Genomic DNA, 230,686 nt, shown 5'->3' on the forward strand with positions numbered 1-230,686 from the left:
TTTGTTCTTATTTATTTCATTTTGCCGCTAACTCGCTGTGAACTTGGCGGATTCTTTTTGTGAAACAGGATCCCGGGGGGCTCCGGGGGACAAAAAAGGCTGGTTATATCAGGATCTGCAGCGGATACGCAGTGGAAAGGCCGGATTGCCTATGGGCTAGACTTACGCCGCAGCAGCGCAAAACCGGGGAATGCAGTGGAAAGGTCGCAGCAAGGCCAGCTATACGCAAAAAAACAGTGAAGGGATAAAAGTGCATGGGCAGCAGAAACCGGGGATCAGGGAAGCAAGGAACCGCGACAGTCACTGCCAGAGGGGGCTGAAGGGTATTTTCAAACGGGCGCTCCTCGGGATCTGCTCACCCCTTCTTCGCCCTTCCTTCGGCCTCCACCTATCGTTTACCTATCCTTTCCCTATCCATTCCCTATTGTTTGGATAGGTGAACGATAGGTAACGGATAGAGAATATATAGAGAATTTCCGAACAAAGGGCGAGGCGTGGACGAACGAGACCCGAAACGCAACCGAAAAAGGCCAAGTACGCGCGGATCGACCGCAGGGAAACAGCTCCTGAGCACAAACTCACGGCGCAAAGGCCGGAGATGGGCCGCAAGTGTGGATACCCTGGACCACAGAATGGATAGAAACGGATGTCTCAAGGGAAAAGGGATCCGCAGTGCTCACTTCCATATGGAACCCCTGCCATTTTAAGCCAGAGGGAATAACTCAGTGGGTGCCGCCCCCCTCTTCCCTTCCTCTTAAACCGGTCTTGCCTCCGATCAAAACCCAACTATGGGACTAGCGTGGTCATATATCATATCCAGCAGTTCTCACCCTCCCGACTCTAGTGGCAACACAAGAGATAAACCTCGGGACTGTGACCTACCTCCGTCGGGACAGCTTTGCTATCTGTCCGTAGTGTCTCCATGTTGAGTCCGTGCTGAGTCCGAGTCTAACACGCTAGAACAGCGGTAGCAATCCGGTCAAACCCTACCAGCATCTGCACTCACACTCGTTTAAAGCCCGATTCGGTCCCGAACAGCTCCCGAATCACAGCTAAAAAAAAACCAAAATAGGCCAAACACTCGGACTCACTGACTGGAAACGCAGTTTTTTGAAGTAAAAGCATTCAAAAAACTGCATTTGTTAAACATAAAAATACGATAAACCAGACTATATTATTGTTACAACACAAACCCTTGATAATTATCAAAAACAAGTGGTTTGTCTTTTTTTTTATGTAGATTTATCTTCTTATAACAATCTCCAAAGTGATGAGCAGAACTACCCTGAAAGATATAGCCTTAGAACTCAATATTTCTGTTTCGACAGTTTCCAAAGCACTATCAGACAGCTACGAAATCAGTGAAGCAACTAAAAAAACGGTTCAGGAGTACGCTAAAAAGCACAATTTCCACCCCAATAAGTTGGCACGAAGTTTAAAAATCGGGAAATCAAATACCATTGGAGTCATTGTTTCCAATATCAGTAATACATTCGTATCTCAGATTCTCGATGGAATTCAGATCGCTTCCCAGCAAACCATCTACGATGTTATCTTTATGCAAAGTAGAGAGGATGAACGTGTAGAAAAGAATTGTATAGATGTTTTAAGAATGCGAGGCATAGATGGGCTAATGATAGCCCCTGTATCTTCTGGGTCAAATATTGAGGAGCTTAAAGACCTCATTAAAGCTAAAATACCTGTTGTTATCTTTGACCGCATCAATCACAAATTAGACACATTCAAAGTCGGAGTCAATAATTTTCAAGGAGCATACAATGCAACCCAACACCTTATTCAACAAGGAAAACGGAATATATTACATATCACAGGAAAAAACCTAGGGGTTGCCGAAGAACGTTTAAGTGGTTTTAAAGCAGCTCTCTCTGATGCAGCCATACCTTTTAATGAAAAGCATTACATCGAATGTAGCTTTAACAGCACAATTGATTTAGACAAGAGTATAAGAGAAATTATAATCAAAGAGTATATTGACCATAAAAATATCGATGCAATTTTCGGTGCAACGGATGTCATCACGACAAGAACATTAGGCATTTTAGCAGAACTTAGGATTGAAGTTCCGACGGAGGTTGCCGTCATTGGATTTTCCAATACACAAATTGCAGCTTCATTAAACCCTGCACTGTCAACTGTCGTACAACCTGCAACTGAAATCGGTGAAATAGCAACAAAAAAACTGATTGATACCATCAATCAGACAAGACCGATTCACGAATTTGAAACCATAGAACTTCCGACACAACTTGTCGTAAGAAAATCTTCGTTATAACCCCTTGCCTTTTACATCGAGAGAAAATAACAAAAAAACAGTCGGAGATAATAGCTTAAGCTATTATCTCCGACTGTTTTTTTATACTATAACCTTGTCATCAGCGAAAGTAATCAGTATGATTATTATCGTAGACTACTCACCAGCAATTCCATATTCCAGTCCCCGCAATTCAGCTAAACCTCTTAATCGGCCAATAGCAGAATAACCAGGGTTTGTCACCTTGTTAAGATCGTCCAGCATCTGATGTCCGTGATCAGGTCTAAAAGGAATAGCAGTAGATCGCAACTGGTTTTCGGTAACCAAAATTTGCATAATTTTATGCATATTCACATCCCCATCCAAATGGTCTGCTTCATAGAAACTACCAATAGTATCTTTCTTGACATTACGCAAATGGACAAAGTTTACCCGCGCCTTTACCTGCTCTAATATTGCTGGCAAATCATTGGTCTGGCTAGCTCCTAAAGAACCTGTACAAAAACAGATACCATTGAATTGTTGCGGAACTTCACGCAAGATATAGCCAAGATCTTCACCATTGCTAGCAATACGTGGCAAACCCAAAATCGGATATGGTGGATCATCAGGATGGATCGTCATACAGATACCGTTTGCTTCACATACCGCAGCAATTCCGTTTAGAAAGTAGACCAGATTTCTACGCAAGCCATCCCTTCCAATATGTTTATAGGTATCAATACTGGCTTTTAATGCATCCAATTCCACATTTTTTTCTCCCGGAATCCCCATCAGAACAACATTGGCCAAGCTATCTTTTTGTTGCTCGGAGATTTCCCCGAAGCGCGCTGTTGCTCTTTTGACAATATTTTCTGAATAGTCCTTTTCAGCATCAGCTCGTTTTAAAATAAAGATATCAAAAAGCGCAAGGTCAATCCAGTCAAAATAAAGGGCCTTTGAGCCATCTGCCATCACCAGATCCAATTGCGTTCTGGTCCAATCCAGCACAGGCATAAAATTGTAACAGACTGTTTTAATACCGCATTCCGCAAGATTAGCTAATGTCTGGTTATACTTGGCGATATATTCATCAACTCGAGGTCCTTTTGTTTTAATTTCTTCATGAACCGTTACACTCTCTACCACTGACCAAACCAAACCCGCATCTTCAATAATACGTTTTCGTTCCTGAATATCGGCAAGAGGCCAAACCTCACCATGAGGAATATGATGCAGCGCTGTAACGATACCCGTCGCGCCTGCCTGTTTAACATCCTGCAAGGATACTGGATCGTTGGGACCATACCAACGCCATGTTTGTTCTAATTTATTCATCTCAAAATTTCGTTAAACACCACACCATGCATTAAAACCACCATCTACAAAGACTGTCTCACCAGTTACAAAAGCCGAGGCATCGCTCAATAGATAAATTAAAGTTCCTTTCAATTCCCGTGGATCTCCCAATCGGTTATAAGGTGTTCCGCTAAGTATCCGCTTGGTACGTTCGCTATAACTACCATCTGGATTTATCAATAGATTTTTGTTTTGTTTGGTCAGGAAGACACCTGGAGCAATTGCATTGACGCGAACTTGATCACCATAACGCTGTGCAAGTTCCGTTGCCATCCATTTTGTATAACCATCAATACCGTGTTTGGCAACTGTATATCCCAATACCCGTGTGAAAGGTCTGCTTGCTGTCAAGGAGGAGATATTTACGATGGCTCCTTTTCCGCTTTCTGCAATTACGCGACCAATAATATGTGTTGGGATAATGGTTCCATAGAGGTTTAGTTCGATCGCTTTAATCGTATCTTGAATGTTACTAGCAAATAGATCTTGGTCAGCTCCTATTGTCGCGCCCGGAATATTTCCGCCAACAGCATTCACAAGAGCGTCTATTCGCCCCCATTTATCAAGAATTTCATCCTTTGCTCTACTGACATCCTGTTCGTCCATGATATCAACCTCTACAAATATGGCCTCCCCTCCGAGAGATTCAACTTGCTGTACACGTTCCTTTCCGATCTGCTCGTTACGCCCAAGAATAGCAACTTTTGCCTCTGCCTCAGCCAACGCTTCCACAAATGCCTCACCAAGAATCCCCGTACCACCTGTGATCACGACAACCTTATCTTTTAATGAAAATGGATTATTACTCATGTATTTCTATTTCAAATTGGTATTTATCCCCAATTTTATTGATAATAACCTTAATTACAAAAAAAAGTAATTAATTTAATTACGATAACGTTTTAGTTATTTCAATTTATTTTTCCACTTCTTCCGTTGTTTCATCATCAAACAGAATTCTTACTGAGGGGGTATAGGTATCATCATGCTGCCCTGACTTATTCGCCCAAAAGAAAGCACATAAAAACACCAACGCTAATAAGACACTACAACCGATCAGAATATACATGATTTCCATAACAACTATAGTTTATGACGTTTTGCATACCATCTTGTCATTAAGCTGGTAAATGAGATAATTGTAACTGTACTTATCGGCATCAAGATTGCCGCAAACAAGGGCGACATAATTCCCTGAATAGCAAAACTTAACCCGATTATATTATAGAGCAATGATATCCCAAAGCTCATATGGATTACCTTTACAGCATCTTTGCTGAAAGCAAATAAATCCGATAATTTTGAAAATGATTCGCCGTCTAAAATAGCATCACATCCAGGTGAAAAGTTATTGATATCATCACTGACAGCAATCCCTAAATCTGCTTTACGCAATGCTCCGGCATCATTCAATCCATCCCCGATCATACAGACATGTTTTCCTTCTTGTTGAAATTGCTGAATGCGCCCCAATTTTTCCATTGGTGATTGGTTAAACATCAAGCATGCTTCCGAAGGAAAAATCAATTTTAACGCATCCAGGCGTCGGTCATTATCTCCCGATATCAGATGCAGGTCGTAATGAGGTCTGAAATCTTCGATCAATGCCGACAGACCAGCTCTCCATGCCTGTTCCATGGTGAAATATCCTTTCAGCTCATCACCGATACGTATGAATACGACAGATCCGTCAGTCTTGATATTTCCTATGTTCAAAAAATTAGCGCTACCAATTCTGACGACTAGGCCTTCAATTACTGCCTCCATCCCCTTTCCCGGAAACTCTTTAAAATTTCGTACTGGGATATCTGAGCACACATCCAGCCATTTCACAATCTCTCGGCTCAATGGATGGCTAGAATTTCGACATACCGCATTGACCAATTTTCTTTCATTTGTGCTAAGTGTTCCCTCAAAATAAATTGAGGTTGCTTTAGGCGACGAAATAGTCCCGGTTTTATCGAAAACGAGTGTATCTATTGTTGCCATCTGTTCGATTGCCGCTGTATTTTTGACATAGAATTTGTTTCTATCGAAAATACTTAATGCCGCAGACAGGGTAAATGGAGAGCTCAACGCCAATGCACAAGGACATGCGATAATCAGCACTGCCGTAAAAGCTCCCCAGGCCCTATTGGCGCTACCGTCCACAGCCCAATACAGCGCTGCAAAAAAAGCGATCGCCAATAAAACAACAGTAAAATATTTACTTATAAAGTTCACAAAAGTCTGAAAGTGCTTATCGTAATCTTTATAGTTTTCATTATTCCATAATTTGGTCAGATACGACTGTGAAATCGGCTTTATGACTTCCAATTCGATTGCCTCACCAGTCTGACGCCCCCCAGCGTAAATAATTTCCCCTAAGGTTCTACTCACAGGGCTCGATTCTCCGGTCACAAAACTAAAGTCAATCGCTGCGTCACCTTTTAATAATATGGCATCCGCCGGGATAATCTCATTGTTACGAACAAGGATACGGTCACCGATATGAACATCGGCCAATTGCACAGGTTTGTCCCCTTCTTCAGTAAGTACAGTTACCGCAACGGGAAAATAGCTCCGGTAATCCCTTTCAAAAGAAATATGGTAATAGGTCCGCTGTTGCACCCATTTTCCGATCAGAATAAAGAAGACCAAACTACATAAGGTATCTGTAAAACCAGCTCCAGTCTGCGTTATTACTTCGAAGGCCGAACGTAAAAACAGAACCAAAATACCCAAGGCCAAAGGGACGTCCAGATTCAACCTTTTTTGTTTCAAACTGAAATAAGCGGACTTAAAGTAGTCTGAAGCACAATACAACAAAACTGGCAATCCAAAAGCTAAATTGATATAACCGAAAAAACTTGCATACTCCTTTTCAAATGCTCCCATACCAAAGTAGTCCGGAAAACTAAATAACATCGAATTTCCGAAACAGAATCCAGCTACTGCAATCTTGGCAACCAAGGGATTCAGGTTATTCTTATTCCCCTCTTTAACAACATCCTGCAGCGTAATTTTGGGATCGTAACCGATATTAGCTAATAGATATACTAAATCTTTGAGCGGAAGTAAAGTGTGATTAAAAGTAATGCTTGCTTGTTTTTTCATAAAGTCCACACGGGACTGTAGCACATTTGGATTTAGCCTATAGAGATTTTCTAACAGCCAAATACATGAGCTACAATGGATAGCAGGAATATAAAAGGTAATGATAGTTATCTTATCATCCTTAAAATCGACTAATTTAGCCGCAATCTGTGGCTCATCTAAATACGAAAAATCTGCTTGTTTTTCTTTATTGGATTTCCCAGGATACTGATTATAACGGTAGTATTGTTGCATCCCCCCATTGTGCAAAACCTGATAGACCGTTTGGCATCCAAGGCAGCAAAAATCATGATCATCGAGATGGTAACCTGTTTCATCGATTTTGTCTCCACAGTGGTAGCATTTCTCGATTTGTTGTACTTTTTCCTTTGTTACCGCCATATCCCAATTAAATTGCTTCACTAAATAACTGCATTTTTGTACGCAGCTTCAAAAAACGTTGATCAAAGGCCATACAGATATTCCGTAGAAATGAACGTCCGATCGCAGTGCACCGAATCAGATCTCCTTCTATACTGACTAAGCCATCCTGGACTAATGTTGACAATTCTTCTTTGATCTGAGCAGTTAAATCCGATGTGGGATCCAATTGTACTTTACCTTTACACATCATATCAAGGATATAACGTCTTATGACCAGATCCTCTGCATTAAGTATATGTCCTTTCACGACAGGCAATACACCTGATGCGATCAGCTTGTGATATTCTTCAACTGTTTTTACATTTTGTGCAAAACCACCCCAAGCATCGCTGATTGAGGACACACCAATCCCAATTAATAAGGGGTTAAACCGATCCGCATACCCCATAAAATTTCGGTGCAAGCGTTCCTCTTGGAAGGCCAAATAAAGTTCATCCTCTTTTTTTGCAAAATGGTCCATCCCGATATCCGCGTAGCCTTGTGCCAGGATCAGCTTTTTTCCAAGATTGTAAAGTGCTAGTTTGGCAGTACCCTTTGGCAGATCCGCCTCCGTATAATGCCGCTGCCCGGGTTTCAACCAGGGCACATGGGCATAGCTATAAAAAGATATCCGATCTGGCTTGAGCAGCATGGATTTTTCAATGGTATCCTGTACAGATGCTTGGGTCTGCTTCGGCAATCCGTAGATTAAATCAAAATTAATAGATTCAAAACCGATCTCTCTGGCATTCAGCATCACCGCTTCCACTTCTTCAAAGGTCTGCTGTCTATTGATCATAAACTGCACCAAAGGATCAAAATCCTGTATCCCTAAGCTGAGACGACGGAAGCCTAGGTCGAAAAGAATCTGTAAGTGTTCGGTTGTGGTATTAGCAGGGTGCGCTTCAAATGAAAAAGAGCGATCTGCTGTAACATCGACATGTTCAAGGATCCCCTCTATCAACAATTTCAGGTTCTCGGGTTGAAAAAATGTCGGTGTACCGCCACCCAAATGTATTTCTGACACGAGCGGCCTCTCACCTTTGAAAACAGCCAGATACATCTCCCACTCCTTTAGAAGAGCAGCAATGTAAGGCAGTTCAACCTGATGATTTTTTGTGATACGCGTATTACAGCCACAGTAGGTGCATAGGCTTTCGCAAAATGGAAGATGTATATACAGACTTAATCCCCTATCCTTTGACTGTTTGAAAGTACGGTATACCTGATCCATCCAAGCATCAATAGAAAATGTTTTCTCATCCCAAAATGGGACAGTTGGATAACTGGTGTACCGTGGTGCTGCAATATTATATTTCTGCACCAGCTCCGCCATAGTCCTGTCTTGTGTACTCATTGAAAATTATTTTTTGCACAGTCATTTAAACAACAACATGCTTTACCAACACATTTTTCCATCCCCCAGAGATTGAGATTCCGAACAGTCTGTTCTGCCAGTCCTTTTGGGCTTTGATCCTCAAAAGGTGCATTCGCAATCTGAATACTTAAAGCGCCTGCCTTCACCAAATCGATATGGGATGTTTCTTTACTCCTAGTCATGATCTTATTGATCCCTAATTCCTTCAAATTAAGTAGCATTTTATCATCCAAAATATCTCCTCCTGAGATGACAATCGCATCCTTTCCGCGCGCATAATTTTGAGTTTCGGCATTTAATCCGTTTGAAATCAAGGTGAGATCATGCTGTTTTGCATTAGCTAATGCCCAAAACTCCTTTTCAAATGACCTCACATTATATACAACTACTTTCATTTTGAATTCTACAATCAACCACGTATAAGTTTATCCTAAAAACAAAATTAGCTCATAGCTCAGCCCAAAAACATGATACAAGACCATGCCTGATAATGATATATATCACAATTACACAAAAAGGGTGTATCCGAAGAATTCAGACACACCCTTTTTTGTATTGATATTTATAAACCGTAAGCCCCAAAGCTCACGCAATATTTACTTGTTACTGTTTTACATCCCTCAAGTTTTTGATAGAATTGATGAAAATCTTTCCTTTTTCCTTCGAGATCAGTTTTTCCTCCTTAAAATCAGAAAGCATACGTGAAACAGTTTCATTTGCCGTACCGGCTATCGAAGCAATTCCATCTCTGGTGATATCAATTGTACAGGCATTGACCTCATTGATATTAATTCCACTTTTTTCGGCTACACTGATCAGCGCATTGGCCACACGTTTACGGACAGAATGATAGGCAAAACCCAACAGTTGTTCTTCTTTTTCACGAAGGTCAACAGAAAGCAATTTGATAAACTTACTTGCTATAGCTGGCTTTTTCCACAAAAGTTCCAAAAAGGCGTCTTTCGGGATTAAAATAACCTCGCTCGGTTCAACAGCCTCTGCATAATCTTCATAGTTCTCATTCAACAACACCGAAGCGTAACCAAAATAATTTCCTTCGATATAAATTCCGGTTGACAACTCGCGTCCATCTTTGTATGATTTAAAGCTTCGGATCTGCCCCGATTTGACATAATAGACATAAGTAGGTGAATCGTCTTTCTCAAAGATTGACTGTTTCTTCTTTAGCGTTTTCACCCGCGAGTTGGCGAGCAATTCCTGTAGCAATAAAACCTGCTCCTCTTCACTCAGATTTAGATCAGCGTCTTCGGGCGTATCAGCGGATAACTGCTCGTGCTTTTTTAAACGAACCTCAATCGCATTCATCAGTTCCACGTCGTCAAAAGGTTTGGTCAGGTAATCATCAGCCCCCATCTCCATTGCCTTGCGCATATCTGCACGTTCGGCTTTGGCCGTCAGAAAAATAAAAGGAATTTTTGCAGTGCTTTCTATTTTGCTCAACATAAATAGTACACCATAACCATCCAATTCAGGCATCATGATATCACAGAGAATCAAATCAGGAATATGCCGGGTTGCCAAATCAACTCCTATCCGACCATTCTCCGCTGTAATAACATCATACCGTCCTGTCAACTCCAAAATCTCTGTTGTCCCCTCTCTAATGTCAATATTATCCTCAATAATTAGAATTGTCTTTTTATTTTTCATCTTATTTATCCTTCAATGGCTGATGAGAGCTCGCCTGTTTATCTTCAATGGGTCCTCTAATGCCTTGCATTTATTTCATAAGTTCATTAGCACAGATTTTCTCCACTGCTAAGGTTAAGCTTACGCCTATTCAAAACTAACTTTAAATGATGTTCCTTTGTGTACCTCCGATACAAACTCCATTTTACCCTGCATAAGTTCAATATATCTTTTCACGATATTCAACCCTAATCCCGTACCCGGAATATTCCCCGTGTTATGCGCTCTAAAAAAAGGTTCAAACAAATGCACCTGATCTTCTTCGGGAATACCGATACCGTTATCTTTGACCGAAATCGAACAGCCATCGTCATCAATACAGGTTGTAAATTCAATTAATGTATCTTCGCCCGAGTATTTGATTGCATTGGAGATCAAATTCACCAAAGCATTTTTCAATAGATTCTGGTCCAAAGAAAAATGTCCGATCTCGCCCGTATGTTGATACACAATATGCTGATTTTTCTTACAGATCAATTGCATTTCCTCCGTAATCTCCTCAGCCAGTTCCACCAAATTAATGTACTGCTTGTTCATGACTACAATACCCGCCTCCAATTTTTCCAATGAGAGAAAATCGTTCAAAATACTGGTCAGGAGCTGCACCGCACCTTTGATCTTGTTGGTGTGTTTAATGATACTCGCCTTATCATCGGGGCGATCCGCATATTTTTCGATCAACGAAGCCGACAATTGAACGGAACTTAAAGGTGTGCGAAACTCATGTGAAGCCATGGAAACAAAACGCGATTTAAGCTGGTTAAGTTCAATTTCTTTCTCCAAAGATTTAGAGACCTCGGCCTTTGCTTTTTCCAGCTCCGAAACCATCGATATTAGATCACGGGTTCGCTCACTGACTTTATGCTCCAATTCGGCTGCATGCTGTTTTAGCATGTCCTCAGCAGCCTTCTCGCGTGAAAGATCATGGATAAATCCCGTGAAAATATTTTTATCCTTAAGCCAGACTTCACTGACCGCAAGCCGGAATGGAAATGTTTTTCCATTCTTCTTTAATCCCATCACCTCCCGACCGATTCCAATAATTTTCTTATGGCCAGTCGTTTGATAATTATGGATATAATTATCATGATTACCCCGATCAGGTTCAGGCATTAACATTGAAACATTATGTCCTATAACTTCTTCGGCATTATAACCGAACAATTCTAAGGCAGCAGGGTTAATGCTTTCCACATTCCCCCTGTTGTCAATGGTGATAATACCATCAATTGCATGGTCTATTATAGCCGCCAGAAGCCTTCCGCCTTCCATGATCATCGTTATTTCACCAATTTTTTGTATTTAATACGATGTGGAGTCACATCCCCCAAACGTTTCTTGCGGTTCTCCTCATACTCAGTATAGTTACCTTCAAAGAAGTACACTTGAGAATCACCTTCAAAAGCAAGAATATGTGTACAGATACGGTCCAAGAACCATCTATCGTGGGAGATCACCACAGCACAACCACCGAAATTCTCCAAACCTTCCTCTAACGCGCGCAATGTATTAACGTCAATATCATTGGTCGGCTCATCGAGTAAAAGCACATTTGAGCCTTCTTTCAATGTGATCGCCAAATGGACACGATTACGTTCTCCACCAGAAAGCACGCCAACTTTCTTTTGTTGATCAGCACCATTAAAGTTGAATTTGGATACGTATGCCCTGGAATTTACCGAGCGATTGCCTAAGATCATATTATCATTACCACCAGTGATATTTTCCCAAACAGATTTTTCAGGATCCAGATCATGGTGCATCTGATCGACATAACCCAATTTGACCGTCTCGCCTACTTTGAACGACCCCGTATCTGGTGTCTCCTGACCTGTGATCAAGCGGAATAAAGTTGTTTTACCTGCACCATTTGGCCCGATAATACCAACGATACCGGCCGGGGGCAACATGAAACTTAAATTTTCAAATAAGATACGGTCACCATAAGCCTTGGAAATATCTGTTGCTTCAATAACAGAGTTACCCAAGCGTGGTCCTGGAGGAATAAACAACTCTAATTTTTCTTCGCGTTCTTTGGTTTCCTCAGAAGCTAATTTTTCATAGTTATGAAGACGAGCTTTAGATTTGGCATGACGGGCTTTTGGAGCCATACGTACCCATTCCAACTCACGCTCCAAAGTTTTCTGACGTTTGGTTTCTTGCTTTTCTTCTTGTGCCAGACGTTTAGCTTTTTGATCTAACCACGAAGAATAGTTCCCTTTCCAAGGAATTCCCTCACCACGATCCAGTTCTAAGATCCATCCTGCGACGTTATCCAAGAAGTAACGGTCGTGGGTTACGGCAATGACAGTTCCTTTATACTGTTTCAAGTGTTGTTCTAACCAGTCAATAGACTCTGCATCCAAGTGGTTGGTCGGCTCATCAAGCAATAATACATCTGGTTCTTGTAATAATAAGCGACATAATGCTACACGTCTGCGCTCACCACCTGACAAATTGGCAATTTTGGCATCAGGTTCTGGACAACGTAATGCATCCATTGCTCTATCCAATTTGGAATCGATTTCCCAAGCATTTGTTGCGTCAATTTTATCTTGTAATTCACCTTGTCTTGCCAACAATTTATCCATTTCATCTGGATTTTCGTAGACCTCAGGCAAACCAAATTTTTCATTGATTTCTTCGTATTCTTTTAAGGTTGCCGTAATTTCGGCAACACCTTCCTGCACAATTTCAAGTACGGTCTTTTCGAGATCCAATTGGGGCTCCTGTGCCAAATATCCCACAGAGTAACCTGGAGAAAACACGACTTCACCCTGATACGATTTGTCCAAACCCGCAATAATTTTCAATAATGAAGATTTTCCGGATCCGTTCAAACCGATCACACCGATCTTGGCACCATAGAAAAAAGATAAATAGATATTTTTTAGAACTTGTTTTTGAGGCGGATAGATTTTGTTGACTCCCGCCATCGAAAAAATAATCTTCTCGTCTGACATAAAATTTAAAAAAATTGGAAAACTCTTGTTATATTAACATACAAATGTAATCTTTTATACTGACATTTTGGACGTATAATGGTCATGGCTTAATTGTTGATGACATTATTTAAAATAATTTTAAGGTTTGAAATGTAGAATTTACTACATTTATATATCCTTAATATAAAACAGAAAGGTATTCAATGGAAGCAAAATTTTCACCGCGCGTAAAGGATGTTATATCGTACAGTAGAGAGGAAGCTTTGAGATTGCGTCACGATTATATAGGCACAGAGCATTTGTTGCTCGGCCTGATTCGTGAGGGCGATGGAATGGCGATCAAAATCCTTAAAAACATAGGCATTGACACAACTGCCCTACGTCAATCTGTGGAGGACGCAGTGAAGGGGGCATCTGTATCACGTGCACCTATTGGCAACATGCCGTTAACTAAACAAGCTGAAAAAGTGCTGAAAATAACTTATTTGGAAGCGAAAATTTTCAAGTCAGATATTATTGGCACCGAGCACCTATTATTGGCTATCTTGCGGGATGAAGATAATATCGCTTCGCAGATTTTACAGCAATATAATGTGACTTATGACATCTTCAAATCTGAAGTTGAGCAAAATAGAACCACCATTAAGGATGAAGCTCCAGGCTCTCCTACCGGTGACGATGACTTTGCTGAGGATGATCAATATATCCAACCTAAAAAGGTTTCGGATATTAAATCCAAAACACCTGTATTGGACAACTTTGGTCGAGATCTGACCAAAGCTGCTGAAGAAGGTAGATTGGATCCTATTGTAGGTCGTGAAAAAGAAATCGAACGTGTATCACAGATCTTATCACGTCGTAAAAAGAATAATCCGTTATTGATCGGTGAACCTGGAGTAGGTAAATCGGCTATAGCAGAAGGATTGGCGTTACGCATCGTGCAACGTAAAGTATCACGTGTATTGTTCAACAAGCGTGTGGTTACTTTAGATCTTGCCTCTCTTGTTGCCGGCACGAAATATCGGGGTCAATTTGAAGAGCGCATGAAAGCGGTCATGAATGAACTGGAAAAATCACCGGATGTGATTTTGTTTATTGACGAAATCCATACCATTGTTGGTGCTGGTGGTGCTTCGGGCTCTTTGGACGCTTCTAATATGTTTAAACCAGCCTTGGCAAGAGGAGAAATACAATGTATCGGTGCGACTACACTGGACGAATACCGTCAATATATTGAGAAAGATGGTGCTTTAGACCGTCGTTTCCAACGTGTGACTATCGAGCCGGCTACACATGATGAAACTGTAGAGATCTTGAATCGTATCAAAGAGAAATATGAGGATCACCACAATGTGACTTATACGCCAGACGCGATTGAAGCCTGTGTGTCATTGACAACACGTTATATTACGGATCGTTTCCTACCAGATAAAGCGATTGACGCATTGGACGAAGCAGGTTCACGTGTACACTTGAACAATATCCATGTACCACAATCCATTATTGATATCGAGAATAAAATCGAGGAAGTCAAATTGGAGAAAAACAAGGTTGTTCGTAGTCAAAAATACGAAGAAGCTGCTAAACTACGGGATACAGAGAAAAAGCTTATCGACGAGTTGGAGAAAGAGAAGATTGCGTGGGAAGAAGAAACCAAATCTAAGCGATACACTGTTTCCGAAGAAAATGTAGCGGAAGTTGTGGCGATGATGACTGGTATCCCAGTGCAACGTGTCAGCCAATCCGACAGCCAAAAACTGTTGAATATGGGTGAACTCATGAAAGGAAGAATCATTGGTCAGGACGATGCCGTCGGTAAATTGGTTAAAGCCATCCAACGGACACGTGCCGGACTGAAAGATCCTAAGAAACCAATTGGTTCCTTTATATTCCTAGGCCCTACTGGTGTCGGTAAAACAGAATTAGCGAAAGAGTTAGCTCGATTTATGTTTGATACTGAAGACGCATTGATCCAAATTGACATGAGTGAGTACATGGAGAAATTTGCCGTGTCACGTTTGGTCGGAGCGCCTCCGGGATATGTAGGTTATGAAGAAGGTGGACAGTTAACAGAAAAAGTACGCCGTAAACCTTATGCAGTGGTGCTTTTGGATGAGATTGAGAAAGCTCACCCTGATGTATTCAACTTGTTACTGCAAGTATTGGATGAAGGTCAGCTGACCGATAGTTTGGGCCGTAAGGTAGACTTCCGTAACACAATTATCATCATGACCTCCAACATTGGAGCACGTCAGTTGAAAGAATTTGGTCAAGGTGTAGGTTTCACTACAGCAGCAAAATCACAACAAACAGATGCACACTCCCGTGGAGTAATTGAAACTGCATTAAAAAGAGCTTTTGCTCCAGAGTTTCTGAACCGTATTGACGATGTTATCGTTTTCAATTCATTGACAAAAGAAAATATCTTCAAAATCATTGATATCGAATTGAAATCATTGTTTAAACGAATTGCAGATTTAGGTTATATCATTAATCTGACGGAAGAGGCAAAAGATTTCATTGCTGATAAAGGCTATGACAGTAATTTTGGTGCACGTCCATTAAAACGGGCAATTCAAAAATATCTGGAAGATCCAATTGCAGAAGAAATCCTCAAGGGAAATGTGCAAACAGGTTCAGTTTTAACTGTCAGCATCAATCCGGAAACCAAAGATATTGAGGTCTCTAGCTCAGATCCGAAGTCTTCAAAAGATACAGCTGAGAAATAATCGCTTGCTGTACTCGAAATAATTTCAAGAAAATGCACCATTGTGGTGCATTTTTTGTTATAAAAAAGGTTGACGTTAAACTTTCGCACTATTTTATCGTCCTATAATAAAAAATGTCACAAATAACACAAACGATATGAAAAGACTTTTATTCGCAGCTTTAATTGGAACCGCAGCCTTGGTTTCATTCTCTTCTTGTACAAAGGAGTATATTACACAAGAGGCTATTAATCCTGGCAGGTCATTTATTTATACGGTTAAACCCAATGAATGGTCATCCGATAATAATAAAAGGATAATACATAAGATAAACCTACCGGAACTTACTAAATATTATATTGATCAAGGAAATGTTTCTGTTCATATGAGCTTAAATAAAGAAGCTTCATACAAAATATTACCGGCTTCGTTTGCATTCAATGATGGCAGAGAAACCAATCCCGTCAGCTTCCATATTGACTATAAAGTCGGAGAAGTTTCAATAATAGGAGAAGATCCTACTAATGAATTTACAATTAATCCGCCTACTCAAGACATAATTGTAAAAATTATCATATCAGAAACTGATTTCGTAGAGTAAATAAAAATAAAACCTCAGAATAAATATTCTGAGGTTTTATTTTTTTTGCCCTTCTCTAGTACGGCAGGCCATCCAACCCAATTACTCCCCTTTCAACAACAACTCAGCATGCTCTACCGCAGCATCTGTCGGGTTTGTTCCACTCAGCATCTGTGCGATCTCTTTTACCCTTCCGGATTGATCCAAACGAACGATATTTGATATGGTACGATTGGTGTTATCTTCTTTGTATACTTTAAAGTGCGCTGCCCCTTTTGAAGCAATTTGTGGCAAATGCGAGATGGCAATCACCTGCATATTTTCGGCTAGATTTTCCATGACCTCACCCACACGTAATGCAACCTCACCCGAAATTCCAGTATCGATCTCATCAAAAACAATCGTTGGTAAAGCCGAAGTTTTAGCAACCAGCGACTTTATCGCCAGCATCACACGAGAAAGTTCTCCCCCTGAAGCTACACGATGGATAGATTGCAATGCCTGCCCCTTATTGGCCGAAAATAGAAACTGAATGGTATCTATTCCAGATTCACGCATCTCGCCTTCTTTTAATGGCTCTAATACAATCTGAAGCATCGCATTTGACATACCGACATTCGACAGGGTATTTTGCACGTCCTTGGCAATCCTATCCAGCACTAATTTGCGCGCTTCCGATAGTTCCTTCGCATTCCGCAATGCAATCGCTAACTTCTGCACAACCTCAGCTTCCAGTCGCTCCAATTGTTCATCGGAGGAATTGATAGCGATTAGCTTTGTCTCCAGATCATCTCTAAGCTGAATGAGTTCCTCAACAGAATCAACATGATGCTTTTTCTGTAATGAATAAAGTAAGCTCAATCGTTCATTAATCTCCAATAAAGTTCCTTCATCCAATTGTGTATCTTCTTCAAGTGAGGCCAACTCGGCAGCCACATCTTTCAGCTCAATCAAGGTACTTTTCAACCGCACAGAGAGATCAGACGCTTCGGGCAAAAAAGAAGATATACCCTCAACTTGTGTCATTGTATCTTTCAATTGCGTCAATATTGCCGTATCTTCGTTTTCCAACAAATGCGAAGCAGCATTTAGGGCCCGTTTGATATCCTCTGCATTTTCCAATTGACGCTGCTGCTGTTCGAGTGTCCCCTGTTCATCAGCAATCAGTTTCGCTCCATCCAGCTCATCAAACTGAAATTGAAAATAATCCAATTCTATCGCTGCCTTCTTTACCGTCTCTTTCAGTTCCTCCAATTCCCGCTTTGCCTTTTTATAGGCAGCATAGCTTTCTTTGTAGTTCTGTTTCAATACAAATGAACCAGCAACACTATCAACAACCAGAAATTGAAATTCCTCCGTATTGACCTGCAAAGTCGCGTGCTGCGAATGTACATCGATCAATTGCTCGCCCAATTGCTTTAGTATCGCCAATGTAACTGGCGAATCATTGACAAAAGCACGGGATTTACCATCTGGCGTTATTTCCCTTCTGATAATCGTATGATCCGCATAATCTAAATCATTCTGCTCAAAGAAGTTATTTAATTGATAAGCTCCAATGTTAAACTCTCCTTCGATCACGCATTTTTTTGATGGATCAAAAAAATGTTTTCCCTCTGCTCTGTTACCCAAAATCAGGGAAAGTGCTCCCATAATAATGGATTTACCCGCTCCAGTCTCCCCAGTAATCATATTCAAGCCACTATCAAATTGGATTTCCAATACATTGATCAGGGCATAATTCTTAATATGTAAGGTATCTAGCATATTCTTGAAGGTCTATTTTACAGTTGAGAGGAAAACCGTTCCTCATCCGGATTAATCGTATCTTTTATGATCCTTTCTTTAGTAGGTAATTTACCTAAAACTCAGCCGATTTCAATGCATTTTGTTTCAAAAAAATATTGCACCGGTTTCGAACACTGTCTTCTTGAATTTTATTTAACGGCACTAAATACTAAAAATAATATCAAAATTCCAAATAAAAACTAAATATTATAGTTAAAAACACCTTTTTCATAAACGATTTATAGTGCTTTCATTTGTAAATGTCACTTCAAATCCATCATATTGATCGTACCAGGATGAACCAACCACAGCGAATTACCCCGCAGATTCCCTGCGGATAAACACGATCTTTTGACAATAAAATGTTTGCCAGTGACAAAATAATGTCCTCCGATTATTATGTGAGCATGAATAAATCACTATTTTTACGGCATGCAAGATTACAGTGCAACCCTCAAAAAATACATGCCCGAAGAAGCAGCTCCTATTATATCCAATTGGATAAATCACACCGCATGCTTATTTAAAATTTCCCGGTCCAGAAGCACCAAACTGGGGGATTATCGTGCTCCGTTTAAGGGTAGTCCACATCGTATCTCGGTCAATCATGACCTGAATCCTTATTCCTTTCTGATCACGACCATACACGAATTTGCACATCTTCAGACCTGGAATAAGCATCAACACCGCGTAAAACCACATGGGACTGAATGGAAGAAACACTTTAAGGAGTTGATGGATCCTTTTTTAAAACTCAGTATCTTCCCAACCGATGTCAATAATGCGATACACAGTTATATGGAAAATCCAGCGGCATCGAGCTGTACCGATCTTCATCTCTTTCGGACATTGAAGGCCTATGACAAGGCCAAAAGCAATGCACTCACAGTAGAAGCATTAGAAGATGGACATTTTTTTAAATTAAAGAACGGAAGGTCTTTTCAGCGAATTGAGAAAATACGAAAACGCTATAAATGTATGGAGTTAACCAGCAAACGCATGTACCTTTTCAACCCAATTGCAGAGGTATTTCTGCTAGAACAATGATTTTTAACAAATACATTCATTATATTTTTATCTTTGCTAACTTAGGAAACAATTAAAGAGAGCTTTTATGTTACACTTACACTCGACAATAGCAATTGTCTTATTGCTAGCCCTGGTGATATCTATTGTGATCACCTTAATGAACTATTTAGGCAACAAACCTTACAACCGTAAAATTGCCTTATTAGGTTTTATCGTATCGCATATCCAATTATTAGTGGGATTGATCTTATACTTTTATTTGAAGTATCCATCGATGATCTCTGGCGCCGTGATGAAAGATCCAACATTGCGTTTAAAAATCATTGAGCACCCTTTAACGATGATCATTGCCATTGTATTGATTACCATCGGTTACTCAAAAGCTAAAAAGATGGAAAACTCGAGAAAAGCAAATCAAACTGTTGTGATTTTTTACATCATCGGTTTAATTTTAATGCTAGCTCGTATTCCATGGGGTACCTGGTCATTATTTGCATAGTCTATACAGCATTCATAGCGAAAAGGCATCAATTAAATAATTGATGCCCTTTTTTGGCCTATCAAATAAATAATTACCCCGCAATAGTTTACCCGCTTTCTCTTTGATGGCACTCTTTTCCATGCTGCCCTTTTCTGTTTGGGGTAAAATTTCACTTGTATGTGAACTTACTTTACTCTTATCAACTTCCTATTAAAACATCACATATAGGCACAAAAAAGCCCCAGTAAAAACTGAGGCTTTCCAATATCATTAAATGACTTTTAATTAGTCACGATTTTTTCCAAATCCCAAAATCCCGAAAACAGTTTTAAATGCAATAAGCGTACCTATGATCAATGAGATATTTGCTATCGCAGAGAACAAAAATGTTTGTTGTCCCATTGCAGTACATACATCCGGTACAAAACGGATAAATGTGCCTATTAAACCTAAAGCGATAGCTACTACCAATGTTTTGTAGTAATGAGTTTGATTCGCATTATTATCAGTTGTCTTTGGAGCTCTTGGTTGTACAGTTTCTGCCATTTCTATTTCGATTTTATTCGATACAAATGTACAAAATATTCTATGTTTGAAAAATAAAATTGAAAAAACCAGCAAGGATCTAAATCATACAGGAAAAACACAGAAAATGCTGTCAAAATTTTCAATCAATATTCAGCCTAAAATCTAGCAAAGCGGCATATTTTTCGCAGTTACTTCTTTTTTCTCGGGTTGCAAATAATAGTACTCATCGCTCTTAAAGATACGGAAGCACTAAAGGCAGTTGAAAATGCTATTAAATTGGACCCCAATGACAAAATAAATAAAAATATTGCATCCATTGTGCGGGATGTCATAGCAGGAAAACGTCAAAGGCCAACTTTTGAAGATGCAGTAAGGTAGAATAAAATCTCAGTGATCTACTCAACTCCACCTTTGCTTACATAACTATCCAGTTCTTTATTTAACTCGTCCAGCAACTGCTTTTCGGTAGGCAAATAAAGTTCGTATTGACTGGCAACGATCTGTTTTTGTTCTTCGGGAAGGGTAAATTTCACGACCGCATCATTTTTACTTGCGCAAAGTAAAATACCAATCGTGGGATGCTCATGTGGGAGCTTTTCAATACGATCGTAGTAATTGACATACATTTGCAATTGACCTATATCCTGATGCGTTAATTTATGTGTCTTGATTTCAATAATCACAAAGCTTTGCAATAGACGATTGTAAAAAACTAAATCAACAAAGAACTCATCGCCTTCAATATGTATACGTTTTTGGCGGGCAACAAAGGAAAAGCCATTCCCTAATTCCAGCAAAAACTCCTGCAGATGGGTGATAATAGCGCCTTCAAGGTCTTTTTCATAATACGCACTCTCTCGCTTTAAACCTAAAAACTCGAGTACCATTGGATCTTTGATGATCTCCTTCGCATCGGAAGGCATCTTTTCTCTTTTTGCAACAGCCAACACACTTTCTTTATCGTTACTAAGTAATAGGCGTTCATATAGACTGGTATTGATCTGCCGCTCAAGCTGTCGGACAGTCCAGTTATTCTTTATGGTTTCGGCGACATAAAATTCTCGCTGTTCCTCGCTATTAAGACTTAAAAGTAGCTTGTATTGACTCCAACTCAATTGTGTCCACAGTGTAGACACAATTGGAAAGGTGCGATAAAACTGGCGGTACCAATTCAACTGTCTAGCGGAAAAACCACTACCAAACTCAGGTTGCAGCTCCTCTGAAAGATATTTTATGATGTATTTCCCATAATCAGCCCTATCCTTACCTTGTTGCTCCTCTTCGAAAATACGTTTGCCGATATGCCAATACATCAATGTACGCTGATGATCTACCACACGAATAGCATCATCTCTAGATTTGGAAATAATCGCCTTTATGTCCGATATTAAAGTTTGATCTGATAACATAATTATTTATTTAATTGGTATTACTTCTGCAAGTGAATAGTACAAAGATAGCTAAACACAAATTAAAATACTAATTATTTTAGTAAAAATGCATTTTCAAATACTTTTTATTAAACCTCATAATCCGCCTTAAAAACCTATTAAACGACATCTAACAGACGCATAGCTCCCAGTTCTCCCTCCGCCAGACACATCAAATAAGTCAATCGTTTCCTTAGATAATCATACATGGAATAAATCTTCATTATTTTTAAAAAAAATTGACACTTTTTGATTGGATTATAAATATTAGCGTTTAAATCATAGCTTTAGTAAGACTTTTCTCAATTCTCAAATGACAGATCTTAGGTTAAAATATCCCATCGTTCTTATCCATGGTACAGCTGCCAGAGATAACAGTTTGTTTTGGGGAAGAATTCCAAAGGCTTTTAGAGACAACAACATTCTGTTTTATTACGGAAAAACAGATGGCTGGGCTAATGTTGCCAATAACGCACAGCTATTAAAAGCAAATCTGTTGAGGCTTGTAGAAACAACGGGGACTAAAAAATTTAACCTGATCGCCCATTCCAAGGGCGGAATAGACGCTAGGCACTTTATTTCAGCACTAGGTGGACATGAAATAGTCGCATCGCTAAGTACGCTATCAACACCACATTTGGGCACACCAATAGCAGACTATTTAATGGAAAAACATCTATCTGGAGGCTCCATTACAAAAAAACTTGTACAACGGATTTCATTCTTACTTGGTGGCCAATCGCCTAATCCGACGGAATTGATACGGAATCTAAGCATAAAAGAAATGCATGCTTTCAATCAGTCCAACCCCAATATGGAAAATGTATATTATCAGAGCTTTGCATCAACAATGAATACCGCTCAGGACGATTTGCTATATGCTCTAACCTTTAAATACCTAACACGGGTAGCTGGTGAGAATGACGGAATGATACCACTTCAAAATGCCGTTTGGGGTGATCGGTTTGAACACATACGTGCGCAAAAAGGTATTTCGCATGCTGCTATAACCGATATAATGCGTAGAAATATCGGAAATTTGCATATACCCCAATTTTATCTGGATATTGTTAGCGGATTAAAAGGATTGGGCTTATAGTCTGCTAGAACAATAGCCACTAACCTGTCCTACCAATATTTAAAGAAATAACTATAAATTTGTAAAAAAGCCATATTTAAAATTTAAATTAACAAAACGTATGAAAGTAAGTTATCTCGCACTGTTTCTGTTCTTAATCGCTCACAAAGTAATAGGCCAAACTAAGGTCGATAGTATTCCCTTTGTCGCCTACTGGCAGAATGGAGACTCTTATAATTTTAAGGTCACAAAATTAAAACAACAGTGGCAAGACGACAAACTTATAAAAAATGATTCTGCTACTTTTCAAGCAAACTTTACCGTTTTGGATTCCTCTGAAACTGGATATAGAATCAAATGGGCTTATGATATAGATTGGTCAAAATTTTCCTTTGCAGACAGTTCTACCTCAGAATTAATCAAAAATATAGCAAAAGATATGGTTATGGAAGCAACATATAAAACGGATGAAGTCGGTCAATATAGGGGTCTGGAGAACTTTGAAGAAATTAAAAACAAAATGCTAAACATATTTGATAAGATATCCGAGCATTTCGAGAAATCAGGCAAGATGCCCCCAGAACAATCAAAAAAAATGAATCAGGCCCTTCTAAAACTGTTCAGTTCAAAGGAATTGATCGAACAAATGGTTGCCGAAGATATCCTCCTATTTCATAGTCCATTCGGAATAATCTATCCAGTTCGCGATACATTGCTTTATACAGGAGAAATGCAAAATCCATTTGGCAATACCCCAATTCCTGCGCGTATATCAATGTTTACGGATGATCTGGATTTAGATAATAGTTTTTGCGTAATTTCCCAAATAACAACTATAAATCCAACAGATGCAAAAAAATATTTGCTGGCTTTACTACCTCAATTGGGCATCCCAGCAAATGAAATAAAAAAAATGGCCCAAACATCCACACTTGATATCTCTGATAAAAAACATTTTGAATACTGGTACAACCCTGGAGTTCCTTACTTTATCGAAGCCAGTAAACAAGCAATTCTACATTTAGGCGAAGAAAAGCTTAAACGTATTGATATCACGAGAATTCAGTACAATGATTGAAAAAGATTTTGCTAGATATTTATAACGGTATAAATACAAATACCGTTTTGGATAAAATAAAAATGTGATGCGGCAAAATTTATTTTTGTCCAAAAAAAAGTGTATCTTAATCATAAATCACAGCCACATGAAACGCTTATATATCCTATTTAGTTTTGCCCTGTTATTCTCTTCGATATTGACAGTAAAAGCTGCTATTTCTTCCGACAAAAATTATTCAAAGCAGTTGACTGATACGCTTTCTAATCATATCAGAGAGCAGATCATAAAATCCGTCATTTCGAATGGTTTAGATCTAAACGTCATCAAAAATGATTTAACGATTAGTGATAATAAAGGAATTCACACAACCGTATCAAAAGATATATTTGGAAATTTAGAAATTGGTGACAATAAAGGAAATCGCAAAACCGTATCAAAAGATATATTCGGAAATTTAGAAATAAGTGACAACAAAGGTAATCGTACAACGATATCAAAAGATATATTCGGAAATTTAGAAATAAGTGACAACAAAGGTAATCGCAAAACGGTGTCAAAAGATATTTTTGACAATTTAGAAATAAGTGACAATAAAGGTAATCGTACAACGGTATCAAAAGATATTTTTGACAATTTAGAAATAAGTGACAATAAAGGTAATCGTACAACGGTATCAAAAGATATTTTCGATAATTTAGAAATAAGTGACAACAAAGGTAATCGTACAACGGTATCAAAAGATATTTTCGATAATTTAGAAATAAGTGACAATAAAGGCAATCGTACAACGGTATCAAAAGATATTTTCGATAATTTAGAAATAAGTGACAACAAAGGTAATCGTACAACGGTATCAAAAGATATATTTGGAAACTATAACGCTAGCGACAATAAAGGAAATAGAGCCTCGATTGAAAAAGATATTTTTGGACAAATAATTATTGATGACCCAAAAGGAATCTTAAAAACGGTAAAAAGTCAACTGATTCAAGAATTAATGAAAAAATAAATGATGTTATTATCGGATTTACCAAAATATGGACAGAAATTTTCTGCAAAACCAATATAACAGTCAAATAAGAATTATCAGGAAAATCATTAAATCCTGGAATTTAATTCCTGGTGCACCATCGGATGAATTTGATCCATTAGCGCATAAATTATTAAAACACTTATCAGAGCGTGCCTATAGTACGAAAATCAGTGAGATTATCGCGAGCGATCTTGTTATAAGATATGGCTTTCTCAACCATGAAATAGATCCAGAATCATTTGCCAATGAAATCATGGATTGGTGGTATGATTAGATTATTCATTAATTGGATGAACTGGTATATTTGAACTTTAACTAGAATTTGATAGCATTTAACCACCTAATTTCTGACAATAGAAATAATATCCAGACTGGGAGATGAGAATTTTATTTATTTGGACATGTATGCTAGGGCTGTTCGCTTGTAATAGCCCTAAATCCCAATCTTACAAAATTCCTTTAGAAGAGATCGAAGGAATGTTTTCAAAAATGAAAGCAAATGGAGTATATACAGATACAATATTGCTTTGGGGGTATTTTTTCACCTCAGATAGAAAAGATCATTTCGATCAAATCGCCAAAGAACTTAAAAAACAGAATTTTGAATTTGTAGAAATTTTTCAGGCTGATGATAAAAGCTATTGGCTGCATCTGGAACGACAAGAGATCCACAATGCAAAAAGCTTATTCGAACTAGACAAAGAACTCTATAAAATAGCTGATAAATATAAAACCACTTATGACGGTTTCGATATCGGAAATATAAACAAAGGTCAACCAATACAACGGGATACCTACGTAGTACCCGAAGAATTTAAAACTATTGATAATTCAAAAGACGATCTTCCTTATTTGCTGGTTGGAAATACGGCTTTTGATAGATTTCCTCATAAGGCAGAATTTTGCAACTTTGTAAAAGTAACGACAGTTTTTGTAAGCAACGCGTCAAAGACAATGTTGCCAACGAATGAGGAACTTAATGAATTAGACCAATTTGAGCATACTATTGAAATGTACCTAAAAGAAAATAATATCAAATATTACTATGTTTTTCGAGATACACACAGTGGTATAAGGAATTTTTATATTGTAACAAACGACAAAATAGGTGCGACAAAAGTATTCAACAGCATAAAGGATTCAAAAAAAATAAGAGAATTTAACTATAAAATTTCAACGGACAAAAACTGGGACTTATATCATGATTTCAGAAAGAAAATCCAAGATGAATAAACGTCCTCAAACTACGAAAGTGACATCAGAAAGTCGCGACTTCTTCTAACAGAGGTTGCCAGTCAAAACCGAATGGCATAGCGATCAGCTTCCCGCCCGGTGTTAAAATATACTTGCTTGGATACCCCCTGACTTTAAAGTTTTTTTCCACCTGACCATCTGACATCAGCACCGGTATAATGTAATTGTTTTTAGCAAGAAAGTTTTTCACTTTGTCTGCAGCATCATTACATGCAATACTCATAAAACCAATTTTGTCCGACTTCAATTTATCAGTTTTCAAGTGCTCATAAAAACTATTGAGTTTAGGCATCTCTGCGACACAGGGGCCGCACCAAGTTCCCCAAAAGTCAACCAATGTCCATTTACCTTTCAGGTCAGCCTTTGCAATTTTACTGTTCTCCAGATTCCCCAAAGCAAAATCTGGTGCATCGGGTAATTGTGGAATGACCTTCTGAATGAAAAACTCACTGAATTTCTGTTCTGGATAATAATGCTGGTAAAAATCACGTAACCCCTTATAGCTTGTTCCCTGAACGGTCAAAAACTCATCGATATATTTCTGTAAAGCGACATCTTTCTTACCGCCCGCGGCCAATTCTGTAAGATAATCTTCCGAATAGCTTTTCTTAGATTTCAAAAATATAATATCGTAAGACGAGTTATACGCAGTCTCCGTCTGATTTTTTGGTGAGTACAGAGCCGCTTTCTCCAAATAGTTCAAGGCGTCTTCCTTATTGCTTTTGCTGGTCATTTGGTAGGCCAAATAGTTAGCTGTAGCAAGATGTGCACGGGTTATATTTCGATGCTCGGTCTTATCGGCATTATAAAGCACTGTTAATCTTGAAATAATATCCTTTAGCAATTGGTGGGTATAGTCCGGATCTACAGAAACCAAACGCTGATAGGCCAGTAGCGCATATCTCCCTACGTTTCCATTGATCCAATAAGCATCGTTAAGGTTCATTAACTCTTCAAGCAATTTTTTAGCTTGTGACAGATCATCTGCCTGTTGTATAATCCGTTGCCCCAAAATCATCGGATAGGTATATTGCTTCTCAATTTCGGAAAAATGATTTATTAATAAATCGGCTTGTTCATCAGAAGACAACACTCCTGTGGCAGCTGGACGCCCCAGCTGTTGATATAAAACATTCTGAATCCAATTATATCGTTTTTCGTTGTCTAATAGCGGTATTACGATTATAAATTTATCCCTTGAAATGGCTCCATTGTAGAGAAAGTTTGAAAGATGATGTGTACCCGAAAGCAAGTTGACCGGCACATCGTTCAAACTCAGATCATATAATTTATAGTTTTGAATCTGCTGAAGCAGATCTAACTTTTTCTTTACGAATGTCCTATTATTCGTAAAAATAGCCTCATTTTTAGTGATGTATTTCATGACCTTCACACTATCAATTGCTTCGTTTGTATAAAGTGCCTTACTAACAAAACTACCCGACAACAACATCTCCGCATAGGTTTGATCGTAAGTACTGGATACATTCGTATCCAACATCTGCATGATAGTGGTCGTGATAAATGAATGATTATCTTGGATATGCTCACTTCTTCGTGAAAACATGATAGGCTGAAGTGTTTTCTTATCAACGACAAGTTCTCCATCCGAAATACCTGATGTATCCCTAAAATCTAGGTACAAATTTTTCTTATCACTTCTAGTTAATTGATAACGTTCGCTTTTGACGAGTATAGGTTCGGATTGGAGTCTCTTTATCAGACCTTTGTCTAGATACTGGTAATTTAGTTTGCTACAAAGGAACCCTGCTCCTACCATAACATTATTCCTTACCATCTCTGTGATATCGTCTGATAACTGCCAGTCCCTGGCCTTTAACAGGATCTCTTTTCTAAGTGAAGAAGTATCAACAATGGTCTCTTGATGCTGAAAATTGAATCGAATAGGCTGTTGTAAGTTCATCAAAATATCAACCAGTATGCTGGAAGACAAAACATTTTGGTTACTGTCAGGATGAAAACTGGAAAAGAAAAATGGATTACGGGAATCCTTATATTCTACAGCTTTAATCGTTATTTCTGACGGAAAGTCTTTTTTTGAAGCGGATTTGTTAGCAGACAATGTAAAAAAGGTCGATTTGGACTGTATAAGCTTCCCTTCAGACATGGATTCCTCGGTTATCTTATAATTAACGTTCTGTTGGCCGAAACACACTGAATTCAGCAACAGAAATACGAATAATATTCTTCTCATCAAAAAAATAGTTTTACATGGTTATCTCTAAAATTAATAAAAATTCTATGTCGATACAAGATATGCTCCAATTAAAAAATATATAAAGCAAAAGACCATTCAACTATTCTTCAGCTCTTTGGGCGAATAGCCAAAATATTTGGTAAAAGCCGTTGTAAAATGCTGCGGATAGCTATACCGTAATAGCTCGGAAACCTCATTGACGCTGTATCCCCTCTCTTTTAGTAAAATGAAGGCTTTTTCCATTTGCAGTTTGCGCAGATATTGTGCTATCGAACAACCCTCATATTTTTGGAAACCTGCATTGAGCACTTTTATTGACACATTAAATAATTCTTCAATTTCTTTCAACCGAATATTTCCGATTTCTTGCTGCGCAATCCAATTTTTGACCTGTATGATCTTCTCATCATTTGAAAGGCTCGTAACTTTAGGCGCAACCAGTTGATACTCTTCCAGACAGGACAGTATTAATAATAATAACTCGTCAATCTTGATCCTATAAAAACTTGATTTTAAATCACTATGCAGATTGCAACTCAAAAGACTATACAACAACTGTTTAATATCCGCCCGGATTGGTAGGGATTCACGGAACAAGAGCGTGGGTTTATTGATTTTGAGCGAGTCAACGAATCCGGCATACCCCGGAAACTTCCGGTATACCTCTCGTTCAAACCAAGCCTTGTCAAACATGATATCGACACATTTACGGTTCTTTTTATAATGTAACTTGCCATTGACGCGAGGCAGATAAAACAGATTGAAACAATCCTCATGAATTTCAATTGTGGTATCTCCATCAGTATACTTTGAATATCCTTCCAATTCAAACTGTACTTTAAATACACCGTCTTCCAACAAGACAGGCACAGTAACAGGATGACCAACTTCAGCCGAAGAATTAATGATGATAAAGTCGTCATTAATAATAAAACGTTCCTGAATAGGAATATTATAAAAATTTACCTTGAAAAAGCATTCGCTAAAATCATTTTCCTGATACACCATTTTTTGCTTATTCCGCAAATACTTGAGATTATATCGTTCCTTTAGTGGTTTCATGTGCAATTTCTCTTAAGGTATCAAAATCGTAGGTTTTCAAATCCATATTTCGTAGAAAACTGTGTGAAATTAGGGATAATTTTGCCGTTGTTAATAATTAATCTAAATACAAATGAATAAGTCCTACTATATTATATTTCTATTTGTTGTCTTCGCACAGTTGTCCCATGCGCAATCCAGCAAGGTTCTCGTACGTATTCTCGACTTTTCGTATAACCCCGTCCCTACTGCTTCAGTAAAGGTAATGGAAAACAATCAAGAACTAGTAACAGACAAGAACGGTCGGGTGGAATTAGAATTTACAGAATTCAAACCTTACACTTTGTTGATTCGTTACAACAACGAGAGTTATGAAGAGAAGCTATCTTTCAATGGTTTAAAACAATATACTGTCTATATCGGAAATAAACATCACCTTTTGGATGAGATTACCGTAAGTGCTTCAATGAAATTTGCCGAAAAGCAAACCAACACAGTAGGTAAGGTCGAACAGGAAAACTTAGAAACCTCACAGACTTATAATATTATCCCTAGCGAATTGCTCAAGGAACGTTCAGTGACTGATATGAAAGGAGCGTTGCTAGCAGCACCTGGTATTGCCAATGTAACGAATGGCTTAGGTGCAGGCGGGTTCACCGTAATCGCGCGGATGCGTGGTTTTTCCACGGGGGCAGGCTCATTACGAAATGGCTATCGGACCAGTACGACGACAATGGCTGACCTCGCTAACATAGAAGCTATCGAGGTCATTAAAGGGCCTGCCGGCACATTATTTGGCAGCAGCACAGAAATCTCCTATGGCGGGATGATCAATTTAGTGACCAAGAAACCCAAACCATATAAATTTGGTGATGTAAGCTTGAGCTACGGTGCCTATGATCTAAGCCGATTGACCCTTGATTTCAACAGCCCCGTCAATGATAGTAAAACCGTTTTATTTCGTGTGAACGGCGCATTCCAACGCGGGAAGACCTTCCAGGATTTTGGGCTTGACAATACAACTTTCATTGCCCCTGCCCTCCGCTTTCTAGTCAACGATAGGTTGACCTTAAATATCGAAGCTGAATTGAGTCAGAACGAGCGTAACATGATTGCTGTTGGCTATCTCCCTAAAGGATTCAATAGCCTAAAGGATTTCAACTGGGATGTCAAGAAATCATTTTCTTCCAATGACCTGACCATGAAATCCAATGTACTGAATATGCTGGCCACTGCGGACTATAAAATGTCCGATCATTGGAATTCACAGACTGTTGTATCCAGTGCAAATACAACGAACAAATCCGATTATCTCTTTGTAGTTCCCTTGACACAAGATACCATTGGGCGAAGAATTATGCGTATCCCCAGCCATTTCGTCTCAACCAGTTTACAACAAAATTTTGTAGGTACTTACACCGGCGAAAATTGGAAAAATAAGATATTGATCGGTGTAGACTACAACAACGATAAATATCTAACGACACGTAAGATGCTGAATTTTTATGACAAGGTAGACCGCTTTGGAACCACACCTACAATTAATATGTCCAAGGTTGAGACAATGTTTGGTTCTGCGGCAGAAAGCGAAATCAACACAAAATTTCAGACTTATGGGGTATACCTCTCAAATGTCTTCAGCCTGAACAATCGTCTTCACCTGAATGCAGGACTACGTATGGACCGCTATAAAAATTTAGTATCTGATTTCGAAGAAACTTATTTCTCGCCAAAATTTGGTGCCGTTTATGAGGTTCTTTCGGATCAGCTTTCCCTATTTGGGAATTATACCAACGGTTTCAACAATGGCTATTTAATGATCGAGAGTGTGCAATTCAATGCTGCAACGATCAAACCACAGGAAGCCAATCAATATGAATTCGGTTTTAAATACGAACTCTTTAATAAAAAACTACATGGTAATGCCTCTTACTATAATATCGACGTTAAGAATGTACCTTTCTCTGTTGTAGCTGAAAATGGCAAAACATCGACCGTTCAGAATGGCAAACGACTAAGTCGCGGGTTCGAGTTTGACATTACGGCCAATCCATTTGCAGGCTTTCACCTCATTTTGGGATACGGCTATAACGACTCCAAATTTACCGAAGGTGATGAAAAGACCATAGGCAATAGACCTCAGGGCACCCCATTCAACGTAGGCAACTTCTGGACGAGCTATAGCATTCAATCCGGACATATGAAAGGATTTGGATTTGGGGTCGGCGGTAACTATTCCGATGGTTTTTATGGAGACGATTTCAATACCTTTAAAATGCCAGGCTACTTTTTGTTGGATGCAAATCTCTTTTACGAAAGGGATCAGTTCAGGATAAGCTTAAAAGGCAACAACCTAACAAATGTACATTATATGACCACCAATTTCTGGTTGTATGCGCAACCTACAAAAACCATATTGGGAACCGTATCTTATCGATTTTAAGTTTCTATGAACGCTTATAAGAAAAAAGAAAAGAAGAAAAGCACGTTATTACGCTTGGCCAATTGGTTACACCTCTGGCCAAGTGTGGTATCGGGCTTGATTGTGGTTTTTGTATGCCTCACGGGCACCATTATCGTATATTCGGACGAGATCATCGAAGCTTCTGCAGGATCAGCAAAGTATATCACACCAAACGCGGAAAAAAAGCTGACATTAGAACAACTGCTGGAGATACAGAAGAAAAAAATACCAGGGATCTTGCCATCCTATGTCCTTTATTACAATGCCCCCGACCGTAGTGTTATAATCAACGGTTTCGACCCCAAGAATATCCGGCTATCGATGATCTACATGAACCCATATACCGGTGAGATCCTGAAATACGACAAGACAATTCATTTTTTCTTTATTATGGCACATCTGCACGCCCATATGAAGTTAGGATCTATTGGGGGTTGGATTGTCATTTTATCGACCATTATTTTCGTCATTAGCACATTAACGGGGTTAATTCTTTGGTGGCCCAAACGTTGGACCAAAACCACCCGAAAAGCCAGCTTTACCGTACGATGGAAAGCCAAATTCAAGCGATTTAACTATGACATCCACAATGTTTTTGGTTTCTACTCCTTAATTTTATGTTTTATACTTGGGATGACCGGATTAATTATTTTCTTTCAACCCATGATGAACCTGACAATGAAATCTCTTGGAGCTACCGCTGTCGATTGGCATCGTGATCTCCCAAAAGCGGATAAGACCAAACATTTTATAGATGCTTTCCCGCTGATGGATCAACTATTTAAAGTACAACCACAGAAAAAAGTGATCAAATATTGGGTATATGATTACAAAAAATCAGGCGTATTTGCCTTCAATCTTGCAGATCGTGCTGGCTTGAAAAGCAACGAAAACAATTATACTTATTACTTTGACAAATATTCCGGATCCCCCTATCTTATAAAAAAAGAAGAGCATATACACAATAAGGTGGAGAATTGGGTATGGCAACTCCATATGGGGCAATGGTTTGGTCAGATTGGGAAGCTTTCTACCTTTATAGCCGGACTCATCAGTACAACGTTGCCCATCACTGGTTTCTTAATCTGGTGGGGCAAACGAAGAAAAAACAAAGCAAAAAATACAACGGGTAACTTTATCCGCTAATGAACATGCTCTTGACTCTGTTGAATAAATGCAATGTCTAGCTTATCGTAACGCCATCCCATATTGGGGCACTAACTCGTTCTTATTGCTCGATATCTATTCCTGAACATTAACCAATTTATTAGCATTCTACCCAAAAGGGTGGGAATTATCAAAAAATACGAGCTAAGCTCAGGTCAGTATTCTGAATATTTATCCTTTTACATATTCAAAGAACTACCCCCTAGCTTACAAAGTATTATATATCCACCATATTTTTTTCTAATGGCATATTTACCCTACAAAACAAGTAATTATCTAAAGTTGTTATATCAATTAGCGCTACCCCACAAGATAACTACGCAATAAGTCTGCGTACTCATTTATCCAAAGCCATTTTATTTTCGAAATAAAAAAAATAAAAATCTAATAATCAGCAAAATAAACATTAATCACACATTAACCTCTAATTGCGCACATATAACGCGTAGCTCAGCTTGCAATTTTGTAATGTCAGTTCAGAATAGTCTGGCACAAATGTTTAACGATAATGTAATGATTATGAAATTCAACTTCCTTAACACTAAAAAACAGCTGGTTACGAATCATGAAAAAGCAAAGGCTTACCTCATGACACCAGAACTGGAATTGTATACTACGGTAGTCACAACTGGATTGCATGATTCATTTTATGAAAGCGGCAACAGTAGATTAAATCGAATCAAGGAGTTGGTCATGACATGCGAATCGATATTTGTTGCCAAACTCGCCGTCTATGCACGTACAGTGATGAACTTAAGGTCCATCCCGATAGTACTAGCTGTCGAATTAGCGAAGAAAGCCTCTGGCGAGTCGATCGTTAGTAAAACAGTGAGCCGGGTAGTATTGCGTGCTGACGAGATAACTGAACTTCTGGCCTATTACCAGATTGCAAATAACAGAAATGGAGCGAAAAAGTTAAGTAGACTTTCCAAGCAAATCCAAAAAGGTCTTGTAGCCTCTTTTAACAGATTTGATGAATACCAGTTTGCAAAATATAACAGGGAAGCTGAAATTAAGTTAAAAGATGCGCTTTTTCTTGTACACCCTAGTCCTAAGAACGATCAACAGCAGGCTATTTTTAACCGAATCGCAGCGGATAATCTTTCGACCCCCTATACTTGGGAAACGGAACTTTCTAAATTGGGTCAGGAAAATTTTGATAACACCCTGGCCAGATCTGATGCTTTCGCCAGAAAATGGGAAGAGTTGATCGAAAGTAAAAAAATGGGGTATATGGCTTTGCTCAGAAATCTCCGTAATATACTGGAGGCTAACGCATCAGCACAACATGTGTTGATGGTCTGCAATTATCTATCGAATGAGCAAGCAGTACTCAACTCTAGGCAACTTCCGTTCAGATTTCTTTCAGCTTATAGAGAGTTGAAAGTGCTGAAATCGGGTTTAACGTCAACTGTATTGACTGCACTAGAAGATGCCACATTATGCAGTGCCAGAAATATAAAAGGCTTCGGTTTTGAGACTTCGGTTGTGATTTCCTGTGATGTTTCAGGATCTATGCAAAAGCCTATTTCGGCAAAAAGTACGGTTTTACTGTATGATGTGGGCCTAATGTTAGCGATGCTATTACAATCACAGTGTAAAGATGTAACAACAGGGATATTCGGCGATACATACAAGATAATCAATATGCCTAAACATCAGGTGCTGACGAATGTAATGGAGTATTACAAACGAGAAGGTGAAGTGGGTTATTCGACAAATGGATACCTGGTCGTGGACGATCTAATCCGTAGAAAAAAGATTGTGGATAAAGTAATGATATTTACTGACTGTCAATTATGGGATAGTAATCATAATGGCAATTCTTTAGAGAGGTCATGGAATAATTACAAAAGTTTAGCTCCAACGGCGAAACTCTACCTATTCGATTTGGCGGGATATGGAAAACAGCCCATAGATGTTAAACAAAATGATGTTTATCTGTTAGCAGGCTGGTCGGATAAAGTATTTGATATACTTTCTGGCATGGACAACGCCCTATCTGCAGTCAAACAGATCCATCAAGTGGAAATATAAGATCATCCTGCAGTAATTTGGCTGCGGGATTAATCAAAGGAATAAAATAAGCAAGTGTCGTAGAAAAGAGTTACTTCGCATTTGGGTTGCCCGTGTCACAGGTTCGAGTCCTGTCTCTATAGGTATATAGAGTAGCTCAGTTGGTAGAGCAGGAAAAACAGTCTCTTTTCGTTAGTTACCTTGCTTTATGATAAAATTGGATAAGTGCCGTAGAAAAGAGTTACTTCGGTCCAATGGCAGGTTCAAATCCTGCTTCCGATCAGTTCTAGATAGACGATATCGAAAACGTCGGAAAAAACTCTTTTCGTCAGTTGCCTTTCTGATTCTAAACAGAATGCCGTAAACGATAGTTACTTCGTCACCGTTAAGGGGAGGAATAATGAAGTTGTAAAATCAACAAGATTATCCGGTTCGAATCCGGCAATGACTAGCCCCCACTATTGTTGCTTTTTGCTTCTGTTTTTTAAACTAGAAATTTGTTAAGTACAATGTATTCTCTTACATTGTACTTTTTGATGGCAAGTCCTCCCAAAAGACTAGGATATATGAGATTCAATACAAATGAAGTTAACGGACAAAATAGATTTTATACCGCTGATTGAACTTCCTACCACAAAGGGAGCCCAAAACAATAGAGTACCTGAGGGAACTTCCTTTACGAATACGAAAGAATGGGATCTATATCAAGAAAATGAATTAAGGAAAAACTATATTGGTATCCCCCATCCAATCGCAATGGGAATTTATCAATATAGACTTTTTGACATTAAGATCGAGGATTTAAGAACAATAATCAAACTACATATTGGAGACATGCCCATAAAAGACTCTTGCTCACTATTTGGAGGGTATGCAATTTCCATTAATGGACAGATTGAATTGTATCCACAATGCTGTGGTCTAATGGAAGAAATCCAACAATGGAAAAAAATATTAAATGAAAATTTCGAAGATTTTTCGTTATTGGAGTGCCACCCTTCACCCCTAATCACCAAAAATCAAGAAAGGATTACCATTTTCTACGACGATAAAGACGAACCTTTCTTTCCATATTTTTCAAAAAATAAAATCGAACTTGATTATCAAACCACAAAAAATGCTTTCATCACCTTGCTAAGTCAACTGCATTCTTTCTCCGAAAAATTGGACAATCTAGCGGCAGAATTTAAGGTAGATAATATTGCTGACATCTTGATTTGGGGACAGAATGAAAAGGAGCAATCTCTCGAAGAAACTTAATATCAATAGACTAAAAGATAAGTTGGAGAATCCGAGCTTCACCGAAAGGGAAAAATTAGCCATAAGATTTGAGAACAAAAAAGGAAGTTTTCGATTAGAATCAGTCCTCGAATAATTTAAGATTTCCAAAAGAAGATTAAAATTCCTAAAATTGCATTCTCATTTTGACTGGACTTTCTTTAACACATCCAGTATGAACTTATCTCCATAGTAGATCTGGATATAAGGGAATCAGTCAGACCTGTTGTTACAGGTGAGTTAAAATTTAAAAGCATATAAATAAGATGAAAAAGGTTCTATTTTTTCTATTACTGATACCTTTCTGGGCAAGTGCTCAGGAGCAGAATATCCAAGACTTTGTAATAAAAGAGAATCTTTCGAAAAACGGAAAACTTGCGGTGGTCGCTTTGGATTCAATCGGTAATACCAATGAGACTATCAATGGAAACTACATGTTTACCATTAACGGATTCTCTCAGGCGCTCCAATTTCACGATGGTGTAGCTGTTCCAAATCAAAAAATCGAATCGTCTACCTTTGTATTTTTTAATCACAAAAACCAAGAGAAATCTAAAGGTCGCCTGTTTTACATCTATAAGACTGATAATGGGCTTTCTCCTTTTGCCATCAGTGGATTGATGTTTTTGATCATCCCTGCTATTGTATTAGGTATCGCCTACATGTTTAAAAAAGTAATCATGACAGCCATTGCACTGGCAATCGTTTTCTTTATATTCAATCACTCACAAGGATTAGATTTAAGCAAGATCTTTGAGTCAATCTTCTCCAGCCTAAAGAATCTCTTAGGCTAGGGCTAGCATTCAATATCAGTACGTCAAAGTCGTAATCTAGGTGAGTGAGCTTTTTATAAAAAAATAGTGTTCCCTAGAACGGCATACCTATCCCAAAATTGTACTGTATAAAATTATAACGGTCCGGTTTATGGGTCTGATAATATTGCTCCTTAAATTCTTTTGAATCGAAGAAATTCTTGATGACCCATTGATTGCTTCCTGAAAACTGAGGGTCTTTTACCTTTAATCCTGCATCCAGACGGATCACAAAGTAATCTGAATCAAAGCGTAGTCCAAAACCGGTACCAATGGCTACCTGTCCCAAAAACTTGTTGAATTTAAATTCGCCGCCAGGATTTAAATCGTCATCTTTTTTTAGCCGCCAGACATTCCCCATATCAACGAACGTTGCTCCGTTCATCTTGGCCCCCAAAAAATTATTTAAGATGCGAAATCTATACTCAGCATTAGCCTCCAATTTGATCTCTCCCAACTGATCTAAATTCCTTAGATTCAGACGAAGATCTTCGCTCAAATTTTGCCTATTGTATGCGCCAGGCCCTAGGGTTCGTGCTTGCCAAGCCCGTATACCATTCATCCCTCCACTATAAAAACTCTTTTCAAATATCAGTAACTTCGAATTGTTACCATACGGAATTGCGATCCCCGGATTAAAGCGAAAGACAAATTGTCTATTTCCGCCAAGGTTACGGTACAAACGATAATCAAATTCGGTTTTCGCATATTGCAAAAACGGTACACCAAAGATTTTTTTCTCACCATCGGCATTTGCCGGTAGTTTAGCAATACTACTGATCAGATCCAACACATTACCGCTGATATCTACTGTACCACGGAAATATTGAAAATCTTCCTTGCTCGTCAGCTTTTTTCCGTTCAGAATAAAGGTGTATTGCGTTCCCAATCCGAAATATTGACGGTCATTACTACGTACATACAATTGATACCCCTCCTGTTCGAGATTTTTTCGAAAATTTGAATCTAACCTCCCATCCCGATATTCCAATACTATCGGGGTAAAGCTATGATATTTGTTCTCTGTTTCATACCAGGAATAATTCAGCGAAGTAATAAAATAGCGGTTGGAATAAGTACGATCCTGATCAAACAACTGAAGAGTCATCGAATATGTTGTTTTTGGTAAACCAAATTTGCCACCTGGATTAATATGGAAAGGTACCATGAGTCGTGGAATTACTAAATTGACACCCGCCTGAAAATCATTATTGAATATCTTACTCGAAAGCCCCCCTGCCAAACGAGGATCAAATAGCACACCATACCGCAACTTCACCTCCAATTGCTCAGAACCACCAAAAATATTACGCTGTGAAAACGTATTTCCGATATTAAAACCGCTCATCCCCGAACTAAAAGTATACTCTCCTTCGATCTGGTTACCCATTCGTGGCCGCGGGACGAAATCATAATGAACATCGAGTTTATTGGAATCTTTTTTCACAAACTGCACTTTCACAGACCGAAAACCGTTCATCTCATAAAGCCGATCATAAGACTTATTTTCTTCAGCCAAGGAATAATAATTTCCCGATCGTAGGTACATATACCTTTCCAATGGTTTCCAGCGAAAGCTATTTGTTTCATCCACAAAAAGAAGTCGTTTGACAGAATCAGTTATACGGCGAGCTGGTTTCTTTGACATTGCCCCATAATTCCTAATAGTCATATATACACTATCAATTTGATACTTTTTATGTATAGTTGAATCACTGGGATTTTCTACATTTATTTTTAAATCGATCAAGTTTCCAGTCAATGTAGAGTCAATACCCACACGCATATATTGCCTCAAGTAGTCATAATACCCATTGTTACGCATAACAACATATAACTTTTCCCGTTCCTCCAGTAATTTGGCGGCATCATATTGTGTATTGGGCTTGACTTTAGTTTTTGGTAGGATATCCCGATCAAATAACCATTTGGCATCCCCATCTTCAAATTTCCGTTCTATGTTCCTAATTTGATATGCATTTCCTTCATCGACGTTAAAATTGATATGCGCTCTTTTTTTGTTAACTGTAATCTCGGGATTGACTTTGGCATTAAAATATCCCTTAGTAAACAAAAAACGTCTAATCTGATTAGCGGAAAGGTCAACCATTGCTGAGTCAAGCAAATGGGGTGGTTCGCCTACATTTCGAATTTTCTTGGTCTTATAGCGTCCTTTTGTAGTATTGAAGGTATTGTAAATAAATAGATTGACCCTCGAATTAGGTTTTATCTGATTGGATATATAGGTTTCGGAAGACTCTTTCAATGCTGGTGAAACACCGGAAATCTGTATTTTTGTAACCAGGGCTTGGTCGTCATCTATATATTTTGAAGATCGGCAAGATGCAAAAAATAGCGTCAAAAGCATTATACTTGCAAATCCGATAAAACGAGGGTACTTAATCATCAATAAAAATGTTGTCAAAAGCGCAAATCAGTCTAATAACGTCTCTACAAAACAAAAAGTATAGAAAACAACATGGTTTATTCATCGTTGAGGGCATAAAGTCCGTCAAGGAATTTATCTCATCGAGCTACCAGGTTGAGTCGATTTTCTATACAGACGACGCAAACACAAAAGTGGGTAAAATCTCGCATAATATAAAATCCCATGAACTGACGGAGGCTGAATTCCAAAAGATTAGTACCCTAAAATCTCCTCAGGGTGTTCTAGCCCTGGTGAAACTTCCGAAACAACAACAGGTCGAAGTAAGTGATCTAAGAAATTGCTACAATATCGTATTGGATGATGTACAAGATCCCGGTAATCTGGGAACCATCATTCGCACAGCGGAATGGTTTGGGATCAAACATATCATTTGCTCCATTGGCACAGTAGATGCTTATAATCCAAAAGTTGTGCAGGCGACTATGGGCTCATTGGCAAGAATACAGGTTCATTATATAGACTTGCATGAATTTATCTCTTCAACAGATCTACCGGTCTATGGCGCACTGCTCAATGGGCAATCCATTTACCAGACCGAATGGAGTACAGAAGGATTGATCGTCATGGGAAATGAAGGCAATGGTATAAGTGAAGAAATTATAACATTAATAGATCAAGCAGTGACCATACCCCGTATCGGCCAAGCGGAATCGCTGAATGTTGCCGTTGCAACAACAATATTTTGCAGCGAGATCGTCCGGCGGCAGCTGGTTTAGCGAATTTATTTCCAAAAACACCCTATAAACGTTGATGAAGTCCGATCCGATTTCCTTCAGAATCCTCTATTTCAGCGACTGCAAAACCTAAATCTTTGTGAAAGGTGGCAGGATATAATATCCTTGCGCCAGCTTTTTCTGCCCTTTTTAAGGTCTCTTCCAGATCTTCAGTATGCAAATAAAGCAGTACCCCCTGATGCGTAGGCTGATAGATTTCCCCTTTTGCCAACGCACCGGTAATCCCCGACAGCTTTTCCTCAAAAGGGAAGTAAGCCATCTGAATTCCATCAAATTCTTCCTGATCAAAGGTAAAGGCAAACAACTCACTGTAAAAATGAACTGCCCGCTCCATATTTAGTACAGGAATCTCAAAATAGACCCCTGGATTTCTTTTTTCTTTTAACATATGACCAATTGGAGGTTTCTTAATGTTCAGCCAATAAAAGAGTTTTCTATCGCTGGTGAAGATCAAATATACAAATTTGTGTCAAGTGGATTTCCGCATGATTATTTTTATGTTACCATTGAAAGGATTTTAAAATTTTGAACAAAAGAAAAAGTTTAATCGTTTCAAAAGCTGTACATTTGACCTACTCTTCAAAAAGTAAAGGTATCTTCCACGGTATCGCAGACTTGAAGAAATATTCATGCACGACAATTGTTTTAAAATGCCATCTGAACAGAAATCCATCTATACGCTTCAATTTATTTTACTCTGCCTGAGCTCACTCCTATTCTCCTCGAGTTTCAATATGATTATTCCAGAGCTCCCTAATTACCTGAGTAGTTTGGGTGGGGCCGAATACAAGGGGCTGATCATCGCATTATTTACATTGACTGCCGGAATTTCAAGACCATTCAGCGGTAAGCTGACCGATCGCTGGGGCCGTGTACCCGTCATGGCCATCGGATCCATCGTCTGTTTTATCTGTGGTTTTCTTTATCCGATCTTAACTTCCGTCGCAGGCTTTCTGTTTCTTCGGTTGATCCACGGTTTCTCGACCGGTTTTAAGCCTACATCCACCTCAGCTTATGTTGCGGATCTTGTCCCCCAAAAAAGATGGGGCGAAGCCTTGGGAATGCATGGGCTTGCATTCAGTGTCGGCACCGCAGTAGGCCCTGCAATAGGGAGCGCAATTTTTGACGCTTTTGGAATTAACATCATGTTTTACTCCTCTTCCTTCATGGCTTTATTATCAATCCTCATTGTCATCAATATGAAGGAAACCCTTGTCAAAAAGGAAAGATTCAACCTTTCCATGCTGAAAATAGACCGAAAGGATATCATTGAATGGCGTGCACTTCCGGCTGGAATAGTTACATTTCTATCCTATACGGCATACGGTGTAATCCTGACCCTTATACCAGACTGGAGTGAACACCTAGGACTTAAAAATAAGGGTCTTTTTTTCCTGGCATTTACAATCGCATCCGTCTTGATACGCTTTGTTTCGGGAAAGGTCTCCGATCGCTATGGAAGGCCAAAAGTTATTATCACAGGCATAGTGATTATTGCCATTGCTTTGGTGGTGATTGGTTTTGGGGATAGCTTTATCGGTATGATGATTGGAGCGAGCATCTATGGTATTGGCACCGGTATATTATCTCCCGCGGTTAACGCCTGGACTATTGACCTGAGTATCCCTGAACATCGCGGCAAGGCGGTCGCAACCATGTATATTTCACTCGAAGCGGGAATTGGTCTTGGGGCGCTCCTCGCTGGATTATATTATGCGGATGTTATTCTTCGCATTCCACAAATTATGTATGCAAATGCCGTCGTACTCGTGATCGCTTTACTCTATATGCTAAATTGGCAAAGAAAATCTTAGTTTTAGATATAAAAAAGATATGAGATTGATTTTTATAAATCGAGAAAATTTTGCAATGAGTAGCACAAATAAAAATCATCCGATCTATAGCTATTACAATTAGCAGACGATAGGATCGCTTGCATGACTATTTATAAACAGATAGCAAATGATAAATAATTATTTAAAGCTTCAATATAAATTGTTGACACGCCATTTTAAGGCGACTGGCCTTCCGATAATGGTTGCACCACTTTTGTTACTGGGAGCCTGTTATCTGGCCTATTACCTGCTGCTACAGTATCCTGTTTTTGGGAGCTATGCCCTACTGCTTAGCAACTTCCAATTACTCTTTCTCCTGACCGAAAAAAATAGGAACGATTTTCTGAAAAATACCTTTAGTAAAAAAGATTTTTACACGATCAGACTACTGGAAAATAACATCGTCATTTTGCCAACCCTTGCTATTTTTCTATTTCGAGGGCTATGGTTATATAGCCTCGCGCTCATTGCCTTAGCTGTTATATTTGCCTTTTTGGTCTTTAAAACTCTTGGCAAATCCCTCCCAACCCCATTCGCAAAGAAACCATTTGAATTTATTATCGGGTTCCGAAGGAGCTATCTGCTGATTCTCGTTTTGTATATGCTGGCGGCAATTGGTTTCTATGTAACCAACCCCAACCTCGTTCTATTTTGCGTAGTAGGTATAGCACTAACCTCTATGTTCTATTATCAGCTACCAGAACCCGTATTTTATCTTTGGAGCAGCCGAGAAACGCCGGCCAGATTTCTCCTGGGTAAATTTAGACGTGGAATACTGCAATGCCTTTTATTTGTTCTCCCGCTCATAGTGACATACGTTTTTATTTTTTCAGCAGAATGGTTTAATGCGTTAATTGTATTGGGTGGTATACTATTCCTACTCCCTTTTGCTATTACCTTAAAATATGTCGCTTATCCTAGAGAGATCAATTTTCCGGAGGGCTTTGCACTGGTATTATGTTTCAGCTTCTATCCACTGATATTGGCATTATTACCTTTCTATTACTTTAAAGCCCTCAAAAATCTAAAAAACTATTTATGATCGAGCTTATTCATATCAGTAAATCCTTTGGTCAGCATCAGGTCTTGCAAGAGGTCACCTTTACTTTTGAGGACGGAAAGGTCTACGGTATCGTAGGCGAAAACGGTGCTGGAAAAACAACCTTATTTCGTTGTATAGCAGGTTTAGAAACAGCTTCAGGGCAGATCAATGCGAACTTAGAACCACTTAAGAACCACCTAGGCTATCTAACATCAGATCCGTATTTCTTATCAAAACTGACGGGTGAAGAGTATATCTACCTCCTTACCGATGCCCGTGGGAAAAGCATTAAAAACCTCGATGAAAGAAATATCTTCGAGCTACCGTTGAAAGAGTATGCAAGTTCCTATTCTACAGGGATGAAAAAGAAACTGGCGCTGACAGCAACCCTGCTTCAGGACAACAGTTTCTACATTCTGGATGAACCTTTTAACGGGATAGATTTACAAAGCAGTATTATCCTAACCGAAATTATACTACGCCTAAAATCCATGAACAAAACCATCCTGATTTCATCGCATATATTTTCGACATTAAAGGATACCTGTGATGAGATCTTGGTCCTTGAAGAAGGCCGGATCAGCAAATCTGTCAAAAAAGAACAGTTTGGTGATTTTGAAGAAGAAATGAAGGAAAAAATATTAAAAAAAGATATCGATAAACTCTGGCTTTGAAGCCCTGTAAAACTCAAAAGAAATAAGATGGAAAAATACCTACCCACATTAGAAACCGAACGTCTAATCATCCGTCCGATAAGCATGGACGATAAGGACTTTTTTTTTGCTATGGATTCACAGCCTGAGGTACATACCTTTCTCAATAAAGAGCCTGTTCAATCCATCGAAGATATGGAAAAAGCGATCGCTCTCATTCTGCAACAATATGAAAAATATGGTATTGGCCGACTGGGAGTCGTTGAAAAATCAAGCAATCAATGGATCGGCTGGACAGGATTTAAATATATTGATGAATTGGAAAATGGACGTATCGGATTCCTGGACCTCGGCTATCGTTTCAGGATGGAATCCTGGGGCAAAGGATATGCTACTGAAGCGGCATTAGCCTGTATGCAGTATTATCGTGAGCATCTGACTCATTTCGAGCTCCATGCCATCACCCATACCGAAAACGAGGGATCAAGACATGTATTGGAAAAAGTGGGTTTTCAGGTCACCGAAGAGTTTCATTTCGACCGTTGGGATATCCGTTGTTTTTGGTATGATCTGGTCGAAGACGCTAAATCAAACTAATTATGTTAGCTTTAAAAACTAATTTTTTTAACTTTTCATAGTTTCACTGGGATAAAACAAAATGGTTTTGTATTTTTACACGTTCGAATAAAATAAAATTTTGAACATTTCTGTATTGTACAATTTAATCTATTGCTGAGTAAATGAGTGACGAAACAAACTTCCCAACGGAAGATAACCAAGAAGAATTAGGATCAGGAAAAACAGAGGGCGGAAGTCAGACAATACCTTTATCTGGACTGTACGAGAACTGGTTTTTGGATTATGCGTCCTATGTGATCTTGGATAGAGCTGTACCCCATATAAATGACGGCTTGAAACCCGTACAACGTCGTATTCTCCATTCCTTAAAGGAAATGGATGACGGACGATATAATAAGGCCGCCAACGTTATTGGTAACACCATGAAGTATCACCCACATGGAGATGCGTCCATTGGAGATGCCATGGTACAGTTGGGACAAAAAGATCTATTGATTGACTGTCAAGGTAACTGGGGGTTCCCCATTACTGGCGATTCGGCGGCGGCACCACGTTATATTGAGGGACGACTTTCTAAATTTGCAAATGAAGTTGTCTTCAATCCCGAAACGACGGAATGGCAACAGAGTTACGATGGACGTAATCGTGAGCCAGTCACTTTACCTGTTAAATTCCCTTTGCTTCTGGCGCAGGGAGCAGAAGGTATTGCTGTAGGTTTAGCGACCAAGATTATGCCGCACAACTTTATTGAACTCATTGATGGCTCAATTCAGGTACTGAACGGCGAACGCCCGAATATTCTTCCTGATTTTCCCACAGGTGGTATGGCCGATGTGTCTAACTACAACGAAGGTCAACGTGGCGGAAAGATCCGTGTGCGTGCTAAAATTGAGGAGCGGGATAAAAAGACTTTAGCGATCACCGAGATTCCTTTTGGTACCACCACTGGCGGGCTTATCGAAAGTGTTGTCACCGCAAATGAAAAAGGTAAAATCAAAATCAAGAAAATCGAAGATAACACGGCTGGAAATGTTGAAATCATCGTGCATTTAGCACCGGGAATATCTCCTGATGTTACGATCGATGCACTATACGCATTCACAGCTTGTGAGGTTTCTATCTCTCCAAACACCTGTGTCATCAAGGATGAGAAGCCTCATTTTATGAGTGTCAATGACATCTTGATTGAAAACACCAAAAACACAAAAAATCTATTGAAGCGTGAACTAGAGATCCGTTTAAATGATCTTCAGGAAAAAATCTTCTTCAATAGCTTATTAAAGATATTCATCCAAGAAGGGATGTACAAACATGCCGATTATGAAAATGCCGGTGACTTTGATACTGTCGTTCAGGTTTTAAATCGCTTGTTTGAGCCATTCTTTGAACAGTTTTATCGTGAAATTCTTCCTGAGGACTATAAGAAATTGATCGATAAACCAATGAGTAGCATTACACGTTTCGACGTAAAAAAATCAGACGAAACGATGAAGACGCTCGAAAATGAGATCAAAGAAGTTAAACGTCATTTGCGTCAGTTGACCGAATATGCCATTGCCTGGTATGAAAAATTGCGTGAAAAATACAGCAAAGATCGTGAGCGCAAAACAGAATTACGCATCTTTGATAAGGTTGAGGCAACGCAAGTTGCATTAGCCAATGCCAAACTATATGTCAATCGTGAAGAAGGTTTCATCGGTTCAGGAATGAAGAAAGATGAGTTCGTATGCGATTGCTCAGATATAGATGATATCATTGTTTTCCGCGAAGATGGCAAATATGTCGTCAGCAAGATTCAGGATAAAGTATTTGTTGGTAAAGGGATTATTCATGTGGCGGTCTTCAAAAAAGGTGACGAACGCACGATATACAACGTTATCTATAAAGAAGGCGAAACTGGTACAAGTTATATCAAACGTTTTTCTGTTGTTGGCGTTACCCGCGACAAGGAATACGACGTATCCAAAGGATCTAAAGGATCAAAAGTTTTGTATTTCACTGCTAATCCAAACGGCGAGGCAGAAGTTGTCAATATACAGCTCAAACCGCACACGAAATTACGCAAATTGAATTTCGACATGGATTTCGCTGAAATTGCCATTAAAGGTCGTGCATCCCAAGGAAATATTGTTTCCAAATACCCAGTCAAGAAAATCGCCTTCAAAAGCTCCGGTATTTCAACACTTGCCGGACGAAAAATTTGGTACGACACTATCATGAAACGCTTAAATGCAGATGAACGCGGCCAATATTTAGGCGAATTTGATGGTGATGATAAAATATTGGTTGTACTTTCTGATGGTAGCTACGAGTTATCGAACTTCGATCTTAGCAACCACTTTGATGAGAAAATGATCCGTATTGAGAAATTCTATCCTGAACATGTTTATACCGTAGTACATCAAGATGGTAAGAGCGGCACCTATTTCGTCAAACGTTTTAAATTTGATGACCAGCCTATTGGTAAACGCATTTCGTTTATCAATGAAGAACCTGGTTCAAAACTAGTTCTAATGAGCAATGCGGCTGAACCTACAGTCAAATTAGATATTCTAAAAGGTAAATCTCAAACGGAGGAAACGCTGGAACAACCATTGACTGAAATCATTGATGTCAAAGGCATAAAGGCGCAAGGTAATCGTCTTTCCTTCCATACCGTAAAATCTGTTGCCTTAATTACTGCAGATGAGGATCTCAGTGAGAAAGGAAAGAAAAAAACGGAGGCAGCTTCTATAGACGGAGAAACAAAATCCGAAGAGACAAAGGCGGAGGCTGCAACTACTGAAACTGCGACAGATGCATCCAATGATAAAAAAGAAGATGACATCAAATTAGAGATCACTAATCCTGACGACATCCAAATTGATGACAAAGGGCAAATGGAAATGTTTTAACAGCATTTTTCAATAAGTAATCCGCATAAAGGAAAGGCTCGAATATATATTCGAGCCTTTTTATATTGTTATTGATCACTGTTAGTTCTCAAAGGTAACCAAGGACTTGTTTCAATCCTCCTCCCCCTCTAATAAACAGCCCACTATCAATTCGCTATGCTTGACACAAAGCTCCTATATAAAGCTTTTAGGCTTTAAATTCCTTTAAGAACTTTTGAAGTTTCGGCGCAATGACCACCGAACAGAACGGGTTCTCAGGATGATCATTAAAATAATTATGATGATAATTTTCAGCAAGCCAAAATGTTGATGCCGGTTCAACCGCTGTTACAATTGGATCTTCATAGACATCCTCGTTTTCCAACTCATCAATAAAGTTTTTTGCTAAGATTTCCTGTTCTTCATTGTGATAAAAGACCACAGAACGATACTGCGTACCCACATCATTACCCTGGCGGTTCAATGTTGTCGGATTATGAGTCTTAAAGAAAATTTTCAACAGATCCTCATAATTGACCAACTCATCATCATACTCCAACTCCACCACTTCTACGTGATCGGTTGTACCTGTACAGACCTGTTCATAAGTAGGATGATCGATATGACCTCCCATATATCCAGGCAATACGGATGTCACTCCCTCGGTATTTTGGAAAATCACTTCCGTACACCAAAAACATCCACCTCCAAATGTTGCTTTCATATTTTTATTGTATTTAGTATTGAGTATTGAGACTTTGATTTTTAAGCCCTTGACATACTTGTTATCTCATTGTTCTCACGCTAACGTCGCTTATACAAAGATAATCAATAATAAATTTAATACTTCTATCTAAACCCGTATTCTAAAAGAGACTAAAGAATAATAAGGATTATGGAGCATAAGATCTGGATTAAAGAACAAAGATTAAGCTGAACATCAAATCCGGACGCTTGTTAAACCAGTCCCTGATCCTTTGTCTCAAATCTCACATCTAAAATCTAATATCTAGATACTAATATCTCTAGTTACTAATAATAATGTTTTCCTTTGATCAATAGATCTTGCTGTTTGCTGTCGCAAACAGCATAAGAGAATCCCTCCTGCAATGCATAAGCTCCATACTCCCCTTTTCTGTTAATCGCCAAAAATCCAACTTGTATTTCTTTGGCAATTGCGGGCTTTTTCTTCACAATACGCATTACCGCTTCCTTACAGGCATCTTCAGGTGAATATCCTTGGCGCATTAACTCAACCACCAAAAAACTACCAACATTTCGAATAACTTCTTCACCGACACCGGTCGAAGTAGCCCCTCCAACTTCATTATCCACATAGAGTCCAGCTCCGATAATCGGACTATCCCCTACCCGGCCATGCATCTTAAATGCCATTCCGCTGGTCGTACAGGCTCCGGAGATATTTCCGTTGGCATCCAAGGCTAACATACCTATAGTATCGTGATTGTATTGATTGCCTGGTAGGCGCTCCGCAGCAAAAGTTTTATTTTCAATATTAACAACAGGCTTGTATTTCTTCTCCTTTAACCACTCTTTCCACGCTTTCTCCCCTTCTGGCGTCAATAAATTCTCTTCTTGAAAACCATTTTCCAATGCAAATTGCAATGCCCCTTCACCAACAAGCATGACATGTGGTGTTTTCTCCATCACTAGACGGGCCACGGAGATCGGATGACCAATTTTTTCCATACCAGCCACTGCGCCACAATTACCATCAGCATCCATAATACAGGCATCTAGGGTCACATGTCCATCACGATCTGGATACCCCCCTTTACCTACAGTCATATTCTTCAAATCCGCTTCGGGTACACGTACACCCTGCTCGACAGCGTCAAGCGCTTTTCCACCTTTCGACAAGATCTCCCATGCTGCTTTATTTGCCGCTATCCCAAAATCCCATGTCGATATCACGATAGGATATTTCTTCACCTTGACACTAGATGCAATCGTCAACCCTTTTGTATCGAATGCACTCAAGGTACCTATAGCCGTAGCCGCCATAAAACCTTGCTTAATAAAATTACGTCTAGAACTCATATGTAAATTATTTATCTTTTAACCCCCTGTTTCATTTGAGTAGCCTCCTACCCTCCAAACATGGATATACTACTTTTTGATTCTCATGAGCATAATGCTCCATAACGATGATTCTAAGATGCTCCTACCTCCTATTGGATTATCGTAACAATTGCATGATAAAACCGCTCAATTACGCTTGCAATCCAACGAAATCGGGAACAAGAATATCTGCTTTTTTTAGCATGCCTATTGGCCCCAAAAAGGATCTCAATCGCTCCCTGACTTATCTTCAGAAGGAGAATCACCAAAAAAAGCTGATTTCGCTATCAATAAGCAATAATACAAAATGGTTTTAGCAAATAGACAAATTAATTAAAATTAGGCCTAAAGATTCGTTTTTTAGCAACACAATATTCCAATCACTTAAAAATCGACAATAAACATTGATTTATATTGTGAATTAATCCTATCTTTAGAAACAAACTAATCAGCATGAAAAACACACTAAAATTCGCCATTTTAGCATGTGCAAGTCTTATTGGCACAAGTCATGGCCATGCACAGCAGGTAGATTCCACAACATATTTCAAAGTCAAAGAATTGCAAGAAAACGTAAAACGTGAATTTGCACCAGATCGCAGAACGAAAATTGTGGCCATTCAGAAAGCGGATATTCCACAAAATCAATATATCCTCGAAACAACCGAAAAAGATGCGAAGTTCGTACTCGAACAAAAAGCGAAAGAAATATCCGCTAATATCCAAATCCAACTATTACCTGACGCGAGTGTCGAAGGTAAAACTAACGGCGTAATAAGACTGTCCGTTGCCAACATGCGTACCGATCCGAATAATGCCGCAGAATTGACAAGTCAGGTCTTACTGGGCACACAAGTAGATTTATTGCAGAAAAAAAGTGGTGAATACCGTGTACGGACACCCGACGGCTATATCGCATGGGTACCTAGCTCTTCAATAGCTGTAATGGATAAAACTGAAATTGACAGCTGGAGACAAGCGGACAAACTGATCTACACCAATGAATTTGGCAAATCCTATACCGAAGCCGATGAGAAGAGCCTACGGGTATCGGATTTAGTTTATGGCGACATCTTAAAATTAACAGGACAGAAAGGCAACTTTTATACGATTGCTTACCCCGATGGCCGAAAAGGATATATCAAGAAATCTGAAAGTCTAACCTTAAAAAACTGGTTGGATACGCGTACCCCTACGGCCGACAATATTATCGCAAGCGCAAAAACAATGTTGGGACTACCTTACTTATGGGGTGGAACATCCGTTAAAGGAGTCGATTGCAGTGGTTTTACCAAAACAAGTTTCTTTATGAATGGTTTTGTTATACCCAGAGATGCATCGCAACAGGTACTGGCCGGCGAGAAGATAGACATTCTAGACAATGAGGGTCATTTCGATGCGAGCAAAGCACTCAAAAACCTTAAACCTGCAGATTTACTTTTCTTTGCTGCTGGTAAAAACAGTAATCCCAACGCCCGGGTAACCCATGTAGCCCTTTATATTGGCAATGGTACTTTTATTCATGCTGCAGGATTAGTCCGTATAAACAGCATGCTAAAAGATTCGCCAGATTACGACGACTTCCAAACACGTACTGTGGTAGCAGCCCGCCGTTACCTTGGAGCCAAAGATAGCGCAATTCAAAAAATCGCTGAAAGCAATTATTACATCAACAAATAAATCAAGATGAGCAACCAATCTGAATGGATCAGCAAAGACTTTGGGGTTTTTAAATTACGGTTCCGTCCATATACGTTAACACTACGGCATGTTTTCACTGTTGCTTCCTACAGCCGAAGTACAACACCTGTGGTGTTGACCGAACTGGAGTACGATGGCATTGTAGGTTATGGTGAGGCCAGCATGCCACCATACCTTGGTGAATCGCAGGAAAGTGTTATGGCTTTTTTAAATCAAATTGATCTATCAGCATTCAACTCCCCTTTCCAAACCGAAGAGATCTTACACTATATAGATCAAGTAGCAACAAAAAATACTGCAGCAAAAGCAGCCATAGACATCGCATTGCACGATGTACTTGGTAAGATTATGGGCCAGCCGTTTTATAAAATCTGGGGATTAAACCCCGATCTTATTCCACCGACGTCCTACACTATCGGCATCGATACGGAGGATATGATCCGTAAAAAGGTCGCTGAAGCGGATCAATTTAAGATCCTAAAAGTAAAATTGGGTTTGGATACCGATAAGATGATCATTGACACCATTCGTCAGGTCACTGACCGTCCATTATGTGCAGATGTCAATCAAGGTTGGAAAACGCGGGAAGAAGCGCTGGAAATGGCTCATTGGCTAGCTGAGCGAAATGTATCTTTCCTTGAACAACCCATGCCCAAAGAACAGATTGATGATAATGCCTGGCTGACTGAACATAGTCCAATACCAACAATTGCGGATGAGGGCTGTCAACGTTTGGTTGATGTACCTGCCCTAAAAGGAGTTTATAGTGGTATCAACATCAAACTGATGAAATGCACAGGCATGCGTGAAGCCAAACGAATGGCCGAACTTGCACGTTCTCTCGAAATGAAAGTAATGATCGGTTGCATGACTGAAACCTCATGTGCCATCAGCGCCGCAGCGCAATTAGCACCATTGACCGACTGGGCAGATCTAGATGGGGCATTACTGATCGATAATGATATCTACGACGGAATGACAGTGATCAACGGAAACTGCATCTTGCCGGACCGTCCTGGAATTGGAATTTTAAGAAAATAACATTATATTCAATGCAATGTTTTTTGTCTTAAAGAAAAACATTGCATTGAATCGCTATCGGAGTTGTAACCAATAGCCAATTTTACCAAGATATTAACAAACTAAATTAATCAATTCACACTTTATGAAACAACATGTGCTCACAACGTTGTGTCTCATAGCCTGTAGTTCGATGCAGTCACTATACGCGCAACAGATTCAGATTGCTGGAAAAATCACCGACAGCAATGGAAATCCCATCAGTGGAGTTACCATAAATGTTAAAGGATCCAGCCAAGGAACATCCACCAACGAACAAGGCTTATTCACACTCAATGCAAATTCGAATACCACACTAATGCTATCTGCTGTTGGCTATAATGCGCAGGAGGTTCAGGTTAATGGCCGGAAAACGATCAGCATTACACTCGTCAGCAACGAACAAGCCTTAGATGAGGTTATCGTCATTGCCTATGGTACTGCAAAAAAAAGCACTTATACAGGCTCGGCTGCACAGGTAAAATCTGATGCAATAGATAAACAACCGGTCACATCTTTTGAAAAAGCATTAACTGGACGTGTCGCTGGTTTGCAACTATCAAATGGATCAGGTCAAGCGGGAGCTACCTCGGCCATACGTATCCGAGGAATTGGATCAATGAACGCGTCCAACGATCCGTTATATGTGATTGATGGCGTCCCAGTTATCTCCGGAAGTGTTGGGCAAATGGGCGATTACATCGTCAATACAAACAATGTAATGAGTACATTGAATCCAAGTGACATCGAATCAATCTCCGTACTGAAAGATGCTGCTGCATCCTCTTTGTATGGATCTCGGGCGGCTAATGGAGTAATCATCATTACAACAAAAAGGGGAAAAAATGGCGAGCCTAAGATCAACGTTAAATCCTCGATCGGCATAAGCCCATCCTGGGCCACAAAAAATAATGAAACTGCTTCTGTACAAGACCAGATCAATATGCTCTATAGCATCCTATATGATTCTCGGATAGCATCAGGCCAGACAGCAGAGCAAGCAAACAAGAATACACTCAACCGCCTGAATTCATTGGAATGGAATCCCAATTCTGCAAATTATGGCAAACCAAATCCTGCCTATGGATTTGGTATCCATGGTTACCAATTTAGTACCGATGGCACATCACAATGGGAGAACGTCCATATTTCGGGAAAAACTGACGGAATGGAAAACCGCGACGGAAAATACTACGATTGGAATAAAGCATTATTTAGAACAGGTATATTTAACACCAACGATATATCGGTCAGTGGAGCAACGGAGAAGACAAACTACTATGCATCGTTGAACTATACACAAGATAAAAGCAGGATTATTGAAAATAATTTTGACCGCATTAATGGACGGGTCAATTTAACACAGAAAATCGGAAAATACCTAGAATTTGGATCCAATATCAACTACGCAAAGAACAAATTAATTGGCATGAACGATACGCGAAATACAGGAACAAATTACCTGTATCAAACGCGCAATCTTTTATGGCAGATGTATTGGCCAACTGATTATAAAACAGGCAAAGAATACACTGCCCGCTATGGCAGTCTAGCTTATAACCCATTATACTACAACAAAGAATGGGAGAACTCATCAAAAACGAGCAAAATTTCCGCCATAGAATCGTTGACTTTAAAGCTCCTACCAGAGCTAACCCTGAAAACGATTTTCTCTTACGATAATACAGAGGTAAAAGACCATATTTACTACAGTGCCAAACATTATAATGGCATGGCAGACAATGGTCGTGTCACCGAAGTTTCTACATCCATCGAGAAATTAGTCTCCTCCACAACTGCCAATTATAACAAAAGCTTCGGTCTGCACAATTTGAGTTTATTGGCAGGTTTCGAGGCTGAAAAAAACACCACAGATTTTATTCGTGCCACAGGTAAAGATCTTCCCTCTTCATCTCTTCATACAGTCGCTACTGCTGGTATTTTGGATGCCTCCGCATATTCAGAAGGCTTCAACATGATGTCCATTTTATCCAGAGCTGAGTATAATTTTGATGAACGGTATTTTGCCTCAGCTTCCTTTAGAAGGGATGGTGCATCACGGTTAGGACCTGGTCCGCGATGGGGCAATTTTTGGTCGGTCGCAGCTTCATGGAATCTAGCAAAAGAATCTTTTATCAAGGACATTGAACAAATCAATAACCTGAGATTTAGAGGTTCTTACGGAACTAACGGAACTTTACCCACAAGTAACTATGCCTGGAGAAACTTGACCAGTTATTCCAATAAATATATGACACAACCTGGAGGCGGATTAAACAACCTGGGTAATCCGGACGTCGCCTGGGAATTAAATTACCAGACCAACATCGCTTTGGAATTCGGGTTATTTAACAACAAGCTCTTTGGTACACTCGAATATTTCAATAGGGATTCAAAAAGTCTGCTACAGGATGTTCCGATTTCTACAATCACGGGTTTTAAGTCTATACTGAGAAATGTGGGTGAGATGAACAACAAAGGCTTAGAAATTGAACTAGGGTCGGATATTGTTAAAAATGAAAACTGGAAATGGACTTTAAGTGCTAATGCGACTTTTATTTCATCGAAAGTGACAAAACTATACGGCGGACAAGATATTGTCTGGTTTGACCCTACCGGTGGAGATAATAGGGCAAGGTACGTATACCGTGAAGGTGAATCTGCGTTGTCTTTCTTTGGACTGGAATGGGCTGGCACGGACCAAACCAATGGAAAAAATGTATGGTATACCAATGATGGCACCACAGGTGAATTCATGTTTAATGGGAAAGCAGCAACTTATAATTATAAAAATGCGAAGCAGACAATTATTGGAAATGCCAATCCCAAATTATATGGTGGTATAAATTCGGATATTGACTATAAAAACTTTTCATTGGGATTGAACTTTGCTTACAAGATAGGCGGCAAACTATATGATGCTACATCAAAAGATGTCGCAGATGATGGGTATTATTGGGAACGGATCCATTCAGAATACTTTGTTGAAGACTCTTGGTCACCATCAAACACAGGGGGAACTTATCCCATGGTAACCGGTAGAGATCTAGAAGATGTCAACCAGATTAGCAGTAGACAATTATTTGACGCCTCCTATATCAGACTAAAAAATATCTCCCTAAGCTATAGATTACCAAATACATTATTGAGTAGAGCCGGAATTTCAAATGCTAGACTATATTTTAATGGCAGTAATTTGCTCACGCTTTCCAAGTACAAATACATGGATCCTGAAGTGAATCAATTTGGTACCCGCGGTTGGGAAACACCACTGGCAAAAACATACACTTTTGGTGTTGAATTTAGTTTTTAATGGACAAAAAACAGTAATATGAAAAAGCTTTTTATCGCCTCGTGCATATCTATATCTTTAGCAATTAGCTCCTGCAGTAATTTTCTGGATGTCACTCCTACAAACATGGGAGATTCCAATACATCTATACAAACTGCAGCCGATGCAAAAGTTATTATGAATGGACTAATGAGCAAAATGGCAAATGTTGATTATTATGGTAGAAATTTCCCACTTTATGCGGATGCAAAAGGTGGGGACTTTACCATCGCCTCGCAAGGACGAGGTTACGACTACTTATACGTATTTAATCATTCTGCATCATCAAATCCCTATGCTAACATTTGGATCCAAGGATTCCACTCACTGGTACAAATTAATAATCTCCTAGCAAGTATAGATAAACTGGTCAACGCCGTTTCAACGGAAGATTTTGCTTCCTATAAAGGACAAGCATTAACAGCTAGAGCATTAATTAATTTTGATCTAGTGAGATTATATGGCAAGCCATATAATATGGATAAGTCATCCTTGGGTATTCCCAATGTAACCAAAGTACTTGAATACAACGCACAGGAAAAACGCGTCTCTGTCGATGAAAATTATAAGCAGATTCTCCAAGATCTTAAAGATTCTGAAAGCTTATTATCTAAATCAAAAGCAAACGGATATATTAACTATTTTGCGAATAAAGCATTGCAAGCACGTGTCTATCTTTACATGAACGATTATGACAATGCGCTAAAAGCTGCTCAGGAGATAATCGACTCCAAAGTGTATACCTTGTACAGCAACGCTGACTGGGTAAAATCCTGGACTAGCATGTTTGGTACAGAATCAATTTTTGAACTTGGTGTCTATCCCAATGAAGCCGATGCGGGTGTAAATTCTCTTGGGGCAATGTTTCGTAGGAAAGGACATGGAAGTGCGGCTATTTTGGGAAATTTTATCGCCGCAGACCCATTCCTAACGAAACTTAAAACTGACGACACTGATGTGAGATGGGGAGTAATGGGATCTGATGAGGTTGGCAGCACACATCTGGGCGCTTTGTACAAGTATAGTGGAAGCACTACCCTTGCCGGAGACAAAAATTCACCAGCAAATAGTACTGCCGTAAATATCAAAGTCATTCGCCTTTCAGAAGTGTACCTCATCGCTGCTGAATCCGCTTTACTGAAACCATCTCCAGACAAAAACCTTGCAGCAACCTATTTGAATGCTATTCGTCAACGATCTCCAAAACTGGATGCCGCAACCTCCAATACAGTTACTTTGGATATGATAGCTGACGAAAGAAGCAAAGAGCTCTTAGGTGAAGGCCATCGATTCTTCGATATGATGCGCTGGAATAAGTCGATCACATTTGACGATGATCTTGGTAATATCAGCACAACCAATAGACCTAAGACAATAGACCGAACTTTTTTCAAAACGATTCTTCCAATTTCTTTAGATGAAATGAATGCGAATCCGGCTATCGCAAATCAACAAAACCCGAGTTACTAGTTGTATAGGCCATCTCTACAATGAAAAAGCACCCCGGCTCGGGGTGCTTTTTTTGATTGTAAATACGCTTTCGAATTACTGCCCTTTAAACGGATTTTGATCACTTTCTTTTAACTGTGTATTTCTTGTCATTTCTAACTGTGGAATCTGACAGATAAAGCGGTAATCATTAGAAGGTAATGTCCCGATTGGGTTTGAGCTCTTTGGATCATAACCATCCAGGTTGGTCATTCCCCAAGTATAATGTCCCTCCACATAAGTAGGAGTTTCCTGAATACGCGTCAAAGGTTTTTGTAAGCGAAGCAGGTCATATAAACCAGTCACACCTTCACAAAGTAATTCTTTGCGCCGTTCCACGTAAATTGCCTCTAAAAGAGGATTTCCCGTAGCTGCTTTAGTTAAATTTTTAACCCCCCTAGCTGTTTGTAAACGATTAAGGTAAGCAAGCCCCATTCCGTTATTTAAGTGGGCAGCTGCCTCTGCCATAATCAGTAGCATCTCGGAACCGCGCATCAGTGTAACCTCTGGTCGTGTGTTTCCTTGGACCGCACCATTGGCATCACCATAATGCTTATATTTATCGTATGCCCATTTGGTAGACCATTCTTTATTTGCATTTTTCGTACGCTTCCAGAATTGGTAACGATCTTCTGTCTTTTCAAACAATTTTTCGTACTGTCCATCTGCGAAGAAATCCAAGAAGGCATAAATCGGCCCATCTGTATACCCCTCACCATATTTTTCATCTTGGTTATACCAGAAATTAAACTGCGTACCGCCCCCTAAATTATTCGTTGTTGTAAACTTCATTGCCCAGACAACTTCCGGATAGGCATTGGTGATCGCATCATCAAAACCGCTACGGTACTGGTCACGTGTCATTAGTTGACTATATTTATTATAAACTGTTGAAGCTTCAGTCAAGGCGCCCTGCCAATTGTTCATCACAAGATAGACTCTCGCTAGTTGCCCAGAAACGATATCCTCATTAATCGTCCATTTATCCGGGCGGTCAAATCCTTTTAACAGTGCTTTCGCTTCGCCAAGATCAGCCAGGATTTGATCATAGACCTGTTGTACGGTAGCCCTAGGCAAGTTAAGATCTTCCTTCGGATCCAAACGTAATATCACGCCTTTCTTTTCTTTGGCGATCATATAGGTTTGTTGATAGTTCTGGATCAAATGAAAATAACAGATTCCCCGAATAGCTTTAGCTTGTCCTAAAATCTGATTCTTAATTGCTTCATCTCCCTGTGCTGCAGGCACAGCGTGGATAATTTTATTGGTCTGATTGATAATTTTATACATCATTGACCAAATTGCATCCGAAGTGCCTGTAGTCTGTGTCCTCCCTGGTTCATATTTATACGTATCAACCTGATTCCCCCCCATGTTGGTATGGCTGACAATATCTGCTCCACCTAGATCCACATACATTTGCAATCCCGGTAATCCCGCATAAACACGGTCTGCACCTTGATCATTAAAATATAGTTGTCGGTAAGCAGAAGTCAGCACCATTTGTAACTGCCCTGCACTGGATAAAGCCGTCCCCTCTTCGGTATCGACAGAGGTATTGGCATCCAAAAAGTCTTTACAGCTCCCCATGAACAGCAATGAAGATGCTAAAATTGTAAAGTTTATGGTCTTGAATATCTTTTTCATTAATATTTTTTTTATACTAGCAACCTTATCATCCTGCATAGACCTGTTTCACTTGATCTATACGTCAGTCAGATGGCCGGTTCCTATAATTTTCCTCGATTTAATTTATCCTTAGAATGTAACCTGCAAGCCACCAGTATAGATTCTCCTTGCTCCTTGCCGACCATTATCCGTATCCGCATTACCATTATAGTTATTACCCGACAAGCCGGTCTCTGGTTCGGTATACCGATTTTTGGCTGAACCAAAAGTCAATAAATTATCTGCTGACACGAAAAACCGGACATTGGATAATCCTATTCTTTGTAAGGTATTTTTCGGGATGGAATAACCCAGTGTGATATTCCGCAAACGCAGATAATCGTTGTCAAAAATATAAAAGTCAGAAGCCCTGCGTGTCGCAGCATAATTATCATCCGACCATTTTGGCAATAGGGCCTGGTCACCCGGTTTACGCCAACGATCCTGTACCAGATCCTGCGTCACCCCCACACCACCGCGGAGTGTACTACGTTCAGAATAGGAGTAATCATACATTTTCCCGCCAAGCGAATAATAGAACATAAAGGAGAAATCCAGTCCATGTAATTTAAAACTATTGGTCAATGAACCATATACTTTTGGCAATGCCGAACCGATCCACTGATAATCATCAGATGTGACCTCACCAACATAGTCTTCGGAAATTTTCCAGCCCCCTTTATCATCCTTCACCCAATATTGCATATTACCATTATCCGGGTTGACACCAGCGTTCTTCACCATATAGAAATCGTACAATGAATGTCCTTCTTCTAGACGATAACCGGCACCGCGATTATTAAACGTAAGAGCACCGCCTGGTAAATAAGTGATCTCATTTTTTAAGGTTGATAAATTGGCATCAACTTTCCAGCTAAAATTATCTTTTCTAAAAATATCAGCACCTAATGAGAATTCAAAACCACTATTTTTCAAATTTCCAAGATTTGAGTTTTGTCCAATCGCATTTCCCGCTTGTGCTGAAAGAGGGAACTCCCTGTAAAAAAGGAGATCGGAAGAATTTCTTGAATAATATTCTATTGTTCCATAAAAACGTTTTAAGAAAGCAAAATCTGCAGCAATATTAAACTGCTTATTTTTTTCCCATTGCAGATCAGGTGCGGCAACAGTATTAGGTTTTAATCCCGGTAGTCCATAGAGGTTATCAGCACTATAATATGCCTGATAGCCGTAAAGAATCTCATCGGTAGCCACTCCTTGTCCATTGCGTCGGATCAACCGGTCATTTCCGGTGGTACCGTAACTGCTTCGGAATGATAAATTATCCAACCAAGTCGCATCTTTTAAGAAGTTCTCTTTTGATATCTTCCAGGAAAGCCCACCGGACAGAAAATTACCCCAACGGTTGTCTGGGTGAAAACGTGACGATCCATCCCGACGGAAAGAGACCGAAGCAAAATACTTATCATTATAGTTGTAATCCACTTTAGCCAAATATGATAATAAGGCATAACGATCTTTATAAGACCCGACAGACCAATTGGTCGTTGTCGAAGCCAACTCATATTGACCTAATTGCATAATACCCTCACCATAACCATTATCCCCAACAGCATTTCTAGTATAGGATTCCTGACCAGCCAATGCTGACAAATGATGTGCTCCGAAATCCTGCTCCCAACTCAGGATATTATTGAAAGTGACAGCACGAGTTTCATCATTTCTACGCCCCGCATTTCCACCACTGGTCAATACACTCGTTCCGTAAGGCGCTTGTTGTCCAGGCCCATGCACAGCTGAACCATAGGTAAATTCTTTATAAATATTATTATCTATGCTAATGCTTGACTTAAAGTTTAAATTGTATGGCAATTTTATTCCAGCAAAGTAGCGTGCTGATATCATGTTGCGCTGGTTGTTGGTAAATCCTTCATCATTCGGATTATCCCAGTAGTCACCACCATTGTTCAACACATGGATACCAAAAAAATTATTTCCATAGGTACCATAATCAAACATACGACGTCCCGTCTTCTCGGAATACACCCAATCTGTATTGTCAGCATTACGTAGCCACGGCGACGTCAGGGTTGTACTAAAGTCTAGGGCTCTACTGGCTCCGGAGAGATTCTGTTTAGAAGAGGAGAACGACATATTTCCACCAAGCTGCAACCAATCGGTCACCTGTGATGTCACATTAGCCCTAAAGCCATAACGTTTAAAATACTGAGCCATTGCATAACCTTTGTCATCCAAATAATTCGAAGACAGGAAATAGTTAGTTTTTCCATCTCCAGCGGTACCGCTCACATCCAGATTATACTCTTGTCTTAATTTGCGTGAGAATACAGCACCATAATAGTCATAGTCCGACTCATTCCAGATCTTTTCCAATTTGGGGTTGATATACGCATTTCCATTTCCATCATGAAGTACATAATTTTCATTGATATCTTTAAATGGCGATACGTAAACACCGGCGCTGCTTTTTTTCAGTAGCTTACCCAGTACATTCTCAGATGCCCAATCTCCTGCTTCTTTCGAAGTTCTGTTATAACGGTAAAACTGGTCATTATACATCCCCTCCCAAGTGTTCAACAATTGTTCTTCCGGCGTAGCTTTGGTGGGATTGCCAACAGCATTATCTGAGGTGCCCCAGGTAGACTTAAAGTTCAGGGTAGGCTTAGCACTTTTACCTTTCTTTGTGGTGATCACAATAACACCATTGGCCGCTCTAGATCCATACAGCGAAGAAGCTGCCGCATCTTTCAGTACTGTAATAGATTCAATATCGGAAGGCGCTATCGAAGTCAGCTGCCCGTCATAAGGCATACCATCCACCACATACAATGGATTGGATGAACCGCTCATGGAACTGATCCCGCGAATCTGAATACGTGAATCACCACCCGGGTTACCTTCGTTGTTAGTTACATTGACCCCTGGGCTCATCCCTTGGAGAGTTTCAGCAAATCCCGAACCGCCTATTTTTTCCAGCTGTTCTTTTTTAACTACAGTCGCGGATCCTGTGAAAGTCGATTTTTTTGCCGTACCATAGGCTACAACCATCACTTCATCCAAATCGGTTGATGTGGCATCTAGAGAAATAGACAGGTTTGATTGGCCTTCATATTTCACTTCCCTAGATCCATAGCCTACGTAGGATACGACGATAATTGCTCCGGGATTCAGTTTACTTAATTTGAAACGCCCTTGCTGATCGGTATAGGTCGCTATCGCAGATCCTTTGACACTGACAGAAGCTCCTACAATGGGTCCGTTCTTATCACTGACTTGACCGGTAATCTCCTGTTGTGTGACTTTGTACTCAATTGTATTTGCAGTATTCGGCATAGCATGCACATCGAATGCAAATCCACTTGACGCTACTAAAGTCAATGCGAAAAATAATTTTGTTTTTTCTGACATAATTAGTGGGATGGTTTTAAGTTAGTCTCTCTTACTTAGTAGATTCTAGCGCCAAATATAAATTAATTAGAATTTAATGTAAAATTTTTGTTGTATTTTAATTAATTCCAAACAAGGCATAAAAAAGACGAAAAAACACAAGAAAGCCCATAGAATTATGGGCTAAATATTATTTCAAGCGATAAAACAGTATTATTTCACTACATTTTTTGATTTATTATCAATCGATTGCTTTAAATTGATCAGATAACCATTTATCAATGCATATTGTAACTCTTTTTCGGATCCAATGAAAAAATGGGCATCCCCACCTAGCCGAAGACAGCTGTCAGCTAGAAAATTAGCATCGCTCCGCACTTGGATAGGAAAAGAATGTAACCTAATTTGCGCTAAACTATCAGAAACCACAATTGTTCCATACCCTTGTTTCAATAGGCTTTCTACAAATGATGAGGTTAATTCTCCAAATAACAATAGCTGATCGCTATGTATTTTTGCCGGAATGAATTGAAGCCCTTCTACATCGATGTCAATATAACCATGAAAGTCCTGCAGATCACCTATATCTTCAATTACAGCTTCCACGTAGTAATCTCGTCCAACTGTCTTTTCATTTTGCCGAACCGCCACGTCTACCAACATTTTTTTTCCATTTTTTTCGATGGATAAATTCCGGATCACTAGATCATGTAATTTTTCATCATTCAATGGAATTTTGTGGTACGCAGCAATATCATGGTTCAGATAAGATTTCTTGGCAATTTCCTGAAAGGCATGCAATAATGCAATAAAATTATATTTTCGAACTTCCAGTTTCTCAGGATCGCCGACATAGGCTCCTGATTCAATTAGAATGGTACTTACACCCCATTTTTGAAAATTATCCCCGAAACCACGAGGGGTATGCTCGTCATCATATTTCGCGACAGCATTCGGGATAAATTCCTGTAATATCTTATTGATTCCCACAATTACCCGCATGGCATCTGCCCTAACCGTATTAACACTTCTGGCATAGTCATATGCCGGGGCCAGCAAGGAAATTGTTACTGGGGTGGCCGTACCTGGAATATTATAGTAATTATTCTGATTATGAAGATTAAAAGCAAAATCTGGCTTCAACAACATTGCTTGTTCTTTCAACAGAGCCCCTTCCACAGTAGCGACTGCACGTGCATCGCGGTTCATGTCCACATCCATTGCCGTTCTACGCTGGTAACGCTCCACGCCGTCAGGATTCAACATCGGAATAAAATATAAAGTCAGTTTCTCTGCTATTTCCTTTCGAAAGGTATCAAAGCCATCCACCTCCCCGTTAAAAAAATTAAACAGATCAAATAACGCCATTGTTGCCGTAGGCTCGTCGCCATGCATCTGTGACCACAACAGTACCTTTATCGGCCCCTGCCCATATTTCAATCTAAAAATTGAACGATCCTCCACTGACCGTCCGATCTCTTCAACAGTAAATTGCTTACTGACCTCTTTTCCTTGCAAAAGTGGCAAGATATCAGCATGCTTAAATCGTCTATGCTGCAAAGCCTTTTCTTCATATAAAGAAAAGGCTTTGATAAAATCTTCTTTCACTAAATTCATGTTAATCTTTTAAGGCTGCCTCAATTAAGGTAATCGTTCCTTGTGATGCATCCATTTTCACCTTTGCACCTACCGGAAGGATAAATTGCTCTGCAATATGCCCAATGACAGCTCCGCTATAAGCAGGCACATTTAAGGGTTTAATATAATCATTGAATAGCTGATCCAATGTCACAGAACCATAGCCTCCTGATGGTTTACAATTGGTACATTTCCCAAAAATAAAACCTTTGATCACTGCCAATATCCCTGCATTTTTCAACTGGCAAAACATCCGGTCGACGCGTTCCATATCTTCATCGACCTCCTCAATAAAAAGTATCTTATCTTTAAAGTCTGGTAAATAAGGGGTACCACATAAGCCCGTCAATACGGTCATATTCCCGCCCAGCAACACCCCATCAGTAACACCTGGGGAGATTGTAGCTATCCGGTCTTTCGTCTGTACAATATTATCCCCCTTCGATTTAGGATTTTCAAATACCGCAGGCTTATTCGCTACAAATTGTGCATTAAAGGCCTCGGCCAGCTTCTTTGTCCAAGTGCTTATACCAACCGCTCCATGGAAAGTAACAAGTCCAGTTTTCGCATACAAAGCCAAGATTAACGCAGTTATATCAGAATATCCCAACAAAATCTTAGGATTTTGAGCAATCATCTTATAATCAAGTCTGTCCAAAAGACGGGAAGTTCCCGAACCTCCCCTTATGCAGACTATTGCTTTGACAGCCTTATCAGCAAACATATCATGTATATCAGCAATACGTTCCTGATCTGTCCCCGCCAAATTACCGTAACGGCTACGGATATGTTTTCCCTCCTTCACTTTAAAACCCAATGTTTCAAAGATCTCGCGTGCGATAATGATCGATTCCTCATCGTCCAATACACCTGCTGGAGTTATCAACCCTATAGTATCCCCTGGGTATAGCTTCTTTGCCAGCAAAGTAGCCGCCCCTGCAAACTCCGCTGCGATTGCTGTAGCGCGCCCAGCTCCCAATACCGGAATGGCCAATGTGCCCAAAGCAATTGATTTAATAAAAACCCTTTTTTCCATATTATGACAACTTATCTGTTGAACAACAGACGCTCTCCAGCACCTTTCTCAATAATTTGCCCTTTAGAAAATGCGACTTTACCAGATACAATGGTATGTTCAATGGTTGAACTAAACGTGTGTCCTTCAAAAGGAGACCATCCGCATTTAGAAAGGATATTTTCTTTGGAAACTGTATATGGCTTATTCAGATCCACGAGTACAAGATCCGCCCAATAGCCTTCACGGATATAGCCGCGATCCTCAACCTGAAACAATGTAGCAGTATTATGCGCAGACTTTTGAACCAATTGTTCCAAGGTCATTTTACCAGCTTTGACCATATCCAATAATGCTTGTAAAGCATGTTGAACCAAGGGGCCACCGCTAGGAGCCGATGCATATGGCTGTGTTTTTTCCTCTATAGTATGTGGGGCATGATCTGTCGCTATCACATCAATATGTCCATCCAATACAGCTTTAAGAATATGGTCACGATCATTGACCGTCTTAACAGCAGGATTCCACTTGATAAAATTCCCCTTTGTTACGTAATCCTGATCAGAAAACCATAAATGATGAATACAAGCTTCAGCAGTGATTTTCTTATCCTTTAATGGGATATCATTCCGGAATAGTTCAATCTCTCTTGCTGTTGATATATGTAAAATATGTAATCTTGTATCATGCTTTTTGGCCAATTCCACAGCCTTGGATGAAGACAAATAACAAGCCTCAGCGGAGCGGATCAACGGATGCATTTCAATCTTCAATCCGTCTTCACCATATTGTTCCTTAAATATCGCCAGATTAGCCTTGATTGTTGCTTCGTCCTCACAGTGTGTAGCGATCAATGTAGGCGAATTAGCAAAGATGCCTTCCAAAGCTTTTTCATTATCCACCAACATATTCCCAGTGGATGACCCCATAAACACCTTTATACCGCAGACATCACGTGGATTAGTTTTCAATACCTCCTCCAAGTTATCGTTGGCCGCTCCCATAAAGAATGAGTAATTGGCTAATGCGTTCTTTCCGGCAATATCATATTTATCCTGGAGCAACTCCTGCGTCAGGGTATTGGGAACTGTATTTGGCATCTCCATAAAGGAGGTTGTCCCGCCTGCTACCGCAGCACGACTTTCATGCCATATATCCGCTTTATAGGTCAACCCCGGTTCTCTAAAATGAACCTGATCATCAATCAATCCCGGAAACAGATGTAGTCCCTCAGCATTGATTTCCTGATCCGCAGGATGATTTATCTCCTGAGCGATCATTTCGATTCGACCATTGCTGATATATATATCAGCAGTCTCAACTTTACCTTCGTTAACAAGTTGCGCAGATTTTATAAGAATAGATGACATGTTGATCTCTTTACTTTGGTATCTGTCAAAAGTAAAGATTTGTTACCGTGATATCAAGTTATCCGGTCAAAGAGTTTCCCAAATAAGAGAATAAAAAAGAGGCCTAAGCCTCTTCTATTATTCTTTATCAAATTTGTAACCTACTCCTTTTACGGTAGTGACGTAATCGTCGCCTATTTTTTCGCGGAGCTTTCGGATGTGTACATCGATTGTCCGATTGGTGACAACCACCGAGTCCTCCCAAATACTTTTTAAAATCTGCTCTCTTGTGAAAACTTTATTTGGTTTGGAAGCTAACAAGTAAAGCAATTCAAACTCTTTCTTGGCAAGCACAATCTTTTGCTCTCCTTTGTAAACTAAGAAAGAATCTCTATCAATAACCAGATCAGCTATCTCGATTTTATCCTGTGCGTTTGAATCAGACTCCTCCGAAGCATTTCTTCTTAAGATCGCATTAATACGACTCATCAGTGCTCGGGGCTTAATTGGCTTAGCGATATAGTCATCCGCTCCAACATGAAATCCGGCAATTTCTGAATATTCTTCGCTTCTGGCTGTCAAAAACACCATAAAGGTACTTTTGAATTCAGGCATAGCACGCATGATGCGACAAGCTTCAATACCGTCCATCCTAGGCATCATCACATCTAAGATGATCAGATCGGGGTTTACTTGCTTGGCAACTTGTATTGCCTCTTCCCCATTTTGCGCTGTAGAGACCTGATAACCTTCACGATTTAAGTTGAATGCAATTAAATCCAAGATATCTTTTTCGTCATCAACAATTAAAATCTTTTGTTTCGAAGAACTCATTTGTCTTATTTTTCTGCTAAAATATGAACAAAATGATAACAATCAGTTAATCTAATGTTACCAAATTATTAAGTAATATTTCAATTAACAATAACACATTGATTACTTAATTGTTTTCTTCAAAAAATCGGCTAGTTCCTCGCCACGCAGATTCTTTGCAATGATAATACCATTTGGATCGAGCATATAGGAAGTAGGCAATGCCTTGACACGGTAGTCTATGACTATCGGTGAACTCCAAGCCTTTAAATCAGATACATGTGTCCAAGCCAACTTGTCATCCGCAATAGCCCGCATCCATGAGCCAGGGTTATCGTCAAATGAAACAGAGAGGATATCAAAACCTTTGGTATGATAAGTATTATATAACTTGACAAGATTCGGATTTTCCTGACGACAAGGCATACACCAGGAAGCCCAAAAATCAACCAAAGTATATTTTCCTTTAAAACTAGACAACTTCACCTCTTTATTAGAAGGCGTAAATGACGTCAACTCCGGTGCAGGTTGACCAATAGCCATTTTCTTCAGCTTTTGGGTTTCCTCCTTAAATTGAGTCACATATCTATTTTCCGTGAATTCGTTTTTAATTCTATCTGCATAAGCAATAATTTCTGCCTCTGCTACTTCAGGATCCAAGGTTGAGATGGCATAAAATCCAGCCAGGTCATTATGTTTAGCGGAAAAATCGACAGCCTTGTTGGTATAGTCGCGAAGTTCATCCGCAAATTTGGCCTTATATTCTGCACGAAGTTTTTCTATTTCATCAGCAGTTGAATTTGCTGTTAATTTGGAAAAGACACCCTGTAAAGAATCTTGCACATAATCGCGATGATTTCGTTCCTTAGCAAATGGCTGGATCGCTTTCGACAATTCAGACCCTTCAACGAGATAATCATTAACATCCTTATGTAAATCTGCTTTAAATGAAATTGTCTCACCCGGAGAAGCAATTAGGTCATAGCGATTTTTACCGACACGTAGCGACAACAATCTCGATTGACTAGCTTGACGAACAAACTGAAATTTGTTATTATCACCAAAAAACATAGAATCCAGCTTGGTCTCTCCCTCATACAAGGAGACGACTTTTATATTACCAGGATTTTCTATATTTCCTTCGATGGTAAACTGCTCTTTATTCTGGCAACCAAACATTAATCCAACCACACCAACTACTAAAAAAATTGCCTTTTTCATTTGTATATCGTTTTGTGAGTGCCATAGGTTCATCTATAATATAAATGTCTTGCACTCGGTTTCCTTTTAAAGAAACTATCCTATTTATACCACCTGTGATTATTCATTCACAATTTGCCCTTCAGCGGAATTAGTGAACTCGTTACACTCGGTTTGACTAAATAGGATAGTTTCATGTAGTAGAATTTTAGAGGAGACATCCACTACGTTTGAAGTCTATTCAACAAGCATCCTAAGTCTCCGATCTAAATACTCAAATTTAACTTAAAAATTCCTTCGCCCGTTCAACAGCTGTTTTTAATCCCGCTGAGTTTTTACCTCCGGCTGTCGCAAAGAAAGGTTGCCCCCCTCCACCACCTTGGATATCTTTTGCCAATTCACGAACAATGTTACTAGCATTTAAACCTTTTTCTTTTGCTAAATCATCCGAAATTACGACTGTCAAACTTGGCTTTCCATCGAATTCCGCTCCAATAACCAAAAATAAATTATTGACAGCTCCCTTCAGCGCATAAGCTAGGGTTTTAACCGCTTCAGCATTCGGCAGATCCACCAACGTCGACAAGAAGTTGATATCGCCAACCTGTTCGATCTTAGCTTCCAGATCCGATTTCAATGCTAAAGATTTTTCTGTAATGCTTTTTTCAATTTCTTTTTTCAGCGCTCCATTTTCGTCAATGATCTTACCCAAAGCAGACACAAAGTCCTTCGGACTATTCATCAGTTCTTTTAGATGCTGTACCAATTCAAAATGTTCACGAATGACCGCCGCTGAGCGAGTTCCTGTAATCGCCTCAATACGACGCACCCCTGCCGCAACGGCTGACTCAGAGACAATCTTAAAGAATCCGATCTGCCCCGTCGCTTTCACATGTGTACCGCCACATAGCTCTTTTGAGAATTTATCTTCAAAAGTAATCACACGAACAAAATCACCATATTTCTCACCAAACAAAGCTGTCACACCTGAATCCAAAGCCTGCTGGTAAGGTACATTCCGTTCTTCTTTCAACGGGATATTCTCCCGAATTTTAGCATTCACGATATCCTCTACCTCTTTGATCTCATCCTCACTCATCTTTGCAAAATGAGAAATATCAAAACGTAAGATATCAGCATTGACCAATGAACCTTTTTGATTCACGTGCGTACCTAATACCTGTTTTAGTGCAGCATGCAATAAGTGGGTTGCAGAATGATTATTCTCCGTATCCAATCTTTTGGTGCTGTCAACCTCCGCGATAAAAGTCCCTTGCAGATCCAATGGCAACTTATTGGTAAAATGAACGAAAATTCCATTTTCCTTTTTTGTATCCGTAATGTAGATCTTTTCACCTGTTTCCTCTGAAATCAATTCACCAGAATCACCGACCTGGCCTCCACCTTCAGCATAAAACGGACTGACGGAAAGAACCAATTGGTACTGCTCTTTATTTTTTGCGACAACTTTACGGTATTTTACGATTTCTGTTTTTGCGGTCAAGGTGTCATAACCAACAAATTCAAACCCCTCATCCTCATTGACAAGAATCCAGTCACCGGTGTCAATTGCTGTTGCCGCACGGGAACGATCTTTTTGAACCTGAAGCGCCTGTTTAAAACCCTCCATATCAACAGATAATCCTTTCTCTCGTGCTAACAATTCTGTTAAATCTATTGGGAAGCCATATGTATCGTATAATTCAAACGCAAAATCACCATTAATAACGCTATGATCTTCCACATAATTCTCAAAACGCTGTACACCAGTGGACAAAGTTCTTAAAAACGATACTTCTTCCTCTAAAATTACTTTCTGAACAAAATCCTGTTGTTGGATCAATTCATCAAATACGCCACTGAATTGTGCCGCCAAAACTGGAACAAGCTCATGAATAAATGGCGTTTTGAACCCCAAAAATGTATAAGCATAACGTACCGCACGACGTAAAATACGGCGGATTACGTATCCAGCTTTGTTATTAGAGGGTAATTGTCCATCTGCTATCGCAAAACTTACCGCACGGATATGATCAGATACTACACGCATCGCTATATCAGTCTTCTCATCTAAACCATATTTTATACCAGACTTATCCGCAATAAAATCAATAGTCGGCGTAAAGACATCCGTATCATAATTTGAGGTTTTACCTTGGATACATCTGACAAGACGCTCAAAGCCCATACCTGTGTCCACATGTTTAGCTGGTAAAGATTGGAGTGACCCATCCTTCAAGCGATTGAATTGCATAAAGACCAAGTTCCATATTTCAATCACCTGTGGATGGTCTGCATTAACTAAGCTTTGTCCTGTGACCTCCGCACGTTCTTCCGCACTACGCATATCAAAATGGATTTCAGAACAAGGTCCACAAGGACCAGTCTCTCCCATTTCCCAGAAATTATCCTTTTTATTACCAAGCAAGATACGATCCTCAGCTATCCACTGTTTCCAGAAATCAAACGCTTCCATATCCCGGTCCAAACCTTCACTTGCGTCGCCCTCAAAAATAGTCACGTATAAACGATCCTTGTCAAGTTTATATACTTCGGTCAATAGCTCCCAAGCCCAAGCAATAGCTTCCTTCTTAAAGTAATCCCCAAAGCTCCAGTTTCCCAACATCTCAAATAAAGTGTGGTGGTAAGTATCAATACCGACTTCCTCTAAATCGTTATGCTTACCTGAAACACGCAGACAACGCTGTGTATCTGCAACACGTGGAAATTTAATCGGTGCTTCCCCCAAGAATAAATCCTTGAACTGGTTCATCCCTGCATTGGTAAACATCAATGTAGGATCATTTTTTACAACTACTGGTGCTGAAGGTACTATTTGATGCCCCTTGCTTTTAAAAAAGTCTAAAAAGGCTTGACGAATTTCTCTACTTGTCATTTAATTATCTAAAAATATGTGCAAACTTACTCAAAATTGGTCTGTTATGCAATGTAGAATACGAGATAATAACCATGACACAATGATTTTAATAATGCCCAGTTTTCATCGTCAACTGACTTTTCAAACAAAAAAATCAGGACATAAGATTCAGAAAGACAGGATTGTCCTATTTGCGGGATGACCGCAATCACAAATATGCATTAAATGCAACATTTTAAAAGCATTAAATGTTAGCCACCTTTGTGCTATCGGGATCAGATTTAATACGTTAAACAATAAAAACATTTTGACTGCTAGTCATTCACAATTGCGTTTGTTTTATTACATTTGATAGGGAAAGAGGGTTCTAAAAAATTGAGAAAGATAAATTTGATGGCTTCATCACAACTAAACAAACAAACCAGGTGAAACGAGCTCATTTATACCGATGAGAACAACACTTATAAATAATTTAAACAGATGAAAAAAAACATTCTACTACCGGTAGATTTTTCGGCTCATTCTAACAATGCGGTAAATTATGCTGTGGATCTAGCTATTCAAAAAGGCTACAGCATCCACCTTTATCACAATTATACCTCTGCTTCGGCTGTATTTGAGGAAGAAACTGATTCCATTGGAAAGCGAAGCCCCATATTTAAAGCTGATGTCCTTATTAAAAATCTTTCAGAGCAGATAAAATCGACACATGTCACTCTTGAAGTGACTACCCAATGCGAACGTGGCATGATCACAGAAACTCTCCCTGAAATGGCCACACCTGATCGTTTTGATTTTGTCATCATGGGCACAAAAGGTATTACCAATGATGATAGCCAACTTATTGGCAGCACAACTTACGTCATTAGCAAAAAAGCAAAAATACCTGTTTTGGCCATTCCAACAGAAGCATCGTTTGAGCAGGTTGACAAGGTTGGTTTATTGTCCAACTTCAAAGAAGAAGAAGTACAGACTGTCCAGGATTTCGTCAATATAATGGGTAAGGATTTTGAATTAAAACTGATGCATGTCCATTATGATCATTCTTCGGAAAACCGAATAGAAGATAAATTGGAGGTATGGAAATATAAAATCAAAAAATACATTGGTGTGACCAACATAGCCATCGAAGTTGACTCGATACAAGGCGACATTGAGGACCTGGACACTGTCCCCGAAGTGATCAATGAAATGATCCATACCGAAAAAATCAAGATATTACTCGTAACACGTTCAAGAAAATCCTTTTTTGAACGTACTTTCACCAGATCAGTGGCAAAAGCATTATTTAGCCACCCTTTAGTTCCCATATTTTTTACCAAAGCATAATAAGTATATCGCTATGTCTAGATTATTAATACCCGTAGATTTTTCCGAAAATGCGGAAGTTGCAGCAAACTATGCGGCTCAGATCGCTCAGGAAACACATGATGAAATTACACTCTTCCACTCCTTCACTTCACATATAAACAAATTCGCAAATGCGAAGCATTTAATAGACCCTACCGAAGAGGACGCCCGTGGTAAGATGGAGAAACTTGTCGCTGAACTTCTACAAAAATATCCTTCGATAAAAATTTCGACCTTATTTACGAATGGAATTTTAGCCGAATCACTGGAAAAACAGGAGATAAAAGAGAACTACCAGACGGTGATTATGGGTACAAAAGGAGTCACAGGACTTGAATCTGTACTGATTGGAAGCAATACTTATGACGTCATTAAAGAGTCAAAAATCCCTGTATTAGCGATCCCCAAAAATGCCGTAAAATTAAAAAAAGATAACATCGCGCTGCTGACAAATTTTAAACCTGGTGAGCTGGAAGTCCTCAAACAGGCAATCCCATTATATGGAAAAGATTTTCATTTACAACTCATCCATATCAACAAAAATGAACTAGAAATCAACATTTTAGGATCAAATCTTGAAAAGTGGATTGAACAGATTATAGCGGAGACTGGTATAGAAGACATCTCTTATATCGTTAAAGCACCAAGCTATTTTGCCGGCTCAAGGGAGAACATTGCAAATGGTATACATACGATTATTCGAGATGAAGATATTGATGTGATTTTGATTACAAAAAGTAGGAAAACTTTTTTTCAAAACATTTTTACTGAGAATATTGTTAAGCACATGGCTTTCGAAATTGAGGTGCCAAATTTTTTCGGTCGAGTAAGCTGACCAAATAATTTTTGGCAAATTTATTGCAAGAGTAGTCAATGAGTTAATTTAACAAGAATTTTATAGTAGAAAATTTTACAAAAACACATTATGAAAATTAGCCTTAAAAAATCAGGATTACTAGTAGCGGCAGGAATCATCTCAACCGCATCCTTTGCCCAAAGCGCAAAGCAGTCATCAATTGAAGGCACTACCCCATTTGGTCCGGCAACACAATACCGGACTTGGTCTATCGGTGTAGGCGCCGGTGTAACGAGCTTGCAAAACATTGCTAAATTCAATAATGGAGGTTATGACAAGTTGGACTGGAACTTAGGTTACAGTGCCTATATCAAAAAACAAATCTCCCCTTCATTCGGAATCAAGGCAACTTACTTTGGCGGAAAGACTTCAGGATATGAAGCCAGTGATAAACAAACAGGCTTCGAAACAAAAACACCTTGGTCAGTTGCTTTATCCGGTGAGTTTATTGCAGCCAATACCAACTGGCGGTTTTTTAATAGTTTCATTAAACCTTATGCATCAATTGGTGTCGGGGTAATGAATGCAGAGACAGCAGCAATTGCTGGCGGAAACAGAGGCGAATATGGTGATTCATATTCTAAGATCTACGTACCCGCAGACTTCGGTTTGAAATTTGCAGTTGCCAAAGGTATCAACTTCGAATTAGGTTACCAGTTGAACTGGGCAAATCAACGATTTGACAATAAAGTTGGACCAACTCAACAATATAAGAATGACTTATTCACCTATGCTCACGCAGGTCTAGAATTCGCTTTGGGTAGTGGTAGCAAACCAGCATTGAACAACTCAAATCCGGTAGCTACGCTTGTAAATGATTACACGGTAAAATATGATGATTTAAAAGCTCAAAATGATGCTCTTAATGCAAAAAATCAAGCTTTACAAGGTCAACTGGATGGAATTAACAATGACCTGAAAGATGATGATGGTGACGGTGTAGCAAACAAATACGACAAATGCCCAGGCACACCTTCTGGTGTACAAGTCGATGGATCAGGTTGTCCAATTGTTGTGAAAAACGAAACTAAAGTTGTAGAGAAAGTTGTGGTCACAGAAGCAGACAAAAAAGTTGTTGCTGATGCGATTAAAAACTTAGAGTTCGATCTAGGTAAAGCAACCATCCGCCCAACTTCATACGCAACATTAAACAAAGTTGCAGCATTGTTGATCGAGAAAAACTTTAGCTTGAAATTAGCTGGCCACACCGATAATACAGGTTCACGTGAATTGAATATGCGTCTATCCAAAGAACGTGCTGAGTCAGTAAAAGCTTACTTGGTATCTCAAGGTGCTAACGCTTCACGTATCGAAGCGACAGGATATGGTCCTGACCAACCAATTGCATCTAATAAGAATGCTGCTGGCCGTCAACAAAACCGTCGTGTAGAATTTACACTTTATTAATAGCTAATAAATTACACGTAATAAAATGGTATTTTTCAGTAAAATACCATTTTATTTACCCTTTTGTCATATTTAAACTACAAACCGATTAGGAATTTAATTTTTAACCTATTACTTTTGCCTCGGTTTATACAAACAAATTCTATGAAACTAAATTTACAATTAGCACTTGCTTTCGCAACTGCAGGCTTATTCGCCAATTCCGCTTTTGCTCAAACTGCAAAGGTAGCATCGATTGAAGGAACAACTCCTTTTGGTTCTGCTACACAATACAGAACATGGTCGATCGGTATCGGTGCAGGTGTAACAAACCAAACTAACATTGCTGGTTTCAACCGTGAAGGATACGATGATTTAGCATGGAACCTAGGTTATAGTGCTTACATCAAAAAGCAAATCTCTCCTTCATTTGGAATTAAGGCAACTTATTTCGGCGGTAAAACAGGTGGTGCTTTCAAGGATGGTTCACAATCATTCGAAGCAAAAACACCTTGGTCGGCGGCTTTATCTGGAGAATTCCTAGCAGCAAATACCAACTGGAGATTTTTCAATAGTTTCATCAAACCTTATGCATCAATCGGTGTGGGTGTCATGAACAGCAAAACAACCTTAACTACGGGCTCTACTTCAGTAGAAGCAGATGGTATCTCTAAAATCTATGTACCACTGGATATGGGTTTCAAATTTGCAGTTGCTAAGGGTATCAACTTTGAATTAGGTTACCAATTGAATTGGGTTAACCAAAACTTTGATGGTATCCAAGGAGGCCAATACAAGAATGACCTATTCACTTATATCCACGGTGGTCTAGAATTTGCGTTGGGAAGCGGTAGCAAACCAGCATTGAACAACTCAAATCCGGTAGCGACATTAGTCAATGACTATACATTAAAATACGATGATTTAAAAGCTCAAAATGATGCATTAAACGCTAAGAATCAAGCTTTACAAAGTCAATTGGATGGTTTGAACAGTGATTTAAAAGATGATGATGGTGATGGTGTGGCCAACAAATACGACAAATGTCCAGGTACTCCTTCTGGTGTACAGGTAGATGGATCAGGTTGTCCGATTCTTGTTAAAAACGAAACTAAAATTGTAGAAAAAGTTGTTGTTACGGAAGCAGACAAAAAAGTTGTTGCTGATGCGATCAAAAACCTAGAATTCGATTTGAGCAAAGCAACTATCCGTCCTACTTCTTATGCAACATTGAACAAAGTTGCGGAATTGTTGATCGAGAAAAACTTTAGCTTGAAATTAGCTGGCCACACAGATAATACAGGTTCACGTGAATTGAATATGCGTTTATCAAAAGAGCGTGCTGAGTCAGTAAAATCTTATTTAGTATCTCAAGGCGCTAATGCTTCTCGTATAGAAGCTACAGGTTACGGTCCTGACCAACCAATTGCATCTAATAAGAATGCTGCTGGTCGTCAACAAAACCGTCGTGTAGAGTTCACACTTTATTAATCGATAATATTCGATCTATACAAACCAAAAGGCATCACTTAAGAGTGATGCCTTTTTTCTTGTGGAATCAACAGGCTAAATTTGACATCTCTCTTGTGTTTAAAGTAAATAAACATTTGAACAACAAAAAGATAACACCAACAAAACTTACATTATTCGTATTTTTATTAAGCTAAGATCTTAAAAAATGCGTAAACCACAAATTCTTGTTTTAGCCCTTTTTTCGCTGATTTTTTCCGCCTGTGAAAAAGACCCGCCACTGAACGAACCGGGGTCAAATGAAGCGATCAATCAATGGACCTTGAAGCAGATGCAACAATATTATTATTGGAACAGTAAGTTGCCCAATCAAATTACACTCGATGACAAGCCGAATATCTTTTTCAAAAACCTATTGTATCGTGACGACCGTTATTCTACCATTCTACAAGCGCTCAACAGTGACACTTATGGCAACACGCTCTCGAATACCTTTGGGTTTGATATAGCTCAGCTTCAGCACAATGGTCAGACCATGCAACTGGTGACACAGGTAGTTCCCTATTCAGAAGCCGACTTAGCTGGCCTGCATAGAGGAGACACCATCCAGCAAATCAATGCGCAGCCCTTAGCTGCATACAATTTTGCTCCGGTATTGGAAGCGGCATTGAAATTACCTTCAATCCAATTGCAGTTACAGAATGGGAAGAAAATGAAGTTGCCCGCTTCCTACATATCCCAACCAGTAGTCTACACAGCTCAGATCTTTCATAAGCAAACAAAGGTAGGGTACCTATTTTTAAGCCAGTTTGATTTCAGCGGTGGTTATTCGGTATTGGAGGCCATCCAAAAACTCAAAGCTGGCCTAGTACAAGATTTGATTCTTGATCTTCGCTATAATACTGGAGGACAAGTAGCTTTTGCCTCTTTTTGCGCATTAACATTTGCTGATATTGCGCCGAATTATGTATTTGTCCAATTCAAGGGCAACAAAAAGTTGGGCAACAGCGAGGAGACCTTTCAATCTGCTTTAGCTCAGCAACCCGAAGGTTATAGCTTTCAAGCAGAAGAGCTCCTAAAGAGCGGACTGCAATTAAAGCGAATTTTTGTACTCACAGGCCCCAATACCGCATCCGCTTCGGAGATGTTGATCAACAGTTTAAAACCTTATATCGAGGTCATTCAGATTGGTACAAAAACTTTGGGCAAGGATATGGCTTCGACGACCCTTTCCTCACCATCACAGGTCAATGGCAATCAACGTGCTTGGTTGCTGATGCCGTTGGTATACAAGATTTATAATAAAGATGGATTAGGAGATTACAGCACTGGACTCATCCCGCATTACCATACAGATGAGTTTGCACAATTGCCCTTACTTCCTTTTGGCGATGAAAAAGACCCTTTACTACAACAAGTGTTTAACATCATACAGAACAAGACAACTCAATCGATCAACAAAAAGGCTAACACTAGTACAAAAACGTTAACTTCATCGTATTACGGAAGCAGCTATCGCGCTATACCTATGACATTTCCTCTATCCCCTCTCAACATTCACTAAAAACCAAATAAAAAGAATAACTAACGTGCACAGGAATTGATCGCAGAGACCCAAGAAGCAATAGCTGATTCAGTTCCATTTCTTTTTGATAACAGACGAATACGTTTAGATAATAAGCCCGAACGGACTTGCCGTTCTTTGAGCTCATAGTTTTTCACCACCGTACCTATCTCATCCAGTAGCTTTAAATAATGAAGGTATAAAGCTTTTAAATTCTCACCTTCAGCCTGTAGTTTTTTGATCAGCACCTCGTCATCCTCAGATGCCAACTTATACTGCATCTCGATCATCAGATGGAGTAAGCGCTGGTATTTGATTTCGTTTATGCCTTTCATAATTTAAATATTTTTAATTGCCAAATGCAACCTCTAGACCATTAAACTCCCAAAATGTTGGGATATTAGAAGCAGGGCTATTGGCTGTTCCCGAGTTATTGGTGGTAAATGAGGTTAAGACACCATAATTATGATAATCTACAGAATACCCATAATAAGCCTCCATACCATTGATCAAAAGTGGTTTGAAATCTTCTTTTAGGATTTGTGCCCTACCGTAAAAACCATAGTTGTAAAGAACATCTGCACTCGGCAGCGTTAGAGACTGATAATCTGCAGGTAAGGTCTTTCCAATATTTTTTAATGTATCTCCTTTCGCACTATAGACAATTCTTCTTCTTGAAGGTGGCCCTGATAACCTTTCTACAACATGGTAGAAAACCAAGTGGAATTTCTTTCCTCCCAATAGTGTGTTCAACTCATTATTTCCATTTACGATTCGAATTTTCACCTTCCCTTCGACCCGACTTTCTGCTTTCATCTTTATCAAACTTGGGGGAATATCATTTGTTAGCTTTACATATTGCAACGTATCTGTATTGTCTTTAATAATGATAGTTTCATTAAATATTATATTTCCAGCACTATCCAAGAGTGTAAATTTCTTTTCTCCAGAAATTATTTTTACTATTGAATTGTTATTAACAGACACTGCATGCTCATCGATCAACAATTTACCCTTGTCTGGCCCAATCAATAAATTAATATCTTTGATAAAGACATTAGTGAATTTTTGGAAAGTTTCGATATGTTCTCCTTTTTGACAAGAGAAAATAAAGAATGCCAGAAATAAAATAAAAGCTATTAATTGGCTTTTCATAGTATGATTTTAGTATAACAAAAAATATAATCCTGCCATGGAATATGGCAGGATCATAGAAGTTAGAAATAATGATTAATAAGTCTTTGGAGTAAATTTCGTCCAATTATCTGTCCACAAAGTTGTTGCAGCAGGATTAAAAGCACCCTTGTAATTTACACCAGCGGCAGGACTTGTTGAAGACGGCACTAAGTTCCATACATCAAAACTAGCTGCACCAGTTGTTGTGTAAAAAGGATTTATACCAGCACCTCCCAATAATAAATAGCTATTTGGTGTTGCACCAATATTAGTTGAATTTCCCGTACCTGGAGCAGTTCCACTAAAAGCTGCAGTATAAGCTTGAACCACATTGTTGCTAAATACTCCAGTAGCTCCATCTTGGAAAGCAGCACCTGTAGCATATCCAGCGATAATTGAATATTGGATATCTAATTCAGTATTTCTTCTCCAACGGTTACCAAATTTTAATTTAGTACCAGCTACCGAAGCATTATCAATACCTAAAAAAGTAAAGTTTTTCAATACTGGACGTGTTTTAGGTGTAGCTGACCAAGGTGAGGTTGCTTCGTTATCAGATTCTAAACCATTTGAATCTGAGCTACCGCTTGAAGTACTGTTGGTTGAATTGGGATCTTTTAAGGATAAAGCATATTGAATTGTTCCTGTATAACCATGGTCAAAATCAAAATCATCATCATCATTTGAAAGTGCCACTAAATTTTTTGCATTGACAGTGCCACCGAAAAATTCGAAAGCATCATCTTTACCCCAAGAAACTTGGATATTTTCCAATGTAGTACCTGAACCAACACCACCTAAAGTCAAACCGTTAATTTCATTGTCAGCAGTCAAGTTGTAACCTGCAAACTCAATACGTACATATTTCAACGAACCTGAATTGTCCGCAGGTACTGAACCACCATACGTAACATCAACGTTTACAGGTTGAGGAATGCCTTCAATTCTTTTGGTCGCAGGTTGGTTTGTCGTAGATGATCCCAACAAAACAACACCTCCGAAATCACCTGGATTACGTGATCCAGCTGCATTCGGCGAAGTAAATACAATAGGCGCTGTCGCCGTTCCATTAGCAATTAATTTTGCAGTCTTAGGGACAACCAATACACCTTTGATGTTTTGTGTAATACCAGTGATTTGATCTGGATATGCTTTAGTTACCCCAGAAGTAATAAAAGTACCTGGTTGGATGGTCAATGTTGCACCGGGTTTTACAAAAGCTACGCCATCGATTTTCCATACTTTATCCGAAGTAAGGGTTGTTGCAGTGATTACACCATTAGCATCAGTTGGAACTGTTGCTTGAGGTAAAGATGGTAATCCAGCTGTTGAACCATTTACCGGAGCCAAGTTGTCCTTGTTACAAGATGCCAATGCGATTGCGCATACACTTGCTAGCGTTAAGATTTTTTTCATTTTTTGTTAACTTTTACATAACTTAGCCATCACAAGATCACTTTTTAGACTATGCTTCTATAGCGGATAGCTATTCCTATAGTTGCATAGTTTTTCATTCCCCCATTATGATAAATTTTAATATCTTCCAGATTGTGCTAATGGACAAGTCTTGGAACGCTGCTTAATGTATTTATGGGTTAGAATGAACCTGCCTCGCGCAGTTAGTATTTTTTAAAAATTATAAGTCAATGAGAGATTAAACCTTCGCCCATCTCTTCTGCGATAGGTGATAATATCCCCCTCTCCTTTATTATATTTTATAGATTTACCTTTTTTCAATACATAAAATTTTGTATCATCTTGTTCATAATCTTGAATATTCATATAATACCGCGTCCATTCATCAAATAGGTTGGCCATATTGAATTTTACTTCCATCTTTCCCTTTAGAAAACGCGTATAAAGTTGTGCATCCAATTGTTTTGGGGCCAACTCATATTCGACATTGTTCATATTAACATTCGCTAAATTTGTGCGATACCCCCGATGATTATAGCTTGCCGTTACCCCGAAAAGCTCCCCCCAATATCCTACGCCTAAATTCACCAACCAGGGTGATTGCCCCATAAGTGGCCTATCTTGATTGGGGTAGCGTTGTTGAATACGCTCAGCAACCTGAGTTTCAGGGTTATTAATCCATTCCCAATGACTTAAGACATTAACCTTCGATTTGAGCAATGTTCCGTTGGCATATATAAATAGGTCTTTTAACCAGTCCTGATCCGATAGAAATGTCAAATTTTTCCTAATCTCCATTTCAAGGCCAAGATTTTTCGCATTTTCCATGTTGGCGAAAGTATACGTGTTCCCCCCGCTATGAACAAGTTCTATGGGTTTATCCAAGTATTTATAGTATCCTGTTATTGAAATTATTTCCCCCGGAGATGGATACCATTCAAATCGAAGATCTACATTATCGATCAAGGTGGATTTAACTTGCTCTCCATAAACGTAACCGTCTAACTCATAATCATACATGGCAAACATGCCCACTTCTCTAAAATCTGGCCTAACTACTGTCCTTGAATAACTACTTCGAATATTGAAATCGGATGTTACCTTATAGGTAGCATTAATAGAGGGCAAAAACCGCCAGTTATTTTCTTTTACACCAAAACGATGCCTTTGGACGTCATTGGGATCTGGCTCATCCTGATAAGTTCTCCTATATAATTCTTCCTGCTTAGAGTTTAAATTAAAATATTCTGCACGAACACCATATACCAAACGCAATTTATGCCATAGCATTTGATCTGCCATCAGATACACTGCTTGTGAAGACATTTTACCATCATAATATCGACCGCCCAATGCATCTGCGTAGTAATAGGCCTGCCCGTTTCCATTGCCAATATTATCAGCGCTGAATAACTGAGCATAAGGGATTTCTATCTCGGGAGGCAATTGATTCGTAGTACCCTCTGCCCATGCTCTCGTCCAAGGGACAAAATTAAATAAATCCAACGCTCTCTTCTTAGACCAGGCCTGATAGCCTAATTTCACCAACGTTGGAACAGCTGTATTTTCGTTGAATTTTCGCGAAAAAGCCGCGCTCCAATTATAATCTGTCTCATCGATATTTGTCCATCTTCGAGAGTCCCTGAAAATCCCCACCACAGATGAACTACGGTGAGTTAATAGCCCCGGGGTTTGAAAATAAGGAATATCATCTATCATAGTGGTTACCCTATAGGAAAGTTTTCGTTCATCCAAAATTTGCTGTTTGATTTTGTTAACAGTAATCATTCCTTCAGCTTTTATTGCCCACGGCAATTGATATTCTCCTACCAATTGGTGTTGCTGCAAAGACATTGCTTCAGGCAATTGATAAATCAGTTTGCTTACTTCAGGATTAGAATCACTATAAGGTTTTTGAATAGACTCATTATAAATATCACTGTACGTACGCGCATACATGTTCTTTAAGGAAACTTTAAAAACCTGTCCCTGCCAACCCATATTGGCCATTAATCCGCCACTGCTATTGAAGCGATAGGATGTTCCTGCTCCATTGTCACCGAGACCTATACTATCAATGTAATTATTGATACTTACCGAATTACGTACATTATTAAATGCAGTAATGTTTTGTTCGTTTCTAAAATTTGCGGATGCCACAAACCCTAATCGCTGTCCATTATTTAATTCGTAAACCCGTCCAAGCGAAAAACGCATATTCTGATTGGGGTATGCTTTATACTTATATTGTCGCAATGCATCATTATTAAAACGCTTGGACTGTGCGATAGCATCTAAATCGTTATATTTCACTGCATCGCCAAACTCCGTTGGATTTAAAGGGGTATTGTTCAATTCAGGATCAGTCAAAATATAGCCGGGAGGCGCATCCAATTGTATCGCCCGACTGTTCCACTGCCAAGTTTTTATTCCATCGGGCATTTTAGACGATTTGTCGAAAAAACCGAAATATTCACTCGTATGTCGCTCTCCCAGCCGATAAAAGTCTTTGCCAGTTGTACGGGAATTACCACCTATCCCATATTGTATTGTCGTAAAATTCTTCTCCGGAATATCCAATGTATTCACAGAAACCTGTCCACCCGAAAATTCAGCGGATACATCCGGTGTTGCCGTTTTATTGACCACCACTGAGCTCACCATCTCTGTCGGAATAATATCAAAGGAAAAATCACGTCTATTCTGCGAAGTACTCGGAATCACCACCCCATCCAGCATGGCCTGATTGTAGCGGTCGGACATCCCCCGTACAATGACGTTCCGGTTATTGACAGTCGTCAATCCGGTAACACGTTTTAAAACCTGCCCCATATCATTGTCTGGTGTGCGGGCGATCTGTTCGGCGGATATTCCATCCGTCACCGAAGCTGCATTTTTTTGTACCGCATACAATCCAGCTACGGAAGCTTTCTTAAACGATACGCTGACAACAGCCGTTTCCAGCGCATTTACCAGCGTCTTCATGGCAATATTTAATCCAGTCCTTTGTCCAGCCTGTATTTTGACCCCCTCAATACGTTGGGTCTGGTAAGAGAGATAACTGACTTCCAGTATGTAGGTTCCCGGTTCAGCATTCAAAAGATAGCTCCCATCGATACCGCTCTGTGTTGATTTATTGACACCGATCAGTTTGATACTGGCATTGGCCAAAGGCTGACCGCGATCATCAATAACTTTACCTGAGATACGCCCATCCTGCTGTACCGGCTTTTCGACCAATGTAATATAAACACCGTTGTCTTGAGCCATCAGGTCAGTCTCCCTGAGCAGATAACGCATGACATCCCGAACGCTGTTACTTTTAAAAATTTTGGCATTTACCTTTTTCTTTGCCAGATTATATTTCGCAGCATCGAAAGCGATATGTATATTTTGGGATTCCAAACGTTCGAAAGCCGCTGGAATATTGGATTCACTAAAAGAAACTGTAATCTTTTTATTGAGTAACTGGCCGTATGCGCCCGAAGCTAAAAGCATTTCGGCCGATACGATCGAAAGAAGTAAACCTACCAACGATGTCCTTATCATAAACTTAATACCGTTTTGCGTAACGTATTGCTTAAATTTCATAAATTTGTATACGTATATATAATATCTCTATAAGTTGTTGTATATGTTATTTATACCATCTCCAAATGGTGTATGATTCAGAGTTGACGATGGCCGTCGTCAGCTCTGTTTTTATCCCCAAACTAGTAAATATGCACTATCCTGCCCTCCTTCCTGGATTTATTGTGATGAATTGCTTTGATACTTTCGAGGGTTGCCGTCCAGGACAGCTGCTTTGATATCGGCATGCTATACCGTTGTTGAGCAATCCGCTGGTCGTCAGTTTTAATATCTACATCATAGATATTTTTAACCGCCAGTGCCAACTCTGCAAAACTGCTTTGCTTAAGGTAAACTCTTCCCTCAATCCAGCTATTACGTGTCGTTAGATCAAAAGTCTCCTGATTGCTATTGTGGTTATTTTTGGTATACCGAATCTGTTCCCCACGGGTCAGCACACCCAGTGGATTATTATTGGCGGTGACCTGCACTTTACCTGTAAATACAGACACCGATATATCATCCAATTCCGCATAGTTTTTCACGGTAAATGAGGTACCCAATACTCTTGTCTGTATTTGTTGGGCATTCACAATAAAAGCTTTCGTAGAATCTTTCTTGACCTCAAAAAATGCCTCTCCAGCCATAAGCTCGACAACCCGGTCCCGCCTATCGTAAGAGACGGTATCCAATTTAATTTTGGAATATGCGTTCATTACAACGGTTGATCCGTCGGCCAAAAGTACCCGTTTACGTTGCGAGGCCCCTGTTTCAAAAATCCGGTAACCCGGTTTTAAATTCGATTCTCTTCGGGAGAAATTCAGATCATGCTGTTTTTTCCAAAATAAAATACCAAAGCACAACAGCAGGCTTGCGGCAACTGCTCCGCTCCAATAGCTTATTTTCCGAACCGTTGATTTTTTAGGAGCAGTACTTCCGATCCGTTGCTCTATGCTATTCCACAACTGAACCTCATCTAGCTTCCCTGCAGGAAGTTCTTCCTGATCAAGTGTATCATACCAGCGATCAATCAGGGACTGCTCAGCCTTGTTGGCTTTGTTCTGCTGATATCTATAGATTAAGGATTCAAAAATTCTTCTTTTCACTTTTTTGCCTGCTGTTTATATACAAGTCTTCAAAAAAGCTGGAAAGTACTTCAATAAATAGTTAACGTTTTATAAAAGAATTGTTAAATTGATTTTTTAATGCTGCAATGACCACCAGACGGCTGCCATTTACCTGGAGAGCTCTTCCAGAACAAAAATAAGCAGGAGGGTAAAACTGCCATCTTGAACATTTTGATAGCCGATTATTGCTTTCTTCAGTCTTTTGGATGCTTCGGTAAGGTTATTTTTTACAGTTTGTTCAGAGAGTCCCATCCGCAGTGCTATCTCACGAATTGATAGATGCTCCCACTTCAACAAGAGTACCTGCCGCATATTATGCGGCATAATTTCTAATTCATCTTCCAGCATCTTTTCTAGCATGAGGTAAGTTTCAAGTTCTTCCGGATGATGCTGTACGTAATCGAAAATATGTTTACTCCAATGATCCAAGAGTTTATCCTTTGCCTTATTGGAATTGAAAAAATCTATAATTTTATATTTGAGCATTCCCTTGAGATAGGCAGGAAGATTCATTTGGATATCGATCGTATGACGTTTTTCCCAAAACTGAACAAACAGTTCCTGAAGAATATCTTCTACATCCTGCGAATCAAGAATACGCCGGGCGGCATGTTGATAAAGATCTTTCCAACAATACTGATATAACTCAGCATAAGCATTCGTATCATTCCGCTCTTTAATAGCCCTTAGCCATTGCTGATATATAATTGGTATCTGATCCATACTAATACCAAAAATAAGGTTGAGATATTAAGTTTTTATTAATAAATGAATAAAGAAAGTACAAAAAAGCAAAATAGTTTACAATCAAAATAATACTTTTCAGTCGGTCACTAGCTATATACCGCGAATAAATTTTTTATCCCCCTTAATTTGCAATCTTCAATCTCATTAAAAATCAATTATTTAAATTCTTTGATTATTCAAATATTATTTTTACCTTTGCAACGCCTTAGGCAATAGTGCCTATTGTATATAATATTTCATGAACCCATTTTTAGAACTGGGAATCCGTGAGGAAGTTGTTAATGCCATCTCAGAATTAGGTTTCGAAAAACCTTCTGAAATTCAGGAAAAAGCCATTCCTGTTTTATTGACTGGTAACGACGATTTTGTCGGATTAGCCCAAACTGGCACAGGAAAGACCGCGGCATTTGGTCTTCCATTATTAGAGCAATTAGACTTTTCTCAAAAACACCCACAGGCATTAATCCTTTGCCCTACTCGGGAATTATGTTTACAAATCTCAAAAGATTTAGAAAAATTTGCTAAATACGTTGACAACGTACATGTTGTTGCTGTATATGGAGGTGCAAATATCTCAGACCAGCTACGTCAAATTAGACGTGGAGTGCAAATTGTAGTTGCGACCCCAGGTCGTATGTTGGATATCATTGGCAGAAATGCAATTGATTTCTCAAATGTTAAATATGTTGTATTAGATGAAGCGGATGAGATGCTCAATATGGGCTTCAAAGAAGACATCAACAACATTTTGTCAGAAACTCCTGACGAGAAAAAAACTTGGTTATTTTCGGCGACAATGCCTTCTGAGGTACGTCGTATCGCAAAGAATTATATGACCGATCCTGTTGAGCTTACTGTAGGTACAAAAAACACCGGTAATGCCAACATCGAACACCACTATTATTTGATCAAAGCAAAAGATAAATATGCTGCGTTCAAACGTATTGTGGATTCAAACCCTGATATCTTTGGTATTGTATTTTGTCGTACAAAAATCGAAACACAGGATATCGCTGAAGCGTTGATCAAAGATGGTTACAATGCAGACTCGCTGCACGGTGACTTGTCTCAACAACAACGTGATAAAGTAATGAAACGTTACCGTGACCGTAGTTTACAATTATTGATCGCAACAGACGTAGCCGCTCGTGGTATTGATGTAAGTGATGTAACTCACGTTATCAACTTCTCTTTACCTGATGAAACAGAAAACTATACGCACCGTTCAGGTCGTACTGCCCGTGCAGGTAAAACTGGTATTTCTCTTTCTTTGGTAAACGTAAAAGAACTCAGCAAAATCCGTCATCTTGAAAAGATCATCGGTAAGCCTTTTGAGAAAAAACAAGTTCCTCAAGGTGCTGAAGTATGCGAAAAACAGTTGTTCTCAATCGTTAAAAAGATTGAAAACGTTGAAGTAAATGATGAGCAAATCAGTCCATTCTTGCCAGCAATTATGGAAAATCTGGAATCTCTTTCAAAAGAAGATATCATCAAAAGATTTGCATCCCTTGAATTCAACCGTTTCTTAGATTATTATAAAAACGCTCCAGATTTAAATATCGAAGCCCGTGAAGGTTCTCGTGAAGATCGTGGCGATAGACGTGATGGTCGTTCTCGTGAAGGTTCAAAAGGTTATACCCGTTTGTTCATGAACTTAGGTTCAGTAGATGAATTCTCTCGTGGAGACATGTTAGGCTTTATCTGTAACAACGCGAATATCTCCGGAAAATCTATCGGTAAAATTGACTTAAAAGGTGTGTTTACATTCTTTGAAGTACAAGATGCTGAAGTTGAGAAAGTATTCCAAGGATTCCAAGGTGTAGATTACAACGGTCGTCAAGTACGTATCGAAGTATCTGGTGAAGCTAGAAGCGAAGGCCGTGGTGGTGATCGTGGAAGAAGCCGTGGTGGTGATCGTGGCGGAAGACGCGAAGGCGGATACCGTGGTGGTGATCGCGGTGGAAGACGTGAAGGTGGATACGGAGGCGGTGACCGTGGCGGAAGACGTGAAGGCGGATTCAGCGGCGAAAAACGTGACCGTGGTAGTAGCAATGGCGGAGGTTTCCGTGATTTCTCAGGTAAACGTAAAGAATCTAAAAGCAAATACTAGATTTAGTATTTAGATAAGCGTATAAAGACTCTGATTTGGAAAGCCCCGGCTTTGCAGATCAGAGTCTTTTTCTTTTATAGTAGTTCATACATCCAAACCCCAAATACCCTCCACCTTATCGCTATCTTAATGTGCCTTATTCCATTGTTCACATGCCTTAATCTCCGCAAAAAAACGTAAATTAGCTTAATTACACGAACTGGATTTTCACAATGCCAACAGCAACAAGATTATTTGATTTAGCCTATTTGCAACAAGAAACTGCACCTGGCTTTCCTATGTTTTCCTACAAAGCCGGAGCGAATTGGGTAGCAGTAAGTAATACAGAATTTATTGAACGTGTCAATCAGGTATCCAAAGGTCTGATTGCGCTCGGTGTCCAAGTAGGTGAAAAAGTTGCTTTAATCAGTGAAAACCGCATCGAATGGAATATTCTTGATTTTGCAATCCAACAGATCGGTGCTGTCGTCGTCGCGATTTATCCAAATATCTCTGAATCAGATTACAGCTATATATTCAATCATGCTGAGATTAAAAACTGTATCGTAAGCTCAAAAAAGCTATATACGAAGATCACTTCGATCAGAGACTCATGTCCGCTCCTTGAACATATTTTTAGTTTAGACAAAGAAGAGGATATACCGCATTGGCAGAGTTTCGTTACTAATGGTACTTCCATCACTGATGAGCAGCTTGAGACACTTCGAAATGCCGTCGGTACCGAGAGCCTCGCTTCTATCATTTATACATCAGGTACAACCGGAAATCCGAAGGGAGTTATGCTGGCTCACCGCAATCTATTGGCCGATACCATGAGTAGTGAGTACTCCTTCCCTGTCGGACGCGGAGACCGAGCACTTTCCTTTCTGCCCGTTTGCCATGCCTACGAACGTGTCTTCCAATATGTCTATATGTATAAGGGCTTAACAATCTTCTTTGCCCAGTCGATGGATACCATTGGCGAAGATTTCAAATCAGTCCGACCACATATCTTTTCAGCTGTGCCCCGTGTACTTGAAAAAGTATATGAGAAAATTATTGCAACCGGTGAAAAGCTGACTGGATTCAAACGCAAGATATTCTTTTGGTCTCTTCGTGTTGTTGAGCAATACACATTAGAGAACCGCTCTTGGTGGTATGCTATCAAATTAAGTATCGCAAGAAAACTCGTCTTTTCAAAATGGCGGGAGGCCTTGGGTGGGGACATCAAAGGGGTTGCATCGGGCAGTGCTGCTTTACAAGAAAGATTAATCCGTTTGTATATGGCTGCCGGAATCCCTATTTATGAAGGTTACGGTCTAACCGAAGCAGGCCCCTGTATTGCTGTAAACTGCTTTAAAAGAGGGATGAAAATCGGTACAGTAGGTCTACCATTGATTAATATTGAAATCAAACTTGCCGAAGATGGGGAGATCCTCACCAAAGGCGAAAACAATATGCTTGGCTATTATAAAAATGAAGAAGCCACTGCTGAGGTACTCAAAGATGGCTGGCTATATACTGGAGATATCGGTCAATGGGTTGACGGCAAGTTTCTGAAAATAGTAGACCGCAAGAAAGAGATGTTCAAGACTTCTGGCGGCAAATATATTGTTCCCCAACAGCTTGAGTCCAAGATCGTAGAATCTTCCTTTATTGAACAGGTCATGGTGATCGGCGAATCGCGAAAATTTCCCGCAGCTTTAATTGTTCCAAACTATGTCAATCTTTTGGAATGGAGCAAGAACTCCGCTCTTTCATTGGCAACATTGTCAAAAATAGAATTCCTGAACCATCCTGAAGTTAAACAGCAGATTGAGTCCGAACTCAATCGCATCAATCAAAATTTTGGTAACTGGGAACAGATCAAGAAATTTGCAATTATTCCAAACGAAATGACAATAGAGACGGGTGAATTAACCCCCACCTTAAAGATGAAGCGAAAAATCATTCTTCAGAAGTACGAAAAAGAGGTTGAAGCGATTTACAATACTTAGTTAAATAAATAAACAAATCTATTTATCAGGGACAAACAATAAAGCATGTAAGATGTCGGGATCTGGATCAGACTTTCGTCTGCAGATTGAAATAAGGATCAGCAAGAGCGGTATAAAATTGAACCAAAACCCTTTTGCTTCAATATTAAAGTAAAAATCAATAAGATCGATATTCAAAAAAATAGCCTTTGTCAGAGACAAAGGCTATTTTATATAGCAGAATTTTGTTCTTACGACTTCTTAGGCAGACGTTGACGAATTGCCTCATAAATAACAACGGCAGCCGATACAGACACATTAAGAGAGCCTATTTCGCCATACATTGGTATCTTGGCAAGATTATCCGCGATACGGATTAAATCATTCGATACACCGACATCCTCAGCGCCCATGATGACACAGGTAGGTGCTGTATAATCCACGTCATAGATACTCGACGTTGTTTTTTCTGTACTCACAACCAATTGCACTCCTGAATCTATCAGAAATTTACCCACTTTTGAAAGACTATCATGGCGGCAGACCGGAATTTTATACAATGCTCCAGCGGATGTTTTAATTGCATCCGGATTTATTTCAGCAGATCCTTTTTTCGGCACAATGATCGCATGCACACCTGAGCATTCAGCCGTACGTGCAATAGCCCCCATATTACGAACATCAGTTACACCATCTAACATCAAAAGTAAAGGAGTTTCACCTTTCTCATAGATCTGAGGTAGGAGATCTTCAATATTTTGATAGGTAATTGGCGATATAACCGCAATTACTCCTTGATGATTTTTCCGTGTGATACGGTTCAGTTTTTCAATAGGCACTTGCTGGAAAGCAATATCATGTTCTTTCAACAAGGATTTCAGTTCCAGAATCAAGCTACCACTTAATCCGCGTTGCACAAATAACGATTCAATTTCTTTACCACTATCGATCGCTTCGATGACGGCACGGATACCGAATACCATCTGATTTACTTCACGTCTTTCGCCGTGATCGCGATCACGTCTCTGAAAATTTCCTTGCATCATAAAACTAAATATTACCTTCCAAATAGAAGAGATTGCAAAGGTACAAAAATTAACAGGAATTAGAATGGTCGATTTAGCTTAAACCTAAGTTAAACTCCTTACGCAAAGTATCTAAAAGCGGATTTTTGGTTACCATAGCCTGATACTTTTCCTGCGAAGTGTACGGTTTGCGGGAAACCGTGAATTCCATCATCACACCTTGTAGATCTAGCGCAAAATTTTGCAGTTTTACCCGAAGATAATTCAACACATCCACTTTCGCGCTTTGCAGTACATCCATCTGTACGCCATTTTCGACATCAATCTCGATCAACGTACCGTTCAAACGAGGTTGCGTAGTCGTCATCATCGTATACAGGTTGATTTTATTTTCAGTCTTCAACTGCTCAGCATAGGCATTCCAAATGGTTATGAATTGATTAAAGCTTACCTCACGTTGTTCGGTACCTCTTATTAATTCAGGCTCATCACCTTCTTTGGCAACCGAGTTGTTGTCATAAATGGTGTTCAAATCCGGTAATGATGGAATAATCGCTGAGGCAGTTGCCCCCCATCCTCCTTTTTTTACTTTTGGTGGTACATTTGAAACGACATCATTTTTTACCTCGGGTTTAACAGCCGAAGTCTGAGGATTGGAAACTGTTGTTTGTGGGTTGGATACAGGCGTGGGAGTTGATACAACGGGTGCTGGAGTCGCATTTTGCACTGGATTTCCAGAAGGTGCTGCCGCAGAAGGACTTTCCTTTGCCTGCGAGACTACAGACTCAGGGAGTTTTTTTTTTACTCCTTCAGCTGCTGAAGGAACCTGTATAGAACCGAGCTGACTTAACTTAATGGCACTTGCGATATGGCACATTTTCAACAAAGCAAGTTCTACCTGTAAGCGTTGGTTTTTACTTGTTTTGTAATTTATTTCACATTGGTTTGAGATATTCAATGCGGACAATAAAAATCCCGAAGAAGCTTTCTGCGCTTGCTGTAAGTATTTTTGACGTATGCTATCGCTAACTTCCAATAATTTTAATGTCGCCGGCTCTCTAGCCACCAACAGATTCCGAAAATGGGCTGATAAACCAGCAATGAAATGACTTCCATCGAAACCATGATTCAAAATCTCGTTAAATGTCAAGAGCGTTTGTGCAGCATCTTCAGCCAAGATCGAATCCGTTAGCTTAAAATAATAATCGTAATCCAGAATATTCAGGTTGTCAATAACAGCCTGATAGGTTACATTTTTATTCGAGAAACTGACAATTTGATCAAACATAGACAATGCATCACGAAGACCACCGTCTGCCTTTTGCGCAATGATATGTAAACCATCTTGGTCATAAGCGATCGCTTCACGATCAGCTATTCTCGCCAGATGGCCTGCCATATCCTCCACCTTTATACGGTTGAAATCAAAAATCTGACAACGTGAAAGAATCGTTGGCAAAATCTTATGTTTTTCGGTTGTTGCAAGGATAAAAATCGCATAAGAAGGTGGTTCTTCCAATGTCTTCAAGAATGCATTGAAAGCGGCCTGTGAGAGCATGTGCACCTCATCGATGATATAAATCTTATATTTTCCTGCCTGAGGTGGTATACGGACCTGATCAATGAGGTTACGGATATCATCTACCGAGTTGTTGGATGCGGCATCGAGTTCGTGAATGCTAAAAGAATTACCGTTTTGGAAGGATTTACAGCTATCACATTCGCCACAAGGCTCAGTTCCAGGTAAGATCCGTTCACAATTTATTGTTTTGGCCAAAATACGGGCGCAAGTAGTTTTACCAACACCACGTGGCCCACAGAATAGAAATGCCTGCGCCAACTGATTGTTGTGAATTGCATTCTTTAGGGTACCCGTAATGTGTTGCTGACCTACAACCGAATCAAAGGTAATCGGGCGGTATTTACGTGCAGAAACAATAAAATTATCCATTGCACGAAGATACGAATTTTAATATTATTTTTCTACGTAATAGCAATCGGGAGGAAAAGGATTTTAGTATTTCAATCAAGGGTGATATACTCTCACGCTGTGTTTGCTAAACCTTGCAGGCACACAAATCAATAAGTTCCAATGGCTTCCTTTAAATGTAAACTGATAACATGGCGGGCCCAGTAGTAATCTTAAAAAAATAACAAAGAACTTAGTCAACAAACAGCTTACAACCAATGTAACTCACCCTTTGTAATCCAAAAAACATTTTTCTCAAATCCTTTGAAAAGGCACTTATAATTATTAAATTTATATTACACTAATGTTATCAAATTGTTAAGGATTGAATATCAAAGGATGCCATATTGCCTTTTTGACCATTTTATATTGGTTTACATGCAGTCTACAAATTGCTAGGGCGCAGCATCATGATTTCGATTTTTACGATGGAAAAGTTTCAATTAATGTATCACCATCTTTCAATATTCCATTCAATGATAGTTTAACGGGAGCTCGCGTACAGGAGTTCTACCAAACTGCCGATCAGGCAGAATACCATGATCTGGTAAATAGTTTACTCGAATACAAAGATAAACAACACCTCAACGATTGGGTATATTATCAGCTTGTACGTCGCACAGCACAACAAATTGCACCAAAAGCTGACAACTATGCAAGATACACGCTATATAAATGGTTTCTGATGTGCAAATCTGGATATGATGCGCGTTTGGCAGTAGGAAATAATCAGATTGTCTTTTTTATTCAAAACAATGAGGATATTTCTGATATTCCTTTTTTTGAAGTTGATGGTAAAAAATATACCTGTTTAAATTTTCATGATTATGGAAAACTATTTCAACGAGCAGACACCTATATCCCTGTAAATATTAAAGTGCCGGAAGCAACCAACGATTTCAGCTATAAAATCACAAAGCTGCCGGATTTTGTACCTGCAAACTACGTTGAAAAACAAATTGCATTCAATTATGGTCATAAAGCCTATCATTTTAATGTTAAATTGAACAATGATATCAGTGATCTTTTTAAAAACTATCCTGGAGTTGATTTCGAGACCTACTTCAATATTCCATTGAGTAAGGAAACCTATCAATCATTGGTTCCTGCTCTGAAAGAAAATCTAAAAGGGAAGAAAGAAAAAGAAGGCGTAGATTATTTAATGCGGTTTACACGCTATGCCTTTTTATATGAAAATGATGAAGAGAATTTTGGGACAGAAAAACGACTATCCCCAGAACAGACATTATTAAATAAATACAGCGACTGTGATGATCGTGCAGCACTATTCTTTTACTTGGTCAAAGAGATTTATAATCTCCCAATGATCACACTCTTGTACCCCACACATATCACCATGGCCGTTCAATTCGAACAGCCCATTGGTGACGCTATTTTATATAATGGAAAATATTATTCAGTATGTGAGCCTACTCCGCAAGCGCAAAGTTTGGCTATAGGTCAATTATCTGATGAACTTAAAAAACAATCTTACCAGATTGTGTACCATTATGAACCGAGGTAAAATATTTTGCGTGTATCTTAAACTACATCTCATAGTAATATTTTCGCCACCTTCATTATTTCCCATTCTGACCTAAGTCGAACTAAAAATGATTTTTGACGTAACTTGGAAAGTTAAATGTTATAAAGGATCCTTATTTCGTTTACTATAATTCAAGGTCAGAAATCCCCTTGTTCCATTATTACCCGCACATACTCCAAGGTCACCAACTTCTACTCGGTATGCTATCTCTCCCGAACAAAGTATAACCTATACAATCAGTAATGCCTGAACTAGTATTAATTTAAAATTAACACATCCTTAATACTTATCATATATTTCAACAAATAAAATATATTAAATTTATTAAACATATCATTATCATTTATTAAACTATTTTAAAATGAACACAAAAAGCCTATCAATTTTATTAATTACGTTTTTTTTCACCGTCTTCTACGGATGTAAGAAATCCCTTATCGAAAATCCTATGCCTGAGCTTAAAATTTCCAAAACCAAAGCTGCTGTTCCTTCATACGTTTTTGACTATGAAACTGCAGATTATATGCCTACTCCTCCCGGAAGGGATCGAATCCTCGTTCCTTGGGCTTCAGGTAGCAACCGGCTTTTCGATGATGATATTGCACTTGATTTCAAAAAAAGTGATGGTTGGAATTTAGTTTATAATACATTCAGTCCAACGGAATCTGTCTCTCCTCTTTTTTTCGCTCTTTACAACAAATATCGAGGTCTTTTGCGTTTTTATATTTATTTACCCCCAGGTAATCCAACCCCCTCAACATATCTTAGCGATGGATTAGAAGTTGCTGGGTCATTTAATTCATCTTTAATGAATTTCAGTAAGGATATTTGTAATATTGACAGTATCGTGAAGTCTATGACAAGAGTTCAAAATTATCGCTTACAATCTACAGGGGCATGGTATGCTTGCCAGTACGAGGTTGCATATGATCCATTGATAAATACTGCTAATTATGGGAATGCCCATTTTAAATGGAACATTTGGTCAACCAATATTTCAAATGTAGTTCTGAATGGTGAATCTAATGGTACATTGACAGGCACGATTGGAACCGAAAGTCCAGGAGGTTTTAATTTGGGTAATTTGCTTGGACAAGCTGTTCAGGGAGTAGCATATGCTACCGGTTTTAAAGCAATAAGTTTATTAAAAATTGGAACCCCAGGAATAAAGGAGTCAATGGAAAGTGGTGCTAAGAGTGGTCTCTCCGGAGCAGTTAAAGGATTTTTGAGCGCAATTCTTGGAGGAACACCATCCAGTCCACAAATGGTTAACTTAACATTGAAAACAAATATCAATCTCACAGGATCTTTATCGAATGTTTCTGGAATTGCAAGTCCAACCTTAATTATTCCGGGAAGTAAAATTGATAATTCGGCTTATGGTATTGCACCAGCGTTTAATGAAAAGCTCGGAGTATTTAATTTAAGAACTAAGCCAGAGATTATTGTAGAAGACTATTTTCAATTTACTTTTTCAGAATCTCAATTTATGTCTAATACCACTTTTAGAAATTTTGAAAATTATATGTGGTTAAAGCCCTATCTTGATTCCGATGAAAGCTATCTCGAAAATCCAGCCCGATTTGGCATGGGAGGCACCGCAAAGGTTGTCAATTCTTTTATGTTATTACACCCAGATGATTTATTTCAATTTAACTCTGATTTAGTCAATCAAGGAACAAAATTTAAAGTATTAAGATATGACATAATGATCCCTTATGAAGACACTGCTCCTTATAAATTGGCGCCAGAGCAACCCACTATTACAGAGCCAATATTAGATTTAAGAATGGTCTACTCTAATCCACCAGCTACTGAAAGTCAAGATTATAAAGGTCTTGAAAAAATAGGAAATCAAAAATATATAGTATTTGGTCAATTTCATCCCAATATGTTTCCTTCCGTCATAAGTTATATAAAACTTTATCCAGGGAAATATGTAAATAACATTCGCCGAAAGGAAGTTTTCATGAGATATACAGTCTTGGTTACCCCCCCAAATGGCGGAAAACCCGTAACTATTGTTAAGTCCTTTAAGGTCAATGTCAAAAGACGATTGCTCCCCGGCTTAGAAATAGGAGACTATACTCCAGACATACGATAAACTGTTCTTGGGTGATTCCTAATAAGATTAAGAATCACCCATTTCTTAATTTATACAAAATTCTGTTCTTTCTATAAAATCTTCTCTTTTATATAATTACCACGATATCATTTTTACAGCTGACCTCCTCCTAATTTCAGAAAAAAGAGCACCATTTATATTTCTATTATGCATGTTGGTTAAAACATAACAATCGAACTCACTATGAAAGCACTGTGAGTTCGATTGTTATGATGGAAATAACTTAAATTTTGCATCTTCATCATTCGATATTGGGACAAAAAAAAGCTATCCTAGACATGCTCCAAGAGTGGAGTGGACATTATTAAATAAATATAGCGACTGCGATGATCGTGCAGCACTATTTTTTTCACTTGATCAAAGGGATTTATAATCTCCCAATGATTACTCTTCTGTATCCCACACATCGCCATGCCCATTTAATTCGAACAGCCAATTGGAGACGCAATTTTATATAATGGAAAATACTATTCAGTATGTGATGCTACTCCGCAAGCGCAAAGTTTGGCCTATAGGTCAATTATCTGATGAACTTAAAAAACAATCTTACCAGATTGTTTACCATTATGAACCGAGGTAAAATACTGTTCCGAAAGCTACAAACAGTTTAATTTGTAGCGAAAACCAACTTTACACTAAGCTGTTCTATTTTTATTTAAAACTACTAAGCGCTCTAAATCATTAAAGTTTGTCAATAAAGTCCAATAAATCTGCATATTTACCATCAGTACGATGTGCGGCAATGGTTACTGTATTTTCTCTACCATCGAGCTTTATTTTAATTACATAGTCCGTTCCGTCCGCACAGCGCGCGCATTCCTCAATTTTAACATCCATTAATTTATAGGTATCAATATAGCTGGACAACCGTTTGAATGTGGCATCACTTGTTTTATAGGCTTTATCTTTTTTAGTCTCTGGTAAACTGCCTTTAGGATATTTAATTTCTGTTTTATTTTGATCGATGCTAATGTTCATCTCATCCCCCCAACCAGAAACCGCTTTAATTTCTATTTGGAGTCCAGAGATTTCAGGTTCGGAATCAATTTTATTATCAGATTTCTTGCACCCTAAAAACAATAAGATACTTAACACAAATAAATAGATCGTTTTTTTCATAATTTAGAGTTTATGTTATTTGACTATATAACGAAATATTCGAGTAAAATGCGACAAAAAAATCCTGCTGATGGCAGGATTTTTTTCTATTTTATTAAACTATACTTATTTTAATATTTATTGTTTTTAGGATCCCAACTAGCCCATCCTTTTGTCCAGTCTGTTGTACCCATTGCGCCAATAAAAGTTTCTTTGGTTAAGCTAGCCAAATCTCCTTCATATTTAGCTTTACCCAATGCTGGTGAATCAGCTTTCAATAAAAGATTTGGAGCAGAAATACTTGTACTAGTAAATCCGGCGCCATCAACAGAAGTTGTAGCAAAATCACCAAATCCGTTCAAATAGCCTGTCAAATCAGCCACAGATGCAAAAGATGTAACATCTTTCAATCCATAATTGGCAGTATTACCAAATACCATGTTATTTGAAAGAATAGAGCGACCAGCTTTTAATTCTGCTGCAGGGAAATCGGAATTAAATTCTACTGCATTTCCTTTTGCACCAACAATAATTGAATTTGCTAACACCATACGACTATTCAAACCAAAATGGATGCCCGCACCATGTTGAGCTGCTGATTCCTTACCTGGACCAATGAACGTAAAGTTTGATAAAATCGGTCTAGTATATTGATTATTCAATACATTTCCTTTATTTTCCAACTCTATTCCACGAGAAGTTCCCGCTGCATCAGCAATATTCGGATCCTTGATTGATATTCCGTACTGAATTTTACCATTATAACCTTGATCAAAATCGAAATCATCATCAACACCTCTGTAAGCAATCAGATGAGTAGCGTTTACTGAACCGCCAAAAAACTCGAAAGAATCGTCTCCTCCATAGGATACCTGAATATGATTTATTTTTGTACCAGATCCTACTGCACAAAGCGTTAAACCGTTAATTTCTTTATCTTTCTCAATTGCAATTCCAGCAAATTCGATACGGGCATAAGTTAATTCACCAGAATTATCATCTAAAACTGGAGTTGTTCCGCCACCATAATTAGCAACTGTCGCACCTAAAGCACCACCTTCATATTGTGCAGTACCGCTGGCTGTATTTACAATAGATTTACCACAAATAATAACACCAGACCAATCACCGGTATTTCTATTTCCGTCAGTCTGATCTGAAGTAAATACAATCGGTTTTTCTGCAGTACCGTTTGCTTTTAATTTACCACCACGTTCAACTATCAATGCTGCTCTTGATGACTTCTCTCCTTTTATAATTGTTCCGGCAGGGATTTCCAAAGTTGCCCCATCCATAACTTGGACATACCCACTCAAAAGATAAGTTTTGTTTGCGCTTAAGACTTTATTTGAAGTAATTTGGCCCTTTATAACTTCAACTTCCTTATTTCCTGGCTCTGGGGTTACTGGGTTAGGATTATCAGATTTACTACAGCTTACAATGCTCATTGATGTCGCTACTAGAGCTAAAGCAAACCATTTTGAACTCTTATTTAATTTCATAATCTAATTTTTTTTAAAGGTACAGATCGAATGTAACCTTAATGTTAACTAATACTTATTTAATCTTTAAAACTTATAACCAAAAGATAGAGAGATATTTCTACCATACTTTATTGAATTGATCAATTGATCTCCATTAACATTGTATTTACCGTTTTTGTCTACATCTTGGTAAAAGATAGACTTTGAATCCAAGATATTGCCCAAATTAAGTTTCAGCTCCGCTTTGTTAGCAATTAATTTTTTAGATAATTGAAAATCCAGTAAGCTTCTAGGTGCCTCATAAATCGTATGATACTCATCAATAAAGGCCGAATTTACATAATTACCAAAACCAACAATATCTATACGTCTTCCTATTCTATTAAAGTAAATACTTGATTCCCAACCATTAGCACCACTATACTGCATACCCAAATTAACTAGGTAAGGAGATTGTCCGTAAAGTGGTCGTTTATTTTCCAACAGAGGTTGGGAGCCTTTGAAATCCACTTCGGACTTAATGACTGAAGCATTTGCACTGAACACCAATTTTTTCAAAAATTCAGAATCATCATTAAAAATTGATAAGTCATGACGAATTTCAACTTCTGCTCCGGCAATGTAGGCTTTAGGAGCATTAATAAATGACATAGATTTACTCACCGCCGTAGATCCTGATAGGAAGTTTGATTCTATTGGATTTTTCAAGTCTTTATAAAACGCCGAAACAGATATCAATTTTCCTAGACTTGGATAGAATTCATAGCGAACATCGATATTCGAAATTTTGCTTCTTTTCAGATTAGGATTACCAATTTTCATATTATTGGTAATAAAATCATAGAAACTAAAAGCTGCTAACTCTCTAAATTGGGCTCTCGCTACAGTATTAGAATAACTGAACCTTAAATTAGTTTTTGGAGTCAATTCATATGTTAGATTCAAGGATGGTAAGAAATCTGTATAATTGTTATTTACATTATTATTTACGTCAGAAGAAGTTGATCCAGTATTTAATTTTTCAATATAATTCTCAACCCTTACCCCAACAGTCGCCTTTAATTTCTCTGCAACATTTCCAGATATCATAATATATCCAGCATTCAAATCTCCCGTACCCTCATAACTATTTGTTGCATTAGTAATATCATCTAAATACAATTTATTTGCAGCAATATTATTATAATCAAAAAGCTGTTCTTGAGGTAACTCGAGTAAAGCCTTATTCTCATTAAAATCTGATGTACGATTCACATAACCTAATACTCTTGCATCTACATTACGCTTTTTATACTGCTTTAGGGCTCCAATCTTTAGCGATTGCTCCAAATTGAATAATTTTAAGCCATATGACCAGTTCAAGCCTGCACTGTAAATATTTTCCTTCAGATTACTGTAAAATTTACCAGCTTGTTCTGGTGATGCTGAGCCATTAGGAATAGCTGCTTGATATGGAACACTAGGATCTGTCTCGTCTACAGATTTATTATAACTCAAACGTCTTAAATCAGGTTCATTATCCCAAATCCCACTGTAAGATAAATTCCAGGTTAATTTGGATTGTTTGTTTCCGTCTAACAAATATTCTCCATCTATGACAGAATTTAGCATTCTCTTTTCAAATACCTCCATCAAAGTAGTTCTACGCAAACTTTCGTTAACAAGTTCGCCTTCTCGAAGAATAAGGTTTTGTTCTAAACTTTGATTGAAAATATTTTTTAAAGATATTTTAAAATTATCTTTTATATATGATAGGTTAGCAAGAGCGCCTACTGAAGAATTAAAGCGGTAATATTTATCATTGTATTTGAAGTAATAATTGTTGTAGCCTAGATCAGTACCATTAAAATCATTTCGAACCTCATTGGAAATATTTTCTGAATTTCGATAAGTTAATGAAGTAATTAATCCTAATTTCCCATCATTATTCAACATGAATGAATTTCCATAAATAAACTGAAGATTTTGATAAGGTAAAGATTTACCTAGATTCTCATATCCCCATGTATTTTTGAAGCCTTTTGTGTAATCGGCCTTCTCACTGGCGGGCAAATTGGTATACAATTCCCTGCTTTTTGGAAAGTTTGAAGGTAAATTATTATCTGGGTTTTTAAAACCAAAATAATTACCTACTGTCCGTTTGCTACCATAAAAATCCTTAAACGTTGTTTGTGTGTTTCCTCCTAAGCCAACACTGATTTCAATTGTCTTTTTATCTGGAAAATCTTTGGTTTTAATATTAGCGGCCCCACCTGTAAGATCACCTGGTAAGTCTGGTGTAGCAGTCTTACTAATAACAATATTGTCTATCAAAGATGAAGGAATAATATCAAAAGAAAATGCTTTGCGATCAGGCTCTGTACTAGGCAGTGGACTATTATTTAGCAATGCTGAATTATAACGATCACTTAGCCCGCGGATAATAATAAATTTATTATCCTGAACACTTGCACCACTAACACGCTTTAATACTTCACCCGTATTTTTATCTGGTGTTTTCTTAATTACTTCAGCTGAAATACCATCTGAAATTGAAATACTATTCTTCTGTTGTGCATACAATGCACCTATTGATTCTTTTTTAAATGTACCTGTAATCACTACCTGATCCAATACTTTTCCCTCGGAATTGTCAAGAACCACATCTAAATTCGTTACATCCTTATCTTTAATCTCTACATCGGTGATTTGCTTTGTTGCAAAACCCAAATAGCTAAATTCCAATGTGTACTTTCCTGCTGGTACTGCAGGAATATTATAATTACCTGTTACATCCGAACTTCCTACACGTGCTGTGCCAAGAACCTTTACCGTCACCCCCGCGATGGTCTCTCCTGTTTTGACATTTGTAACTTTACCTGCAACCTTCCCACTCCCTTGTGCATAAACTGTTGTTGACGCAGCTACGACGAACGTAATGGCAGCAGCGATTCTTTTAAGTTGTAATTGTGGTTCCAATTTATTTTGTTTTTTGTTTCTGCAAAGCTATTGGCAGAATATTATATTAACATTAACAACGAATTACCATTACGTAAACCACTTGTTAATTTAATGTTACCCTGGAAATTATAACTTAAAATTTTAGATAAAATCCCCCCTGAAGTAGTATTTGAGTGATTATTCCATTATTTCGATGAGATGATATTAATGAAGTGTAATAAAATTATTAAGTCGAAAAGTTATTAACATATAAAGTTCAGTTTTAGGTTTTAGTACATTTACTTAAACATATCATTGTAATTCGATAAGAATAGATGTTCGTTCATATTATTGTTTAGAAGCAAGAATGATCTTATTATTGCAATAATATTGCATATGCAAAGCAATTTCTCTAAGTTTGAATATATTTTCAATTTTTGAGCATATGAGCAATCCGATCGTATCTACTGAGCAGCTAACATTCCGATATACCAATGCAAAAAGCATCGAATTTCCTGACATCCATATCGAGAAAGGACAACATACACTACTACTAGGAGATTCAGGTACAGGTAAAACAACCTTACTGAATATGTTAGGTGGCTTATCCCGACCTGATACCGGTCATGTTAAAATTAATGGTCAGGATCTTTCGCTATTATCAAATAGCAAACTAGATAAGTTCAGATCGCAATATATTGGGTTTATCTTCCAAGAAGCTCACCTTCTCAAAAATTTAACTCTGCTAGAAAACATCAAATTGGCACAGTCGCTGGCTGGTAAAAAAGTCGATGTAGATGAGATTCATCAGGTATTGAAACAATTGCAGTTGGACCACAAAACCGCGGCCTATCCAAATGAACTGAGCCGTGGTCAATTACAACGTGCCGCGATTGCACGTAGTGTCATTAATAAACCGGCCCTACTCATTGCGGATGAACCCACAGCAGCTTTAGATGATAATAATACAAATCGTGTACTAGAACTTCTTTTGGGCATTGTAGATACCGCTGGCTCAACGTTGTTGATCACAACACACGATAAACGGATCAAGGATCAGTTTTCAAAAATGTATCTCTTAAAATAATTGCTTACAGCCCATATCTCTCACCCTTTTTTATTCAACATTTGCTATGAACACGATACAGTTGGTTTGGAAAAATTTAAGTAGACAGTTTGGTTCTGTCTTTTTGAGTATCTTACTGACAGCTTTTGGAATCTCCATACTGGCAGTGCTCTCCATCACAGGTGAAACATTTGAAAAGCAACTCGACAACAACAGTAAGAACATTGACCTTGTCATCGGAGCCAAAGGTAGTCCACTTCAATTGATCTTATCCAGCGTATATCATATCGACAATCCAACAGGAAATATCCCCTTAGATGAACTCGAACCATTACGCCAGAATCCTCTTGTCCAATTGGCGGTTCCGCTATCCCTGGGCGATAATTTTAAAGGACACCGTATTGTGGGGACAGATTCTTCCTTTCTGACTATTTACGATACTAAAATAAACGAAGGGCGCATTTGGCAAAAAAACTTTGAAGTTGTTATTGGTGAGCAGGTCGCAAAAAAACACCACTTTAAACTAGGCGACCAAATCAACAGCTCACATGGACTGAGTAAAGATGGTCATAGCCATGACGAACACCCTTTTACGATCGTCGGTATTCTAAAGCAAAATAACAACGTAACGGACAACCTCATATTGACCAACCTTGAGAGCGTTTGGGATGTGCATGGTATTGCACATGCACACAACGACCAGGAAACTCCGGCACAGAAAGAACAACGTGAACGCGAAGAAGATAGGCAAGAGACTGTCAAAGCACACCAACATCACCACGGCGAAGACCTCCCGGAAAATTCTTCAGTTCAGACGACAACCGAAGAAAAAAAGCATCACGATCACGCAGATCACGACCATGATCATGAAGAGGAAGGTGTATTTGTCAAATCTATTGGAGCCGATATGGTTAAACAAAACGGACTGGAAATAACGGCTATCTTAGTAAAATATCAGTCACCTGCCGCTATTGGTATACTGCCCAAAATGATCGATCAACAAACAGATATGCAGGCCGCTTCTCCAGCAATGGAAAGTACACGTCTGTTTTCACTCCTAGGTGTAGGAATAGACTCATTAGCCATCCTTGCCTATGTCATTATGTTCATTGCGGGGCTGAGCGTGTTTATCAATCTCTATAATGCACTGAAACAACGTAAATATGATCTTGCTATTATGCGTACACTCGGTGCCTCTAAGGGCAAATTATTCAACATTGTCCTGCTCGAGGGTTTGACCATAACAATTGTCGGTGGACTGATAGGTTTGCTATTGGCACATTTGGCATTATATTATATCAGCAACCAAACAAGCCAGAGTGCAGATTTTATCGAAGCTTTTAAGTTACATCCAAAAGAATTGGTATTTTTGTTAGTAGCTTGTCTCATTGGCATTCTAGCCGCTTTAATTCCAGCAATCAAGGCTTATAAGACAAGTATATCAGGAACTTTGTCGAACAAATAGGTTAAAAATAGAATAAATGGATAATTGGGGTAAAAGCGTACGAATATCATATACGAGGTAAATCTTAAATTTCCGTCACCAACATCTCAATGCTCAATACGATATACTCAATACTAAAACAGATGAAACAAATTATTACAGCATTCGCATTTATATGCTTCTTTATACAAGCACAGGCACAGATTGGTAATAATCCCGATGTACCCGATCACACCCCCATGATGAACAAAACATGGGATGCTATTGATAAAATGGCTTACAAAGTAACTTATAATGGGGCGAAAAAGGTCTATACTCCTTTTTATCCAAAAGAGCTCAAAGCGCTTGAAAACAAAGTGGTCGAATTACCGGGCTATATGGTACCACTACATAGTGGACGTAATCACAAGAACTTTATGATGTCTGTCCTACCTGTTATGCAGTGTCAGTTTTGTGGTTCCAACGGAATCCCGCCCATGGTAGAAGTAACCTTAAAGGGTGGGGCAATTAAATTCTCTGAAGATCCTATCAAACTAAAAGGAAAGATGGTTTTTACAAAGGATCCTCTTAAAGGAAACTCCGAAATCCAGATCATAGATGCTGAGCTTGCAAAATAAATAGAAACAGCATATCATCAATGCTGAATCTTGTCTATCCGAAATAGATTAGGTTCACATTGATCTTTTATCGTACAGATTTATCTATTGATTAGTGAGGTCTCAAGACAAGCTGCCAAAGCTGCTGTCTCCGTACGTAAACGTGCATCCCCAAGGGATATCGGTTGAAAGCCCGCCGCTAAAGCCAAATCAATTTCCTCTGCTGAAAAATCACCTTCTGGGCCGATCAAAATAATATAATGCTGTCCTGCTTCAACTATTTGGTTTAAATATTTCTTATCGGAATCAACACAGTGTGCAATCGCTTTTTGGGTACCGTCCTTCGGAATATCCTTTATAAACTGTTTAAACGATACAGCTGGATTCAATTGAGGTAAATACGCTTTTAAAGATTGCTTCATGGCTGATACAATGACTTTATTCAAGCGGTCCAACTTTACTTCCTTGCGTTCTGAATGTTCACAGATAATAGGTGTAATCTCTTGAATCCCCACCTCGGTAGCTTTCTCCAAAAACCACTCAATACGATCGATATTCTTGGTCGGCCCAACAGCAATATGCAAATGATAGTTTGGCTGTTGGTAGTTCTCCTTGATACTTAAAATGCGAAGAACAGTACGTTTCGGATGTGGATCTATAATCTCAGCTTCGTACAGCCCGCCCCGACCGTCTATTAAATATAAGCGATCTCCCGTATTCATGCGAAGCACACGAATAGCATGCTTGCTTTCTTCCTCAGAGAGGATAAAGTTTTCTAAAGAAGGATTTAATTCCGGTGTAAAAAATAACTGCATGTACTGTTCATTGTGGCCTTATTCCGCTACATCATCGTCCGCAGACTCGACCAATTCCAGTTTGACAAATTCAATATTCTGTTGGGCTTTGCGGATAATTGTAAATACATAACCATATTCTTGCTTCCGCTCACCTACTTCAGGAATTTTATCAAAGATTTCACTGACCAATCCAGCCATGGTATCGTAATCCTGACTTGCTGGTAATTCGATCGGAAGAAACTCATTCACATCATGAATGCTAGCTCCCGCATCTACCATATACTCTGTTTCAGAGATACGTTCGACAACAGGTGTTTCCTCATCATACTCATCTTGGATCTCACCTACCAACTCCTCCACAATATCCTCCAAGGTAGCCATCCCTGCTGTACCTCCAAATTCATCGAGCACAATAGCCAATTGAAGGCGTCGTTGCTGAAACTCAGCCATCAAATCATTGATTTTTTTGGTTTCAGGAATAAAGTATGGTTTCCGCATGATATTTTTCATCACTACTTCTTTGCCTTTAGCCAAAAGCGGAAGGATATCCTTGGTATGCACAATACCAACAATCTGATCGATATTATCCTCGTAGATCGGAATACGTGAATACCCCTCCTCGGTCATCGTCTCAATCAATTCAGATGCATCTGCGGTCACCTCAACAGCGACAATCTTAGTCCTCGGTACCATAATATTCTTTACGATACGTTCGTTAAAATCAAAGACGTTTTTGATCAACTCATGCTCAGAAATATCCAATGCTCCGGATTCTTTTCCTTTATCTAAAAGGTATTGTAATTCCTCAGAAGAATGGGCAGATTCACCTTTTGTTACTTCAAATCCTAAAATTTTAAGCAGAAAATTAGCAAAACCGTTCAGGATCCAAATAAAGGGTCTAAAGATAAAATAGAAAAATTGCAATGGGACCGCAATCTTCATTGTTGTCGCAACGGGTTTTTGAATTGCAATTGACTTGGGAGCTAATTCACCAAAAACAATATGCAATACGGTAATGATCGCAAAGGCTAACACATGTCCGGCTTTCGTTGCTATGCTACCGGTCAATTCAACACCAAAGAAACCTAATGCGCCCTGCACAATCTGGGTCATTACAGCTTCTCCTACCCAACCTAAAGCCAGAGAAGAAAGTGTAATACCCAATTGTGTAGCGGCCAAATAACCATCCAAATGCTCCGTTATACTTTTGGCAATTGTAGCAACTTTGCTACCTGTTTTCGCCTGAACTTCAATTTGGGAGACTCGGACTTTGACAATAGCAAACTCAGCTGCAACGAAAAAACCGTTGGCCAATACTAAAAACAATGTCACAAAAATATCGAGCGCCATGCTGGGGGTTATTTGTTAACAAATTCTGTTTTGTACAACTCAATAGCTTCTATCAAGATTCTTTGTGCTTCTTCACGTCCTTTCACCCCTTCAACGATAACGTGTTTCTTTTCTAAAGCTTTGTAGCTTTCAAAGAATTGTACAATTTCCTTCATTGTGTGTGGCGGCAATTGTTCAATGTCTTTAATGTAATTGAATACAGGATCATTTTTGGCAACAGCAATGATTTTATCATCTTGCTCGCCACCGTCAACCATATTCATTACACCAATAACTTGCGCTTCCACCAATGTTAAAGGTAAGATATCAACCGAGCAAATCACCAAAATATCCAAAGGATCTTTGTCATCGCAATAAGTCTGTGGAATAAAACCATAATTGGCAGGATAGACAACAGATGAACTCATTACTCTGTCCAAAAGCAACAAACCTGTTTCTTTGTCTAATTCGTACTTTCCTTTGGATCCGTTTGTAATCTCAATGATAGCGTTTACGGCATTTGGCACATTCTCACCTGGAGAAACCATGTGCCAAGGGTTTTGTTTACTCATTTTTTATTTTACTGTATATTTTGTTTGTTTCTTTTGTCTTTTATTCGCTTTTTAAGCAAAGTAATTGCAATAGGCAAAAATGCGACCACGATCATCCCAACGACAACATATTCAACATAATGGATAATCCATGGGAACTCCATCCCCAAGAAATAACCGGAAAGAGTCAATATCAAGACCCATATTAAAGCTCCACTGACGTTATATAAAACGAATTTTTTGAAATCTAATTTTACAACACCCGCAAAGATAGGAGCAAAAGTACGAACTATTGGGACAAATCTACCTATAATTAATGCTGTTCCTCCATATTTATGGTAAAATTCTTCCGCCATCACCACATATTTCCGCTTAAAGATGATGCTATCCTTTCGCTTAAATAACATGGGACCGGCTCGATAACCGAACCAATAACCTGTAAAATTACCCAGTATTCCTGCCCCCAACAAGCCCAAACAAAGCGTGTAAATACTCACGTCAATCTTATTGAGAGCACAAAACAATCCCGCTAAAAATAATAAATAATCGCCCGGTAGAAAAAAACCAAAAAACAGACCTGTTTCGGCAAATACGATTAAAATAACTAAATAAAACCCTCCCGAACTTAAAAGTTCTTCGGGATTCATTAGTTGTTGAAATGACAACAAAAGTTCATGCATAACTTTCAGTAAAAATCAATGTTGTTTTCTTCATTTTAGAATCCAAACCTACTTTTTTCCCTGTACAATTTTAAAACAACAAAGTACAAATATAGTATTCTTCTAAAAAACGAAAGTAAATCAAGTGTAATATAATCTTGTTATTGATTTTGTGCAGTTATGCTAATAATGGACTCACGTATAGTCTCAGCAATCTGATGAAGCTCGTCTTCACCTAGACTTAACTTAGGCCCAGCAAAATTTAGGTCACTTATTTTATTGATCGGAACAAGATGGATATGTGCATGCGCAACCTCCAATCCTACGACAGCCACACCAACCTTAACACATGGAATTACCTTTTTTATCCCTTGTGCAACAATTTTCGCAAATACCCAAAGCGCCATGTATTCATCATCTTCGATATCAAAAATGTAATCTGTTTCTTTCTTCGGGATGACCAGTACATGACCTTTTGCCAAAGGACTGATATCCAAGAAGGCTAGAAAATCATTACTTTCTGCAACTTTGTAAGCTGGAATCTCTCCAGCAACGATTTTTGAAAAAATTGTTGACATATTATTCTATATTGGAATAAATTCTTTTTGTAATAACGTATTGAGATATTAGTATTGGGTATTGAGACTTCGGGTTGTACCAGCCATCGGCTTGCATAAGGAAAGTCTAATGTCTAATATTTCCTATCTAAATACATTTTATAAAAACCACCATAAGTAACATACTTATGATGTTCACAACAAATATAAACAAAAAAGGTCGCGATTGCTAGAACCCGACCTTCTTAATATAAAGTTAATTTGTGGATGTGCGGTTATGGCGTACCGCACATAACCGACATATATTATCTTGAAATTTCTACAATTTCAAATTCGATCTTACCTGCAGGCACTTCAATCTCTGCAGTATCACCTTTCGATTTACCCAATAACCCTTGCGCTATTGGTGACTTAACAGAGATCTTACCTAATTTAAGATCTGCTTCAGACTCAGCAACCAATTGGTAAGTCATCACAGCTCCATTTTTTTTATTTTTGATCTTAACAATTGACAAAGCCAATACTTTCGATGTATCCAATTTGGATTCATCAATCAAGCGAGCTGTAGCCAATGTGTTTTCCAAATTGGCAATTTTAGCTTCATGAAGCCCCTGAGCTTCTTTAGCAGCATCATACTCCGCATTTTCAGACAAATCACCTTTGTCCCTAGCCTCTGCAATTGCATTGGCAATTTTAGATCTTCCTTCCGTCTTCAGATAAGCTAGTTCCTCTTTCAGCTTACGCAATCCTTCTTCCGTAAAATAAGTTACTTCTGCCATAATTTTATCTTTTTTCTTATTTTCTACATTTTAAAAAAGAAACAAGACCATATTACCCTCGTCGGGAAACATGGTCTCGCTTTCAATCTATACGAAGATAATAATTGTTTTCAACAAAACAAATTCTTATCTATCAAATATAATCAAATCTCCTCTTCGTCAACAAATTTATAACCCAACCCTCTCACCGTTTGTAGATAATGTGGTTTATCAGGGTTTGTTTCGATCTTTTTCCGCAGGCGCACAACGTGCATATCCAACGTACGGGTATTTACATTTGAACTATAGCCCCATACCACTTCCATCAATTCCTCACGTGTAATCTCCCGACCCAAATTTTGAAGAAAATGCAATAAAATTCTGTTTTCCAGAATAGTTAGTTCAACCTTTTTACCATCACGGATTAATGAATGGATATTCGGATGGTGCTCTGTCTGCCCAAACTTGTAGATCTCTGGACTATTTTTAGGAAGAAAAAACTTCACCTTATTATCTATCATAGCAATCAACACGTCCATATTGAACGGCTTACTAATATAGTCCGTCACACCAAAGCTATAAGCCTCAATCTTGTCCACATCCTGGGATTTAGCAGTCATCATAATAATGATATTCTCAAATCCTGCTTTACGGACATCTTCGCAGATCTCGTTACCTTCTTTTCCAGGGAGCATCCAATCTAACAGGACCACATCGGGCCTCTTTTCCAAGATTAAACTTTCTGCTTCATTCCCATTTCCGCTTTGGATGACTTGATAGCCTTCAGATTCTAATCGATGTTTTACCAAGAAACGTAAGTTCTCATCATCTTCAATAACAGCAACAGTGATGTCTTTATTCATATTTAAATTTATTTTTTAAACCGGAAATACCAACGTAAAGGTAGTGCCTTGCCCCAATTGACTTTTGACTGTAATGTCCCCACCTATAAACTCAGTGATTTCCTTACAGAAAGCCAAACCTAAACCAATACTTCCTTGCTGATTATATTGACTTTTTATTCTATAAAACTTTTTGAAGATATTGTTAAACTCCGCCTTCTCTATCCCAATCCCTTCGTCCTTAAAAGTGATAACAAAATTCTTCTTATTTTGTTGTATCGTAATATCCAAGATTTTATGCCCCGCTTTCGAATACTTATAGGCATTGTCTATCATGTTTTGAAACACGCTACTCAATAACACTGGATCTGCCAGCATCGATGTTCTTACATCAATTTTTGTGCTAATTTTAAAGTCAGCATATTTTATTCTTGAAGAAGCAACCAGATTTTCGGTAAATTCCTCCAGATCGACCTCTTCTTTGTTTAATTTAATGGTTTTATTTTCAATCTGGCTAAAAGACAATAATTTATTCATTAGATTATTGAGCCGATCAGCCTCCTGGTCCAATATATTACCATACATTTTTCTTTCCTCATCGGAAAGTATTTGTGCACTCTTAATATTATTCCCGGCAATTTTTATTACACTAACAGGTGTTTTAAACTCGTGGGTCAAATTGTTAATAAAATCATATTGCAATTTAAAAAGTCTTCCGTTAATTTCTAAATTTCTATAAATTAAATATAGAATTGCTATTAAAATAATGTAAATCAATGAAATGCCACCTAGTACAGGCCAAAAACTACGATTTATTTCTGCCGAAAGAAAACTTTTACTCGATCTGAAAAGCAATTTATAATCAGCCAAAGCTCCGGGCAATGGCATTTCTGTTGAAATTTCATCGTCCTCAGGTGTAATTGGCGCGCCGACCAATGGCACAATCGCTACCTTTTCGTAAAGATTTGCATAACTATTTTTCACCTCCAAATACATTGGGTCAATCTGAAAGTTGAACATATCCTGTTCATAGCCGACAGTATGATCCAGATTCCCTTCCATAATGGATTTATAAACAATCAGATCATTAACCCTGGGTATATTTAAATACGTAATCTGCCCCGGCCTGATCGTATAAAATACCTTTAAAATATCCTTATCAGAAAGCTTCGCATTTGCCTGAAGCTTATCAATATAAGTAGCAAGTTTAACCCCAATATTATTAATTTCCTCAGAATGCAGCCCCATTTGAGCACGGTCGAGAATTGTATTTTTATTCAATCCCGATCGGGACACCGTAAAAAAGGTGATGGTTTTGGGCTGAATCCGCAGGTTATTAACGATAAAACCATAGTTCAAATTATGATCATTATTGAATTGCAGATCAAAAAAACCTATTTCACGTACAAAAGGATAAGAACTTAAAATACTATATGCATATTTTCCCGCTTGTACAGAATCCAGGAAACCTTGGTAAAAAGACACTTCGGGGATTCTATTTTGAAAAAAGTCGTTAAAAGGAATCAGAGTCTGATCAAAAATTTCAGATTTTCTATTCGTAAATTCATTTTTTATATGCGATTCAGTATAATTTCTAGATAGAAAAAGCGCAAAAATATAAAGGCCACTGATGACGATAAAAAACATCAACAATAATCCGTAATTTTTTCGATAGCTGTATTTTTCTGCTTTCATATGCTGCCTCTAGTCTGCTAGATATTTTGCCAAAAACCGCTCCAGCTCATTATAATAGCCAAATACATTCTCATCTTTTTTAAAGGTCCTATCTTCATCTTCCTTTAGAAAATACTGTACAGGAACATTATTGTTCTTTAATTTTTGAACAAATTGATTCGCATCCGTCACAGAACTAAACCGATCTTTTCCGCCTTGAACCAACAGCACAGGGATCCTTACTTTATCAGAATGAAAAACAGGCGATATATTTTTAAACAGCTCCGCCTCCCTGATAGGGTTACCAACGATCTGATACATCTTCTGTACATAAGATTTAAAATAAGGTGGAATGTCCCTAAAATAGGTGAATAGGTTTGTATATCCCGAATAAGAAACCGCGCATTTATAAAGATCCGAATTGAAACAAGCAGCATGAAGCGCAGAGTATCCCCCAAATCCCTTTCCGACAATAGCGACACGATTCTTATCCGCTATCCCCTCTTTGATCAGCCACTTCACTCCATCAGTAATGTCATCTTGAATTTTTCCGCCCCATTCTTTAAAACCTGCTGTCCAAAACTTTTTTCCGAACCCTGTCGAGCCTCTATAGTTCATCTGAAAAACCAAATATCCTCTGTTTGCCAAAAACTGTGCCTCATTATCAAAGCCCCACACCTCACGCCCATTTGGTCCATCATGTGGCAATACCACCATTGGAAGATCTTTTCGATTGGAATGAACTGGATAGGTTAAGTATCCGGATATCTCTACCCCATCCCTCGCTTTATAAGTAATAAACTCATTTGGAGACAACTCCTTGTCTTTAAGATCAGAATTATTATCGGTTAATTTGGTCAATTTTTTTGTGGTAAAATCATAAAAATAAATTCCACCAGGATTAACATCTGTATAGGTTTTAATAATCACTTTTTCGCCTGAAGCATCGGTATTAAGAACTTGGAATTCAAAACCATCAATCTGCTTAGACAATTCATCATATTTCCGCTTTGTCTGCTCATCGAAAAAATGTCTGCTTTGCCTTGAGGTTGTATAATTTACAAACAACAAGCGATTTAGCTCCGGAAAATAACCTCCTGGACTCATGTCAACCTCTTTATGGCTAAAAAGCTCGCCCAGTTCCCTTTCATTGACCAGATCATAGCTCACCAAGGCCAATTTATCACGGTTTATATTCGATAGTGCATAGATAATACTATTTGAACTGTCTTTATATCCCAGCGGAGTGAAACTACTTTCTACATCACAACGTATGATCTCCTTGAAAGGTTCTTTCTCAGAAGGACGGAAAAGAACAGATTGTTGTACGGAATCGTTTGCAATAGCCAAACGTATCTGTCCATCATTGGAAGCAATCCAGGAGCTCATATTGCCCGGATTTTGTAAGATCAATTCACGTGGTCGACCATCCAAATAAATACGATATAGATCAAAAAAAGAGGAATCACGATCATTAATCCCCGCAACAAAACCCTCTCCACCAGACACCGTCGAATGAATCCATCTAAACCGCGCACGAACTGGCTTAATTAATGCCCAGATTTTTTCAGTGTTAATATCCACAGCATACAAACGCAAACTGTCTTGGGAAGATTGTTCTGTCAAAAAAGAAATCTTAGAATCGTTATTCCAGGCAAAAGATTTTACATTGATATCATTCTGATAGGTTAATTGCTTGGAGCTATCCTGATGCTTCAAATCAATCAAATAGATATTTTTGCAATGATTGTCCATGCCGATATAGGCAATAAACCGACCATTAGGGGAAATCTTAAAATTTGATTTTTCAGGTGTGGAAAAGAATTGATTGATGGGTATAGGATCAACCTTATGTTGTTGGCATCCCAACATAGTCAATGCACAAAAAAATAAAACAGTCCAAAATTGCAACCTCATAATCCCAAATGCGTCCTTATCAATTAACTCAAATATTGTAATTAAATACCAAATTGCAGTCAATGCAACCTTATTTTTACAAGATATAGTAATTAAACGTAATATTCAAAAATAGCGTATAAAACCGTATTTTTGTTTATGTTTTTATACAATGTCTCTGTTATAGCAGAAGAAACGATCCACAATGACATCGTTTCTTGGATTCAGGATAATATCGTGCAATCCCAAAAATTCCAAGTGCATTTCCTCGAAATGCTCCAGTCGCCCCATGAAGGAATGACTTATTGCATCCAAGTAGTTTTACCTTCTGAAGAACATATTGCAGACTTCCAACAGGTACATTTGATACCATTGCAACAATTTATTTCAGAGCTGTACAAGGACAAAGTTTTCCTTTTCGACAGTACAATGAAATACTTAAAAAAATAAAGAGCTCTAGCGCTCTTTATTTTTTTAAGTATGTATACAAACTAAAATTCTTAATTCATCTTATTTTTCTTGGATTCCTGATCCTTTTCACCAATTTCCAAAGCTAATTCATAACGTGGATCATAACTTATTTTAGGCGTTAAGAAATGTAATAGGATCAATCTCGCGTACCTAAAATTAAAGGGAGCAAAAACGAAAATAGTAACCGCCAAGCCAACCAAATAGAGCCAAGGAGACTCACTTCCGGTCAAAATCGCAATAGCAACAGATACAGATACAATCTCAGCAACAGAAAGAGCATAACTCACATACATCGCCGCATAAAAATAGCCCGGCTCAACTTCATATTTAACACCGCAATGCGGGCAAACGTCATTCATCTGCTGCTTCCGCAGGCTATAGACCCTTCCTTCAAATACTTTTCCAACATGACATCTAGGACATTTGGAATGTATCATTGCGTGAAATTTGGATGTCGGCATCAGAGTCTACTTTATCTCGTTAATAAATTTCTTGGCTGGAGGATTCTTTTTACGGTATTTCTTATACCACAGATACCCCAGTCCTGCTGCTGCCAAATAGGGAATCACCAATAAAAATAAGATTCCATCATTCAACCCTCGTCCTTGCATATTACCATCTTTGGTAGAATTCTCAGCAGTCAATGTACACATCGCACATTGTGCTTGAGAAATAGATACTGTCGAGCAGCTTAGGGTAAATATTACGAGTAGATATTTAAACCATTTCATAGTCCAAAGTTACTGAAAATTTAGCGATTAGCCCACCAATACTTCAAATTTGTCCCAAAAACCATCTTGCGGCAATGAGGCTACCAATTCCATCTTTTCTTTTTTAATGGGATGTGTAAACGCTAACGACCGTGAGTGCAAACAGATACTTCCCATTGAACTTCCTCTTGGATACCCGTATTTGTTATCGCCAACAATAGGACAACCCATTGCTGCCAACTGTGCTCGTATCTGATGTGTACGACCTGTTAGGGGTTCAACCCGCAAGAGGTAGAATCCATTTAATTCACCCACTATTGCATAGTCCAATTCAGCGTAGGTACCACCTTTCACTTCACGCGGAAATGCTTTCGTTACTCTTGTCTGTCTATTTCGAATCAACCAGTTGATCAATTTACCTTCAGCATTACGTGGGCGTTGCCGCACGATGGCAAAATAAGTTTTTTTCACCATCCGGTCTTGAAAGAACTTATTCATACGTTCGAGGGCTTTACTTGTCTTCGCGAAAAGAATCATGCCGCTGACAGGCCTATCCAAACGATGAATGACACCAACATAAGCATCATTGGGCTTGTCATATTTCTTTTTCAGATAGATCTTCACCATATCCTCCAATGAAACATCCCCAGTTTCGTCAACCTGCACAATATCGCCCGCTTTTTTATTAATCGCTATCAGATGATTATCTTCAAAGATCACCTCTTTATCTGTAATTTCAGATTTATTCATTTCTTCTATACTAAAAGGTTACGCGAACCTCTGTTATTATCTAAAATAATCGGATTGAAATACCGAAAAAAGGCCCTACGCAAGCGTAAAGCCTTTTCATATCTTCTTACTAAAACTTATTGCGCACTATCTGCCTTAAGCGCTTCTGCTTTTTTAGCGTTCTCTTTCATTTTTTTCTTAAAGAATCCTCGTAACAAGAAATTATGTTGCAAAGCTTCCATATTCTCATCCAACTTTTCAGTACTAGAATTCAGATTATTAATGGCTGACTTGATTTGGTTTGCTGAAGCAGGATCATTCAATAAGACACCGACCGCATTGTCTTTATCGTTCAATCGACTAGAGGCATTATTCAAGTTATTGATTAATGCATTTGCAGTCTGCGACACACCCTGCAACTGCGCTGCAGACTGACGCAAATTTGAAAAGATAGCAGTATCGGTAGTCAGATCGTGGATCAACCCTTTATTGCTGTTCAGCGAATTTGTTAATGTAACCAAATTTGCAGATGCTTTATTGGCATTATTCATTGCAGCACTGATGGACAGTAAACTCGCACGTAACATATTCACCATAGCAGTATCGGTCAACATTGCACCAACCATGCCTTTACCATCAGCCAAACCACGTGATATCTCGACAAAGTCAGTCGTAATCTTAGCCAAGTTTTCGTTATTTACTTGCAATGTTTCCATCATGGCCTCCATGTCTGCAGTTTTCGCTGATCTTAAAAAATCACCAGTTTCCACAGTAGGTGCATTTTGAGACCCCCCAGTGATAACAACAATTTTATTACCAATCAATCCATCGGAGCCCAATTTTGTGACAGCATCTTTGCGAATATATTCCGCAGATTTCTCTTCAATAGTTAAAACAACTTCGACATCCTGTACACTTTTAAAGTGGATATTTTTAATGATCCCCACCTTAACCCCAGAAAACCAAACATTACTTCCTACTTTCAATCCCGCAACATCAGGAAATGAAGTCGCGATCTCGATGTTTCTTGTAAATTTCTTTTGTTGACTGCCTAAAATAAAAATCCCGGCCAAAAGAATCAATACGCCTAAAAAAACAAAAACACCAACAATGATTGCTCTTTTATTTTCTGCCTTACTCATGTATATTATAGAATAAAATTATAATTATAAAACGCTTTAACACGTGCGTCATCTGTATCAAAAATTTCTTCAAAAGACCCCTGTCTTTCAAACTTACCATCCAATAGCATTACAATACGATCACCTACTTCCTTCGCGCAGGCCAAATCATGTGTAATAATAATTGATGATGTCTTATACCGCTCCTGAACCTCATTGATCAATCCATTGATATCCAAACAAGTGATCGGATCGAGACCTGCTGTAGGCTCATCATACATCATGATCTCCGGCCGAAGAATCAAGGTACGCGCAATACCAATCCGCTTACGTTGACCTCCAGACAATTCAGATGGCATTTGGTTGATGGCCTGAGATAAACCTACACCATCCAACACTTCCTCCACAGCATGATTAATCTCAGATCGTGTGAGATTTCGTTTATTTCTCACCAATGGAAACTCCAAATTCTCACGAACCGTCATACTATCATAGAGTGCACTATTCTGGAAAGAAAAACCAATTTTTAATCGTAACTCACGCAACTCACGGTCATTTAATGACGTGACAGATTCACCCAATACATCAATTGTTCCTTCATCAGGTTTTAATAATCCAGAAATCAACTTGATCAAAACTGATTTACCTGTACCCGAACGTCCTAACACAACTAGATTTTCCTCTTTATATAAATCTAGGTTAACCTCCTTGAGTACATGGTTATCCCCAAAAGATTTACTCACATTTCTGATTTCAATGACTGACTGAGAATGATCTATATTTACTTTAGCCTTTTCCATATACCACTATCCAAAGAACGACAAAATCTGAACAATAATGATCTCCTCAATAAAGACAAGAAACATCGAAGCAACCACAGCCGCATTAGCTGCCTTACCTACTCCTTCTGTACCTTTAGAGGAAAAATAACCACAATAGCAACTTACAGCCCCAATAGTAAAGCCAAATATTACAGCACGTAATACCATAGCGCCTAAATCCTTGAAGGCAATTGTTTCAAATACCTGCGTAAAAAAGCTCAAAAAACTCAAGTCATCTTTACTCATCATACTCAGATAACCACCTAAAAGGCCAATACCCGCCACATAAAAACATAACACAGGAATACCAATAGTTGTAGCTAAAATTCTACTTACAATCAAATATTTATAAGGATTAGTACCTGACACCTCCATTGCATCTATCTGCTCAGTCACATTCATCGAACTTAATTCAGCCCCAATCTGCGACCCCACTTTACCCGATGCAATCAAAGCAGTTACCAAGGGCGCTAAGGCACGAACAATCGCAATTGAAATCAGCGATGGCAACATGGAGGTTGCACCAAATTCTTCCAACGAAGGACGAGATTGTTTCGTAAAAACAAAACCAACGATAAATCCGGTTAAGCTGATCAAAGGCAAAGATTTATAGCCTATTTCATAGCATTGGCGTATAATTTCTTTGAATTCATATGGTGGAGTTACTAATTCGCGCCAAAACCGTAATAAGAAACGATGAATGTTTGCGAATTCTAGAAAAAAAGTCTGAAGTTTTTTAGCCATTTAAAAATATGTCTATGTCAAATTAATGTGTCATAAAACACCTCATATGCTCAACAAACACGTAACAATTCGAGCGGTAAAGGTAAATAAAAAATATGTATCTAAAATTGTCGTTTATGTAAAAAGATCATCAATTTGACTTTTATATAAAAAAAATCAGATTTATAGTGTACCAATTAAACCATTTAATACGTTATGCTGTCATAATAACAAAGACAATAGCATAGAGTTTTGTCTTACTTAAAATATTACGAAGATGAAAAATTTAGGAAACATAAAATATTGGGTACTGGGATTGATCGGTGTTGCTTCCTTTACAAGTTGCACAACTACGATGGCTCAAAGAGGAGGATATACAGGTTATAATAACTACAACAATTCTGGTATTTCATTTCAGACGTTCTATGATGAACTTTCACCATACGGACAATGGGTGAATGATCCAAATTATGGATATGTGTGGATTCCTGATGCCGGGCCAGACTTCCAGCCTTATGCAACCAATGGTTATTGGTCCATGACAGATTATGGTAATACATGGGTCTCCAATTACGATTGGGGCTGGGCTCCTTTCCACTATGGCCGATGGAACTACAACGATCGTTATGGTTGGGGATGGGTTCCAGATTACGAATGGGGACCGGCGTGGGTAAACTGGCGCCAAAGCAATGATTATTATGGTTGGGCTCCATTAGGTCCGGGCATGAATATCAATGTCTCGGTCAATATCCCAATGAACTTCTGGACCTTTGTTTCGGTCAATCATTTTATGAACCGCAACATGGATAGATATTATGTGAACCGTCGAAATTATAACAGCATTTATAATAGAACCACGGTGATCAACAATACAACGATCATCAATAATAACTATTATGTGGGCGGCCCGCGTAAATCTGACATCGAGCGTTATACAGGCAGAACTGTCAACGTAAACCGTATTAACAATGTAGATCGGCCAGGATCGGTGCGTAGTAGTAATAGCCGTACAAGATCAAGCGAAATCAATATGTATCGTCCAAGTGTAGACCGCAACACACGTTCATCTGCACGTCCAACCAATGTTGTGGACGCATCAACTCGAACACGTAGCAATAATAGTGAAATTTCGGACCGCAACAATCGTGTCATTTCCAACCGGGATAATATCAATACCAGATCTGGAAATCGTGAGCTGTATATTGACAATAGCGGTAATGCTTCGGTAAGATCACGCAATGATGCGAATAATAATAGTGGATCTACACGTAGCTCCAGTAATACGAATGGACGTACAAGAGACAATAGTTCGAACAACAGAAATAATGTAGGTACAACACCTACTTCAGACAATTACGATTTTAGAACCCGATCCGGCAGAGAGTCGAATCCATCAAATACGAATAACCCTACTTCTACCAGTAGAACCAGACAAGGAAATGCTGTTGACAACGGCGGCGTTGTCAATAGCCGAAATTCGGACTATAATACACGAGTAAGAACAGGCACTAGCAATACAAGTGACGCAGGTTCATCCCGTAGTGGGCAGCCAACAACAATGCCGCAACGAAATGGAAATTATGATGCTGGTAATACTAGAACACGTGCTAGTCAACCTGTATCACAACCTAGTCAACCGGTGCAAAATAGAAGTTATGACACTGGCAACAGCAGATCCCGCTCTAGTCAACCTGCAGCGCAACCCAGCCAGCCGGCGCAAAATAGAAGTTATGAGAATACCAGAACACGGTCCTCATCTCCTACAGTTGAAAGATCAAATCCCTCAAATTCAGGAAGTTCTTCAACTCCAAGAACCAGATCATCTGAAGGATCAACTCGTTCAGGAGGTAGTTCAAGAACACGATAACAGATCAAATTTATAAAGTAAAAAAATGGGTCAGCACATCACTGACCCATTTTTTTTGCATCAACTCGTATGGACTCTTGTTTTATTTATGATGAACAATCCGCACATTTTCATGTTAATTAGTAAATTTACAGCTTTAAACAAAAATCAGATTAATAAAGATGGCTTCATTCACCTCTATATTAGATAACGACTTTTACAAATTCACGATGCAGAATGCGGTAGTCAAGCTATTTCCAAAGGCAAAAGCACGCTACCACTTTATCAATCGGGGACATCATAAGTTTCCGGAAGGATTTGACATTCTTTTAAAGGAGGCTGTAAACGAAATGGCAGACCTGCGGCTTACCAAAGCCGAGAAAGCCTTTTTTGCGCGGACTTGTCCCTACATTGATCCAACCTATTTTGATTTTCTACAAGGTTATCGGTATGATCCTGATGAAATAAAAATCACGCAGGATGGTCCCGATCTCGAAGTTGTTATCGAAGGGTATTGGTATCGAACGATTCTTTGGGAGGTACCGCTCATGTCACTGATCTGTGAGCTTTTCTATGAATCTCAGGATTTGGTTCGCGCATCAGATGAAGAGGTTATTGCAACGGCCAAAGATAAAATCGAAAAATATAAAAAACTACATATCACGATTGCCGATTTTGGCACCCGTAGAAGACATTCCTATGAAGTCCACGACTTGGTTGTCCGTACATTAAAACAATACGGCGAAAAAACCTTTATCGGAACCAGTAATGTTCACCTGGCTATGAAATATGAAACCAAACCGATCGGCACCCACGCACACGAATGGTTTATGTTTCATGCGGCAAAATATGGCTACAAAATGGCCAACCTCTTAGGATTGGAGCACTGGTCAGATGTTTATCGCGGTGATCTTGGAATTGCCCTGTCTGATACCTATACAACGGAAGTTTTCTTTCAGCAATTCGATAAAAAGCTTACCAAATTATTTGACGGAGTACGTCACGACAGTGGTGACCCGCTGGAGTTTACAGACAAGGTTATTGCACACTACAAGAAAAATGGTATTGATCCATTGTCCAAGACAATTATATTTTCCGATGGCCTAGATTACGACAAAGTCGAAAGAATAGCAAGTTACTGCGAGGGCAAAATATTACACTCATTTGGTGTGGGGACCAACTTTACAAACGATGTAGGACTTAGACCTATGAATATTGTCATTAAAATGACCGATGCTCTTCCCGAAGATGATCAATGGACCCCAGTCATCAAACTATCCGATGAACCTATGAAGCACACGGGTGATGAAGATTCTATCTATATCGCAAAAAAAGTATTAATGATTGATAATGACAATGTTTAGAGACGTATATGGTGAGGCCCTGGATGATTACTTTATCCATCAAGAAGAAAAATTCCCTTTAATCCTCCATACAAGCTATGGCGACCAAGACGAAATGCCAGTAGAAGTTTTCTTTAGGGATGCTGACGATTTTCCAGAACTGGAATTCATCGGATTATCGCTCTGTGATGGTCGGGTATTGGATGTGGGGGCCGGCGTAGGCAGTCACAGCTTATATCTACAAGAAAAGGGATTTGAGGTCGATGCGCTGGAAATATCGCAGACAGCTTGTCATATCATGCAACAACGTGGTGTGCAACATATCATATGCCAAGATTTCTATGAATTCAGTGGACAAAAGTACGATACGCTTTTGTTTCTTATGAATGGTGTGGGTATCGCTGGCGACATTGATGGTTTTAAAAAGCTGTTGCAGCATAGTAAAGAGCTCCTGACTGATAGGGGGCAGCTTATTTTTGATTCATCCGATATCGGTTATCTCTACGAGGATTATAACATCAAAAAACCCAACCATTATTTTGGGGAGATCCAATATCAATACGAATATAAAGGACAAAAGGGAAATCCCTTCAAATGGCTTTATCTAGATCAGGATAAACTGATCAAAATAGCCCATGAATTAGGCTGGGTTGTTCAGATTCTATATGAAGATGAACATGATCAATATCTAGTTCGTATGGAACAAAAAAAATAATCTAACTATTTCAAGGCTCTACTTAGAAAAAAACCTTAAATACCAATTAAGTATTTAAGGTTTTTTGTGAATCAAAAAATAACCTACCTATTTCAGGACTTCACATGCTATTTTTGAGTTCTAATATAAATATCCCCCATAGAAGTCTTCAAGATCACATCCTGTCCGCCACCATTCATTTTCCCTTTCACAGTATTTGACATATTGTAAGTACTTTTAGGTTCCTCAACAGGCTTTTCAAATTGAAACTCATCCGCGGCATAAATATTACCCATTGAGGTCTTCATATCTACATTAGCCCCGAATTTTACCGGGAAGGCTACGTCTACCGCACCCATTGCTGCGATGAGTGAAATAGGTCCTTTGACTGGCTGCACAAACTTAGCAACAACATCTCCTTGGGCGACTTTCACATTGAGCGGCCCAGTGACATTGATCACCTTAACATCCCCCATTGTACTAGAGATCTCAACCTCGGCTTTAATATCTTTTATTTCAATACCACCGTCATTAAAGAACCCTCCACGACCACCTTTTACACTAATCGATAGATCAAAAGGAACCCGAACATGCACAGAATCTTCCAATGGCATTCCAACCATACTGATTTCCGTAACACCAGCAATATTTTGAATGTTCATTCCCATTCCCGAATTATCGGACAAGCCAGAACCATTGACCACACGTAAGCCTTTAGCCCGGTCGTTCTCTTCCTGCTCCTCCACCTTCGCTGTAATCACGACATCTTTTCCATTATAGCCTTCAATAGAAACATTGTCAAATTTCAGCAATAGCTTCTCACCAACATTGGGGACTTTAATTTCTTTCCAAACTCTCTTCCCACTGTCACCATATGGCATTCGCATTGTCTTAGGAGGTCTAGGTGCCTTTGGCGGAACGGCACGTTCTGCATTCTCTGTTATTTGGGCCTGCAACGCATTAGCAAAGAGCAGTGCCATTCCCATAATCATTATTCTTATCTTTTTCATCTTCATAATTATTACTGTCTAGTCCATTTTTCAATGGTATTCATGAGCTCACAAGCCCCATTTTTTTTTATTAAAGTGATGAAGCCTGGAGGTTTATTCCTTTAGCTTAGCACGTCTCTACAGCTTCATCGTATATATTGTTTGTTCTATTGATGCAACAGTACGGCATAAGCTTGTTCTTTCACAAATTTCAATGTAAAGGGATCCTCTACAATCGCGTTCAGCTTATCCTTTGTACTATTTTTTATTTCCGGTTCATCTCTTTGTGCAATCATCTGCATCAGCTCAACCTGTAATGTAGGATCATTCTGTGCGACAAAAAAGTCCTGAACCTTTTGTTGCCTAACTTCTGGTGTCATTCCGTCCAGCAAGGTCTCAATCGCTGCCATACGCACATTACTGCTCTCATCCGAAACGGCTATTTTTTCTAATGCTTGCGCTGCATCCTTTTTCAGATTTCCTTGTTTTTGGAGTGCGAGTACGGCTGCCAATCGTGTACTTGCCCAAACAGAGTCCTGAAGCATTTGCATATAATCTTTTTCAAGCCCTTCTTTCTTATCTACAGTAACCTTTTGCACAGTCTTGTTAACTGCACGATGCATTTTTTGCGTACTTGTCATCGTCTGTATTGACCGTATCGGTTCCTTCTGACCAGCGTCTACCACGACCTCTTGTTGAGATGGGCGCAGGATGTCCACTGGCTCTTTTTGAACAGGGACAGATTTCAAATCTGCTACTCTGCCCATATGATCATCCTTTTTCTCCTGATTGAAGATGACAAAAGCCGCAGCTCCGACCAATAATGTAGCTGCCGCAATACTTGCCCATCGCCACAAAGGTTTAATCTTCTTTTCCTGTACCGGAGGAACAACCTGTGGTCTGATTTTATTCCATAAATCCGCTGACGGTTCTTTATGGTCAAATGCATCCCGATTGGTGTTCACAAAATCCTTCAAATTATCCCGCATAATTATACCTCTCCTTCAATTGTTCGTAAATTTTCTTTTTGGCGCGATGGTATTGACTACGCACCGCTACCGCTGTCATTCCCAAAGATTCCGCGACTTCATCGTGGCTCATATCTTCAAAAAGATACAGATTGATCACCATCTTGGGTATCCCGGTCAGCTGATCAATGACTGATTCCAAATCAGTCAGCCGACATTCTCGCCACTCCTTTTCCAACAGTTCATCTTCGCCTTCATCCTGGATTTCCAGATCATCAATAGGTGTATAATATTGCTTATTTTTCCGTAAAAGAGAAATAGCCTTATTCACGCCCATCCTTCTCAACCAAGCTTCAACACTAAGTACCGCCTGCCATTTATCCGATTTTGAGAAAAACTCTACAAAAGTCTCCTGCAAAATATCCTCACTTTCCTCCTGATTTGACAAAATCCGATAGATCGAGTTAAAAATCTTCTTCGCATAGCGATGATAGAGTTGTGCAAAGCCCGACTCGTTACCGGATTGGCACATCGCTAATAAATCTTTATCGCTAAGTTGGTTTTGCACGTTTACTATTTAATACTGTTAATTCCTATGTTTCTATTGTATAGTCGGATCGTTTTGGAAAATGTTGCAATTTAATTTTATTTTTTTTTCTAAAATAAATAACATGCTATTGGTGAACAGCATTAAATCTGTTTTTTAGGTTTTAAATCAACAAAAAAACACCCATGGAAAATACCGTGGGTGCCTGCATTAACAAAATATACTTAATGAAGTTTTGTGGACTCCTCAATTAGAGCGCTTTTATTTCACTTTCAGATAAGTCTCAATAATCGTATGTTTTACCCCCAATTCGGGCAAATTCTCTTCCCCGTGTTGGACAAGTGTGTCCCCTTTAAATTCCAATTCAAAATCAAACTTCTTACTTTCCCAATCACGTAGACTACAGTATTGCAATCGCTCCTGATATTTTTTACCATCAAAAGAATAAGTTCCGCCACCCGCAATAAAATGAGGTTCCTTTCCTTTTCCCTTTTCCTTATCATGATTGAAAAATGAAAAATGATCCTCGTTAAACATTTTAAACATTTCGGTTTTGCTTGTATCAGTGAAAGCAGTCACTGTATCTTTCCCTTTGATAGTCTTAGCTTCTAAGAGTCTGTACGTTCCGGTCAATGTTTTGTTTTTTGTGGTCTCATTTTCCTTCGTTTTATCAACTGCGTTATTACACGAAAGAGCAATACATGGCAAGGCCACGATTAGTAAAATTTGATTTTTTAGGTTCATAGTATTTTATAAAGGGTTTAAAGAGGCCAAACTACGAAAGTTCAGCCTCATAAAAAACAAACCATTGTGATTATTTGTCCCACCAGACCCGGCCGGCAAGATTATCACCGCCGGGCACTGCTGCTGCTGCAGCTTTAAAATTTTCGCCATTGATAGCCTCCTCTGTAGAAGGATATGGAAAACGACGTGGAATAGTTCCCGAAGTAGCGTTTCCAGGATAGTTTACAGGAGTCAGCTTTGGAAATCCTGTCCGTCTCCAATTGGCCCAAGTTTCATAAAAATCCAGCATGGTAATCGTATGTGCCCAATACTGCATATTGATCTGTTCCAACCCCTTGCTTGCATCATAAGGATTAGCAACAGCAAAAGATTCAGCACTCGCGTCGGTAACAGCTAATTCTGAATCATATTGATTCAAATATGTAATAGACGCTTTCAGTCCATTTTTGTAATGTTCAGCAGCCGAACCGCCAATCCCCCAACGTTGTGCAGCTTCTGCCTTCAACAGCTCCGTCTCTGCATATGTCAGGATAAATGTCACACCATTCCGCTTTATCATCTTCGGATTTGGTGATGAATAATCTGGGAATGTGGTAAAACTTGGATCACTGCTAATTTTATACTTAGGGTCAGAACTTAAATCTTTTCCATTTGGCATTCCTTTTTGAACAGCGGCATTACTTACATAATCCGGATTCTGTGCTTTGACATCGTCTTTTAAATATAATTTGGTCACAGCCACTAAACCTAAACGAGGATCATTATTTTTCTTCAGAAAATCAATAAAGGTATTTGACCACTTTACATAATAGCATTCTTGTCCTCCATCACCCAACAGCACCTGCGAATTTCTATTCTGAGTTACACGCGAACCACTTTCATCGTGTGAGATGTAAGCATTTTCAGTATTACTAGTCAATGTATTCGCTACAGCTTTTATCGCATATTGTTTTGCTTTGGTCTCATCTACTTTCACCAGGCGCATTGCTAGACGGAGTAAAAAAGAATTTCCAAAACGTTTCCATTTATCAATATTTCCCTTGTAAATAACATCACCAAAGACCCTATCACCATCTGTTTTTAAAGCGGCTACCGCTTCATCCACTTCTTTTAGTAGATCTGTATAGATATCCTGTTGCTTATCAAACTTGGGCTTGTAAATTTTTTCATAAAATCCAACACCAGCTTCAGAATAGGGCACATCACCATAGAGATCAGTAAGTCTTGCAAAAATAACTGCACGCCAGATCCTTGCTACCTGATATAAGTTGTTTAATTCTGGTTTATCCTTTGTGTTGACAATAACGTCCTGGATATTCCGAACCTGCTCGATATATGCCCCGACAGTACCATTCCCCCAGTAAGCTGCAGTATACCCTTCATTTAGCAAATATTTATCACCTGCCCAATAACTGATTACTGTAGACAATCCTTGCATCATAGTCGCTGAGTAAATTAAATTTCCACGCCAGGTATCGTAAGCGAAGTCAAAACTACCCGTATAGAATAATTGAGATGAAGACAAGGTATAATTTGGATCCCAAGTCTCCTTACCATAAGATATTGGATCAGTATTTATTTTTTCAAAATCTTTTGTACAGCTTCCCATCACACATAGGAGACCTAGGGCAAGCGTAGATATAATAGGTTTAATCATTGTTTTCATTTCAATTTAGATTTAAAATTTAACACTTAAGTTTGCTCCAAACGTGCGGATAGCCGGTACCCCTCCCAATTCAAGCCCAGGGAATGTTGCATTATAACTTGATTCAGGATCAATATTATCGGTTTTACGCATCAATGTAAAGAGATTCCGTCCCACAACACTTACATTCAAGGATTTTATTTTATTATTAAACATTGCTGTTGGGAAGGTATAACCAATGATAACCTGTCTAAATTTTATAAAGTCGGCACTATTAACAAAGTTTTTAGAAACGTTGTTCGCCGTATTTTCATAATATTTAGCTGCTGCCCTTCCTATCTCTTCACGTCTTTCTACCGTATTTTGATGCAATCCCCAGATATAACCATAATAATCTGTCGCCGAGAATAACTTACCACCCCATTTACCATCTATTAAGAAAGAAAGATTGAAATTTTTATAGTTAAATTCGTTATTCCAGCCGGCAAACCATTTATTCATTGCTGAGCCATACGCCTTTAATTCGCCACGGTCAGGTGAACCATCAGCTAAGTTTACGATATTTCCATCCTTATCATATTTATTATCGTAGGCCATTACCTGAAATGCCGACAAACCTACTTTATTCATAATAAACCCTACATTGGAACGCGAAGTAGCGACCAACTGATCCTTTAATCCATCGGCCAATGATATAATCTTATTGTCATTGTAGGATCCATTTAGAGAAGAAATCCATTTAAAGCTTTCGGTTTTAACAATAGTTGCCGAAAGTAATGCTTCAAAACCCTTGTTTTGCATTTCTCCGGAATTCAATACAGCCGCAGCATAACCTGTTGCCGGCGTTGTTGTATTGAAGATAATTTCATTCTTGGATTTCTTGTTGTACCAAGTCAAATCTAGATTTACACGATCATTCAACAAGCGAAGCTCAGCACCAATTTCCAACTCATTTGCAATTGAAGCTTTTAACGAAGTATTTGGGATATTCCTGTTATTAATCGATCCCAAAGGTGCTCCATTTAAATTCTCACCTCTAAAATTGTAGGTCAATAATGTCTGATAAGGATCAGTAGCCTGCCCCACCTGAGCGAAACCTGCTCTTAATTTACCGTAAGACAACCAAGAAGGTTTGAAATACTCTGAAAATATAAATGAACCCGAAACTGAAGGATAAACCGAATTCAATTTATTGTCGTAACCTGGTGTTGCCAAAGTAGAATACCAATCCGAGCGCAAACTACCTGTCAGATAAAACACATCTTTATAGGCGAATTCTGCTGTACCATACACAGACTGCGTTTCAGACTCGCTTTCCAGGTAATTGACAGATTTATTTTTGGCATTTAATATATTATAAACGAACGGGATAATAAAATCAGTTCCCGAGTTCGTTAACTGTGACATTTTTGTGTTGCGATAGCTGGCACCGATATTTGGTGTCACTGTATAATCACCAAAACTAAACGCTTTTCCCAATAAGATATCCGCATTGATATCCGCAAATTTTGTTTGCTGTTCATTTATTTTTCCATACTCATAATAAGCTGTCCCAGTAGGCAAAACATTTCTGTAGTGATCATTATAGGCATCGCGACCAGCACGTCCCTGGATAAATAAACCATTTTCAAGCGTATATTTCGCCGTCAATGAGGCAATTGAACGATCTCTTTTTGTGTTATTCTGAAACTCGTAAGCAGCAAACCAAGGATTGGTTGCATAGGTATTACCAGTTGTAAACGGAAGCTCAAACCCATTTTCTTTCTTCCAAGGTTTTAAATCGTTCACATTGACACTTGTTGGTAGGAACATCGCATTAAAATTGGCATTACCCGACATATCGGATACCATAGGCCTATTTTTCACTTGCTCCAAGATCATATTGTAACGCGCATCAATGGTCAACCTTTTCAATGGTTCAAACAAGCCGACCAAATTAAATGATTGTCGATTCAACCCCGAATTCGGGACAACAGAGTTATTTTTAACATTCGTACCAGAGAAACGGATTGAACCGCCGTCAAATGTTTTGTTCAATGCTAAAGTATTTGTCCAAGTCGAGCCTGTACGATAAAAACGTCCAAGGTTACCCGATTGATAGGAATAAGGTCGCGATACACCATCAAACTGAACCACTGGACTACCATCCAATTTCGCTCCCCAGCTAGAACCTCCAACTTGTGCGGCAGCCTTACCATCTGCTGGTTTTTCACCATTGGCACCCTGACCGTATACCTTTTGCCAGTTCGTTTGGTCAATAATTCTTTCAGCTACATAGTTGCTGTTAAAATCGATTGAATTTCCTTTTCCGGATTTGGTCGTAATCAAAATGACACCTGCTTTGGCACGCGAACCATATAATGCTGAAGCCGCAGCTCCTTTTAATACCGAAATACTTTCGATATCGTCAGGATTGATGTTACTAATTGCATCCCCCAGATCCGGCGCGTTGTCCCATTGACTACCTGAATTTCCCCTGGAATTCGCATTTCCAACACCGACAGGTTTGCTTTCCATTGGAATACCATTGATCACATATAAAGGCTGATTGGACTGTGAGATACTGGAAACACCGCGTATAGTTACATTCGAAGCCGCTCCCGCACCACCAGAAGTTGAACTAATATCCAAACCCGCTACTTTTCCGACAAGTGAATTCATGACGTTATTTTCACGTGCTGTAGTCAAAGATTCTCCTGCAACCTGTGTCACAGAATATCCCAAAGAGCGTTTTTCCTTTTTCATACCCAATGCTGTCACCACCACCTCATTTAACATGCGATTGTCTTCGATTAAGATGATTTTCATATCGCCATCTTTCGTCACAGCCGCTTCCTGTGATGCATAGCCAGCAAAAGAAACGATCAATGTATTGCCGGTTGCGGCGTCGATGGAAAACCGTCCATTAATATCTGTCGCCCGCCCTACAGCGGTACCTTTAACACGTACACTGGCTCCCGCTAACGGATTCCCTTTATCATCTGTTACCGTACCCGAAACGACAACCTGTTGTTGTTGACTGACCACAACAAGTCCTTCTTTGGATACTGAATAAGCCAGTCCACTTTTATTGAAAAGCTTCGCCAACACGTCCAATACCTTCGTATTATTGACATTGACAGACACTTCTTTATTTAAATTCTCGTTTGTCGAATTATAGACAAAATAATAATCACTTTGCTCTTCGATCAGTTTAAGTACCTTGCTCAGTTTTGTCTTTTGAACATCCAAGGACACTTTTTGTTGGGAAAATACAGATGCTGAAACATTGATTACAGCACACGTAGTCATAATTAAGGCTAGTTTCATCCGGATAATGAATCTAAAATGCACAATATATCCATTGCGCATTTGCAATAAGCAATTTTTAATCATATTTTAGTGTTGGTTAAAATTAATATTAAGCAGCACGCCCCAATGTTGCTGCTTTTGGTTAATCATTTTTTCAATGAAGGATGGTGTTGGTCCACCATCCTTTTTATTTTTCTGAGATAGTTATTTTTTTCCCATATAGTTCAAATTTAAATGGTTCGACTTTTTGTAAAGCACTCAGTACCTGAGTAATATTTTCTTTGCTAAAGGTTGCCGTGAAGCGATATCTTTTCAATTCTTCACTTTGAAGCTGAATATCCACATCATACCAGCGCTCCAGGGTTCTTCGTAAAGATTCGAAATCTTGGTCCACGATTTCCAATCTATTTTCTTTCCATGCGATATCTGGTATTTCAGTGGTATTTGACTCAACTACAGGGATATTTTCGATTGCAATTTCCTTAATGGGCAACTTACTTAACGTTGATTTATTTCCTTTACTTGCATTTACCGCAAGTTCAGCTTGGTTTTTAAATATCGTAATTTTTTGATTTGGCTTAATGACAACGGAATTCTCACGCTGCCCTTTGCTTTTCATCTCAATAGACCCCTCCACTAATACAGCTTCAGCCGTTGGTTCTTCGGGATAACTTTTCACGTTGAAGGTCGTTCCCAAAACTTTGATATCAAAATCAGAAGCCTGCACCATAAATGGCTTTTCTCTATTCTTTGCGACTTGAAAATAACCTTCACCGACCAAACGCACCAAGCGCAATTCACCATTAAAATCCGAAGACAGCTCCAATTTACTTGCTGAGTTGAGGGTAACGGTACTGCCATCAATTAACTCAAAGGTCTTCTTTTCACCTTTCTTTGTCTGATACACCTGACCAACGTTTGTTATCGTTTGTCGAGCAATATCATTCATTGGACGTGAATAGTACCATAATCCGCCCCCGACCAAAGCGACAAATACTGCAGCAATAGCGCCCCACTTTTGCCAGGTAATCTGGCGGATAGGTGCAGATTCAATTGGCGTACTTTGGAGGTCAGTCTTCAATCTCTCCATCTGTTCATGGATAGATTTTCGGTTTCCGACCAAAATTTGGTAAAGACGTTTTGCTTTTAGGATCATTTCGGCCTGCTCTGGATGATTTAAGCAGTATTGTTGCCAGTAAAGGATACAGTTTTTATCTTCTCCAGAACAGTACTTTTGAAAAGTATCGTCAATCAAAAAATCTTCTAACTGTTTATAATCTTTTTGGCTCATTCTAATGGATATTTACCCTATAGTGCCCAAGAAGAGATCTTTTTCCTAAGAAAAAAACAAACTATTTTATAAAACACTGATATTCAAACTATTTATTTTAAAAAACAACACAAAAAATGAGGTATAATGTGCAACAAATAGGCTATCGTTACCCTGTAACAACGATTATCTCTGCTAGCATTAAATGTCCTTAAGCTCCTCCCGCAATATTTTTAGCGCGTCGTAGAGCGTATTATACGCTGTTTTGACAGACATCTGCGTGATTTCAGAAATCTTTTCATACGAATAACCTTCAAAAAATTTTAGATTGACCAATTGTTTTTGGCGAAAAGACAACTTCTCCAGTGCTTCTTTCAAACGGATCTGAATAATCTCATTGGTTTGCACTTTGATTACAAACTCTTCATAAGGCATCTCAATCCATTCATCTTCCGCTTTTACATTCTGAAGGGCAGTATTAATTTTATGTTGCTTTTCAATCAGGCGTAGCATACGTCTTTTTAGAAAGGTAATAAGGTAGGACTGTACATTTTCGACACGTTCAAGCTGCGTTCTTTTCTCCCAAATCTTGACAAAAACCTGATCCGTCGCTTCACTTGCCAAGTCAGTATCCCCACAGGTACGGATTCCAAAATTAACAAGTTCCTGATAAAGTGCCCCATACAGATCAAAAAATGCAGCCTCGTCCCCCGTACGAATACGCTCCCACAACAGGCGGTACCCCATTTTATTTCTCATAACAAAAGCATATAATCTGTATTCAAGCTAATTTACGTCCCTGTTTCCAAAAGTATAAACTTAATCCGTAAAAGGAAAAAGTTTTTATCTTTAGGTATAGTTATTTGTATGTGGTCAGAAATTATAATCACCCTATTTATCTGTATTGTACTGAACTACTATGTATTGCGGTGGCTTAAAGATAATCGAAAAATGCGTCCAAAAGGAATTTTGGCCTATTTAATCACGCCAATACTTTATCTATGCATCCGCTTATTGATGATGAAATGGGTATTTATTACTGTCTTTGCTGTGGCCTGGATCGCGATTATTATCTTTTTGCTCCGGAAATCTATTCACTATTTGACGCCACAAAAATTTCCCCCAGAAAATGAAGAGGTAATAGAACCCGAAATCGTTGACAGCAAACTTGATGAACCTATTGTCTATCCTGAGAAACCAACCAATTCTGAGCGGGTATCAGGTATAGGTGAAGTCCAGACCATTCATTCAGATCCTCCCAGTGTAGGACCTAATAGCCCACAGCAACTCAATTTACAACACACGGCTATTTCTGTTGACAAAGCAACCGAAATGCAGGCTGAACAACAAAAGAAAGATCGAAGACTTTTAATGCTACAACGTGTCTCTTTTTACGCGACTATTTATAACCTTATTTTTTGTCTCTTTCTAATTATTCGAAGTACTTATTTACAAACAGACGCAGAAGATGATATCATTGGCCTTTTTGGCACTTTTCAGCTCAACAGTATTGTATGTTTGGTCATCACTGCTATCATCTGCAAATTGTTTGATACGCTGAATAGATTAACCAATCTGATCCAAATGGAGAAAAGAGGTTATAAGTTTTCACTTTTTATCCTACTTGGTGTCATCTGTTTTTTCTATTTCCGCGCAGATTTCATCACTTTAGAATCGCTAATCACTCAATCCTATACTAACCAGGGTATCTTTTTTCTTGTTGGAATAATTACCTTCCTACTCGCCCAACTTGCCTTTATGACGATCGATTATCCTAGTTTCATTCGGTATCAATTTGCGCGAAAAAGAGATTTAAAAGCAATTATTATACTCAATCTATTTCTATTTGTTTTGGTGATGATTATCTGTGAGATCTTATTGTCGGGACAAAAAAACAGGTTCGATAGTAGCCATATTTTCACGCTGTACCCCACTGTACTGTTATTTTTTCTGGAGCGGAAAAATTACCTTCAGGCAAAAAACTATGTCAACCGTATGGATCTATAATCGTAAATTAGTCGCTTCAAAATCTTACATCGTAAAATTGACACGGAAGTGTCGGCAAATTAATAGATTAAAAAATAAGGGTCTTTAGTCCCAACAAGTAAATATATTCAATGAAAACCATTTTCGCGATAATAGGCAGCGCAAGCGAACATTCATCCAATCATCAGCTCGTACGTCATCTCCAACATAAGGTAAACCCCGAGGTCAATCTTATTCTCTTTGACCGCCTGAAAGAACTGCCACATTTCGATCCAGAGGAAAGTACATCCCGTCCGCCAATCGAAATCATCGCTTTGCGTCAGGTCATTCAGGATGCAGATCTAGTATTGATCAGCAGTCCAGAGTACATTTTCAGTGTCCCAAGTGGATTGAAAAATCTACTCGAATGGTGTGCAGCAACGACCATTTTTACAGAAAAACCCGTCAGTATTATTACCGCATCAGCACAGGGGGAAACGGGCCATGCCGAGCTACAACGTATTATGCAGGGACTTGGTGCTCAACTTGATCCCGAAAGGAACCTTCTTATTCAGGGGGTGAAAGGAAAACTTGATGCAGTAGGAAATATCTGGGATGAAAAGCTCGATCAGCAGCTTGATTTGCTTGCAGCACAGCTCAAAAACTCTTAGTTAACATACCATTGGATTAAGCTTAATGGTATTTTAACACAATAAAAAGTTATTATAAAGTATACAAAGATTTCTAACTTTACAACATGCAAGAACAAGTCAATAATCCATTACACGGAAAACGGCTGGATACAATCATCGCGTATTTAGTGGAATATTATGGATGGGAAGAACTGGGACAAAGGATATCCATCCGGTGTTTCAATGAAAATCCGAGTGTTAAATCCTCGCTAACTTTTCTACGAAAAACACCCTGGGCCCGAGAGAAGGTTGAACAGCTCTATGTAAAAACCTTAGGTAAAAAATAATCTTATTTCTAGGATAATGCAAATAATCTGATTATTAAGCATATCTTTGCCGCCATGAAAAAAATTGCCGACTACCGTAAGTTGTTAAATGTGGATAAATCAGTGGATCTCAAAACCCTAAAATCCACTTACCGGACGATCATGAAAGAATGTCATCCGGATAAATTTGTCAATGACGAAGAAGGTCGTTTGGCTGCTGAACAAAAGAGTGTAGAAATGATTGAAGCTTATCATTTTTTGGTAAGCATCTGCCCCGAGACAATTGAACAACAATTACCGATCTATACAGAGACAATCACGAATTCAGGTATTCAAGATATTGATTGGAAAGCCCAGATATTGACGATCACCTTTCATGATGGCAGTCAATATGAATACTTTGGCGTCCAACGAAATGACTATGTAAAATTTGTCAATGCCGATTCTTTGGGACGATTTGCACGTAGACATGTTTTTCATTCCTATCCTTATCGGAATGTATTGAAGACTGCTACAGTTGTTGCATAACTAAAACATAGATTTATAACTCGATGATACATACTGGTCTATGGACTAGTTAACACATAAGCGCCCTTTGTTATTTCAACAAAGGGCGCTTATCTAAAATGTTAAATGTTTAAAAGCTATTTATATAACAGTTGCACAACCCAAATAGTTTTAGTTTTATAATTTTAACATTAACCCCGCTGTTCCACCACCATAAAACGTGTTTCTCGTACGGTCTCTTCCCCAAGCTTTCCATTGGGTACCACCGCCTGATACAGCATCTTCATCCCGCTCAGCATAATTGAAACTTGGCGCCACAAATATCGATAACGCATCGGTCAATTTATATGCTGGGATCACACGAAAGGAAGATTGGTGATTGTCCAATGATTTAAATTTTTCCGTTAAATGGTTACGTGTGGTAATTTCCGCGCGGAGTGCAAACTTGGACTTATTCAACAGTACAGCACCCAATCCTGCTTCAAAGGTATATTTCGCAGGACCATCGTTGCCAAGAGCCGTACCAATAGATAAGACACTATAGAGTACCCGACCTCCGGAACGAAACTGCAATGAAAGATAGCTATCCTCGTCTATGGCCAACGACAGATTTTTTTCTCCGTTTTTAATTAGATTTAACAGACCGATCGGGTAATCACTACTATCGGCAATATTAACTATTCCTGCGAGCTGAAACCCCTTTACTTTTTTTGCCTTATTTGCAATACCCGCTATTTGGATGCCCACATCTCCACTGCTATTGTTCAATACACCGGCTAATTGGGTTGTTCCCGCAGCTTCCGTTGCGGTATTAGCAACACCAGCGATCTGTACACCCCGTACCGTATCAGCCTTATTCAATACCCCCCCAATCTGGACACCCTTAACGGTTCCAAAAACCCGATTGCCTACCCCCGCTAACTGTACTCCACTTACATTGCCGCCAACAGTATTAAATACCCCTGCCACCTGAAATCCCTGCATATTATATTGGTTGATATTGAATACCCCCCCGAGCTCAACGCCCTTCACTCCGGCGGTTGCACCGCCGATAATATTTAATGAAAACTTATTGACAATCTGTGACCGAATAAAGCCGTGTGAACTTAGTCCCGGTGTCATAGATATTTGATAGGGACTATACAAGAACATACCACCTAGATTCAGGCTCTGGATCTGTTGGGCAGGAGACAGGAATATCCGGCCAAAAAAAGACTTATAAAGGCCATGATCTTCTTCATAGCCTTCGAAATAACCGTATTCACGTTTCTTTTTATCTCCTATTTTTGCTTCAATAGGAAAAATAACCATTACACTGGTATCCCGAAACATCTCCTTACTTACATTCACTGCGATCAGATTGCTTTTTTTCTTGACATCCAATTCAAAATAACCATTTTTGTCTGTCAACGTAGATAGTAAAGCGCTTCGGTCAAAAATACTGGCATTGGATATCGGATTATTGGTTCGGATATTTTTGATATACCCTGTGATCACAATCTTGTCTTTCCTTGGGGTCTGTACCTCAAAATCAACCGACATCCGTTGTGGTGTATATTGAACAATGATATGTTTCCCTAATTCTTTAAAGCTATACTCCTTACCCAAAATCCCATCGAGATAATCATATAAATTTCCCTTAAAAGCCCTTGGGTAAATGACACTATCCATCTGTAAGATATTTCCATTGAAGGAAAACAGCACATCTTGCCGTTCCTTTAGTAGCTGAAAGACTTCGCCAACCGTTGCTTTAGAGAAAGCAGGCATTTGAATTTCAGCAGCGAGCTTTTGCTGCGCTAGCCCCCAATGAAAGGAGCATAGCAGAAAGAATAGGATATAAAACCTGATTCGCTTTATAAAAAATAGTATCATGATGCTATCTGTACGATTTTGTTTCGAAAACATGTTATTGCTTTTTATTACTTGTTAAGTGGATTTCTTTGTCCCGGACCTCAATCTTTAAGTCCAAGCTCTTTGCCATCACCTTGAGTATTTCTGCCAAACTATTTTGTTTAAATTCGGCAGTATACGGTATTTTTTCAAGAGCAGGATCGTCGATCATAACCTTATAATCATATGCATGACTAAGTACCTCAGCAACCCTCTTTAAAGGTGTATTTTCAAAATTAAACTCACGATCTACATAGTATTTGTAGAATTTATCCTGAACGGGTTTCTTTTCAACTTTCATGGTATCTGCATCTCTGATCGTCAGCATCTGATCTGGTCGCAGGAAAATCTCTTTATCTGCATAAGCCACTTTAACCAATCCTGTGGCGACGATGACCTCCGTTGCATTGGGAATGCGACGCACATTAAAACTTGTCCCCAGTACTGTGATCTTCGTATTACCTGTTGCTATCACAAAAGGATGCTTTTTATCTTTTTGCACCTGAAAAAACACCTCTCCTGTTTTCAATTCCACATTTCTGTTTTTATTGCTCCAGGTGCTTGAGTACGCTAGCTCAGTATTTTTGTTGAGTGTCACCATAGACCCGTCGGGTAGCGAATCTTGAAGTATTGTGTCTTGGCTGGCAAGATGCATTTCTTTTCGCTGTGAACGGTCAAATACATAGAATCCCACCATGCATAGCAACAAAATACTCGCCGCAGCCCACCAATTCCATTGAATCAGTTTTGTTTTCCTGTTGGGGATTTCAGTAAGTTCCGATGCTCTCCTGTCCCGAACAACTTTAAAATCCATCCAAGCCTTATCCACATCCACTTCTGGAACCTCCAGGGGTTTAGGTAGACTATCCCATAATTTTTTCATTTGCAAATATGCCTCCCTATTATTAGCGTCTTTTTCCAACCATTCCTCTACGATCATACGCTCAGCTTCATTCGTTTCCCCGACCATATGTCTTTCTAGCAATTCCTTATTCATAGCATATAGATAAGATAGAAATACATTTTTCACTTTTAGGTATTCCGCTTTATTGTCAGGATCTTCCTCCAACCAGCGTTGTACCAGATTATTCTCTGCTTCGTTAGTTTCCCCAACGATATATCTTTCCAGTAATTCCTTATTCATAGCATATAGATAAGATAGAAAATAATCAATGTTAAATAATCCATAAGCTCAACACGTAGATGACGCAGGACCTTGCTCATATGCCCTTCGACTGTTTTTATCGAAAGATCCAATGTTGTTGCAATGTCCTTGTATTTCATCTCCTGAAAGCGGCTCAGCTCAAACACCGTCCTGCTTTTTTCGGGCAGTTCAGCCAGAGCTACCTGCAGTTTTTTATCCAGGTCCTTACTGCTTTCATCCACCGCAGGCTCCCATTCCTGTCTATGTTGTTCATAAGACTGATATTTGAACTTACGTTGTTCCTTTTTGAGAACATTCATGCTCTCATTATAGATAGCACGATAGAGGTAAGCTTTCAGCGAAGTATGAATCTGCTCTTCCCAATCTTTCTCCCATAACCTCAGAAATACTTGCTGTACGACTTCCTCAGCACCATCACTATCCCCCAAGTATCTAAAAGCATAACGATGCAATTCCTTGTAATGCGCTCGAAAAAGCTGCTCGAAATTCTTTTCTTTATTTTCCGACATTGGCCAAATCTACCATTTGATTAAACAATCTACTTTATACTAAGACAACACAAGTAGTCATTACCCTTATTTATTTTTTACTTTTTTTTCTCACTGATAATAGCCCTCCATCAACTTACTAATAACCAGTTATTAAAAACCATTACACGCTATTTCTATACCTGAGGTCATCGATCAATATGTACGATCGTTCCCCTATCCTCCATATATTCCGAGAACATAATTCTTCAGTATAAACTGCTATTATCCTCTCTGTATACTCGAGTTGATCCTACGAGATGTACATCCAGTCGAATTAAATGATGACAATGTGCTATCAGCTATGTAAGATTGGAACTAAAGTTAATTATCTAAAAATAGAAAAATGTTTTTTTTCTAAGGGTATACTGATTTTCCGTTGTCATAGAATAAAAGAACACGAAAAACTAGATAACAAAAAAATAGTATCACAGATGAAAACAACAATCAAAGCGGCCTTAGTGGCATTGACATTATTAGGAGTAACAGGTACATTAAAAGCACAGGAAGTTACCTATGGCATACAAATAGGGAGCAACTATCACATGACGTCATTTGGCAATAAATCCGTTAAAGACAATAACGGCAAAGTAGGTGTTTCTGTTGCAGCATTTGCACGGATTGGAGATCGTATCTTCTTCCAACCGGGCATTGGAGCTAGTCTATTGCGAAAAGAATATACTTTTGAAAACACACAAAAGACGCCTAAATTCTATCAGATCAATCTTCCACTCCAAGTCGGTTATACATTTTTGCAAAATGGTGATTTCAGCCTTCGGGGCCTATTGGGGCCACAATTAAATTATGATCTAAAGACGGTCAAATCCAGCGCAGCTACAGATTATAAGAAATTCTCTCTTGATGGAAGAGCAGGAATCGGTATTGACGTCAGTTGCTTTACAGTAGACGCTTACTACAGCCATGGATTCACAAGTGTGGACAAAACTTTGGATGCCAAAAACAAAACGGTCGGCATTATGGTTGGGTATAAATTCTAACTGCAATTTCTCAAAAAACAGTTTCAAAAGAAGTTGATACCATAACAAAAGTACTCTGAGAATGGACTTTTTGAAAAAAGTGCACAGGAGGATACGAATAAAAAAAAGGATGTCCGACCATTTATTTGGACATCCTTTTTTTTATTTAGATTTTATTTTTTGTCAATAATTATTATTTTAGCACCACCAAAAATTATTCCTGAAAAAACAAGTTTAGGATCCTCAGATCTATATTGGAATAATTCGGGATGTAGCGTAGCCCGGTATCGCGCCAGCATGGGGTGCTGGAGGTCGTCGGTTCAAATCCGGCCATCCCGACAAAAAATAAAGCCCATACTTAACTGTTAAAATTAAGTATGGGCTTTGTTTTTATAACACATTGTTCTATTGTTCATTAAAACGACGGAAGACCGGTTGGTAATATTACCTCCATCCGGATTCAGTATAAAGCGATCAAAAATCCGACCCTATAGCATGACCGATGGTATAACTCCTTCTGATCGACCGAATAGAACAACAACTCATTATCGACTTTATCAAAGTTAAAACATACGTTGATCTTGTTCAAAATAGATTCGTCGGATCAACTCCGGCCAATACACTGTTAAATTATCTTTTTGTATCTGATCAAAAAAGTTTGCATTTGATTGGTCTATTAAGGGGGCAGCTTTCCCGCAGCCGCCCGTAACTCCCTTATTTGCTAATTGCTGTATAGCCGCCTGTTGAAGTAGCGATTCGTACCTATTTTTGGACTGCTTGCGTTGGCTTATCTGCTGTAGAAGATTTGTTTCACCGGTACTATTCCCAATTTTCTTTTGCAGATATGCTGCCAGCCAATCTGCCAGAATTTCGTTTTTTTCATCCGGATACGGCTCACCTACACCGAGTTGAGATGGCCAAGCTCTAGACTCTTCCACCTTCAGGTTTGCTTCCTTATACTTTTTTTGCTGCAGGTATTGATAAGCCAGCATTAATTTGGTTTGTACATAGTAGTTATGTCCTTCGGTTGCCCCTTCAAAAGGAAGTATTTCGATCTTTTGCAATTCAGCTTCAGCGCGTTGATATTCTTTATTCAACAACAAAGTCCGCACATGTGCCAAGGTCAGTATATAGTTCTTTGGAAATGCGTCGCGATACTTTGTACTGACCTGGAGCGCCTGGTCATACTGTTTTCCTTTATTTAATAATTCAACTAAACGAAGGCCATATCGCCATTCATTCGGCTCCGTGGTTACCGCTTGTCGCATAGCTGTAATAGACATATCGATCTGTTTATCTTCCTCAAGACTGGATTTCAGGGCAAAGTAAGCCCCAAAATCCGAAGGTTCAGTCGTCACGGCAGCTAATAGTTGCTTTGCTTTTTCGCCTTGATTTCGGAAACGATAAAGTAGGGCCTTCAAATAAGCTACTTTCCAGTTTTTGAGCTGTTCTCCGGCCCATTCAAACACCGGTGCGCTCTCTTCTCGAAAAGGAAACACAAAGGCAGGGTTGCTTGCTGCGGCACGTGTTAGGTAGCCTTGGCTCACCATCGGTTCATCTTTGGTCAGCCAAGCCAACCACAATAACATCTCTGTATGCGGTTTATTTTTATTAAGTAGGGTAGACGCTCGTTTATATTCGTGTAGATCGGCATACCAAATAGCCAGTTCAAAGCATTTTTCCGAAGCGAATTCCTGCCTTGATAACACTTCATTTTTCTCTTCAAATTGAATAAAAGCATTGAAAGGATCGTATTGAGCAATGCGGCGACACAAAGCCGTATCCAACGTTATTCCTTTTCGCTTCTGAATAAGCAGCTGCAATTGTAGGGCATCTATATTTAAGGCGTTTGCCAGTATCGCTTTTTCGGTATAGGCAAGCGCAGGCTCATCCTGCTTAATCCGGTAGTGGTACTTGGCAAGCTGTAGATAAGCAGCACTGCGCCATGTAGGATCTAACGATGCAACTTCAAATCCGTCCAAAGCATCATGTTTCTTCCCCAACTTAATCGCAGCCAGACCATAGTAATAATTAGCGGGAGCATGGTATGTATCAATCGCTAGCGCCTGACCTGCATAGTCATAACATTGCCTATAATCCATTCTGAACCAAGCAAGTTTGACCTTTTCCAACAAGAAATCCAATTTGGAAACTTGCTTTTCCGTCAACCTGTTTAACAAGTCTTCCGCTAGACCGTATTGCCTAAAGCGGAGCAAATCCCGTACTTCAAATAATTTGGTTTGATTGCTATCGACTGTCGTTCCACTGCTTGATTCAGTAGGTCGATTCAAAGCGGCAGCAAGTTCATTCTGTCTTAAATCAAAATAATCTTTCCCTATTTTAAGATAAGAGGGAACATCTTCACTCTTTAGTTCCAAAGCAATGTGTTTTACTTCCCCCACTTGCGCGGACAGATAGTTTGCCCCCAGCATCATCCCATTACTGTCGAGTGCAAAGATACTGTCCTGTAGCGTTCGTTTGGGATCGACGGTCAACAGTAGCTTTTTTGCTTCTTGCTTCACCTGTAGTGCCGCTGATAATTGAAAACCTTTCGGTTCGCCTATTCCTGCAAATGGCATCCAATACTCCGTCCATGCATCACTCTGATAGGGGGCAAATCCGATTTGTTTGAATGGGGTTAAACTACTTGACGGCACATTTTGATTGAATAGTCGACCACTTTGAATCTCCACATATTGACCGCTCTGATCTGTCAGCAGCTTCTCCCAGATCTGACCATCGCCCGCTTGTGACCACAGAAATATTTTCTTACCCAATTTATCTTCACGCAGGGCATATCGCGCCATACCATTATCGCGATCTTTATAATATACCCCAAAGGCCTTACTATGTGCCCCAAGGACGTGGTAAGATTTCGAACTGCCGAATGCATTTTCTCGATAATTGGATAGATCACGTCCTTTATCGTCAATGGGCCATGGATGTGCATCCCCATCATGACCGATGTACTTATTCCCTGGATACAAAAACTTCAAATCCTCGCCAGCCGCCACTCCTAGATTCATCCAGGTATAGTAAGGTTGTTCGACGGCATTGCTATTGGACCAGAAAGAACGCGTGGAGAAATAACCTTTATCTTTTTCTAAGCGAACTTCCATAGTCCAGTTGCTACGGCTCAAAAGATCAAAAGCATGGATAAAGCAACTAACGCTGCCATCGGCATGCTCTTGTAACAGATAATCCACGGGAGTAGATGTATTGGGGGTATGACCAATAATTCCATAATTCGCTTCAATACCACCGCTTGTCCAAGGTCCCCGCATCGCAATGTCTCTAAATTTCACAACCCCATTGTTATAGATATAATCCCGCTTTCCTACTTTATCATAGGCAGACCAGATCTTGCCTCCTATTTCGGGCATAACCTGAACCCGGATATAGTCATTTTCCAAGATCACGGTCTTCCATTCCTTTTCAATGGCAGTATTTGTAAAACCGTCAAATCGAAAATAAGGATAAAGTTTCTGTGCTGAAGCGATCGGGTCTGGATCCGAAAACGGGTATGTCGTATAACGCTTTTTTACTTCAGAAATCCTTGCGGGCTGCTGTGCCAATACCGTGAGGGCACAACTCCCCAACAATAATATCACTATCCATTTTTTCATTGAAATATGTATTTATTCATTAATTCACTAGCTACCAAAAGTTTTCCTATAACTTCCAGCAATTTCGACAATAACAACATTCCCCGGCGCTCACCCCCCACGGAACCTAAAATAGCTCCACGCTATATACTGACTACGTCTATTATTCTATGAGCAGAATGATTCCTTTATTCTTAGCAATAGAAATCTTATCTCCATATTTATATACTGTACCCGACTGAAAATTGGCTATTGTTGGAATCGACAGTTTCGCCTTTTTCGGATCAATACCTAGTTTATCCCAATCAATAACTAGTCGTACATCAACATCTGTATCGGCCCAGCTAGCCATAGCGACCATCGCTTTTCCAGGTCTGCTATAAACTGTTGTCAATACCTTCTCGTTATCTGTCTTTACCGGAATGTTTGGTGACCAGTAGCCAATCATATTGCTTCCTTTGATACCAAAATTGTCCCAAGTCTTCCATAAGTCCTTCGGTGTCAGTTTTTGGTAAGGCATCCGATTAGTCATCCCATAGATCATTCCGCGCCACGGATTACCGCCATCCTGAAGCATTTCGCCCATCAATCCAAAAGGGATCCCACTTACTTCTGTTAAGAAGAAATCAGGTTGGTTATTTTCATAATCAAAATATTCTCCAAACCATAATCTATTGATATAAGGAAAATGCTCGAGATAGAGATTTGCACTATTGTTAAAGCCATCACTTTTATTATATTGATTCGCCGAATGTAAATCAATCAGACCGGATTTCCCATTTTTGGTCAACACTCGTTTGATGCGCTTCATTGTTACCCGATCAAAAGCAACATCATCCAGATAGATCCCATCGATACCGATATGATCTACCAGCCAGTTCATACCCTCCACATAATAGTTGTGCCATCTATTCATACCACTGTTGATAAGGGCAGCATCTTTAAATTCGGGCACATACCAAGCGGCAATGTAATTGTTCCCCACATGTTCCTGCAACCAAGAATAACCGCCACCTTTTCCAGGTGAAAATACCTCCGTGCCTAGGCTCCGCAAAGGATAGAGCTCGTACACTCTGTTGGAAACCTCACGTACCGTATTGTAGATCTTCACTTTTAACCCTGCATGATGTGCCTGATCAATATATTGCTTCATCTCTTTGGTCGCGATAAATGGATAATTGATATAGGGATTGATCACATTAGCATGATGGATATTAATAACATTGGATCCGCTTGCCACGACCGAATCCACCGGTTTATAAGCGTGATAATAGCGTTCATTCCATTGTGCTTCCGTATTTATGGGATGGAATGGTGTAATTAATAGATTAAAATTATAATAAAGTACTGCTCCTTTTTTAAGATGACGTTCACCACTATAGCTATTGACCAAAACCGATTTGCCCTTGAGACCGATATCTATTCCACCTTTATTCTCATTACCCCAGGAGGTTGGTAGCACCAATGGTTTTTGAAGATAGAAGTTTGTGTTAAGTGGTCGCGAATAATGCTCGTCACGCAGTGAAAACTGAAGTCCTGCATTTACAGCACCAATCCAGCCACCGTCTTGATTCTTATTTGCGACATCCCATTTCCATGAAAGCTGTTCCGGTCGATTTCCGCCCTTCTGTCCTAGCCCCATAAAATAGTTTGCTTTGTCAGGCATGACCGGAATATGCATATTGATATCTTTTAAAGTGATATCATTTAATGCTGTTAGTTTAACGACATAATGTAGATAACCATCAAATTCTAGTTTCCCCTCCACTTCCATTGTCAGGTCAGCGGATTCATTTTTCGCTATCCAACGATACTCCCCTTCATTTTTCTCTTTAAATTGAACACCTGCAGCTTGTAGCTGTATTTCTTTTCCGTCTGAAGCACGATAGAAATGAAAATGTACAGGTTCATACAACAATATATTTGGCTTTGTGGAGATCGATGTCATTTCCGGCGTAAAAAATGTACTGATCTGTTTGGGCAGACCAGTTGCGCTCAACTTAACTTCACGTCCCAAGAGCTGTAAGGTTGAATCAGCTGTCAAAGCAATTGGCGTATAGGGTGCAATGACAGTATTCTTTTGCGCCAGCGTTGAATTCAGCCAGGGCAATCGAGTCATTTTCCAGGGTTGGTCAACACTTGCCAGTCCACTGGCATTGTCCGTCACATGAAATACGAGCTTGACCTTCTTGGCTGTAGCATTATTCGCTTTTACGGTGGCTGTGCCGACATAAGTCCCCCCCGGAATATTTTCCGGCACTTGCATGCCACACCAAAGGGCTTGTATCTTGTTCGCAGGTACATTCACCGTCAAATGCATCGCCTCTCCTGTATAAGCCGTGCCTTGCGTATTTAAACAGTTCAAGTTATTGGCAGCAATAATTGTCCCATCGCTAGACTTAAAATCCGAAAATGATACCTGAACTGTTTGAAGATCTCGCTTCGGCGACCACAATCCCAATTGAAAAGTATAGTATTCCCCTTTTTGCGCTTTTCCCTCCAGTTGATTCGGAACCTTAGTTTTCTTCACCCACAGTTGTGGAAGGTTATTTTCCATTTTGATGGGAGACTCCCGTCTTTCGGGAAAAACAAAATAATCTTCTTTTGCGTTGCTGTTCAAGAAGCTTTTGATCTCCGCTTTAGTAGCCAGCACTTCCATCGGATCATTGCTATTATACTGATCTACCGCTTCAAACCGTTCAACAGTGATACCTTTGGAACTAATAGCGCCATTTTTTGCAGCTTGAGCCGGTGCTGGCGTCGAATTTTTCAAGTAGATCGCATCCGGATAATTTCGGCTACGTCCACCCATTTTATAAGGTAAATAATAAACATAATATATTCCCTTGCCTGAAGTCGGACGAAAACGTAAGCCTCCTGATTCCGTATTCATCCAGAGATAATTAATCGACGATAGCTGTTGATTACTTGCACTATCAACAATTATGACCTCTTGATTGGCCTCAACCCATCGGTTACGCCAAGGAATAACAGCTTGAACCTCTTTTTGATCTGTGTTTATCTTGAGAACCGCACGGTGATTACCAAGTTGATCCGCATCCCATTTTTGCTTTTCAGGCGGATAAGCAAGCTGTGCATGGACAGTGTTTACGAATAATGATACGGCAAGGATTGTTGCCAGCTTACTATAGGCTGTTCTTTTCTTCATCATACAAGGTGTTAGGTGTACGCAAAAAACCAGTACACGTAAATAGTTATTAATTGCCATTAAAGTCATCTTGAGCAGAATGTGGTATACCTGCGGTATACCACATTCTGCTCAAGATGATCTTATACTTTTTTATGCATTAGTTTTTTCGATATTTATTCCAAATTTCTTCGGGGACATACAGGGCACGATAAGGTATAAAATAGGCATTTAACTCCCAGTGTACTTTACCTTTTTTATCTGTTATGAGCACCGATCCTGTCTTTGAGCTTGTTTGCAGCAGATTGCCATTCTCCAATTCATAAGCACTTCCCATTCTTGCTGTAAATTGTTTTTTAGGAATAGGTGCCGCATAAGCCAATGTTGCCGTTTTGTTCTTTTGGTCAAGGTTGAAGGCGATGGCACGGGACTGTTTATTGGCCGTTGTACTATCGCGAGGGGAAAAATCACCATTGTCAAACAGAAGCAGTTCACCAGTTTTGGTGATATGCGGTGCATGCTGAAAATAGAACAAGTCTTTTTCATTCAATTTAAAATCACCGTCCTTTCCTAGTTTCCAGAGGATATCGCCTGATTTCGCATCAATTTTCCAAACTTGATTTTCAATTGGTGAAGAAGTGAGGTAATTGCTGTCCCTGTCAAAGGAAATGGTATTAAAGTGGAATCGGTCATGTTTTAGGCTATCCAATTTTTTATCGTTCTGAATATCCCATTTTTTCCAGGGGGACCATTTTTTCAACACATTGCCTTTGGTATCCATAGTCATTATAGCGTCTCCCCAGAGCGTATCTTTTGGATGACCGGGTCTATCATCTATTCTAAAGTCCCTGACGATACCAACGATATTATTTTGCTTATCCATCTGTACATCGTGATGCATGACGATCCCCTTTTTATCCAGATCGATTCGGGTAATTTCCTTCCCTGTCAGATCAATCTCCACCAATACAGTTCCACCTACAAATCCGATCCTTCCGCTACGCAGATAATAACTCGCATTGGTTGATTTCTTACTCGGTTGGTTGGGTTTATTGAACTCATCTTTACTTGCAGGAGCCAGTAAGGCTAAAATTGTTCCCCTTGGTGTTAATGAAGCTAGGCGCACGCCCAATTTCTCATCTTGCCAATACCATCTGATCGTTCCTTTCCCATCGACCATAGCCATATAACCGGGATAACCACGATAGCATAATAATATCAAGCCATTCCCCAGTGCTTTTTCATCATGAGGGTGGTCGGCTTTGATCCAATCATGCACCATCCATGGCGATTGGGGTCTTGTCTTAAAAGACTGTTCACTGGATTTGACGGGGATTACTTGATCGATGACCACCCGAAATTTGTAACTGCTATTAGGTTCCAGCGTCAAGAGATGAAAGTTATGATTCAGTGACGATTTCGACACAACGGTTTGATGGACCTGCCCACCATCCTCTTTCCAATATTCGACATAGGCATCCGCCGCTTTGTTCAGACGTACATGAATATCCTCATCAAGGGGCAGGTTATTGGGTGATGTGAGTTCAATCGTTTCGATTTCTACCTGATTGCTGTAATAATAGTAACCGGCAGAGGCAGCCACTATGGCCGTTAATACGATAATTGCTTTGAAGAATTTCATCTGCACAAATTTTTTTATTCCGTCTTATTATTATTTAGGCAATCGCGATGGATTTGCTGCAGTCATTTCCTGATGTAAACGGGCCTCTTCCAATGGATAAGGAAAATACCGCATTGCTTCAGTAACATTCTCCCTCAATCCGCGACCTTTAAGATAGGCATTACTCACTTTTTCATACCGTCCCAATCGGATCAAGTCTTGGCGTCTTTTATACTCGAATACCAGTTCAAAACCACGTTCATCCACCAATGCATCGATCATCTGTTCCTTACTTGTCGGTACTGGAAAGTCTGGATGATCACCGTAAGCTGGTGCACCAGCCCGTTTGCGAACTTCATTGATGTAAGGCAATGCAGCTGCGGGTCCTTTCAATGCATTTTCAATTTCCGCTTTACACAAAATCACATCCGCTAAACGAAATACTTGTATGGTACGTCCATCAAGATAGGAGTTGTTGACCATATCGTAGGAGTATTTTTTTGTAGCGACATTTTGCAAAAACTTCACTGTATCACTAGGAGGCGTTGTCTGCCCTTTTGCTGGTAACATGTAAAAAAATCCATGTTTCGTATTTTTATCACGTGCCGCTTTACCCTCGTAATTGTAATAGAAGAATTTTTTCCGCGGATCGAGATCACTATACTTCCGCCAAAAATCCAATGATACACCGTAATATTGCCATCTATCCGGTACTTCTGGATTATCGGTTGGACCAAAGTGATTTGTAATCTCGCCTCCATTTAATGTAGGTTCATGTAGAACTCCAAAGATCAAGCCCATATCCACCTTATTGTCATCAGACCATTCTTTCTTAAAGTCAGGGTTTAATTTATATATCCCTTTGGTCCGCAGCGCCAGTACCTGATCAATATAAACCTTTGCCTTTTCATAGTTATGTGAACGCATATACATCTTGCCCATCAGTGTAAGCGCGGCACCTTTTGTCGCACGTCCAATTTCGGCGGCCCATTTTTCCGGAAGGTTATCCATTGCATATTGACAATCTTCTGCAATCTGTGCGTCGATTTTTTCAACGGGAGCCAAGGGCTCATTGTAGCTCTCTGTAGGATTTTTAACCGTAGTAATTAGTGGCACAGGCCCCCAAGCATCTGTTAGATCCATATAGGATAAAGCGCGCAGAAATCTCGCCTGTGCAATAATTTCCTTTTTTCGCCCCTCAGAAATCGTTACATTTTCAATACGGTCAATCAGCATATTCGCATTACTGATAACCTGATACATATTTTGGTAGTTGAACTTAAAATATCGGTTATTGTCATCGTATGTAAAATTACTCATCCGTGTAGGGTCTCCAGCTGCCGTAGAAAAGCCTATGTCAGTCGCGTAATCTGTAATCATTACCAGATATCCCGCATAATATAAATAAGCATCACCGGGATAAGGTGACAAACTTGTATATATACCTGTTAAGGCTGCATTAATATCGCTTTCTGTTGAATAGGCGTTTTTAGTTGTTAGATCGCTATATAACTTTGGTTCGAGCTTGGTGCAACTTTGCAAACTTCCCGTAAGAATAGAGGCTAGTCCAGCTATTCCCAGCATATATTTTATATTCGTTTTAATCTTGTTCATGTCGTATAGAATTTTGGGTGTTACATATTAAAATGTGGCACTAACGCCAAAAGTAAATGAACGCATTGAAGGATAGGAATTGAAGTCCAATCCCACACCGGCATTAGCACTCTGGTTATTTCCGGACCTATTCTTTACCAAGGCATCATTTTCATAACCTTTGGTATCCACCTCTGGATCCCAACCGGAGTAATTACTGATTGTAAATAAGTTTTCCGCCATGCCGTACACACGGATGGATTGAATTGCTTTCGTTTTCAATGGAACGGTATAACCCAATGTCAAGTTCCGTAAGCGTAAGAAAGATGCATTTTCAACAAAATGATCATTGATATATCCGCCATAACTCATATAATAAAATCCATTTCTTGGAATATCCGTGTTGGTATTGGTCGGTGTCCATCGATTTAACGCTTCTGTACTCCGTTGCCATTCGAGATTCATACGCGTCATATTGAGCATATCGTTTCCTATATTCCCATAGACAAACGCAGTTAGATCGAAATGTTTATAGGTAAATGTATTGGTCATACCAAAATTCAATTTCGGATATCCCCGACCAATGATTGTACGGTCAGCTGAGTTGATCGTGCCGTCACCATTGACATCCGCAAATTTCGGATCACCGGGATCTGCGTTAGGTTGAGGAGCATACTTCTCCCCTTGTTGAATTACACCAAGATATTTATAACCAAACAACGATCCTAATGATTCACCCACACGGATCACGGAATAAGCCTCCTCCGAGACATTGCCCATTGGTTTTGAAGAAGTCAATAGTTGATCGGGTTCACCACCGAGACTGGAAACTTTATTGCGGTTCATAGCTAAGTTTAATTTTGTTTCCCAGGTAAATTCACCCGTCATATTCTTGCTGGTTACCGAAAATTCCAATCCTTTATTATTCATCGTGCCCAGATTGCGCTGTCCAGAACTATATCCAGTGTAGTATGGTAGTATACTTCTTATTAAGAGATCGTTTGTCTTCTTATAGTAAGCATCCAAGGTAAATGCCAATCTATTTTTAAAGAATGAAAAATCAACACCTACATTATACTGCGTGGTGGATTCCCATTTTAGTTTATCGTTTTCGGGGTAATTCGGATTTTGCTTTACACCACCCGCATTATTGACACCATCAAAAGTATAGTGTCCATTATCCATTAAACCATAGGAAGCGTAGTCCGCCACGCGGTCATTTCCGGTTTGACCGTAGCCCAATCTAAACTTTAAATCTGAAAACAACTGTTGTTCTTTCATAAAGTCTTCGTTATTAATTTTCCAGGCAAAGGCCGCCGAAGGAAAAGTTCCCCAACGGTGATTGGGGCTGAAACGTGAAGAGCCGTCCCGCCTTAAGGTCGCCGTCAACAGGTATTTATCGTTATAAGCATAATTTACACGGCCAAAGAAAGAGATCACAAGATTCTCAGATTTTGCAGAATTCACACCAGTAATACTTGAGGCCATCCCTACATTATTGTACTCTAATAAATCAGTCGAAAATCCTTTGACGTTTATGCCCTTATTGTTACGCACATATTTTTCGTACGAATAACCACCCATCACATTCAAGCTATGCTTTTCGTTAAATACTTTTGCGTATGTCGCATAAAAATCAATAAGATTATGTGTTTCATTATAGTCAGCCTGACTAGCAACCCCATCGTCGATACCCCCTTGATAAGAATCTCTGGTCAGATAGCTGCCTAATTGATCATGGGTGATCTCTGTCCCAGCATTCATACGTAATGTCAATTCTTTGATCGGATTGACTTCGACGAAGATATTTCCGTTTAATTTGTCGCGTTGCACGTCGTTGATTCGAGAAATTAAGTTGGCCAATGGATTATCACCTTGTCCGCCTGGAGGCCTTCCAAAGCTACCATCAGCGTTATACACTGGAACCGTAGGATCATAAGTCAGGATGCTATACAATACATTGGAATTCAAAATATTTCCATCATATACCTGCATATTGGATTTCTCTCGTTGGGCAGACAAAGTTGCACCAGCTCGAATAAAATCGTTAACTTTTTGATCCACATTGATACGCCCCGATACCCGATTAAAATCCGTTGTCTTCAGAACCCCTTTTTGATCAAAATAGCCTAGGCTTGTCAATACTTTTGTTTTCTCGCCACCTCCCGAAAACTGTAGGTTATGATTCTGCAAAATGCTATTGCGCATCGTCTCTTTTATCCAATCGGTATTGACATCCGACTCAAGCTGTGATTTTGTGTATACTGCATATTCCTGATTTTCTCGCCCCTTAATTTCTTTATACAATGCATTAGCCAGATTCATATATTGCTTGCCATCCAAAAAAGTGAAGGGATTAATCGGATTTTGCGTCCCCACATAACCACTATAAGTAATATTATTTTGATCTGTTTTACCTCGTTTCGTCGTAATGATGATAACACCGTTTGCACCCCTGGATCCATAGATCGCTGTTGCTGATGCATCTTTGAGAATGTCCATAGAGGCGATATCATCTGGGTTGATATTGATCCCATTATTTGTCGGGAAACCATCAATAACATATAATGGATCATTACTTCCACTGATGGAATTTGTTCCTCGAATCCGAATAGATGTACTCCCTCCGGGAGCTTTCGAGTTTTGTGTTACTACTACTCCTGAAGCTTTTCCTTGCAATGCTTGCCCGACATTACTCACGGCACCACCTTTTGTTAGTTCATTGCTCGAAAGCGAAGCAATGGCCCCCGTCAGATCACTTTTTTTCTGCTTACCATAGCCGATCACCACTACATCTTCCAATTGGTTGACCTGATCCTCCAGGATAATAGAAAGGGTTGTCGCACCCGAAACTGACACTTGTACATCTTTTTCTACATAAGTCTGATAACCTACATAGGAAAAGGTCAATTCATAACCTTTGGCATTGGGGACTTCCGCAAAACGAAAGCTCCCGTCTGACGCACTAGAACTGCTCGTCGAAAAATTGCTTCCCGCATTTTTCAATATAATACTGACCCCAGCTAAACGCTGTCCGGCAGCATTCTTGACAATACCATTGATCGTTCCAGCCAGACATTGAAAGGACATCAGTGTCAGCAGCAGCAAAACAAAAAATGGTTTCTTGGTTAAGTTGAGTTTTACCATAATTCTATTTTTTAGGTTTGAGTATATATGTGTTCTGTTGTTTTTCCAACTTAAACGGATTTACTTCAACAATCAATTGTAGAATGGATTCAGCCAATTGTGTTTTATCCTGTAAATCCATTGTCGCATTCCTTCGGAAACGTCCTTTTAAACGATAATTCCTGACCAGTAGCGAGTCATACGATACGGGCATATCTAGTTCATGATTGATATATTGGATAATTTCTGACAGGGAAGTTTCTTCCATTTCCAACCAGTTTGTCGATTGATGAATCGTCATTGGGTAACTATATTCTTTTTCTTTCGCTGTACTTATAAGCCGTGGTAAGAAATTAACTAAACGGTCAGTTCCTTTACTAGTGTTTCCGAAGTCGGAAAGAACCATTTGCGAAGCTGCTGAGAAGTGAATTTGCTGTCCAGGTTTCAGGATTTTTACCTGCGCTGCACTTTGCATGATATGTGCCACACGTACCTTCCCTTCCAGCAACTGTACAAGGACGTCTTTAGAGCGGCTTGTGTAGTTTACAATAAATTGTGTTCCGAGTGCGGTTGTTGTCAATTGGTCACTCTCCACAATAAAAGGCTTAGATGGATCTTTTGCTACTTCAAATTGAACTTTTCCCTCCAATACCTTTACATATCTGAAATCAAGATTTGATTTTATTCTGACCTGCACCAATGCCCCCGGTGCAAGAATAAGATGAGATTCATCGTCCGTAATAATTTCTTTGGGCCGAGATAACGGATTATAATAGGTCTTCCTGATGATGTCTTGTGCAATTTGACCATGCCGTTCCTCAAACAGATTTGAGCAAAAAAACAGCAAGCCAAAGACGACAAAAACAGTAAATATCTTTGAAATATTGCCGTTCCTACGCTTAACATTTTTCTCCTGTGCAATATAAGAGGTCCAATCATCCTCCGAGATCAGATCATCCAATAATTTCGGGTTCTCATTAAGCCAGGAGAAGACAAGTTTAGCCTCTTCCGCTGAGCATTGATTTGCCAGGAATTTATTTAATAATTGCTTACGATTCATAACAGTTGCTACCCAGTTGCGAGCAGGTATTTAACTGTTATACGAATAAAGGTTACCTTATCCCCTAAAGCAATTTGAAAAATTTTTTAATGAATTTTAAACCGATGCTGATGTGGTTCTCTACGGTCTTAGGCGAAATGGATAATTTGACAGCAATTTCTTTGTAACTCAACTCTTCAAACTTATGTAGATAAAAGACCTGCTGCCTCATAAAGGGCATTTGCGCAATCAGCCCTTTGACATATTCCAACTCATCTTTGTAGGCGATCCGTCTTTCCATATCTTCATACTGGCTCAGCACAAAAGGTTTCTCAAAATCTACGTATTTTCGGTTTAAGGCCTGTCTGCGAAGTTCGTCGATCAACTTGGTACGCGCAATTTGAAAAAGCTGTGTACTGAATAGCACCCGCTGATCCGCCCCATTTTTACGTTCCCAAACGATCAGAAATGTTTGTTGGACAACATCTTCAGCAAGATCCGAACACTGCGTTTTGTGGTATAAAAAATAATATAATTTTCTATACCAATAACGATAGACTAGAAAAAATTCTTTTTCGTCAGTCGGTGCACGCTGTAGGATGTCATTAATCATATTCTACATTTAGATGGTCTTGCTTCCTTGCGATCACTGTTCACAATCATCACATCGGAACTCGGCCCCTGATAGATTCTTAAGTTTCGTCCATCAAGCTACCAATCTTTTTTGGCTAGTTATCCACAACTAAAGTGACTATTTTTTATCAAAAAAACAAGATAATATTTTCATCTTCAAGAAGTCACATCAAAAAACTTCAAAGAAATAACTTGTCGAGCAATTCTGTACTGCCTACAATCCAATTCAGCCAAAGAAAAAAGTCTTTAGATGATAAGGTGTCCCTTATCATCTAAAGACTTTCGATACGCTCTCAGAACTGCTTTAGTTACGGTAAACATCGCAGCTAAAGCAATTTTTATTAATAACCTGGATTTTGTTTCAGGTTAGGGTTTACCGCAATCTGTTGGCTAGGAATTGGATAAATCAAGGTTTTTGGATCTGGATCTGCGGCCTTTTCTTGCCATGCTAATAAGAACTTACCGAATCGAATCAGATCTTGTCTCCGCCAACCTTCCCAATACAATTCACGTGCACGCTCATCTAATAGATTATCGAGCGTCAAGGTCGTGAAGTTAGTAACGCCACGATTGGTACGAATTTTATTGACTAAATCTAGCGCTTCTGAAGCAGAACCCGTCCCACCTCTTAACACAGCTTCGGCTTGCATTAATAGCACATCAGAGTAACGAAACACAACCCAATCGTTATTCCGTTGTCCAGTCACCGCATAGTCAAATGCATACTTCATTGGGCGGATACCTGCGGTTTCCAATGTGGCCCCGGAAGTTCTGATTGTTACTTCACGTGTGAATGATAACGGGGCTGTCGAAGGGTTTCGAGCCATTAGCGGCTTATTGGTACTCCAATTATATTGCTGTCCCGCAAAAAAACCTACATTCTGACGTTGGAATTTCTTGGTTCTATTTGAGGTAGTATCTGCTGGATAATCATAGTAAATGCCTCTACGCTCATCTGCTGCTCCAAATTTATCATAGTAATCCGAGAGTGTACACCAGCCATTCCATCCTCCTGGATTCATGTTGTAATGAGCAACTGTATTCCAGGTTCGATCCACATTACCACCTCTTTCCCCATTTTTATTGAATAAGGTATAGATATTCTCGGTTGATTTTTCATCATTATCCGGGGCAAAATTATCAAAATACTTTCCTTTTGCAGATACCGTATATGCTCCACTTGCGGTGATTTCTTTGGCTAAAGTAACCACTTTATTCATGTCCTCTGCCGCAAAAGTTGGCGTTTGCCTAGTTAAAAATGCACCCTTATTCAAGTAGATTTTCATCAATAATGTTCTTGCGGCATTCCTATTTGCTACATAAGCCGCTCTTGGCCCATTTGCGGGCAAACTACTTAAGATTTCGTTGAGTTCTTTTACCATAAAATCAATGGCTGCCTGCGGCTGTAATACATCTGGCGCTATTTTAAAATCTTCTAGTGAAGGGCCCTGTCGGAAAGGCACTACTCCATAGAGATCCAAGAGATCAAACATAGCCAAAGCGCGGATAAATCTTGCTTCTGCAGCCTGCTGTGCATTTGGATTGCTACGCACAACAACACCTGCGTTGTAAACTGCAGTACCCAAACTGACAAAAGTATTATTCATATAACCATTATCTGCATTCCAGGTATGAAGATGGATTGCCCGGTGCATTCCGTTATCATCCCAATCGCCACCACGCGTAGGGGCCATCGCCGCATCCGTCGATATTTCCTGCATCACCCAACGTTGCTCCTGTTGATAAGGCGTATTCAAAGAATTATAAGCAGTCACTAAGAGCGCCCCCGGATCTATAGCCGATGTTCCCTCCTCCAGTTCGCCTCTAAATTCTTCCTTCAGTTTTGTACAAGAGAACGTACTTGTAACAACTGAACCGATTATTCCGATATATAATAAAGTTCTTAATTTCATCTGTCTTATATTTTTGTTATCCAATGACATTTAACAATATACTTATAGTGAGAAGTTCACCCCCAATAGAATATTTCTGGCTGGAGGATAAGGCAAATACTCGATACCCAATGATGGGATACCATTATTGGAACCGTCGGTATTAACCTCCGGATCGAAGCCTGTATATTTAGTTATGATAAAGAGGTTTTGTCCGGTGAGGGAAACATTTAAATTTTTAAGTGTTTTCCCTACGTTGCCCACCTTATAGCTCAATGTCAAATTAGCCATTTTTAAATAATCTCCTTTTTCCAGATAACGTGTTGAGGCTGACGCTGAATTCGATGTGGATTCTTTAACAGATGTATTAAAGAAAGCCGAGCCAATATTACGGGAAGACAAATTACTGATGCCTAAAGTTGTCGCGGCAGTGTTATTGAACAGGTAATGCCCAAGTGCACCATTCATATTGGCCGCCAAAGAAAATTGCTTATAGCTAACATTGGTCGAAATACCTAGCAAAGTAGTAGGATTAGGACTATTCATATAGAATTTATTACTAGCGGGGTCATTCGTTGTATTGATGCTCCCGTCGTGACCACGATACATACTTGTCCCTGTCTGCGGATCAATACCCTGATAATCGGCCAAATACCATACATTTAATGGTTGTCCATTGACCATGCGCTGTCCCAATACACCTGAGAAACCTTGTCCTCTCAATGCACCAGTTTCATAATAACCGACCAAACCACTCACACTATTTTTTAGGAATGTAGCATTACCGGTCAAATCCCAAGTCCAGTTGTCATTTTTCACAATTGTACCTGTCAATGCAATCTCTACCCCTTTATTGACAATTTCACCATCCAAATTTACCCAGATACGTCCAGCAGGGCCATCCTGTGCTAATGTTTGTTCAAATAAAGCATCCGTAGTTTTCTTATTAAAATAGTCTATTGAGCCGTACAAACGTCCTTTTAATACAGAGAAATCAATACCAGCATTGAGGGTTGTAGAGGTTTCCCATTTTAAGTCTCTATTTTGAAAGTTGGCTCTACCTACACTTTGATTGCCGAACGTAAATCTATTCAAGGAGGCACCTGAAGGGAATTCTTGATTCCCTGTTTTTCCCCATCCTATTCTAACTTTCAACTGATCAAAAATTCCGCTGGATTTCAAAAAATCTTCCTGCGCCACATTCCAAGCGATCGCAAGGGATGGGAACATTGCATATTTGTTATTAGCACCAAATTTAGTTGACCCATCTCGTCGCGCTGTCGCTGTAAATAAATAGCGATCCAAATAATTAAATCCACCGCGTAAGAAAAATGACTGCAATTGATTGGTCGGACTTCTGTAAGAAGCTATTTCCCGGGTTGAAACTGTCGAGTATTGCAAATAATCAAAGTAATCTAATCCCATATACTTAAATCCACCACCGAATGAGATGTTGTTGTTGTAATTATAATCCAAATACTCATAACCAGCAACAGCGTTTACACTCCAGTCGTCGTTGATTTGTTTGTTGTAAGAAAGCATATGTGTCATCTGCAAATTTGTCTCGCCATTATTAGAGATAAATGCTTGCTCATTATTCACTGCCGATGGATCAATTAACCCGGCTCTATACATACCCTCACGGTTACCGGTTTGTCGCATGGCGCTATAGATAAATCGGTATTCTAAATCATCCGTAATTTTATAGTAAGGCGCCAAATTGACCACCATGGTGTTTGTCGTTGCTACGTCCTTGAACGCTTCGATACTGGTCAATGGATTACGCGTGGTTGAACTAACAAAGGTTAAATTGCCTTTATCATCGCGCAATGGTCTTGTTGGATTCCATTGTAGCGCCTGGGAGATTACATTACCTTCTGACCCGACAGTTGCGTTGATTGGCGCATATTTGTTATCCATTTGAGTTAAAAACACAGCAAAGTCAAGTCCTAATCTTTTGTTTTCCAAAAAGCGAAAATTACCGCTAAAATTTGCTGTATATTTCTTCAATTGGGATCCACGGATAATACCATTTTGGTTTAGATATCCACCCGATAAACGATATTTCCCGTGCTCAGTACCCCCGGCTACATCTGCATAGTAATTTTGGGTAATTGCTTTTCTTGTAATTGCTTTAAAAGCATCTTCATTACCGCCAAAGTCAGAATTTGCTACTTCAGAAGGCGTATAATAATTTAACGCTTCTCTAAAGCGCGACGCATTTAGCACATCTGGATATTCACGCATCGTAGATACCCCCGCTGATGCACCAACAGAAATTTCCGGCGGTCCGACTTTTCCTTTTTTCGTTGTGATGATAACAACTCCATTTGCTCCACGTGACCCATAGATTGCTGTAGCGGAAGCATCTTTCAAGATATCCATGCTTGCAATATCACCTGGATTCAGGTAAGTCAATGGGTTCCCTCTATCCGAGGAAAATCCGCCCCTACCCTCCGGCAATGGTGAGTTACCTGACATTGGCACCCCATCAAGTACAAATAACGGATTGTTGCTCGCCCGGATCGATGAGTTACCACGGATACGTACTGTGGTTGATCCACCCGGCTGCCCCGTGTTGTTAATAACCATTACACCAGGAGTTTTTCCCTGAATCAATTGATCAGGGCTCGTCATTATACCTTTATTAAAATTCTTGGCACCAATCGTTACCATAGATCCCGTCAGGTCTCTTTTGCGAGCAGTACCGTAACCAATAACAACCACTTCATCCAACCCCTGATTGGAGCCCGGTTCAAGTGCAATGGTCATGTCGTTGCCTGCAATTGGCACGTCCTTGGTTGCATAGCCAATATAGGATACCTCAAGTGATTTCGCATCAGTACTGATATTTATTGAAAATCCACCGTCAGCATCGGTGGTTGTTGCTGTAGTACTCCCTTTTACTTTAATGGTAGCACCAGTCAATGGACTTTGGGTCTCATCCACGACCTTTCCTTTCAGCACCCTAGTCTGGGCTACCGCAAAAAAGGTTGTAAGCAGTAATGCTGGCATCATTACACATTGCGCAAGTAGTTTGTTTTTCATACGCTTCTAAATTGGTGGTTTAATTGATTATATTATGTTGAACTTTGTCCTGTTCAAATAATGTTAAGTGATTTCAAAATCTATCGCAATCAAAAATTTCGTGCTTCATTAGGCACCCGTCAAATAGCGACAACTGACCTTCTTAAAACAACATACTTCGAGAGAAACCAAATTAGAAACAGTGCAAAAAGTTAAGACATTGAAATATAGCATCGTCAACGCTAAACATTGAGAAGAAACTCGCTGAAAAATAAGATTACAGGTTTTCACTGTCATAATTTTAGGGCAAGACATACGTTTATATTTGGTTATTATCGTTCCATAAAAATGAGAAAATCTTTACTGCAACCCCAATCATAGCGTCTCAATTTTATATCACAGTGTATCAGCAAAACTCTTTTTTTTCTTTTTTATTGACTATTTTTAGAGATACATTATCAATTTTGCGCGTAATAACCCTTATACCTATACTCTATCTCCTACTTGTATGGACTAACCTACAGGCGCAATCGTTCTATTTTAAAAATTATCAACCCCACGATGGTCTCTCCAATAGTTCTGTTAAGTGTATTACACAAGATACCCAGGGCTTTCTTTGGCTAGGGACTAGGAATGGTCTTAATCGTTTTGATGGCAATCAATTTAAGATATTTAGGCACAATGCTTCCGATCCCACAAGCATCGGGAGTTCATCTATTTTAAGTATCCTTACCGATAGCAAAGGTGTACTATGGGTGGGAACAACACGGGGGACCTATTGTTACAATCCGGTTAAGGAAAATTTCCAACCATTCAATAGAATACCGATTGGAGAGGTAAATGCCATACATGAATACGCCGGCTTTATCTGGCTGCTTTCCGCGGGAAAACTCTATCGTTATAATCCTTACACGACGGAGATCGTTCCTTTTGATCAAAACAAAAATACCCTAGTGGCCATTACCAGTAGCAAAAAAGGCGGGCTGTGGACCACAGATATTAACAGTACGATAGAACGGTATCAGGTCAACGAAGGCAGGTTTGTTCAAATTGCAGTCAAAAAAACAAATCGGAAAGCACTGGCCAACACTAAGACCGTCTACGCCATCAACGACTCCCTGCTCATGGTCGGCACCATCAATTCATCCTACCTGTTTGATTTTAAAAACGGAACTTTAAAAAACTTATTTGCAAACCATTACCCCCAAAAAGTCATCCAGGCAAATTGTATTATCCAACAGGCAGAGTCAGTATACTGGATCGGAACAGAGACGGGAATATATACCTATGACATTCATACCGGTCAGAGCCAACACATCAAAAAAGATCTGCTCAATCCATTTGCCATATCGGACAATGCTGTTTTGAATTTCTATCGGGACCGTGAAGATAACATCTGGTTTGGAACATTTTTCGGCGGTTTTAACCAATACAGCAACCAATTCGACAATTTCAAAAAGTACTTATATGGATTTGGAAAATCTGCTTTATCAGGGAATATCGTACACGATATAAAAAAAGATAACTATGGAAATTTCTGGATAGGTACAGAAGATGGTGGTCTAAACAAAATAGATGCTCAAACACAACAGATTCAGCATTTTGTTGCCAATGGAAAAAAGGGAAGTATTGCGCATAACAATGTCCATGGCCTGGCAACAATCGGCGATGAACTCTGGGTAGGCTCCACAACACATGGACTGGATATACTCGACGTAAAGACCGGAGAATTAAAAAAGCACTACGACCGCATCGGTAGAGGTCCCTTGCAAAGCAGCTTCGCCGTTTGCATCTTTAAGTCCAGAGACAACAGCATGTTTGTAGGAACAGACCGCGCATTATATGGCTACAATAAACACAATGACAATTTTGACCTCCTCCCCATTAAAGCCTGGATACAAGGAATTTACGAAGACGAATATGGTATACTTTGGGTCAATACGTATGGCAGTGGAGTCTACCAATATAATCGCGGTACAGGCGAAATACAACATTTAAGCTCCGAACAAGGTAAGCGCAATACGCTCGTCAATAATTACGTCAACGGTTTATTTGAAGACAGCAAAAAAAATCTCTGGTTTTGTACCGAAAGTGGTCTTTCAAAATACCGTCGTGATGGGCGTTTCACCAACTATCTGACCGAATCGGGTTTACCTTCCAATCAAGTATTTAAAGTACTGGAAGACGATAATAACAGTATTTGGATATCAACAGGTGGTGGATTGGTCAGACTGGACGGAAATATCCCCCATATGGTCATCTATACATCGAGAGACGGGCTTCCCGCGGATCAGTTTAACTATAATTCAGCATTTAAAGATAAGGACGGCACATTATATTTTGGTACCATAAAGGGAATGGTAAGCTTTAACCCAACAAAATCCATTAAGAATAGCTTTATTCCACCTATATTCATTAGTGACATTCAGATCAACAACGAAAGCATACCAGTTCGTGAAAATGGCATACTGAAACAATCCATCTCGCTATCAAAAGAGATTCAACTGTCCTATAACAGTTCCAATATCAGTTTTAATATCGCAGCCTTGAGCTTTGTTTCCCCAAAAAGCAATGCCTATCGTTATATCATGGAGGGGTATGATAAGGGCTGGACGGATATTACAGGCAACCAAAGGATATATTACAATAAACTTCCTCCCGGAACCTATACCTTTAGATTTAAAGGGGCTAACAATAATGGAATATGGAATCCAACTGAAAAAGAACTGCGTATTGTAGTGTCTCCCCCTTGGTGGTTGTCTTCATGGGCATACTTTGCTTATTTCTTCGCTGTTAGCACCATTGTTTTGTTGATTTTAAGATATTACTTCCTGCTTATTAAGGCAAATAATGCCCAGAAAATGGACAACTATGAACGTAAAAAAGAACAAGAAGTATATAATCTTAAGCTTGAATTTTTCACCAATCTCGCCCATGAGATCCGGACGCCATTGACTTTAATAAAAATGCCACTCGAGAAACTCATCCGCACACAACAATTCACGGATAGTGAAACAGCGAGTGATCTTGCTCTTATGGAGAAAAATACCAGCAGGCTTATCCGTCTCACCAATCAACTTTTAGATTTCAGAAAAGCAGAAACAAATAATATGAGCCTTATTTTCACTAAAACGGATATCAACAGTTTGTTGTCCGATGTATTCAATGATTTGAACTCCCTGGCAAAAGAAAAACTGCTGCATTATGATCTTTCTTTGCCCCGTGTTACACTAACAGCCTTTGTAGATGAAGAGGCTCTGCGCAAAATTCTCACAAATTTAATTCATAATGGCATAAAATACGCCGACAATCATGTACATATCAAACTGCTTCCCTTCAACAGTGATGATATCATGTTTAATATAGAGTTTCGAAACGATGGCGAAATCATCCCTTTTGACAAAAGAGAAAAGATCTTTGAGCCATTTTATCGCCTTAATGAGTCTGATAAAGATACTGGTACTGGCATTGGTCTTCCACTCTCCCGCTCACTTGTGGAGCTTCATCAGGGTTCCTTATCGCTAGTTTATACCGAAGAACACAGAAATATTTTTCTACTTTCACTTCCTATCTTTCAGGAACAGTCGCTCGATATCAAACCTTTTCTCGAAGAAAATTACAGGACTGAAGAACGTGGAATGTACACCAAAGAGGAGGAAGCTACTGAAAAACCGGTGATTCTTATCGTTGAAGACAATAAGGAAATACTCGCCTACCTCAACAAGGAACTCAAAATAAACTATACCATCCTAAGAGCTAACAATGGAGCTGAAGCTCTTGAGATATTGGACCGCGACAATGTACAGCTTGTTCTGACAGATATCATGATGCCTATTATGGATGGCATTGCACTATGTAAGCGCATTAAGACAGATATTCTCTACAGCCATATTCCAGTAATATTCCTGACCGCAAAAAATGCACTGGATGCTAAAATTCAAGGGCTGAAGATCGGGGCAGATGCTTATATTGAAAAGCCTTTTTCCATGGAATTTTTAATGGTACAGCTACGTAATATTTTAAACAATCGAAAAATAATTAAAAATTACTTTACCAACTCTCCAAGTGCACATTTAGCCGAAATTAATGTTTCCGCACCTGATAAAGACTTTATAAGTTTGCTCAATACCGTAATTTATGACAATATCTCAGATATCGATCTAAATGTCGAAGAACTTGCTAAGTTAATGAATATGAGCCGTCCGACTTTATATCGTAAAATTAAGGGGCTCTCTGATCTGACGCCAAATGAACTGATTAACATATCACGTTTAAAAAAGGCGGCCGAACTGCTTACCCAGAAAGAATATAATATTACACAGATCTCCACGATGGTAGGTTATACCGTACAGTCAAATTTTTCCAGAGATTTTCATAAACATTATGGAATGCCACCGAGTACGTATATAATCGAACACAGTAAACAATAAACGGAACCCAATTTTTACCTCCGGTATTTATTGCTATAAGAAAATTGGGAACCAAGTGAAGGTAACTACTGCTTACGTTTTGCAACAAAAAACAGCCCCGACAAGATATATTTGCCGGGGCTACTTTGGCTCAACGGTTAAAAACAGCTGGCACAATTGTACTTATCTAAGTAACTTATTCCTGCACTGGCACCAACGTAAGCGATGCAATTTCTGGTAACATATCACCTTCAATTGCCGCTGCCTGTAATGTTACCCTGGTGCTCGGCTCGCCAATAACCTGCTGCGATACTTCCACCATACCCAGTTCCACTTCTTTAAATCCTGTTCCATTTTCTGCCCCAAAAGCAAATGGAAGCTGCTGTCCAAGTGCCGAAAGTATCACCTTACCTTTGTGTTTTGCATTTGGCAAATAACTGATCAATACACGGTATTTACCCGGTTTTTGGATTTTGATGTCCCAATAGATCCGGTCATTGCTATCTTTCCATTGTCCGATGGCATTTGGACGATTGGGATCATGTGTCGTTGCACCAATGATTTTAAGGCCTTTTCCATCTTGCAATTTAGCGTTATTTGCATTCATCACAATACGCCCATCCGCCTGAGTTTGCGTCAAATTCTCTTCCACATCCGGTTTGCCCTGAATTTCGACAACAATTACCTTCGGTCCTTTTTCTATGTCAAAAACATCAACCGGAATCACAGGTCTTCCCTTATCTATCGTAACATTCAGCTTGGTTTTAGGGCTTGCCATCGCATAGGCGACTTTGACTTTGTTTTTGATCGGTAGATCAATTTTTCCGCTGGCAGGTCGATCAAATATATGTAAATACAGTTTACCTTCTTTTTGCGTACAATAGCCCCAATCCAATGCCTGAAAAGGACTTGCCGTGGTACCATAGATTGCCTCGCTATTGACCTGCATCCAATCACCTATACGCTCCATAATTTTAATCGCCGGTGCGGGAATCGCTCCATCCCCATCCGGTCCTACATTCAGCAAAAAATTACCGCCTTTGCTTACCGTTTCTACAAATAATTGCATGATTTTAGGAAAGCTCTTCCAATTTTGATCGTGTGCACTATAGCCATAACTTTCGTTCATGGTATGACTAACCTCCCAATCCATCCCCGGAAGCCCTGTTGGTGGAATATATTTTTCAGGGGTTCCAATATCACCATTTTTGTTTTCTAACCCATCCCAAAACCGATTGTTGATAATGATATTGGGTTGCCATTTGATCAGATCTGTCAGTATGCGTTTTGTTCCCCATGCCTCACCCTGGTGTTGTTTGCTGCTAAAGTCGGGCCATAGCATATCCAGCTGACCATAATTCTGAGCAAGTTCTTTGACCTGTCCATAGAGATACTCCTTGTAACGGTTATGATCAGGTTGATGATTATCTGTGTTAGGATTCAGATTAAAAGCTTCGTAAGAATCTGGATGCTGCCAATCGAGTAAAGAATAATAAGCACCTACTTTCAGTCCTTCCTGACGGAATGCTGTCATGATCTCTTTATATAAATCCCGGCCTTTTGGGGATAAGTTGGCACTTCCTGTAATATCATTTTTTACAGCGTATGGTTGCTGGCTATTAAATAGGCTAAAACCTTCATGGTGTCTGGAAGTCAATACCATATATTTCATTCCTGCTTTTTTGGCCAAACGTGCCCAGGCTTTAGGTTCAAACGAACGCAGGGTGAACTTTGGTTTCAGCACCGCAGCGTACTGCTTGCTGGGGATTTTCCCCCAGGTCTGAATCCATTCGGCATAATGTTGCGGATATTGCTTTCCTTCAAAACTACCCCCAGCTGCACTATACAGCCCCCAGTGGATAAAAAGTCCAAAACGTGCTTCTCTAAACCATTCCATCCTTTTATTCTGGCTTTCGGTCCATCCGGGCACACCTTCATAAGGTATTGATTTTGTCTGGGCAAATGATCCCTCGGTCATACACAAAAGCATTCCCACTGCTGCTGCGCATTTCCATTTAAAAAAATTAAGTGTCATTATTATATTGTGTTATACATAAAAGTTCATCGCAAAAGAGCCTTCGCTAAAAAGTAAATTGGCGTTACAAATTAGGTCTAGTAATTGTCATCCCGCAAAACAACTGTTAAATATATCAAATCGAAGCTAGTCTTTAAAATTATTCTAGCTAATCAGGTATTTATTTTACAATGTGATAGTAACCTGATTGCGATGAGATTAAGCCATAAAACAAGCGGGCCTTTAAAAAAAAAGGCCCGCTTGTTTTATGCGTAATTGGTTTATTTGTCCCTGAATGTGGCAATGTTTACATCCCGAAATATTAAGTTATTATCGCCCACAATACGTATCCGAGTCATTGGTTCCTCCGGAAAAAACAAGCTGGTCATTGCGGTTAATCCATTATCAGCAAAGAGCTCTACGGAACTGACATCAATATATAGGCTTAATGATAATGTTTCGCTATTGGATAGTCGCCCCGCTATGCTTCTTTTTGGAAAATCTGCATTGAAAGCAATTTCGCCAGATTTTGAACGATCAATATAATAGGCATCCTGACCTTTGTCATAACCGACAACCAACTCATTTCCAACAGCATTAGACAAAATAAGTTTAAAATTCTGTACTTTTAGCTTATTGATCTCCAACCGAAATGCTTGTGGCAGCTGCTCTTGCACCGTTAGTTCTTTTGATTGATTTGCCTGATATTTTTTTACAGACTGAAATGCTTTAGCCACCTCGGGTGCTGCTGTGCTGCTTACATAATATTTTTGATCTACCTTTTGCAAAGTCAATTCACGTGGGATTGTCGAAGATGAGCGCCAGCGCGTCGTTGGCACCACATTGGCATATTGCCAGTTGCTCATCCAACCGATCATCAGGTGCCGTTCTCCTAAATTGCTCCAGGTTACACCAGCGTAGTTATCTGGCCCCCAATCTAACCATTTGACTGATGTATCTGCGGGCTGAAATTGATGTCCATCGAAATCACCGACAAAATATTGTGTTACCGAACCACCATTGGGCCCTCCCGGATTGATGCTGACCAATAATACCCATTTGGTTTCACCGTTATATTTCATTGGAATCAGGTCAGGGCATTCCCAGACTCCACCATGTGCGCCCACTTCCTTACCAAATTCGCTCTCCTTTTTCCACTCTTTTAAGTCTTTGGATGAATAAAAGGTGATGCAATCTTTGGTCGCTAAAGTCATAATCCAGCTTTTTGTTTTTTCGAACCACATCACCTTTGGATCCCGAAAATCCCAGATTCCTGGATTTGGCAATACTGGGTTACCTTTATATTTGGTCCAGGTTGCTCCCTGATCCAAGCTGTAAGCCAAGCTCTGATTTTGGTGCAGACCTGTTTTTCGGTCTTCCTCCTGATGGTTGTGATGCGTAAAAATAGCGACCATAGCCCCTTTTCCAAACCCAGCGGTATTATTCTTATCAATCACTGCACTTCCCGAAAAGATCGTCCCCAGGCTATCGGGATACAACGCAATTTTTTGTTCGTCCCAATGAATCAGATCCCTACTAATGGCATGCCCCCAGTGCATGGGACCCCAAACAGATTTTTCGGGGTTATGCTGAAAAAAGAGATGGTAATTTCCATTAAGATACACCATTCCATTGGGATCATTCATCCAGCCCTGCTTGGGGGTAAAATGGTAGATCGGCCGGTATTTTTCAACAGGCTCATTCATGTCCCGCTGCCCTACTTGAGCAAAAGCTGAACTCAACAAACTCGTAAAGAGCATGAGGGTTCCATATTTCTTTATTCTATTCATATCTTATTAAGTTTTATATCACATTATCCTCACCGTGCCTTAGCCAATAAAATAGCTAAAATTCCTATGATTTCTCGACTTTCATTGTATTGACTTTAATCGTACCCTGATCGGCATAAATGGTCCATGGGTTCTGATCCATTTTATAGATCCGATTGGTAAAAGCGACGTTATTATTTACGTAAATCACACAGATCGATTTCTCGATTACAATTTTCACATCAAAGACCTTATTGGCGGGTACAATCAACGGCGTAAAATTAACTTCTGTTTTACCGGCTGTTCCACCGAGACCCGTTTCACGATTCATAAATAATGCAGGCATACCCCAACGGTTTGAAGACGTCAGATCAAAGGCAATACTATACAGCTCCGAAGGATCGTCACAGGCACCAAAAGAGACACCGAAATGATCTGATTGCGAAGCATCTATGGTCAGCGACATTTTAACGCTAGCTGTATTGCGGTTGAATCTTGCATAACTTCTGGCGCCAGACTGTGCTGTAATACTGTATGTTTTATTATTTTCAGAAACATTTCCAACGGCATTCAGCTTTTCAAAAGCCAGTTCCTTATTAAACTTATTGTTTATTGCAGCAGGAATGGTTGGATATAATCTCCCCATCGGTCCCTGAACTAATGTATGCGAGATTAAACTTCCTGACCAAGGTAATTCATTGTTGCTGTTCACCGTCTGACCTGTTGAACACCAACCTGAGAGATAACGTGTCGTTCCATCCGTAGCCGTCTTGCCAGCATACAGAAATAAACCATCGAAAGTTTCATGATGACCATCTGCATCACGACAGATCCTCCAGGGACCATCCGGCGAATCAGCAATTCGATAAAAAGTCTTCCGGTGCTCATCCCTGTTGATCCGTGAAAATGTTAAATACCATTTACTGCCCATTTTAAAGATATCGGGACATTCCAATATTTCAGCATCCGTTTCAATCTCATGTTTACCCACTGCGGGTGCTGCAGTCGCCAACAGAGGATCTATGATAGACCAACTGTTCAGATCTGTGGACACATACCGTGCTATCGCCCCTTTGCCGTCCTTACGGGTCGTGACCAGCATCACATAACTACCGCGACTTTCGTCCCAGTATACATGTGGATCCCGAAAATTATTCTGATCATAGCCTACACTGGCCTGTATTGTCCCTGTAGGCTGTTTCGTCCAGTTCAGCAAGTCTGCCGATGTTGCGACCATCACTTTTTCAGCCGGATTCAGGTTACCGTTATGACCAGTATAAAAACAGTAATAAGTCTGACCTCTTTTCATAAAGCTGCCTGTTCCAATCCATTCATCCTGACTTCCGGCAGCACCAGCGGGCAATATTTCCGTAAAGCCTTCAAATGTTGCATAATCGCTGGTTTTGGTAACATAGATCGGGTGGCGATTTGCATTTTCGTAGAGATAGAACAAATAGTACTTTTTGTCATCGACATTATAATAAGACATTGGATCACCGACAAATCCTTGCTGCGGCTTATAAAAAGTCTGAAACATACCTGTCTCCTGTACCATGGTACAGGAGGTGGATCGGTCTACCGAAGCAGGGCCATCAGGTTTGTCAACAGGCAGGGTCTGCTCCCCACTTTTACAGCTCGTCAGCAATGCTATAAAGCATAATGCTGGAAATAAATACAAGTTAGTTTTCATTTAAAATCTCCTAATAAAACCATATTCCAATTATTTACTCCGGCTATTCTTTTGGCAATGCCTTCAACTCATCCCAATACATCCGCTGGGTCGGGAAAACCACCGGTTGTGCATTGGGATGTTCATGGGGCATTACAAGAATATTATTGATGTTTGCTGTTCTCCCAGCAGGAATCTCAAAGATCAATTCTTGCCATTCACCGACATGTGCTTTCACATACCTTGCTCGTAGCCAATCTTTATTCTGTTCGCCATCCGACTGGATCTCCAGCTGTACATCTCCTTCCACATCCTTCAATACCATGATAGAGAAACGGTTGTACGCTTCAGGGTTAATATTTACCTTATTGGCATTCCATAATGCGCCACCGTGCCAGCCAGCACCTGTTTCAGCATCTCTGATAAAGGATGCACAGAAAGGAGTGGTATTGGTACCTTTCGTTTTTGGATTAGCATAAGGTGAGTCTACCCCACTTACACCCAAACCATCGAAATGCGGCACAACAGTTTCACCATTATAAATTGTCAGTACCTGCTTTGGCTCCTCGCCGAGTATGGCCGTTACAGTATATTGAAATGTTTGCCCCTTGTAGGTTAGCGTATATTTTACTGGGGAACTCAGATTCACAAATCCGCCCAATCCCGGTGCAATACTCGCTCCTGATGTAAACTCGACAGATGGTGTGAGGCTTTTCAAGTCTGTTCCTAATGGCAGATAAATTTTGATTTGCTTATTTTGCTGATCAATTAGTCCTGATCGGTCTCCGATACGAAAAGCCGTTATTTCCGCCTTTATTTCTTTGACAGTAACCTGATAAGTATTGTACAAATTACCGTTATACACACGATAGGTGACTGGTGTCGTGGAAGAAAAGGAAAAATTTTGCGCCAGCCCCGAAGCTGGAGATACCCTCGCTTCACTGGGCAATGCAATTACAGGAGCAAGCGCTGATAGATCTGTTCCTGCTGGTACCAACACGCTGATGCTGCCTTTCTGCTGATCTATCGTCCCTATGGCGGCACCAACTTTAAAAGACAAGATGTCTACGTCAGCATTTAGATCAAGAGCGCTTTCAACTTCCTGTTTGCAAGCTGAAAACAAGCCTATAAACAGAAGCATAAGCCCCACTCCGATGTTATATTTTAATGTTCTCATTGGTATAAATTGGTTAGTATGTTAGTTAATATCCCGGATTCTGCTTGTATAGGTATTTGCTCAGTCTGATTTGTGCTTCCGGAATAGGCAAATATTCACTCTTATTCGCTGTAAAATGAGCTGTGGCATAATAAGAACGACGCGATTTCTCTGTTTCATAATAAGCATTCATGGTCTGTTCTGCTATTCCCCAACGTACCAGATCGAAGAAGCGTCCATTTTCCATGGCTAATTCCAGACGACGTTCCGCACGTAAAGCCTGCCGTGCATTTTCCTCATTCCATATAATGTTATCTCCATTTTTATAGGTTTCTACCAACATTTTATCCGTTGCATAGCCCGTCATGGTGGCACTATTTTTTGCACGGATACGCAACTGGTTGATCAGCGGCAAAGCTTCGGCAGAACGGTGCAATTCTATCAGCGCCTCAGCACGCATCAATAAGACATCGGCAACTCGCAGTACAATACGGTTTTTTGTATTTGCAAAGAATGGTGCCATTGGAACAAAACAATCGCAATCTGGATCGACATTCTCCTTCAACGATGCATACACCGAATAGTCCGCAGGATTGCGGTTCCAGCTCTCCTCGTAAATGCGTTTGGTATTATATTTATAAGGTAATCCCGGAATTGCCACGGTATGGAATAGTCTTGGGTCGTATTTTTCCGATGCATTGAAGCTATTCAATGTATTGTAATTATCCAGCGGTACCCCTTTTCCCGTTGTACGGAATACGTTCACCAAATTCTGGCTAGGTTTATTGAAATCACAACAGCCCAGACCCATAGGAACAGAGAGCAGATCCGAGAAATTCACACGGCCGAATTTCGTACCATCATCTTTTGAAAATTGGATTGAAAACAATGCTTCTGTACCATTTTCATATTTCCCCGGCAAAAAGTTGAAGGCAAAATCTGCTTCAAGAGCATGGTTTGATGCAAGTACGATGTCTGCATTCTGCAATACTTTTTCCAGATCTCCCTGATTGATTCCAGTTACCGCATGGCGTTCCTCGCTATCCTGACGGTAGGCTTTGTACAGGTATGTTTTAGCAAGATAAGCTGCTGCCGCAATTCGATTTGCGCGACCGACTTCCGTCTGTACAGCTGGCAAATGATCTACTGCATATTGAAAATCATCGACAATCTTTTGCCAGAGAGCATCATTGCTCAATGCTCTATTTGACACAGTCTCATAGCTATCTACTGGCACATTTTCATCAATGTAGGGTACATATTTAAAAAGCGTTTTGAGCATAAAATAGAAGTGCCCCCGTAGGAATTTCGCTTCGGCCAACTTCCCTTCCTTGCCATCAAAATTGTTCATTTCCTGAATCGTTTTGATGGTGGTATTGGCCCGTGAAATAGCGACATAAAGCTGAAACCACAGTTTATCCACCTCAGCAAAATTGGTCGTGACATTATTGGAGACCTCAAGAAAATGGAAGGTCTGTATATCCTGCGGTCCCGATCCGCCTTTATATGCATCATCAGATCGTACTGTACCATAAGGCCATAAACTAAAAGGCACATCATAATGATCATTGCCTAAAGCTGCATAAGTGGCTGTCAGTAATCTTTCTGGTTCCTTTACCTGGTCGGAGCTCAGTACGCCATTAGGTGTCTGATCCAAGAACTTGGTGCATCCGGACAGCAGCCCCGCAAACACCATCATTATCGCGATTTTATTGGTTATTTTTTTCATTGGAATTCTGTTTTTTTATATTCCATATTTCCATGGATTTATTGTTTTGGTTCCCCGTCTCCTCCATTACCCTCTCATCCGCTAAGGCTTTTAGTTCTCTCTTCTAAAAGCCAATATTTACCCCCGCTGTCCATGTCGTTGGGATCGGATACCCCCAACCTACATTCTCGGGATCTACACCTGTGAAATTCTTCGATTTAACTGTAAACATGTTCTGGCCGGTAACATACACACGTAGGCGGTTCATCCGCAAACGAGAAACTGTTGCCGTTGGTAAGGTATAGCCAAGCGACAGGTTTCGAAGTTTCATATAGGATCCGTTTTCGATAAAGTAATTGGACAGACGCCCCTCATCATTATTGTTTGTTGTCTGCAAGGCCGGAATTGTGGAGGTCGGATTCTGTGGAGTCCAGGCATTAAGTAACCGTACACCTTTATTGGAGTTCACATCATCGACACTCCAGAAATCAGTCTGTTTTTTCAACCAGTTTTCAACGTCTATACCCTGCACCCCCTGAAAATAGACAGACAGATCAAATCCTTTATACTTCAATGCAATATTCAAACTATAGGAAAAATCAGGATGCGGGTTGCCGATCCAGGTGCGGTCCATATCTGTAATCTGCTGATCAGCACCATAGACATTAAGATAACGCAAACGGCCAATTCCTTTACCGGTCTGGTTGACATGATCATCCACCTCCTTTTGATTCTGAAAGATCCCATCTGTTAAATAGCCATAGAATGAGCCCAATGGTCTACCGATAATATTATCGCCCTGACGACCACCATAGGAGTTTTCCACGGCTTCGGGCAAATGGGTCACCTTATTTTTATACGACGAAAGGACTGCGGTCACATCATAATCCAGGCCAAAGGAAGTTTTATTGCGGTAGCCTGCCGTAATATCCAGACCTTTATTTTCCATCGAAGCACCATTAGCCCAGCGATAGCCGCCTTCACCGACGACACCGATGTAAGCAGGATTGATCAGCATATCTTTTGTCGCTTTAATGTACCAGTCGACTGATCCGTAGAGACTCTGGCCGAATAGCGTGAAGTCCAAGCCGATATTGGTCTGTGTCGTTGTTTCCCATTTTAGATCATTATTTTCAGTCTGGATTTTTCGGTACCCGGAAGGGAGAGTCCCTGTTCCGTTACCTGAAAGATCATAAGCGGTACCATCGACAATATTCCAGGTGGGATCCCCTACCCCATATTCAGGTACAAAGAGCGCATAGGTCGCCAGGTTGCCAATTCCCTGATTACCGGTCTGTCCCCAGCCGGCGCGCAGTTTAAGATCGGAGACATAATCCTTGGTACCGGCCATAAATCGTTCGGATGAGATTCGCCATCCTGCTGTTACGGCCGGAAAGGTCGCAAAGCGATTGTTTTTTCCAAAACGGGATGAACCATCATGTCTCATGGTGAATGAGGCCAGGTAGCGGTCATCAAAGGAGTAGTTTGCCTTTCCAAAGTATGAAAGGAGCGAAAAACCTGTGGAACCACCACCAACGGCAGCCGTCCCTGTACTTACACCGGGCCACATATATTCTGGTGTTTCAATGGCGAAAGCTCCATCTCCCGCGGTATATGCATTAAAATTGATATCGTTCTGTCGGTTCATTTCTACACCAGCCAGTAGATCTATCCTGTGTCGGTCAATCTCTTTCCTGTATGTTGCAGTATTCGACCAGGTCCACTTTAATCCCTGAGACTGTTCCATGTTAACAGCACTTCTTTTGCTAGTCATAAAACCTGAGTGATAGGAAACTTCCAGGTTACGTTTGTAAAAATTACTATAGTCTATGCCATAGCTTGTGCGTATATGCAAATCTTTGATAAGCTGCAAATCGGCGTAAGCATTTCCGAATAGGCGCCAGTAATTGTATTTATTATTCCTGTTATCATGCAACAGGCGCATCGGGTTATGACGATCATTCATACCAAGGGCAGGGCCGCCCCAACCTATTCCATCTACGGTATGTACAGGTATAACAGGCAATGCCTTCAAGGATAGATCAAGCACATCCCCAGGCACCTGCACCTCTCCCGTGTTGTTCACTGTAAAATTCTCGCCGACAACCAACTTACCATCAAACAGTTTATAATCGGCATTCATCCGAGCTGATATACGTTGGAAATCCGTATACCGAAGTGTTCCACTGTTATGCAGATAACCTACGGAAAAATAAGAGCTTGACTTTTCCGTAGCCGAACTCAAAGTCGCATTGTACGATTGAAGCAAGCCCGGTTTGGAAACTTCATCAAACCAATCGGTATCCGCGGCATACATGGTATGTTCGCGATCGATGTATTTCGATACAAATACATTGTTGAGCTGTGGCAGACCATTGGCATCATTGTTCCACTCAAATTGATAGCCGATATTATTGCTGTTCGGATTACCACCACTATTGATTGTCGCCCGCCATAGTGCCTGGCCATATTGCTGTGCATTGAGCACTTTCATGCGATTATTAAAATGCGTACTGGTCACATAGGCGTCTATCGTAAGCTTCGGAGCACCAAGTTTTCCTCTTTTTGTTGTGATAACAATAACGCCATTTGCCGCACGCGAACCATATATACTCGCCGAAGAGGCGTCTTTTAGCACCTGAATGCTTTCGATATCATTGGAATTGAGCTCATGCATGCCCCCTTGTGTGGGTATACCATCGATGACATAGAGCGGATCCTGGCTGCTGTTGATCGAACTGATACCGCGCATGCGTACAGTGGCTGCGCCACTTGGGCTGCCATCAGAAGTTACTGTCATACCCGCTACGCGCCCCTGAAGCGCCTTCATAGGATTATTTTCAGGGGCTTTCATCATTTCGGTCACATTGACGACACTCACAGCGCCGGTCAGATCCTTCTTGCGCTCTCGTTGATAGCCGGTGACAACTACCTCATCGAGCCCTTTTTCGGTACTGACCAACCGGATATCTAAAAATTTCTTGTCCCCCAATAGTATTGTCTGGGATTCGTAGCCAACATAGGTTATTTCCAATATACCGTTGCTGCCCGATAGCTGGAGCACAAATTCCCCTTTTTCATTTGTCTTTGTTGCCTGACTGGTTCCCTTGACCACTAACGACGCTCCGGCGATGGGAGCGGCTGTTCCGCTGTCCGCAATCCGCCCCCGAATTTCTGTCTGCTGCGCAAAAGCAACAACTGAAAAGAGAGCCAAAGACGGAAGCAACATAGCTTGCTGTCTTGTAAACATAACTGGTTATTATAAGTAGATTATTAATTGATTATTTTTCTTGCTGTTGCTTATTTCGCATTTTCCCTTTTTTGCGTCATAAGCTCTTTACTGTTTCATTTTCCGTTCGCTATCACGAAAGATGGGATTCAGCCAGTGAAAGCGGTTGATATCCGCCGCATTATAAGCAGGACATGCACCACTACTCTGCGTCACAAACCCACTTAAAGTGGCTGCAAATTCGAGCACTTCCTCCAAGGCTACTCCTTCTGCCATCTGGAACCGCTTGGTCAAAAAAGCTGCTAAAAACGAATCTCCGCTTCCGATGGTATCTTCCACCTGTACTTTCAATGCAGGAAAATGATAACTGATATTTGCTTTTTTATGATGGTATACCGCTCCTGCAGCGCCGTAGGTAACGATAGCTTCCTGAATAGAGAAACAATCTAACAGTAGATCTACCCGCTGTTGATCTGTGTACGTTGAGGGTGCCCCACTCCATTCAGCGATAATATGCAGTTCCTCTGCATTCATCTTAACGAGATCCGCGTAGCGTAATAGTTCATGTACCCGATGAGGAGCGAAAAAAGGAGCACGCAAATTGACATCCATGACCCTGAAGCAAGCCTCCTTTAACAGGGTCAACAAGCTTTGAAAACTCACATCATCGCGACAGGCCAAACTGCCATACACCAAAAAGTCAGCTTTGGAAACAGCTTCCAGTAAAGCCGGTTCCGCTGTAATTCTGTCCCAGGCAACAGGGTATACAATATCGTATTGTACATTACGGTCTGCATCAATTGTCACTTCAACGGTAGAGGTCGGCAAGCTGTCATCGTACTGAAAGAAGGCCGTCGGAATCCCCAGCTGTTCGCATACAGTAAGCAGTTCATATCCATTTTCATCCCTTCCGATACGGGTAAGCATTTGTGCAACAACACCTAGCTTATTGAGATGATAAGCAACATTTAGCGGAGCACCGCCTAGTTTTTTTCCGGTCGGCAGATTATCCCAAAGAACTTCGCCGAAACAAACTCCTTGTATTGATTTATTCAGGTTTTTCATTGTCATCATTATTTGTATGCATAAGCAATTGGATCAATAATAGCTTGATACTTAATGCAGATTGATGGTCTGCCCCATATCTTCCAACGACCGTCCTTTTGTTTCAGGCATAAATTTCAGCACATAAACAAGCTGCAAAACCATAAATAGCGCAAAAATCAGGAAGGTGCCGCCACCACCGAGCATCTCTGTCAGCGCCGGAAAACAAAAAGTAATAATCGCAGCCATTACCCAGTGGGTCAAGCTGCCAAATGTCTGGCCTTTGGCACGCACATCATTCGGAAAAATTTCGGAAATAAACACCCAGATCACAGCTCCCTGAGAGAAGGCAAAGAAGGCAATAAAACTCATCAGGTAGATTGTAATAGCAAATCCTGTTGTTTGCCCTGTATAGAAAGCTTGCGATACCAGTGCGAGCGATACGATCAATCCAATAGACCCCACCAGCATCAGTTTTTTGCGACCTACCTTATCTATAAAATTGATAGCCACCAAAGTGAAAATAAAGTTGATTACTCCGATCCCTACCGTGGAAAGCAAGGAACTTTGGGAACCGAGGCCTGCCATTTCAAAAACACGCGGTGCATAATAGATAATCGCATTGATACCCGAGAGCTGATTGAACAGCGCAAAACATAAGGCCAATAAAATTGGTCTGGCGTTTTCCCGTATAAATAATTTGCCTTCACCTGCCATTGCATCTTTCGATGCCTGAATTTTCTCGATTTCAAGCTCATAGCCCTCAGAATTGATTCGCTGCATGATCGTTGTTGCTTCAGGTAGGTTGTTCTTATGCAATAGCAGCCATCTGGGACTTTCGGGAATAAAGAAAATCAGCACAAAAAACAGCAACGACGGAAAACACTGCACCCCCAACATCCAGCGCCAGGATTCTTCCCCAACCTGTCCGATAAAATAGTTTGATAAATAAGCAATCAAAATACCCAGTACCACATTAAATTGGAAGAGACCTACCAGCTTACCCCGTGAAGCGGCGGGTGAAATTTCGGAAATATAAATAGGTGCCGTTACCGAAGACACACCAACACCGATACCGCCCAAAAACCGAAATAAAATAAAAATTGTCCAGTCATTGGCCAGCGCACTTCCGATCGCTGAAATAAAATATAATGCAGCTACAACAAATAATGTATTTTTCCGGCCGAGCTTGTCCGAAGGCAAAGCGCCCAATGCCGCACCGACTACCGTACCTATTAACGCGATGGCCATCGTAAGCCCATGTTGAAACTCACTCAAATGCCAATGCTCCTGTACTGCCTTCTCAGCTCCTGAAATAACAGCTGTATCAAAGCCAAATAAAAATCCGCCTAATGCCACTACAAAAGACCAGGCTAATACTTTGTTTTTGTTCATCTTATCATCTATAATTGATTAACCCAAATTTAACCCTGACTTCACGGTTACTTAAATTTGAAGACAGCAAAAACATTTATTTATGTAACATTTTCAGAAACAACACAAAACACTACACATCAGCAACTTACACTAATTCATATTTTTTAGACTTTCAGTTTTTAGACATATCTTATAGAAAATGATACATATTTCAACCATCTCTTTTTAGTGTAAGGAATACACTAACCTTAGGCTTATTATCTAAAAAAACTGAAATGATGTATATTCGGATAGTAAAGGGGAAATAAACATGGGAAAATATACCTTCTATGGCATATTCGTCCTGTTGCTTTTTTGGGGGTGCCAATCGGCAAACCAGAAAAAGAAGCGGGTCATTGCTTTTTCACAGTGCATCGGGAATGATGCATGGAGGCAAACTATGCTTGAGGAAATGAAACGAGAACTCTCCTTTAATCCTGATATTGAATTCTTATACCGCGATGCCCAAGGCAATAATGCTGTTCAGATTGATCAGATACGCGAGCTTACCAAAGCGGGTATAGATCTGTTGATTGTGTCACCCAATGAGGCCGAACCGCTTACACCTATCGTTGACTCGGTATTCCAGGGCAAAATACCGGTGATCGTAACAGATCGCAAAACCTCTTCGGGTCAATACAATGCTTATGTCGGTGCAGACAACCTTGCCATCGGAAAACTAGCCGGTCAATATAGCCAAGCTGTCCTTCAGGGTAAAGGTAGGGTCGGATTGGTAACCGGCTTATCGGGGACCTCCGCCTCGATTGAGCGTGAAAAGGGATTTATGCAAAGTATTTCAGCAGTAAGTGGCATGCAGGTCAGTGCTGTGATCCACGGTGGATGGGAAAAGAATATAGCCTATACGGAAATGCGCGAGCATATCGTCCAAATGGCACAAAGTGATATTATTTTTACCTTCAATGACCAAATGGCCATGGGCGTAAAAAAAGCATTGGATGAGGCGCAGCTTCAAAAAGATATTAAAATCATTGGTGTAGATGCGCTGCCAGGACCGGGTAATGGTCTTGAGCAGATTATACAAGGTCATATGTATGCTTCTATGCTCTACCCTACTGGCGGAACTGAAGCGATCAGAACGGCACTGGCGATTATCAACAATCAACAATATCGACGTGAAAATATCCTCGCTACTGCTGTGATCGACAGGACAAATGCCGAACTATTGGCGCTACAGTCACAAAAGATACAACAGCAACAAGTAGACATCGACAAAAGACAGGAATTTATCACTGAGCAGAACCGGATTTATCAAAATCAAAAATCTGTTCTCAATGTTCTCGTTGTCAGTTTGGTGCTTGCAGTTGTATTTGGTGGTATTTCTATTATTGTGATCAAAAGCAACTGGGAAAAAAACAAACATCTTGAAATCCAAAATGGCGAGATCTTATCCCAGCAGAAACAGATCGTTGAAATGAATAGCCAGATTCAGCAGGCCGCGGAAATCAAAAACAATTTTTTCACCAATATCTCCCACGAGTTTAAAACACCCCTCACCCTTATCCTGGCACCTATCGAGGATCTCGAAATACGAAAAGATCTAGCAGAAGATATCAAAGAGCAATTATCTCGGGTCAAAAGGAGTGCAAAAAAACTGCAGCGACTGGTCAGCGACCTGATCGACATTCATCGGATCAACAAAGCAAAAATAAAGCTGCAGGTATCAGCTGTACCTATCGACCCTTTTATTCAGCAGGTCATCAACAGTTTTAAACCACTGCTCAAAAAAAGCAGAATATCCATCAGTTACATCAATAAGAGTATGCTCAAAGAGGTCTGGATCGACGAATATCTGATGGAGCAGGTTTTATCCAACCTCCTTTCCAATGCGATAAAACATACCGCTAACAGTGGTAGAATTGAAATTTCACTCGAAGAAAATAGCTTCAAAGATTATTTCTACTTACGTGTACTGGATAATGGTCTAGGGATAGCGCCCATTGATATCGAGCATATTTTTGATCCCTTCTATCAAGGAACAGGCAGCCGGAACGGATCCGGAATCGGTCTGGCCTACGTCAAACAGATCGTCGAACTGCATCATGGCCAGATCACCGCCAGCAGCAAATTAGGCCATGGTTCGATCTTCACCCTTCGGATGCCTATCGGAAATACCCATTATGAACAGGAGGAGATCATAACAACTGTATCTGGTGTAAAACCGGTGTTCAAGCAACAAGACTTTCTGGATACTGGAATAAAATCTTCTGATAAGAATCTCTCTTTTCATTCCAATAAATCGAAGAGCATTATGATTGTTGAAGATGATGATGAAATCAGGGATTACCTGAGATCTATCTTGAAAGACGACTATAATCTTTTTTTAGCGCGGGATTCGCATCAGGCCAGCACTCTGATGAAAGCACATTTCCCAGATTTGGTGCTCACCGATATCATGTTGCCTGACGGCAACGGACTAGATATCCTCAAAGACATCAAAACATTCTACCAGACAGCCCATATTCCTGTCATTCTGTTGAGCGCATTAGCCAATGAGGAGACGATCCTTGAAGGGAGCCTCCTGAAGGCAGATGATTATATAACCAAGCCCTTCAATGCCGCAGTCCTTCGGGCAAAGATTGCCAATATGCTACAATCACGGCATCAACTTAAAGAAAAATATAGTAGTAATGTCGAGCAATTTGATTCACCCCAGTCAGATACCATTAATGAAAGCGACAGACGGTTTCTCAATAGCTTTTCGGCTATTGTCGAATCGAAACTGTCCGATCAGCGGCTGAGTGTCGACGATATTGCTGGCGAGCTCAACCTCTCCCGTGTGCAACTTTATCGTAAAGTCAAACAATTGCTCGACTGTAGCATCAGCGAATATATTGTCGAAAGGAGGCTCAAAAAAGCAAAAAGCCTGATGGCTGACGGACTCAATATCAATGAGATCTACAGCAACGTCGGTTTCTCCTCAGCCTCCTATTTTGCCTCGGCATTTAAAAAGAAATATGGACTGTCACCAAGTACCTTTAAGAAAGAACTGGATCGAAAATAATGGCAACAAATACCGTAAACTAAAGAAAAAGAAAAATAGAATTAAATTTATAAATTTGGCAGTATTAACGGGTATTGACGATATTACTCCTGAATAACAACGCTACCAATAAAAAACATGCAAGGGGATCAGATCAAAGAAGAGCATCTATTTCAGCTGATAAAGGCTGGAGACCATACTGCTTTTGCCCTCTTATTTCATCAATACAAAGAAGTACTTTTCCGACATGCCTATCAAATTCTTCGCGATCTAGATGAAACGGAAGATGTTGTTCAAGAACTATTTGCTGAGATCTGGGAGAAACGGGCTCAACTACCCGAGCAGGCATACGTCTCCTCTTACCTCTATCGTGCTACCCGCAACAAGGTATTGAATAAACTAAACCGAGGTAAAGTCATCGATAAATACCTCGATCATGTCACTCAGAACAATCCTCCTTTCCATGAGCAGACTGAATCCTGGATACTCGAAAAGGAGCTCCGTGCTATCATCGATCAAGAAATCGCGCATCTTCCCGAACGCATGCGCCATATCTTTCAGTTAAGTCGTCAAGAGGGATTAAGTCACAAAGAAATTGCAACACTGCTGAATATTTCTGAGGGTACCTCGAAGTTACAAGTCTCCAATGCGCTCAAGATTTTAAAAAGCAAGCTCCTACAGGCGATCGTTGTTTTAATAGCCGGATAAAAAAAATTAAAATTGATCTATATCCTCGGAGACTTTAGATTGTCATATAGCTAAAGCATTAATACGATCCAATGGAGGCTAAGCGAAAAGAAGAGCTGCTACACAAATATCAGCATGGTAAAATTAAACAGGCGGAACTTGAAGAACTATTCGATTGGTATAATCGGGCGGCATCGGAGCAAGTACCTGTTGATGAGCAGGAAGTCCAGTTCCGCTTGAACCGCATTGCACAGCAGCTGCCTATTCTTAACATAGCTCAAAATGTTTCCGCTCCTATCCGAAAACTTTGGATCAAATGGACCGCAGCGGCCGTTTTACTCAGTGCTATAGGCCTAAGCTTATGGCAGTTAAAGACGGTCGAGCGACAGGGGACAGAAAAAGTCCTCACAAATATTCAGCCAGTGAAGAATGCGCAGCCCATTTGGGCAAATAAACTGGGCCAGCGCATCGATCTCGCTCAATTAGCGGTAAAAGATACCTTAAAAACAAATGGGCTCCTTATCTTTAAAGACAAAGCTGGATTCCTCACCTACCGACCTGTCGTCGCCGCGACTACTAACAATGATATCCAGACCATTCAAACCCCAGCAGGGAGTAATATCAAGCTTATTCTCGCTGATGGGACAAAAGTATGGCTCAATTCAGCTTCTACACTTCGCTTCTTTGGCAATATGGACCAAAATCAGCGCCACGTCGAACTGCAGGGAGAAGCCTATTTCGAAGTCACAAAACAGGTCAATGAACAAGGTCAACGAAAACATTTCCTTGTTCGTTCGGAACATCAGACAGTCGAGGTCTTAGGCACAAAATTCAATATTAAAAATTATCAGGAAGATCCTTTCAGTACAACGAGCTTATACGAGGGATCTATCCGCCTGGAAACAAACCAGCTCGACCGCTCAGTCAGGAAATCCGTTTTGCTCAAACCCGGTCAGCAGAGTATTTTAAACAAACATTCACAACAACTGGATTTCAGAAGCCTACTGGACATCGAGCAGCAGTCCTGGCGGGAAGGCTACTTTAATTTCGACGGTGAGTCTATCCAATCCGTATGCCAGCAGCTTTCACGCTGGTACCCGGTAGATTTCGAAATTGATCCCCATATACCGGCCGGAGAATATCATGGATCTATTTCCAAATCCTATAGTTTAAATGAAGTACTCGATATATTAACCAAAAACAAACTAGATGTCGAATTTAAAAACAGAAACGACCAAATTATTGTCCGATTAAAACAAAAGTAAAGTAACCCTACCTAATCAATCTTATGAATCAAATAACTACCCAATTAGCTTGGAAGAGCATGCGCAGCCCTATGGCAAAAAAGCTTGGCATTGCTTTTCTCAGTCTGTACCTATTGCAATCTAACCCAGCCTATTCCTTTGGTCAGACCATTGAAGTTCATGCCAAAGCGCAAAAGCTCACTAAAGTATTTGAACAGTTAAAACACGAAAACGGATATCATTTCTTTTGGGAGGGTAAAGATTTCTCCCAGACGTTGATTACAGTCGATGTCAAGGGTGATATTCATGAAGTACTGGACAAGCTTTTTAGCAAGCTGCCTTTAAAATACCGCATCCAACAAAAGACCATTATTGTAGAGGTCGATCCAAACAAAAAGATCCAAGAAAGCACTTATCGCGGCCGTGTACTCAATGAAGTCGGGAATCCCATCCAAGGCGCTACCATCATTTATGACGATGGATCTGGACAGAAGACCACGGTGACAAATTCGAAGGGACAATTTGCATTTACTGTTGATCAGGGTCCAGTCCATGTCATTATCAGTTCCGTGGGTTATCAACCACAGGAATATAGTGTCGATAATCCCGAAAAATCCATTTTTGTTCAACTGGAACTTAGTAATAACCGTATTGAAGAAGTGGTTATTAGTACAGGTTATCAGCGGTTAAACAAAAACAATGCATCGGGATCCACTACCGTCTTAGATTCCAATTACTTCAAAAAACGAAACAACACTAACTTAGAAACCGCACTGGAAGGAGCAGTACCGGGTTTAAGTTTTTACAAAGACGAGAAAGGTGCCAGTGATATGCGCATCCGTGGAGGTAGTTCACTCCGCGCTGGCACACAGCCGCTGATCATCGTAGATGGCTTCGCCTCCAGCATCATACCCAATATCAATGAGATTGAAGGAGTAACGGTATTAAAAGATGCTGCAGCAGCCGCAATCTGGGGATCACAGGCTTCGAATGGTGTCATCGTGATTACGACAAAAAAAGGAAACATAGGCAAGACAAGCGTCACCTATTCTGGCAACTTACGTGTACAGATGCGTCCAGACTATAAGTCTTTGCAACGCGCTAATTCCGCTGAAATTATCGATTACGAAAAAGAACAATATGACAAAGAATTTGTCATCGATATCTATGACGGTAACTCCTCAGGCTATACCCAATCCATTGGTATATTTACCGCTTACGATCGTAAGGAAATCAGTTTGGAAGAGCGCGATCGCCGACTAGCAGCTTTAGCAGGGATCAATAATCAAGATCAAATCAACAAACTGTTGCTCCGCAAGGCCATTAACCAAAGTCATTATATTGGTATTTCTGGCGGGACAGACAAGTTCCGTCATATGACTACTGTCAATGGACAGTTTGATCTTACGGGGCTGCAGGGAACAAGTACCAAAACCTTCAATTTTAGCAATCGTATGCAATATGATCTCGCCAAATTTGTTAGTCTAACGACCAATGTCGGATTTCTTTATGGTTGGGATCAGCAAGGTATGAATGATCTACCCGGCGAAATCCGCGCTTTGCAGCCCTATCAAATGCTGATGGATGAACAAGGAAATTATATCCGGAGCTATGCAGACTACAACAAGGTCGAAAATGATCGATTAATGTCTCTAGGTTATCGGGACAATGGACTCAATTTATATGAAGAAAATCAGCTTGCAAACAACAAAAGTCGCAGTTTAGCTATACGCAGTCTCTTTGGGCTCAACTGGAAAATCATGGATGGCCTCCGACTTACCAACAATTTTGTCTATGAAAGGGAAACAACGAATGGGCGAAATCAATACGATAAGGATAGCTACGCGACACGCAGTTTTATGAACCGATATACGGTACTTGACAAAAATAATGGTATAAAAGCCTATATCCCTTATGGTGATTACCTTGATACAAGAAGCGATCAGTCGACCTTTCTATCGACACGCAATTTCCTCAATTACGAAAAGAAATTTAATGAGAAACATTATATCAACGTTCTTGCCGGTTTCGATTTGAATAGAAAGATTAGCGAAGGAGACCGTAACCGACTCTATGGATACAACGATCAATTGCTGAACTCACAAAATATAGATCTTATAGCCTTAAATGTTGGGATTAAAGATTGGGAAGGAAAAACATATGTTTATGATCACAGCAGTTACGTCAGAAATAACTATGTCGAAAATCGGGAATATTCCTTCTATAGTACGTTAGCATATACTTACGATAACCGCTACACAGTCACAGGAAGCTGGCGTAATGATCACTCCAACCTTTTCGGATCAGATCCAAAATTCAAGCGGACACCCCTTTGGAGTATCGGCGGGAAATGGTTGATTGACAATGAACACTTTTTTAATATCGGCTGGATCTCCCAATTAAACCTACGGGCAACCCTGGGCTTGACTGGAAATTTCGACCGCAGTAACCAATCTTCTACCTATCTAGTGGCAAGGAGGTTTTTTAATGCGACAGCCAACGATTATGTTGCTCGGGTCGATAATCCACCAAATGCCAAATTACGCTGGGAACGCACCAAAACCTATAATATCGGTTTAGATTTAGGAATTTTAAAGGATAGAATCACCCTCAACGCAGATTATTACCACAAGTTTAGCTATGATCTATTGGGGAGCCAGGATCTAGACCCAACGGTAGGGATGACCAATTCCTATATCAATGGTGCGGACATGATCAACAAAGGGGTTGAGTTTGGCTTGAATGCTACCATCTTAAAAAATAGCGCTTTCCAATGGAGCAGCACCTTAAATCTTGCGCTCAATAAAAGCAAGGTGACCAAAAATAAGATTACGGATAGCGATCCAACAAACAATCGACCTAAAAATACGGTCCCTTTCCTAGAAGGATATCCAAGGGAATCTCTTTGGAGCTATCGTTGGGCAGGTCTAGACGAGCAAGGTCGACCACAGACTTTTGATGCCGAAGGAAATAAAACCAGAGTTCCTGTACTGGAATCACTCATCTACCATGGTAGCTCACGACCACTTTACACAGGCGGCTGGTCCAATGAATTCCGTTATAAAGGATTCCAGTTATCGATCTATACTGTATTTAATTGGGGGCATTATGCGCGGAAGGAAATGCCTGAGATGAACAGCCTTACCTGGTCCAGCTCCTATAATAATCAGATCGCCAAACGCTGGCGTTCTCCGGGAGATGAGCTGATCACCGATATACCAACTTTCCCGGGCTGGGAAGATCTGAGCAATGAATACTTCTTTTTAACGACCAGATCCAGCAACTCTGTGATTGATGCGGCCTACCTGCGTGTACGGGAAATGTCTTTAAGCTACACCTTCAAACGTCCACAGTTGCAAGGAAAACTTCCATTTTCCGAGATCCGTCTGGTCTCTCAGTTCAACAATCTTTGGGTATGGAAAGCCAATAAATCAGGTATTGATCCGGAGGCTTTAGTAGCTGCACGACTTGAGTTGCCGCAACCCAGAGTCTTCACTTTTGGTATTAATGTAACCCTTTAATCTAGACTTCAGATGATAAAAAAAATAAGTAGCCTCATTTTACTCTTAGTCAGCCTCAGTAGCTGCAATAAATATTTGGATATTATCCCCAAAGGAAAATTTATTCCTGAAACCGTTGATGATTTTGAAGATTTATCAGGCAACCCATCCTATAGTTCATCGGGTTATGCACTACTCGAGCGCCTTTCCGATGGCATCTATATGCCTGAATCTTATGTCAAGAGTGGCTTCAATACCAGCAGCTCCAAAACCTATATGTGGGCCGAAAGCTTTTATGTCAATCCCGAGACAGATAATGGTTGGGATCCGAATTATGCCAATATCTTCAACGCGAATATTATTCTGCAAAATATACCTAAACTACCAGCTAATGAGAAAACACGTATTGACCAGATTAAGGGCGATGCCTACTGCAATCGTGGAGCCGCCTACCTCAATCTTATCCTATTATATGCCCCCGTATATCAAGCATCTACCGTTGCAAGTGATCTCGGGGTACCTATTCTTACAGAACCAGACCTGGAGGCCAAGCCCAAACGTGCTTCGAGTAAGGAAGTATATGATTTTATTTTGAACGACTTGACAAAGGCCGAGCAATTGCTACCTGAACAAGCGGAGCATATGCTTCGCAACGATAAGAAAACTGCACAGGCCATCCTTGCCCGTACCTATCTTCAAATGGGGAATTATGTAGAGGCATTGGCTTACGCTCAAAAAGTCCTCGCTGTCAAATCTACGCTTATCGATTATAATACCTGGTCTTTCGTCAATCCGACACGACCTCATGGCGGCACAACCAACAGGCCTCTGCCACAAAATGACAGTGAGCGTATTGCTTATCGCACCACCTCTTTTGGCACTGCTTTGACGAATACCTGCATTTCTCCGGATCTACTGGCCATTGTCGACAAAAACGATCTCCGTTTCAAATTCTTTTGGTCCAATTTGGAAAACAATGGTAAACCTACGACCGAACCCTACCCTGTGTATATCCGCAGCGAGCTAAACTTCAACATTGGTGTTCCCGAAATGATGTTAATCGCCGCAGAATGCCAAGCCCGCTTGGGAAAAGTTAATGAAGCCCTCTCCTACCTAAACAAGCTTCGTGAAAAAAGATTTGCTCCCAGTGATTTCAAAGCTCTTCAGGCGGCAACGGCCGAAGCCGCAGTTAAACTCGTTATTCAAGAACGTCAGATCGAATTATTTGGCCGTGGCCAACGCTGGTTTGACATGAAACGTCTGGACAAAGATCCCTTCTTTAAAAAAGATTATAAGCGCGCAAATATGGAAGGCAATTATACCTTAAAACAAGGATCACCAAAATTTATCTGTCAAATTCCACCTAAAGTGCTTTTGATGAACAGTAATATCGTACCTAATCCCAGATAAAAGAGATAGTGAAAATAAAATTTTAGCATAATGCATTATTTAAAGATGAAATTATACAATACACTTTTAATCTGGGTATTCCTTTTAAGTACCCAGATTTCCAAAGGGCAGACCTCCTATCAGATAGCAGGTCAGATCCTCAGCGCTAAATCCGTCAGCAAAGTCTATTTATATCAAATGGATAAAGGACGGAAACTGTTGGATTCAGCGACTATCGTTGATGGCAAATTTTCATTTAAAGGACAAACAGCGGTCCCCGTCGCTGCTAGCGTACAAGTCAAAGGCATCAGAAAAAGCCAGGACCTTTATCTGGAAAATGCGGTGATCAACCTTCAGCTTTATGAAAGTTGGAACCGGCCTAATATTGTTATCGGTGGGCTAGAAAACAGCATCAAAAAGGGGTATGAACTCGACTCCCAGTACCTCCAGGACACACTTTCAAAAATCGGCAGGAATTACGAAAAAGCTAATGAAGAGGGTAAGGTTAGTCTAGGACTGCAAATGCAAGGATTCAACAGTCAGCTCGATAGTATTCGTACGAGCTATCTTGTGGCTTTCCCACAATCGCTAGCGGTACTCGATTGGTATCGGCCTTACCTCGCAGTCATGAATTACAATCAACTGGAAGAGCTGCACGCCAAACTGGATAAACGTCTTGAACGATACAGTACCTATGAGGAACTGTTGAGATACCGTCAGGAGAAAAAGAGTCAATACCTCGTTGGCCAGCAAGCACCGGCAATTACTTCAAAAACTAGTACGGGAAAGACATTTAAACTTGAACAGCTGAAAGGCAAACTTGTGCTGTTGGATTTTTGGGCAAGCTGGTGCGCACCATGCCGTATTGCCAACCGTAAACTAGTTGCAACCTATCAGCAGTACAAAGACAAAGGGTTTGAGGTTGTATCCTATTCGATGGATAACAAAGAAAAACTATGGTTAGATGCGATTCAAAAAGATGGTATTCCCTGGATTCAGGTATCAGATTTAACAGGTTTCGACAATAATACCGTTGCGCAATCCTATTACGTCAAACAACTGCCAACATTATTTTTGATAGATGAGAATGGCACAGTTGTCCAACAACATATCGACCATGAAGAATTATTAGCATACTTAAAAAAGAAATATGATCACAACTAAAAAAAGCTATTTAAGCATCGGCGCCGCGCTACTGTTTTTTACAGCACAGGCACAGGAAACAAAAGTTAGCATTGGGGGCAGAATCGAGGGCTTGGGTAATCGCGAGATTCGATTGTTAGATGCAGATATGAAAACGATCGGTACATTCCAATCCGTACAAGACAGTTTTCGGTATGAAACAAAATTAAATACTACAGATCAGCGTTTTTATGGTATCCATGTACCGAGCTTGGGTGATCTTGGCCCCTCGATGAAACGCCCGGCTATACACTTTTTGATTAGTTCAACCAAGACGGTTATACATGCCAAACTAACGAATGGAAGCCTAGAGGAGGATAAAATAATCGGTTCACCGGCCATGACGGCATTTACTGAAACTTATGATAATCTTCCCAGCACGAAACTGTTAAAAAAAAGCAGTGAAGCTTACAATCGCGCTTTTGATGCCTATAATAATCAGGCCCAGACGGAAGAAAATAAGCTGTGGCTAAAACGCGAAGGACAAAAAATTGATTCCATCTACCAGATACAGCGTAAGGAGGTTGCGGAGAAAATCAATAAAAATCCAAATTCGATGGTCTATGCGATGATTGCCAGCCAATATTTTACTCCACGCAACAATGCTACCGAGCTTCAAGAATTTCTCGGACAATTTGGTCCCGAGGTACTTCAACAAAGCTATTACCTCAAACAGATGCAGCAGTCTCTTGCACAACTTGGAAAAATAGAAATTGGGAAAAAAGCACCTGATTTTGCGCTGATATCCGACCGTGCTGCAACAGTTAAGCTGAGTGATTATAAAGGCAAATATGTCTTGCTCGATTTTTGGGCAAGCTGGTGTGGCCCATGCCGAAAAGAAATGCCGCATGTAAAAGCTGCTTTTGAAAATTTTAAACAAAAGAATTTTACGGTACTTGCGGTATCCATAGATAAAGATTCTAAAGCCTGGACAAAGGCCCTAGCGGAAGAGAATATGCCCTTCACCCAGGTCCTTGACAGCAAAAACGATCAATCAGCTGGAAAGCGATATATGGTCGAAGCTATTCCAACCAATTTCCTGATCGATCCCAATGGGGTTATTATCGCTAAAAACCTGCGGGGAGCGGAACTGGAAAAATACCTCAAGACAATATTGAATTAAAATAAATAACAATGGTCGTCATTTCAAAAATAGACGACCATTGCTGTAAATTAAAGTGTGTAAGACACTTGTTAAAATTGCCTCTTTCGTTTGAAAATGTAAAAACTGATCAGCATAAATAAGACGATCATAGCAATATTATTATAATCAAGTCTTTCAAAGCCATTATTTTCATTCATTATATCCAGGAAAGCCTTATAAGTACCCGTGTAAGGAATAAAGTCAGAGAAGCTTTTTTGAGCCACAAATACCGAAAAAACCAACATAAACATGCTTACGCCAATAGGATAAATAAAACTTCTGAATAGAAGACTTAATGCCAATTGAATCATAGAAATGGCCGACAGTGTAATCAAAAGCTTCAGAAAGGTCAAGAAAATCACCAACCTATAATCGTAATTCTGGAAACCAAGCACCGGGTAGATCAAACCCAGTATATACCCACTGATCAAGAAGGCTGCATAGGCAAATAGTATAGAAAACAGTATGGTTAGCAGTATAAAAACAGCCTTTGAAAAGAATATCTTCGATTTGTCAAGCGGTAAAGTAAACAGTACCTTATAATTGTTGTTCTTATACTCCACATCACAACAGGCATAAACAAACAATGCGACCAGAATAGGGTACAGCAAATAAAAAAACTGAAAGACATATCTTCCTAGCAATACCTTCCAGGGGTTAGGTACCGCACTTATACTGCCCGACCGGATAATATCGTATATAATATAACCATCAATCGCGAAAATAAGCAATACCGGCGCGATAAGGACACCAAAAATCTGCCGGTTTCTGAGCAATTTATATTTTTCAGACAAAAAGGCGGTATACAATGTATTAGTCATTCGAGCGGGAAATTAAGTTTATAAAAATCTGTTCAAGATCTGCACTATGGGATTCTAGCCCATAGATTTCTATGTTTTGTTGCACCAAACATTTAATCAACTGATCAAATTGATTGTCATCTGCTATTTTCACCACCACCGTCTGTCCATTGGTTCTTAACACCGAAAATTTGGCATTATTTAAAACCGTGGCCGCACGTGTAGCATCAGAAGTCCGCAATAGAGCCTCCCTTTCCACCTCACGTAACAACTCATTTTTGGTTCCTTGAAATATCATTTTTCCCCCCTCAATAATACCTATATGTGTGGCTATCTTTTCGAGCTCGCTTAGAATGTGACTCGACAGAAATATGGTCTTTCCCTGTTCATTGAGCAAGCGAAACAGATTCCTCATCTCAACAATTCCCTGTGGATCTAGCCCGTTGAGTGGTTCATCCAGGATCAATAGTTGTGGATCATGAAATATAGCCATGGCAATTCCGAGCCGCTGCTTCATCCCCATCGACAAGGTACTGGCTTTTTTCTTTTTCTCCCTTCCAAGATCTACCATTTCGAGCACCGCATCGATTCGCTTATCTCCCTTTTTGTGGATGATATCCAAATATTTTAAATTCTCAAAAACGGTTAGTTTGGTGTAATAGCAGGGTGCTTCAATGAGATTGCCCACATTTGCATAAATGTCGCTACGATAATCTTTTAAACTTTGTCCCTGGATAAAAATAGCACCAGCCTCGTCCCGTAGAAGCCCCAGAAGGAGTTTGATAGTAGTAGACTTTCCAGCACCATTACGTCCAAGGTAACCGTAGATACTTTTGTCTGGGACATGGAGGTCAATGTTATTTAAAATGGTTTTTGAGCCTATTTTAAAGTTGAGCTGTTGTGTTAGGATACTTTCCATTAACGTTCGAGATAAGTTGGTCTTTTATTTAGATCAATATAAAAAATGCCATCAATATAGTCCGTCCATTTTCTTTCCTCCTCAATGCCTTGATTGATGACTGAAACAAACGGCCCCCTGAGCTGAGTGGTATCAGGTAGTCCCCGTAGATCCAAAAAGAAATAAGGTACCCCTGTTTGATGGAATAAATTTTCAATGGCCAATTTACCGGGTTTCCCCACGATTTGACCCGCATCATTTTCCCGTCCGTAAGAACTAAAGTCAAGCATATAAGCCTGATGGCCATACTTCTTTTTAATATAGGTGCCCAAAGGAAGGTATTCTTTGTTATAAGCTGCCGAAAATGTATGGATATTGGCACACCATATAATGATTTTTTTTCCGGCATATAAAGAATCTATTTGGTATTGGAGATTTTGAGCCATTAAGGAATCCCGTAGCTGCATACTCGCCATGGATCCTGGCGCATACGACCAAGATTTTTCATAATTAGATTTTATATCCGCGAGGTATCGGTCATAAACCCGCTGTTCCTCGTCTCCGCCAGAGACCTGAAAAGCATATCTCAATTTCCCTATTTCATTTAAGAACTGTTTTTTAGCTGTAGAATCAAGTTTTCTATCCGCATACCTGGCTAGGGTCAGATACTCCAGATTGTTAAGTTCTTTTTTTAATAAGGGATAATCTTTTAGATCGATCTTATTTTTAAGGCAAAAATCCTCGAGCAACTTTGCTCGTTTATCAGCAAGTAAACGACCGGAAAACTGAATATCAAATCCACCGAGCGTAATTGGCTTGCCTAATAGTTTAGACTTTTGATAGTAGTTTATCAGTGGATCCGTTTCGTTGTTCCGCCACCAGAAATCAAATAATCCCAGACCAGCCAAAGATTTTTCAGGAAGCTGCATAGTTGGACTTTCCATTTCCTTATTCATGAGCCACATATCATATTGTCCGGCTTCATAGAGTACAATGTTATAATCTAATTTTTCGTGGAGATAGCGGATCAACCTCGATTTGGCTCGAAAAGTTTCCCCATCATCGTGCATCATTTCCCCCAACATCAGTATTCTATTATCCTTTAAAATACGATCGAATACACGGAGATCGGAAAAGTTACTATCCATCATGGAAATACTATTGATTACCGCTTTATTACGATTTACATCCACCCGCAGGGCCTGATAATTCGGTGGAAGCCGGTCATTATAAATAAGTTTATTAAAAATTAAAATAATGGCAATAAGAGCCGTTATTACGAGAAGTATACGCTTCATTCTGCACGATTAATTCGGTTTATATTTCCAGAAATAGGTAATTAAAGATACACTATTCCGAACAACTTCTAATATAAGATGATAATTTCTGTCATTTCCATAAATAATTAATAAAAATCACCTATTATTTCGAAAATAAAAAACGGTTAAGCATAAGATGCTTAACCGTTTTTTAAGAGCGCGTTATAGTGTTCAACAAACCTTCCTAAATCTCGCTTATCGCGCGATTAGTAACCTGAGTTTTGTTGTCAAGAAAGGAATTTTATAATTTCTTAGCCCGCCTTCGATGTGCTTTGGATGCTAAAGGCCGAATGCTGGCATACAGACTTTTATAGTTAACGATGGATTGTTCAACCTGTTGTATCGCACGGAGTAACTCTCCAAATGCTTCTTTCAGTTCCTCTTTGCGTTTGAGCCATTCCTGTGGATCAGTCTCACTTTCAAGTAGTCTATCTATACACTCCATCAGCATCTTATGCTGTTTTCTATCTATTCCGGTAGCCAATTTTCTATCTATTTAAGCAAGATGGACATCTGGAGCAAGAAAACCCCGGATGCCCCATCCTGTGTTACGATCTAAAATGAGTAGCGCAAGCCGAGCTGTACCTGAGCTCTTGAATTAAAATAATCAATACTATAAGGAGTTCCGGGATTGCGGAACTCAAATACAGGCCAATTTCCCTCATTCTGCTGTGGCGGAAACAGCGTCGGCGTCAGCCCCACCGAGCTGGTGGAATTGAATGTATTCGGTGAAAAGTACTGTACTCCCCATTTCCTGTAAAGTAGGTTGGTCAGATTCATCACATCAGCCGAAAATGCCAGAATATGTCCCTTTCCATTAACCGGTAGTTCATGCGCTAGTCGCAAATCGGCCTGTACATTCCAGGGCGTACGTGCTTTATTACGCTCGGTAAAATCGCCCCTTCGTCCGCTTAAGTATTCATTTGCATCAATAAAAGCATTGAAAGCGGCAGCTTGTTGTGCAGCTGTCTGCCCATCGGCAATGTCCTTAAAATATCGGATTGCTTCCGACGCTGTCGGTATATAGACCAGCGATACCTGTTGTGGTAATCCCTGTATGCTATTGTTTACAATACCATAAGTAAATGGCGAACCAGACTGCGCGGAAAAGAACAGTGTGACACTTGTCCGTCCGGCACGATGCCATAGTTTATCATAACCGACACTCGCTACAATCCGATGCCGGACATCAAAATTACTATAGGCCAGACCTGGATTGTTAGGAACCAGAGACTGATTGAGCTGCCAATTCGACTCCATGGAATTCCGTACCCCATTGGATAGATCTTTTGACATGCCGTAGGTATAGCTCGCAGTTGTATTTAAAGTTTTGTATTTCTTCGCGACCGTTCCTGTCAGGCTATATTTATACCCTTGATTGGTATTGCTCAACAAGTAAATATTCGAAAAGCGGCTATCTACCGCACCACTGTATACGGGTTGTTGGTGTGTGCGGTCATAACCGTACCAACGTGGATTATCGGAGGTATTGAGCTGCTGGAACAACACATCACTGATATTCTTGGTATAGATCCCTTCGAGCGTAAACTTCCAGTCACCGGACATTTCATAATCCATGCCTAAGCTTGCACGGAATACCTGCGGTAGCGTGAAGCCATTATCCACCAGATCGACCTGCGTTTTTCCGCTATTCGGGTCATTGACGACAGCACCATTCTGAGCAATAAAATCTGCCAGGCCATTTTCACTTGGACGTATTGCATCACTGCCCGGAGCAAAAGGTTTCTGATCTGCGCGTTGGTCAAAGGCACCGTAACTATTTCCGGTATTGTAATACGCATAAGCCAACCAGGCAAAGGGAATCCGACCTGTAAACAATCCAGCCCCGCCACGCAACACCAACTTCCGGTCCGCTGTCATCTCCCAGCGAAATCCCACCCGCGGAGACAGCTGTACCCTGTTCATAAAGTCATTGCGCAGACGGCTTAATGGGGTATATTGATATGTCGTGCCAAAATTAGGATCCGAGAGAATACTCTTCACTTTATCACTCAGTCCGGGCATCTCCGGAAGGCTTGCCAAATCTGCCCGCAGTCCGGGTGTGATCCGCAGTCGATCGTGTATCCTGATTTCGTCCTGTACATACAAACTGTACATATTAACAGCAAAATCTGCCGCTGGGTGCGCTAAAATATAGTCGCGGGTATTGTTGTTATAATTGTAGCTACCGCGCACCCGATACGGGTTGTTGCCAACAAAATCTTCGATGCTGTTGTAGTCTACCCGCCCGTTCCAGCTATTGACAAATCCGTAACGAATTTTGTACAGCTCGTTGTGGGTACCGAACAGAAGTTTGTGCCTTCCTGTGTTCCAGGTTAAATTGGCTGTAAACTCCCATGTCCGCTGCTGCATATCAAAAATACTCGCTTCGCGGTCCGTACCGATATAAATCGTCGTTCCGGGGGTACGTCCCTGAATCTGCACCTGCGGCAAGGTGGGGTCCGAAAGCGGATCACGGCTGTCATTGACAATTGTATAACCGATCACTGCATTAGCAGACAGGCTGTTTGAAAATCGGCTCTTCAGTTCAGCCACGGTGCTGCTCTGGTTATTGGTCTGTTTGAAGGCCATGCTCGAAAAGCGAAAGTCCTGTTGATCGCGGTCCATATGCGTCGCCGAACTGCGGATGGTATTATTCCGGACTGCCAACTGATGCTTAGCATTGATGTTCCAATCAATACGGTTAAAGAACTTGACCGATTTGCTCCAATTGGTATACAAACCAGCAGTTCCGGCGTCAAATAAGTTACCATAGCGTTCTTTGACGGTATTTGTTATTTTTTCCGCATCCGTCATACTCAGTATCTGCGCCGTTTCAGCTGTGCCAACTAGCAGCTGTGTCGGATCCTGCCGACGCGCAATTTCTTCGTTACTGAAGAAGAATAGTTTATTTTTAATAATTGGGAAACCGATCCGGAAACCAGACTGGTAGTCGTAGAAGTCACTGTTCATTTTTCCCAATGTACCAACCCTGTCTTTTCCGGTCAGCGCTGCATTGCGGCCAAAACCATATACGGAGCCTTCAATTTTATTTGTTCCCGATCGGGTCACAGCATTCACCGAACCGCCGGTAAAGTTCCCGATCTTGACATCATAGGGCGCAAGATAAACCTGAACATCCTGAATCGCATCGATAGAAATCGGATTGGTTCGGGTCGAGCTTCCGGCCATGCCCGAGGTACCAGTCTGTCCTCCCAAAGAAGGTGAAAAACCGATTGCATCGTTGTTGATTGCCCCATCCACAGTCACGTTATTGTAACGGAAATTGGTTCCCCCGAAACTATTGTCACGGCTTCCCTGAGGTGTCAGGCGTGTAACGTCGGTAATTGAACGTGATACTGTCGGCATATTCCTGATCTGCTCACCCGAAATATTTTTACCTGCGCCAAATGTATCGGCGCGTTGACCCCTTGCCCGGGCGCTGACGACCACCTCTTCTATCCGTTGGTTTGCTGCAGTCAGCAGGAGCTCAAGCTCCTGGGCTCCCCCCAAACGGATATAAATATCCTCCCGTATATCGGGCTGCAGCCCTACAGCTGTAGCCGTAACGCGATAAGGTCCGCCGATCCGCATATTATTGATGGTAAAGCGGCCATCTTTGTCTGCTGACAGCGTATATTTCGTACCCGAAGGTGTGTGCACAGCTTCGATGGATGCTCCCGCTATCGGCACTTTTGTCCCGTCAAGCACACGGCCCGTCAGCGCGCCAGAAGTCTCCTGAGCAAAAATTCTTGTTGGCTGTAATTGCAGCAGAAATATGGCAATAAGTATCCCTAGCCAACGATATATTGTATTTTTGATTGTTCTCATGTAAACATTTTTTATAAATCTGCGTGAATAACACACAGTCTTTAACCTTATTGTTGGAGTGTCTGTCCCATTACATGAATGACTCCATTTCCAGCAAGTACATCCATACGTAGCGGTGTTAGTGCCCAAGAATTGCCCGTGCCTTTAATGGTTATCCCCGTAAAACTATTGGGCACATTGTATTGGCCAAGTAAATTAATGGTCAGGGTCTTTTCATTCAGCATCGTTTCGGTATAACTCGTTGTTCCATCAGGCGTCAGCAAAAAATAATCCTGTGCAAACTTGCGTTCTTTGGCTATATGGTAGCTCAGTAGTTTTTTCAGTCCTACGGGGTCAGCCTTTTGGATCGCTTCCAGATCAGGATAGCCAAGTTGTTTGATCGCCATATTATTGGGAGCAAACACCGTATAATTCGTTGTGTCCGCCAGTGATTCCAATAGACCCGAAACCTTTAAAGCCTGGTAAAACAAACTGAGATCAGCATTTGCTGCCAGCGCCTGTTTCAGGTTGCCATGTACATTGGGAACCAATAAACGGTCGAGTACCTGCATTACCCCGTTCGCGGCCTTGGTATCCGCTTGCAGCAGTCGGCCGCCATTGATCGTCGTAAGCGTATCTTTTCCGCGCTTCACCCGGCTCCAATACACTTTGGTACCCAATACCGTTTCCTCCTCCTGATTCATTTTTAAATCCTTTCCTGTAAACAGCACAACATTTTTCAGGATATGGTAATTGCCCTGTTCAACGAGTTTACCCGTCGGTTCAGCATATACTACGGCTGGATTTTGATAACCAGCAGCCTTATAAGCATCGTCGGATGGGGCCAGCAAGGTGTAAGAGCCATCCTGCATCAACATTTTATTCAGCCCGCTTTTATACAGTGCCGTCGCGAGATAGGTCAGTCCAAAGTTATCCCGGACCACATCGTTTAAGGTATTTTTTTCGACCTCCGCATTTGGATTTATGGCATCCTTAGAACAGTTCACCAGGGATAACATCAATAGAATGGCGTATAGGTATTTCATTGATTTCATGTCTTTTTGTCTAATCGTTTATACGGTGTCTACTATTTTTTCTTGTGCCACATGCTAAAATCATCCGGTACGATAATCCGGTCGACAACATGAACGGGCCCCTGAATGGTGTTGATATTTTCCTCGATAATATTCACAGGCTGTTCTTTGCTTTTCATATGGCCAACCTGTATATGCTTGCCTGAATGGTAAAATCGATGGTAGATATTCTTGAACCCAGCCAGCTTTTTGTTGTCCAACATCTGCGAAAAAATAGTTGAATTATTTAGAAAACGGTCCGTTTGCACGTCAACCGTAACCATGGAATAATCTTCATTATACCCTGTCTCCAATCTCGCGCCACCGATATACTGGTACTTGAGCAGGCTATCCACCGGAGTCAATTGGTTCGTTTCATAATACCATGGGGTTTCTATCCGACCATTCAACGCCCTCAGATCAGCCTCGGTATAAATGCCCATCCGGTTGAAAGCAGCATCGGTTGGTGCAAACAGTGTGCAATGGATGACATTTCTAGGGCGCTCAGCACTATAATGAAAAGTCCCCTCGAAATAATAGTTCCAATCGAGCATAAAACGAACTGGTAAACCAAAACCTGGAAACATATTCATCATAAAATCATTGGCATACTCGATATTGTTAAGCTCCATAGCCTTTAAATACAAGGAAAAACGCCCATCCTTTACCAGAAAATCGTACATCTGCTGGCTGGGTGCTTTAAGCATCTGTTCGATAACAAAAACATGTCCCTGTGCAACGGCGAGTTCCGACCCGATTTTTAATTTCTTTCCATCAATAATCAGATTGCCTTGCTCCACACTCAGCTGTTGCCGATAGAAATAAGGTACCGTCCTAACCAATGTACCATCTCGGGGTTCACCGTCCAAAAATTTAGGATGCTTCAATAGGGTAAAAAAAGTCAAGTCCCGCCCGATCGTCGACAGCTGATCGGAACTGATTGCTCCATTGAGTACATGATAGCGTAATATGTTCTGCAAGGAGTCTTTTGTGAGCCGCTGTATTTTTGCGGCAGTATATCCGGCGGTTTCCATTGCATTATTGCCCGGTACCAAAAAGGTTAGCTTTGCCTGCGCCTGTTCGGTCGCAAGTACGTTATCCATTTCGGCCTTTTGCCACATAGCTTTAAACAAACCGGTATTGTCCGGCAGTCCTTCTAGCAGCGAAGGATATGTTGGAGCCGGAATCTCCTCGCCTACTGCATCAGGCATAAACTCTGTTTTTTTACAGGCGGAAAATAAGAGCAGGACAGCAAATATTGCAAGCGTAATATATTGATTTAAATTGCTTTTCATCGTTAATTTGTCTTAGTTGATTCCTTGATCAGTGCTTCTTCGGGCAATACCAATAGGCTGTTGATTCCATGTACAACACCATTATCCGCTTTATAATCCGTTTGATAATCCGGCTGAAAATTGCTGATCCGGAGCGGAGTATTGGCTTCAGGAGCCTGACTGTGAATAATAAAGGGCTCCATTGGTGTATTGGCGGAAATGCCAAAATAATATAATTCATCCCCCACGATGCGCGCACGATAATAAGGACTGCCGTAATAGCCTGAGCCCGGTAGTTGTCCATAGATCGCCATATCAGAAAGAAAGAAATGGTTATACAGCAGATAAACACGCGACAATCGTTTGCCATACTTGCCGGGATCCAAACGAGCGATATCATTGGCTGTTATTCCCGCCTTCTCAAAAGCCGCGTTATCGGGGGCAAAAACAGTGGTATTGACAGGTTCTCCCAGACGCTCCCAATCACCCATACGTTTGAGCAGCGCAATAAATAAGCTATACTCAGGTTTGGAATTCAAGACATCCTGTATGGTGGGATTATATTTTAGTACTTTATCAACGACATGCAACACCCCATTCGCCAATACAATATTCTGTGTCGCAGAAACTGATTTAGAGCCGTTGACATATAAGTCCGAAATTAAATTACATTCCGCACATACTTTCTGTGTTTTATAACCGATAAACAGTTCTTTTTCCATCATGTTAACATATTTGTTGTCAATGGTATTGGGTGGTACATCACTGGTATACAACCTTCGGGGCAAAATATGATAAAGCAATAACTGCCGTAGGCTATCCCGCTTCATGCTGGAGAAATCACTGGCACGAACAATCCCAAGGTCATTGAAAGCTTTATTCGTTGGAGCGAAGAGAGTATATGGTCCCTCCTCTTTGAGCAGATTCAATAAATCTGCTTGCTTCAATGCAGCATACAACAAAGTCAGGTTATAGTTGTTACCAATGAAATCGGCGGCATTGCTGTACTTGTCACTTTCGACATATACGTCCAGATCCTTATTGTTACAGGCGCAAAAAAAGAAAATATTGAAAAATAAGGCGAGCGGAACGAATACATTACATCTCATAGCTAAAATATCAGGTCTCATAATTAATAGATAGGTTGCGGATATTTACGTTGTACTGTGGTCAGAAAGGCATTGCCGTTGACGACTTCAATACTATTGACTACACCAAAAGTTCGCGGATTAGCTGTTCCTGAGTGAACATTGACGGTTAGACCGGGGAAAAAAGTATTTAGGTAATAACTGGGGGAATACTGTGCATGATCCATCAGCATATAACCAAAAGTACCGTCTTTAACAGCAGGTTCGGTAAGCCCTCCCGGGACCGATGGCGGTTCGAGATAAGATCCTGCGGTACGCGGGTCAATGGAAGGTGCAAAAAACTGGATATATTGCCAGGTATTGGAATAGACCTTATTTTTATCCTGCAAGAAGATCGGGAAACCATAATAGGGCGTCACTTTAGGGGCATCAATGTTCCGTAGCAGCCGGCCAGCATATTGATAACTAAAATTTGGAATACGCTGCTGCACCGTCGCTCCAGCAGCGTTCACACTTGGCTGAATATGCGTGATAAAAATATTCATCGTATCAAGTAACCCGTAGCGCAACGATCTTGTTGTTCCCGGCACGGGCAATTTCTGTGAAAGATCTGCCTGTAGAAAACCTCTGGCACTCAGGTTATAAAAATTAACATAAGTCAGGGTATCCGAAAAGGCCTGTTTATGAAAAGTCTCCTGACGTACATAGAGTCCATTCTCCTTTGTTTTAAAGTCCTTCTGCAGTATATGTAATGTATACACTTCACGCGAGGACAGATCAATAATTGTATCCAGAAATACTTTGCGCTGCTGCTCATCGGGCAGTTTCGCAAAAGGCACACTGCTGATCGGGCGTGCCATAAATAAAAAACGACGTTTGCCCGCAGACACCTGCGCCCAATTCGTCAGATCAAAACCATTCAAGATCGGCGCTGTGGGCACCAGTTCTTTACCCGGGTATTCTGGGTTATATTTAGAGGTGCTCAATCCGGCATGTGCCGCATTGGGTGCGGCATAAATATTCCGTTTATCCAAAAAATCACCTATCGCCAATCCGCCAATGGGCTTGCCTGATGCATCAAACTCCGGATCAATAAACATGCAAAAAAAAGGTTGCGCTTCTTCTTTATTATCCAACGTGAGTGTATAGGTCAAATTATTAAATACCCGGATATAGGCAGGGTCTTCGACGGTTCTATATTCGGTTTTTGTGCAGCTAGCTACGCAAAAAACAAACGATAACGCGATAACTGCAAAAAGAGGACTAGTTAAAATCTTGTGTTTCATAAAAATGGTTATTTCGTATGTTTTACTACCATAAATTTCGCTTTGTCGGTTTCCGTGGTGCCTTTTAGATCACCAATGACCGCGATAGAATATACACCAGGTTCATGCAGCGGAACTTTACGTCCCACAGCGGTATACAGTTTGGGATTTGCAACAAGTTGCGTACTGGACAAAGGTTTGACCTGTTGCAGCCAATCGCCGGGAATGCGTGTTGGCAGCGAACTGTAAGCCATAAACTGATAGGGACCACCCGTATCATTGGAGGCACTATAGAGCAGCGATGTATAAGGTTGCAGGATGTTTAAAATGCCAGGAGCCATATTTACACCACTATCCATTGCCCCTGTACCAAAAGGACGTCCCTCACCATTAGTGAATGTGGCATAGGGTAAAGCTGCACAGAAATTCAAGAAACGGAAATTAAACATGTAGCTGGACCGGAACCGGTCTATTGTCGCATTATTACCCCCACCTTCTTTCCCTGTATAGGCCGTTCCTGCCAAGTTATTGGCTGCTAATAACACCTTCACTTTTTTATCCGGATCCATGTAAAGCCACGCCGTATAATTTTGTCCGGCCTGTAGTTCGGCATCGATGGCAGCCAAAACTTGTCCTGAAGCTGTTTCAATAACAATAGGCTGTTGACCAGCGACCACAGGGAAATAATCTGATGCTTTGCCATAGGCTGTGGTAGCCGTGGTCTGTCCCTTTGCCCGCAGCACCGCATCTTGTCCTGTGATGGTATTAGCAAGCTGTATCTGTGCATATGTCCGATTGAGTGGCTCGCTGATATCGGCGATAATCTGGAACCCATTTTGCAGTTCGCTGATATCATCCGTACCCGTGGTCCAGGTAAATTCTTTCGGATGGACAACAATAGTATAGATACCGCCGGGCTGGAAAGTCTGAACCGGTGCATAGGTCTGGCCAGAAGACATTCGGCTAATCGCACCGCCCCCCATTTCCATTGTTGAATTGAAACGGTCAATATTATTGTAATAGGTATGCCCGACAGCCGGAATCTGCCTACCATCAGCCGTCAGTAGTTTAAACTGATAGGTACCATAAGGCAGTTCCACATAATCAGACCAAGCATCGCTTACAATCCTTGTTGTGCTGTTGCTCACGGGGGTTCCATCAGCATAAGTTAGTGTAATCGGACCCGTAATGTCTTCCATGGAGCTGGTAGGCATCAATTTCTTGGCGAAATTAATAATCCGGATTTTAAAATAATCCGGACGCTTCGGAGCGGTCACACTGCGTGGTACCTCTACCAGCCTATCCGGTTTCTGTACCCGGCTTTCGTGATTGATCAGCAGGTAATAGTCCTTCGGAGCGTCGTAAGAATCGCGGACCGTAAATTCGACATCATGAGAGGCAATCGTCTTCGTTGGTATCGGCACAAAGGTTGTCCTAAAACGTACCGTGCCATCGGTCTGAAAGAGATCTTGCGGTACGGTCCAGCTCTGCCCCAAGCGTCCATCTTTCGGAAAATAGCGTGTTCCCGGTGGCGTCAGCTCCTCGGGTGGAATATAGCCCGAACGCTGTGGGGGCACAAAGAAATTTGTCAGACTGTCGCCATTGGCAATCAGCTGCGCATTCTCGGATAAATTGACCAAACGTGTATTCGAGGCCTTTTGAGCATCGGGGTTAGGTCTATAGTCAAAGGTATAATCTAAATTTTCCCGTTTACAGGAGATGACAAAAATACTGACCAACAGCAGTTTGACCTGCATCAGGGATATCCATCCCATCGCATTCAAGCGTTGCCCATTTGTTCCTTTTTTTTGCTGTTTCATACTTATAAAATGTTATAGGTAAATCCAACCATAATTTCTGTACCGCGTTTGTAACTCCGGTTTAGGTATTCGCGTCCATACCATTTGCCACCTGTATCCGGATTGGCATAGACCGTTTTGATAGCCGGATTCAGCAGATTCTTTGCATAGCCTTTAAATAGCAACCTCCTATTCAACTTTTGGCTGAATACCAGGTCCAACATGGAAAATGGTCGTGTATAGAGGTCTGGCTCACCCGTAAGATTGATCTGCACCAGCCTTTCACCTACTGTATTGTAAGTCGCTGTGATATCCGTACCCCATTTTTTATTGTTATAATTCAGCCAGGCATTGATACTATAGGGTGCCTGCTCAAAGAGCGGGCTATTGGTCGGTGCATTCCGGTCTATAGACCAGTTGGCAGCAAGCCGCTCCGGTGTTTTCTTAATATTGCTCTGCGCAAGCAGCAGATTGGATCCCAAGAAGAAATCATGCGCGGGTTCCCAGAATGAGCCTAAGTTTTTCACCAGTTCCAGTTCAACTCCATAAACCCGGCCCCGATTGGGATCGTTCTGAAATTGGATGATCGGAAATTCCGGGAAAGTAGCGGCCAGTCCCTGGGTTTGCAAACTGAATACCTTCACGAGCTGGTCATTGATTTCTTTCCCGAAGGCCGAGACAGCAATGACTTCGCCGCTATTGGGAAACCACTCCCAGCGGAAATCCAGGTTTTTGGTCGACTGGTTTTTTAAGTTTCTGTTTCCAACGACCAAGCCCATCTGGAAAGCGTCAAATTCGTAAACATTGGTAATTTCCCGTAATTCAGGTCGTGCCAATGTGGTATTGAAGGCTACCCTAAAGTTCATGTTCTCGTTGAGGGTATAGGTTGCATTGACTGAATAATACGGTTTGTAGCCCTGCTTATAGGCCGAATTGGGATTCTGTGGATTCAGGTTTACAGTCCCGTTGGCATTGGCTGCTGTTAGTGATGGATCCAGATACACATTTGCCGTATCCACCGCGGACTGTATATTGGTATTTTCAAAACGCAATCCACCAGCAACACGGAGTTCGTCCGTCAGTTTCAGGTCCAGCATCCCATAGAACGCATTGGTTTCATAAAATCCGGTGTAATTGTTTGGTGATTTTTGGATGTTGTACAAGAAGCCCCCCACAGGAAAGTCTCCTTCGCCTACCCCGCCTGTAGGTACGCGCACACCAACCACCTCATTGCTGACCAGACGGTTCAGATTACCTTCCACATCATACAGCGGAATCGAAGAGAATTTACCGGGACCATAAGTGCCATAACTTGTAAAATTAGATCCAGGCAGAAACAATACGTTTTCGCCAAATTTTCGTTCTCGGTTCAGGTAGTTGAAACCTGTTTTAAATTCCTGTTTATGGCCCAATAACTTAAAAGGAATCGTCAGATCAGCTTTGTAATTATAATTGGTTTCGTCCAGATTCCGCCAGCGCCGTCCATTCGGATCAGCCTGAAGAATACCGAAAGGACCAAATCCATTGACATAGCCCGAGCTTAACGCATAATAGCGTTCTGTATAAACATAGTCTATATTGCCCGTATTCGGGAGATGTGAAATATTTGGCCGTTCAATGGCACCGCCATAGCGCGGTTTGTAGTCCACCATATTGACAAAACGATAATCGGGATCATTCTGATTGGATTTGGAAGAAGCCATATTGTAGCTCAGGCGTGGGGAATAATCACTTTTTAAAAATTTATGTTCGCCCTGCAGATTGAAGGTATGCAGGGTACGAAAAGTCTGTTTTAGCGAGTAGGTGGTACTGTTTACTTCACCGGGCAAGCCTGCATAGAAATACCCGCCACGCAGATTGGTTGCCGTATTCTCCCCACCCCAACTGCCTAGGTACTGAAAACTCACTTCATGTCTAGGATTGAAACGATAGGTCAGACCACCCAATAGGCCATAGTTGAGCGTTTCTACGCCTGTGTTTTCCTTATAGGTCTGGTATTTTCCCATCACAATATTATTGGTGGTGGTAAAATTGGGGATCTTGCGCTGGCTATAGATATAGGGGCTACCTGTGACCACACCTTGGTAGATGCTATATTGCGTCAGGTCTCCGTCGTAGATATTGCTTGTCCGTCGGTAATAGTTTCCGCCGAGGATCACGCCCAATTTATGTTTATCAAAAAGGGTGTAACTGTTACCAAAGGTCGCGGAATACAATTGATTGAGTGGTGCTCTTTTGGTCTGCGAGGTCAATACGGGATCAAATCCCTGCATAATGCCATTGATGCGATTGACTTCCTGGCGCACTTCGGGACTATAATTGCTGGAGGCAATCAGCTGCTGAATCGAACTTAGACCATTGGGATATTGTTTGGATAGATTCAGAAAGTCATTGGAAAGATCTTTCTTATTGATTGCCGTACCTAATACGCCCATGTCGCTATTCCAGAAACTGTTATACTTGCCGCCAACCCCAATATTGGAATTAAAGCCTGTCTGCGCAATCACTTCAAACGTCATCTTTTCCGGTACCGATTTGGTTTTCAGTTCGACAATACCCGAAGCCGCATCGGCAGGCTTATCGGGTGTAACGGTCTTATAAACCGTAATATTATCCAATAATGAAGCCGGGACCAGATCCAGTGGAATAGCACTGCGGTCAGGATCCGAAGATGCCAACCGCACGCCATTCAGCTGACCGATCACCGAGCGGTCTCCCAGTCCACGTACAGCCACATATTTGTCATCCGTTATGGTTACTCCGGTCACACGTTGTAAAGCCTGTGTTGTGGTGATACTACCGGTACGCTCGATCAATTGCGCTGAGATGGCATCCTGTACAATGGATGCTTTGCGGCGTTCTTCAAGTACTGATGCTTCGGTATTCGCTCTTTTTCGGGCCTGTACGGTAACTTCGACCTCCTGCAATGCTGTACTCAAAGATTGTAGCCGAACGGTTATATCGACCTGTTTCGCACTGACGACCAACTCCTTACGCTGATACCCCAATGAGGTTAAAACCAATACCCCATTTTGTCCGGAAATTCCGATAGTGAAATTTCCATTTGCATCCGTTGACGTCGAATTCCTGGTATCCTTGACGCTCACCGAAATTCCAGCCAATGCCTGTCCTGTACTTCCGTCCAGTACCCGTCCACGGATCGTAGTGGTCTGCATCCAACGTTTCGTCTTTTTTTCATCACTGGGACTTTCCAAATCCGTACGCCGAATTGTTACAATTCTATTCTTTACCGTGTAAGCAAATGGGAGCTTTTCAAAACAGCGTTCCAACACCTGCTCTAGGGGTGCATTTACCACATTAATCGTGACGCGTGGCGCATGATCAAAGATCTCTGCATCATAAAAAAAATCGTACCCCGTCTGCACACTAATCTGTTCCATCAGATCAGCCAAAAGGGTCTTTTGCTTATTAATAGTTAGGCGCTGACCATATGTAGCTGCACTTAAATGTGCTAGTACACAGGTTAATAATACCATGGTGATTTTCATAACACGCATGACTTGATGAAAATTCATACTTTTGTCTTGTAGTTATAGTAAATGTTAAAAATTGACGACACATCTTTTTTAATGACTTTAGCTATTTTGGGCGGTGATGTTGGTAGCATCGCCGCTTATTTTTTATCCAATGTCATGGTAATGGGTAATTATTTCTTCACGATAATCCTCCTTTCTTTGATCTCCAATTTCACCTTATCGATGGAAGCAATCATTTCCGTTACCGCCGATAGCGATTGACTCCGGGATACCTTTCCCGTAAATTTCATTGTGCTTAATTCAGGAGGGCATTCCACCGTGACATCGTACCATCGGGCGATCTTGCGCAGAATGCTACCTAACTCCTCCCGACGGAATATAAAATACCCATTTATCCAGGCTAAGTTTTGTTGCATATCTGCTTCTGAGAGCTGCATGTTTTTTCCGACCAATGCCTGCTGTCCAGGTTTGAGCAATTCCGATTTTCCACTATGCGCAGCAATCAGACGCACGCTCCCTTCCACCAGCGTTGTGCAGTCATCAGGTTCATTGGCATAAGCGTTGACATTGAAGGTGGTTCCCAGCACCTGGATCACCTGTTTATTGGTCTCGACAAAAAATGGTATATGTTCATTTTTTTTGTTACTGACTTTTGCTATTTCGAAGTACACTTCCCCGGTCATTTTTACCCGACGTTCTTTTTTCTCAAATTCCACAGGATAGGTTAGCGAAGAAGCCGCATTAAGCCAGGCCTTGCTTCCATCGGGCAATGTGACACGGTATTGTCCGCCATTGGGTGTGCTAATACTGTTATAAGATTGCGGGGATGCATTCCTATTTGAAGCGGCATAGACAATTTCACCCTCCGCTGTCTTTTTCACCTTCACGCCACCTCGATCTACAATGTTTCCATTGGCTGCATCTGACAAAGAGATCGTGGATCCATCCGCCAATTTCAAGATGGCTTTTTCACTTCCGGGGACGATTTCCTTTTTTAAGTCAGCAGTCTGATTTTCTTTAAAATCATCGCGTTGCATTAGCGACCAAATCAATCCGGCCAACACAACGAATAGAACTGCCGCCGCAACATATCGTATTGTTCTCTTTCCAATAGCAACGATCTTTGATTTTACTTGGGGCTGCGTTTCTTCGGCTTGGACCATGGGTTGTACTGGTCCTATTCTTTCCTTTAACCGCAGCTGCCATTCGCAAATTTTCGCTGCATCGATAGGTTCGACTTCTTCGGGCCGATCCCATAAAAATGTTGTTTCTGTCTCCATCAACCGATGAAGAACAGCAGTATGATCAGGATCTGCGAGAAAATCCGCAACAAGCTTCTTCTCCGCTAGTGTACATTTTCCCTGAAGATACCGCTTCAACAGCTCATTTGTAATCATTTGTTCGCCCATTATTTGCTCCTTCATTACTGTAGGCGCAGAAATAGCGGCTTACCACCTACCGTGATCAATAAAAAAAGAATAAAAAAACAACAACAGACTGATAATCAGCAATAAAAAAAACTTACTAAGCAAACAGGCTAAGGAGGAGGATAATAATCGGCAAGATGCCTTTTCGAAAATGTTTGAGGGCGGAGGAAATATAATTTTCGATCGTATTGATGGAAAGATTGGTTTTCTGTGCTATTTCTTTGTAGCTGAAGCCACCTTCCCGACTGAGTACAAAGACTTCTTTGCGCTGTGGGCTGAGTTCTGCGAGAAGCTGTTTATACTGATCCTCTCCTTCCCGGCAAATAATAGCGTAATCAGCCATTTGCTGTTCTATAACGTCATCTTCAGCATATTTTTCAACTGTCGAAACAATATTCTGACTTTGTTTCCGCAGGTGACTGATGACAGCATTGCGGGCAGCACGGTGCAGATAAGCCGATACGTTTACGGGGATTTCGAGCTGCTGCCGTTTCTTCCAAAGCCAGAACAAAACATCGAGTGCAATCTCTTCTGCTAGAAAAGTATCGTTTAAATAATACTTACAAACGGCATAAAGCTTGGGCGAATAACGGACCACCAATTCATTATAAGCTTTCAGGTCTTCATAAAGACAACAGCTTTCCAATAATTCACGATCTGATGCGCTATGATAATTCACCCCTGGTTAATAATTTCAATCGTATATAATGATATATCTCTGTCTGTCTCTGAGCGCAAGTGGCCCCTGCGAATATTTTCAATCCAACCGAAGTTAGCTCATCTCTGTTACGGAGCTGATCGACAGGTGTACAGATCCCATCACTAAATTCATAAAGAAATGTGTGGGTAGTGTTTGTTTAGTATTATGTTTCTGTTAAGTCAAATCCTCCCTCGTTTTACTATTGAATATATCCATCCGCTCGCTCATCATCCGACTCGGTAGTAATCTTTAACTGCTTGCTACAGATCGTCGAATACATTTATTTTCATCCTTCTTTTGGTTCTTCTATGTATATTAATGCTTTTGTTAATGGACTATTAATGGTATCCGTTGATATTGGGAGTTACAAACAATATAAATCTTTATGCTAGTTAAAACGCTCAAACTTTATGTGCTCAGCATGGTATTGCTGCCGGCAAACATGTTATTGGCTCAAAAGCAATACGATTCCTACAAGGGTCTGGTCATGGCCGGTTACCAAGGCTGGTTTAATAGTCCACAAGACGGTGCCGATCGCGGGTGGTACCATTATCGGGGTAAAAATGGTTTTCAGCCCGGGTCAACGAATATCGACTTTTGGCCTGATGTCAGTGCCTACCAAAAGACCTACGACAGTCCCTTTATGACCAAGACGGGCAAACCCGCAAAATTGTACAGCGCCCATGATTATTCTTCCGTCAATCTTCATTTTAAATGGATGAAACAGTATGGTATTGACGGTGTTTTTATGCAACGTTTTGTTGGCGAAATCGCCAATCCAAGTGGGTTAAATCATTTCAACAAAGTGCTGCAATCTGCCATTGAGTCGGCCAATGAATCGGACCGCGCAATCTGTATCATGTATGATCTCAGTGGTATCAAGGACGGTGACGAGAAGATTTTAATGGATGATGTGGCTGCATTGGACAAGAAATGGGAATTAAAACGGCGCAATAAAGCGCATACCTACCTGTTCCATCAGGGCAAACCACTGATTGCCGTCTGGGGCGTAGGTTTCAACGATGGTCGCAAGTATAACCTCAAAACAGCCGAACGCATTGTCAATTACCTCAAACAAAATGGCTACAGTGTACTATTGGGTGTTCCGACCTACTGGCGCGAACTTCGCCAGGACACCGAATCTGATTCCTTCTTACACAGCTTGATCAAAAAGTCCGATATCATTATGCCCTGGTTTGTCGGCCGTTATAATCAATCCGGATTTGACCAGTTCAAACCTTTGATTCGAGCCGACATGGACTGGTGCAAAAAAAACAAGGTAGACTATGTTCCGCTCTGCTTTCCGGGTTTTTCATGGACCAATATGACCGGAAGTTCTCACGCCTTTGTACCACGTGACTCGGGCAACTTTTATTGGAAACAGCTACAGCACAATCTTTCTATTGGTGCCGAAATGCTCTATATTGCCATGTTTGACGAAGTCGATGAAGGTACGGCCATATTCAAAACTCTGCATCAAAAAGATGTTCCGCTCAATGGAGAAGGTTCATTTGTCGGAATTGAAGATAATTTACCCAATGATCATTATCTTTGGTTAACGGGACAAGCTGGCAAATACCTGAAGACTAAAACCGAAGCCCCCGTTACGCAACCAAAAAGAAACTAAAAGATGAATATAAAATTTATAAGCAGTACACTCCTGGTACTCCTATGCTTTACCCAAAGTCAGGCACAACAACAGAAAAACAATGCCACAGCTGCTAGTCAACGGCAACAAAAGATAGATCAATTCTGGACCGACCGAGCGCAGATTAAACCCCTGGAAAAACTTTCTGTTGCTCCACTAAGCCTTGTGTATACGCGTCCGGCGAAGGTCTGGGAGGAAGCCTTGCCCCTGGGTAACGGACAGCTTGGCGCCATGGTCTTTGGGGGAGTTGCCGATGAGCGTATCCAATTTAACGAAAGTACATTATGGGCTGGTGCGCCACAGGATCCCAATAACCCAAAAGGAAAAACCTACCTTCCACGTATCCAACAATTGCTCTTTGAAGGAAAAAACAAGGAAGCCGTCGAACTGGCTGATAGCACGCTGATGGGCATTCCAAAAAGGATTAAGCCCTATCAATCGCTAGGTGAATTGTGGCTCGATATGCCGCATCTCCACGTTGAACACTATCAACGTTCCTTGGACCTGGAGACCGCCATACAGCAGAGCAGTTACCAACATAAGGGCATAAAATACACGCGTGAATCCTTTATTTCGGCACCGGCCAATGCTATGGTCATTCAGTATAGTGCCAACAAAAAGCAGGCACTGGACCTGAACTTCAGCTGGAAGCGTGCCCAGGATTTCACTTGTCTTACAGATCCAAAAGATCCCAGCCAATTGCTGCTTCAAGGCCAGATCGGACAGTCAGTCAGCGAAGGCGAGAAGGGTACCAAATTTTCCGCTATTGCAAAAGTTTTTCTTAAAGGTGGTAAGCTGACCAACACTGCTGGCCGGATAACAATTACAGGTGCCGATGAGATCATGCTGCTGATTACCGCAGCAACAGATTATCCGGGTTTAAAGCAGATCAGTTATCCTGCAAAACAAGTTGGCATAGATCCGCTGGTAAGCTGTCGTGAGACAATGCACGCATTGGCAAAATCGGATTATCAACAGTTAAAGCAAGCACATATTACGGATTACCAGCATTTTTTCAAACGTGTACAGTTGGATCTCGCCGATGCGGAGCAGCAAAAATGGAAGCAGGTTCCCACGGATTCACTGATTAGGCTTACACGTGGACAACAACAGATTCCAAGCGCACTGATCAGCAAGTTTTTCCAGTTTGGCCGCTACCTGTTGATCAGCAGCTCGCGCCCAGGGCATATGCCGGCAAACCTGCAAGGTCTATGGGCCTGGCAGATGGACCCGCCCTGGAATGCCGATTTTCATACCAACATCAATTTGCAGATGAATTATTGGCCTGCGGAACTAACCAATCTGTCCGAATTGCATCAGCCCCTCTTTGACCTCACTTCGGCCCTGATTCCCTTTGGTGAACGCACAGCACGTACCATTTATGGGGCCCGGGGCTGGGTAGTGCACCACCTTACTGATGCCTGGGGCTATACCGCTCCGGCGGATGGCGTACAGGGGATTTGGCCTATGGGCTCGGCATGGCTAGCGCAACATCCCTGGGAGCACTATAGCTATACCGGCGACCGTCAGTTTCTGAAAGAACAGGCTTATCCCATTATGAAAGGTGCCGCCCGCTTTATATTGGATTTCATGATACAGATTCCTTCTGATAAACCGTTTGCGGGATACTGGACAACCAATCCTTCCCATTCTCCCGAAAACAGTTTTATCTTACCTTCAGGTGAGGTTTCCAGTTTTACATATGGTGCTACGATGGATACGCAGATTATCCGCGATCTGCTACAAAACTATATTGAAGCGTCGACCTTGCTAGACAACGATCCAGACTTTAGGCAAGAATGCCAGGCCGCCCTACAAAAACTGATCCCTACACAGATCAGCAAAGAGACGGGACGGATTATGGAATGGATCGAAGATTATCAGGAAACGGAAGTGAATCACAGACATACCTCACATCTTTTTGGACTACATCCGAGCAATCAGATCTCCATTGCCAATACACCCGATCTAGCCGAAGCAGCAAAGAAGACTCTGCTGAGCCGGGGTGATCATGGCACCGGCTGGAGCCTGGCCTGGAAAATCAATATGTGGAACCGCCTGCATGACGGTGAACATTCCTACAAGTTGCTTTACAATCTTATCAGTGAAAAGACCTTACCCAATTTATTTGACAATCATCCACCTTTTCAGATTGACGGCAATTTTGGTGCTACAGCTGCCATCGCCGAAATGCTCCTACAGAGTCAGGTACGCGATAAAAACAACAACTATTTAATCGAATTGTTACCCGCTTTAAGCAAACATATAAATAAAGGCAGTATCACTGGATTGAAAGCCCGCGGCAATATCAGTGTCAATATCCAGTGGAGCAATGGTGTACTTGAAAATGCCGAACTTATCCCAAGCAAAAATGGACCGATCTGTATCAGTTATGCCGGTAAGCAGATCCAAGTGGAAGGAATCAAAGGAAAATCTATCCAAATTACATCCCAGATGTTTTAGCTTGAGCAAGCTTTATATGCAACAAAAATAAGCTAAGGAAATGACTTAACGAAAAAGGTCCTTTGATCAATTGACCAAAGGACCTTTTATTAAGCAACAGCGCTATCAGTAATATAATAGCCATAAACCAGCAGCGTATCGGCTACCGACAAACAAAAAGAGCGATTTTAATTTGCCCAGTTTTTGTTCGCTTTGTCGCCCAAAATGAACTCAAGTGTACCGCCCTTTAGGATATCTGCATGCTTTAGCTCTGTGCTATTCAATGGTTTTCCATTTAGCGTAGCTGATTGGATATACTTATTTTTTGCTGAAGCGTTTTTTCCGATAATCACAAAAGATTTCCCATTTGGCAGGCTTAGCGTTGTTTTCCGGAAAAATGGTGACCCAATGCTATAGGATGCCAGTCCCGGTGTAACGGGATAAAAACCCATCTGCGAAAAGACCACAAAGGCCGACATACCACCGCCATCTTCATCTCCCGGTACCCCCATCAGGTCATTTCTAAACCACTCGCCGATCAGTTTATGGATGCGTTTTTGTGTCATCCAGGGTTGTCCAGCGTAATTATAGAGGTACGGAATATGGAGGGCGGGCTCATTGGCCATCGAAAACTGACCAACATTTCCTGTATGATCTGGCAGTTGCGCATAAAAATCAAATTTGGAACGTCCTAATGGCTGTTGAAACATTTCATCCAAATATTGGACAAACAGCTGGTTGCCACCCATCAAATTAATCAGATCCGGGATATTGTGCTGTACATCCCAACGGTAGATCCAGGCATTATTTTCACCATAATACTCCCGGGCTCCCTGTCCTCCGGCGAAAACATAGTCAAAAGGCATGATAAAATTACCTTTTTCATCTTTGGGGTGGAAAAATTTAGTCTGTTCGTTGAACAGATTTCGGTAATTGAAAGACTGCTTCATAAAAAGCTCATAATCCGCTTTTATACCCAATTCGTTCGCCAGTTGCGCAAGACACCACAGGTCATAAGAAGTACCGAGGGTAACTGCTACCGGCTGACGTCTCTCGAAACCATGTACCTCGGGATAAATCTCTTTTTCACCTGGGTGCAAAGCCGGGATATATCCCTTTTCTTTAAAAAAGTCATCCATTTTTCCCGCCGGCTTATCCGACCATGGTGCTAAGGTTTTTTCCGTGATCGCTCCTTTTGCGGCGAGATACGCTTTCTGTATATCAAAACCACGAATTCCCTTGCGATAGGCATCCAGCAAAGTTGCTACACCGTGGTTGGAGTTCATCCTTCTACTATCCCCGGTGATTTCCGGAAAAGTTGGTAACCAGGGCTTGTCCATCTGCTCCGACATCCGCACAAAAGAATTGAGAATATCCGACTCCGCAGCTGGGTCCAGCAAAACGCGTAAAGGATGATGCGCGCGGTACGAATCCCAGATCCAATCGTCCGTAAAAAATGGTTTACCTTCGTCCGAATGCACCTTGCCATCAAATGCGCTAAAATAACGACCACCTTCGGAAATATTAACCGGACGCTCATAAGTGCGGTACAAAGAGGTATAAAAGACATTTTTATCCGATTCACTCTCACCTTCGACAGCGATCTTTCCAAGTGCTTGATTCCAGATTTTACGGCCATTTTCCGCTAATTTCTCTTGATCAAAATCAGCAATCTCCCGGTTTAGATTAACCTTAGCCTGTGCGGCATCGATAAAGGAAACACCGTACTTCATCTTTAAACCGGCCCCTGCCTTATCAAATTGCAAGATCAGACAGGCATTTCTGCCTTTTGCACCTGTACCTTTTTCCAGCTGTTTTCCCTGGAGCTTACTCACCACACTCGGCTTGATCTCAGGAACGGCATAGATATATACACGTGTGCCGTTACCAATTTCCTGACTGCCCGAAAGGGCTTGTCCATCCCAATTCAATTCCCCGTCACGCGAATTGAATTGCAGGTATTTTGCCGCTGCGCCTGGAAAAGTAAACGTGTACATACCCGACTGATGCGACAACACATAATCTACTTTAATATCTTCCTGGTCTAACACAACAGCATAGCGATAAGGCTTAATCTCTTCCTGATCATAACTGTACAACTGCACAGGTTTAAGCTCCTTGGGCAACTGTAGCATTGGACTCAGATTAAAAGCTGACGATCCACGGTGGCTTGTAACAATAAGTGGAAGACCATAGAGACGGTCCGAGGTAAAATCCCCTCTTTCGGGATAGACCCGCAAGATACTGTTCGGCAGGTGAACAGTCGGATAAGTGGGCACCAATAAATGACTGATATTACCCATATATGGATTCACATAATCCACAAAGTCTTTCGGCTTTTGGGATTGGGAAAAACCTTTTAGCAAAAAGATAGACAAAAAAGAGAAACAACAGACTGTCCGTAGAAAGGTTTTATGTTTCAGATTGATATTCTTGTTTAGCATTCTAAATTATTAAGTGATTAATGGTTTAAGGGCAAAACATTTGTTTCGCCCTTAAAGTTAATTTTTTTTGACCACATTTATTGTCTTAGCTTACATTATTTGGGCCCTGTTAAAAGTCCGGTCTGCTTTACTTTTTTAATGCTACCGTCAGCATTATACTCCAGGCGGTCTACGCAGATCGAACGCAGCCAATCATTGAACTCGCCGTTTTTTTGTGAAAGTTCACTATTATGATAAAAGGCATACCATTTGCCTTTAAACTTAACGATCGAGCCATGGTTAGTATAGCTGTTTGTCGGCTCCATATAAATCCCCATCGATTTCCAAGGTCCCAGCGGACTATCGCCAATCGCATACCGCATGCGGTTGTCACCTTTAACACCATCTTTTTGGTTATCATCGTGGTTATCGGAATAGGAAAGATAATATTTCCCCTTATACTTATGTACCCAGGAAGCTTCATGGAAGTCTTCCAGTCCTTCCATCTTTTGCAGCTGACCATCCACTTCCATCATGTTATCTTTGAGCTTGCCCGCTTTGCACACACCGCCCCCACCTTGATAGAAATATGCCTGACCGTCGTCATCAATGAATACATGTGGATCAATTAAGGCATCTGCTCCGGTCACATACCCCTGGACGACAAAATCTTTTGCGGGCGACTTGCTGGTGGCAACCCCAATCTTCCAGGTTTTGTTCCATTCGGTACCACTGGGATGCGGGAAATAAAAATAGTAGGTCCCATTGCGAAAAACACAGTCCGGAGCCCACATAAACCCGCCCTCTTTCCTACCCCAAGGTACTTGCGACGCACGTAATATTTCGCCATGGTCGGTCCAGGTCTTCATATCAGCTGTCGAGAAAACATGATATTGATCCATGAGGTCGCAGCCCTGCGGCGGAGCGATATCATGGGATGCATAGACATACAGGCGACCATCGGCCCATACCCGTGCCGAGGGATCCGCGGTATACATATGTTTGATAAAAGGATTCTCCTGCGCCTTCAGGTGCGCGGTAAAAAGTAATGACATGCCCAATAGGCAGCTGGAACCGGCTTTGATTAATTTATTCATCTTCATATTATTTTGTTCACTAATTGTTTTATCATGAAATCATTCCTGCTGAAACAGCCTGTTCAATAGCAATTTTGATCGGCTATCCGCGTTGATCTCTTATCAAGTAAACGCTCCTCCTCACGGAGGAACTTTACCTGGATATCGCAGCGATGATCATCAGCTGCTATTAAGGGACCTTGATCACTTCGATCTCCGAGTAGTTAAATTTCTCGTACGTGTCACGAACTTTTGCCCCCATTCTGACATAATAGGTGTATCCCGATTTAAGTGGCAGGCCGTTGATGGTATATGTTTCCTTACCTTCTCCAGTCTGCATATCACCGATCTCGGACCAGTTTTTATTGATCAATGTCCGGTATTCATCTTTGTAATAAGCATCAATCCGATTTCCCGCGCCACAGTAAGGTGTCAGACTCAGGAATGGGCGTACTTCGATGACCTGCGGCAACCCAGCCGTAACCGGAGCCGTCAGTGAGCAGGATACATCCAATTTATTTTCAGCTTTCAAGGTCCATTTCACATTTTTAATCTGTAAGTAAGGTGTCACCTCAAAATTCTGTTCGGCAGAGGCCCCCAATTGAAAGCCTTCGATTTTTTCAGCAGGCCAAAAGGCTCCACCATAGGGCTGCAGCGTGTAGGTAGCCTGAAAAAGTTTGCTGTTGCTGTATGAGCCATCTTGCCTGACAGCAAGATCCTGTGGCGCTGGATTGTCGCTCCAGCTGGTTTCCAGCAGGCGGATACTAAATTCACCCTGCCCCGTCAATAAAGGTTTCTTGGTCACCTTATCGATCACCTGACCCTGCATGCTAGCATTGGGGCCATCGTAGTTATCTGTTTTTGCACAGGCATTTAAAAAAAATAGGCCTGCCAAAGCTGTATATAAAAATAACGTTCTCATTGTCGTTCATTTAATAAATAGGGTTCTGCGGATATAGATTGGGATTTTTATTCAATTCCCCGGCCGGAATAGGTTCATAATACCATTTTTTCTCAAAGTTGAAGGTTTTGTTCCAAGGCTCCTTTTCACGGATAAAGATAAAAGAGTTGATGCGTTCACCATTGGGTGCATACTTCAGTTCATCCAGTACAAGGTAAGGCATGAGTGAATTGGGCACAAAGTTGTTGAGCTCCACATCGGCGATACGCCACCTACGGATATCCCACCAATGGTGATTTTCAAAACAAAGTTCGCGCTCACGTTCCTCACGGATAAACTGTAGATTACCGTCCAGAGGATATCCATATTTGCCCGATAGGTTAGCCGCAGCACTATTGTAGCGATAAGGCTTTGCTCCGGCACGGTCCCGAATTTGAGTGATATACTGAAAAGCTTCCTGTTTGAGTGTTTCATCGTTTTTGATCAGACCTAGTTCGTAGGCAGCTTCGGCCTTGTTCAGCATGATTTCAGCCAGCCGGAATATTTTCCAGGGCTGCGTACTGTTGTATAGCTTAACATCCTTGGTTGACATTTTATAATTGATGTATTTACGAATATAAAAGCCTGTGCGGGTGTTGTTGGCATGCCCATCTTTCCACATACCGTGCTCACCCGTGATATTGATCTTAGTACCGTTGTAATCGTACAGGCTATTTTTGGGTCCGGCGAGGATCCGGTTTGACTCGCTGTTGATCGCTGCGGTTCCCGAGCCCATCTGTGCATCGGCGGCCTTTCCCGGAAAAGTTTTATAGAGTCCACGCTGGATGTCAAAAGCACCGCGCTCGGCCCCCTCGCGCAATTCCATTCCCGAAAAGTAAAAAGTAGCCCGCTGCCGTGGTTCGAGCTCCGAATAAAGTTGTTTCCTGTCAGAGTAACGAATGGGTTTACCGGTCGCATCCGTGATGGGCAGCTCGCCAAAGAGTTCCACCATATTCAATACGGGGTATGCCGCAGACTCATTGTCACTCGAAAAAGTCGGATTGGGTAAATGCGTGGCATCATAGCTGTGCTTAAGTCGATTGTTGTGCGGTGCTGTGAGGCTGTATTCTTTGATAAGAATATCTTCGGGACTATCCAGATCCAAAAATAGGTTAACATAGTTGAGTTCCTTGTCCTGAGCGTTCTTATTGTACAAGCTATAAGGTCCGGTCAGCACAAGTGTTGCCGCGTCGTAGGCCTGTTTAAAAAACCATTCGGCTTCTTCCTTTTTGATACCGACCAGTTCCTTTTCTGTCGCATCTCCGGCCAGATTGCTATACCCACTGTATTTGGCAATACTGCCGGCATAGAGCATCGCGCGAGAACATAATGCCGCCGCAACATACTTGTTGGCTCGCCCCCGTTCACTCGTTGCGGCCATCAGTGTCATTGCCTGCTGTAAATCTTGATAAATAAAACGGTATACCTCAGATTCCTTGCTTCTTTTTACCTGCAACTGTTCTTTATCGCCTGTAGGATCCTGTACCTCGGTGATAATCGGTATCCCACCGTATCGCTTGACTAAGGCAAAGTAATAGAAAGCACGCAGAAAATAGGCTTCGCCCAAAATTTGGTTATATCCAGGCTCCGTATAATTGGCTTGATATTTGGGCAGACCCGCGATCAAGGTATTAACATTCCGTATACGGTCGTAAGGCCAGTATCCAAAGCCCTGAGCGCCCGCTACGCCCCAAAATTGCCCCGTCATCTCGCCGCTCATAGCAGCCAGTGTTTCCGAATTCTGCCAATAGTTATCCCATCTAAATCCACGTTCCGGATGATAGACAAAGTCTTCTATGGGTAAGTAGCTATACATTCCGGCCACGTATTTACGTGCACCAGCCTCATTTCCAAAAAGAGCATCCTCGCCCAGTACCCCAAGCGGATCCAGGTCCATTTTTTTACAGGATTGCATCCCCGAACACAGGAAAAGGCCAATGATTGCCATCGTGATTGATTTTTTCATGTTTTGTACGTTTTGAAATTAAAATTTAATGGATGCGCCCAGGTTATACGTTTTATTGATCGGGTATTTGTACACGTCAATGTCTCCAGATGATGCCCCCCCAGCAGATCCGGGATGCTCAGGATCGGTATATTTCAACCCTGTCCAGGTCAGCAAATTATACGCGCTGGCATAGATCCTGAGGTTCTTGATTTTAAGTGTTTTGAGCCACTCATTGGGTACGGAATACCCGAATTCCAATGTTTTCAACCGGAGGTACGATGCATTTTGTACCGCACGGGTTCCTTCGGCCATCGCTGAGCCTGTCGATGGGTAGTATCCCGGGATCCACTGTGTACTTGGGTTAAAAAGATCTGTTCCGGCTGTTGCTGGACGCCAACGATCCAAAAATTGCGTCAATGCGCCACCGTCAAACTGGAGCGGTCCGGCCAGCACCTCGCTATATTGGACGTATACTTTCGCGGCCCCCTGAAAGTTCATCGCCAGGTCAAAACCGCGCCATGAGCCGCCAATACTAAGCCCATAATTGATCAAAGGCATATTGTAAGTTGCAATGGGATGGTTATCCGCATCATTGATCAGCCCATCACCATTCCAGTCCTGATAATAGTAATCACCAGGGAGTGTACCACTGCTGACCATAGTCGGGTGACTATAGATCTGTTCATAGGACCCAAATTGGCCTGCATATTCTTTTCCCCACCAGATGTCTTTATAACGGTTGGAATTACGATTGCGCCAGTTATCGTATGAATTTCCGGCCTTGGATTCGACACGGTCCACAAACTGATTTTTTGTTGATGAAACCTGTGCATTCACAAAATACTGGAAATCATTTATTTTATTGCGATGGGTCAAGGATAGTTCGTAACCAAAGGTCCGATCGCTTTCCAGATTTTCCTGCGGAAGATTTGCCCCTACTGTCCCCGGAATAAGATCCAGGCTCGTCGCCAATAATCCCGTACGACTACGGTTAAAATAATCAAATATTATCCCCAGTTTTCCGTTCCAGAGATCAAGATCCAAGCCCAGATCAGCTGTTTTGGAAGTATACCAAGTTAAGTTTGGATTGGGGATCGCGGTCGGCAATGCACCATTGACAAGATTGCCGCCAAAAATCCAACCTGTTTCATTGGGTTCTAGTGCGTACCCCACGATAGTCGATGGATAATTTCCTGCCGAACGGTCATCCCCCAGCTTACCATAGGAAGCCCTGATTTTTAAGTTGTTGATAAATTTATAGTTGTCTTTAATAAAAGACTCCTCACTGATCCGCCAGCCTAAGGAAGCGGCAGGAAAAAATCCCCAGCGGGATTCTTTCGGAAACTTAGAGGACCCGTCGTAGCGAAAGCTGAATTCCGCGAGGTATTTGCCCGAGTAATCGTAACTGAATTTGCCCACAAGTCCCCTTGCGGTACGCTCTCCAATCCCTTCCATATTGGCCAATTGGTTTTTGTCTTCCCCGGCAAAAAGGTATTCGGAATTGACCATAATCTCCCGTTGTGCGTAGAAGCTATCCCACTTATTATATTCTTCAACAAATAAAAGTAAGCCGGATACCTGATGCTTATCCGCAAAGCGACGGTTATAATTCAGGGAAAACTGCATTAAGGAATGTGTGTCCGGATAGGCACTTCGACGTACTGTTGTAGGCGCATTCTTTTCATGTGCATTATACTTTTCGGGTGTAATGATCTGGCCATTCCCATCGTAGACCGGTGGTGTATAGCTATAGAGGAAGTACGACTTTTTATAATCCGTATGATCATTGTATTTAAAATCGTAGTTATAGGTTGCCTTAGCATTCAATCCCTCCACAAAAGGTACTTTATAGTCGAGCGCAATAATACCATTGAACTGCTTCCGCAGAAATTTGCGGTACCCCGTCTGTTTCGAGTCCGTCACAACAACGGGATTTTCATTGTCTATCATCTCAAAATTGGGATAGAGCGGGTTATCGTTGACGTAAATGGGCACGATTGGACGCTGACGCCAGGCCTGCTTATAGACCGCCCAGATATCCGTGCGCGGCTGGTTTGTTGCATCTGCATAGCCACCGAGATCGAGCGAAGCCCGGAGGCGGTCGGTAATCTGCGCATCAATATTTGATCTAAAATTCCAGCGGTTGTAATTCAGGCTTTTACTTTTGTAGGCCCCCATCTGATCCATATGTCCCAAGTTGAAAAAATAGTTCACCTTCTTACCACCACCATTGATGGACAAATTGTGCTGATACTGGGGCGATACTTTATCAAAAGCAGCATCGACATAATTGGACGTCTTTTTTGCACCGCTGCGGTATGCTTCGAAGTCCGTTTCGCCAAAGATATTGGGCATCTTAACCGGATAATTGCTATTAAAATCACGGCCTATCTGTTCGTTTTTAAGCTGCATATAAGCCAGTGCATCCACTGTATTGGGGACATATAAAAACTTCTGCCAACCGCGATTGTAAGAATAATTTATTTCGAAGTTTCCATCTGCACTGCTCCCCCTTCGGGTGGTAACCAGGAGCACCCCATTTGCCGAACGTACCCCATATACCGCCGCCGAAGCATCTTTGAGCACCGATACACTTTCGATCTCATTGGCATCCATACGGGATAGGTAGTCTTTGTCACGGGGAATACCATCCACCACTATGAGTGGTTCGCCCATGCCACGGATATCGATATTCGATTCAAAGGATCCGGGCTGACTCGATTGTTGGCTGATACGTACGCCCGGAAGCTTTCCGGCAAGCATATTAACCACATTTTCATTTTTGGTGACCGCAATTTCCTTATTATTGACCGAAGAAATAGCCCCCGTCAATGAGGCTTTCTTTTGCGTACCATAGCCCACCACTACGACTTCTTCCAAGCTGGTATTGTCTTCGTTGAGCAGTACATCCATGAGCCGTTGTTGTCCGACGATCATTTCAGTTTTCTGATAGCCCACATACGTGATCTGCAGTCTATCGCCAGGCATGGCATTTATTGTAAAGCGGCCTTTACTATCTGAAGAAGTTGTCTGTCCCGTCCTGAGATCGGTAATTGAGGCACCAGCAATAGGTTTGTCATTGCGGGCTTGCACTTTACCTTCTATCTGCTGTTGCTGCGCAAGCGTAGCAAGCGGCGCCAGCAACAACAGCGAAGACAAAGCCCATTGTCGGGGATACTTACCGAGTTTATGCCACGGCAAAGGTCTTTCATTAAAAATGAAGTTTGTTTTCATAAATTGTTTTAAATTGGTTATTAAATGCTATACAGGTTTATTCGACGTAATGGGCATGCCTATCTCAAGCTGTCCATAGCCATTATTCCTGTAAGAAGAATGCATAGTTTTTTTTCGCTTTCATTGGATTGGTTATTAAGTATGAAAACGAATATATTGGAACAGGGTATAACAGATGATTAACAGAATATTAATAAAGCTCACAAACGCTCATTAGCAACTGTATATCAACACATTAAAATATTAATATTTTTTTATTCCAGGCTATCCTTGAAGCTCTTTGGGTAAGCTTCACCATATAATCGCTGATAGACCTGGCAAAAATTTTCATAACACTGCAGGGCCAAGCTGTGGTACCCAAGCTGCAGCAAGGAACGGCATTTATAAACCATTGCCTCGGCATTGATCTCGTCAAAATAGAATATTTTATTACAGATCTCGATGATCAATTCAGCATTTTCGGTGACCAGAAGACTTTCAATAAAATTGCCGAGGGTCGTCAACACTTGGATGGACATCTCACTTTTGAAATGGTCGAGCCATTCGTAGTCCACTTCGAAGAGGAAACCGCCTTTATCAATAATATGCAGCAGCTCTCGAATTTCTGCTTCGGTAAAACTTTTCCTATTTGATACCAGTCGATTGAAACGTAGGTAGTCTATATATATTTTATCGACTGTTTCAATGCACCAATAACCACTCTTTTTGGTTACCCTAAAATCCCCCAGCTGCTCCAGCAAGCTATTGAGCTTGGCAATATTTACGGATCTATTGTTTCGTGCGCTTGACTGTGTTTTGTCAGACCAAAAGAGTTCAGTCAATTTTTCAGAACTGATCCCTCTTTCCCAGCGTACGGTATAGATAATGAAGATAAGCAGCAGCTCTTTCAATAGCGGTGAAAACTTTTTGGTAATCTCCTTTCCATGTCCATCTACAATCTGTATGTCGCCGCCGAAAAGATAAATGCCAGCCGTATGTTGTGGCATTGTGTCTGCAGCGAATGCCTTCACCTTGTGCTGTTGATCACGATCTTGTTCCTGTTGCTGGATTGCCTGTTCCTGCTGCTCTTGAATAGCTGTCTGAGAACCTACAGCCTTATCGACAGTTATTTGCGGAGCGGACAGTCTTTCCCTTGCTCGTTTTTTTTGAAAAAGCCACCATCCGATCAGCAGGACAATAACAAGCAAGCCAGCAGACAAAATATAGCGTAATGTCAATGGATTTACCACAGTATTCATCCCCTGCCCTGCTGCCAAAGGTGGTCCCATCAGGGTATAAATCGATGCTTTTGTCAGATCGGTTTTATCATCATAGAATAGCGTAATGGCAACAAAGGATTTAGACTTCGGCGCATAATACAGATCAGCGAAAGAACGAATATCATGAAAATCAAAAGGAATCGGGTTTCCCAAAAATTGGGTTTCAGTTCCCTTTAACTTACCTTCCACCAATTGAAGTTGACTTTTGAATTTATTATTAGGAAAAATCAATCCATAAAAGGCCTTGCGGTTATCATCAATAACCAGACTGTTTGCCCAAACCATTTCGGCAAACTGCGCTGAAAACTCATGGATTTTAAAGGCTTTCCTTCGTTGAAAATCAAGTCTTAGAAAATCTGTAGACACACGTGGGCTCAACATCTGGTCACCCGTGGAACTGCCATAACCTCCGGCGAGATACACCCCGTCTTTGCCCTGTCCCATTCCAGCCAGGTAATGAGGGAAGATCTCATCACCGGTAAAAGGGATACTATCCCAGGACTGACTGGGAATATGGTAGCGTAACACACTCGATTTATAGGTAAAATGACCGTAGCCGCCAATCATATAAATACTGGTATCCGAGCGACTGAAATATTTATTGAACAACCAATAGTGTGTCCCCACAGCAGGGAAATCAAATTGTTTTGTCCAGGTACGGGCGATTGAATCGTATACCGAAACAATCTTCTGATCGATGGAAATATTGAGAACTTTTTTCTGTAGGGGATCAAATAAAGACTGGCTGCCATTGACAAGCAGGAGCTTTCCATTGGTATATTCCTGCGTACGCAAGTCAGTTCCACCGATTTTACCGATCACAATACGTTTGTTGCCAACAAAAAACAAGGTTTCTTCAGTCTGGTCGAAGGCCACGCTTGCCTGTCCTTCAAGCGTAAATGTAGACTGCAATTTCCATTCGCTGCGTTGTTGTTTGATCCAAATGGGATTAACGGTTTCCGCCTTACTCTTACGCAGCAGATCCGAACTCTTGTTTCCCACAACTTCATCCAATGGCCAATGGAATTTCAAACGGCCGTTATCTTCGATTTTAATATCTTTCAGTCGCATGGGCGGTACATCCATGGTCTGAAAATTTTTGATGGCATTTGCCCCGAATATCAGTTTGAATCGTGTGCCGAAATTTTTGTTCAAGTTGTAACTATACCGTTTTCCAGCACACACAAAATAGACTTGCCTTCTGTCTGCATCGAGTTCCAGACGCATTGGCGTCCAATGGTAATACAGTTGGGTAGGCGGAATATTAAAAGATACTGGTGTAAAATCCTCCCCTACCACCAGCTTGAAATGTTTGTCCTGATCAGGGCGCCGGTCGTACATCAGGTCAATATTGACACCATCCTCCGTGATAAGCCGAAAGATATAACCAAAATAATCCTGTTGAAAGGGGAGAAAAGACAGGTCAAAAGCGATAGAGAGTTTATGCTCAAAAGACAGTGACTCCCGAGCGCCAATCAGTAGGCTCGTACGTTTGTCAGCTTCTTTATTGTGGCTAGCAAATTCCAATCCATACTGTGCCATTCCAATCCTGCAGATCAGCAAAAACAAAAAGCACAGCAAAAAACGGTTCGATAATCCCTTCACAATTTAGATTTAGCCTGATCTCAAAAATATAAAATTTTAGATAGAAACAGAACATTTATCCAACTATTAACAGCTCGTCAAAACAACCTATTTTTCGCTACCAACAACGACATATGATGGTTACCTCTGTTGCTTCCTTTCGGGTAAAAATATCGCTACGGACCGGAGTAGAATTGGGATGTTAAGGGATAATACCTATATTCGGCAAGCATTCATCCAATGGGCTACAATAGCGCATAAACCAACAATCAATATGAAAATACCAACCTGCTGGATCCGATCAACACTGATTATTTTACTGGCAACATGCTTTTACCTAAACAGTATAGCTTCACAAGTCCCCAAGGTCGTTTATCTTTCCGACTATGGTATCCTTCCTAACACCGGGACCAACAGCTCCGCAGCAATCAATAAAGTCCTTCAGACAATTCTCGGGAAGACCGATAAAAAACAAAGCCTTATTTTAAAATTCAGAAAGGGACGCTACGACTTTTATCCTGAGGGAGCATTATCAAGAACATACTATATTTCCAACCACGATCAGGACAATCCCAAGACAGTAGGGATTGCATTTGAACACTGTAACAACCTCACAGTCGATGGCCAAGGCTCCGATTTCATTTACCATGGTCGGATGTTACCGATTGCCTTAATCGAAAATAAAAACCTGACCCTTAAAAATATCCACATCGATTTTGAACGTCCGCAGATCTGCCAGGTCCAGATCCTGAAGAATGACACAATCAATGGTACGATCGTTTACAAAACAGCTCCCTGGGTGACCTATACCATCAAAGACAGTGTATTTTACAATACCGGCGAAGGTTGGGCCATGCGCCCAACATCCGGAATCGCCTTTGAGGAAAAAACCAAACGCATTGTTTACAATACCAGCGATATTGGGGTAGGAACAAAAAAAGTAACCGAGCTTTCACCGGGTGTTATCCAAGCTGAGCAATGGAAAAATCCAAAGCTTATTCCGGGCACCGTCGTGGCTATGCGTTCGTGGCATCGTCCCAGCCCCGGTGTTTTTGTCCATAAAGGAAAAGATATTCGACTTGAAAATATCAGCGTGCATTATGCGGAAGGCATGGGCTTATTGGCCCAGCTCACCGAAAACATCAGCCTCGACAGATTTCAAGTGGCACTACGCGGTGATCAAGATCCCCGGTATTTTACGGCGCAGGCCGATGCGACCCATTTTTCAGGCTGTAAAGGCGTTATCGTCTCCAAAAATGGGCTGTATGAAAATATGATGGACGACGCAATCAACATCCATGGTACTTACCTGAAAATCACCAAGCGTCTGGATGATAAAACATTGGTCGGCCGTTATATGCACGACCAATCCTACGGATTCGATTGGGGCAATGCTGGTGATACCGTCCAGTTTATCCAGTCAGGTACCATGGAACTTTGGGATCAGAAAAACCAGATTAAATCCATTCAGATCTTACGGGATAAAGCAGATGATCCGATCCGTGAATTTAAGATTACGTTTAAACGGGCCCTTGATCCTGTAATAGACCCAGCGACAACAGCGATGGGTATTGAAAATCTAAGCTGGACGCCACGTGTAGTTTTCAGTGGCAATACCATTCGTCACAATCGTGCACGTGGTGCATTGTTCAGCACGCCGAGAAAAACACTTGTCGAAAGAAACCTCTTTGACCATACCTCTGGCACGGCGATCCTGCTCTGTGGCGACGCCAACGGCTGGTATGAAACGGGCAGCTGTCATGACATTGTGATCAGACACAATACATTTATCAATGCCCTGACCAATATGTTCCAGTTTACCAATGCTATTATCTCGATCTATCCTGAAATTCCGGACCTTAAAAATCAACAGAAGTATTTTCATAGCGGTATTATCATTGAAGACAATCTCTTTGAGACCTTTGATAAGCCCATACTTTATGCGAAATCTGTTGACGGTCTTGTTTTTCGCGGCAATCGAATCAAGACAAATACGGCTTATCCAGCCTTCCATTGGAACAAAAAAAGTGTATTCTTCGAGCGTGTTGCACACAGTGAGATTTCGAACAATACCATTGATGGCAAGAAAAGTGAGTTAACAAATTAGATCAATAGCAAACCATTTGTCTCTATGTTATCCTTCAAAAACTATAGATTACTGATTTTATCGCTGTTATGCAGCAGCATAGGATCAGGGGCCTTTGCCCAGAGTGTCAATCGCAGGCAGGAACGCCCAGCAACCGAACGGCCTAATATTGTGGTATTCTTTGTCGATGATCTGGGTTGGCAGGATATGTCCGAACCATTTTATACCACCAAAACAGCTATTAACGAGAAGTTTCATACGCCACATATCGAATCACTGGCCAAAGATGCCGTCAAGTTTACCAATGCTTATGCCACGCCTGTGTGTACACCTTCACGGGTGAGCTTTCTCACAGGTTTAAATGCGGCACATCACCGGGTCACAAACTGGACGAATCCCAAAGCCAATACACCCACAGATAGTAAGGATGAGTTGCTGAATCCACCAGACTGGAATATCAATGGGTTAAGCCCCGTACCCAATATTCCTCACACGGTCTATGCTACACCATTTCCAAGTATTCTCAAGGCCAACGGTTATTATACGATCCATATCGGTAAAGCCCACTGGGGATCGGCTGGCACTCCGGGCGCCAGTCCGCTCAATCTAGGTTTTATGGTCAACGTAGCGGGCCATTCCGCCGGGCATCCACAAAGCTACTATGGAGAGCAAAACTACGGGAATCTTCCAGGCAAAACCAGTTACCAGGCTGTACCTGACCTGATGGAATATCATGGCTCCTCCACCTTTCTGACCGAGGCGTTGACGCAGGAAGCCTTGAAAGCACTTGCCGAACCTATTCGCCGCAAAGAACCCTTTTTCCTTCATTTCTCCAACTATGCTGTCCATGTCCCGATTCAACCCGATCCGCGGTTTGTACAGCGATACCTTGACCGTGGTCTGGATTCTACCGAAGCCGCCTACGCCTCTTTAGTGGAAGGCTATGACAAAAGTATGGGTGATATTATTCAGTTTTTAAAAGACAAAGGTATATACGATAATACAGTGATTATCTTTTTGAGTGATAATGGCGGGCTCAGCCTTAGCCCACCACGTTCTGGCGCTCCCCATACTCAAAATCTGCCACTGAAGGCCGGTAAAGGCTCTCTTTATGAAGGCGGCATCCGTATTCCACTGTTGATTAAACAGGCCAGCGGACATAGCGGAAGCAGCACTTCAACACCGGTCATGGTCGAAGATCTATTTCCGACTATCCTCCAAATGGCAAAAGTAAAAGCGTATCAACTTGTACAGCAAGAACCAGATGGCAAGGATCTGACAAGTCTGCTAACGGGAAAGAACGACGAAAGTTGGAATAGTCGCCCCCTTATCTGGAATGTCCCCAATAAATGGACTGTTCCCGATGGTCCAGGTATCAATTTCTTCTCCGCTGTACGCCAAGGTGACTATAAGTTACTTTACGACATGAAACAGGGGAAATTCGAACTCTATAACCTGCGGGAGGATATCGGTGAACTGAATAACCTTGCTCCCAAAATGAAAGGGAAAACTAGCGAGCTCAGCAAACTACTTTCTGATCAGCTGCGGACATGGAAAGCCCAGTTGCCGAACTACAAAACTACGGGACAACAGATCCCCTATCCCGATCAGCTCAAATCTGTTGACCAATAATAGCATTTATTGTCAACAAAATAGTTTTTTAAGTTGGCATCAACTTTTATACAAAGCCTTTGCAATCAGATCGCAAAGGCTTTTATTTTAAACCTTATAAAACGGATACATCATTACCAGGGATAAAGATACTGGGTAGCCAGAAAAACCCATTACCTCTAGTTAGTCAGCTTCTGTAACCAGCAGAATAGATCTACAGTGAATTTATCTCGAACAACATAAGATACCCATACGGTGAGTGAGCCATACAGAACATAAAAATTGAGCTTTACACAAAAACAATAGATGGCTCGGCTACCTATTTTTGTATTGTAAAACAAGTAAAGATGAAAACAAAGCACAAAGCCACAGGCGTCTTCCGATTTTTGAAATGGTCAGCCCTAACGCTTGTTGTTCTCATCGGCTTAATCACTAGCTATATGATGCATCCCCAATTTGGCAAGAGACCCTCAGGTGAAAGACTTAAACGTATCCAACAATCGAAGCAATTCAAGGATGGAAAATTTCGCAACAACAGCCCAACACCGCAGCTGACACAAAGCTGGACGGTAGCCTTTTCCGATTACTTTTTCAAAAGATCAGCTGAGACCAGTCCCAAACATAAGATCCCTTCTGTCCCTGTCGATTGGGATAGTCTTTTTACCAGATCCCATGGTTTGGTCTGGCTGGGGCACTCCTCCTACCTGTTGCGCACAGACGGGAAAACTATCCTTGTCGATCCAGTACTTAGCGGCAGCATATCGCCCATACCGGGCAGTGGCAAAGCCTTTGCAGGCGCTGATGTGATAACAGCAGATGTGCTTCCAGCGATCGATTACCTATTTATTTCCCATGATCACTACGATCATATGGATTATAAAACACTCAAAGCACTGCAACCCCGAGTCGGCAAAATTATCGTTGGACTTGGTGTGGGTGAACATTTGGAATATTGGGGCTACCACAGCGATCAGATTATCGAAAAAGATTGGTGGGATCAGGTGGATCTAGGAAATGGATTTCATGTAACGGTCACACCGGCACGACACTTTTCAGGTCGCAGCATTTGGTCGGCCAATACACTTTGGGCCTCCTATGTCTTGGAGACGCCGAGCCGGAAACTGTACCTAGGTGGAGACAGTGGTTATGACAGCCATTTTAAAGAAATAGGTGATAAACTGGGGCCATTTGATTTGGCGATACTCGAAAATGGACAATATGACCTGAGTTGGAAATACATCCACATGATGCCCGAAGAAGTGGTACAGGCGGCAAAAGATTTACAGGCAGCAAAATTATTACCCGTACACTCCTCAAAATTTGTCCTTGCCAATCATGCCTGGTACGAACCCTTAGAGCGTATTTCCAAAGAAGCATCCATACAACGACAACCCCTACTTACCCCCCGCATCGGT

At 40.5% G+C, this 230,686-nt stretch carries 158 protein-coding genes and 2 tRNA genes (1 of these 160 cut by a window edge); 61 read left to right on the forward strand and 99 right to left on the reverse strand.

Annotated elements, in window-relative coordinates:
* Positions 1–1,270: 1,270 nt before the first annotated feature.
* Positions 1,271–2,293, forward strand: coding sequence for a LacI family DNA-binding transcriptional regulator (locus tag ABFX33_RS00010; RefSeq protein WP_257092107.1), 1,023 nt, complete (start codon positions 1,271–1,273; stop codon positions 2,291–2,293).
* Between the two features lie 135 nt (positions 2,294–2,428).
* Here ABFX33_RS00010 and uxuA read toward each other — a convergent pair whose 3' ends face one another.
* The 9 genes from uxuA to ettA form a co-directional block, all read right to left on the reverse strand.
* Positions 2,429–3,589, reverse strand: a complete 1,161-nt coding sequence (uxuA, locus tag ABFX33_RS00015; RefSeq protein ID WP_346083464.1) for a mannonate dehydratase — start codon at positions 3,587–3,589, stop codon at positions 2,429–2,431.
* A gap of 12 nt (positions 3,590–3,601) precedes the next feature.
* The gene (locus tag ABFX33_RS00020; RefSeq protein ID WP_120259989.1) at positions 3,602–4,420 is read right to left on the reverse strand and encodes an SDR family oxidoreductase; all 819 of its coding nucleotides are present in this window, start codon (positions 4,418–4,420) and stop codon (positions 3,602–3,604) included.
* 106 nt (positions 4,421–4,526) lie between these two features.
* A complete protein-coding gene (gene ccoS / locus ABFX33_RS00025; RefSeq protein WP_120259988.1) occupies positions 4,527–4,688 on the reverse strand; it encodes a cbb3-type cytochrome oxidase assembly protein CcoS in 162 nt (53 codons plus the stop codon).
* A gap of 5 nt (positions 4,689–4,693) precedes the next feature.
* Positions 4,694–7,108 (reverse strand): heavy metal translocating P-type ATPase, encoded by a 2,415-nt coding sequence (locus ABFX33_RS00030; RefSeq protein ID WP_346083465.1) that lies wholly within the window; start codon positions 7,106–7,108, stop codon positions 4,694–4,696.
* Positions 7,095–8,465 (reverse strand): oxygen-independent coproporphyrinogen III oxidase, encoded by a 1,371-nt coding sequence (hemN, locus tag ABFX33_RS00035; protein ID WP_346083467.1) that lies wholly within the window; start codon positions 8,463–8,465, stop codon positions 7,095–7,097. The genes ABFX33_RS00030 and hemN overlap by 14 nt, the downstream gene beginning before the upstream one ends.
* A complete protein-coding gene (locus ABFX33_RS00040; RefSeq protein WP_120259985.1) occupies positions 8,462–8,881 on the reverse strand; it encodes a Rossmann-fold NAD(P)-binding domain-containing protein in 420 nt (139 codons plus the stop codon). Before ABFX33_RS00040 ends, hemN begins: the two co-directional genes overlap by 4 nt.
* Before the next feature lie 208 nt (positions 8,882–9,089).
* Positions 9,090–10,157: a response regulator gene (locus tag ABFX33_RS00045; RefSeq protein WP_346083469.1), complete on the reverse strand. Its 1,068-nt coding sequence runs from the start codon at positions 10,155–10,157 to the stop codon at positions 9,090–9,092.
* A 126-nt stretch (positions 10,158–10,283) separates the two neighbouring features.
* Positions 10,284–11,468 (reverse strand): PAS domain-containing sensor histidine kinase, encoded by a 1,185-nt coding sequence (locus ABFX33_RS00050; RefSeq protein WP_120260039.1) that lies wholly within the window; start codon positions 11,466–11,468, stop codon positions 10,284–10,286.
* 8 nt (positions 11,469–11,476) lie between these two features.
* A complete protein-coding gene (gene ettA / locus ABFX33_RS00055; RefSeq protein WP_121127395.1) occupies positions 11,477–13,159 on the reverse strand; it encodes an energy-dependent translational throttle protein EttA in 1,683 nt (560 codons plus the stop codon).
* 185 nt (positions 13,160–13,344) lie between these two features.
* On the opposite strand from ettA, the gene ABFX33_RS00060 reads away from it, so the two are divergent.
* Together ABFX33_RS00060 and ABFX33_RS00065 are read left to right on the forward strand one after the other, a co-directional pair.
* On the forward strand, positions 13,345–15,870 hold the full coding sequence (locus ABFX33_RS00060) for an ATP-dependent Clp protease ATP-binding subunit (RefSeq protein WP_120259982.1): 2,526 nt from the start codon (positions 13,345–13,347) through the stop codon (positions 15,868–15,870).
* 136 nt (positions 15,871–16,006) lie between these two features.
* The gene (locus ABFX33_RS00065; RefSeq protein WP_346083471.1) at positions 16,007–16,450 is read left to right on the forward strand and encodes a hypothetical protein; all 444 of its coding nucleotides are present in this window, start codon (positions 16,007–16,009) and stop codon (positions 16,448–16,450) included.
* Between the two features lie 81 nt (positions 16,451–16,531).
* On the opposite strand, the gene recN is transcribed toward ABFX33_RS00065, so the two are convergent.
* On the reverse strand, positions 16,532–18,196 hold the full coding sequence (gene recN, locus ABFX33_RS00070) for a DNA repair protein RecN (RefSeq protein ID WP_346083473.1): 1,665 nt from the start codon (positions 18,194–18,196) through the stop codon (positions 16,532–16,534).
* A gap of 453 nt (positions 18,197–18,649) precedes the next feature.
* Here recN and ABFX33_RS00075 point away from each other — a divergent pair, with 453 nt between their 5' ends.
* Together ABFX33_RS00075 and ABFX33_RS00080 are read left to right on the forward strand one after the other, a co-directional pair.
* On the forward strand, positions 18,650–19,264 hold the full coding sequence (locus tag ABFX33_RS00075; protein WP_120259977.1) for a SprT-like domain-containing protein: 615 nt from the start codon (positions 18,650–18,652) through the stop codon (positions 19,262–19,264).
* Between the two features lie 67 nt (positions 19,265–19,331).
* Positions 19,332–19,745: a hypothetical protein gene (locus ABFX33_RS00080; protein WP_120259976.1), complete on the forward strand. Its 414-nt coding sequence runs from the start codon at positions 19,332–19,334 to the stop codon at positions 19,743–19,745.
* A gap of 267 nt (positions 19,746–20,012) precedes the next feature.
* Here ABFX33_RS00080 and ABFX33_RS00085 read toward each other — a convergent pair whose 3' ends face one another.
* Positions 20,013–20,273, reverse strand: coding sequence for a hypothetical protein (locus tag ABFX33_RS00085; RefSeq protein ID WP_077438329.1), 261 nt, complete (start codon positions 20,271–20,273; stop codon positions 20,013–20,015).
* Positions 20,274–20,650: 377 nt separating this feature from the next.
* The gene (locus ABFX33_RS00090) at positions 20,651–21,664 is read right to left on the reverse strand and encodes a PDDEXK nuclease domain-containing protein (RefSeq protein WP_346083475.1); all 1,014 of its coding nucleotides are present in this window, start codon (positions 21,662–21,664) and stop codon (positions 20,651–20,653) included.
* Between the two features lie 334 nt (positions 21,665–21,998).
* Here ABFX33_RS00090 and ABFX33_RS00095 point away from each other — a divergent pair, with 334 nt between their 5' ends.
* The 5 genes from ABFX33_RS00095 (at position 21,999) to ABFX33_RS00115 (ending at position 26,089) form a co-directional block, all read left to right on the forward strand.
* Positions 21,999–22,784: a lipase family alpha/beta hydrolase gene (locus tag ABFX33_RS00095; RefSeq protein WP_346083476.1), complete on the forward strand. Its 786-nt coding sequence runs from the start codon at positions 21,999–22,001 to the stop codon at positions 22,782–22,784.
* Positions 22,785–22,884: 100 nt separating this feature from the next.
* Positions 22,885–23,841 carry a hypothetical protein gene (locus ABFX33_RS00100; RefSeq protein WP_346083477.1) on the forward strand — a complete coding sequence of 319 codons (957 nt, stop codon included), beginning with the start codon at positions 22,885–22,887 and terminating at the stop codon, positions 23,839–23,841.
* Between the two features lie 127 nt (positions 23,842–23,968).
* Positions 23,969–24,832, forward strand: coding sequence for a hypothetical protein (locus ABFX33_RS00105; protein ID WP_257092122.1), 864 nt, complete (start codon positions 23,969–23,971; stop codon positions 24,830–24,832).
* A gap of 28 nt (positions 24,833–24,860) precedes the next feature.
* Positions 24,861–25,130 (forward strand): hypothetical protein, encoded by a 270-nt coding sequence (locus ABFX33_RS00110; protein ID WP_257092123.1) that lies wholly within the window; start codon positions 24,861–24,863, stop codon positions 25,128–25,130.
* Positions 25,131–25,234: 104 nt separating this feature from the next.
* Positions 25,235–26,089 carry a DUF695 domain-containing protein gene (locus ABFX33_RS00115; protein WP_346083479.1) on the forward strand — a complete coding sequence of 285 codons (855 nt, stop codon included), beginning with the start codon at positions 25,235–25,237 and terminating at the stop codon, positions 26,087–26,089.
* A gap of 25 nt (positions 26,090–26,114) precedes the next feature.
* On the opposite strand, the gene ABFX33_RS00120 is transcribed toward ABFX33_RS00115, so the two are convergent.
* Positions 26,115–28,325, reverse strand: coding sequence for a TlpA family protein disulfide reductase (locus ABFX33_RS00120; protein WP_346083481.1), 2,211 nt, complete (start codon positions 28,323–28,325; stop codon positions 26,115–26,117).
* 99 nt (positions 28,326–28,424) lie between these two features.
* Positions 28,425–29,390 carry a helix-turn-helix transcriptional regulator gene (locus ABFX33_RS00125; RefSeq protein ID WP_257092127.1) on the reverse strand — a complete coding sequence of 322 codons (966 nt, stop codon included), beginning with the start codon at positions 29,388–29,390 and terminating at the stop codon, positions 28,425–28,427.
* Between the two features lie 112 nt (positions 29,391–29,502).
* On the opposite strand from ABFX33_RS00125, the gene ABFX33_RS00130 reads away from it, so the two are divergent.
* From ABFX33_RS00130 to ABFX33_RS00155, 6 genes are all read left to right on the forward strand, one after another.
* Positions 29,503–31,812 carry a TonB-dependent siderophore receptor gene (locus tag ABFX33_RS00130; protein WP_346083484.1) on the forward strand — a complete coding sequence of 770 codons (2,310 nt, stop codon included), beginning with the start codon at positions 29,503–29,505 and terminating at the stop codon, positions 31,810–31,812.
* Between the two features lie 6 nt (positions 31,813–31,818).
* The gene (locus ABFX33_RS00135; protein ID WP_346083486.1) at positions 31,819–32,979 is read left to right on the forward strand and encodes a PepSY-associated TM helix domain-containing protein; all 1,161 of its coding nucleotides are present in this window, start codon (positions 31,819–31,821) and stop codon (positions 32,977–32,979) included.
* A gap of 540 nt (positions 32,980–33,519) precedes the next feature.
* Positions 33,520–35,037, forward strand: a complete 1,518-nt coding sequence (locus ABFX33_RS00140; RefSeq protein ID WP_346083487.1) for a TROVE domain-containing protein — start codon at positions 33,520–33,522, stop codon at positions 35,035–35,037.
* A 130-nt stretch (positions 35,038–35,167) separates the two neighbouring features.
* Positions 35,168–35,296 (forward strand) — tRNA-OTHER (locus ABFX33_RS00145).
* Positions 35,297–35,598: 302 nt separating this feature from the next.
* A complete protein-coding gene (locus ABFX33_RS00150) occupies positions 35,599–36,276 on the forward strand; it encodes a hypothetical protein (RefSeq protein WP_346083489.1) in 678 nt (225 codons plus the stop codon).
* 284 nt (positions 36,277–36,560) lie between these two features.
* The gene (locus ABFX33_RS00155; protein WP_223584644.1) at positions 36,561–37,088 is read left to right on the forward strand and encodes a hypothetical protein; all 528 of its coding nucleotides are present in this window, start codon (positions 36,561–36,563) and stop codon (positions 37,086–37,088) included.
* Positions 37,089–37,161: 73 nt separating this feature from the next.
* On the opposite strand, the gene tamL is transcribed toward ABFX33_RS00155, so the two are convergent.
* Positions 37,162–39,513 (reverse strand): translocation and assembly module lipoprotein TamL, encoded by a 2,352-nt coding sequence (gene tamL, locus ABFX33_RS00160; protein WP_346083490.1) that lies wholly within the window; start codon positions 39,511–39,513, stop codon positions 37,162–37,164.
* 8 nt (positions 39,514–39,521) lie between these two features.
* Here tamL and ABFX33_RS00165 point away from each other — a divergent pair, with 8 nt between their 5' ends.
* Positions 39,522–40,271, forward strand: a complete 750-nt coding sequence (locus tag ABFX33_RS00165; RefSeq protein WP_346083492.1) for a TrmH family RNA methyltransferase — start codon at positions 39,522–39,524, stop codon at positions 40,269–40,271.
* Positions 40,272–40,293: 22 nt separating this feature from the next.
* Here ABFX33_RS00165 and ABFX33_RS00170 read toward each other — a convergent pair whose 3' ends face one another.
* A complete protein-coding gene (locus ABFX33_RS00170; RefSeq protein ID WP_346083493.1) occupies positions 40,294–40,677 on the reverse strand; it encodes a VOC family protein in 384 nt (127 codons plus the stop codon).
* A 262-nt stretch (positions 40,678–40,939) separates the two neighbouring features.
* Here ABFX33_RS00170 and ABFX33_RS00175 point away from each other — a divergent pair, with 262 nt between their 5' ends.
* The 5 genes from ABFX33_RS00175 to ABFX33_RS00195 all read left to right on the forward strand — a co-directional run bounded on the left by ABFX33_RS00175 (position 40,940) and on the right by ABFX33_RS00195 (position 47,292).
* Positions 40,940–42,103, forward strand: coding sequence for an MFS transporter (locus ABFX33_RS00175; protein ID WP_346083494.1), 1,164 nt, complete (start codon positions 40,940–40,942; stop codon positions 42,101–42,103).
* Between the two features lie 148 nt (positions 42,104–42,251).
* Positions 42,252–43,166, forward strand: coding sequence for a hypothetical protein (locus tag ABFX33_RS00180; protein ID WP_346083495.1), 915 nt, complete (start codon positions 42,252–42,254; stop codon positions 43,164–43,166).
* A complete protein-coding gene (locus ABFX33_RS00185; RefSeq protein ID WP_346083496.1) occupies positions 43,163–43,840 on the forward strand; it encodes an ABC transporter ATP-binding protein in 678 nt (225 codons plus the stop codon). The genes ABFX33_RS00180 and ABFX33_RS00185 overlap by 4 nt, the downstream gene beginning before the upstream one ends.
* Before the next feature lie 27 nt (positions 43,841–43,867).
* The gene (locus ABFX33_RS00190; protein WP_346083498.1) at positions 43,868–44,416 is read left to right on the forward strand and encodes a GNAT family N-acetyltransferase; all 549 of its coding nucleotides are present in this window, start codon (positions 43,868–43,870) and stop codon (positions 44,414–44,416) included.
* 143 nt (positions 44,417–44,559) lie between these two features.
* On the forward strand, positions 44,560–47,292 hold the full coding sequence (locus ABFX33_RS00195) for a DNA gyrase/topoisomerase IV subunit A (RefSeq protein ID WP_346083499.1): 2,733 nt from the start codon (positions 44,560–44,562) through the stop codon (positions 47,290–47,292).
* A 187-nt stretch (positions 47,293–47,479) separates the two neighbouring features.
* Here ABFX33_RS00195 and msrA read toward each other — a convergent pair whose 3' ends face one another.
* Both msrA and ABFX33_RS00205 read right to left on the reverse strand, forming a co-directional pair.
* Positions 47,480–47,995, reverse strand: a complete 516-nt coding sequence (msrA, locus tag ABFX33_RS00200) for a peptide-methionine (S)-S-oxide reductase MsrA (protein ID WP_120259952.1) — start codon at positions 47,993–47,995, stop codon at positions 47,480–47,482.
* Between the two features lie 308 nt (positions 47,996–48,303).
* Positions 48,304–49,332, reverse strand: a complete 1,029-nt coding sequence (locus ABFX33_RS00205; protein ID WP_346083501.1) for a glycosylasparaginase — start codon at positions 49,330–49,332, stop codon at positions 48,304–48,306.
* A gap of 474 nt (positions 49,333–49,806) precedes the next feature.
* Between ABFX33_RS00205 and ABFX33_RS00210 the strand changes: the two genes are divergently transcribed.
* From ABFX33_RS00210 to ABFX33_RS00225, 4 genes are all read left to right on the forward strand, one after another.
* Positions 49,807–51,033: a C40 family peptidase gene (locus ABFX33_RS00210; protein ID WP_346083502.1), complete on the forward strand. Its 1,227-nt coding sequence runs from the start codon at positions 49,807–49,809 to the stop codon at positions 51,031–51,033.
* Positions 51,034–51,039: 6 nt separating this feature from the next.
* Entirely contained in the window at positions 51,040–52,095 is a 1,056-nt protein-coding gene (locus ABFX33_RS00215) for a dipeptide epimerase (protein ID WP_346083504.1), read from the forward strand.
* Between the two features lie 124 nt (positions 52,096–52,219).
* The gene (locus ABFX33_RS00220) at positions 52,220–55,426 is read left to right on the forward strand and encodes a SusC/RagA family TonB-linked outer membrane protein (protein WP_346083506.1); all 3,207 of its coding nucleotides are present in this window, start codon (positions 52,220–52,222) and stop codon (positions 55,424–55,426) included.
* Between the two features lie 18 nt (positions 55,427–55,444).
* Entirely contained in the window at positions 55,445–56,914 is a 1,470-nt protein-coding gene (locus ABFX33_RS00225) for a RagB/SusD family nutrient uptake outer membrane protein (protein WP_346083508.1), read from the forward strand.
* A 75-nt stretch (positions 56,915–56,989) separates the two neighbouring features.
* Here the strand turns inward: ABFX33_RS00225 and ABFX33_RS00230 are convergent, their stop codons facing one another.
* The 8 genes from ABFX33_RS00230 to alaS all read right to left on the reverse strand — a co-directional run bounded on the left by ABFX33_RS00230 (position 56,990) and on the right by alaS (position 70,880).
* On the reverse strand, positions 56,990–58,579 hold the full coding sequence (locus ABFX33_RS00230) for a RagB/SusD family nutrient uptake outer membrane protein (RefSeq protein ID WP_346083509.1): 1,590 nt from the start codon (positions 58,577–58,579) through the stop codon (positions 56,990–56,992).
* 111 nt (positions 58,580–58,690) lie between these two features.
* Positions 58,691–61,990: a SusC/RagA family TonB-linked outer membrane protein gene (locus tag ABFX33_RS00235; RefSeq protein WP_346083511.1), complete on the reverse strand. Its 3,300-nt coding sequence runs from the start codon at positions 61,988–61,990 to the stop codon at positions 58,691–58,693.
* 192 nt (positions 61,991–62,182) lie between these two features.
* Positions 62,183–63,586, reverse strand: a complete 1,404-nt coding sequence (locus ABFX33_RS00240; protein WP_346083513.1) for a M14 family zinc carboxypeptidase — start codon at positions 63,584–63,586, stop codon at positions 62,183–62,185.
* Position 63,587: 1 nt separating this feature from the next.
* Complete coding sequence (locus tag ABFX33_RS00245) at positions 63,588–64,643, reverse strand: S66 peptidase family protein (protein WP_346083514.1); 1,056 nt, start codon at positions 64,641–64,643, stop codon at positions 63,588–63,590.
* A gap of 11 nt (positions 64,644–64,654) precedes the next feature.
* On the reverse strand, positions 64,655–65,992 hold the full coding sequence (locus ABFX33_RS00250) for a dihydroorotase (protein ID WP_346083515.1): 1,338 nt from the start codon (positions 65,990–65,992) through the stop codon (positions 64,655–64,657).
* Positions 65,993–66,109: 117 nt separating this feature from the next.
* Entirely contained in the window at positions 66,110–66,805 is a 696-nt protein-coding gene (locus ABFX33_RS00255; protein ID WP_120259941.1) for a response regulator transcription factor, read from the reverse strand.
* Positions 66,806–66,907: 102 nt separating this feature from the next.
* Complete coding sequence (locus ABFX33_RS00260; protein WP_346083517.1) at positions 66,908–68,005, reverse strand: redoxin domain-containing protein; 1,098 nt, start codon at positions 68,003–68,005, stop codon at positions 66,908–66,910.
* A gap of 259 nt (positions 68,006–68,264) precedes the next feature.
* Positions 68,265–70,880, reverse strand: a complete 2,616-nt coding sequence (gene alaS, locus ABFX33_RS00265) for an alanine--tRNA ligase (RefSeq protein ID WP_346083519.1) — start codon at positions 70,878–70,880, stop codon at positions 68,265–68,267.
* Positions 70,881–71,342: 462 nt separating this feature from the next.
* On the opposite strand from alaS, the gene ABFX33_RS00270 reads away from it, so the two are divergent.
* From ABFX33_RS00270 to ABFX33_RS00290, 5 genes are all read left to right on the forward strand, one after another.
* On the forward strand, positions 71,343–72,191 hold the full coding sequence (locus ABFX33_RS00270; protein ID WP_346083521.1) for a universal stress protein: 849 nt from the start codon (positions 71,343–71,345) through the stop codon (positions 72,189–72,191).
* A gap of 13 nt (positions 72,192–72,204) precedes the next feature.
* Entirely contained in the window at positions 72,205–73,047 is an 843-nt protein-coding gene (locus tag ABFX33_RS00275; RefSeq protein WP_346083522.1) for a universal stress protein, read from the forward strand.
* A 90-nt stretch (positions 73,048–73,137) separates the two neighbouring features.
* Positions 73,138–74,475: an OmpA family protein gene (locus ABFX33_RS00280; RefSeq protein ID WP_346083524.1), complete on the forward strand. Its 1,338-nt coding sequence runs from the start codon at positions 73,138–73,140 to the stop codon at positions 74,473–74,475.
* Positions 74,476–74,619: 144 nt separating this feature from the next.
* Positions 74,620–75,945: an OmpA family protein gene (locus tag ABFX33_RS00285; RefSeq protein ID WP_346083525.1), complete on the forward strand. Its 1,326-nt coding sequence runs from the start codon at positions 74,620–74,622 to the stop codon at positions 75,943–75,945.
* 187 nt (positions 75,946–76,132) lie between these two features.
* Positions 76,133–77,488 (forward strand): S41 family peptidase, encoded by a 1,356-nt coding sequence (locus tag ABFX33_RS00290; protein ID WP_346083526.1) that lies wholly within the window; start codon positions 76,133–76,135, stop codon positions 77,486–77,488.
* A 20-nt stretch (positions 77,489–77,508) separates the two neighbouring features.
* On the opposite strand, the gene ABFX33_RS00295 is transcribed toward ABFX33_RS00290, so the two are convergent.
* The 6 genes from ABFX33_RS00295 to ABFX33_RS00320 form a co-directional block, all read right to left on the reverse strand.
* Positions 77,509–77,823 (reverse strand): hypothetical protein, encoded by a 315-nt coding sequence (locus ABFX33_RS00295; RefSeq protein WP_346083528.1) that lies wholly within the window; start codon positions 77,821–77,823, stop codon positions 77,509–77,511.
* A gap of 13 nt (positions 77,824–77,836) precedes the next feature.
* Entirely contained in the window at positions 77,837–78,643 is an 807-nt protein-coding gene (locus tag ABFX33_RS00300; RefSeq protein WP_346083529.1) for a hypothetical protein, read from the reverse strand.
* A gap of 75 nt (positions 78,644–78,718) precedes the next feature.
* Complete coding sequence (locus tag ABFX33_RS00305) at positions 78,719–80,080, reverse strand: hypothetical protein (RefSeq protein WP_120259932.1); 1,362 nt, start codon at positions 80,078–80,080, stop codon at positions 78,719–78,721.
* Between the two features lie 213 nt (positions 80,081–80,293).
* Complete coding sequence (locus tag ABFX33_RS00310) at positions 80,294–83,671, reverse strand: TonB-dependent receptor (RefSeq protein ID WP_346083530.1); 3,378 nt, start codon at positions 83,669–83,671, stop codon at positions 80,294–80,296.
* 122 nt (positions 83,672–83,793) lie between these two features.
* Positions 83,794–84,756 carry a FecR family protein gene (locus ABFX33_RS00315; RefSeq protein WP_346083532.1) on the reverse strand — a complete coding sequence of 321 codons (963 nt, stop codon included), beginning with the start codon at positions 84,754–84,756 and terminating at the stop codon, positions 83,794–83,796.
* Between the two features lie 129 nt (positions 84,757–84,885).
* Entirely contained in the window at positions 84,886–85,500 is a 615-nt protein-coding gene (locus ABFX33_RS00320; RefSeq protein WP_346083533.1) for an RNA polymerase sigma factor, read from the reverse strand.
* A gap of 262 nt (positions 85,501–85,762) precedes the next feature.
* Between ABFX33_RS00320 and ABFX33_RS00325 the strand changes: the two genes are divergently transcribed.
* Positions 85,763–87,634 carry a DEAD/DEAH box helicase gene (locus ABFX33_RS00325; protein ID WP_120259928.1) on the forward strand — a complete coding sequence of 624 codons (1,872 nt, stop codon included), beginning with the start codon at positions 85,763–85,765 and terminating at the stop codon, positions 87,632–87,634.
* A 212-nt stretch (positions 87,635–87,846) separates the two neighbouring features.
* A complete protein-coding gene (locus ABFX33_RS00330; RefSeq protein ID WP_346083535.1) occupies positions 87,847–89,610 on the forward strand; it encodes an AMP-dependent synthetase/ligase in 1,764 nt (587 codons plus the stop codon).
* A 230-nt stretch (positions 89,611–89,840) separates the two neighbouring features.
* Here ABFX33_RS00330 and rlmB read toward each other — a convergent pair whose 3' ends face one another.
* Complete coding sequence (gene rlmB, locus ABFX33_RS00335; RefSeq protein ID WP_376786623.1) at positions 89,841–90,635, reverse strand: 23S rRNA (guanosine(2251)-2'-O)-methyltransferase RlmB; 795 nt, start codon at positions 90,633–90,635, stop codon at positions 89,841–89,843.
* 73 nt (positions 90,636–90,708) lie between these two features.
* Complete coding sequence (locus ABFX33_RS00340; protein WP_346083537.1) at positions 90,709–92,565, reverse strand: DNA polymerase III subunit gamma/tau; 1,857 nt, start codon at positions 92,563–92,565, stop codon at positions 90,709–90,711.
* Between the two features lie 343 nt (positions 92,566–92,908).
* On the opposite strand from ABFX33_RS00340, the gene ABFX33_RS00345 reads away from it, so the two are divergent.
* Positions 92,909–94,108, forward strand: a complete 1,200-nt coding sequence (locus tag ABFX33_RS00345) for a hypothetical protein (protein ID WP_346083539.1) — start codon at positions 92,909–92,911, stop codon at positions 94,106–94,108.
* A gap of 382 nt (positions 94,109–94,490) precedes the next feature.
* A complete protein-coding gene (locus ABFX33_RS00350; protein WP_346083541.1) occupies positions 94,491–96,233 on the forward strand; it encodes a hypothetical protein in 1,743 nt (580 codons plus the stop codon).
* Between the two features lie 702 nt (positions 96,234–96,935).
* On the opposite strand, the gene ABFX33_RS00355 is transcribed toward ABFX33_RS00350, so the two are convergent.
* The 3 genes from ABFX33_RS00355 to ABFX33_RS00365 form a co-directional block, all read right to left on the reverse strand.
* Positions 96,936–97,373 (reverse strand): hypothetical protein, encoded by a 438-nt coding sequence (locus ABFX33_RS00355; RefSeq protein WP_346083542.1) that lies wholly within the window; start codon positions 97,371–97,373, stop codon positions 96,936–96,938.
* A 110-nt stretch (positions 97,374–97,483) separates the two neighbouring features.
* Entirely contained in the window at positions 97,484–98,854 is a 1,371-nt protein-coding gene (locus ABFX33_RS00360) for a hypothetical protein (protein ID WP_346083544.1), read from the reverse strand.
* A gap of 66 nt (positions 98,855–98,920) precedes the next feature.
* Positions 98,921–101,794, reverse strand: a complete 2,874-nt coding sequence (locus ABFX33_RS00365; RefSeq protein ID WP_346083546.1) for a TonB-dependent receptor — start codon at positions 101,792–101,794, stop codon at positions 98,921–98,923.
* A 406-nt stretch (positions 101,795–102,200) separates the two neighbouring features.
* Here ABFX33_RS00365 and ABFX33_RS00370 point away from each other — a divergent pair, with 406 nt between their 5' ends.
* From ABFX33_RS00370 to ABFX33_RS00380, 3 genes are all read left to right on the forward strand, one after another.
* Entirely contained in the window at positions 102,201–102,842 is a 642-nt protein-coding gene (locus tag ABFX33_RS00370) for an ABC transporter ATP-binding protein (RefSeq protein ID WP_346083548.1), read from the forward strand.
* Between the two features lie 46 nt (positions 102,843–102,888).
* The gene (locus tag ABFX33_RS00375) at positions 102,889–104,286 is read left to right on the forward strand and encodes an ABC transporter permease (protein ID WP_346083549.1); all 1,398 of its coding nucleotides are present in this window, start codon (positions 102,889–102,891) and stop codon (positions 104,284–104,286) included.
* A 122-nt stretch (positions 104,287–104,408) separates the two neighbouring features.
* Positions 104,409–104,882 (forward strand): hypothetical protein, encoded by a 474-nt coding sequence (locus tag ABFX33_RS00380; RefSeq protein ID WP_346083551.1) that lies wholly within the window; start codon positions 104,409–104,411, stop codon positions 104,880–104,882.
* A gap of 80 nt (positions 104,883–104,962) precedes the next feature.
* On the opposite strand, the gene ABFX33_RS00385 is transcribed toward ABFX33_RS00380, so the two are convergent.
* The 9 genes from ABFX33_RS00385 to ABFX33_RS00425 form a co-directional block, all read right to left on the reverse strand.
* Complete coding sequence (locus tag ABFX33_RS00385) at positions 104,963–105,676, reverse strand: 16S rRNA (uracil(1498)-N(3))-methyltransferase (protein WP_257092223.1); 714 nt, start codon at positions 105,674–105,676, stop codon at positions 104,963–104,965.
* A gap of 18 nt (positions 105,677–105,694) precedes the next feature.
* Positions 105,695–107,008 carry a hemolysin family protein gene (locus tag ABFX33_RS00390; protein WP_346083552.1) on the reverse strand — a complete coding sequence of 438 codons (1,314 nt, stop codon included), beginning with the start codon at positions 107,006–107,008 and terminating at the stop codon, positions 105,695–105,697.
* Between the two features lie 8 nt (positions 107,009–107,016).
* Entirely contained in the window at positions 107,017–107,559 is a 543-nt protein-coding gene (locus ABFX33_RS00395) for an inorganic diphosphatase (RefSeq protein ID WP_120259915.1), read from the reverse strand.
* Between the two features lie 8 nt (positions 107,560–107,567).
* Positions 107,568–108,218: a DedA family protein gene (locus ABFX33_RS00400; RefSeq protein ID WP_346083554.1), complete on the reverse strand. Its 651-nt coding sequence runs from the start codon at positions 108,216–108,218 to the stop codon at positions 107,568–107,570.
* A 140-nt stretch (positions 108,219–108,358) separates the two neighbouring features.
* Complete coding sequence (locus ABFX33_RS00405; protein ID WP_108635710.1) at positions 108,359–108,775, reverse strand: HIT family protein; 417 nt, start codon at positions 108,773–108,775, stop codon at positions 108,359–108,361.
* A 284-nt stretch (positions 108,776–109,059) separates the two neighbouring features.
* On the reverse strand, positions 109,060–109,533 hold the full coding sequence (gene greA / locus ABFX33_RS00410; RefSeq protein WP_108635709.1) for a transcription elongation factor GreA: 474 nt from the start codon (positions 109,531–109,533) through the stop codon (positions 109,060–109,062).
* A 143-nt stretch (positions 109,534–109,676) separates the two neighbouring features.
* Positions 109,677–110,375: a response regulator transcription factor gene (locus tag ABFX33_RS00415; protein ID WP_077438378.1), complete on the reverse strand. Its 699-nt coding sequence runs from the start codon at positions 110,373–110,375 to the stop codon at positions 109,677–109,679.
* Positions 110,376–110,390: 15 nt separating this feature from the next.
* On the reverse strand, positions 110,391–112,049 hold the full coding sequence (locus ABFX33_RS00420) for a sensor histidine kinase (RefSeq protein ID WP_120259913.1): 1,659 nt from the start codon (positions 112,047–112,049) through the stop codon (positions 110,391–110,393).
* Between the two features lie 9 nt (positions 112,050–112,058).
* On the reverse strand, positions 112,059–113,945 hold the full coding sequence (locus ABFX33_RS00425) for an alpha/beta hydrolase family protein (protein ID WP_346083556.1): 1,887 nt from the start codon (positions 113,943–113,945) through the stop codon (positions 112,059–112,061).
* Positions 113,946–114,083: 138 nt separating this feature from the next.
* On the opposite strand from ABFX33_RS00425, the gene ABFX33_RS00430 reads away from it, so the two are divergent.
* Entirely contained in the window at positions 114,084–114,374 is a 291-nt protein-coding gene (locus tag ABFX33_RS00430) for a DUF4286 family protein (protein ID WP_120259911.1), read from the forward strand.
* A gap of 50 nt (positions 114,375–114,424) precedes the next feature.
* On the opposite strand, the gene ABFX33_RS00435 is transcribed toward ABFX33_RS00430, so the two are convergent.
* From ABFX33_RS00435 to ABFX33_RS00460, 6 genes are all read right to left on the reverse strand, one after another.
* Complete coding sequence (locus ABFX33_RS00435) at positions 114,425–114,832, reverse strand: DUF983 domain-containing protein (RefSeq protein WP_346083558.1); 408 nt, start codon at positions 114,830–114,832, stop codon at positions 114,425–114,427.
* A 30-nt stretch (positions 114,833–114,862) separates the two neighbouring features.
* Positions 114,863–115,126: a hypothetical protein gene (locus ABFX33_RS00440; RefSeq protein ID WP_346083559.1), complete on the reverse strand. Its 264-nt coding sequence runs from the start codon at positions 115,124–115,126 to the stop codon at positions 114,863–114,865.
* Between the two features lie 27 nt (positions 115,127–115,153).
* On the reverse strand, positions 115,154–115,855 hold the full coding sequence (locus ABFX33_RS00445; RefSeq protein ID WP_346083561.1) for an RluA family pseudouridine synthase: 702 nt from the start codon (positions 115,853–115,855) through the stop codon (positions 115,154–115,156).
* Between the two features lie 116 nt (positions 115,856–115,971).
* Positions 115,972–116,976, reverse strand: a complete 1,005-nt coding sequence (locus ABFX33_RS00450) for an MlaD family protein (RefSeq protein WP_346083563.1) — start codon at positions 116,974–116,976, stop codon at positions 115,972–115,974.
* Between the two features lie 5 nt (positions 116,977–116,981).
* Entirely contained in the window at positions 116,982–117,755 is a 774-nt protein-coding gene (locus ABFX33_RS00455; protein WP_259187254.1) for an ABC transporter ATP-binding protein, read from the reverse strand.
* Positions 117,756–117,761: 6 nt separating this feature from the next.
* The gene (locus tag ABFX33_RS00460) at positions 117,762–118,520 is read right to left on the reverse strand and encodes an MlaE family ABC transporter permease (RefSeq protein WP_077438387.1); all 759 of its coding nucleotides are present in this window, start codon (positions 118,518–118,520) and stop codon (positions 117,762–117,764) included.
* Between the two features lie 256 nt (positions 118,521–118,776).
* Between ABFX33_RS00460 and ABFX33_RS00465 the strand changes: the two genes are divergently transcribed.
* The 3 genes from ABFX33_RS00465 to ABFX33_RS00475 all read left to right on the forward strand — a co-directional run bounded on the left by ABFX33_RS00465 (position 118,777) and on the right by ABFX33_RS00475 (position 122,403).
* Positions 118,777–120,366 (forward strand): DUF6600 domain-containing protein, encoded by a 1,590-nt coding sequence (locus ABFX33_RS00465; protein WP_346083564.1) that lies wholly within the window; start codon positions 118,777–118,779, stop codon positions 120,364–120,366.
* A 161-nt stretch (positions 120,367–120,527) separates the two neighbouring features.
* On the forward strand, positions 120,528–121,709 hold the full coding sequence (gene pncB / locus ABFX33_RS00470) for a nicotinate phosphoribosyltransferase (protein WP_120259904.1): 1,182 nt from the start codon (positions 120,528–120,530) through the stop codon (positions 121,707–121,709).
* Entirely contained in the window at positions 121,702–122,403 is a 702-nt protein-coding gene (locus tag ABFX33_RS00475) for a class I SAM-dependent methyltransferase (protein ID WP_346083565.1), read from the forward strand. Before pncB ends, ABFX33_RS00475 begins: the two co-directional genes overlap by 8 nt.
* 107 nt (positions 122,404–122,510) lie before the next feature.
* Here ABFX33_RS00475 and ABFX33_RS00480 read toward each other — a convergent pair whose 3' ends face one another.
* The 8 genes from ABFX33_RS00480 to ABFX33_RS00515 all read right to left on the reverse strand — a co-directional run bounded on the left by ABFX33_RS00480 (position 122,511) and on the right by ABFX33_RS00515 (position 132,595).
* Complete coding sequence (locus ABFX33_RS00480; protein ID WP_346083566.1) at positions 122,511–123,392, reverse strand: DUF4097 family beta strand repeat-containing protein; 882 nt, start codon at positions 123,390–123,392, stop codon at positions 122,511–122,513.
* A 146-nt stretch (positions 123,393–123,538) separates the two neighbouring features.
* Positions 123,539–124,360, reverse strand: coding sequence for a HEAT repeat domain-containing protein (locus tag ABFX33_RS00485; protein ID WP_346083567.1), 822 nt, complete (start codon positions 124,358–124,360; stop codon positions 123,539–123,541).
* Positions 124,350–124,907: an RNA polymerase sigma factor gene (locus ABFX33_RS00490; protein WP_257092241.1), complete on the reverse strand. Its 558-nt coding sequence runs from the start codon at positions 124,905–124,907 to the stop codon at positions 124,350–124,352. Before ABFX33_RS00490 ends, ABFX33_RS00485 begins: the two co-directional genes overlap by 11 nt.
* Before the next feature lie 240 nt (positions 124,908–125,147).
* Positions 125,148–125,630 carry a DUF5004 domain-containing protein gene (locus ABFX33_RS00495; RefSeq protein ID WP_120259899.1) on the reverse strand — a complete coding sequence of 161 codons (483 nt, stop codon included), beginning with the start codon at positions 125,628–125,630 and terminating at the stop codon, positions 125,148–125,150.
* Between the two features lie 70 nt (positions 125,631–125,700).
* Positions 125,701–127,296: a SusD/RagB family nutrient-binding outer membrane lipoprotein gene (locus ABFX33_RS00500; RefSeq protein WP_346083568.1), complete on the reverse strand. Its 1,596-nt coding sequence runs from the start codon at positions 127,294–127,296 to the stop codon at positions 125,701–125,703.
* 12 nt (positions 127,297–127,308) lie between these two features.
* Positions 127,309–130,650, reverse strand: coding sequence for a SusC/RagA family TonB-linked outer membrane protein (locus tag ABFX33_RS00505; protein WP_346083570.1), 3,342 nt, complete (start codon positions 130,648–130,650; stop codon positions 127,309–127,311).
* Between the two features lie 103 nt (positions 130,651–130,753).
* Positions 130,754–131,857, reverse strand: coding sequence for a FecR family protein (locus tag ABFX33_RS00510; protein WP_346083571.1), 1,104 nt, complete (start codon positions 131,855–131,857; stop codon positions 130,754–130,756).
* 180 nt (positions 131,858–132,037) lie between these two features.
* Complete coding sequence (locus ABFX33_RS00515) at positions 132,038–132,595, reverse strand: RNA polymerase sigma factor (protein WP_343563882.1); 558 nt, start codon at positions 132,593–132,595, stop codon at positions 132,038–132,040.
* A gap of 108 nt (positions 132,596–132,703) precedes the next feature.
* On the opposite strand from ABFX33_RS00515, the gene ABFX33_RS00520 reads away from it, so the two are divergent.
* The 4 genes from ABFX33_RS00520 (at position 132,704) to ABFX33_RS00535 (ending at position 135,287) form a co-directional block, all read left to right on the forward strand.
* A complete protein-coding gene (locus ABFX33_RS00520) occupies positions 132,704–133,843 on the forward strand; it encodes a hypothetical protein (RefSeq protein WP_346083572.1) in 1,140 nt (379 codons plus the stop codon).
* A 110-nt stretch (positions 133,844–133,953) separates the two neighbouring features.
* Positions 133,954–134,472: an NADPH-dependent FMN reductase gene (locus tag ABFX33_RS00525; RefSeq protein ID WP_346083573.1), complete on the forward strand. Its 519-nt coding sequence runs from the start codon at positions 133,954–133,956 to the stop codon at positions 134,470–134,472.
* 86 nt (positions 134,473–134,558) lie between these two features.
* Positions 134,559–134,780 carry a VF530 family protein gene (locus ABFX33_RS00530; RefSeq protein ID WP_120259894.1) on the forward strand — a complete coding sequence of 74 codons (222 nt, stop codon included), beginning with the start codon at positions 134,559–134,561 and terminating at the stop codon, positions 134,778–134,780.
* Between the two features lie 54 nt (positions 134,781–134,834).
* A complete protein-coding gene (locus ABFX33_RS00535) occupies positions 134,835–135,287 on the forward strand; it encodes a KTSC domain-containing protein (RefSeq protein WP_120259893.1) in 453 nt (150 codons plus the stop codon).
* A gap of 156 nt (positions 135,288–135,443) precedes the next feature.
* On the opposite strand, the gene ABFX33_RS00540 is transcribed toward ABFX33_RS00535, so the two are convergent.
* From ABFX33_RS00540 to ABFX33_RS00550, 3 genes are read right to left on the reverse strand one after another with little or no spacing between them, the layout of a single operon-like run.
* Positions 135,444–137,171, reverse strand: coding sequence for a peptidase associated/transthyretin-like domain-containing protein (locus tag ABFX33_RS00540; RefSeq protein ID WP_346083575.1), 1,728 nt, complete (start codon positions 137,169–137,171; stop codon positions 135,444–135,446).
* Position 137,172: 1 nt separating this feature from the next.
* Complete coding sequence (locus ABFX33_RS00545) at positions 137,173–138,300, reverse strand: FecR family protein (protein WP_346083576.1); 1,128 nt, start codon at positions 138,298–138,300, stop codon at positions 137,173–137,175.
* Positions 138,297–138,830: an RNA polymerase sigma-70 factor gene (locus ABFX33_RS00550; protein WP_346083578.1), complete on the reverse strand. Its 534-nt coding sequence runs from the start codon at positions 138,828–138,830 to the stop codon at positions 138,297–138,299. Before ABFX33_RS00550 ends, ABFX33_RS00545 begins: the two co-directional genes overlap by 4 nt.
* A 452-nt stretch (positions 138,831–139,282) precedes the next feature.
* Here ABFX33_RS00550 and ABFX33_RS00555 point away from each other — a divergent pair, with 452 nt between their 5' ends.
* A complete protein-coding gene (locus tag ABFX33_RS00555) occupies positions 139,283–139,846 on the forward strand; it encodes a porin family protein (RefSeq protein WP_257092262.1) in 564 nt (187 codons plus the stop codon).
* Between the two features lie 244 nt (positions 139,847–140,090).
* Positions 140,091–140,164 (forward strand) — tRNA-Pro (locus tag ABFX33_RS00560).
* Positions 140,165–140,388: 224 nt separating this feature from the next.
* On the opposite strand, the gene ABFX33_RS00565 is transcribed toward ABFX33_RS00560, so the two are convergent.
* The 9 genes from ABFX33_RS00565 to ABFX33_RS00605 all read right to left on the reverse strand — a co-directional run bounded on the left by ABFX33_RS00565 (position 140,389) and on the right by ABFX33_RS00605 (position 159,530).
* The gene (locus ABFX33_RS00565; RefSeq protein ID WP_346083580.1) at positions 140,389–143,451 is read right to left on the reverse strand and encodes a DUF5107 domain-containing protein; all 3,063 of its coding nucleotides are present in this window, start codon (positions 143,449–143,451) and stop codon (positions 140,389–140,391) included.
* A gap of 142 nt (positions 143,452–143,593) precedes the next feature.
* Complete coding sequence (locus ABFX33_RS00570) at positions 143,594–146,602, reverse strand: glycoside hydrolase domain-containing protein (protein WP_346083581.1); 3,009 nt, start codon at positions 146,600–146,602, stop codon at positions 143,594–143,596.
* A 136-nt stretch (positions 146,603–146,738) separates the two neighbouring features.
* Entirely contained in the window at positions 146,739–148,220 is a 1,482-nt protein-coding gene (locus tag ABFX33_RS00575; RefSeq protein WP_346083583.1) for an aryl-sulfate sulfotransferase, read from the reverse strand.
* Positions 148,221–148,250: 30 nt separating this feature from the next.
* On the reverse strand, positions 148,251–149,813 hold the full coding sequence (locus ABFX33_RS00580; protein WP_346083584.1) for a RagB/SusD family nutrient uptake outer membrane protein: 1,563 nt from the start codon (positions 149,811–149,813) through the stop codon (positions 148,251–148,253).
* A 27-nt stretch (positions 149,814–149,840) separates the two neighbouring features.
* A complete protein-coding gene (locus ABFX33_RS00585) occupies positions 149,841–152,939 on the reverse strand; it encodes a SusC/RagA family TonB-linked outer membrane protein (RefSeq protein ID WP_346083585.1) in 3,099 nt (1,032 codons plus the stop codon).
* Positions 152,940–152,943: 4 nt separating this feature from the next.
* A complete protein-coding gene (locus ABFX33_RS00590) occupies positions 152,944–153,978 on the reverse strand; it encodes a FecR family protein (protein ID WP_346083586.1) in 1,035 nt (344 codons plus the stop codon).
* Positions 153,979–154,042: 64 nt separating this feature from the next.
* The gene (locus ABFX33_RS00595) at positions 154,043–154,570 is read right to left on the reverse strand and encodes an RNA polymerase sigma factor (RefSeq protein WP_257092282.1); all 528 of its coding nucleotides are present in this window, start codon (positions 154,568–154,570) and stop codon (positions 154,043–154,045) included.
* Positions 154,571–154,931: 361 nt separating this feature from the next.
* Complete coding sequence (locus tag ABFX33_RS00600; RefSeq protein ID WP_346083588.1) at positions 154,932–156,503, reverse strand: RagB/SusD family nutrient uptake outer membrane protein; 1,572 nt, start codon at positions 156,501–156,503, stop codon at positions 154,932–154,934.
* Positions 156,504–156,545: 42 nt separating this feature from the next.
* Positions 156,546–159,530 (reverse strand): SusC/RagA family TonB-linked outer membrane protein, encoded by a 2,985-nt coding sequence (locus tag ABFX33_RS00605; protein WP_346083590.1) that lies wholly within the window; start codon positions 159,528–159,530, stop codon positions 156,546–156,548.
* Between the two features lie 443 nt (positions 159,531–159,973).
* Here ABFX33_RS00605 and ABFX33_RS00610 point away from each other — a divergent pair, with 443 nt between their 5' ends.
* Positions 159,974–163,939: a hybrid sensor histidine kinase/response regulator transcription factor gene (locus tag ABFX33_RS00610; protein WP_346083592.1), complete on the forward strand. Its 3,966-nt coding sequence runs from the start codon at positions 159,974–159,976 to the stop codon at positions 163,937–163,939.
* 175 nt (positions 163,940–164,114) lie between these two features.
* On the opposite strand, the gene ABFX33_RS00615 is transcribed toward ABFX33_RS00610, so the two are convergent.
* From ABFX33_RS00615 to ABFX33_RS00650, 8 genes are all read right to left on the reverse strand, one after another.
* A complete protein-coding gene (locus tag ABFX33_RS00615; RefSeq protein WP_346083593.1) occupies positions 164,115–165,953 on the reverse strand; it encodes an alpha-L-fucosidase in 1,839 nt (612 codons plus the stop codon).
* Positions 165,954–166,213: 260 nt separating this feature from the next.
* Positions 166,214–167,722, reverse strand: a complete 1,509-nt coding sequence (locus ABFX33_RS00620; RefSeq protein WP_346083594.1) for a glycoside hydrolase family 32 protein — start codon at positions 167,720–167,722, stop codon at positions 166,214–166,216.
* 64 nt (positions 167,723–167,786) lie between these two features.
* Positions 167,787–169,391 carry a glycoside hydrolase domain-containing protein gene (locus ABFX33_RS00625; protein ID WP_346083595.1) on the reverse strand — a complete coding sequence of 535 codons (1,605 nt, stop codon included), beginning with the start codon at positions 169,389–169,391 and terminating at the stop codon, positions 167,787–167,789.
* A 43-nt stretch (positions 169,392–169,434) separates the two neighbouring features.
* On the reverse strand, positions 169,435–170,547 hold the full coding sequence (locus tag ABFX33_RS00630) for a hypothetical protein (RefSeq protein WP_346083596.1): 1,113 nt from the start codon (positions 170,545–170,547) through the stop codon (positions 169,435–169,437).
* 25 nt (positions 170,548–170,572) lie between these two features.
* The gene (locus ABFX33_RS00635; protein ID WP_346083597.1) at positions 170,573–172,255 is read right to left on the reverse strand and encodes a RagB/SusD family nutrient uptake outer membrane protein; all 1,683 of its coding nucleotides are present in this window, start codon (positions 172,253–172,255) and stop codon (positions 170,573–170,575) included.
* Positions 172,256–172,358: 103 nt separating this feature from the next.
* Complete coding sequence (locus ABFX33_RS00640; protein ID WP_346083598.1) at positions 172,359–175,484, reverse strand: SusC/RagA family TonB-linked outer membrane protein; 3,126 nt, start codon at positions 175,482–175,484, stop codon at positions 172,359–172,361.
* 87 nt (positions 175,485–175,571) lie between these two features.
* Positions 175,572–176,528, reverse strand: coding sequence for a carbohydrate kinase family protein (locus tag ABFX33_RS00645; protein ID WP_346083599.1), 957 nt, complete (start codon positions 176,526–176,528; stop codon positions 175,572–175,574).
* Between the two features lie 51 nt (positions 176,529–176,579).
* Positions 176,580–177,902: a sugar porter family MFS transporter gene (locus ABFX33_RS00650; RefSeq protein ID WP_346083600.1), complete on the reverse strand. Its 1,323-nt coding sequence runs from the start codon at positions 177,900–177,902 to the stop codon at positions 176,580–176,582.
* A gap of 292 nt (positions 177,903–178,194) precedes the next feature.
* Here ABFX33_RS00650 and ABFX33_RS00655 point away from each other — a divergent pair, with 292 nt between their 5' ends.
* The 7 genes from ABFX33_RS00655 to ABFX33_RS00685 all read left to right on the forward strand — a co-directional run bounded on the left by ABFX33_RS00655 (position 178,195) and on the right by ABFX33_RS00685 (position 190,049).
* The gene (locus ABFX33_RS00655; RefSeq protein ID WP_346083601.1) at positions 178,195–180,945 is read left to right on the forward strand and encodes a substrate-binding domain-containing protein; all 2,751 of its coding nucleotides are present in this window, start codon (positions 178,195–178,197) and stop codon (positions 180,943–180,945) included.
* Between the two features lie 117 nt (positions 180,946–181,062).
* Entirely contained in the window at positions 181,063–181,632 is a 570-nt protein-coding gene (locus ABFX33_RS00660) for an RNA polymerase sigma factor (protein ID WP_346083603.1), read from the forward strand.
* A gap of 71 nt (positions 181,633–181,703) precedes the next feature.
* Positions 181,704–182,876 (forward strand): FecR family protein, encoded by a 1,173-nt coding sequence (locus tag ABFX33_RS00665; protein ID WP_346083604.1) that lies wholly within the window; start codon positions 181,704–181,706, stop codon positions 182,874–182,876.
* 23 nt (positions 182,877–182,899) lie between these two features.
* Positions 182,900–186,376: a SusC/RagA family TonB-linked outer membrane protein gene (locus tag ABFX33_RS00670; protein WP_346083605.1), complete on the forward strand. Its 3,477-nt coding sequence runs from the start codon at positions 182,900–182,902 to the stop codon at positions 186,374–186,376.
* Positions 186,377–186,388: 12 nt separating this feature from the next.
* Entirely contained in the window at positions 186,389–187,765 is a 1,377-nt protein-coding gene (locus ABFX33_RS00675; protein WP_346083606.1) for a RagB/SusD family nutrient uptake outer membrane protein, read from the forward strand.
* A 45-nt stretch (positions 187,766–187,810) separates the two neighbouring features.
* On the forward strand, positions 187,811–188,908 hold the full coding sequence (locus ABFX33_RS00680; protein ID WP_346083608.1) for a redoxin domain-containing protein: 1,098 nt from the start codon (positions 187,811–187,813) through the stop codon (positions 188,906–188,908).
* On the forward strand, positions 188,895–190,049 hold the full coding sequence (locus ABFX33_RS00685) for a peroxiredoxin family protein (protein WP_346083609.1): 1,155 nt from the start codon (positions 188,895–188,897) through the stop codon (positions 190,047–190,049). The genes ABFX33_RS00680 and ABFX33_RS00685 overlap by 14 nt, the downstream gene beginning before the upstream one ends.
* Before the next feature lie 71 nt (positions 190,050–190,120).
* Here the strand turns inward: ABFX33_RS00685 and ABFX33_RS00690 are convergent, their stop codons facing one another.
* The 13 genes from ABFX33_RS00690 to ABFX33_RS00750 form a co-directional block, all read right to left on the reverse strand.
* The gene (locus ABFX33_RS00690; protein ID WP_346083611.1) at positions 190,121–190,891 is read right to left on the reverse strand and encodes an ABC transporter permease; all 771 of its coding nucleotides are present in this window, start codon (positions 190,889–190,891) and stop codon (positions 190,121–190,123) included.
* A complete protein-coding gene (locus ABFX33_RS00695; protein ID WP_346083612.1) occupies positions 190,884–191,789 on the reverse strand; it encodes an ABC transporter ATP-binding protein in 906 nt (301 codons plus the stop codon). The genes ABFX33_RS00690 and ABFX33_RS00695 overlap by 8 nt, the downstream gene beginning before the upstream one ends.
* Positions 191,789–193,066: an erythromycin esterase family protein gene (locus ABFX33_RS00700; protein ID WP_346083613.1), complete on the reverse strand. Its 1,278-nt coding sequence runs from the start codon at positions 193,064–193,066 to the stop codon at positions 191,789–191,791. Before ABFX33_RS00700 ends, ABFX33_RS00695 begins: the two co-directional genes overlap by 1 nt.
* 262 nt (positions 193,067–193,328) lie before the next feature.
* Positions 193,329–193,571 (reverse strand): hypothetical protein, encoded by a 243-nt coding sequence (locus ABFX33_RS00705; protein WP_346083614.1) that lies wholly within the window; start codon positions 193,569–193,571, stop codon positions 193,329–193,331.
* A 71-nt stretch (positions 193,572–193,642) separates the two neighbouring features.
* Complete coding sequence (locus ABFX33_RS00710) at positions 193,643–196,918, reverse strand: TonB-dependent receptor (protein ID WP_346083615.1); 3,276 nt, start codon at positions 196,916–196,918, stop codon at positions 193,643–193,645.
* A gap of 47 nt (positions 196,919–196,965) precedes the next feature.
* Positions 196,966–197,943 (reverse strand): fasciclin domain-containing protein, encoded by a 978-nt coding sequence (locus ABFX33_RS00715; protein ID WP_346083616.1) that lies wholly within the window; start codon positions 197,941–197,943, stop codon positions 196,966–196,968.
* A gap of 41 nt (positions 197,944–197,984) precedes the next feature.
* A complete protein-coding gene (locus ABFX33_RS00720) occupies positions 197,985–199,265 on the reverse strand; it encodes a fasciclin domain-containing protein (RefSeq protein WP_346083617.1) in 1,281 nt (426 codons plus the stop codon).
* A 2-nt stretch (positions 199,266–199,267) separates the two neighbouring features.
* Positions 199,268–200,353, reverse strand: coding sequence for a fasciclin domain-containing protein (locus ABFX33_RS00725; RefSeq protein ID WP_346083618.1), 1,086 nt, complete (start codon positions 200,351–200,353; stop codon positions 199,268–199,270).
* Positions 200,354–200,376: 23 nt separating this feature from the next.
* Positions 200,377–201,618 (reverse strand): hypothetical protein, encoded by a 1,242-nt coding sequence (locus tag ABFX33_RS00730; RefSeq protein ID WP_346083619.1) that lies wholly within the window; start codon positions 201,616–201,618, stop codon positions 200,377–200,379.
* Positions 201,619–201,626: 8 nt separating this feature from the next.
* On the reverse strand, positions 201,627–203,417 hold the full coding sequence (locus ABFX33_RS00735; RefSeq protein ID WP_346083620.1) for a hypothetical protein: 1,791 nt from the start codon (positions 203,415–203,417) through the stop codon (positions 201,627–201,629).
* Positions 203,418–203,419: 2 nt separating this feature from the next.
* The gene (locus ABFX33_RS00740; RefSeq protein WP_346083621.1) at positions 203,420–206,932 is read right to left on the reverse strand and encodes a TonB-dependent receptor; all 3,513 of its coding nucleotides are present in this window, start codon (positions 206,930–206,932) and stop codon (positions 203,420–203,422) included.
* 131 nt (positions 206,933–207,063) lie between these two features.
* Positions 207,064–208,317 (reverse strand): FecR family protein, encoded by a 1,254-nt coding sequence (locus ABFX33_RS00745; RefSeq protein WP_346083622.1) that lies wholly within the window; start codon positions 208,315–208,317, stop codon positions 207,064–207,066.
* Positions 208,318–208,417: 100 nt separating this feature from the next.
* Entirely contained in the window at positions 208,418–208,999 is a 582-nt protein-coding gene (locus ABFX33_RS00750; RefSeq protein WP_346083623.1) for an RNA polymerase sigma-70 factor, read from the reverse strand.
* A gap of 406 nt (positions 209,000–209,405) precedes the next feature.
* On the opposite strand from ABFX33_RS00750, the gene ABFX33_RS00755 reads away from it, so the two are divergent.
* Together ABFX33_RS00755 and ABFX33_RS00760 are read left to right on the forward strand one after the other, a co-directional pair.
* Entirely contained in the window at positions 209,406–210,647 is a 1,242-nt protein-coding gene (locus tag ABFX33_RS00755; protein WP_346083625.1) for a glycoside hydrolase family 99 protein, read from the forward strand.
* A 3-nt stretch (positions 210,648–210,650) separates the two neighbouring features.
* A complete protein-coding gene (locus tag ABFX33_RS00760; protein WP_346083626.1) occupies positions 210,651–213,131 on the forward strand; it encodes a glycoside hydrolase family 95 protein in 2,481 nt (826 codons plus the stop codon).
* 167 nt (positions 213,132–213,298) lie between these two features.
* Here ABFX33_RS00760 and ABFX33_RS00765 read toward each other — a convergent pair whose 3' ends face one another.
* The 6 genes from ABFX33_RS00765 to ABFX33_RS00790 all read right to left on the reverse strand — a co-directional run bounded on the left by ABFX33_RS00765 (position 213,299) and on the right by ABFX33_RS00790 (position 225,595).
* A complete protein-coding gene (locus ABFX33_RS00765; protein WP_346083627.1) occupies positions 213,299–215,554 on the reverse strand; it encodes a GH92 family glycosyl hydrolase in 2,256 nt (751 codons plus the stop codon).
* Between the two features lie 95 nt (positions 215,555–215,649).
* The gene (locus ABFX33_RS00770) at positions 215,650–216,630 is read right to left on the reverse strand and encodes a family 43 glycosylhydrolase (protein ID WP_346083629.1); all 981 of its coding nucleotides are present in this window, start codon (positions 216,628–216,630) and stop codon (positions 215,650–215,652) included.
* Between the two features lie 169 nt (positions 216,631–216,799).
* Positions 216,800–217,531, reverse strand: a complete 732-nt coding sequence (locus ABFX33_RS00775; protein ID WP_346083630.1) for a DUF3823 domain-containing protein — start codon at positions 217,529–217,531, stop codon at positions 216,800–216,802.
* A gap of 10 nt (positions 217,532–217,541) precedes the next feature.
* Entirely contained in the window at positions 217,542–219,515 is a 1,974-nt protein-coding gene (locus ABFX33_RS00780) for a RagB/SusD family nutrient uptake outer membrane protein (protein WP_346083632.1), read from the reverse strand.
* Between the two features lie 18 nt (positions 219,516–219,533).
* Positions 219,534–222,731, reverse strand: a complete 3,198-nt coding sequence (locus ABFX33_RS00785; RefSeq protein ID WP_346083633.1) for a SusC/RagA family TonB-linked outer membrane protein — start codon at positions 222,729–222,731, stop codon at positions 219,534–219,536.
* Between the two features lie 254 nt (positions 222,732–222,985).
* A complete protein-coding gene (locus ABFX33_RS00790; RefSeq protein ID WP_346083634.1) occupies positions 222,986–225,595 on the reverse strand; it encodes a hypothetical protein in 2,610 nt (869 codons plus the stop codon).
* Between the two features lie 253 nt (positions 225,596–225,848).
* On the opposite strand from ABFX33_RS00790, the gene ABFX33_RS00795 reads away from it, so the two are divergent.
* The 3 genes from ABFX33_RS00795 to ABFX33_RS00805 form a co-directional block, all read left to right on the forward strand.
* Positions 225,849–227,681 (forward strand): alpha-1,3-galactosidase-related protein, encoded by a 1,833-nt coding sequence (locus tag ABFX33_RS00795; RefSeq protein ID WP_346083635.1) that lies wholly within the window; start codon positions 225,849–225,851, stop codon positions 227,679–227,681.
* 24 nt (positions 227,682–227,705) lie between these two features.
* The gene (locus ABFX33_RS00800; RefSeq protein ID WP_346083636.1) at positions 227,706–229,292 is read left to right on the forward strand and encodes a sulfatase; all 1,587 of its coding nucleotides are present in this window, start codon (positions 227,706–227,708) and stop codon (positions 229,290–229,292) included.
* Positions 229,293–229,618: 326 nt separating this feature from the next.
* Positions 229,619–230,686 carry the 5' portion of an MBL fold metallo-hydrolase gene (locus tag ABFX33_RS00805; RefSeq protein WP_346083638.1) on the forward strand. The gene runs 60 nt beyond the window's last position, so only the first 1,068 of its 1,128 coding nucleotides appear in the window; it begins with the start codon at positions 229,619–229,621; its stop codon lies off the right edge, out of view.

The organism is Sphingobacterium ginsenosidimutans (assembly GCF_039536865.1).
In the GTDB taxonomy this organism is placed as follows: domain Bacteria; phylum Bacteroidota; class Bacteroidia; order Sphingobacteriales; family Sphingobacteriaceae; genus Sphingobacterium; species Sphingobacterium detergens.

Bases quoted from the DNA above. Each gene is read 5' to 3' on its own strand.
- ABFX33_RS00010 (WP_257092107.1), top strand. From the start codon at position 1,271: ATGAGCAGAACTACCCTGAAAGATATAGCCTTAGAACTCAATATTTCT.
- uxuA (WP_346083464.1), bottom strand. From the start codon at position 3,589: ATGAATAAATTAGAACAAACATGGCGTTGGTATGGTCCCAACGATCCA.
- ABFX33_RS00020 (WP_120259989.1), bottom strand. From the start codon at position 4,420: ATGAGTAATAATCCATTTTCATTAAAAGATAAGGTTGTCGTGATCACA.
- ccoS (WP_120259988.1), bottom strand. From the start codon at position 4,688: ATGGAAATCATGTATATTCTGATCGGTTGTAGTGTCTTATTAGCGTTG.
- hemN (WP_346083467.1), bottom strand. From the start codon at position 8,465: ATGAGTACACAAGACAGGACTATGGCGGAGCTGGTGCAGAAATATAAT.
- ABFX33_RS00040 (WP_120259985.1), bottom strand. From the start codon at position 8,881: ATGAAAGTAGTTGTATATAATGTGAGGTCATTTGAAAAGGAGTTTTGG.
- ABFX33_RS00045 (WP_346083469.1), bottom strand. From the start codon at position 10,157: ATGAAAAATAAAAAGACAATTCTAATTATTGAGGATAATATTGACATT.
- ABFX33_RS00050 (WP_120260039.1), bottom strand. From the start codon at position 11,468: ATGGAAGGCGGAAGGCTTCTGGCGGCTATAATAGACCATGCAATTGAT.
- ettA (WP_121127395.1), bottom strand. From the start codon at position 13,159: ATGTCAGACGAGAAGATTATTTTTTCGATGGCGGGAGTCAACAAAATC.
- ABFX33_RS00060 (WP_120259982.1), top strand. From the start codon at position 13,345: ATGGAAGCAAAATTTTCACCGCGCGTAAAGGATGTTATATCGTACAGT.
- ABFX33_RS00065 (WP_346083471.1), top strand. From the start codon at position 16,007: ATGAAAAGACTTTTATTCGCAGCTTTAATTGGAACCGCAGCCTTGGTT.
- recN (WP_346083473.1), bottom strand. From the start codon at position 18,196: ATGCTAGATACCTTACATATTAAGAATTATGCCCTGATCAATGTATTG.
- ABFX33_RS00075 (WP_120259977.1), top strand. From the start codon at position 18,650: ATGCAAGATTACAGTGCAACCCTCAAAAAATACATGCCCGAAGAAGCA.
- ABFX33_RS00080 (WP_120259976.1), top strand. From the start codon at position 19,332: ATGTTACACTTACACTCGACAATAGCAATTGTCTTATTGCTAGCCCTG.
- ABFX33_RS00085 (WP_077438329.1), bottom strand. From the start codon at position 20,273: ATGGCAGAAACTGTACAACCAAGAGCTCCAAAGACAACTGATAATAAT.
- ABFX33_RS00090 (WP_346083475.1), bottom strand. From the start codon at position 21,664: ATGTTATCAGATCAAACTTTAATATCGGACATAAAGGCGATTATTTCC.
- ABFX33_RS00095 (WP_346083476.1), top strand. From the start codon at position 21,999: ATGACAGATCTTAGGTTAAAATATCCCATCGTTCTTATCCATGGTACA.
- ABFX33_RS00100 (WP_346083477.1), top strand. From the start codon at position 22,885: ATGAAAGTAAGTTATCTCGCACTGTTTCTGTTCTTAATCGCTCACAAA.
- ABFX33_RS00105 (WP_257092122.1), top strand. From the start codon at position 23,969: ATGAAACGCTTATATATCCTATTTAGTTTTGCCCTGTTATTCTCTTCG.
- ABFX33_RS00110 (WP_257092123.1), top strand. From the start codon at position 24,861: ATGGACAGAAATTTTCTGCAAAACCAATATAACAGTCAAATAAGAATT.
- ABFX33_RS00115 (WP_346083479.1), top strand. From the start codon at position 25,235: ATGAGAATTTTATTTATTTGGACATGTATGCTAGGGCTGTTCGCTTGT.
- ABFX33_RS00120 (WP_346083481.1), bottom strand. From the start codon at position 28,325: ATGAGAAGAATATTATTCGTATTTCTGTTGCTGAATTCAGTGTGTTTC.
- ABFX33_RS00125 (WP_257092127.1), bottom strand. From the start codon at position 29,390: ATGAAACCACTAAAGGAACGATATAATCTCAAGTATTTGCGGAATAAG.
- ABFX33_RS00130 (WP_346083484.1), top strand. From the start codon at position 29,503: ATGAATAAGTCCTACTATATTATATTTCTATTTGTTGTCTTCGCACAG.
- ABFX33_RS00135 (WP_346083486.1), top strand. From the start codon at position 31,819: ATGAACGCTTATAAGAAAAAAGAAAAGAAGAAAAGCACGTTATTACGC.
- ABFX33_RS00140 (WP_346083487.1), top strand. From the start codon at position 33,520: ATGAAATTCAACTTCCTTAACACTAAAAAACAGCTGGTTACGAATCAT.
- ABFX33_RS00150 (WP_346083489.1), top strand. From the start codon at position 35,599: ATGAAGTTAACGGACAAAATAGATTTTATACCGCTGATTGAACTTCCT.
- ABFX33_RS00155 (WP_223584644.1), top strand. From the start codon at position 36,561: ATGAAAAAGGTTCTATTTTTTCTATTACTGATACCTTTCTGGGCAAGT.
- tamL (WP_346083490.1), bottom strand. From the start codon at position 39,513: ATGATTAAGTACCCTCGTTTTATCGGATTTGCAAGTATAATGCTTTTG.
- ABFX33_RS00165 (WP_346083492.1), top strand. From the start codon at position 39,522: ATGTTGTCAAAAGCGCAAATCAGTCTAATAACGTCTCTACAAAACAAA.
- ABFX33_RS00170 (WP_346083493.1), bottom strand. From the start codon at position 40,677: ATGTTAAAAGAAAAAAGAAATCCAGGGGTCTATTTTGAGATTCCTGTA.
- ABFX33_RS00175 (WP_346083494.1), top strand. From the start codon at position 40,940: ATGCCATCTGAACAGAAATCCATCTATACGCTTCAATTTATTTTACTC.
- ABFX33_RS00180 (WP_346083495.1), top strand. From the start codon at position 42,252: ATGATAAATAATTATTTAAAGCTTCAATATAAATTGTTGACACGCCAT.
- ABFX33_RS00185 (WP_346083496.1), top strand. From the start codon at position 43,163: ATGATCGAGCTTATTCATATCAGTAAATCCTTTGGTCAGCATCAGGTC.
- ABFX33_RS00190 (WP_346083498.1), top strand. From the start codon at position 43,868: ATGGAAAAATACCTACCCACATTAGAAACCGAACGTCTAATCATCCGT.
- ABFX33_RS00195 (WP_346083499.1), top strand. From the start codon at position 44,560: ATGAGTGACGAAACAAACTTCCCAACGGAAGATAACCAAGAAGAATTA.
- msrA (WP_120259952.1), bottom strand. From the start codon at position 47,995: ATGAAAGCAACATTTGGAGGTGGATGTTTTTGGTGTACGGAAGTGATT.
- ABFX33_RS00205 (WP_346083501.1), bottom strand. From the start codon at position 49,332: ATGAGTTCTAGACGTAATTTTATTAAGCAAGGTTTTATGGCGGCTACG.
- ABFX33_RS00210 (WP_346083502.1), top strand. From the start codon at position 49,807: ATGAAAAACACACTAAAATTCGCCATTTTAGCATGTGCAAGTCTTATT.
- ABFX33_RS00215 (WP_346083504.1), top strand. From the start codon at position 51,040: ATGAGCAACCAATCTGAATGGATCAGCAAAGACTTTGGGGTTTTTAAA.
- ABFX33_RS00220 (WP_346083506.1), top strand. From the start codon at position 52,220: ATGAAACAACATGTGCTCACAACGTTGTGTCTCATAGCCTGTAGTTCG.
- ABFX33_RS00225 (WP_346083508.1), top strand. From the start codon at position 55,445: ATGAAAAAGCTTTTTATCGCCTCGTGCATATCTATATCTTTAGCAATT.
- ABFX33_RS00230 (WP_346083509.1), bottom strand. From the start codon at position 58,579: ATGAAAAAGATATTCAAGACCATAAACTTTACAATTTTAGCATCTTCA.
- ABFX33_RS00235 (WP_346083511.1), bottom strand. From the start codon at position 61,990: ATGTCAGAAAAAACAAAATTATTTTTCGCATTGACTTTAGTAGCGTCA.
- ABFX33_RS00240 (WP_346083513.1), bottom strand. From the start codon at position 63,586: ATGAATTTAGTGAAAGAAGATTTTATCAAAGCCTTTTCTTTATATGAA.
- ABFX33_RS00245 (WP_346083514.1), bottom strand. From the start codon at position 64,643: ATGGAAAAAAGGGTTTTTATTAAATCAATTGCTTTGGGCACATTGGCC.
- ABFX33_RS00250 (WP_346083515.1), bottom strand. From the start codon at position 65,992: ATGTCATCTATTCTTATAAAATCTGCGCAACTTGTTAACGAAGGTAAA.
- ABFX33_RS00255 (WP_120259941.1), bottom strand. From the start codon at position 66,805: ATGAGTTCTTCGAAACAAAAGATTTTAATTGTTGATGACGAAAAAGAT.
- ABFX33_RS00260 (WP_346083517.1), bottom strand. From the start codon at position 68,005: ATGAAAAAGGCAATTTTTTTAGTAGTTGGTGTGGTTGGATTAATGTTT.
- alaS (WP_346083519.1), bottom strand. From the start codon at position 70,880: ATGACAAGTAGAGAAATTCGTCAAGCCTTTTTAGACTTTTTTAAAAGC.
- ABFX33_RS00270 (WP_346083521.1), top strand. From the start codon at position 71,343: ATGAAAAAAAACATTCTACTACCGGTAGATTTTTCGGCTCATTCTAAC.
- ABFX33_RS00275 (WP_346083522.1), top strand. From the start codon at position 72,205: ATGTCTAGATTATTAATACCCGTAGATTTTTCCGAAAATGCGGAAGTT.
- ABFX33_RS00280 (WP_346083524.1), top strand. From the start codon at position 73,138: ATGAAAATTAGCCTTAAAAAATCAGGATTACTAGTAGCGGCAGGAATC.
- ABFX33_RS00285 (WP_346083525.1), top strand. From the start codon at position 74,620: ATGAAACTAAATTTACAATTAGCACTTGCTTTCGCAACTGCAGGCTTA.
- ABFX33_RS00290 (WP_346083526.1), top strand. From the start codon at position 76,133: ATGCGTAAACCACAAATTCTTGTTTTAGCCCTTTTTTCGCTGATTTTT.
- ABFX33_RS00295 (WP_346083528.1), bottom strand. From the start codon at position 77,823: ATGAAAGGCATAAACGAAATCAAATACCAGCGCTTACTCCATCTGATG.
- ABFX33_RS00300 (WP_346083529.1), bottom strand. From the start codon at position 78,643: ATGAAAAGCCAATTAATAGCTTTTATTTTATTTCTGGCATTCTTTATT.
- ABFX33_RS00305 (WP_120259932.1), bottom strand. From the start codon at position 80,080: ATGAAAAAAATCTTAACGCTAGCAAGTGTATGCGCAATCGCATTGGCA.
- ABFX33_RS00310 (WP_346083530.1), bottom strand. From the start codon at position 83,671: ATGAAATTTAAGCAATACGTTACGCAAAACGGTATTAAGTTTATGATA.
- ABFX33_RS00320 (WP_346083533.1), bottom strand. From the start codon at position 85,500: ATGGATCAGATACCAATTATATATCAGCAATGGCTAAGGGCTATTAAA.
- ABFX33_RS00325 (WP_120259928.1), top strand. From the start codon at position 85,763: ATGAACCCATTTTTAGAACTGGGAATCCGTGAGGAAGTTGTTAATGCC.
- ABFX33_RS00330 (WP_346083535.1), top strand. From the start codon at position 87,847: ATGCCAACAGCAACAAGATTATTTGATTTAGCCTATTTGCAACAAGAA.
- rlmB (WP_376786623.1), bottom strand. From the start codon at position 90,635: ATGATGCAAGGAAATTTTCAGAGACGTGATCGCGATCACGGCGAAAGA.
- ABFX33_RS00340 (WP_346083537.1), bottom strand. From the start codon at position 92,565: ATGGATAATTTTATTGTTTCTGCACGTAAATACCGCCCGATTACCTTT.
- ABFX33_RS00350 (WP_346083541.1), top strand. From the start codon at position 94,491: ATGAACACAAAAAGCCTATCAATTTTATTAATTACGTTTTTTTTCACC.
- ABFX33_RS00355 (WP_346083542.1), bottom strand. From the start codon at position 97,373: ATGAAAAAAACGATCTATTTATTTGTGTTAAGTATCTTATTGTTTTTA.
- ABFX33_RS00360 (WP_346083544.1), bottom strand. From the start codon at position 98,854: ATGAAATTAAATAAGAGTTCAAAATGGTTTGCTTTAGCTCTAGTAGCG.
- ABFX33_RS00370 (WP_346083548.1), top strand. From the start codon at position 102,201: ATGAGCAATCCGATCGTATCTACTGAGCAGCTAACATTCCGATATACC.
- ABFX33_RS00375 (WP_346083549.1), top strand. From the start codon at position 102,889: ATGAACACGATACAGTTGGTTTGGAAAAATTTAAGTAGACAGTTTGGT.
- ABFX33_RS00380 (WP_346083551.1), top strand. From the start codon at position 104,409: ATGAAACAAATTATTACAGCATTCGCATTTATATGCTTCTTTATACAA.
- ABFX33_RS00385 (WP_257092223.1), bottom strand. From the start codon at position 105,676: ATGCAGTTATTTTTTACACCGGAATTAAATCCTTCTTTAGAAAACTTT.
- ABFX33_RS00390 (WP_346083552.1), bottom strand. From the start codon at position 107,008: ATGGCGCTCGATATTTTTGTGACATTGTTTTTAGTATTGGCCAACGGT.
- ABFX33_RS00395 (WP_120259915.1), bottom strand. From the start codon at position 107,559: ATGAGTAAACAAAACCCTTGGCACATGGTTTCTCCAGGTGAGAATGTG.
- ABFX33_RS00400 (WP_346083554.1), bottom strand. From the start codon at position 108,218: ATGCATGAACTTTTGTTGTCATTTCAACAACTAATGAATCCCGAAGAA.
- ABFX33_RS00405 (WP_108635710.1), bottom strand. From the start codon at position 108,775: ATGTCAACAATTTTTTCAAAAATCGTTGCTGGAGAGATTCCAGCTTAC.
- greA (WP_108635709.1), bottom strand. From the start codon at position 109,533: ATGGCAGAAGTAACTTATTTTACGGAAGAAGGATTGCGTAAGCTGAAA.
- ABFX33_RS00415 (WP_077438378.1), bottom strand. From the start codon at position 110,375: ATGAATAAAGACATCACTGTTGCTGTTATTGAAGATGATGAGAACTTA.
- ABFX33_RS00420 (WP_120259913.1), bottom strand. From the start codon at position 112,049: ATGAAAGCAGAAAAATACAGCTATCGAAAAAATTACGGATTATTGTTG.
- ABFX33_RS00425 (WP_346083556.1), bottom strand. From the start codon at position 113,945: ATGAGGTTGCAATTTTGGACTGTTTTATTTTTTTGTGCATTGACTATG.
- ABFX33_RS00430 (WP_120259911.1), top strand. From the start codon at position 114,084: ATGTTTTTATACAATGTCTCTGTTATAGCAGAAGAAACGATCCACAAT.
- ABFX33_RS00435 (WP_346083558.1), bottom strand. From the start codon at position 114,832: ATGATACATTCCAAATGTCCTAGATGTCATGTTGGAAAAGTATTTGAA.
- ABFX33_RS00440 (WP_346083559.1), bottom strand. From the start codon at position 115,126: ATGAAATGGTTTAAATATCTACTCGTAATATTTACCCTAAGCTGCTCG.
- ABFX33_RS00445 (WP_346083561.1), bottom strand. From the start codon at position 115,855: ATGAATAAATCTGAAATTACAGATAAAGAGGTGATCTTTGAAGATAAT.
- ABFX33_RS00450 (WP_346083563.1), bottom strand. From the start codon at position 116,976: ATGAGTAAGGCAGAAAATAAAAGAGCAATCATTGTTGGTGTTTTTGTT.
- ABFX33_RS00455 (WP_259187254.1), bottom strand. From the start codon at position 117,755: ATGGAAAAGGCTAAAGTAAATATAGATCATTCTCAGTCAGTCATTGAA.
- ABFX33_RS00460 (WP_077438387.1), bottom strand. From the start codon at position 118,520: ATGGCTAAAAAACTTCAGACTTTTTTTCTAGAATTCGCAAACATTCAT.
- ABFX33_RS00465 (WP_346083564.1), top strand. From the start codon at position 118,777: ATGAAAAATTTAGGAAACATAAAATATTGGGTACTGGGATTGATCGGT.
- pncB (WP_120259904.1), top strand. From the start codon at position 120,528: ATGGCTTCATTCACCTCTATATTAGATAACGACTTTTACAAATTCACG.
- ABFX33_RS00475 (WP_346083565.1), top strand. From the start codon at position 121,702: ATGTTTAGAGACGTATATGGTGAGGCCCTGGATGATTACTTTATCCAT.
- ABFX33_RS00480 (WP_346083566.1), bottom strand. From the start codon at position 123,392: ATGAAAAAGATAAGAATAATGATTATGGGAATGGCACTGCTCTTTGCT.
- ABFX33_RS00485 (WP_346083567.1), bottom strand. From the start codon at position 124,360: ATGCGGGATAATTTGAAGGATTTTGTGAACACCAATCGGGATGCATTT.
- ABFX33_RS00495 (WP_120259899.1), bottom strand. From the start codon at position 125,630: ATGAACCTAAAAAATCAAATTTTACTAATCGTGGCCTTGCCATGTATT.
- ABFX33_RS00500 (WP_346083568.1), bottom strand. From the start codon at position 127,296: ATGAAAACAATGATTAAACCTATTATATCTACGCTTGCCCTAGGTCTC.
- ABFX33_RS00505 (WP_346083570.1), bottom strand. From the start codon at position 130,650: ATGATTAAAAATTGCTTATTGCAAATGCGCAATGGATATATTGTGCAT.
- ABFX33_RS00510 (WP_346083571.1), bottom strand. From the start codon at position 131,857: ATGAGCCAAAAAGATTATAAACAGTTAGAAGATTTTTTGATTGACGAT.
- ABFX33_RS00515 (WP_343563882.1), bottom strand. From the start codon at position 132,595: ATGAGAAATAAAATGGGGTACCGCCTGTTGTGGGAGCGTATTCGTACG.
- ABFX33_RS00520 (WP_346083572.1), top strand. From the start codon at position 132,704: ATGTGGTCAGAAATTATAATCACCCTATTTATCTGTATTGTACTGAAC.
- ABFX33_RS00525 (WP_346083573.1), top strand. From the start codon at position 133,954: ATGAAAACCATTTTCGCGATAATAGGCAGCGCAAGCGAACATTCATCC.
- ABFX33_RS00530 (WP_120259894.1), top strand. From the start codon at position 134,559: ATGCAAGAACAAGTCAATAATCCATTACACGGAAAACGGCTGGATACA.
- ABFX33_RS00535 (WP_120259893.1), top strand. From the start codon at position 134,835: ATGAAAAAAATTGCCGACTACCGTAAGTTGTTAAATGTGGATAAATCA.
- ABFX33_RS00540 (WP_346083575.1), bottom strand. From the start codon at position 137,171: ATGTTTTCGAAACAAAATCGTACAGATAGCATCATGATACTATTTTTT.
- ABFX33_RS00545 (WP_346083576.1), bottom strand. From the start codon at position 138,300: ATGAATAAGGAATTACTGGAAAGATATATCGTTGGGGAAACTAACGAA.
- ABFX33_RS00550 (WP_346083578.1), bottom strand. From the start codon at position 138,830: ATGTCGGAAAATAAAGAAAAGAATTTCGAGCAGCTTTTTCGAGCGCAT.
- ABFX33_RS00555 (WP_257092262.1), top strand. From the start codon at position 139,283: ATGAAAACAACAATCAAAGCGGCCTTAGTGGCATTGACATTATTAGGA.
- ABFX33_RS00565 (WP_346083580.1), bottom strand. From the start codon at position 143,451: ATGAAAAAATGGATAGTGATATTATTGTTGGGGAGTTGTGCCCTCACG.
- ABFX33_RS00570 (WP_346083581.1), bottom strand. From the start codon at position 146,602: ATGATGAAGAAAAGAACAGCCTATAGTAAGCTGGCAACAATCCTTGCC.
- ABFX33_RS00575 (WP_346083583.1), bottom strand. From the start codon at position 148,220: ATGAAATTCTTCAAAGCAATTATCGTATTAACGGCCATAGTGGCTGCC.
- ABFX33_RS00580 (WP_346083584.1), bottom strand. From the start codon at position 149,813: ATGAACAAGATTAAAACGAATATAAAATATATGCTGGGAATAGCTGGA.
- ABFX33_RS00585 (WP_346083585.1), bottom strand. From the start codon at position 152,939: ATGGTAAAACTCAACTTAACCAAGAAACCATTTTTTGTTTTGCTGCTG.
- ABFX33_RS00590 (WP_346083586.1), bottom strand. From the start codon at position 153,978: ATGAATCGTAAGCAATTATTAAATAAATTCCTGGCAAATCAATGCTCA.
- ABFX33_RS00595 (WP_257092282.1), bottom strand. From the start codon at position 154,570: ATGATTAATGACATCCTACAGCGTGCACCGACTGACGAAAAAGAATTT.
- ABFX33_RS00600 (WP_346083588.1), bottom strand. From the start codon at position 156,503: ATGAAATTAAGAACTTTATTATATATCGGAATAATCGGTTCAGTTGTT.
- ABFX33_RS00605 (WP_346083590.1), bottom strand. From the start codon at position 159,530: ATGAAAAACAAACTACTTGCGCAATGTGTAATGATGCCAGCATTACTG.
- ABFX33_RS00615 (WP_346083593.1), bottom strand. From the start codon at position 165,953: ATGACACTTAATTTTTTTAAATGGAAATGCGCAGCAGCAGTGGGAATG.
- ABFX33_RS00620 (WP_346083594.1), bottom strand. From the start codon at position 167,722: ATGAATAGAATAAAGAAATATGGAACCCTCATGCTCTTTACGAGTTTG.
- ABFX33_RS00625 (WP_346083595.1), bottom strand. From the start codon at position 169,391: ATGAAAACTAACTTGTATTTATTTCCAGCATTATGCTTTATAGCATTG.
- ABFX33_RS00630 (WP_346083596.1), bottom strand. From the start codon at position 170,547: ATGAGAACATTAAAATATAACATCGGAGTGGGGCTTATGCTTCTGTTT.
- ABFX33_RS00635 (WP_346083597.1), bottom strand. From the start codon at position 172,255: ATGAAAAAAATAACCAATAAAATCGCGATAATGATGGTGTTTGCGGGG.
- ABFX33_RS00640 (WP_346083598.1), bottom strand. From the start codon at position 175,484: ATGTTTACAAGACAGCAAGCTATGTTGCTTCCGTCTTTGGCTCTCTTT.
- ABFX33_RS00645 (WP_346083599.1), bottom strand. From the start codon at position 176,528: ATGAAAAACCTGAATAAATCAATACAAGGAGTTTGTTTCGGCGAAGTT.
- ABFX33_RS00650 (WP_346083600.1), bottom strand. From the start codon at position 177,902: ATGAACAAAAACAAAGTATTAGCCTGGTCTTTTGTAGTGGCATTAGGC.
- ABFX33_RS00655 (WP_346083601.1), top strand. From the start codon at position 178,195: ATGGGAAAATATACCTTCTATGGCATATTCGTCCTGTTGCTTTTTTGG.
- ABFX33_RS00660 (WP_346083603.1), top strand. From the start codon at position 181,063: ATGCAAGGGGATCAGATCAAAGAAGAGCATCTATTTCAGCTGATAAAG.
- ABFX33_RS00665 (WP_346083604.1), top strand. From the start codon at position 181,704: ATGGAGGCTAAGCGAAAAGAAGAGCTGCTACACAAATATCAGCATGGT.
- ABFX33_RS00670 (WP_346083605.1), top strand. From the start codon at position 182,900: ATGAATCAAATAACTACCCAATTAGCTTGGAAGAGCATGCGCAGCCCT.
- ABFX33_RS00675 (WP_346083606.1), top strand. From the start codon at position 186,389: ATGATAAAAAAAATAAGTAGCCTCATTTTACTCTTAGTCAGCCTCAGT.
- ABFX33_RS00680 (WP_346083608.1), top strand. From the start codon at position 187,811: ATGAAATTATACAATACACTTTTAATCTGGGTATTCCTTTTAAGTACC.
- ABFX33_RS00685 (WP_346083609.1), top strand. From the start codon at position 188,895: ATGATCACAACTAAAAAAAGCTATTTAAGCATCGGCGCCGCGCTACTG.
- ABFX33_RS00690 (WP_346083611.1), bottom strand. From the start codon at position 190,891: ATGACTAATACATTGTATACCGCCTTTTTGTCTGAAAAATATAAATTG.
- ABFX33_RS00695 (WP_346083612.1), bottom strand. From the start codon at position 191,789: ATGGAAAGTATCCTAACACAACAGCTCAACTTTAAAATAGGCTCAAAA.
- ABFX33_RS00700 (WP_346083613.1), bottom strand. From the start codon at position 193,066: ATGAAGCGTATACTTCTCGTAATAACGGCTCTTATTGCCATTATTTTA.
- ABFX33_RS00710 (WP_346083615.1), bottom strand. From the start codon at position 196,918: ATGAGAACAATCAAAAATACAATATATCGTTGGCTAGGGATACTTATT.
- ABFX33_RS00715 (WP_346083616.1), bottom strand. From the start codon at position 197,943: ATGAAATACCTATACGCCATTCTATTGATGTTATCCCTGGTGAACTGT.
- ABFX33_RS00720 (WP_346083617.1), bottom strand. From the start codon at position 199,265: ATGAAAAGCAATTTAAATCAATATATTACGCTTGCAATATTTGCTGTC.
- ABFX33_RS00725 (WP_346083618.1), bottom strand. From the start codon at position 200,353: ATGAGATGTAATGTATTCGTTCCGCTCGCCTTATTTTTCAATATTTTC.
- ABFX33_RS00730 (WP_346083619.1), bottom strand. From the start codon at position 201,618: ATGAAACACAAGATTTTAACTAGTCCTCTTTTTGCAGTTATCGCGTTA.
- ABFX33_RS00735 (WP_346083620.1), bottom strand. From the start codon at position 203,417: ATGAAACAGCAAAAAAAAGGAACAAATGGGCAACGCTTGAATGCGATG.
- ABFX33_RS00740 (WP_346083621.1), bottom strand. From the start codon at position 206,932: ATGAATTTTCATCAAGTCATGCGTGTTATGAAAATCACCATGGTATTA.
- ABFX33_RS00745 (WP_346083622.1), bottom strand. From the start codon at position 208,317: ATGAAGGAGCAAATAATGGGCGAACAAATGATTACAAATGAGCTGTTG.
- ABFX33_RS00755 (WP_346083625.1), top strand. From the start codon at position 209,406: ATGCTAGTTAAAACGCTCAAACTTTATGTGCTCAGCATGGTATTGCTG.
- ABFX33_RS00760 (WP_346083626.1), top strand. From the start codon at position 210,651: ATGAATATAAAATTTATAAGCAGTACACTCCTGGTACTCCTATGCTTT.
- ABFX33_RS00765 (WP_346083627.1), bottom strand. From the start codon at position 215,554: ATGCTAAACAAGAATATCAATCTGAAACATAAAACCTTTCTACGGACA.
- ABFX33_RS00770 (WP_346083629.1), bottom strand. From the start codon at position 216,630: ATGAATAAATTAATCAAAGCCGGTTCCAGCTGCCTATTGGGCATGTCA.
- ABFX33_RS00775 (WP_346083630.1), bottom strand. From the start codon at position 217,531: ATGAGAACGTTATTTTTATATACAGCTTTGGCAGGCCTATTTTTTTTA.
- ABFX33_RS00780 (WP_346083632.1), bottom strand. From the start codon at position 219,515: ATGAAAAAATCAATCACGATGGCAATCATTGGCCTTTTCCTGTGTTCG.
- ABFX33_RS00785 (WP_346083633.1), bottom strand. From the start codon at position 222,731: ATGAAAACAAACTTCATTTTTAATGAAAGACCTTTGCCGTGGCATAAA.
- ABFX33_RS00795 (WP_346083635.1), top strand. From the start codon at position 225,849: ATGAAAATACCAACCTGCTGGATCCGATCAACACTGATTATTTTACTG.
- ABFX33_RS00800 (WP_346083636.1), top strand. From the start codon at position 227,706: ATGTTATCCTTCAAAAACTATAGATTACTGATTTTATCGCTGTTATGC.